This window comes from Nocardiopsis sp. NPDC055551 (assembly GCF_053619415.1).
This window is the reverse complement of record NZ_JBSHJJ010000012.1, coordinates 1-230,686: the sequence shown is the minus strand read 5'-3', so window position 1 is coordinate 230,686 and position 230,686 is coordinate 1. Positions and strand designations below refer to the sequence as shown.

Here is a 230,686-nt window from a genome sequence, read left to right as displayed (position 1 = left end):
CGCGCGCACCGATGACTTCGCCCGGTTCGAGGAGTCGCCCCTGCCCCAGGCTCGGGCGCTCCTGCTCCGCGCGCTGGAGCGCACCGAGAGCGTGGTGACCGGGGAGGTCGACAACCCCGTCGGGGTCTCACGGTCCGACCTCACCGGTGGTTCGCTGGCCGCCCACTTCGCCCTGGCCGCGTCCCGCATCAAGCGGCTGCCCGAGGGCAGGACGCACCAGCCGATGTGGCGGCGCGACCGCCGCGCGGTCCTGGCGGCCCGCTTCCTCGCCTCGGACCAGGCCGCCGAGCTGTCCGACTCCTACGCCGCCAGCCGGTGCGCGGACCACATCATCACCTACGGCTGCGACGTCGACTCCGGGCGCCCGCTGCGGGTCAGCCCGCGCAAGGTCGAGTCGTTCCTGCTGCACTGGCTGCCCGGTCGGGTGGTACTGCTGCCCGAGGAACAGGAGGCGATGCCGCACGTGCTCGCCGCGTGGGTGCGCTGGGCCGGGGCGCAGAACGACCTGCCCGACGTCGCGGTCGGTGCCGCCCTGGACACCGTGTGGGAGACCACCGCGGAGTTCGCCCGCACCTACCGCGACCCCGCCCGCCCCCTCGGGCTACGACAGGGGGCGGTGCGCCGGTTGTTGCCCGACGGCGACTTCAGGTCCCTGGCCCGCCGGATGTTCGCGTTCCCCCTGTTGGCCAGTGAGCTGATCACCGACGCTCCCGACGAGTTCGACCCGTCGACCTCCCGTGGCCGTCGCGCCCTGCTGCGCCTGGACCACTTCGCCGAGTACGAGGAGGCCCCGCACAGCGGCCGCCACCACTCCACCGGCCAGGACCGCTGGTACCGACCCGTGCAGGGCACCGACCCCGAGCGCGAGAAGGAGCTGGACCGCCACGAGCGCCTGGCCAAGCGCCTGTGGGACGGCCGTCCCGCCAACCTGTGGGCGGCGGCCCGGCGGATGCTGGATCGCGGTCTGGACCGCCCCACCGTACTCACCCATCTGACCGAGGCGCTGTTCGGCGCCACCGGTGAGAACGACCTGCGCCGCCGCCTCGACGCCCTGTGACCGAGGCGCGGCGCGCGTCGATCAGGCGAGCATGCGGACCTTGAGGTTCTCGATCGTTCCCCCCGACAGTTTGAGTCCCCGCTCGACGTAGCCGTCGAAGGACCCGTATTCCTGGTCCACGATGCCGAACGCGCTGTCCAGGTAGTCGGGCTTGACCCGGGTCATCGGCTCGATGTCCTCCCACGGCAGACCGCTCTCCTGGGACAGCAGTCGCATCCAGTGGTCGGTGGCGGCCTGACGATCGTTGCTGGCGACGTAGTCCGTCGTCACGACCTCCCGCTCCACGCCCAGGAGGGTGAGCAGCAGCGCCGCGCCCCAACCGGTGCGGTCCTTGCCCGCGCTGCAGTGGAAGACCAGCGCGGTCGGCCCCTTGGCGGCGCGTTCGATCAGGTCGCGGTAGCCGTCCAGGGCCTCGGTGTCGGTGACCAGACCGCGGTAGACGTCGTACATGTAGCGCTCGGCCGCACCGTCGCCGAACGCGACGCGGGCCTGCTCGGGGTCGGCGAACAGGTCGATGAAGTTGGCACCGGCCGAGTCGGTCTTCTGCACGCCGATCGCCGCGTACTCGGCGCCGTCCGGGATCAGGTCGGGGAGCCGGTCGCGTTCGTGGGAGCTGCGCAGGTCGATGAGCTGGCGGATACCGAAACCGTCGTAGGTGGTCCGCTCCTGCTCGGTGAGGGTGTGCAGCGCGTCCGAGCGGTAGAGCAGCCCGGAACGCACGGTGCGGCCTTCCTTCGTGCGGTGGCCGCCGAGGTCACGGAAGTTGGGGGCACTGGGGAGGAGGAAACCGTCGTTCGTCACGTTCGAGACGATACCCACCTCCCCGACGCCCTCGCGGCACGGGGTGCGACGGCCGGATGGATTCCGGCCGCTCGCGGAGGATTCAGGGGCGCAGGGCCTCGATCTCGACCCCGGCCTCCTTGACGTCCTTGGCGGTGTCCACACCGCGCCAGAACCCTTCGATGCGGTAGGCCGTGAGCCTGCCGGCCTCCGCCAGTTCGGGGAAGGTCGAGGACTCGTGGTCGCCCTTGGTCGGCAGCAGTGGGGTGATGCCGGGCTCGAACAGGTAGACGCCAGCGTTGATCCAGACCGGCAGCAGCGGGCTCTGGGTGAACCCCTCGATACGGTCCTCGTCGTCGACGTCGACGATGCCCCAGGTGGTACGGAACCGCGACAGCGCCAGTGTGGCGAGGCCGCCCTTGGCCCGGTGCCGGCGGGTCAGTTCGTCCAGCGGGAACCAGGTGAGGACATCGCCGTTGAGGGCGAAGTAGGGGGCCCGCGGGTCGCGCAACCCGCCGGCGGCGTAGCGCAGGGCGCCACCGCGGCCGAGCGGCTCGTCCTCCACCAGGAGGGTGATCTCGGGGCCCTCGGTGCGTGCCTCCAGGTGCTCGCGCAGGACCTCGGCCTTGTAGCCGCAGGACACCACGACCTGCTCGACGCCGTGCGAGGACAACCATTCGAGCTGGTAGTCGATGATGGGCCGTCCGGCCACCTCCACCATCGCCTTGGGGCGGGTGTCGGTGTAGGGCCGCAACCGGGTGGCCTGTCCGCCGGCGAGGATCAGTGCCTGCGTGACGGGGGTTTGGCTGGATGCAGATGAGGCGGTCATCGGATTGTCGGGTGTGGACACCCCGTCCTTCAGGGCGAGGAAGAAACACCCTGCTCCTTTTCCATTTCAGATACGTGCTCGTGGCCACGCTGGTTGACTATCGGTTATGGCGAGCAAAACCGTGAAGCGGGCCTTTCGGTACCGTTTCTACCCCACCCAGGTGCAGGCAGCGCAGCTGTCGCGCACGTTCGGGTGTGTGCGCCTGGTCTACAACAAAGCGTTGGCCGCCCGTTCCCAGGCCTGGGAGCAGCACCGGGAGCGGGTGGGCTACTCCGCGACCTCGGCCCTGCTCACCGGTTGGAAAAAGACCACCGAACTGGGTTTTCTCACCGAGGTCTCCTCCGTCCCGCTCCAACAGACCCTGCGGCACCTGCAAGGGGCGTTCTCAAACTTCTTCGCCGGACGCGCCCGCTACCCGCGATTCAAATCGAAGAAGAGGTCGCGAGCCTCGGCGGAGTACACCCCGAGCGCGTTCCGCTACCGGAACGGGCAGCTCACCCTGGCCAAGATGGACCAGCCGTTGGACATCGTGTGGTCGCGTCCCCTCCCGGATGGTGCTTCGCCGTCCACGGTGACCATCTCGCGGGACGCGGCGGGGCGCTGGTTCGTATCGTTGTTGTGCGAGGACACCATTGAGGCCGTCCCGGCGTCTGAGGGCGTGGTCGGTGTCGATGCGGGGATCACGTCCCTGGTGACGTTGTCCACCGGGGAGAAGATCACCAACCCCCGGCACGGACAGCGGGATCGGGCCCGCCTGGCCAAGGCGCAACGGTCCCTGTCCCGCAAGGCCAAGGGCAGTGCGAACCGGGCCAAGGCCCGTAAGAAGGTGGCGCGGGTGCACACCCGCATCACCGACCGCAGGAAGGACTTCCTGCACCAGCTGACCACTCGACTCGTCCGCGAAAACCAAGTGGTCGTGATCGAGGACCTGACCGTGCGCAACCTGGTCAAGAACCGCACCCTGGCCCGGGCCATCTCGGACGCGGCCTGGAGCGAGTTCCGCACGATGTTGGAGTACAAGACCGGCTGGTACGGGCGGGAGCTGGTCGTGGTGGACCGGTTCTTCCCCTCGACCAGGCTGTGCTCGACCCCCGGGTGTGGGCAGGTGCGTGCCCGGTTGCCGTTGAACGTGCGCACTTGGACGTGTGAGCACTGTGGCATCACACATGACCGCGATGTGAACGCGGCGATCAACCTCAAGGCCGCCGGGCAGGCGGCATCCGCCTGTGGAGCCGATGTGAGACCTCGACGGGAATCCTCCCGGACGAGGCGACCGGCGTCGAAACAGGAAGGCCACGGGGCGACCCGTGACGAGGCGAAAGCCTCGAACCACCGGTAGGTGGTTCCGAAATCCTCGTCCTTTAAGACGAGGAGGAAGTCAAGTACTGGACAGTAGCAGCCGCCGTTCCCACGGTTCCTCAGCTCTGTTGGGTGGCGTCGGAGTAGGCGCGGCGCACGTCGTCGCTGGTGATCACGGTCAGCTCGGTGGCGGTGGCCGACTCCCCCAATTCCCGGGATACCCGCAGGTCACGGTGGGAACAGGCGCCCTCGTAGAGGGAACGGGCGAAACGGCCGTTGCCCAGTTCGTCGATCCACCCGGCCTCGCACACATGCGTGAAGATGCTGTGCAGATCCTCCCGGGCGACGTCGTCGAAGACGTCACCGGTGCCCGCCGCCACGGTGTCGGCGATCTCGGAGAGCTCGTCGGCCGAGTAGGAGGGGAACCGCACCCGCACGTTGAACCGGGAGGCCAAGCCGGCGTTGGAGACCAGGAAACGGTCCATCTCGGTGGTGTAGCCCGCCAGCACCACCACGAGCCGGTCGCGGTCGTCCTCGGCGCGCTTGAGCAGGGTCTGGATGGCCTCGGCACCGAACGCGTCGCCGCCGCTGTAGCCGGGGTTGACCAGCGAATAGGCCTCGTCGACGAACAACACGCCACCCAGGGCCCGGTCGATGAGCCGGTTGGTCTTGACCGCAGTGGCGCCCAGGTGCTCACCCACCAGGTCGGCGCGTTGGGCCTCCACGACCTCGGCGCGGCCGAGCATCCCGAGCGCGGCGAAGACCCGGCCCAGGACGCGCGCGACGGTCGTCTTGCCCGTACCGGGAGGGCCGGTGAAGACCAGGTGACGCAGTGGCGGCTGGTGCGGCAGGCCCTGTTCCTCTCGCAGCCGGGCCACACGGAGCTGGGCGACCAGGGAACGCACCTGTTCCTTGACCGGCTCCAGACCGATCATGTCGTCGAGTTCGGCCATGGCCTCCTCCAACCCGGGTGCCTCACCGAAGCCGGGCAGACGGGAGGTGAGTTCGGTGTAGGCGGCCTCGACGTCGACCGAGCGCACGGTGACCAGGTCGTCGGCGCTGGGCCGGGGCGCCGGTTCGTCGCCGCCCACCCCGGCGGTGACCACCCGCACGTCCCGTGCCTGGCAGCTCTTCTCCACCATGGAGCGGGCGAAGCGACCGTTGCCGAGTTCGTCCACGGCCTGGCGTTGGACGGTCTGGTCGTAGCGGCGACGCAGGGTACGGGCGGCCTCGGTGTCCAGGGAGTCCCCGCGGGCGGTGACGAGGCGCTCGGAGATGCGGAACAACTCGTCGGCGCTGTAGCCGGGGAAGGTGATGCGCGTGGCGAAACGCGAGGCCAGACCCGGGTTGGAGGCCAAGAACGCGTCCATTTCCTTGTCATAGCCGGCGAGCACGATCACCAGGCCGTCCCGGTCGTCCTCTGCGCGCTTGAGGAGCGTCTGGACCGCCTCGTTGCCGAACCGGTCGGACTGACCGTCGCCTTCGTTGACCAGCGAATAGGCCTCGTCGATGAAGAGAACGCCGCCCATGGCGCCATCGATGAGCTCGTTGGTCTTGATCGCGGTCGCGCCGAGGTACTCACCGACCAGGTCGGCGCGTTGGGCCTCCACCACACGAGAGGTGGGCAACAACCCGAAGGAGTGGAAGATGGTGGCGAGGGTGCGGGCGACGCTGGTCTTGCCGGTTCCGGGTGGCCCTGAGAAGACCAGGTGGCGCAGAGGCCGTTCGACGTTCAGCCCGGCGTCGGCGCGCAGGCGGGCGGCCTCGATGGAGGCGGCCAGGCCCCGCACCTGCTGTTTGACGGGGTCCAGGCCGATCATGTCCTCCAGTTCGGCCAGCGCCTGGTCGACCGGAACGGGTTCGTCGTCCTCCCCGGTGTCGCCCTTGGCGGCGCGTCGTCCGGAGGTGTCGGCCGCACGGCCGCGCAGTGACGGGGCCTGAGCGTTCGTTCCACCGGATCCGGTGGCCTTCCTCGCCCGGGTTCCGTCCTCGGCGCGTTTGCGGTCGTTCTCGCGGCTCTCCTTGATGACCTGGTTGGAGGCGAGCAGTCGCCACAGTAGACAGGCGCCCGCCGCGACGTAGAGCGCGGCGATCCCGGCCTCACCGGGGAAGGGTTCGACGACCATGCCGAACAGGGCCACGGAGAAACCGATGATGAGTCCCGCGGTCAGCGACAGCAGGCAGGTGTGCCAGACGGGGAACTCGCGGGCGCGGCCCGCGACCAGGGTCACCAGCAGGGGCAGTGGGAGGACGAAGAGGACCACGGGTCTGGCCGGCAAGGGGATCTGGAACAGGGGCACGGCTATGGCCAGCCACACCACTCCGACCAGCACGGTGAGGAACGCGTCGAGGGACCTCATCAACGCGCTGAAGGCGATGAGGGCCAAGACCGTACCGACCAGGACCGGGAACACCGGTACGCCCAGCACGAAGGCGACGACCACCGCCACCGTGACCAGGACCAGTGCCGCCACGAGACGGCGGCCCGGTGGTACACGGTGGTAGGCCGCGCGTAGGCGGTCCAACCCCGAGGGTGGCGCCGCCCGCGTCGCGGCGGGGCTCGTCTCGCGCGTCATCCGTGCCCCTTCCTGCGTGGGGGTCGCCTGGACGGCCCGGGGGTGGGCCGGAGGGTGTGGGCAAAGAACAGCCTTGCCCCATCGGGGGTCGGATGTCCAGTGCGGGACCGCGTGTCGTGGGCCGGTCGGTGGAGGTTCAGAACAGGGGCAGGGCGCCGTCCGAGACCGGTCGGATCACCCGCAGGTGACGCCAGCGGGGCAGGGCGTCCAGGTAGGACCAGCTCATCCGGTGCTGGGGGGTGGGTCCGGCTTCGGCGAGGGTGGCGCGGTGGACGGGTGAGGGGTAACCGGCGGCCTTCTCGAACCCGTAACCGGGGTGGTCCGCGGCCAGTTCGGCCATGAGCGCGTCCCGGTGGACCTTGGCGAGGATGGCGGCGGCGGCCACGCTGACGCAGGTCAGGTCGCCCTTGACCTGGGTTCGCACCCGCCAGGGTCGACCGATGAAGTCGTGCCTGCCGTCGAGGAGGACGGCGTCGGGTCGGGGGTCGAGGGCGTCCAGGGCCCGACGGCCCGCCCTGTGCAGGGCCGCGGTCATCCCGACCTGGTCGATCTCGGCGGGTGAGGACCAACCGAAGGCGTGGTCGGCGACCCAGGGTTCGATCTCGGCGGCCAGTTCCCGGCGGCGTTTGGGGGTGAGTCGCTTGGAGTCGGTGAGTCCGGCGGGCGGCTCGCCCTCTCCGGGGACGGCCGCGCACACCAGGAGCGGCCCGGCCCAGGCCCCACGTCCCACCTCGTCCATTCCGGCCACCACACGGGCACCCGCGGCGTGGAGCTCGTTCTCCACTTCCAGGGTGGGGGCGGGCGGGGGGCTGGGCTTTCGGGAAGTCGTCGGCACGCGTTCCACCTTAGGGCGTCCCACCTCCCGGTCCGTTTTCCGCGCCTCCGGGAGGAGCCGAAACCCCGCCGTCGTGGGTCGTCGGGGTTTTCCGGCGGGTTTTGCGCGACCCACCGGCCATGACAGTCGGTCATTAGTGGTCACCTTGGGTAGTTTCCGCTTGTCGCCACCGCCGGTCGCCCGGAAGGAATGGACATGCAACAGGGCAGGCCCCGACCCTCTCCCCCGCCTTGGGCCCGCGGACGCCTCTACGACGTCGCCGCCGCGGTGACCCGCGTGGGCGTGGGCTGGTTGTTCACCGAGTTCGGACTATCGCTGCGCGGCCGGGAACACCTGGTCGCCGAACGCCTCTCCGATTCCGGACTCACCCCTCTCGCCTTTTTCGCCCCACTCGTGCCCGCCCTGCTCGTGGCGTTCTCGGTCGCCTTCGCAGTGGGTCTGCTCACATGGTTGACCGGTCCCGCGCTCGCCCTCGCGGCCGTCGTCGGCACCCTCGGCGCGGGCACGGAGCACCTGTCCCCGTTCGACTCCTGGGGTGCGACCGCGCTGGTCACGGCGGTGTGCGTGCTCATGGCGATGTCCGGGGGACGATGGTCCTGGGACCATCTGGTCCTGGGTGCCGGAACGTCCGCGCCTCGACCAGGCGCGGGAGGTACGACATCGACGGCGCGTGGGAAAGCTCCCGCGATTTCTCACCGACGCCCCGAACACGCCCCTCCACTGCTCTATCCTGTGGAGCAGGCCGCACTACGTCGGCCGTATCGAATGTGACGCGGCCCGTTCACGCCCCAGTGCCGTTACGCCCGCCGCGTCGCCATGACCAGGATTCGGTGGGGGGAACGCCATGTCCGCCTCAGCCTCCGGTCCGAACCCCGACGGGTCCGTGGCCAAGCTGATCGAGATCGCGGAGCAACAGACGCTGGGGCAACGCCTGATCGGTTGGGCCTCCCGACCGCCCGGTCGTCTCTACATCCCGGCCTGCGCCTTGGTCGGGCTCGTCCTGCTCTTCGAGGACAGCGTGCCCGCCGGGCACCTGCCCACGTTCATCATCGGCCTCGTCGGTGGCCTGCTGCTGGCCGGCATGGGCGCGCTGCGACTCGGTATCGCGCTCGCCGTCGCCCGTCCGATGATCCGCCGTTACCGGCTGCGTTGGGTGAGCGCCCCACTGATCGCGTTCGTGGCCATCGGCCTGGCCGTGGCCGACGTCCCCTTGCAGACCCGGGTGAGCGCCTCGACCGACCAGCTCCTGGAACTACGCGAGGACACCGGGGTGGCCACCGCGGTCTCCCGCAACGGCGAGTGGACCGGCATGTACCCACTGCGCAGCGTGTCCCAGGACGACGACGTCACCCACTACGCCATCGAGGGCGCCGGGCTCTTCCAGCCCGCCGGTCTGGCCCACAGCACCGAGGAGCTCCCCGTCGGGGTGTTCGTCCCCGGTCAGGGATCCCGGATCTACGAGCGTGTGTCCGATGACTGGTACGTGTGGGTCGACCACTGACCACGATCATCGCGGTGACGGCCCCGGGGACCACCCCGGGGCCGTTCTCTTACCCTCCTCTTTGCCGGTTCCTGTCCGCGTCCAACCGGACTCTCACCCGGGACCTGTAGGGATGGTGGTGCCCCCTGGGGAACCCCCTTCGGTTCTCCCTCGCCGCACTCACCCGAGGAGATGTCCATGCGCGAGTTCGTCCTCACCCTGCACCTACGGCTCCACGACTCCATCACCGCGTTGCGGCGCGCCCACGCCATCGGGGACGACGACCTGGCGACGTCACAGGCCGGTGAGATCGAAGACCTGGTGGAGATCGCAGCCCGACACGGAATCGACATCGCCGGCTACGCGGCCCTGTCCCCCGCGTCCTGAGCCGGAACGTCCTCGGGCCACACTCGAACGGCGAAGGGCCCCGCGGACGTGGCACTCGACCACGACCGCGGGGCCCTCACCTCTTCGGCGGGGACCGATCAGCGGCGACGCCCCTGCTTGCCGTACCCCTCACCGCGCTCGAACTGCTGACGCATCGCGGTGTCCTGCTGTTGCTGGTACTCCTCCGACATCTGCTGCTGGCGGGCGGCCGCCGCGGCCACCGCGCCCTGAGCCGAGTCCAACGCGTCCTGGGCACCGCCCGAGACCGCCGGCCGCCGACCCTGACCGCCGCCCATCACCTGCGGCAACAGCTGGGCGGTGAGCAGCGTCGACAACGTCGAGGAATCCCCCGAGCCGGCCTCGGTCTGCACCACGACCGGACGTGGGGCCCGCTCGGCCAGGACCGCGCCCACGTCCAGGCGACGACGGGCCAGCTCGTACTCCAGCACCGCCCGGTTGTCCCGGTAGGCGGTGGCCAGACGCTCCTGCGCCTTGGCCTCGTTCTCGGCCGCCACCAGGTCCGCGCGACCACGCGTCTCGATCTCGTACCGCACCCGCTGGGCCTCGGTCTCCTGCTCCTCCAGCATCTGCGCCACGTCCTTGCGCGCCTTGTTGAGGGAGGCGTTGACCTCGACGATCTTGGCGTCACGGGTCTTCTTGGACCGCTCGATGTCCATGAGCAGGGTGTCGATCCGACGCTTACGCGTGAGCTCCCACTCCTGCTCGTAGGCGACCAGTTCCTTGGCGACCCGCTCCCGGGTGGCCAGGTGCTGCTGGTACTGGCTGGGCAGCTGCACGTCCGGGATGTTGCAACCGGTGATGACCACGCCGTACTTGCGCAGCTGCTCGTTGAGCAGGCGACGCATGTCCTCCACGTTGGAACCGCGCAGGTCATAGGCGGACTCGGTGTTGACCAGCCGGCTGCGCTGACGGATGGCGTCCTGCACCGCGCTGGACAACACCAGGTCGAAGTTGCTCGCGCCGATGGTGGTGACGAACGCGTACGGCTCGTCGATGCGGAACTTCAGGAAGAACTCGATCGACTTCAGCGGCACGTTCTCCCTGGTGGGGCAGGCCAGGACCGGAGCCGTGTAGGGAATCTCGGTCCGGGTGTCCACCACGAAGTCCACGCGCGCCCACGGGTGCCACAGGTAGTGGCGGCCGGGGCCGATGTTCTTCGCGAAGGCGCCGTACTTGGTGAGGATGCCGGTGGTGCCCTCCTCGATCTCGACGATCGATCCACGCCACCACCACAGGATCGCGGCCGCGATGCTGAGCACACCGACCAGGAGGGTGGGTACGGCCAGCGCGCCGTAGATGCCGCCGCCGATACCACCCGCCACCGCGTGGATGGTCATGACCAGCGCCGACAGCAGCGCGAACAGACCGAACCACACCAGGACCATCCAGCGCAGACCACGGTTGTCGCGGGGGATGACGACCGGGACGATCGCGCCCTGGTCGCCACCGCGCAGCAGGCCGGCGAGGTCGCTCCATGAGGCGAGGGACTCCTTGATGTTGGAGCCGCCACCGGGGTTGAAGGACTCACTCATCTACTGACCTCCCGGGTTCTGACCGCCCTGCGACCACGGGGGCAACGGCGGGTCCTGCGGGTGCCGCGTCTGCTGGGGCGGCGGGGACTGGTGGTAGGGCGTACCGGAGGGCGGCGGAGCGTCGACCGGAGCCTGGGGCTCCGCGGTCTCGGGCGCGGCCTCCTCGGTGTTCGTCTCGGACAGACGATCACCGATCGCGTCCTCGCTCACCGACTGACGGATCTCCTCGACAAGGTCCTCACCCGGGTCCTCGGCGCCGTGTCCCCGACGCTCACCGGACTCGTCCTCGACGATCTCGTCGATCTCCTGCTGACGCTGGGCGATACGCCCGCGGATGTCACCCAGACGCCCCCGGATCTCCGCCATGTCCTCGGCGGAGAACAGGGCCGTGTCGGCCTGACCGATGATCTCCTGGGCGATGCGCAGGTAGTCGACGCTCGCGGCGTCCCCGGAACCGATGCGCAGGACCTGGGGCAGGCTGTCGGCGACCGACTCCAGCTTGTCCAGCAGGTTCTCCCGGAAACGGTAGTTGAGGATCTCCGGAGCCTCGGCAGCCGACACCGCGCGGATGTCCAGGGCCTGGGCCTGCAGGAGGGCGGCGTTGGCGTTGGCCTCGGATTCGGCCTCCACGAAACGCTGGTGGGCCAGGGAACGGGCCCGGTTGGTCTCGCGCTCCAAGGCGGTGTCCATCTGCGCCTGGTACTGGGCGATGTCGGCCTGGATCGCCGACAGCGTCTCGTTGAGGGTGGCGAGCTCCTTGTTCAGGTCACCCTCGTTCTGCTCCTTGCGCAGCTGCAGCTCGTACTCGAAGGTGTAGGCGTCCTTGGCCACCCGCACCATCTCCGGCGCCGCCAGGTCCATCCGGTACTCCTGGTTGGAGGGCTCGGCGTGGGTGATGTTGGCGCTGGTGAGAACGACGATGCCGCTGAACTGACGGTTCAGGGAGTCGAGGAGCCCCTGGGTGCTCTCGCCGACCATGTCGTAGATCGCCGAGGCCTCCTGCTCGTAGATGAGGCTTCGAGTGGTCTCGGAGATGGCGTTGTTGAGCTTCTCCTGGAAACCCGGGACCCCACCCAGGGTGTAGACGAAGTCGACCGCGTTCTCGATCTTGAACTGCACGAACAGGTCGATGGAGGCCTGGACGCCGCTCTTGGTGGGCGCGGAGCGGATGGGCGCGTTGAACGGGTACTCACGCCTGGTGTTGACGATGTAGGAGACGCGCTTCCACGGGTTGAACAGGGTGACGCGACCCGGCTGGAAGAGGTTCTCCATCTTCCCGAAGCGGGTGACGATGGCCTGGCAGCCCTCGGGCACCATCACCATGCCCTGACGCCACCACATGAACGCACTGATCGCGATGGTGACCAGCCAGTAGTGGAGGCCGAAGAACGGGTGTAGGAGCGGGTTGGCGTCGGTCATCACCGCGCCGGGCACCACGAACACGACCGTGCCGACCACACCGAGGATCACCAGGATGATGGCGGGCAGCATCGTGACGAAGGTGCGTCCGCGAGGGATCACCATGGGGCAGATGACGTGGACGGGACCGCTGCGGCCCCGCTCGTAGTAGCTGCGGTTGAGGGCCTCGCCCGCCGTGTTCAGCGAGGTGGTCTTCTGCTCGATGCGGGTGTCGACGGAAGCGCCCTGTTCGCGCGCGGCCACGAAGTCACGGGGGTCGAGCCCGTCCTCCGAGCCCTGCCCGGAACCCCGGTCGCCCTGACCTGACCCCTGGCCCATCGCTTGTTGGGCCGCGTCGGAGACGGCCTGACGCGGATCCGCCCCTTGGGCCACCGCACCGGCCGCACCGCGCACTGTCTGCGCGAACGACATAGGCAAGTACTCCATTCTGGAACTTGAGGGAACTAACGCCTTCGACGCGGCGTACGCCGCCTTGGTTCCAGTTGGGAGCGGGTTTCGCGCACAGGGAAGGGATAGTGGACAGAACACAAGGGTGCCACGACCCACAACCGAAACACAGTGCCCGTGGCCAGAGCGTGATGAGCCCTCCACCTGGTCATTACGGGCGTGCCGCCGAACGGCCACCTCCGGGCGAGGGCTAACGTCGGGGAGTAACGGACCACCCTACGAAAGAGGACCACGATGACCGCAGTGCCCAGCGCCGCCCTGACCACCGCCGGACTGATCGGTGGTTACTCGGTGGCCCGCGCCACCGGCAACCGCCCCCTCGGCGGAGCCGTCCTGGCCGTGTTCGGCGCCGCGGCCTTCGAGACCTGGCGCCGCCGCTCCGGACCGGGCACCGCCGTCGCGCTCACCGGAGTGTACGTGGGGGCCTTCGGCCTCTCCCACCCGCTGGCCAAGAAGATCGGTGCCTGGCCGGCCGTGCTGAGCGTGACCGCGGCGACCGCCGCCGTCGCGGTGGCGGCGAACGACCGCGCCGAGGGCTGACGATCGACGGCGACCTACTCTCCGTCAACTACCCATGGCTGAAGCCACGGGCTTGCGGGTAGGCGCCCACCTGGTGGATGGATCCGACCTCCCGCGTCCGACACACCTCCTATGTGGAGGGTGTGGGGGCGGTTGACCGGCGCCCCGCAGCCCACGCCACCTGGCCTCGGTGGGCGAGGTTGCGTGCAGCGTTCACATCGGCGTGCAGCACCACACCGCACTGACGGCACACGAACCGGTTCCGTGAGGGCCGGTTGCGTCTGCTGGTGTGGTCGCACTCCGAGCAGGTCTGGGAGGTGTAGGCCGGATCCACGATCAGGACCGGCACCCCCATCCTGCGGGCCTTATAGGCGATGAAGTTCCGCAGTTGGGCGAAACTCCATGAATGCAACGCGGCGCGTTGTTGTTTGGCCTGCCGTACCCGGCCACGGATGCCCCGAAGGTCTTCAAGGACGATGCCGTGATCGGTGCGTTCGGCCCGCTCCACGATGCGTTTGGAAATCCGATGGTTCATATCCCGCGCCCGGCGTGCCTCCCGGCGGCGCAGGCGCTTCAAGACGCGTTTGGCGCTCTTGGTGTTCTTGGCCTGGAGTTTGGCGCGGAGACGGTTCTGCCGGCGCCGGTATCGGTTCAGGTGGCGTCCGGCGGAGCGGTCCCCGGTGGAGGTGGTGGCGATCTCCACGATCCCCAGATCCACCCCCACGAACCCGGCAGGATCCGGGTTCTCCACCCGTTCGGGCACCTCACAGGTAGCGGACAGATACCACTGCCCGTCCTGGCGGAGCAGATCGCTCTCACCCTGGCGATACTCGGCCAGGAGTTTGAGCTGTTCGGGGGAGGTGACAAAACCCAGGTTCTTCATCCGCCCGCCCACGGTCCAGATCGAGACGGTGCGCGCGTCCATCTGCCAGGACAGACACCGATCATCGAAGGGTTGGGCCGCATTAGTGCGGAAACAGATCGGGGTGGACTCGATCCGTGTCCGCCTCGCGGAACCCTTCCGGCCCAGGTTCCCGGCTTTCAGGTTCACCTGCCGGGTGGTGTAGGCGTCCGCGACCTTGCCCAGCACCCGCACCGTGGGCTGCGCCGATAGACCGAACCTGGTTTTCAGCTCGTGGTAGACGGCCCTTTGCAGGGCGTACTTGTTCGTCGCTCCGGTGGCCTGAGCGATGCGGGAGGCGTGGTCGGCCGCCGTGTTACAGGCGTGCAGGGTCGTCTCAAGCACCTGCGCCTGTTCTGGCGAAGGCAGCAGCTTGACCCGCACCACCAGCTTCATGGTCCAATACGCTAACCACCCCCGGCCCGGCCATGGGGCCGGATCAGAGAACTTCTCCGCCTTTTTCCGGTCTTCGATGGCCGGGAAGGGTGTGCGGGGTGTTTCCTCCCGGCCCTGAAGGACCGGGCTTCCACACCCAAAAATCAGGTGACCACTTGCGGTTCAGCTTCTCCACGACGATGAGGTTCCCGGCGGGAAAGCGGAACGAGGGCCTTCACCGGTACTTGGCCCGCCACCGCACCTTGAAGGTGCCCTTCTCGGCGCAGGCCCGGTCCAGGTCCTTCAACGTCCGCTGGAGCACATGCGAGGGGGCGGCCTTGAGCCAGGGCTCTTCGGCCTTGGCCTCGGCGAGCTGTCCGGCTTACAGGTGGTAGCCGCAGAACCCACCTTGTCGGCCGCGGGTGTGGCGGTCCACGTACTGGCGGCGCTGGTCCAAAGCGGTGTTCCACACCGCCCGACACAGGTCACCGAACTCGGTACACATCGCAGTCTGCTCATCGGTCAGCGCAAGCCGATAACGACGGCCCGACAACACCGTGGAACACCCCCTTCCCGCTCAGCGGTTCTCCTGGTCCCCCAGGTCACGCTCGATGAGCTCCCAACAGGGCACTCCGACAGTGGCCACGAAGCAGCCGTGCGTCCACCGGGCCGGTAGGCGAGACTTGCGGGTGCCCGACATCCCTCACACACGATCTCCTTCAGCCCTTCCTCGGCACAGCCCCCGGTACGCGGTAGCGGTGCGGGGGTGCCAGAGCATGTGGAGGGCTCGGTGGAAAATCAACATGGGGGGACCACCTTCCGCTGCGGTGCGTGCCGAAGGGTTACCCCGGGTCCCGCACCGACAACCATAGGTATGGACCGGCCCGCCCGCCCCACGGTCAGACGCGAACGACCACCACCCGCTCGCCGCGAGGGCGTTCGGGCTCCTCGACCAGTGTCTCCAGGTCCTGCGGATCACTGGTCAGCAGCACCACCGGACGTGGTTGCCGCAACGCCGTGACCGCCACGACCGAGTCGATCGCGCAGCGGTGGCCGGTCAGGCCCGTTGCGCCGAGGAGTTCTCCCGACTCCCTCCCCACCTCGGGGGAGACCGGCATCACCTCGATCCTTGAGAGGACCTGGTGCACAGACGCATCCCGTGGGCCTCCCCGCAGGACCTCCGTGAGGGTAATGGCGCTGGTGACCACACGTGCGCCCCTACGTTGTGCCACCTCCAAGTGACCGCGGGCCCTCTTGTCGCCCATGGCGATCTTGGACAACCCTTCGCTGTGGAGGACCAGCGTTCCGTTTCCCGTCACTCGGCGTCCGGCCACGCCGCCTCCGCCTCCGTCACCAGGTCTTCCGGTACCTCGCCGTGCTCCTCTTCGAGTAGTTCGATCAGCTCCGCCAGGAGATCGGCTTCCAGGCGACTCGCGACCGCTTCGGAGACATATCGACTGAACTCTCCCCGCCCCACCCGTCGCCGGATCGCCGTGCTGAGGTTCTCCGGCATGGAGACGCTGATCTTGCGTGCGCGCTCACTCGGCTCGGAGGTGTCATCGGAGAGTTCGGGCGCCGACTTGCCGAGCCCATGAACCGCCGCGACGAGGGCGGCGCGTTCCGACGGCGAGAGTTTCCGCACTGCTCTCACAGTGTCCAATGCCTGCGAATCAAGCCTTCGAGGCTCATCCTCCGGAGTATCGCGTCCCGTTTCCATCAGTTCGACTCCCATACGAGCGATGCTACCGCCGGTGGTAAGTTCCTGCCCGATGAACGGGAGAACACACCACCGGCGTCTGTGCTTCCACGAACTCGAAAGGGGGAGACGGTCGGACCGCCTCCCCCTCCATGCGCGTTGGATCAGCTGCAGCCGCTGGTGGCGCCGCAGCCCTCACAGGCGTAGCAGCTGCCCGAGGGCCGCATCTTCGTCCCACAGGTGATGCACAGCGGGGCGTCGGCCATGAACCCCTCCCCTACCGGACGCGGGGCCACCGGGGTCTCGGATCGCTCCTCGGCCCGTTTGGTCGGCGCGGCGGACTGGGCGTAGGACTCCACCTGGGTGGCGACCTGCGTCGGGTCCTCCCCGTTCAGCTGCGCCTCGCGCTCGGAGGCCGACAGCACGCCCAGGGCGGCCCGCTCCTCGTAGGGCAGGTGATCCAGGGCCAGGCGGCGGAAGATGTAGTCCACCACCGACTGCGCCATACGGATGTCCGGGTCGTCGGTCATGCCGGCCGGGTCGAAGCGCATGTTGGTGAACTTCTCCACGTAGGTCTCCAACGGGACCCCGTACTGCAGGGCGATGGAGATCGCGATGGAGAAGGCGTCCATCACCCCGGCCAGGGTCGAACCCTGCTTGCCGAGCTTGAGGAAGACCTCACCGAGTCCGTCGTCCGGGTAGGAGCCGGCGGTGATGTAGCCCTCGGCGCCACCCACGGAGAACGAGGTGGTCTCACTGGGCCGCTTCTTGGGCAGGCGACGGCGCACCGGTCGGGGCGTCTCGGTCACCTCGGCCTTCTCCGGCGCGGCCTTCTCCTCGCTCTTGCCGGTGGACAGCGGCTGGCCGACCTTGCAGTTGTCGCGATACACCGCGAGGGCCTTGAGGCCCGACCGCCAACCCTCGTAGTAGATGTGCTCGAAGTCGGCGACCGTGGCCCCCTCGGGCACGTTCACCGTCTTGGAGATGGCACCGGACAGGAACGGCTGCACCGAGGCCATCATGCGCACGTGGCCCATGGGCTCGATGTAGCGGTGACCCATGGCGCAGTCGAACACCTCGTAGTGCTCGGGGCGCAGCGAGGGCGCGTCAACGACGTGGCCGTTCTCGGCGACGAACTCGACGATCGCCTCGCTCTGCTCCGCCTGGTAGCCCAGGTTCCCCAACGCCCGCGGGATCGCCTGGTTGACGATCCGCATGGAACCGCCGCCGACCAGCTTCTTGTACTTGACCAGCGAGAAGTCCGGCTCGACCCCGGTCGTGTCACTATCCATCATGAAGCTGATGGTTCCGGTGGGCGCGAGCAGCGAGGCCTGCGCGTTGCGCCAGCCGTTACGCTCTCCGACCTTGAGGCAGTCGGCCCACTCGGCGGTGGCCGCCGCGTGGATGGGCTCTTCCAGGGTGCCCACGGTGCGCAGGTCGTCGTTGGCGGCGGCGTGCTTGCGCATGACCCTCTTGTGGGCCCGCTCGTTGCGCTTGTAGCCGTCGTACGCGCCCACCACACCGGCCATCTCGGCGCTGCGGCGGTAGGCGGTTCCGGTCATCAACGAGGTGATGGCGGCGGCCACCGCGCGACCGCCCTCGGAATCATAGGCGTGCCCGGTCGCCATGAGCAGGGCGCCCAGATTGGTGTAGCCGATGCCCAACTGGCGGTAGGCGCGGGTGGTCTCACCGATCTTCTCCGTGGGGAAGTCGGCGAAGGTGATGGAGATGTCCATCGCCGTGATGACCAGTTCGGTGAGCCGGGTGAAGCCCTCCACGTCGAAGGAGTCGTCCTCGCGCAGGAACTTCAGCAGGTTGATCGACGCGAGGTTGCATGAGGAGTCGTCCAGGGACAAATACTCGGAACAGTTGGCCACGACAGTGCCACCGACGATATAGGAGTGGTTACGCGGCTCGGTGAGGTTGTAGGTCGTCTCGAACCCTCGGGACTCGCGTGAGACCAGGCGGATCGTCGTCTGCGTGTTGTAGGTCCGGCGATGGTCGAGTGCGCTGCCGAGCTTCGCGGTCTTGCTATCCAGAGAAAAACCGATCAGGGCGGCGTAGTCCCGCATGGAAGCGGAAGAGATGCGCAGGTCGTAGAACGGCCCCTCGCTACCATAGGTGACGGTCGTGCCATCCTTGCGCGTGTAGGTGAACGTATCCCTCTTCGCCTGGGAGACCTGGTAGACACGGCTCGCGATTTCGAACGGCGCCAAAAGCTCCTGTACGTCCTGGAGCAACCTTTCGGAGCGGCTGCCCAGACCGACGTAGCGAGTGCCGTTCACCTTCTGATCCACGGCGCATCCGTCCGCGTCGAACAACCCTTGGAGGAAACCCAACACGGTCTCTTCGGAGACCTCGAACATCACGGGCGGCACTGTCTTGTCGGCGGCGTGCGCACCCATTCCGAGAGCTCGGACGAACGCGACCATCGCCCTCCGAGTGACCCTGAGCTGTTGCGTACCGTTGGGTTGGGCACTCGGCTTACTCCGATGCCCTGTGAGACGTTCGATCAGGGCCTGGTGTCGAGGCAGGATTTCGGTTTGTTCCTCAGCCGTCCCGTAGATGGTGACGACTTTGGCGTCATCGATCGAACCGTCGCCGACCAACCACCCCAGGTAGTGAGCCAGGTCCGGGTCCTCGTCCCACTTGGTCGGCAGGTTCAGCTCCCGAACACCGGTTCGGCTCGCGGCCTTCCGAGCCGCTTCGAGGGCGTCTTCCGGGATCTCCTGGATCGGATTCGACCGAGGAGCGTACTGGAAGGAACGAACAATCCGGTCCTGCTCCGTCAATTCCTCGGCGTGCGCCCAGCCGCGATTACGCGTCCACACCCGGTGCCCCGGGGTGCAACGCAAGACGGAACCATCCGAGAACCGGAGTTCGAGGACCTCGTTGGTGCCAGTGACCATGTACTGCGTGGGGACGATGGCTACCACCGCGTCCCGAGGATTCGCCTCCGCCGTGACGTCGTTCGTGTAGACGGCGAAGGTCTCACCCTGTGCCGCCCTCCGGACAAGGTCGCCGATGGGGACGTGTCCTCGGTCGGTCAGCACCTTCTGATCAGCGGGGAAACACGGGTTGCTCGCGCTGATCCGTCCGGTCTCGGGGTTGGTGTGCCAGTCCTGGATGGTGCCGTCGTACTGGATGCCGGGGTCGGCGCACTCCCAGGCCGCGCGGGCCATGCGGTGGAACAGGTCCTTGGCGTCGACCGTGGCGACGACCTCGCCGGTGGTGCGGGAGGTCAGCCCGAACTCGGAACCGGACTCCACGGCGCGCATGAAGGCGTCGGAGACCCGCACCGAGTTGTTGGCGTTCTGGTACTGGACGCTGAACATGTCGTCGCCGCCCAGGTCCACGTCGAACCCGGCGTCGCGCAGGGCACGGATCTTGTGCTCCTCGCGCGCCTTGGTCTCGACGAACTCCTCGATGTCGGGGTGGTCGACGTCCAGCACGACCATCTTGGCGGCCCGACGGGTCGCGCCGCCGGATTTGATGGTTCCGGCCGAGGCGTCGGCACCGCGCATGAAGGAGACCGGTCCGGAGGCGGTGCCACCGGAGGAGAGGAGCTCCTTGCTGGAGCGGATGCGGGACAGGTTCACACCCGCGCCGGAGCCGCCCTTGAAGATGATCCCCTCCTCCTTGTACCAGTCGAGGATCGACTCCATCGTGTCGTCGACCGACAAGATGAAACACGCTGAGACCTGCTGGGAGGAGGTGGTCCCGACGTTGAACCACACCGGGGAGTTGAAGCTGAAGTACTGGTTGGCGAGGGCGTGCTTGAGCTCGTGGTCGAAGATCTCGGCGTCCTCGTCCGAGGCGAAGTAGCCGCTCTTGAGTCCGGTCTCGGTGTAGACGCCGACGACGCGGTCGATGAGCTGCTTGAGGCTCCACTCGCGTTCGGGAGCGCCGAGCGCGCCGCGGAAGTACTTGCTCGCCACGATCTGGGTGGCGTTCATCGACCAGGTGGTGGGGAACTCCACGCCGCGCTGCTCGAAGTTGACGCTGCCGTCACGCCAGTTGGTCATGACGACGTCGCGACGCTCCCAGTCGAGGGTGTCGTAGGGATGGACGCCCTCGGTGGTGAAGACGCGCTTGATCTTCAGCCCCTTGGGCCCCTTCTTCCCCTTGCGACTCGTCGAACCGCTGCTGGTCTCCGTCATGACGCTCCCCGAAGTGTCTGCTGTGCGCGGACCGGCTATGACCGCGCGGGTTCTTGCCGTCGCTGCGGTCTCGGGCGGTTTCGGTGAACGCCCGGGCCCGCTATGAGGCGGTGTCGGCCGTGGGCATGGCCGGATCGGAGTCCTGGTCCTTCTCCGTCCCGTCCTCACGGTCGGTCCGCAGGCTGGCGATCTCCGCTTCGAAGTCCGCCAGGCTTTCGAAGCCCCGATAGACGCTGGCGAAGTGCAGGTAGGCGACTTCGTCGAGGTCGCGCATCGGGACGAGGATGGCCAGTCCGATCTCGTTGGCCGGCACCTCCGCCACGCCACGGCCTCGGATCTCCTCCTCGACCTGTTGGCCGAGTTTGGCGAGGGCGTCCTCGGAGACGGGCCGCCCCTGGCAGGCCCGGCGCACCCCGGCGATGATCTTGCTCCGGCTGAAGGGCTCGGTGACCCCGGAGCGCTTGGCGACCATGAGCAGGACGGTCTCCTGTGTGGTGAAGCGTCGCTCACAGACCGGGCAGGAGCGGCGTCGCCTGATCGCGGAACCGTCGTCGGTGGACCTGCTGTCGATCACCCTGGTGTCCGGATGACGGCAGAACGGACAATGCATCCTGGTTCACCTGCTTCCCTATACCCGAACCACAACCCTTGAGTCTACCTAACCACAACTTCTAGGCACATACCCCATTGGTAACACCAGATGTTGTGGTCGAACCTAGACCCCGGGGGCACGGGTCGCAACCCGCCCCTAGGCGTGTTCCTCAAGTGGGGGCTCAGGACCCGCCTCCACCGGGGAGGAGGTCTCGAATACGTCGGGGGGTCGCTTCCAAGGATAAGGGGACCGCACCCGGGGGGACCCCGTTCGGCGCGCGTTCCACAGGTGAGGAATCCCTTGCCCGGCGGGCTTTCCGGCATCCACGCGACCTCCGGGGACACGCTCCGGGGCCGCCTCGGGCGAAGCACCGGGAAAGCCGTTTTCGGCATTCGACGGACAGCGGCGAGGGAACGCGTGTACATACTTAACCGAGGGTCATCGGAAAGGCCCGCCGAAAAGGCGAAGTCGCCGTCCTCGGCCGCTCGAACGCTTGTTTGATATCACCGTGTGCAACGACTAATCTTGACCTTGATTTCCCACCGGTTTCGCCGTCTCGCCCACTCGTGAGACGACGGACCCGTCACCGGCCACCCGAACAGGCCCTGACCGAACCGAACGCCGAGGAGGCCCGGCCGTGCCGGAGGACAACACCGAGGTCGTCGACCCCGGAAACACCACCGTTCTTTCGCCCGTGGGTGACACGGGCGGTGCCGTGCCCGAAGCCCCCAAACTGACCGCGCGCCAGCAAAGCGTTCTCAACTGCATCCAGCGTTATGTGCGCGAGCGCGGTTTTCCGCCGTCCATCCGAGAGATCGGGAACGCCGTCGGTCTTTCCAGCCCTTCCAGCGTCGCGCACCAACTCAAGGTGCTCCAGCGCAAGGGCTACCTGCACCGGGACCAGAACCGGCCGCGCGCGGTCGAACTGCGCGCCCCCGGCCGCGACACCGCGCAGAGCATCAAGCCCGAGGAGCTCACCGCCGACGCGACCCGGGCCGCCGCGGTGCCGCTGATCGGTCGGATCGCCGCCGGTGGCCCGATCCTGGCCGAGGAATCGGTCGAGGACGTCCTGGCGCTACCGCGTCAGCTGGTCGGCGAGGGTCGGCTGTTCATGCTGACCGTGGTCGGCGACTCCATGACCGACGCCGCCATCACCGACGGCGACCTCGTGGTGGTCCGCCAGCAGCCCACCGCCGAGAACGGCGACATCGTCGCGGCCATGTTGGACGACGAGGCCACCGTCAAGGTGCTGCGTCGCGGGGACGACGGCCACGTGTGGCTGATGCCCCGCAACGACGCCTACGAGCCCATCAACGGCGACGCCGCGACCATCCTCGGCAAGGTCGTCACGGTCATGCGCCGCGTCTGACCCTGGCCGGGAACGACGACCGCACCGCCCCGGCCACGCCCACCAGGGCACGGCCGGGATGGTGCGGGAGGGCACGGCCGATACGCTGAGGGCGTGTCCATTCCTGCCCACACCCCCGTCGCCCGCGGCCGCGTACGACGCCGTGGCCGCTCGGTCTCGGTGATCGCCGCCCTCACCCTGCTCGTCTCGGCCTGTGGCCCCGCCGAGGAAGAGGGCCCCGAACCTCCGGGGGTGAGCGGTGCCGAGCGCGAGCTCAGCTTCGAGGGTGGCGGGTTCACCGTCGACGGCACGTTCACCGCGCCGCGGGAGAGCGGCTCCGAGAACGGGGTGCCGGGCGCGCTCATCATCTCCGGCAGCGGCCCCACCGACCGGGACGGCAACAGCGCCGGGCGCCCCGAGGCCGACACCAACCTCAACCTGTCCCGGGTGCTCGGTGACGCCGGGGTGGCGACCCTTCGCTACGACAAGTTGGGCAGCGGCGACCCCGCCACCTTCGACGACGAGGTGAGGGAAGCCCTGGAGGAACCGGTCGATCCCGAGGTCTTCGACGCCCAGATGGCCGCCGCTTACACGGCGTTGGTTGAACAGCCCGAAGTCGACCCCGAGCGCACGATCGTCGTGGGCCACAGCGAAGGCGCGCTGTACGCGCTACGCGCGCACGAGGTGCTCGACGGCGCCGAACCCGCTTTGGTTCTGGCGGCTCCGCCGGGGACGCGCATGCTCGACGTCATCGACCGTCAGGTCTCCGAGCAGGTCCGGACCGCCGAGGCGCAGGGTGCGCTCAGTGAGGCCGAGGCCGTGCGGATGCTGTCCCACGCCCGGACGTCGCGCGCCGCGGTACGGGGCGGTCAGGAGTTGCCCGAGGGCGACACCACGGGTCTGTTCTCCCCGCAGAACCAGGACTTCCTCGCCTGGATCGATGCCTTCGACCCGCCCGAACTGGCCGCCGCGTTGCCCGAACGGACCCCCGTCCTGGTGCTCTGGGGCGATGAGGACGCCCAGATCACCCGGGACGAGGTCGACCGGCTGATGGGTGGTCTGGAGGGGGCCGAGCGGGTGGACCTGGCCGGGGTCGACCACGTGCTGCGCGAGTACGACGACTCCCCCGGCGCCGCCGCGTTGGACGCCGACCGGGCGTTCTCGCCAGAGGTGTCCCCGGCGGTGCGGGAGTTCGTCGAGGGTCTGTGGTGAGACCGCTCAGTCGGTCTCGTCCGCCTCGATGCTCTCGGGGAGTTCCGCCACGATCGACCTGACCAGCCGCTCGGATTCGGCCGCGGCCGCCTCCCCATCGACCGATCCGACGGCGTCGTAGTCGGTGGAGGCGGTGTAGCAGGACTCCAGGTAGAGGTTGGAGACGCGCACACCGGTGCAGCCGACCTCGAAGGCGCCGATCTCCACCCAGGTCAGGGCCTGGTCACCGAGATCGTCGATCGGTCGTGGGTCGTTGCCCGCCGCGGTGGACTCCAGGGTGTCGGCGGCGGTCTCGTCGCCGCCCTCGACCGGGGCGGCGACCAGCATGAGCGTGGCCGCGGCCGGGACGGCGGTTCCGCCTTCCTGCGGGGTGGCCCAACGGCACTGCGATCCGGTGCCGAAGGTGTCCTGGGCGCTGCCGACGGTCTCCTCGATCTCCAGTTCATGGTCGGGAACGAGCTCGGCCAGGACCTCGGTCTCGCCGATGGCGCACTCGGGGGCGGCCTCGTAGGCGCCGTGTTCGGCCCCGCCTCGGAGCAGGTACCAGATCAGCCAGCCGGTGAACGCGATCACCACCAGCACGAGCGCGACGAGGAGGACGACCGCGAAGGTACGGCTCTGTGGCGGAGGCGCTCCGGGGTCGGTCTCGTAGGTACCGCTCACAGCGCCTCACCGATTCGTCCGGCCACGTCCACGGCGGTGTCCCGGGCGTCCTCGAAGGAGACGGGGTCTCCTTCGGACTCCCCGGTGTAGGTGACCCGTACGAACAGGTTGGTGGTGTGGAAGGCGAGTTCGGCCGTGCCGGGGAGCTGTCCGCGCCAGACCTCGGCGCCGGCTGCGCCGGGGAGTTCGACGGGTTCGCCCCGGGTCGGCACCACGGCCTGATGGGCCAGGGCCGCCGCCTCGTCGCCACTGACGGCGGGTTCGGCCGAGGCGTCGGTGAAGCGGGCCGACAGGTCCACGCGCAGGATCGTCCGGTCACCATCGGTGGCCCCCGCGGTGCTCCACACGCACACGGTGTTCTCCCCGCCGCTCAGGGGACCTTGGTCGTCGGTCTCCAGGACGGCCCCGGGCAGTACCTCGGCGAGTGTGTCCTGGGGGACCGCGGCACACGTGGGGGCAGCGGTGTGGGTGTCGTCGCCACCGGGCAGGTCGGGGTCGTCGGCCGTCGCCCACATGCCGCCGCCGATGGCCGCCGCGCTCACCACCACCGCGCCCGCGGCGATGATCGACGCCCGCACCCACGGTCGGTGCAGGGCTCGACCATCCTTCGAAGCGCCCACCGGGCCACCGCCTCCCTATGTGTGTTGCGCCCAACGGTAGGGGGCGGGGGCCGCGGTCGCGACCACCGCCCCCGTCGGGTGTGTCAGCCGACGACGATGTTGACGAGCTTGGGTGCCCGGACGATGACCTTGCGGACCGTCTTGTCCCCGATGAAGCCTTGGGCCTTCTCCGAGGCCAGTGCCAGGCGCTCCAGTTCGGCGGGGTCGATGTCGGGGGAGACCGACAGCTTGTCGCGGACCTTGCTCTGCACCTGCACCACGCAGGTGACCGACTCCTGGACCAGCAGTTCGGGTTCGGCCTCGCGCCAGTTGCCGACGGCGACGCTGCCGACGTGCCCGAGCTTCTCCCAGCCCTCCTCGGCCACGTAGGGAGCGAACAGGGACAGGGCGATGGCCACGAACTCGGCGGCCTCGCGGACGGCCGGGTCGGCCGCGCCGGGGCCGGAGTCGATGGCCTTGCGGGCGGCCGAGACCAGCTCCATGCAGCGGGCGATGGCCACGTTGAAGCGCTTGTCCTCGATCAGTGCGGTGATCTGGTCGATGGAGCGGTGGGTGGCGCGACGGAGGTCGGTGTCGCCCTTGGTGAAGTCCACGCCGGGTTCGGTGGCGGCGCCGGCCTCGTGCATGACGCGGTAGGCGCGGTTGAGGAACTTCATCGCGGCGGTGGGCGAGACGTCGGCCCAGTCGACGTCCTCCTCCGGCGGGGAGGCGAACAGCATGGTCAGTCGGACCGCGTCGACGCCGTACGCGTCGATCTCCCGGCCCAGGTCGACTCCGTTGCCCAGCGACTTGGACATGGCCCGGCCCTGGTTGATGACCTGGCCCTGGTTGGTCAGGCGGGCGAAGGGCTCGGTGAAGTCGAGCATGCCCATGTCGTGCAGGACCTTGGTGAAGAACCGCGCGTACAGCAGGTGCAGGGTGGCGTGTTCCTTGCCGCCGATGTAGTGGTCGACGGGCCCCCACTTGTTGACCGTCTCGGTGTCGAAGGGGGCGGTGTCCAGCTGCGGGGAGCAGTAGCGCCACGGGTACCAGGACGAGTCCACGAAGGTGTCCATGGTGTCGGTGTCGCGCTCGGCCGCACCGCCGCACGAGGGGCAGTCCACGTTGACCCAGTCCTTGGCGGCGGCCAGCGGGGAGATGCCCTTGGGCGCGAGTTCGGCGCCCTTCAGCTCGGGCAGGGTGACCGGCAGCTGCTCGTCCGGGACCGGGACCTCGCCACAGGCGGGGCAGTGGATGATCGGGATCGGGGTGCCCCAGTAGCGCTGGCGGGACAGCAGCCAGTCGCGCAGGCGGAAGTTGACGGTGGCCTGGCCGGTGCCGCGCTCGGCCAGCACCTCGATGATGCGTCCGATGGCCTCGGTCTTGGACAGGCCGTCCAGCGGACCGGAGTCGCGCAGGACGCCCTCACCGGTGGTCGCCACGCCGGTCTCGACGGGGTCGGGCTCGCCGGTCTCGACCACGACCCGGACCGGCAGGTCGAAGGCCTTGGCGAAGTCCAGGTCGCGCTGGTCGTGGGCGGGCACCGCCATGATGGCGCCGTGACCGTAGCCGGCCAGGACGTAGTCGGCGGCCCAGACGGGCATGCGCTCGCCGTTGACCGGGTTGACGGCGTAACGGCCCAGGAACACACCGGTCTTGGGGCGCTCGGTGGTCTGGCGCTCGATGTCGGAGAGCTTGGAGATGTCGGTGCGGTAGGCCTCGAAGGCCTCGCGCCGCTCGGGCGCGCACAGCTCCTCGGCCAGGTCGGCGTCGGCGGCCACCACGAAGAAGGTGGCTCCGTACAGGGTGTCGGGCCGGGTGGTGTAGACGGTGACCGGCTCGTCGCGGCCCTCGATCTCGAAGTGCACGTCGGCACCGGTGGAGCGGCCGATCCAGTTGCGCTGCATGGCCAGGATCTCGTCCGGCCAGCGGCCGTCGTCCAGCTGGTCCATGTCGTCCAGCAGCCGCTGGGCGTAGTCGGTGATCTTGAAGTACCACTGGTTCAGGGCACGGCGCTCGACGTCGGAGTCGCAGCGCTCGCACTTGCCCTGGATGACCTGCTCGTTGGCCAGCACGGTCTGGTCCTTGGGGCACCAGTTGACCAGCCCGTCCTTGCGGTAGGCCAGACCCCGGTCGAAGAACCGGGTGAACAGCCACTGGTTCCACTTGAAGTACTCGGGGTCGCTGGTGTGGATGCGCCGGGACCAGTCCACGCCCACGCCGTAGTGGGCCATCGAGGCGGCCTGCGTCTCGATGTTGGCGTAGGTCCACTTCGCCGGGTGGGAGTTGTTCTTGATGGCGGCGTTCTCGGCGGGCAGGCCGAAGGAGTCCCAGCCGACCGGGTGCAGGACGTTGTCGCCGCGCTGGAGGCGGTAGCGGCCGATGACGTCGCCGATGGCGTAGGCCTCGGCGTGGCCCATGTGCAGGTCACCGGAGGGGTAGGCGAACATGTCCACGATGAAGGAGCGGGGACGTTCGTCGGCGGGGTCCTCGTTCGCGCGGAACGGGAGTTCGGCGGCCCAGCGCGCCTGCCACTTGTCCTGGAGGGCGCGGGCGTCGTAGGTGTCGCCCGTCGTCTGGTCGCCGTCTACCGCTGTCATCGCTGAGTGTTCCCTTGGCCGTTTCCTGGTGTGTCGAATTCAGGTTAGCGGCTGGCGGGCCCCTTCGCGGACCGGTTTTCGGGCGACCGCGATCCGGTTCGTCACGGAGCGTCAGGCGGGCGTCGGTGATTTCACGGACCCCATGCCCCTCCACACCGACCGCCCGGTTTGTTACTCTGCCGTTCAAGTGGCGCAGAACACACGATGCGGGTCATGCCTGCTGTTCGTCGCACCTGTTCCTCAATGACATGCCGCGGGAGGCCCCCATGTTCAACCTGTCCACTCTCTTGGAGGACGGTGCTCGTTCCGCTCCGGAGAAGGAGTGTCTGGTCTTCGGCGACACACGTCTGAACTACGCGATCACCGACATGATCGCGAACCAGGTCGCGAACCTGCTCGTGTCCCGTGGGATCGAGCCGGGCGACCGGGTGGCCCTGGCCAGCCCGAACCTGCCCTACTTCCCGTTCGTGTACTTCGGCGCGCTCAAGGCGGGCGCCGTGGTCGTCCCGTTGAACGTGCTGCTCACCCCGCGTGAGATCGCCTACCACCTGGAGGACTCCGGGGCCAAGGCCCTGTTCTCGTTCACCGGCTCGCCCGACCTCCCGCTGGGTGAGCGCGCCTTCGAGGCCTTCGGCCGGGTGGACGCCTGTGAGGTCTTCATCGACATGCCCGCCGCGGCGGGTGCCACCGAGTCCGACATCGAGGGCGCCGAAACGATCTGGGCGGCCCTGAACGGTCAGCCGGGGACCTTCGAGACCGTCCAGCGCGACGGCGACGACACGGCCGTCATCATCTACACCAGCGGCACCACCGGCCGCCCCAAGGGTGCCGAGCTGAGCCACACCAACCTGATGATGAACGCCGTGGTCTCCTCGGCTCTGGTCAACCCCCACCCGGACGGGCGCGACGTGGCCCTGGTGGTGCTGCCGCTGTTCCACATCTTCGGTCAGACGGTCATGCTCAACGCCGTCCTGTACCGGCACGGAACGATGGTGTTGCTGCCGCGCTTCGAGGGCGCCCAGGCCCTGAAGCTCATGCGGAAGGAGGGCGTCACCGGTTTCGCCGGTGTGCCCACCATGTACTGGGGTCTGCTCAACGCCGCCCGGTCCGCGGAAGCCGGCGAGTACGACCTTGAGCGGATCGCGGACGACATCGTCGACGCCGTCTCGGGTGGTTCGGCGTTGCCGGCCCAGCTCGCGGAGGACTTCACCGAACTCTTCGGGGTGGGCATCAAGGAGGGTTACGGCCTCTCCGAGACCTCTCCCGTGGCCTCGTTCAACAACCCCGACACCGGTGCGAAGACCGGTTCCATCGGCCGCCCGGTGTGGGGTGTGGAGATGAAGCTGATCGACCCGGAGTGGAACGAGGTCGTCAAGGAGGGCGAGGAGGACCCGGTGGGTGAGATCGCCGTCCGCGGCCACCTGATCATGAAGGGCTACCACAACCGCCCCGAGGTCAACGCCGAGGTCATCAAGGACGGCTGGTTCCGCACCGGTGACGTCGCCCGCCGTGACGACGACGGCTTCTACTTCATCATCGACCGGTCCAAGGACATGATCATCCGCGGTGGGTTCAACGTGTACCCGCGGGAGGTCGAGGAGGTCCTGATGACCCACGAGGCGGTCAGCCTGGCCGCCGTGGTGGGTGTCCCCCACGAGACCCACGGCGAGGAGGTCAAGGCCTTCGTGATCCTCAAGGACGGCGCCGAGGCCACCGTCGAGGAGCTGACCTCCTTCGCCCGGGAGAGGCTGGCCGCCTACAAGTACCCGCGCCAGATCGAGTTCCGGGACGAACTGCCGATGACCTCCACCGGCAAGATCCTCAAGCGTGAGCTGCGCGAGGGCTGATCCCGCCGCGCGTTCGAGGGCCGCTCCCCTTCTTCTGGGGGGCGGCCCTCGTCGCGAGCGTCCCGCCGACGCTCAACCCTTGACGGCGCCCTGTACCAACCCGGCCACCAGCCAGCGCTGGACCAGGATGAAGAACACCATCACCGGGATGGTGATGATCGTGGAGGCCGCCATGACGTGCCCCCAGTCGTTGGCGTACTGACCGAAGAATTGGCGCAGCCCGACCGCGACCGTGTAGTTCTCGCTCTGGGTCATGAAGGTCATCGCCAGAACGAACTCGTTCCAGGCCACGATGAAGGAGAAGATGGCGGTGGCCACCAGACCCGGCGCCACCAGCGGGAACAGCACCTTCCAGAACATCTGGGGCCAGGAGGCGCCGTCGATGTAGGCGGCCTCCTCCACTTCCTTGGGCACCGCCGCCACGAATCCGCGCATCATCCAGATCGCCAGGGGCAGCGACAGCGCGACGTAGGCGACCGCCAGGCCCAGCACCGTGTTGAGCATCTGCAGGTCCCGCACCTGGATGAACAGCGGGATGACCAGGGCCTCCAGCGGCACCATCTGCACCACGAGCACCAGGACCAGCACGGCCGTGCGGAACCGGAATCGGAAGCGGCCCACGGCGACGGCCGCCAGCATCGCGAGGACGCAGGCGATGGCCACGGTGATCGCGGCGACCGTCAACGAGTTGCGCAGGTACAGGAGGAAGTTGGCCTCCACCAGGACGTACCTGAAGTTCTCGAAGGTGAAGGAGGTCGGCAGCAGCGCGCCTCCGCCGGAGGTGGCGCTTTCGGAGAACGCGCTGACCAGCATGAAGTAGACCGGGAACAGGGTGAAGAACAGCAGGAGGGAGACCCCGGCCGCCTTGGCGACGACGCGGCCCAGGCGCAGGGAGTTCCCTCGCTTGTGGGCGGCCCGCACCTGGGCCTCCCAGTCGGTCTCGTTCCGTCCTTCGACGGTCCCGGAGCTAGAGGTGACCAACGGACCTCCTTTGACGGCGATGGTCCCGAAGCACCCCGGCTTCGGCCGGGTAGGTACTCGCGGGACATGGCCCAGGGCGTGTTCCGTGGATGCTGCCCGTCGCGAGCGGCGCATCCAGTGGTGCCGGCACAAGGCCGAAGAATGGAGTGCCCCTACTGTGCACACCTCGCAAGCTCGGCACTGTCGCACAGCGGGGGCCCGCCTGGGTTTGGCTGTCGACTGATGAGAACGCAGTGACGGTGCCGCTGGGGCGCCGCGCAGCAGGGTATGTATCCGCGGGACATGGCCTAGAATCCCCCTCGTTCCCGAGGGCGAAGACGGTGAGGAGAAGCGTGTGGGCGATATCGCCGGGCTCTCCCCCACCGAGGTGATCGCCGCGTGGATCCCGCACGACGCCAGGTTCCGGGCGAGCGCCGTCCGGCACGCCCGACGCGACCCCGGGGGGCGTCGACTGCACGCGTACGTGGACGGGCTGGTCAACCGGGGCAACGACGCCGGTCGTCCGCTCGACGAGGACGCCCTGCGGACCATGGCCGCCGTCCGGGAGGACCTGGAACGGCGTTCCCTGGCCTCGGTGGACTGGCGGGTGGTACGCGAGCTCCTGATCGAGGATCTGGGCTGAGGGCGGGGCCGGGCGAGGCGTTTCCCGGTTCGATCGAGGTCTCATCGCAGCTCGTCCTCCCGGAACAGCGCGCGCAGGTAGACGACGGTCACGCCCAGGAGCAGCAGGGTGAGCATGACGGCGATGGCGGAGCCCATCCCGAAGTCGTTCTGGCCGAAGGACTTCACGTAGGACCACACGCCCAGGTTGAGCATCTCGGAACCGCCGACGTCGCCGCCGGGCATCAGGTAGATCTGCGCGAACACCTTGAAGTCCCAGATGGTGGACAGCACCGTCACCACCGCGAACACCGGGCGCAGCGTCGGGAACGTGACGTGCCAGAAGCGCTTCCACGCGCCGGCGCCGTCGATGCGGGCCGCCTCGTACAGCTCCTTGGGCACGGTGAGCAGCCCCGCCAGCACGGTCACCGCCACGAACGGGAACCCGCTGTGCACGATGTTGAGGGTGACGATGGCGTAGAACCAGAACCGGTCGGCGAACCAGTTGTAGCCGCCGGGGTCGACGACGCCCATCCCCATGAGCGCCTGGGCGATCACGCCCTGGTCGACGTCGAAGATCCAGATCCACACGTAGGTGCCGCTGACCGCGGGCATGGCCCAGGCCACCATGATGCAGGAGACCACGATGATCCGTGGGAGGGGCTTCAGCGTGGACAACAAGAGGGCGACCAGTGTGCCCAGTACGACCGTGGTCACCACCGCGACCACGGCGAACGTCAGTGTGTTGACCAGTACGGTCTGCCACAGGTACGGGTCGGTCAGCAGCGTGACGTAGTTGGAGAGCCCGATGAAGTCGGACTCCCCCGAGACCAGGTTGCGCAACTTGAAGTCCCGGAAGGACAGCCACACGATCCGGCCGATGGGCAGGAGCAGCAGGACTCCGATGACGCCCAGCGGCGGTACCAGGAGGACCCACGGCAGGAGGGCGCGCCGCCCTCTCATGCTCAAGAGCGGCGCGCGCTTGGACCGCCGTGGGGCCGACGTGGGTCTCAATTGCCCTCGTTGAGGATGTTCTCGATGGTCTCGGCGGCGGTGTCGGTCGCCTCCTCGACGCTGGCGTTACCGTTCAGGATGTCCTGCTGCATCTTGACGATCACGCCCTCGGCCTCGACCTGCGACCAGGCGGGGACGGCCGGGGTGCTCTTGCCGGCCTCCAGCAGCTGGGTCGCGAACGGTTGCACGAGCGGGTCCTCGGACTCGGCGTAGCCCTCGATCTCCTCGACGCCGGCCGGGAAGAAGCCGCTCTCCTCGCCCCAGCGCTCGAAGTACTCGCCGTTGGTGAGGAGGTCGACGTACTGCCAGGCGGCCTCTTCGTTACCGGTGCCCTCGAACACCGACAGCAGCGACCCTCCGGCGAAGGACTCGGTGTACCCGTCCTCCTGCCCGGGCAGCACGAACACGCCGAGCTTGTCCTCCAGGTCGGGGTTGTTCTCGATGATGGCCTTGGGGTTGGAGCTGTTGGAGATCGCCATGATCGCCTGCTCGTCGGAGAGCGCCTCCATGACGTCGATCTCGTTCCAGTTGACCGCGCCCGTGGTGGACAGCTCGTCCTCCAGGGCCAGGTCGGTGAAGAACTCGACCCCGGCGCGCCCTTCCGGCGCGTTGATGGTGGAGCTCCAAGTGCCGTCGGCCTCCTCCACGGCGACCTCGCCGCCACCGCCCCAGACCCACGGCATGACCGAGTACTGGGCGTCGCCGGGCACCGGGAAGGCGATCATGTCCTCCTCGGCCTCGGCGAGGTCGAGCGCGGTGTCGCGCAGTTCCTCCCAGTTGGCGGGCTCCTCGTGGCCGTGTTCCTCGAAGATGTCCTTGCGGTAGATGATCGATCGGATCGACGCGTACCAGGGCACCCCGTAGGCGACGTCGTCGACGACACCCATCTCGTACATCTCCTGTTGGAACCGGGAGGGGTCGTCGATGTAGCCGGACAGGTCGTGCAGGACCCCGGCGTCGGCGTACTCCGGTGTGAAGGTGGTGCCCAACTCGACGACGTCGGGCAGGGTGTCGCCGGCGATGGCGGTGGAGATCTTGTCCTGGGCGTCCTGCCAGGGCACGAACTCGACCTCGACGCCGATCCCGTTCTCCTCCTCGAAGGCCGTTCCCACCTCGTCGAAGAAGGAGGTGGCGTCGGGGTTGGTGCCTTCCATGATCCACACCTGGAGGGTGTCGGTGTCACCGCCGCCGTCACCGCCGCCGCAGGCCGTGGCGGCGAGCACCAGGGCGAGTGAGGCCGCGGGGAGGGGAAGGTACTGGTGTACTCGTCTGCGTGCCATCGGCTCGCCTCCCGCTTTCTTTCGAGGGTCCCCTGAGGGTTGGTAGGAAACCTACGTAATTAACGCCAACTTGTGAAGTAAACCACTGCCACTTGTGTCTGAGCTGTTAGGGAGTGCCGGGGAGCCGGCCCCTCACTCACTCAGACCGGTGACCTGACGCAGGGTGGAGACCAGTTCGGCGCGCTTGTAGACGGCGAGGCCGATGGCGGCACCGAACGCGGCGAGCATGTGGACGTAGACCATGGGATCGCCCCTGGTGAAGCGTTCGGCGGCCTCCTCCTCGCCCACCGAGTGCGCCTCCCAGGCGGTGGAGACCGCGAACTCCAGTTCCGGGGGGAGCATCTCGGCGACGGTGCGGGCCACCGCCTCGCGGGAGTCGGCGGGCTTCCAGACCACACCGGTGGTCTGGACCCTGCGGCTGAGGAACGCCGCGATCACCTTCAACTCGGACAGGACACCGTCGGAGTCGTCGGTGGCCCGGGGGATCACACCGTCCAGCTCCTCGCGGTTGTGGTCCGCGTACGCGCCGATCAGCGCGATGGCGGTCTCCTTGACGTGGTCCGGCAGGTCGGGGCCGGACCCGGGGTCGGAAGCGGGTTCGGAGGGATGGTCGTCGGAGGACACTGCGGGTCCCTTCGCGGCTGCTGGTACTGGACGTTGACCATGATGCCGTCTGCCCGTACCCGCGTGGGGCAGGTGGTGGGCCGGGGGTGTCCGCGCGCCGCGAACGCCCCCGGCCGCCCTTCCGGGCCCGAACTCAGAAGTCGGGTCGTAGCGGCATGTGGGAGGCGGTGCCGTCCTGCTTGACGCCCAGGATCTGGTGGAGCTGCACGACGTCGCGCTCGAACCCGAGGACGCATCCGGCCATGTACAGGCGCCAGACCCTGGCGGTGCCCACGCCGACCTCCCGAACGGCCTCGTCCCAGTTGCGCTCCAGGTTCTCGCCCCAGTGGCGCAGGGTCAGGGCGTAGTGTTCGCGCAGGTTCTCCTGGTGGCGGATCTCGAACCCGTTGTCGTTCATGGCGGTCTGGATCCGGCCGGGGCCCTCCAGCTCACCGTCGGGGAACACGTAGCGGTTGATCACGCCCCCGGTGTTCATCGGTGGCAGGTCGTTGCGCGGACGGGTGATGCAGTGGTTGAGCAACCGGCCGCCCGGCACGAGCTTGTCGTTGAGCGACGAGAAGTAGGCGTCCAGGTTCCTCGACCCGATGTGCTCGGTCAGCCCGATGGAGCTGATCCGGTCGAAGCTGCCGTCGGGCACGTCCCGATAGTCCATGTGGCGGATCTCGGCGAGCTCGGTCAGGCCCTCCTGGGCGATCTTCTTCGCGCCCCACTCGGCCTGTTCCTTGGACAAGGTCACGCCGATCGCCCGAACCCCGTGCTCGCGGGCCGCGTGGCGGACCATACCGCCCCACCCGCAGCCCACGTCGAGGAGCTCCATGTCCTTCTCCAGGCCGAGCTTGCGGGCCACCAGGTCGTACTTGCGGAACTGGGCGCTCTCCAACGCCCCGTCGGAGGCGCCCACCCGGTCCAGGCCGCCGTCCTCCTCGTCGAAGACCGCGCAGGTGTAGGTCATCGACGGACCCAGGACCAGTGCGTAGAACTCGTTGGAGACGTCGTAGTGATGGTGGATGACCTCGGCGTCGCGCTCCTTGGAGTGGCGCATCCCCCGCCCGAGCAGGGTCCTGCGCCGCACCTCCTGGGGCGGCGGGGCGACCCGGTTGACGAACTTGACCCAGCCGATGGAGCGGACGATGTCGACGAGGTCGCGAGCGGACACGTTGACGCCCTCGGCGAAGGCGAAGTCCGTCATCCGTCTGAGCGCGGTGTACATGTCACCTTCGAGTTCGAGGTGACCGGAGACGTAGGCACGGGTCAGGCCGACGGCGTTGGGTGACTGCGCGAGGTGGTTGACGGCGACCGGGGTGCGCACGTGCAACGTCACGTCGCTGTTCGGATCGCCCGCGGAGCTTCCGTCGTAGGCGGTGAACCGAATCGGTGCGTTCGGCCCCACGACACGCTCGAAGATCTCAGCAAGTCGCATTGTGCGTCCTTCCTCCTCACGGACGCGGCCCGACCCGCGGGTCGCCTCCCGATGGTGGTGTCCAGTAGCTCAGCGATTGCGTACGCACTTGGCGTACAGGTCCAACAGCCGACCCTGCGGGTCGTAGGTGTCCTTGAGGTCGCGGTAGGCGGAGCCGTTGTACAGGGCCCAGAACTCGTCCTCGGTGTAGAAGGCGTCCGAGTAGAGGGACTTGTGCCCGCCGAGCCGCGCAACCTCCTCCTCCACCCGGCGGTTGTGGTGGGCGTGCCGCTGGCCCGGCTTCATGTCGACCAGCCCCCAGAACCCGAAGTTCACGTAGAGTCGGTCGTTCTCCAGCGGGTAGAGCGGCCACACGTGTTCGCCCTCGGGCGTGTCCGGGCGACGCGGCTCGCGCAGCCGCAGCGGACACATCCACACCGGGTTCATGCCGACCTCGGCGTGGAAGAAGTCCAGGAACTCGGCGCCGTGTTCGACGCCCACCTCGATGTCCTGGATGAGCGGTTCCTGTGGGCGTCGGCCCCGGTAATGGGCGAGCAGCCGGGAGAAGTCGCTGCGCCGGTCCCAGGCGACCAGCCTGCGGTAGACGTCGGAGCGTTTGAGGGACCGCGGCCACAGCGGCCGCACCAACGGGTTCTGGGTGCCGAAGGCCCTGGAGCACCAGAACCAGTCGGTGTCCCAGCGCCACAGGTAGTCGTGGATGGTGAGGTAGTCGCCGGGTCCGTCGCCCGCGTAGCGCGGGATGGACCGGTAGTAGATGTCGTTGCCCGTGTAGTCACTGGTCCAGGGGGCCTGGTCGGTGAAGCGGGCCAGGGTCAGGTACAGCTCGTCGGGACCGAAGGCCACCCCGTCCACGAAGTCGACCCGGTCCCCGTCGTGCTCGGCCGCCGCGCTGATCCGGGCCAGGGCGTCCATCGCCTCGGCGGCGTCGGAGAACCTCAGATGGCGCAGGTGGACGTACGGGGAGACCGGTTCGAGTTCGATGCGAAGCCGCAGGCCGTACCCGAGGGTTCCGTAGGAGTTGGGGAAGCCGTGGAACAGGTCGCTGTGCGCGTTGTCGCGGGTGGCGGTCACCACCTCGCCGGAGCCGGTGAGGATCTCCATCTCCTGCACGGACTCGTGCGGGAGCCCGTTGCGGAACGAGGACGACTCGATGCCCAGCCCCGTGACGGCCCCGCCCAGGGTGATGGTGCGCAACTGCGGTACCACCAAGGGCATGAGTCCGTGCGGCAGGGTGGCGGCGACGAGTTCCTCGTAGGTGGTCATGGCGCCGACGTCGGCCAGCCGTTCGACGGGGTCGATGGAGATGACCCCGGCGAACGCGGACACGTCGAGGGCCGGGGCGGAGGAGGGTTCCCGGAACCGGAAGAGGTTGGAGGTGGGTTTGGCCAGGCGGACCGGTGCGTCCGTGGGCAGGGCCCGATAGTCCCTGCTCAACTTCTGGGCCGCCGCGACGTGTTCGGTGAGGCCCGTGCCGGGGCCGGCGTGGCCGAAGGTTATGTGCTGCGGAGTCGTACCGGACTGTTCACGGGTCATACCGGCTCTCTCCTGACGATTCGCGAGGCTCAGCGTGGGCCGACCGGGCCCGGACCGTATGGTGCGCCGGGCGGGCCGACCACTCTGTTCTATCCACCGATAACGGTTCCGTGCCACCCCATTTCGGTACGTGTCCTACCCACTCTCGGCCGCTTTCGGCCAGGTTCGTGGAACCCTCGCGGGGACACCCCCGAACACCTGGTGTGATGGCGTGGTCACCGAAGGGGCCGCATAGGATTCGGTTCCGTGCGCATCGCTCTCGTTGATTCCGGCATCGGCATGCTCTCCACCGCGGCCGCCCTGCACGCGGCCCGCCCCGACGCCGACCTGTACCTGTCCATGGACCCGGACCACATGCCCTGGGGGCGCCGTACCCCGGATCAGGTGATCCGGCGCGCCCTGGCCGGGGCGGACGCCGCGACCCGGGCCGCCGTCGAGGACGGCGGCGGGCTGGACGCCGTCGTGGTGCCGTGCAACACCGCCTCCGTACACGGACTGGGCGCGCTGCGCGCCGAGTACGAGCCGCGTATCCCGGTGATCGGCACGGTGCCGGCGATCAAGCCCGCCGCGGCGGCGGGCACCCCCATCGCGGTGTGGTCCACCGAGGTCACCACCCGCAGCGCCTACCAGCACGGTCTGGTGGAGAACTTCGCCAAGGGCGTGGACGTGGCCCCGGTCGCCTGTGTCGGGCTGGCCGAGGCCGTGGAGTCGGCGGACTCCGATCGGATCGCCGCGGCGGTGGAGTACGCGGCGAAGCTGACCCCGCCACAGGTGCGCGGGGTGGTGCTGGGATGCACCCACTACGACCTGGTGGGCTCGCGGATCTCCGAGGCGCTGGGGCACCGCGCCGAACTGTTCACCGCCGCGGAGGCGGTGGCCGCCCAGACTCTGCGCCGAATCGGCGCGACGGAACGCCCGGCCGGGGCCCCGGGCCAGGTCCGGGTGCTGGCCAGTGGCCGACCGGCCCCACTCCCCGCGGCGGCACTGACCTACCCGGCGGGCAGGGCCTTGTCCGACGGGGCCCCCGTCGACCGCTGAGCCTCGGTCGGAAGGGGGGACTCGACGGGTTCCAGGGCGAGGCCCCGCTGGTTCAGCGAGGTTCGTATCCGCCCGCGACCTGGGCCATGCGACGTTCCCCCTCGGTCACGCGGTAGGCCCCCTCCACCAGGGTGGGATCGGAGCCGGGTACGGGGGCGCCCGGGTCCGAGGGCGCGCCCTGCCCCACCGGAACGCTCTGGGGCCCGCTCGGCACACGCGCGGGTCCACCCTCGGTGTCGGGCGCCCGGTGTGCGCCCCGCACAGGGGCCATCGGAGCGGGCTGTGCCGGGGCCGCCGTCGGCGAGGCCGAAGGCACCCTCTCGCCTTGGCCCGGCAGCGCACCCGCGGCCAGGGTACGGACCAGGTCGCGCACCCCACCGGTGTCGTTGTCGTGCAGCAGGGTCTCCAGCAGGGACAGGGCCGCGCGCTGGTCACCGGGTTGTTCGCGCACGTGCCGCCACTGCGGTTCGGTGGCCGCGTCGGAGAGCATGAGCGTGCGGCCCACCTGACCCAGCGCGCTCAACAGCGCGGAGTCGTGCGGCAGCGCGGCCAACGCCACGTTGACCTGTTCGGCCTGCTCCTCGGGGTCGACCTCCTCCGCGGGCTGGGCACGCAGGAACTCCAGGATGTTCGGAGCCGGGGCCAGTGGCCGGACCGGGTTCATCCCGCGCACCATCGCACGCGCCTCCGCCAGGTCACCACCGATCTCCTCGGCCGCGCCGAGTTCGCCGATGAGACGTTCGGCCCGCAGAGCCGAGCATTCGGCGACCCAGTGGGCGCCTCGTCCCCCGGCCAGGCGGGTGGCGGTCAGCGCCATCTCCGCGCCGCGACGCGGCGCCCCCACCCGTTCGAAGTAGCGTGACCAGGTGGTCACCCGTACCCCCAGCCGCCAGTCGTTGCGCACGCTCCCCTGACAGACCAGGTTCTCCACGGCCTCGGCCCAGGTCGGGCGCAGGTTCGGGCAGGCCTCGGCCTCGTCGACGGTCGGCAGCAGGGCGATGGCCTTGCGAGCGTCGCACAGGCCCAAGCGGGCCAGCCAGGACAGCAGCCTGGCTCGCTCGAAGCGGATGGCGCGCGACAGCGCGGGACTGCGCGGGTTGGTGGCACCGCGTTCCTCACCCAGTTCGAGTTCGGCCTCCAACCGGTCCAGGGCGTCCAGGGCGTCGGTGTGCTTGTCCTGGTGCCGCAACGCCCTGACCAGAGCGAACACCCCTTCGGCTCCGAGCAGGGCCGGTCCGGTGGCGGTGTGTTCGTAGCGACGCAGCTCCGCCTCGGCGCGGTCGGCCTGTTCCTCGTCGATGAGCAGGTGCACCCGGGCCAGGGTGAACGCCGGCCAGGCCGGGGTGTCCTCCCAACCGGAGAGGCTGCGAGAGGAGAGCAGTTCACGCCGGATCCGCGTGGTCCCCCTGGAATCGATGTTGGCGTGACAGCGCACCAGCGAGGCCAACGCCGAGACCGGCATCGGCCCGTGTTCGTGCGGGCCTGGTTCGTCCTCGACGACGGCCCGCGCCTGATCGAGTGCGCGACGCCCCTCTCCGAGTGCCCCCACCCGCACCGCCAACGGCCAGTGCGCCAGGAAGAACAACGTCGGTGGTCCGAACACCCCCGGTACCGCGGCCTCCTGGTTCCCCGCCTCGGCGACCAGACGTCTTGCGACGCGCATCGCCGACCGGGCCGAAGCCTCCACCTTGACGGCGTCTCCCGCCTCGGTGAGCTGTGGCAATCGGATCACCGCCTCGGCCAGGTCGTCCTGTCCCGCGGCGCGTAGTCGGCGTGCCGTCTCCCCCGCCCAAGTCCACATCGGCATGTCTCTTCTCCCCCTGACTGAGCCGTGTGCCAACAGAACGTAGCAGCGCGGTGACCGAGCTGTCCGGAAAACGCGTGAAACCGGTGCAGCCTGGGCACTCCCGGGCCGATTCGTTCGTTGTTCCGGTGGTTAGAATCGCTGCCAAGCCGGCGCGAGACGCGGGAACGCAAACATGCATTAAGGGGACATGGCGCCGATGGGATGGCGAGACCGCTTCGGCCTTCGCAAGGCCAACCGCAAGGGAAAGACCCGGTTCGACCGGACCTCGGAGGACTCCGACATCAAGGCGTTGGTCGAGTTCGCCAAGAGCAGGGTCGGGGTGGAGTTCTTCGTCGAACCCGAGACCTTCGCGACCCGGACCACCGCGGTCGCCGTCGCCACCGATGGTGAGTGGATCCGGCGTCGCTGCGGCTCCCCCGACGTGATCCGCAAGGTCGCCAAGAGGCTGGCCACCCCCGCCTACGACGTGCAGATCGTCGGCTACCCCCAGAGGATGCGGGACTGGACCGCGCGCAACAAGAACCGGCCGTCCCTGGACGACTGAGCCCCCGCGAGCCGGCCGGCCGAACGTGAATCCGGACACCCCGAAGTCCGGCGGAGCCCGCACGAAACCCGTCGTCCGGTCATTTTGGGCATTGATGACGACTCCTTGCCGCGACTTCCTCCCCGAACGGGTTCCCTAACGACCTCCATTCGTCGCATACTCACCTGGGAGGGGGGACTCTGATGAAGCAGGATCTCACTGCCTTGTGTTGCGAATGCGGCATGGTTCGAGATGTGAGCGAGTACCGGAGCGTCGGTGAGGCGCAGTCCGCCTACGGGCTGGCCCGCTGCGTGGTCTGGCGCAAGTGCCGTTCGTGCGGCTACCGCACCTACCACGCCTACCTGCGTCCCGACGAGGACCGCGACGAGCTGGAGGACGCCCTACGGCTCGACGGGGCACTGGCCGCCGAGGCCCTCGACGAGGAGGTCGAGCAGCTCCGGCTGTGCGGGGTGGAGATCGGGCACGCCACGGTCCCGGCCATCTGGGACGGTCAGTCCGTGGGCATGGTGACCCAACGTCTCACCGACCACGCCTACTCGATCGTCCTCGACCCGGAATCCTCCGTGGTCTCCCGGCTCAAGCTCATCGACATGATGTGGAGCGAGCTCCTGGTCGGCGAACACGACGACCGTTGGCACATCCATGAGCCACAGGACGACTCCCCCGGCTACGCGGTCCGGTTGTTCGGTTACCGCACGCGCGGTTGATCGGCTCGTGAAGGTGATGGCCGGGCGCCGAAGGTGCCCGGCCTCCTTCCTGTCCGGATGCCCCTGAAGACCTCAGGCGGCGGGCTCGGTCTCGGCGGCGTCGGCCTTCTCCGCCAGTCGCCGCAGCGCGGCCCGGGCCACCTCCGGGTCGGCGGTGCCCCAGTACGGCGGCAGGGACGAGCGCAGGAATCCGCCGTAGCCCGCCGTGGCCAGGCGTGGGTCCAGCACGGCGATCACCCCCCGGTCGTCGGTGGAGCGCAGCAGTCGCCCGGTGCCCTGAGCCAACAGCAACGCGGCGTGGGTGGCCGACACCGCCAAAAACCCGTTGCCGCCGTGCGCGGAGATGGCGCGCTGGCGGGCCGAGGCCAGTGGGTCGTCGGGGCGGGGGAACGGGATCCGGTCCACGATGACCAACTGCAGCGCGGGGCCGGGGACGTCGACGCCCTGCCACAGCGACAGGGTGCCGAACAGGCAGGAGCGTTCGTCCTCGCTGAAGCGGCGCACCAGTTGTCCGGTGGAGTCCTCGCCCTGGCACAGGATGGTCTGGTCCAGGCGTTCGCGGAGTTCGTCGGTGGCCTGTTGGGCGGCTCGCATGGACGAGAACAGGCCCAGGGCACGCCCGTCGGAGGCCTCGATGAGTCCGGCGATCTCGTCCAGGTACTCCTTGGAGAGCCCGTCGCGTCCGGGTTTGGGCAGGTGCCGCGCGACGTAGAGGATGCCGCTGCGGGCGTGCTCGAAGGGTGAGCCGACGTCGAGTGCGCGCCAGCGTGGCTCGCCGGCGGCGCGGTGCGGACCTTCGCCTCCGGCGTCCTCCGCCGCACCATTCTCGTCCACGCCCGGCTCGACGCCCTCGGTGTCCTCGCCGGCGTCCTCGTCGGCGATCGCGGTGTCCCGACCGGTGCGTGGGGCGGGGTCGACCGGTGGGACCGGGGCGGGGGTCCGTCCGGCCGCGAGGTCGGCGGCTTCCTGTGCCACCTCGCGGCCCAGCCCCCATTGGCGGGCCAGGGCGGTGAAGTCGCCGCCCAGGGTGAGGGTGGCGGAGGTGAGCACGACGGTGCGGTCGCCGAAGAGCTTCTCTCGCAGCAGTCCGCCCACCCCGAGCGGGGCGACGCTGAGCGATGGCGGTTTGGAGGGAGCCTTGGTCAGCCAGACCACCTCGGTGCGGTCGCGCAGCGCAGGTTCATAGGACTCCAGGATCCGCTCCGCCGCCTCGCGCACCTCCCCCAGGGCGGCCAGGGCCAGTTTGCGTTCGGAGGCCGCCTCGGGTTCGAGTTCGCCCGGGTTGGGGCCGATCGCGGTGACGCAGGCGGCCGAGGCGTCGCGGACGGCGGCGACCGCGCCGGCCAATCCGTCGTCGATGTGGTCGAGGCGGCCCTCGCCGACCTCGGTGAACATCAGGGCCAGGCCGTCCCCGCTCTCGGCGAGCCGTTCGGAGATACCCGGCTCGACCAGGCGGGCCGCGCGCTTGGCCGCAATGGAAACGGCCCGTTCGCCGAGCACACCGGTGGCCACCGAGGTGGCGCGGTCGACGAGTTCGTGCGCCTCGTCGATCATGATCGTGTCGTGCTCGGGCATGAGGTGGTAGCCCTGCGCCATGTCGATGGAGAGCATGGCGTGGTTGGTGACCACCACGTCGACGCTGGTGGTGGCCTCGCGGGCGAACTCGGCGAAGCACTCCTGGCCGAAGGCGCACACCCGCGCGCCCATGCACTCGTTGCCGCCCACGGACACCTGGCGCCAGGCCAGGTCGCCGACGCCGGGAACGATCTCGTCGCGGTCGCCGGTGGTGGTGTCCTCGGCCCACTCGTGCAGGCGCGCCACCTGACGACCCACCGACGACAGCTGCCTGGGGTCGAAGAGCTCGGCGCCCTCGGAGTCCTCGTCCACCCCGCTCTGGAGGCGGTGCCGGCACAGGTAGTTGCGTCGGCCCTTGAGCACCGCGAACGTGGGTTCGCGTGGCAGCAATGGGGAGAGCGCGGCGGCCAATCGTGGCAGGTCCCGGTCGATGAGCTGGTTCTGCAGCGCGATGGTGGCCGTGGAGATGACCACGGGCTTCTTGGTCGCCATCGCGCGTCTGACGGCGGGCACCAGGTACGCCAAGGACTTACCGGTGCCGGTGCCGGCCTGGACCACCAGGTGTTCGCGTTGCTCGACGGCCGTGGCCACTGCCTCGGCCATGGTCTGTTGTCCCTCTCGGCTGCTGCCGCCCAAGGCCTTGACGGCCGCGTCGAGCAGGGTGGGAACGTCGGGGAGATCTGCCACGCGTCGACATTACCCGGCCGGGACGACGGTTTCGGCGTTGTCCACAGGACCGACACCGACGCCGACCCCGGGGTGTCCACGTCGGACGCCCCGGGGTGGTGCGGGCCGGTCTCAGCCCAGGGAACGCAGAACCTCGGCCAACTTGTCCATGGACTCCTCCATGCCGGACTCCATGCCGGAGGCGAGCATCCCGTCGCGGTCCTCGATCGACTGGTACAGGGCCACGGCCTGGTACTTCGTGCGTCCGTCCACCTCGGTCAGGGTGAGCGTCTCCAGGGAGACGTGGCCGGGCATGCCCTCGAACTCGAAGGTGCGCACGACCCGCTCGGGCTCCTGGACGTCGTGGTGCACGCCACGGAAGGCGTAGACCGCGCCGTCGGGCGCCTTCTCGCTGATCCGCCACGGGGTTCCGGTGCGCACCTCGGTCGGGTCGACCTCGGTGGTGGTGGCGTCCAGGCCGAACCAGCGGCCGACGAGTTCGGGCTCGGTGACCGCGCGCCAGACCAGCTCGCGCGGAGCGTCGAAGGTGCGGGTGATGAGGATGTCCTGACGTCCCGGTTCGGCGACGACCTTGAGGTCACTCATGGTTGCTCTCTCCCTCGATCCTGCGTAGTTCCTCGTCAAGGCGGGTGAAGCGTTCCTCCCACCGGTCCCGGTAACGGTCGACCCAGCGGTCGACCTCCACCAGGGGCGCGGGTTCCAGCCGACAGGGACGCCACTGGGCGTCACGCCCCCGGGTGATGAGTCCGGCCCTCTCCAGGACCTTCAGGTGCTTGGAGACCGCTTGAAGACTCATGTCGAACGGTTCCGCCAGTTCGTTGACGGTGGCCTCGCCTCCGGCCAGGCGGGCGAGGATCTCCCGACGGGTCGGGTCCGCCAGCGCGGCGAACGTGAGACTGAGCGGATCGTCCGCCATAACCTTATTCAACCTTCCAGTTGATCAACCACTAGGTTGATTATGCGCCGAAGGCGTACCCGTGGTCAAGGGGTACCGCGGCCCCGCTTCCAGGTCAGCCTTGGCGGACACCGCGAGGATCGCTCACCGCGGTGTCCACGCCCGCGTCGGCCAGTTCGTCCAGTTCGGCCGCGAAGAGCGTGCGGGCCGCGTCGCTGAAACCGGAGACCTTGTCCAACTCGACCATCACCGTTCGCACCCGAGAGTCGTCGATCACCTCGGCCAACCGTGACACCACCTGTTCCGCGGCGAGGAAGTCGATCTCCCCGCACAGGCGCACGTCCAGCGTGCCGCCCGAACGACTCACGCTGTGCACCGGTGACGGCGGTTCCGAGGGTGTCTGGAGCATGTGCAGGTCGTAGTCGTCGGAGAGCCGTTCGAGGGCCGCCACCCCGCGCACACTGTTGCCCGCGTCGTCCAGGGGCGGGCTGAACACACCGACCCCGAACGCGCCCGGCGCGGACGCCAGGATGCCACCGCTCACCCCGCTCTTGGCCGGAATGCCCACGCGCAGCCCCCACTCCCCCGCCCGGTCGTACATGCCACAGCTCGACATGATCGACAGGGCGTGCCGCGCCGTGCGCTGGGACACCACCCGTTCCCCGGTGAGGGGGTTGACCCCGCCCACGGCCAGGGTCACGGCCATGACGGCCAGGTCCATCACCGTGACGCTCAACGAGCACTGGCGGAAGTAGTCCTGCACGGCCTCCTCCACCGAGCCGACCAGCACTCCCCCGGACAGGCTGAGGTAGCCCAGCGCCCGGTTGCGGTGCCCCGTCTCCGACTCGGACCGGTGCACCTGCTCGTCCACCATCAGTTCCCGCCCGGCGAAGGCCGACAGCACCGACCGGATGTGCTCGAAGCGCACGCCTTGCTCCCCGGTGCCCACCAGGGAGGTCGTCACGATCGCGCCGGCATTGATCATCGGGTTCTCCGGGCGGCCCCGCTCGTCGAGGCTGATCGCGTTGAACGGCTCACCGCTGGGTTCGGCCCCCACGTGTTCGTGCACGTCGTCCAGTCCGCGTTCCTCCACGGCCAACGCGTAGACGAACGGCTTGGAGATCGACTGCATGGTGAAGAGCCGTTCCGACTCGCCCACCGCGTAGACACGACCGTGCGGGCTGACCGCGGCGATCCCGAAGGTGTCGGGGTCGGCGTGGGCGAGTTCGGGGATGTAGTCGGCCACCTCCCCCTCGGACATGCCCGTGACCTCGTCCTGGATCTTCTCCAGGACTCCCATGACGGGGCTGTCGTCCTCCATGGCCCGGTGGGCTTGGGCATTGCGGGAGTGTCCGTTCACGGGGTGGTCCATACGACCAGTCTAGGAAGGTCCGCGACTCGTTCCCATGCCGTCGTTTCCGTGTCGACCAGGCGGGGAGCGCCTGGTGCGGGGTGCGGGCGACCGCGACGACCCGTGTCCGCTCCATCCGGACCCGGCGCGAGGGGCTGTGTCAACCGATCCTCGACGGTTTACCCTGACCGCATGAACGAGCGAGTGGACCGTGCCGAACGACGGATCGAGGCCTCCCTCCCGGAGGTGTACCGGGCTCTGGTGGAGCCGGAGAGCCTCGTGGAGTGGTTGCCGCCGGAGGGCATGACGGGCCGGTTCGAGCGTTTCGACCCCTCCGGATACCGGATGGTGCTGACCTACCGCGAACCCGGGCACGGCAAATCCTCGCAGGACACCGACGTCGTCGAGACGGAGTTCGTGGAGCGGGTCCCGGGCGAGCGCGTCGTCCAGCGGATCGTCTTCGACGCCCCGGACCCGGACTTCGCGGGCACCATGACGATGAGCTGGCTGCTGTCGGAGGCCGACGGGGGCACGTTGGTGGTCGTCGAGGCACGGAACGTCCCGCCGGGCATCTCCCCGAGCGACCACGAGGCGGGATTGGCGTCGTCCCTGGCCGGCCTGGCCGCCCACGTCACCGGCTGACCCCACCGAACCGTACCTGTCGTCCTGGCCGCACCCTCGTGCGTACGGCGTACCCAGCGGATGAGCGCACCGTACTCCCACGGCGTGGCCAAGGAGGAAGACCGTGCGGCCCCACAACACCCCGAACGCGATGTTCGGCATGCTCGACGGCGAACGACCGGCCTCGGGGGTCAGCCCACGACAAGGGGCGGAACGAGGTAGATGAGCTCGAAGGCCTCGTAGATCGCGCCGAGGACGAACAACACCAGGGCGGGCAGGCCCAGCCATCCGGCCCGTCGCAGTCCGCGTACGTAACCCTGCCGGCGGTTGTGGGCACCGACCGTCCCCGGGCGCAGCCAGGCCTTTCCGAGGACGTAGGCGGCGAACATGACCAGGATGTAGGCCTGGAACTCGATGAGGATCGTCAGCGAATGCGGGATCAGGAGCTTCGCCGTGACCGTGTCGACCGGGGCGAGGGTCACCCCGAAGTGGAACGCCCGGTAGGTGAACAGGAGGATCCCGGCGAAGGGCACCACCATCGAGGGCAGCAGGATCGTCAGCGCTGCGACCGTCACCACGTTCACCGCGAAGATGGTCAGGGCGAACAACCAGACGTTGTCGAGCAGGCTCACCACCAACCCCGCCGTCCCGTCATCCTCCATAGACGTGACCTGGGCGGCGTTCAGGTCGGGGAAGACCAGCGCCGTCCCCATACCGAGGAGGAACAGGCCGTACATGAGCACGTTCAACACGAGGTAGGCGCGCAGGTCGGCGCGGATGATCCGGAAGGGTTCGCGAAGGGCTCGCATGTGCTCTGCTCCCTGGCTGAGTCGATCGGTGAACCGGACTTCGTGTACGGCTCACCCGCAGCTCAGACCATGACCTCGGGGCAGGGTCAAGCACCGGTCAGGCACTGCCGTCCAGTAGCGGGTTCCAGCGCAGCCGTGTGGCCCGCTCGACCGCGGCCGTCGAGGCGCACAGGGCGAGCAGGGAGTTGAGCCCGATGGACAGGCCGATGGGCGAGGTGAAGGTGCCCAGTCGTTCGGCCACCGGAGGCACCGCGGCGAGCGCTTCGACGATCTGGAGGACGATGAGGGCGACCGAGGTGAAGAGCACGGACAGCGACAGCGCTCCGATCAGGCGACTCAGCACCGGATGCTCACGGTCGAACCTTGCACGGCGCCCCTCCGCCGAACGCTCGTCGGGCACGAGCCGGCTCGCGGCCCCTTCCTCGGTGACGTAGTGGCAGCGCTTGAGGCCGAAGGACGTGGGCACCACCTCGATGGTTCCTCCCTCCACGGGGAAGGCCGCGGGCAGCTTGGAGTGGGCGTGGTGCTCACCGTCACGGTAGAGGTGGGCCTTGCCGTGTCCGTCATCCGTCAGAACCCGTTGCCAGTAGGGGACGTCTACGGCGTAGACCACCGGGCGCCCCTCGCCGTTCGTCACGGAAAGGTAGAACAGGGCACGGGAAAGCATCTGCCACGGGCGGAAACGCTTCAACGAACGCCCGTTGCCGGCTTTGATCTGATGCGGATTCCGGACCATTTCGGGCTCCCCACCCTCGCGAAGGTCAACGGCCGCGTGGATCGTCCCCACGGGCCCGGGACCATCGGACAGTGTGCCCTGGGGGCAGGGTCAAGTACTTGACCCTGCCCCCAGGGCACACTGTCCGATAGGGGAAAGTACACGAAGGAGGTCTCACATGGCGTGGAGCACGCGGCAGCTCGCCGAACTGGCCGGCACGACGGTGAAGGCCGTGCGGTACTACCACCGGATCGGGTTGTTGGAGGTGCCCGCGCGAACGTCGAACGGCTACAAGCAATACGAGGTCGCGCACCTGATCCGGCTTCTTCAGATCAAGCGGCTGAGCGACCTGGGGATCCCGCTGTCGGAGGTGGCGGCGATGGAGCACCCGGATGAGGCGCCCGAGGAGGCGATCCGCGCGCTGGACGCGGAACTGGAGGCGACCGTCAACCGACTCAACCGCGTGCGGGAGGAATTGGCGCTCATCCTGCGTCACCGCGCCCCGGCCTACGTCCCGACCGCCTTCGCCCCGATCTCCCGAGGCTTCTCCGAACGGCAACGGTCGTTGCTGATGGTCTATTCGAGTGTCCTCAGCGAGGAGTCCCTGAGGGGGTTTCGCGAGATGCTCGGTGAACCGTCCGACACCGACGAGGAGTTCGAGGCGTTGCCTCCGGACGCGGACGATGCCACGATCGACCGCCTCGCCTCACGCATGCTGCCGTTCGTCGAGAACTCTCGTGAGCGGCATCCATGGGCGCAGGACCCGGCGGCGGACGCGCCGGGCGGTACCCGGCGGGCCGAACAGACGATGGCCGAGGCGATGGTGCAGCTGTACAACCCCGCCCAGTTGCGGGTCCTGAAGCGTTTGCACGACCTCCTCACGGAGACCGACCGCGACACCCCGAGCTGAACTCCCAGAGGAAACGACGAAGGCGACCTTGCGAACGCGCTCGCAGGGTCGCCCTGAGTGTGCGAGCCCCGGCGAGCACACACCGGGGGTCTGGGGGTCGCCCCCAGGAGAAACAACGGAACGACCCGGCAAGGAGGACGAAGTCCCCCGAGCAGAGTCGTTCCGGAGTGAAGTGGAGCTATGGGGATTCGAACCCCAGACCTCCTCCATGCCATGGAGGCGCGCTACCAACTGCGCCATAGCCCCGTGAAGCCGTACTTCCGATCCTAGCGGACGCGCGGGGGTGGGTCGGACGTGTTCCAGGGCACGTCCGCGCGACGGAGGCGGTGGGCCTACGCCGGCATCCCCTCACCCGGTCCGTCCGGGGCCGGGCCGACACGAAGTTCTATCCTGGCCGAGAGAGGTGATGTCATGCCCGAGAACCCCCAGGCGAGAGCACTGCTGCGGTGGGAGGAGCACGGAGCTCCGTGGCGCGTGGCCGAGCGGACCCCCACCAGCGTCACCGTGTCCCTGTTGACCTGCGACGACGGCACCGAGGTGGATCGTCTGGTCTCTTCGGACCCCGAGTTCCTGGCCCTGGTCGCCCGCCGGCTGGAGGACCCCGAGTCAGGCTTCGACTGAGCCCGCCCCCGCCGCTCAGCGCGACCCCGACCGCAGGGGGTTACCTCGGGGGGTTCGGGGGGTCGCCCCCCCGAAAACACGAAGGACGACCCGGAAAGGAGGACGAAGCCCCCCGAGCAGAGTCGCCCTGAGTGTGCGAGCCCCGGCGAGCACACACCGGGGGTCTGGGGGTCGCCCCCTAGGAGAAACAACGGAACGACCCGGCAAGGAGGACGAAGTCCCCCGAGCAGGGTCGTTCCAGAGTGAAGTGGAGCTATGGGGATTCGAACCCCAGACCTCCTCCATGCCATGGAGGCGCGCTACCAACTGCGCCATAGCCCCTGGTCTGCCGGACGGTTTCCCCGCTCGGCATGTGAATACTGTACCGGATTCCAAGGGTGGGTCGAACCGAGGTCGAACGTTGGTCGACCTCCCGGTGACGCTCCGGGTGGGTCGGCCCCTGGTGGGGGTGAATATCCTGGGGATGTGCCCGAATCCAAACTTGAAATCCAGATGCTCCATGATCGCCTGTTGGTCAAGGCGATCCCGGACAAGAGTGAGCGGCGCAGTAGCGCGGGTCTGGTCATCCCCGACACGGTGAAGTTGGCGACGCGGCTGGCCTGGGGCGAGGTTCGTGGCGCCGGAACCGGCGCCCGCCATGTGAAGACCGGTGATCGTGTGCTCTTCGATCCGGAGGAGCAGGGCGAGGTCGAGTTGAACGGCGAGCGGTACGTGATCTTGCGGGAGCGGGACGTGCACGCGATCGCGAACGAGGCCCCCGAGCGGGGCACCGGTCTGTACCTTTAGTCGTCGTTTCGGGGTCGGGGTCCATGTGGTGGGCCCCGACCCCTTCGTCATGCCCGGGGTTCGCGGCCGATCGCTTTGACCAGGGACATCAGGCACATGTTGTGCGCCTCGAAGGCGGGCACCTTCGCGACGTCGGTGTAGGTCCAACCGGCGTAGAGGGCGGCCCACAGGAGTTGCTGGGCCCACAGGGGTGTGACGCGCGGGTCGATGGTGCCGTCCTCGTGGCCGCGTTCGATGAGCTCGTAGAGCGCGAGGTCGCTGGGACCGCACTGCTCCTCGTCGGGTTCGTCGGTCATCTCCTCTCCGCCCATGGAGAGCATGATGACCTTGACCAGCCCGAAGTACTCGGAGACCAGACGGGAGAAGGCTTCGAGCGCGGTGCCTTCGGTGGTGCGGGCGCGCGCGGTGGCCTCGTCGGCGAGTTCGTTGGCGTAGCCCTCCAGGGCCACGACGAGGTCGGCGCGTTCGGGGAAGTAGCGCTGCAGGGTGCTGCGGGCGACACCCGCCCTGCCGGCCACCTGTGACAGCGGGGCGGCCCGATTCTCCGTCAGGACGTCGACGGCGGCCTCCAGGATCGCGCGGCGGGTGCGTGCGCGAGTCCTTGTCTCTTCCTCTGCGGGAGCACTCTTCACCATGTCTTCATCCTAGAGGGATCGGTACTCACTTGACAATAATCGGTCACCCGTGACCTAATTCAGACCATGGCTGATCTTTTCTCGGTGCCCGATTCCCGATCCTCGCCCTCCCCTGAACCACGTTTCGCCCAGCTGCGGGTGCTCTGGTCGTTCGTCCGACCGCACCGGCGCAAACTCCTGCTCGGCCTCGTGCTGGCCCTGCTGGGTTCGGCCCTGGAACTGGCCAATCCGATGGTGATCAAGCTGGTCCTGGACACGGTGTCCGACGCCGGCAGCCTGGCGATGCCGGTGACGATCCTGCTGTGCCTGTTCGTCAGCGGCATCGTGTTCGGGCTATGGCACTGGATCGTGCTGGGCACGGTCGCGGAGAAGGTGGTTCTGGACGCGCGCACGTCCCTGGTGCGCCGCTACTTCAGGGCGGCCATGCAGCCGCTGTCCAAGCGTCTCTCCGGCGAACTCGTCACCCGGGCCACCTCCGACACCGTCCTGCTGCGCGAAGCCGCTTCCAGCAGCGTGATCAGCCTGGTCAACGGTGGCGTGCTGCTGGTCGGCACGCTCATCATGATGGGTGTGTTGGACCTGGTCCTGCTCGCGGTGACCGCGTCCGCGGTGGCCATCGTGACGGTCCTGTTCCTCACCCTGATGCCCGCCCTGGCCAAGGCACAGGAGAGGGCCCAGAACTCGCTCGGTCTGATGGGCGGGGTCCTCGACGGCTCCCTGCGGGCGATCCGCACGGTCAAGGTGAGCCGCGCCGAGGAGCGTCTGGGCGACCAGATCCTGGGCCACGCCCAGGACGCCGCCGCGCTCGGCATCCGGTCGGTGCGCCGGGGGGCCGTGGCGTGGACGATCGCCTCCGGTGGGATCCAGCTGTCGATCATCGCGATCCTCGGTCTGGGCGCCCTCCGAGTGGCCTCCGGGGAGATCGCCGTTTCCACCCTGGTGGCGTTCCTGCTCTACGCGTTCACCCTGATGACCCCGGTCATGGAGCTCTCCCAGAGCGTCACCACGTTGCAGTCGGGCATCGCCGCCGCCAAACGCATCCGTGAGGTGGAGGCCATCCCCCTCGAACCCACCGCCGAGGCCCCGACCGACTCCCCCGCCGAGCGTCCCCTCGCCCCGTCCTCCGAGAACGGCCACGGGAGCCCGTTGTTGGAGCTGCGCGGGGTCACCGCCCGCTACGCCCCGGGGGCCGAGGCCGCCTTGGAGGAGGTCGACATCACCGTCTCCCGCCGCGGGCACACCGCCATCGTCGGCCCGTCCGGCGCGGGCAAGACCACGGTGCTGTCGTTGTTGCTGCGCTTCCTCGAACCGGAGCACGGCGAGCTGCTGTTGGAGGGCAGACCGTACCGTGAGCTCTCCCCTCAGCAGGTCCGGGCACACTTCTCCTACGTGGAGCAGGACACCCCGGTGGTGCCGGGCACCGTCCGTGACAACCTGCTGTTCACCCGCCCCGAGGCCGGTGAGGACGAACTACACCGGGTCCTCGACGACGTGCGGTTGACCGACAAGGTCGCCTCTTTGGATCAGGGCCTGGACACCCCGTTGGACTCCAACTCGTTCTCCGGTGGTCAACGCCAGCGCGTGGCCCTGGCCCGGGCCCTGTTGGGGTCCCCGGACGTGCTGCTGTTGGACGAGGCGACCTCGCAGGTGGACGCGATCACCGAGGCCGCCATCACCGAGAGCGTCCGCCGTCAGGCCGACCGCGGAGCCGTGGTGACCATCGCGCACCGTCTGTCCACGGTCATCCGCGCCGACCGCATCCTGCTTCTGGAGGACGGCCGGATCCGCGCCCAGGGCACCCACCGGGAGCTGCTGGAGCGGGACACCCTGTACCAGGAGCTGGTCGCGGCCCTGCACATCGCCCAGACCGAGGAACGCGGCCGCGAGCAGCCCGGAGACGACGAGGTGGCCGCCGGGGTCTTCCCGAACTGAATCACTCCGTGGCGCCCGCGCGCACACGCGGCATCCGGGTCGTGACGGCGATCCGGTTCACCACCCGGGACGCGGCCACGATCCGACGGGTGGGGCCTCTGCGGGCGCGGTCGTAGCGGGCCAACGCCCGCCCGAGCGAGGGTTCCTCCGTCAGGGCCCGGCTCAGGGTCGCGGCGTCGATGAGGGACTCACAGGCACCCCTGCCGAGGTTGGGCGCCATGGCGTGGGCGGCGTCGCCGATGAGCGCGTGGCGCCCCTTCGCGTAGCGACCGAACGCCGGCAGGTCGTACAGGGTCCTTCGGTCCACACCGTGGGTCCGGGCCCCGGAGACGATCCGCGCGACGTCGGGGTACCAACCGGCGTACTCACGGCGCAGGACTGCGGCGTGGACGTCCGGGTCGCGCGAGGCGAGTTCGGTCTCCGTGAGCAGGCGCCGGTCCAGGGCCGCGTACCAGTTGGTGGTGTGGGCGTCGAGCGGGGTGATACCGAAGATGCGGCGCCCGCCCCAGACCTCGGTCACCCCGTCCACTCGGCCGGGCCGTGTTCCCCGGTAGGCGACGGAACCGAGCGGGCGCGGCGGGCTCGCGCGGGAGAAGGCGGTGTCTCGAACGAGGCTGTGGATCCCGTCCGCGCCGATCACCAGGTCGTGGTAGCGGCCGGGGGCGAGGTCGGCGACGGTCACGGGGGTGTTCCACCGCACGGTTCCGGCGGGGAGGGCCCTCACCAGCAGGTCGAGCAGGGCGGACCGGGACACCAGGTGGCCGCCGCGGCCTTCGGCGCCGAGCAGCACGCGGCCGTTGGGCCGGCGCAGCCTCAGCGCGGACCGGTACTCGGCGCGAGCACGCACCTCCTCGCCCAGACCGAGCCGGTCCAGGGCGGCCAAGGCACCCGGCCATACGCCGAGGGCACCGCCGATGTCGGGCGGACCGGAGAGTCTCTCGCGAACCTCGACCTCCCAGCCGCCGTCGAGCAGTCCGCGGGCAACCGCGAGTCCGGCGATCCCTCCGCCCACCACCAGTGCCGTTGCGCGCATCGATGCCACCTCGTCCGTTCGCGGCGCACGGATACTACGATCGTAGTACCCCTTTACTACGAATGTAGTATGCCGCCATGTCCCAGACAAGAGCCCGTGCCCTCGACGCCGCCATCGAACTGTTGGGCACCCGAGGCCTGCACGCCCTCACCCACGGCAAGGTGGACGTCCAGGCCGGCCTGCCCAAGGGTTCGACCTCCAACCACTTCCGCACCCGCGACGCCCTCGTGCGCGGGGTCGTGGAACGCCTGGAGGAACTCGACCGCCGGGACCGGGCCGACCTGAACGGCCTGGAGGTGACCACCGTCGAGGGCCTGGTGGACACCCTGGCGCTGTTCGTCTCGGATATGACCACCACGCACCGAGGCCGGACCGTGGCCCGCTACACCCTGTCGATGGAGGCCACGCACAACCTGGAGGTGCGCGCCTCCCTCAATCGTGGGCACGACCTGCTTCGGGCCTGGGTCATCGAGATCCTCACCGACCTGGGGGCCGCCACGCCGCGCACCGCCGCCCGAACCCTGCTGGCCTACGCCGACGGGCTCATCATGCACGCACTGCTGCGGCCCGAGGCGGTGGAGCCGCGCGGTCAGCTCCTGCGCGTGACCCGCGCCTGTTTGACCCCCTGACCTCGCACACGACGGCGCCCCGGCGGGTCCACACGGGACCTCCGGGGCGCCGGCTCACTCGAACGGACCAGACCTCAGCCCTTCACCGCCCCCGAGGTCAGCCCCGCCACGATCCTGCGTTGCAGGACGAGCGCGAAGATGATGAGCGGGACGGACACCAGCACCGAGGCGGCCATGATCTGACCGATCGGGTTCTCGTAGCCGACCCTCTCGAAGGTGCCCACGAAGACCGGGACGGTCTGCACGTTCAGGTCACGCGGGGCGAACGAGAAGGCGAGCAGGAACTCGTTGGTGGCGTAGACGAACGTGAGGATCGAGGCGGCCCCCACGCCCGGCGCGGCCAGCGGCGCCACCACCCTCAGGAACGCCTGGAACGGCGTGGCCCCATCGACCTTGGCCGACTCCTCGATCTCCTTGGGGATGCCCGCGAAGAACGTCGTCAGGATGAAGATGGACAGCGGCAGGGTCAACGCCACGTACGGGATGATCATGCCCGCGTAGGAGTTGAGCAGGTTGATCCCGGTCCACTCGTTGAGTTGCAGGTACATCTGGTACAGCGGGTTGACCAGGGCGACCGGCGGGAACAGGGTCGCCACCAGCGTGGCCGCCAACAGCGCGAACTTACCGGCCAGCGGCAGTCGGGCCAGCGCGTACCCGGCGAGCGAGGCCACCGGGATGCAGATCAGCGTGGTCACCGACGCCACGATCAGCGAGTTGCGCAACGGGAACAGGAAGCCCTGGTCCACGACCTCCTGGTAGTTGCCCAGGCTGAACGGTCCGTTGAGGATGTTCGGGTCGGTCAACGCCACCGATCCCGTGCGCAGACTGGTCATCCCCATCCACAGGAACGGGAACAGGCACCAGGTCAGCACCACCAACAGACCCAGCAGCTTGAGTGCTCCGGACACCGCCGGCGGGGTGCCTCGTTTGGGACGGTGGACCGCGCGGGTCGCCCCCTGGCTCTGTGCGACGCTCATCGCTTCTCCTTCCGCCCCACGTCACCGACCATGTGGCGGCCCATCCGACCGATGAAGGCCAGACCGACGAGCATGACGATGACGAACGTGACCGTGGACAGCGCGTTGGCGTAGCCCGGTTGTGGTTCGGCGACCAGGAACCGCTGCGCGTACACCGACAGGGTCGCCAGCGAGTTCGAGTACCCGGAGAACACGTACGCGAAGTCGAACATGCGCAGCGCGTCCACGGTGCGGAACAGCAGCGCCACCACGATCGCCGGTCGCAGCAGGGGCAGCGTGATGGTCCAGAACCGTTGGAACACGTTGGCGCCGTCCATCTTGGCGGCCTCGTAGTAGTCCTTGGGGATGGTCTGCAACCCGGCCAGGAGCAGCAACGCCACGAACGGGGCGGTCTTCCACACGTCCGCGCTGATGATGCCGACCATCGACCAGGCCGGGTCGCGGAGCCAGTTGATGTCGGTGCCCAGCACCGCGTTCACGAACCCGGGGTTGTGGTCGAACATGTACCGCCACACCTGGGCCGCGACCGCGGTCGGGATCACCCACGGCACCAGGATGACCGCGCGGGTCAGGCCACGGCCGACGAAGACCTGGTGCATGATGAGCGCGAACGCCATCCCGACGACGAACTCCAGGGACACCGAGGCCACCGTGAAGATCAGGGTGTTCTGCGCGGCGTTCCAGAAGCCGGGGTCGGTCAGGGCGCCGACATAGTTCTCGACGCCCACGAGTTCTCGGTTGAACCCCCGGATGTCGTACAGGCTCATCCAGACGGCGTAGAACACCGGGAAGAGCGCGATCAGCGCCATGAAGGCGAGCGACGGGGCGAGGAAGATCCGCCCCATCGCCTGCTCCCCCAGTCCATGGGCGCGCCGGCGCACGGCCTTGACGACGTCGGGGGCGACATCCGTGGAATCGGACATCGCTCCTCTACTCTCCCTCGAGTGCGTTGCCGGCGGCGGTGTCCACGGCCTGCAGCGCGGTCTCCGGGTCCTCTTGACCGAGGAAGGCCGGGTGCAGGTTGTCCTGGATCTCCAGGGACAACGAGTTGTAGCCGGGCACCGGCGGGCGGGCCTGCGCCTCGGCGAGGATGTCTCCGAGCATCTCGAAGTTGGGGTCCTCGGCCTCCTCGTAGGCGCTGACCATGGTCGGCGGGAGGCTGTTGTCGGCGAGGATGGCCTGCGCCTCGGGGTCGGTGGCGGCCCAGAGCACGAACTCGCTCGCCAGTTCCTTGTTCTCGCTCAGGCTGCTGACGGCGTTGTTGAGCCCACCCAGGGCGCTGGTGCCCGACTCACCGGTGAAGGAGGGCAGCGGCGCCACCGCGAAGTCCTCGGCGACCGCGCTCTCCTCGCCCTCCTCGCCCTCCAGGAGCGGGACGGCGTAGGGCCAGTTGCGCATGTAGACGGCCTCGCCGGACTGGAAGAGGGCACGGGCGTCGTCCTCGACCATCGAGTCGAAGCCCTCGGCGAAGAACCCGTTCTCCTGCCCCTCGATCATGAAGTCCAGGGCGGTCTGGGCGGCGTCGCCCTCCAGGAACGTGGAGTTCTCCTGGGACTCGTCGAAGAGTTCGCCCCCGGCGGACCAGAACATCTCCAGGTACGTGACGACGAAGCCCTCGTACTGGTCGCCCTGACCGACGAAGGGCGCGATGCCCTCCTCCTCGGCTGCCGCCATGCCGGTCTCGTAGAGCTCGTCCCAGGTGGTGGGCGGCTCGTCGATGAGGTCGGTGCGGTAGTAGAGGAAGGCCCCGTTGGAGGAGTACGGCAGGGCGTAGAGCTCCTGCTGCCACTGCGCGCTGTCGATGGCGCCGGGCAGGCTCACGTCCTCGATGTCGCCGCGCATGTCCTCCAGGCTCTCGATGTAGCCGAAGTCGGCGAACTCTCCGGTCCAGATGACGTCGAGGCCGAGCACGTCGAACTCGCCGGCCTGGGCCTGCAGGTCCTGGAACATGGCCTGGCGCTGCTCGTCGGCGGTGGGGGCGAGGAAGAAGATCTCGACCTGCCGGTCGGGGTTGTTCTCGTTCCACAGGCGGGCCACATCCTCGTGGATGTGGCGGTCGGCGCCGGTGACCGCCCACACGAACTGGGGGTCGTCGGCCAGGCCGGCGCTCTCACCCTCGGCGTCGGACTCCTGCCCGGGGGGTTCTCCACAGGCGGTGGCCAGGGTCAGGACCAGGGTCGCGAGGGCCGCACCACCCGCTCGCCATGTGAATCGCCGGTGCCATGGAAGTGCTGGCATGCCTCTCTCCTTTTCGCGTCTCCGCGGGAGATGTGGAGACACGGCGTCGAGGTGCCGGGACAACGCCCGGTTCGGTTGTTTGAAAACGATGCCATCGAATATGTGATCTAGTCAACATACTTCCTTGATACGTGTGCATATTTGGTGGCGATGGAGGTGATGGTGTAGGTAAATCTATTGAAAACGTTGCCATAGTGGATGATCACTCCTACCGTGGAAGTATGAGCAAACACCCCCCGAGCATGCGGGACGTCGCACGTCGCGCAGGGGTCTCACTGTCCACGGTCTCGCGTGTGATGCGCGGCGTCCCGGGGGTCGCCCCCGCCGTCCGCGAACGCGTACAGGAAGCGGCCGACGAACTCTCCTACGTGGTCTCGCGCAACGCCTCAGGGCTGGTCACCGGGCGCACCGGCCGGGTGGCGGTGATCGTCCCGTTCCTGCAGCCGTGGTTCTTCGGATCGGTCCTGGCCGGCATCAGCGACGGTCTGCAGCGCGCCGGCCTGGACATGCTCGTGTACCAGGTGGGAGAGCTGCGCCGACAGCCCGGTTGGACGAGTTCGCTGCCGCTGAGGCGCAACAGCGACGCGGTCATCACGGTGGCCATGGACCTGTCGGCCGAGGAGTGCGGGCGTCTGGACGACGTCGGTGTTCCCCTCGTCCTCACCGGACAGTCCGTCCCCGGCCGGGCCGGGGTGTTCATCGACGACCGGCAGGGGGTCGCCAAGGCCACACGACACCTGCTCAACCTCGGCCACACCCGCGTGGCCTACATCGGTTCCGAGGGCGGTTCGTGGCGCGGCCGGAGCTCACGGGACCGGTTGGAGGGCTTCCAGAGCACCATGGTCGACGCCGGACTCGCCGAGTGGAGCGTGCTGAGCACACCCGGCCGGCGGGGCGGTGAACTCGCCATGGGGGAGCTGCTCTCCGACCATCGGCCGCCCACCGCCGTCCTCACCGAGTTCGACGACATCGCCATGGGCGCGCACCGCACGCTGCGCCGATCCGGCATCCCCGTACCCGGGGCGATCTCGCTCATGGGCTTCGACAACCACGAGGCCGCCGCGATCCTGGACCTGACCACCGTCGACCAGTCGCCCCGCGCGATCGGAACGGCCGCCGCCGACCTCACCGTGGACATCCTCGCCGGCGAGGCCCCACCGGACCGACACGTGGAGATGCCCACCCGGCTCATCCTCCGACAGTCCACCTCGGCTCCGCTACCGAGCGAGTGACCATCCCGACCGTCCGATCGACCAGGTCAGAAGGAGAGAACATGCGACCGTGGTGGCGCGACGCCGTCCTCTATCAGGTCTACCCGCGCAGCCTCGCCGACTCCGACGGTGACGGGGTGGGCGACCTGCGCGGGATCACCGACCGGCTGGACCACGTGGCGGGGCTGGGCGCCGACGGGATCTGGCTGTCGCCGTTCTACCGCTCTCCTTGGGCCGACGGCGGTTACGACGTGTCCGACTTCCGCGACGTCGACCCCCTGCTCGGCACGCTCACCGACTTCGACGCCATGGTCGAGGCCGCGCACGCCCGCGACCTGCGAGTGATGATCGACATCGTGCCCAACCACACCTCCCAGGAGCACCCCTGGTTCCGGGCGGCGCTGGCCTCACCCGACGCTCCGGAGCGGGACCTGTACGTGTTCCGGGACGGGCGCGGGCCCGACGGCTCCGAGCCGCCCACGAACTGGCGCTCCACCTTCGGTGGGCCCGCGTGGACCCGGGTTCCGGACGGGCGGTGGTACCTGCACATGTTCGCCCCCGAGCAACCGGACCTGAACTGGGACGACGAACGGGTCCGCGAGGAGTTCCGGGACATCCTGCGCTTCTGGAGCGATCGCGGCGTGGACGGTTTCCGCATCGACGTGGCCTACGCCCTGGTCAAGGACCTGGAGCCGCTGCGCGACCTGATCCTTGTGGACGGTGGGCGGTTCGAGGACATCGCCGCCAACCCCGACCACCCGTTCCTGGACCGGCCCGAGGTACACGAGGTGTACCGGGACTGGAACGGTGTGCTGTCCGCCTACGACCCGCCGCGCGCGACCGTCGCCGAGGTGTGGCTGCCCGGGGAGCGTCGTGTGCGCTACACCCGGCCCGACGAGCTCGACCAGGCGTTCAACTTCGAGTACCTCATGGCCCCCTGGGACGCGGACGCCTACCGGAGGGTGATCGCCTCCTCCATCGCCGACGCCACCAGGGTGGGCACCGTCCCCACGTGGGTGACCGGCAACCACGACGTGGTGCGCAAACCCTCCCTGCTGGGGCTGCCCGCGGGCACCGATCCGCGTCGCTGGCTGCTGTCGGACGGCCACGACCCCGAACCCGACCACGCCCTGGGCCGGGCCCGCGCCCGCGCGTTGGCGCTGCTCACCCTGGCCCTGCCGGGGTCGGCCTACGTCTACCAGGGCGAGGAGCTGGGGTTGCCGGAGGTCGCGGACCTGCCGGCCGACGCGTTGGAGGACCCCCGGTGGCGGGGCAGCGGACACACCGACAAGGGCCGGGACGGCTGTCGGGTCCCCCTGCCCTGGACCCGGGAGGGCGCCTCGTTCGGGTTCGGTCAGGGAGGTTCCTGGCTCCCCCAGCCCGACTGGTGGGGCGAGTACTCGGCCCAGGCCCAGGAGGAGGACCTGGACTCGACGCTGTGGCTGTACCGGAACGCGCTGCGGTTGCGCCGGACCTTCTCCGACGACGAGGTCCTGGTGTGGGACGACGCCCTGAACCTGGGCCCGGTGGTGGCGTTCCGCCGAGGCGAGGTGCTGGTTCTGGTCAACACCGGCCCCGAACCGGTGCCGTTGCCCGTCGGCGAAGTACTGCTGTCCAGCACCGACGTGACCACCGACCTCCCCGGTGACGCCGCCGTGTGGCTGCGCGCCGTCTAGGGGTCGACGGCGGCGGCGCAGCGGCGGGCCTGGGCCCGGAAGGCCTCCGCCAGACCCTCCGGGCCCTCGACCAGGGTGAAGTCGGTGTGCGTCGAGGTGATCATCCAGACCAGGTCGTGGAGGGTCTCCGCGCCCAGGTGCAGCAGACAGGAAGCCTCGTCCACGGCCTCCACGACCCCCATCCCCGGCCAGACGCGGTCGGCCACGGTATCGGCCGCCTCATGCAGGCGGACCACCGCCCGGCAGGGCCAGGTCTGCGACGACAGCCGGTGCGACAGGTAGGCCGCCACGTCGCCGTGCGGGGGCACGCGCGGGTCGAACCGGGGGCCGGTGGGCGTGCGCGGGACGAGTCGGTCGACCCGGAAGCCGCGCCAGTCCTCTCGGTCGAGGTCGAAGGCGACCAGGTACCAGCGGGCACCGAAGCTGACCAGGCCGTGCGGCTCCACCCTGCGCGCCGACGTGTCACCGTGCACGCCGGTGTGGTCCATGCGCAGCACCTCACGGCGACGGCAGGCCTCGGCGACCGCCATCAGCGTCTCGGCGGACACCGTCGGCCCGGGTTCGACGCCGGCCCGCACGGTGGCGCCGCGCAGGGTGCGCACCCGCTGCCGCAGTCGTGCGGGCAGCACCTGTTCCAGTTTGGCGAGCGCCCGCCCCGAGGCCTCCTCGATTCCACTCACCGACCCCGCGGTACGGAGTCCCACAACCACCGCGACGGCCTCCTCGTCGTCGAGCAGCAGGGGCGGCATGGCCGCGCCGGGACCCAGCCGGTACCCGGCGACGCCCCGGGTGGCGTGCACCGGATAGCCGAGTTCACGCAGCCGCTCCACGTCCCGGCGCACGGTGCGCGGGGTGACGTCGAGGCGTTCGGCCAGGGTGGCGCCGGACCATTCGCGTTGGGTCTGCAACAGGGCCAGGAGCGCGAGCAGCCGCGCGGAGGTCGTTTCCGCCATGGCACCATTCTCACGCGCGCTTAGGAATGATCCTGACCTAACCGGTTCCTAGCGTGGATGGCATGACGAACCCGGCGCGGCGAATCCGCCCCTTCCGCATCGAGATCCCCGAGGATCACCTGACCGACCTCCGCTCTCGGTTGGCGGGCACCCGTTGGCCCGCCGAACCACCCGGGGTCGGCTGGGACCGCGGGGTCCCGGTCGGCTACCTCAAGGAGCTGGCCGAGTACTGGCGCACCACCTACGACTGGCGGGCCGCCGAGGCGGAGATCAACGCCCATCCGCAGTTCACCACCGAGGTCGACGGCCAGAACGTGCACTTCCTGCACGTCCGTTCGTCCGAGTCGGAGGCCACCCCTCTGTTGATGACGCACGGCTGGCCCGGCGCCGTGACCGACTTCCTGGACGTCATCGGGCCGCTCACCGACCCGCGTGCCCACGGCGGCGACCCCGCGGACGCCTTCCACCTGATGATCCCGTCCCTGCCGGGCTTCGGCTTCTCGACCCCGTTGGCGGGCCCGGGGATGAACGCCTCCCGGATGGGAGGGGTGTTCCTCGAACTGATGGCCCGCCTCGGATACGAGCGCTTCGCCGTACACGGTTACGACACCGGGGCGTGGGTGGCACCGACCATCGGTGAGCAGGCGCCCGAACGGGTTCTCGGTGTGCACGTCAACGGGATGATCACCTTCCCGTACGACGACGAGGAGACCAAGGGCCTGTCCGAGCCGGACCAGCGGCGGTGGGACTCCATGCGGGACTACAACGACGGTTACCTGCGGTGCAACGGCAAGCGACCGCAGACCGTGGCCTATGGCCTGACCGACTCGCCGGTGGGACAGCTGGCCTGGATGGTGGAGAAGTTCAAGGAGCTCTCCCTGCCGGAGGAAGGGCTTCCGGAGGAGAGCCTGGACCGCGACCGGATGCTCACCTGTGTGTCCCTGTACTGGCTGACCGGTACCGCCGCCTCGGCCGCGCAGATCTACTACGAGGAGATGTCGGCGAGCGAATGGAGCGCTTCGGGAGACCAGGGTGATTCCGGGGGCTGGGACGCCGAGGAAAGCGGCGCCGAGGCCAAGGGGGCGCCGACCGGGGTACTGCTATCGGCCCACGACGTGACCGTGCGGCGCTGGGCCGAACGCGACCATCACGTGATGCGCTGGACCGAACTCGACGCGGGCGGCCACTTCCTGTCCCTGGAGAGGCCGGACCTGCTGGTCGGCGACCTCCGTGCCTTCTTCCGCGACCTGCAGTAGGCCGACGAGCCTCATGGCCCGTGGCCGGATCCGGCCACGGGCCCTTCGCTCGACACCGCGCGTACGCGCAATATCCTGACCACTTCCTCGACCGCCCTTCCAAGGGATCGGGGAGCCCTTGGGCGCCCACCACGAAGAATCGAACGAGGTGCCGACGGCACTGGAGACGACGACGTGATCACGACCCCCTCCCCCGACAACCACGTCCCCGCCGACCTCGACGCGCGAATGCGGCGCCTGCTGGAACGGCTCGTGGGCCGTAGCGACGTACACCACGCCTGCGTCGCCGTCACCGGCCGCGGCCACCACTGGGCGGCCGCGCGGGGCCCGGACGACCTCGGATCGCGCCCCGACACCCCGTTCTTCGTCGCGAGCGTCACCAAGCGCTTCATCGTCACGTTGGCCCTGCGGGCCCATGAGCGCGGCGAACTCGACCTGGACTCACCCTTGATCGCCCACCTGCCCGAGGCCACCGGCGTCCACGTCCTCGACGGGGTCGACCACACGCCGACCATCACGCTGCGGCACCTGGCGAGCCACACCTCGGGGCTCCCCGACCACTTCGAGAAACGCCGCGAGGGTCCAAGCCTCAACGAACACCTCGTCGCCGGGCGGGACACCGCCTGGATCTTCGAGGACATCCTGCGGACCACCCGTGAGCAGCAGCGACCGTACTTCCCACCCCAGGATCTGTCCGCCGCCCGACAGAAGGCCCGTTACTCCGACACCGGTTTCCAGTTGCTCATCCGTGTCCTGGAGCGGACGACCGGACGTTCGTTCGGTGCCCTGCTCGCCGAGCGGATCCTCGTCCCCCTGGGGTTGAAGGACACCCGACCGCCCGGCCCACCGCCTCCCGGCATGGCACCGCTGCACACGAAACAGCGCCGCGTCGAACTCCCCGCCCTGCTCACGTCCAGCAACGACCTGTACAGCACCACCGGTGACCTGATCACCTTTCAACGGGCGCTGCTCGACGGAAGGATCCTGGACGACCCGAGCCCACTGACCGAGCGGCGCAACCGACTGCGCAACCTCCCGATGATCCACTACGGGCTGGGCACCATGTACTTCCACGTCAATCGGCTCTTGGCCGGTGGCCGGGCGCCTCTCACGCTCATCGGCCACTCCGGCGGCACCGGGACCTGGCTGTTCCACTGCCCCGAACTGGACCTGCACCTGGCCGGGAGCATCGACCAGACCAAGGGGGCCGCGGTCCCCTTCCAGTACCTGGCCGGTTTCCTGAACGCCTGGCGTTCGTCGTAAGCCCTCTGGCCAGAAAGAACAAGGCCCCCGGCGAGCACACACCGGGGGTCTGGGGGTCGCCCCCAGAAGAAACGACGAAACGACCTGGCGAGGCGGACGAAGTCCCCCGAGCAGAGTCGTCCTGAATATCGGGGGTCTGGGGGTCGCCCCCAGAAGAAACGACGAAACGACCTGGCGAGGTGGACAAAGTCCCCCGAGCAGAGTCGTCCTGAATATCGGGGGTCTGGGGGTCGCCCCCAGAAGAAACGACGAAACGACCTGGCGAGGTGGACGAAGTCCCCCGAGCAGAGTCGTTCCGGAGTGGAGTGGAGCTATGGGGATTCGAACCCCAGACCTCCTCCATGCCATGGAGGCGCGCTACCGACTGCGCCATAGCCCCTTGTGGGAGTCGTCGGGGCTGCGCCCTTTCGACTCCCTGAACTTTAGCGGATGATCGGCCGTTCGTCGAAACGGAATCAGGCGTCGTCGCTGAGGACGACGGGCTCGGGGAGGCTGGCGGCGTTGTGTTCCATGAGTCGCCAGGTCTCACCACGGGCCTGGAGGACGGACCAGTTGCAGTTGCCGAGGGGGCCGAGGAGCTCGCGGCGTTCGTCGGGGATGTCGAGCATGCGCGAGATCCCCACACGCAGGGCCGCCCCGTGGCTGACCATGACGAGGAGGCCGCCGGCGGGGGTCTTGGCGAGTCCCCGTTCGATGGCCGCGCGCATGCGGTCGCCGACGTCGGCGATGGCCTCTCCGTCGGGGATGTCCATGGTCGGGTGTTGGGCGGGGTAGCGCTCGGCGAGTTCGGTGGCGGTGTGCCCTTCCCAGGATCCGCCGTAGCGTTCCCGCAGGCCCTTGTCGAACTCCACCGGAAGCCCGGAGGCACGTTCGAGGTATCCGGCGGTGTCGGCGGCGCGCTTGAGGTCGGACGCGACGATGAGGGCGGGGTTCAAGGTCGCGAGCAGCCGACCGGCCCGTTCGGCCTGAGCGTGGCCGACCGGGTCGAGGTCGATGTCGGTCTGCCCCTGGAAGCGTTTCTCGACGTTCCAGGAGGTGCGTCCGTGCCGCCAGAACAGCACACGAGGGGTGTCACTCACGTGGTGTGTCTCTCTTGTCCGGCGGCCCCTGCGGCCGCGTGGGCTTGCTACTCGTCCAGCGGGGTGCGTTCGGCCCCGCGGGAGCCCTCGGGGAGCTCGATCTCGGGGCAGTCCTTCCAGAGGCGTTCGAGCCCGTAGAAGCCGCGCTCCTCCTCGTGCTGGACGTGCACGATGATCTCGGCGTAGTCCAGCAGGACCCAGCGGCCGTCGCGTTCGCCCTCGCGGCGGACGGGCTTGGCGCCGGACTTGATGCGCAGCTGGTCCTCGACCTCGTCGACGATGGCGCGGACCTGACGGTCGTTGGGCGCCGAGCACAGCACGAAGGCGTCGGTGATCATGAGCTGTTCGCTGACGTCGTAGGCGATGATCTCCTGGCCGAGCTTGTCGGAGGCGGCCTCTGCGGCGACCTGGACCAGTTCCACTGCCCTGTCGGTGGCTGTCACGTTGTGGTTGCTGCCTTCACTTGATCGGGTGCGACCGGTGACGGTTGTGGTCCGTCACCTCATGGCTCCAGGTAGAGCCCGGTCTTGTGGATGTAGCGGACGATGCCGTCGGGTACCAGGTACCAGATGGGTTCGCCCTTGCGGACGCGTTCGCGGCACTCGGTCGAGGAGATGGCGAGCGCGGGGACCTCCACCAGGGAGACCTTGCCTTCGGGAAGGCCGGTGTCGCTGAGGTGGTGTCCGGGCCGGTTACAGCCTACGAAATGCGCGAGGTCGAAGAGTTCGTCGACGTTGTGCCAGCTGAGGATCGCGCCGAGGGCGTCGGCTCCGGTGATGAAGTACAACTCCACGTCGGGCCCGTAGGAGGCGCGCATCTGGCGGAGGGTGTCGATGGTGTAGGTCGGCCCGGAGCGATCGATCTCGGCACGATCGACCCGGAATTGGGGGTTCTCGGCCGTGGCGATGACCGTCATCAGGTAGCGGTCCTCGGAGGGGGTGACCTTGGCGGGGTCCTTCTGCCAGGGCTGTCCGGTGGGAACGAAGACGACCTCGTCGAGCCCGAAGAGGTGGGCGACCTCACTGGCGGCCACGAGGTGACCGTGGTGGATGGGGTCGAAGGTTCCACCCATGATGCCGACCTTGGTCGGGGACGTTCCGACCCGTCTCTGTCTCAGCGCGGTCTCGTCCTGGGGGGAGGCGCCGGTGGCCTGGTCCGTCACTGTGCGCTCCGTTTCGCCGTATCACTGTCTTGGTGGCCCGTTTCAGCCACCTGAGGGTAGCCGACCCCGGGTACCGGTGGTCGACCGTGTGTCGTGTCATCATCGCCCTGAACTGCTCGAACAAGGCCTGTGCCCGCTTCCTTCCCCGCAGGTCGTGAAGGATGTGCACGAACGCGTCATATCTCGTTCGCCGCAAACCGTGGCCAAGCCGCATCGTGACGCATAGCATGCCGATATGGCCAACTCACCAGATCGCGTCCGTGTCCGGCTCACCGATATCTCCGCGCGTGCCTACGAGCACCCCGCCGATCGTGGCGCCCTGGTGGCGCTGCGATCCCTGACGGGTTTCGACACCCTCGTCAAGTCCGTTTTCGGGCGGATCAACGAACGCTCCCTGCGCCTGATGTTCCTCTCCAGCGCCGTGCGGGTCAGCCCCACCCAGTTCCCGGAACTGCACGACTACCTGCGCGACGCGGCCTACGTCCTGGACCTGGACGAGGTTCCCGAGCTCTACGTCAAGATGGATCCCCAGCCCAACGCCATGGCGATCGGCCGCAAGAAGCCGTTCATCGTCATGACGACCGGTCTGTTCGACCTGTTCGACGCCGAGGAGAAGCGGTTCGTCATCGGGCACGAGGTCGGGCACGTGCTCAGTGGCCACACCATCTACCGCACGTTGCTCCTGTTGCTGGTGTGGCTGTCCACCAAGATCATGTGGATCCCGTTGGGCGCCATCGCCATCCAGGCGATCCTGGCGGGGCTGCGGGAGTGGCAGCGCAAGTCCGAGCTGTCCAGTGACCGTGCCGGGCTGCTCGCCTGCCAGAACCCGGACGCCGCCAAGCGCGCCCTGATGAAGCTCGCCGGTGGTTCCAACCTGTCCCAGATGAACCCCGATTCCTTCATGGAGCAGGCTCGCGAGTACGAGGGCGGCGGCGACGCCGTGGACAGCGTGCTGAAGCTGATGACCACCGTTCCGGCGACGCACCCCTTCGCGGTGGTCCGGGTGGCCGAGCTGCACCGGTGGGTGGAGAGCGGCGAGTACCAGCGCGTCGTCGACGGCGACTACCCCCGCCGCTCCACCGACCGTGACGCCAAAGTCACCGAGGAGGCGGGCAACGCGGCCAGGTCCTACCGGGACGAGTGGAACCGCACCAGCGACCCGCTGGTCAGCACCCTGCGCGGGGTGGCCGACGGCGCCGGGCGCGCGGGCGGCCGCATCTTCGACTCGATGGCGGACCGCTGGCGGAACGGTGGGAACCAGGGCGACACCCGGGGCGAGTCCGGTTCGGGCGGCACGAACGGCTCCAACGACAACTGACCTCGACCGGAACACCGTCGTGGTCGATGGCGGGGGTGGAGGGGTCGATCGGTATGGTCGCCCCTCCACCCCCGCCGTTCGTCGTGCGGGCCCGGTCGTCAGCGGGCGCCGAGGGCGTCGCGCACGGTACGCCAGGCGGTGTGCGCGGGGTCGATGACGGCGAAGTGGTCGGCTCCGGCGATCTCCCGGTACTCCACGGGGTCACCGGCGGCCCGGGCCGCGGCCACGTAGTCGCGGCTGTGTTCGACGGGAACCCGCTGGTCGGCGGCGCCGTGCACGATCAACTGCGAGACTCCGATGGGGAGTCGGTGCAGGGGCGAGGATTCCGTGTACAGCTCGGGGGCGGGATCGGGGCCGAGGAAGGGTGCGACGGCGTCCTCTCCCAGCCCGGCGTCGGCGCAGCGGCGCAGGTCGGTGATGGGCGCCAGGGCGACCACGGAGGTGACGAGGGAGTCCGCGGCGGTCATGAGGGCGAGGTGCCCGCCGGCGGAGTGACCGATGGCGACCACGCGTGAGGTGTCCAGCCCGTCCTCGTGGTCGGCGGTGGCGGCGAGCAGGTCCAGGGCGCGGGCGACGTCGTGGGCCGTCCGTGGCCAGCCACCGCCGTCGGTTCCGGTGCGGCGGTATTCGACGTTCCACACGAACCACCCGGCGGCGGCCAGGTCCCCGGCCAAGGGGTCCATGAGGCGCGCGTCGTGCAGGTCCCGCCACCAGCCGCCGTGCAGTAGAACCGCGACCGGGGCGGGTCCGTCGTACCGGCGTGGCTCGTGGCGGTGGACGATCTGGCTGGGGTGGTCGCCATAGGCGGTCGACACCGTGGTCTCCCTAGGGCTCGTCTCGGGTGGTGTGGGGACGCCACCGTCGGTGCCGGGTGGAGTCGTCGCCGGACCGTAGCAGTTCGAGTCGGGGACGCGGCCCGTCGGTGCGTCCGGTGGGGGGTTTGCGGCTACCGGCGCGGAAGGGGACCGGCCAGGTGACGCCGGGGCCCGCGTAGTCCTGTTCGGCGGCGGCGTGGAGGGTCCAGTGCGGGTCGTACAGGTGGGGGCGGCCCAGGGCGCACAGGTCGGCGCGACCGGCCAGGATGGTCGAGTTGACGTCGTCGTGGGAGGAGATGGCGCCCACGGCGATGACGGGGACACCGAGTTCGCGGCGGACTCGTTCGGCGTAGGGGACCTGGTAGCTGCGCCCGAACGCGGGTTCCTCGTCGGGGGTGACCTGTCCGGTGGAGACGTCGATGGCGTCGGCTCCGGCCGCGACGAGGGCGCGGGCGATCCGGACCGCGTCGTCGCCGGTGGTGCCGCCCTCGACCCAGTCGGTGGCGGATACGCGCACGGTGAGGGGTTTGTGGTCGGGCCAGGCGGCGCGCACGGCGGTGAGGACTTCCAGGGGGTAGCGGAGCCGGCCGGTCAGGTCGCCCCCGTAGGCGTCGGTGCGTCGGTTGGTGACCGGGGACAGGAACGAGGACAGCAGGTAGCCGTGCGCGCAGTGGAGTTCGAGCAGGTCGAACCCGGCCCGGTCGGCGGCGTGGGCGGCGGCGACGAAGTCGTCGCGGATGGCGTCCATGGCGGCCCGGTCCAGTTCCCGGGGTACCTGGTTGACTCCGTCACGGTAGGGCAGCGGCGATGGGGAGACCACCGGCCAGTTGCCGGTGGTCAGGGGTTGGTCGATCCCCTCCCACATCAGTCGGGTGGAGCCCTTGCGGCCGGCGTGCCCGAGCTGCACTCCGACGCGGGCCCGGCTGTGCTCGTGCGCGAAGTCGGTGAAGCGGCGCCAGGCGGTCTCGTGTTCGGGTGCGTAGAGTCCGGCGCAGCCGGGGGTGATGCGGGCGTCGGCGGACACGCACACCATCTCGGTCATGACGAGTCCGGCGCCACCGAGGGCCTTGCCGCCCAGGTGGACGAGGTGGAAGTCGCCGGGGGTGCCGTCGGTGGAGGAGTACATGTCCATGGCCGAGACGACGACCCGGTTGTCCAGTTCCAACGCGCCCAGGCGGAAGGGGTGGAACATGGGCGGGCGAACTGCGGGGGCGCCTTCTCCGCCCGTGACCTCGCGGGCCACCTTGTGGGCGAACCAGTCGTCGACCCGGGCGACGAACTCCGGGTCGCGCAGGCGCAGGTTGTCGTAGGTGACGCGGCGGCTGCGGGTCAGCAGGTCGAAGGCGAACGGCAGCGGGTCGGCGTCGACGTGGCGGTGGATGTCCTCGAACCATTCCAGGCTGGCCTGGGCGGCGCGTTGGGTGCTGGTCACCACGGCTCGGCGTTCGTCCTCGTAGGCGTCCAGGGCACTCGGCAGATCGGGGTGCTCGTGCAGGCGGGCGGCGAGCGCCAGGGCGTCCTCCATGGCCAGCTTGGTGCCGGATCCGATGGAGAAGTGCGCGGTGTGCGCGGCGTCGCCGAGCAGGACGACGTTGCCATGGTGCCAGGTGCGGTTGCGGACGGTGGTGAAGCGCTGCCAGCGGGAGTTGTTGGGCAGCAGTCGGTGCCGTCCCAGGACGTCGGCGAACAGCTTCTCGCAGCGGGCGATGGCGTCGAGGTCGCTCTCCCCGGGGGCGAGGTCTCGGTCGACGAACCCGGCGGCCTCCCACACGTCCTCGGCCATCTCCACGAGGAACGTACTGGCGTCGGTCGCGTAGGGGTAGCAGTGCAGCTGCATGATCCCGTGCGGGGTGCGCAGGATGTGGAAGTTGAACGCGTCGAAGACCAGGTCGGTGCCCAGCCACATGAACCGGTTGCTCCGCGGTTCGAGGGTGGTGCCGAACGCGTCGGCGTGGGCGGTGCGCGTGGCGCTGTTCGCTCCGTCCGCGGCGACCACGAGGTCGTACTCGGCGGCGAGTTCCGCGGCGGGCGGCGCCTCGGTGCGGGTGTGGACGCGCACTCCGAGTTCGGCGCAGCGGGCGCGCAGGATCTGTAGGAGGGCCCGGCGGCCGATGGCGGCGAAGCCGTGCCCGCCGGAGGTGGTGACGGTGCCGTCGAAGTGGACGTCGATGTCGTCCCAGCGGGCGAACTCCGCGGTGAGTCGCTCGTAGGCTCGGGGGTCGGCGTGTTCGATGCCGCCGAGGGTCTCGTCGGAGAGCACCACGCCGAATCCGAAGGTGTCGTCCGGGGCGTTGCGTTCGTAGACGGTGATGTCGTGGGTGGCGTCGAGTTGTCGGGCCAGGGCCGCGAAGTACAGTCCCGCGGGTCCAGCGCCGATACACACGATGCGCATCGCGCCGCCTTCCTGTTCGTTGACGTCCTGTTCGTCGACGTCACGGTCTGCCGGGTGCCGTCGCCCGCGCGTCGGGGCGGGCCGCTCGGTGGTCGGGACTCGCGTGTGGTGTCACAGGGTGCCCTCCCGCAGCCGGAAGCGCTGGAGCTTGCCGGTGGCGGTCCGGGGCAGTTCGTCGACGAAGACCACCGAGCGCGGCGTCTTGTACGGGGAGATGCGGGAGCGCACGTGTTCGCGCAGGCGATCGGCCAGGGCGGTGTCGGCGGTCGGACCCGGCCGCGGCACCACGTACGCCCGTACGGCCAGGCCGCGTTCGGGGTCCTCCACCCCCACCACGGCCGCCTCCTCCACGTCGGGGGAGGTGAGCAGCGCCTCCTCCACCTCGGCGGGGGCGATGTTGTAGCCGGCGGAGACGATCATGTCGTCGCTGCGCGCCCGGTACCAGAAGTAGCCGTCCTCGTCGCGTACGTAGGTGTCTCCGGTGTGGTTCCAGCCGTGGCGGACGTACTCCCTCTGGCGCGGGTCGTTCAGGTAGCGGCAGCCGACGGGGCCGCGGACCGCCAGGTGTCCGGGTTCGCCGTCGGGGACGGGGTCGCCCTTGTCGTCGAGGACGGCGGCGGTGAACCCGGGGACGGGCCTGCCGGTGGAGCCGGGGCGCATGTGGTCGTCGGTGGAGGAGATGAAGATGTGCAGCATCTCGGTGGCGCCGATGCCGTCGAGCAGCCGCACACCGGTGGCCTCGAACCAGTCCCGCCAGGTGACCGCCGGCAGGTGCTCACCGGCGGACACGCACCGGCGCAGGGTGGACAGGTCGCGGTCGTCGCGTCCGGCGAGCATGGCCCGGTAGGCGGTGGGCGCGGTGAACAGGATGGTGGCGCCTCGTTCGGTGACGGCGTCCAGCAGCGCCTCGGGGCGCGGGCGTTCCAGCAGCACCGTGGCGGCTCCGGCGCGCAACGGGAAGATCAGCAGTCCGCCGAGTCCGAAGGTGAACGCGAAGGGCGGGCTGCCGACGAACAGGTCCTCGGGGGCGGGCTTGAGCACTTGGGCGGAGTAGGTGTCGGCGATGGCGAGCACGTCGCGGTGGAAGTGCACGCACCCCTTGGGGTCGCCGGTGGTACCGGAGGTGTAGGCGATCATGCAGGCGTCGTCGGCGGCGGTGCGCACGGCGGTGAACGGGTCGGGGTGGGCGGCCACCCGTGCGGTGAGGTCGTCGGGGCCCTTTCCGCCGTACACCAGGGTCGAGGGGGCGTCCTCCCCCACCCGCCGGGACGCCTCGTCCAGGTCGTCCAGGAAGCGGGCGTCGCACAGCGCGTGGGCCACGTGCGCGGAGCGCAGGATGGTGGCGAGCTCACCGGCGCGCAACATCGGGAGGACGGTGACGACCACGCCCCCGGCCTTGAGCACGGCCAGCCAGCAGGCGGCGAGCCAGGGGGCGTTGGGGCCGCGCAGCAGCACCCGCTCCCCCGGTCTCAGGCCGCGTTCCTCCACCAGGACGTGGGCGATGCGATCCACCCGGTCCCGCAGTTCTCCGTAGGTCAGCGTCTCGTGTTCGCCCACGACGCAGCGCCGGTCGGCGCCGTGGCCGGCGATGGTGCCGTCCAGGAGCTCTTCCGCGCAGTTGAGGCGCTCGGGTACGTCCAGGGGTTCGATGAGCGGCCACTGTTCCAGGGGCGGCAGGTGGTCGCGGGTGAAGGTGTCCTCGTACGCGCTCGGGGTCGAGGACGGTGGGAGCGGTCGGTCGGGCGGAGAGTGCGACATTGCTGGACCTCCGAGTGCGGGGTGCGACAGCGGGCGGCGTGGCCGTGGTGACGGCTCGGTGTCGGCTCGTGGACGACTACATGTGACGGGCGATGATCTGGCGCTGGACCTCCGAGGCCCCTTCGTAGATGCGGGGTGCGCGGACCTCTCGGTACAGGTGTTCCAGGAGGTGGCCCCGGTGCAGGGCACGCGCACCGTGCAGTTGGACGGCGGAGTCGACCACGTACTGGGCGGTCTCGGTGGCGAACAGCTTGGCCATCGCCGCCTTGAGCGTGACGTCGGGCCCACCCGAGTCGTACTCCTCGGCGGCGGCGTACACCAGCAGGCGGGCGGCCTCGGTACGCGTGGCCATCTCGGCGAGCGTGTGGGAGACGGTCTGCAGAGCGGTGAGGGGTCCGCCGAAGGCGCGACGCTCGGCGGTGTGCTCCTTGGCGGCGGCCAGAGCCGCCCGGGCCATGCCGACGGCGAACGCGCCGACGCTGGGACGGAACAGGTCCAGGGTGCGCATGGCCACCGAGAACCCCTGGTCGGGGGCGCCCACCAGGTCCTCCGAGCCGACCTGGACCCCGTCGAAGACCAGGTGCCCCAGAGCGTGCGGGGACAGCATCTCCAGGGGCTCACCGGACAGGCCCGGGCGGTCGGCGGGGACGCAGAAGGCGGTGACGCCCCGGGAACGGGTGCCGGGGGTGGTTCGGGCGAAGACGGTGTAGAAGTCGGCGTCCGGCGCGTTGGAGATCCACGTCTTCTCACCGTGCAGTCGCCAACCGTCGCCGGACGGTTCGGCGCGCAGCTCCAGCGCGGCGGCGTCGGACCCGGCCTCGGGTTCGGTGAGGGCGAAGGCCGCCACCGCCCGTCCCGCCGCGGCCTCGGGGACCCAGCGCTTCCGCTGTCGGTCGCTCCCGGACTGCAGGAGGGGGTAGGTCCCCAGCCCTTGGAGGGCCAGGGCGGTCTCGGCGTGGGTGTCGACACCGGCCAGGTGTTCGCGGAGCAGGCACAACCGAGTGGCGGGGGCCTCGCGCAGAGGTCCGTCGTCGGCCGTGCCGGGGAACAGCGCGGGCAACAGCCCGCTCTCGCCCAGGCCCTGGAGCAGTGCCCGGTCGACGCGTCCCGGTTCGCCGGGGGTGTCGTCGAGTTCGGTCGCCCGGTCGGTGACCCATCGGGCGAACTCGTGGTCGTTTTCGTGGGGCGGGAGCGCCATGGGCGACCTCGACTCTCTCGGGAACGTGATCCGCCTCACTCCGAAGATGCACCCAGAACGTGACGGCCGTCAAGAGAGTGATATGAACTTACCGGGAAACCAAACGTGATGAGGGTGAAGGCCGAGCACCGCAAGGGGTGCCGACACCGGCGGCTATCGTGTGCCCATGATTGTCAACAGCGACCGAGCAGCCCCGGACCCCACAGCCGACGCCGACCGCGTCCTGCGCCGTCCCCGGGCCCTGATCGTGTCGTTCTTCGGCACCTACGCCCGCGACGTGGGCGGATGGACGGGGGTGGCCGACCTGATCGCGTTGATGGGCGGACTCGACGTCGACGGCCCCTCGGTCCGCTCGGCGGTCTCCCGGCTCAAACGCCGTGGACTACTGGTGTCCGAGCGTCTGGGCGGCGCTGCCGGCTACCGGCTCTCCGACGAGGGACGCCGCATACTCGGCGAGGGTGACCAGCGCATCTTCGGCCACCGGGTGGCTCGCGCCGAGGACGGTTGGGTACTGGTGGTGTTCTCCGTTCCCGAGTCCGAACGTCGCCGCCGGCACGCGTTGCGGACCCAGCTGACCCGGCTGGGGTTCGGCACCACCGCCGCCGGGGTGTGGATCGCACCCGCGCACCTCACCGACCAGGCGCGCGCCACCCTGCGGGAACTGGACCTGGAGGAGCACGCGGAGCTGTTCCACGCGACCCACCTGGACTTTCGCGACCTGACCACGTCCGTCGCCCGCTGGTGGGACCTGCCCGCGCTTCAAGCGATGTACCGGGGGTTCCTCGACGAACACGAGCCGGTGCTGACCGCGTGGCGCCGCCGCGGCACACCTTCGGACCACGACCCCGAGCAGCGGGCGATGGCCTTCGCCGACCACCTGCGCGCGGTGGACTCCTGGCGGAGGCTGCCGTTCCTCGACCCGGGGCTGCCACCCGAACTGCTGCCCGACCGGTGGGCGGGCAGCAGGGCCGCGCGTGTCTTCTTCGACCTGCACGCCCTGCTGCGCGGGCCCGCCCTGGACCACGTCCGCGCCACCGTGGCCCCCTGAGGTCAGTCGGTCGGCCCCGGGATGACGGCGTCGCAGACCAGTTCCAACAAGGCACCGGGTTCGAACAACTCGGCCACCCCGAACAACGCCACGGCCGGGTAGTGGCGACCCATGTGGGCGCGATAGACCCGGCCCAGTTCCCGCCCGGAGGCCCGGTAGCCGGGCACGTCGGTGGTGTACACACTCAGACGGGTCAGGTGTTCGGGTGAACCACCACAGGCTCGCAGGGCGGTGACGACGTTGGCCAGGGCACCGTCGAACTGGTCGACCAGGGACTCGGCGGCCAGCCGCCCGTCGGGCCCGGAGGCGATCTGTCCGGCCAGGTGGACCAGACGGCCCGGGGCGGGGACCACGGCGTGGGAGAAGCCCGGGTTGGGTCCGAGTTCGGGCGGGTTCACCAGTGTGTGCGGGGTGGGCGGCAGGTGTACGGGTTCCACTCAGCGTCCCTTCCATTGGGGGGTGCGACGGCCGGTGAAGGCGGCGTGGAATTCGGCGTAGTCCTCACCGCGCATGAGCAACGCCTGGGTCATGGCCTCCAGTTCGATGGCCCCGGACAGACTCATGTCGAGTTCCCGGGACACCAGGGCCTTGGTCTGGGCGTAGGCGAAGGAAGGGCCCTTGGCCAGCCTCTCGGCGAGCCGGTCCACGGCGGCGTCGAGCTCGTGGTCCTCCACCAGTTCGCTCACCAGACCGATGCGTTCGGCCTCGTCGGACTCCACCGTGTCGCCGAGCATGAGGACGCGGGTGGCGTTTCCCAGGCCGACCATGCGGGGCAGCAGGTAGGCGGCGCCCATGTCGGCCCCGGACAACCCCACCCTGGTGAACAGGAACGCGAAGCGGGCCGAGCGGGCCACCACCCGGAAGTCGGAGGCCAGGGCCAGGACCGCGCCGGCGCCGGCGGCCATGCCCTGGATCCCGGCGATCACGGGGATCGGGCACTCGCGCATCGCCCGGATCACCTCCCCGGTCATGCGGGTGAAGGCGAGGAGTTCGTCGGGGGCCATCTCCAGGGTCCGGCCGATGATCTCGTCGACGTCGCCACCGGAGCAGAAGGCCCGGCCCTGGCCGCGCAGGACCAGCACGCGGGTGTCGTCGCGGTGCGGCAGTTCCAGCAGCAGGTCCCGCAGGTCGGCGTAGGCCTCGAAGGTGAGTGCGTTGAGCCGGTCGGGCCGGTTCAGGGTGACGGTGGTGACCCCGTCGACCCGGGTCAGGTCGAAGTGGTCCCACCGGTCGGTGAGCGGCACGGAGCCGCGAAAGGCGCTCATCGTTGGGTGTCTCCTCCGTCAAGGGTGAGGGACTGGCCGTTGATCGCCCCGGCCAGGGGGCTCGCCAGGTAGGTGACGGCGGCCGCCACCTCCTCGGGTTCGATGAGCCGGCCCAGGGGCGTTGCCTCGGCGAGGGCGCGTTCGGCCCGGCCGGGGTCGCGTCCGGTGCGTTCGGCGATACGGGCCACCGAACGTTCGGTCATGGGGGTGCGTACGAAGGAGGGGCACACGGAGTTGACGGTCACGCCGGTGCCGGCGACCTCGTCGGCCACCGAACGGGCCAGGCCGAGGACGGCGTGCTTGGCGGCCGCGTAGGCGACGGTGTAGCGGGTTCCGGTGTGCGCGGCGGTGGACGCGACGAAGATCGCGCGCCCGTGGTCGCGTTCGAGCATGCCGGGTAGTAGGGCCCGGGTGAGCAGGAACGCGGAGGTGGCGTTGGCGTCCAGGTGGTGACGCCACAGGTCGAGGTCGGTGTCGCGCAGGCGGGCGCTGTGCGCGGAGCCGGCATTGTTGACCAGGACGGACACGGGGCCGAGTGATTCGGTGAGTTCGGACACGGCGACTTCGTCGGCGAGGTCGCACACCCGGGTGGCGACGAGGTGCCCCCGCTCCCGGGCGTCGTCGGCGAGCAGAGCGAGGCGATCGGGGTCACGGCCCAGGGCCACCACCTCGTGCCCGGCCTCGGCGAGCGCGAACACGACGGCTCGTCCGATGCCACCGGAGCCGCCGGAGACCACGGCGAGCCGTTGGGAGTCAGCCATGGCGCGAACATATCACTCAATCATGACCGTCGTCACGGGTGCGATATAAACCGGAAAGGGTTGGCGGCACAACGACGGCAGCGCCGCCGGCCGGAGGCCGTCGACGCTGCCGTGATCCGTTCACCCGGGCACCGACGAAGTCGGAAGGTCCGAGGCGAGTGGGTACCCCTAGAAGGCGGGACCGGCCTCGATGGCCGCGTCCACGGTCTCGGCGCGGGCCTCCTCGACCTCGTCCGCCAGGTCGGCCTCGTGGGCCTCGAACTCGGCGGTCACCTCGGCGGCCAGCGCGCGCATGGCGACCTCCTCGGTGACGATGCCGCCACGCACGCGGTTGGCGTCACCGATCTGGGCGGTCGGGCTGTTGCCGGTGGCCACCAGGTCGCCGCCGACGATGTTGTTGTCGATGTAGGCACCACCGGAGACGCCGGTGACGGACAGGTCACCGTCGACGTAGTTGACCGAAGCGCAGAAGTCGTCGCTCTCGCCGGCACCAACCGCGATCGGGCCGGAGCTGTCGCTGTAGGTGGCGTTGCCCAGGACCTCGCTGTCGCACAGGATCCCGCCGGAGGCGGAGCCGTTGACGGTGAGGTCGCCGCGGACGACGCTGTCGTAGATGTCGGCGTAGACGACACCGTCGGCGTTCACGCCGTCGGTGATACGGCCGCCGTTGACGTAGAGCTCGCCGGTGGTCGCGTCCACGGACGCGGCGGAGGCACCGACCACGTAGACGAAACCGTCGTTGGCGGCGCCCTCGGCGGCCTGGGCCCGCAGAGCGGCGACCGAACTGCCGTCCTCCAGGTAGGTGCCGTAGGAACCGGAGTTGACCACGTCACCGTCGACCGTGGTGTCGGAGGCGTCGAAGTAGGCGTCGCCGGCGACGGACACCTCGCCCTCGATGGCGCCACCGATGATGTGGAGGTTGGCGTCCTGCTCGACGGTGACGTCGCCCTGGACGACGGTGCCGTCCAGGAAGCAGCTCGCGCCGGAGGGGACCTTCAGATCGGTCGGCAGGGTGATCTCACCGCCGTGACCGGAGCACAGGGTGACCAGATCGGCCTGGGCAGGAGCAGCCATCATGGTGACGCTGCCGATCGCCAGAGCCGCGGTGGCGGTGGACGCGGCGATCTTACTCCCGAGCTTCATGCGGGGGATTTCCTTTCGTCGTGACCGGTGGGGGCCGGACGCTCCTGATTAGGGTGCGGGAAGAGCGCCGTGTGACACCAAAGCGAAAGTACCGATCGGCGACGGCTTTGGGAATACTTGTCCGGGGAAGTTTCGCCTCTGCCCAGGTTTCGCCGAAGGAAACAACCGAGGTGACGCAAGTGACCGTCATGGCGCGTGTGCCCATCGGTACCGGGGTTCACCACGGTGGCATGAGAACGGGGAAGGGCCGCCCGATTCCTCGAACGGCCCTTCCCCGAAGTCGCATGCCACCCGGCGTGTGGTCACTTCAGGTGACCGTCACCGGTGACCACGTACTTGGTCGATGTCATTTCGGCGAGACCCATCGGACCCCTGGCGTGCAGTTTCTGGGTGGAAATACCGATTTCCGCGCCGAATCCGAACTCGCCACCGTCCGTGAAACGGGTGGAGGCGTTCACCATCACCGCGGCCGAGTCCACCCGGGCCACAAAGTACCGGGAGGTGGCCAGCGAGTCGGTGATGATCGCCTCGGTGTGCTGGGTGGAGTACTCGCGGATGTGCGCCAACGCCGCGTCGACGTCGGGCACCACTCGCACGGCCAGGTCCATGTCCAGGTACTCGGTCGCCCAGTCCTCCTCCGTCGCCTCGACCACCGTGGCCCGGGTCGGGTGGGCCGCGGCGATCTCCAGGACCCGAGGGTCGCCGTGGACGGTCACACCGGCCTCGGCGAGGGACTCCAGTGCCCGCGGCACGAACGCCTCGGCGACCGCCTCGTGCACCAGGAGCGTCTCCGCGGAGTTGCACACCGAGCAGCGCTGCGCCTTGGCGTTGGTGGCGATGGCCACCGCCTTGTCCAGGTCGGCGTCGGCGTCCACGTACACGTGGCACAGGCCCTCGCCGGTCTCGATCACCGGAACGGTGGAGTCACGCACGATGGCCTGGATGAGCGAGCCGCCGCCACGTGGGATGAGCACGTCGACCAGGCCACGCGCACGCATCAGCGCGGTGGAGGACTCACGGGTGCGCCCGGGGACGAGTTGGATCGCGTCGACCGGCACCTCGGTGCCCTCCAGCGCGTCCCGCAGCACCCGCACGATGGCGGTGTTGGAGTTGTAGGCCGAGGACGATCCGCGCAGTAGCGCGGCGTTCCCACTCTTCAGACACAGTGCGGCCGCGTCGACGGTGACGTTGGGCCTGCCCTCGTAGATGATCCCGATGACACCCAGTGGCACGCGGATCTGCCGCAGGTCCAGGCCGTTGGGGAGCACGCCTCCGCGCACCGACTCGCCCACCGGGTCCGGCAGCTCGACGATCTCGCGCACGGCCTCGGCGATGGCCTCGATCCGCCGTGGAGTGAGGGTGAGCCGGTCGATCATGGCCGGGCCGGTGCCCTCGGCTCGGGCGCGCTCGACGTCCTCGGCGTTGGCCGCGGTGATCTCGTCGGACCGCTTGAGCAGGTTATCGGCGATCGCGTTCAGGGCGGCGTCCTTGGCCGACCTGCTGAGCGTGGCGAGGTCGACGGCCGCGTCCTTGCCGCGTCGGGCCACATCGTGGACCTCACGCTCGATGTCACTGTTGACTGTCATTTCGGGCTTCCTTGCTCGGGAGGCCGCCCCGGCCGGTGGCGCCTGCGGCGTCGAAGGGCACCGTCGCCGGAGGGATTCCCTCCAGCGTATAGCGCCTGGTCGACCACCGCAGGGGTTGTCCACGGGCCGAGCCGGTCCCGGGGTCGGAAGAGGTCAGCGCCAGCCGTAGCGGTCGCGCAGGACGGCGGCGACCTTCCAGAAGATGTCCTCGTTCATCACGGCGGCCTCGCGGCGGATGTCGTCCTCGTCGAACTCGAAGAGGCGGTCCACCCGCAGGTAGGAGTCGCGTTCCTCACGGTCCCAGGGGCCGGAGCCGATGGGCAGCCAGTCCTGGCGCTCGTGGTCGTCGGGCCGCTGGGAGGACAGCATCAGGCCGTGCAGGCGGCGACCCTTGCGGCCGACCACCAGCATGGGCCGGTCCTTGCCCTGGCTCGCGTCCTCCTCGAAGGGCACCCACGTCCACACGATCTCGCCGGCGTCGGCGAGACCGTCCCTTTCCGGGGCGTAGACGAGCTTGGTGGCGTTGCGGCCGGTCGGGATCTCGCGGACGGCGCCCTCGTGCGGATGGGAGTCGCCGTGCTGTGTCGTCTGTTGAGTCACGCACCGCATCCTAGTGCCGCGTCTCGGAGCGGTCGTGGTCACTCGGGTGGATCCGGCTCCGGCAGGACACGAGGGCGCGGACGCGGTGGCCCGCCTCGGTCGTTCCACCGACCCGGGTCATAGTGTCGACGCGATGGACCCGGCCCGACCCCCGGTGCTCGACACCGCGTGGAGGCTCGACCGGGGCGGACCCACGATGAAGAGCGGCACGGAGAAGCGCACATGAGCAAGGGAACGATCCTGATCACCGGGGCCTCGGCGGGCCTGGGCGCGGAGATGGCGCGCCGGTTCGCCGCCCTCGGCTACGACCTGGGCCTGTGCGCCCGGCGCACGGAGAAGTTGGGCTCCCTCAGGGACGAGATCGTGGCCGCGCGTCCCGATCGCCGGGTGGTGCTCAAGGCACTGGACGTCACCGACGACGAGGCGGTCTTCCGGGTCTTCGGGGAGTTCGCGGCCGAGTTCGGCACGGTGGACCGGGTCATCGTCAACGCGGGGCTGGGCAAGGGCGCCGCGCTCGGCAAGGGCCGCTACGACGCCAACCGGCAGACCGCCATGACCAACTTCGTGGGGGCGCTGGCCCAGTCGGAGGCGGCCATGGAGATCTTCCGTGCGCAGGGTCACGGCCATCTGGTGATGATCTCCTCGATGTCGGCCCTGCGCGGCATGCGCAAGGCCATGACCGTCTACGCCGCCACCAAGGCGGGCGTGGCCGCCATCGCCGAGGGTCTGCGTTCCGAGCGCGTCCCCGGTCTGGACGTGTCGGTGATCTATCCGGGCTACATCCGCTCGGAGATGAACGAGCACGTTCGGCAGAAGACCCGATTCATGGTGGAGACCGAGGTGGGCGTACGTTCCATGGTGGCCGCGATCGAGAAGCGCAAGGTCAAGGCGTACGTCCCCGCCTGGCCGTGGGCGCCGATCGGTTTCCTGATGAAGCGCCTGCCTCTGCCCGTGGTCAGGAGGCTGTCCTGAGCGACGGCCACGTCACCCCGCCCACCGAACGCGTCCCACGAGGGTGTTTCACAGCTCCTCGACGGTCCGCATGATCCGCGCCCGCGCCTGGCCCCCTTCGGGGACGGGGAGCAGCGGGTGGACGTGGAGCGCCCCCTCCTCCTCGAACAGACGTACCTCTCCCCCGGCCCGGGTCACCTGGTCGTACAACCGGCGGGTGTCGGGCCAGAGCAGGTCGCGAGTGCCGATGTACAGGTCCATGGGCGGCAGGCCGGCCATCGGCCCGTAGATGGGGCTCAGCCGGGGTTCGGTCAGGTCGTCGCCGCCCGCCCACTCCTTGGCGGCCTCCAGGAGCCCGACCGGGTTGAGCCAGGGGTCCGCCCCCTCCACCTCCAGGATGTCGGGGTTGGACATCGTCAGGTCGAGCCAGGGAGAGATCAGGACCAGCCGTGTCGGGGCGGGCAGGGCGACCTCCGGCAGGGTCTGTGTCAGGGCGAGGGCGAGCCCTCCGCCCGCGGAGTCCCCGGCCAGCAACGTGCGCGTCGGATCGACGTCCGCCATCAGCTCCCGATACACCTCGTGCAGGAACCCGAAGGCCTCCCGGTAGGTGTGTTCGGGGGCCAGCCCGTAGATCGGCACCTCCACCCGACAGCCGGCGTCGACCATGCGCGAGATCAGCACCCCGTGCCAGCCGGAGATCTCGCTGACGTAGGTGCCACCGTGCAGGTACAGCACGGCCTTCTCGGGTTCCCGCACACCGCGGGGACGCACGGTGAAGGTGGAGAAGCCACCGACCCGTCGACGCGTGATCCAGTGCCGTCGGGTGAGCCAGTGCGGAGCGGACGGGTCCTCCTTGGGCTCGTTCATCCACTCACGAGCGCCCTCCACCGATCCCATGGGGCCCTTGCGCACCACTCGCAACCCCAACGCCAACAGGTGGGTCAGCAGACTCGACATGGGTGGCACCCTCCTCAGGACATCCTGCCCCGACCCTTTCACGGACCGACGACGGCACACGAGAAGGGCGCACACGGCGAGGAGAGATCTCGGGCACTTCCACCCGACCCGTCGAAGGAGCGTCGGGGCATCGGCTCCGCCCGGCCCCGCTCTACAGCACCACGAGGTCGTCGCGGTGGACCAGCTCGCGTTCGTAGGTGGGGCCCATCTCGCGGGCCAACCACCGGGTGGATCGACCCATCAGGTCGGGGACCTCGGCGGCGTCGTAGTTGACCAGCCCTCGAGCGACCAGGGTGCCCGACTCGTCGCGCAGGTCGACCGGATCGCCGGCGCTGAACTCGCCGTGCGCCTTGACCACACCGGCCGGCAGCAACGACGCCTTCTCCTCGACCACCGCCTTCACCGCTCCCGGGTCCAGGACCAGGCTCCCCCGTCCCGCGGTGGCGTGCGCCAGCCACAGTTGCCGGGCGGAGGGGCGGCGGCCGTCGGCCGGGGCGAAGAACGTGCCGACCCTCTCCCCCGCCAGGGCGGCCCGGGCGTTGGCCACCGAGGTCAGCACGGTGTGCACGCCGGCCTCGGTGGCGATGCGCGCCGAGTCCACCTTGGTGACCATGCCGCCGGTACCGACACCGCGTTTGCCGGTGCTGCCGATGTCGATGCCGTCGAGATCCGCGCGGCCCCGGACCAGGTGCACCACCGAGGTGCCCTCGTCGGCCGGATTCCCGTCGTAGAGGGCATCCACGTCCGAGAGCAGCACGAGCGCGTCGGCGCGCATCAGGTGGGCGACCAGGGCCGCCAGGCGGTCGTTGTCGCCGAACCGGATCTCGTGGGTCGCCACGGTGTCGTTCTCGTTGACGATCGGCACGGCGCCGATGTCGAGCAGTCGGCGCAGGGTCCGTTGAGCGTTGCGGTGCTGCACTCGCCGCATCATGTCCTCGACGGTGAGCAGGACCTGGGCCGCGGTGAGTCCGTGTCCGGCGAGTTCGGCGGTGTAGGAGGCCACCAACAACCCTTGGCCGACGCTGGCGGCGGCCTGCTGTGAGGCCAGATCACGAGGGCGCCGGGTCATGCCCAGCGGACTCATTCCGGCCGCGACCGCACCTGAGGAGACCAGGATCACCTCTTGGCCGAGGGCGCGGCGCGCGGCCAACACCTCGACCAGGTCCCGGATACGGCCGGCGTCGATGAGTCCGTCGGGGGTGGTCAATGAGGAGGACCCCACCTTGACCACGACCCTGCGGGCCTGGGCCACAGAACGGCGACCGGCCGCCTCCATGGGTTCGACGTGCTGCTTCGGGGTGTCTGCGCTGTGCACCACGAGGGACTTTCCATCCGTGGCACGGCGCCTTTTCCGGGCGCCGTGCGCTTGCCTGTGTGGGTTCGGCCGGTGTGGAGCGGTCGGTCCCCGCGCGGGTCAGCCCAGCCGGGCGTCGGTGCCGCGCGGGCCGGACGGGACGACCTCGGCGTCGAGCGAGTCGTCCCAGTCGAAGACCACCGAGTCCTCCTCGGTACCGATGCGCACCTCGGCCCCCTGGGTGGCGCCGGCCTTGGCCAGTGCCCCCTCGATACCGAGCCGGTTGAGTCGTTCGGCCAGGTAGCCGACGGCCTCGTCGTTGGAGAAGTCGGTCTGGCGCACCCAACGGGCCGGCTTGTCGCCACGCACCCGGAAGATGTTGTTCCCCAGCGGGACCACCTCGAAGGGCGTGTCACCGATGAGCTTGGGCCGCAGCACGATGCGGGTGGGTTCGGCCGCCGGTTCGCTCTGTCGCGCGGCGGCGACCTGCTCACCGAGGGCATAGGAGAGTTCGCGCAGGCCCTCACGGGAGGCCGCGGACAGCTCCATGACCTTGTAGCCGCGCTCCTCCAGCATGGGACGGACCATGTCGGCGAGCTCGCGGGCGTCGGGCACGTCCACCTTGTTCAGGGCGACCACGCGCGGCCGGTCGGACAGGTCGACCCCGGTCTGCTCCCCGTAGGCGGCCAGTTCGGCCTCCAGGGCCTCCAGGTCGGTGACCGGGTCGCGGCCGGGCTCGAAGGTGGCGCAGTCCAGCACGTGCAACAGGGTGGAGCAGCGCTCGATGTGGCGCAGGAACTCCAGGCCCAGGCCCTTGCCGTCACTGGCGCCGGGGATGAGCCCTGGCACGTCGGCGACGACGTACTGGACCGAGCCCGCCTCCACCACGCCCAGGTTCGGGATGAGGGTGGTGAACGGGTAGTCGGCGATCTTGGGCCGGGCCGCGGACATCGCGGCGATCAGCGAGGACTTGCCGGCGCTGGGGAAGCCGACCAGACCCACGTCGGCGATGGTCTTCATCTCCAGACGCACGTCGACGACCTCGCCCTCCTCACCCTTGAGGGCGAAGCCGGGGGCCTTGCGCTTCTTGGAGGCCAGCGCGGCGTTACCGAGACCGCCGTTGCCGCCCTGGGCCAGCACCAGGCGGGTGCCGTGACCCACCAGGTCGGCGATGACCTCGCCGTCCGTCCTGGTGACCACGGTGCCGTCGGGCACGGTCAGGACCAGGTGCTCGCCGTTGGCCCCGGCCCGGTGACCGCCCTGGCCGGGCGTCCCGTTCTCGGCGGTGCGGTGCGGCCTGCGCTGGTAGTCCAGCAGGGTCGCGCTCTGGGTGTCGACCTCCAGGACGATGTCGCCGCCCCGGCCGCCGTTTCCACCGTCCGGTCCACCCAGCGGTTTGAACTTCTCACGGTGCACGGAGGCGCAGCCATGCCCGCCGTTCCCGGCCTTGACGTGCAAGACCGCCTCGTCGACGAAGTCAGGCATTGCTCTCCCCGTAACTCGTGGGGCCACCGCCTCCTGGCGGGGCCGTGATGCGACGTGCCACCCGCGCTATGCGCCGTCCTCGAAGGGACTCCCTAGTGACAACGCGAAGGGCGGGCCAGTGTTCCCTGGCCCGCCCCGAAGAAATCGTCGCGGCTCGACCTAGACGGCGGCCGGGACGATGTTCACGGCCTTGCGGCCGCGGAAGTTACCGAACTTGACCTCACCGTCGACCAGGGCGAACAGCGTGTCGTCGCCACCGCGACCGACGTTGGCGCCCGGGTGGAACTTGGTGCCCCGCTGACGAATGAGGATCTCGCCGGCGGAAACGGCCTGGCCACCGAAGCGCTTCACGCCGAGGCGCTGGGCATTCGAGTCGCGACCGTTCTTAGTGGACGAAGCGCCCTTCTTGCTTGCCATTTCTCCAGGCCTCCTACTTCGCCGCGATACCGGTAACGCGCACCTGGGTGTGCTTCTGGCGGTGACCCTGGCGCTTCTTGTAACCGGTCTTGTTCTTGTACTTCATGATGTTGATCTTGGGGCCCTTGGTCTCACCGAGGACCTCGGCGGTGACCGTGTAGCCGCTCAGCTTGTTCGCCTCGCTGACCACGTTGTCACCGTCGACCACAAGGATGGGCTGCCACGTAAGGGTGGCACCGGTCTCCTCGGAGACCCTGTCGATGTTCAGGACGTCGTCGACAGACACCTTCTCCTGTCGGCCGCCCGCTCGCACGATCGCGTACACCGGGGAACTCTCTTCCTGCTCGCTCAACGAAAAATGCGCTCACTGATGACCGTGATGCCACGATCCACGAATCGCCTGTAGCGGGGCGCGGGGATCTGAGGGAAACAAACCCACCTGGTGGAGAGCACTGCGGTCTCGGGGCGCGCGAACACTTGGGGCGCGCCGACGCACCGTCCATCAGATTACCATTGCCCTGGTACAGACCCGCACAGTCGGTCCGGTCCGGACCCGGTCGTTACCGGGTCCGGACCGAATTCTCGTCCCGCCTCGCTCGACCTCAGCCCGCGTCGACGGCGGAACCACCGGTCGGTGAGGTCACCGCCGCCTTGGTCCGCCGGGTGCGGCGACGCTTGGGCCGTTCGGTGGCGCCTTCGGCGTCATCGTCGGCCGAGTCGGACTCGTCGCCATCCGCCGTCGCCTGCCCACCCTCACCGCTGTCGGCCTCGACGGCCTTGCGGGTGGTGGTGCGCCGGCGGGTCCTCTTGACCGGGGCCTCTGCGACCTCGGCAGGTGCCTCCTCCGTCTCGGGGGCGGCCTCGGCCTCCTGGGGAGCCTCAGCGGTCTCCTCGGCGGCCTTCTTCGCCTTGGAGGTGCGCTTGCGGGTCCTCTTGACGGGGGCCTCCTCGGCCTCCCCGTCCGAACCCGCGGCGTCGCCCTGGTCGGCGTTCACGGTCGGCTCGGTGCTCTCCACCGCGGTGTCGGTCTGCTCGCCCTTGGCGGCCTTACGGCTCCGGGTGCGCTTGGCGGGCTTGTCGCCCTGCCCCGCGGTGTCCTCGGCGACCTCGACGGGACGGTCGACCTGGTCGTTCTCGACCGCGGGCCGCTCGGCCCCCTCGTCCTTGGCGGGCTGCTCGGACTTCTCCGACTTGTCGCCCTTGTCGCCGGATGCGTCGGACGCGGACTCGGAGTCGCCCTTGCCCTTCTTCTTCTTGCGACCGTTACCGTTGCCACCGCCGTTGCCACCGCCCTTGTTCTCCACCGGCTCGGAGGAGATCACCAGGCCACGGCCGTTGCAGTGGTCACAGTTGTGCGAGAACGCCTCCAGCAGCCCCTGGCCGACCCTCTTACGGGTCATCTGGACCAGCCCGAGCGAGGTGACCTCGGCCACCTGGTGCTTGGTGCGGTCCCGGGACAGGCACTCCAGCATCCGACGCAGCACCAGGTCGCGGTTGGACTCCAGCACCATGTCGATGAAGTCGATGACGATGATGCCGCCGATGTCGCGCAGCCGCAGCTGGCGGACGATCTCCTCGGCCGCCTCAAGGTTGTTCTTGGTGACCGTCTCTTCGAGGTTGCCGCCCTGACCGGTGAACTTTCCGGTGTTGACGTCGACCACGGTCATGGCCTCGGTCCGGTCGATGATCAGCGAACCACCGCTGGGCAGCCACACCTTGCGATCGAGGCCCTTGTTGATCTGCTCGTCGATCCGGTACGCGGAGAAGACGTCCCGGTCCTCGGTCCAGTGCGAGAGCCGCTCGGCGAGGTGGGGCGCCACATAGTCGACGTACTCGTGGACGGTGTTCCAAGCCTCGTCACCGGAGACGACCAGACTGGAGAAGTCCTCGTTGAACACGTCACGAACGACCCGGATCGTCAGGTCCGGCTCGCTGTTGAGCAGGGACGGGGAGCTCGCCGACTTGGACTTGCGCTTGATGGAGTCCCACTGCTTGGCCAGGCGCGTGATGTCACGCTCCAGCTCCTCCTCGCTGGCGCCCTCGGCCGCGGTGCGCACGATCACGCCGGCGCCGGAGGGCATCACCTTCTTGAGGATCTGCTTGAGGCGGGCACGCTCCTTGTCGGGGAGCTTGCGGCTGATGCCGGTCATCGAACCGCCGGGCACGTACACCAGGTAGCGGCCGGGCAGGCTGATCTGACTGGTCAGGCGGGCACCCTTGTGTCCGACCGGGTCCTTGGTGACCTGCACCAGGACGGACTGACCGGACTTGAGCACCGACTCGATCCGCTTGGGCTGGCCCTCCAGACCGAAGGAGTCCCAGTTGACCTCGCCCGCGTACAGGACGGCGTTGCGGCCCTTGCCGATGTCGACGAAGGCGGCCTCCATCGACGGCAGCACGTTCTGCACCCGGCCCAGGTACACGTTGCCCACGTAGGAGCGGTGCGTGGCCCGGTCGACGTAGTGCTCGACGAGGACGTCGTCCTCCAGGGTGGCGATCTGGGTGCGGTCGCCGATGCTCCGGATCACCAGGTCGCGCTTGACCGCCTCACGGCGGGCCAGGAACTCCGACTCGGTGACGATCGGGGCGCGGCGCCGGCCCTGTTCGCGGCCTTCGCGGCGGCGCTGCTTCTTGGCCTCCAGGCGCGTGGAGCCGCGGACCGCCTGGACCTCGTCCTCGATGGGACGTTCCTGGCGAGGCTCGCGCACCTTGACCACGGTGTTGGGCGGGTCGTCCGAGGTGCTCTCGCCGCTCCCGGAGGAGCCGGAGCCCGAACCGGAGCGGCGGCGACGCCGACGGCGCCGACGGCTACCGCCGTTCTCGCCCTCGTCGTCGGAGTCGTCATCGGAGTCGGCGGAGGGCTCGTCGCGTCCTTTGCCGTCCTTGGTGTCGGAACCCTTGGTGTCCTTGTGGCGCTCTTTGACGGTGTCCTCGCCGGAGTCGGCGGAGTCGAACTCCTCACCACCGTTGTCCTCGGGACCGCGCGACCGGCCACGGCCACGACCGCCCCGACGACGGCGCCGACGGCTGGGACGCTCCTCGGAGCCCGTCTCCTCGGCGGGGGCCTGAGCCTCGGCGTCGGAGTCCTGCTCGGTCTCCTCTTTCTCGACCTCGACCTCGACGGCCTTGCGGGTCTTGGCCGGGACGTTCTGCTGGGCGACCGGAGGCTGGAAGAGCATGCCGCCGGGCGGGGAGAAGAGGGAGCCGGAGGCGCCGGGGGTGTTCTCCTCGGTCTCCTCTTCCTCGACCGTTTCCGGGGCGGGTGCCTCGACGGTCCTGGGTGCGCGCGAGCGCGCTCGGGAGCGGGTGCGTCCGCGGGAGGCGCTTTCCTCGGCGCCCTTCCCGTCATCTCCGGAGTTCCCCTTGGGGGCGGCGCTCTTGTCGGCCGCATCCCGGGGAGCGTCGTCGTCCTCGGAGGCCACTCGGGTGCGTCGACCACTGGTGGCGGCGGGAACGTCCGCGGGCCGGCCCGCGGCACGGACCGTGCGCCTGCGCACCGGCGTGGGCGAAGAGGTCTTGACCGTTCCGCCCTCACCCGAACCGGCGAGCTTGGTGCTCGGCGTGGTCGGTGGCGTGAAGACGTCGTCGGGTTCGGGGGGTGGTCCGGCGGCGCGGCGAGCGCCCTTGGTGGGCGCGGGTGTGGTCACCCGAACCCCGCCGTTCCCCGCCGGGGGTGTCCCCGCCGTGTTCTCGGTTGTTTCAGTTGTACCCGCGGTGCCGTCGGCACCGCTCTTGGGCTCGTTGTCGAGCATCCGGGCGGTCTCCCGTCAAAGTTCTCGGGCGCGCCGTCGGGCCGCGTACGGTCCGACGCTGCGGCTCACGAGAACTGTCGTCGCTGTGTCAGCGCCGGCGGCACCGGGGTGTCGCCGGGGCAAAGTCCTGTGGTTTCGCCCATGTACCCCGCGTTGGGATCGCTCATGGGCGCGATCCCGTCATGGGCGACGGCCGTGGTGCTCGGGTGCGTCGATCGTTCGTCTCATCGTGCGCGGACCCGGTGCTCTCTGTGGTGGAAGCTTCGGGTCGGTCCGCGTCGAACGGGTCGGCGATCGCACCTGTCACCTCGTCCAGCGGCCCCTGCGCCAGCCGGGTCATCGTGGGTGATGACGGCGGCGCGAGGTCGGCCACGTGGCGAAGGCCGGTCAATACGTCGTCTGGTCGGACAGCAGGTGTCGTGTGCCGTACGACCATTCGAAGTATGGCATATGTCGTGTGTCGCTCCCCTGGGGCGCGCCCATGGGGACCGTCGCACACGTCGATACCGAGTACGGCCGGGCGGGTGTCGAAGCGGCGTCGGCCCTTCTTCGTCATCCGTTCCACCTCGACGCTTTCGGCGGCCAGGTAGTCGGCCACCGCCTTGGCGGCGTCGCCGGGGTCGACGTCCGTCATCTCCACGCGCCATATGGAGGCCTGGAGCCGGTCGGCCAGGCCCGTCACCCGAGCCTCGACGACTTCGAGCACGTCGATCCCGTCGGGCATGGTCGCGTCGATCGCGTCCCTGACCTGATCGGGTCGGCACTCCTCGGCCATGGTGAGCTCTAGATACTCCGCCTCACTGGCGACCCCTGTGGGAGCCGCACCTGTGTAGGAGATCTTGGGATGTGGTGAGAAACCGGCGGAGAACGCCACGGGTAGGGAGGCCCTGCGTAGGGCTCTCTCCAGGGCCCGGGCGATGTCACGGTGACTCGCGAATCGCATGCGTCCACGTTTGGCGTAGCGGACTCGGAGCCGTTGGCCGGGTTTGGCGGTGGAGGGTGAGGTGGTGCCCTCGTGTGCGGGGGGCAGCTCAACTCCTTTCCTCATGCCCCCTCTGTGCGGGCCGTCGGTGGCGACCCGAAAGGGGCTGTTCCTCGTCCTGTTCAGCGTACGGTGCGCCGTGGTGCACATGCGCCGGCAGGACTGCACATACCGGTTCCTGCCCCGCTGACCTGGAATCGAAAAGTCTCGAACAGATTCCGAAGGGTCGTCCGAACCGGTGTCCACCACCTGAACACGGAGGGCCGGAAAAAAAATCCAAAGAAAATCCGCAACCGATGGCAACCCACCGGCACCCCCGCGAGTCTTACTTTACGTACGGCCCGGCGCGAGCGGGGCGCCGGGCCGTACACCTTCCTCCCGGGAGACTCCGAACCTCACGCGAGCGCGACGCGGACACAGCGAACGCGAGCGCACCGCAGGACGAAGACACCCGGAGCGCGAACTTTACTCTTTCACCCCAGGACACACCAGTGCCCTGGGGTTCTTTGTGTCCCACCCCGCGCACACGGTTCTTCGGTGACCTCCCACGCGAGCGCACCGGGGTCCTGGGACGGTGCTCCGTGCGCCCACGTGGGCCCTCATCGCATCAGGGACAGGTCAGAGCACGGTCAGGGGCAGGAGCTTCCTGTCAAGGTCTGCCAGTTGTGGGGTTGAGCCCATGCTGGGGCACACGCCGCAGTCGTAGCAGGGGTTCCAGCGGCAGTCGTCGACCTCCAGCGATTCCTCGCCGTGCAGGGAGTCCTGCCAGTCCTGCCAGAGCCAGGCCCGATCCAGCCCGGCGTCCAGGTGGTCCCAGGGCAGGACCTCGTCTTCGTCCCGATCTCGGGTGGTGAACCAGTCCAGGTCCACCCCGGTACCGGCGAGGCCGACCTCGGCCGCCTTCTTCCAACGGTCGTAGGAGAAGTGCTCGCTCCAGCCGTCGAAGCGGCCGCCCTCCTCCCAGGCCTGTTCCACGATCCGACCCACACGGCGATCGCCGCGGGACAGCAGTCCCTCGATGATCGATGGTCGGCCCTCGTGGTAGCGCAGACCGATCGACCTCCCGTACTTGCGGTCACCGCGCAGTCGGTCCCTCAACTTGCGCAACCTGGCGTCCACGTCCTCGTGGGAGGTCTGGCCGACCCACTGGAACGGTGTCTGCGGCTTGGGCACGAACCCGCCGATGGAGACCGTGCAGCGGATGTCCTTGCGCCCGGTCACCTCTCGCCCGGTCCGAATGACCTCGGTGGCCAGGTCCGCGATGGCCAGGACGTCCTCGTCCTCCTCGGTGGGCAGCCCGCACATGAAGTACAGCTTCACCTGTCGCCACCCGGCCGCGTAGGCGGCGGTGACGGTACGGATGAGGTCCTCTTCGGTGACCATCTTGTTGATCACCCGGCGCATGCGTTCGCTGCCGCCCTCGGGCGCGAAGGTCAACCCGGAACGGCGGCCGTTGCGCGTGAGTTCGTTGGCCAGGTCGATGTTGAAGGCGTCGACCCGGGTGGAGGGCAGCGACAGGCCGGTGTTGGTGCCCTCGTACTCGTCGGCGAGGTTCTTGGCGATGTCACCGATCTCGCTGTGGTCGGCGCTGGACAGGGAGAGCAGACCGACCTCCTGGAAGCCGGAGTTGCGCACGCCCTCCTCCACCATCTTCTGGACGGTGTCCTGGTTGCGCTCTCGTACCGGGCGGGTGATCATCCCGGCCTGACAGAAACGGCAACCGCGGGTGCAGCCGCGGAAGATCTCCACGCTGTAGCGCTCGTGCACGGACTCGGCCGTGGGCACGATGGGTTTCTTGGGGTAGGGCCACTCGTCCAGGTCCATCACGGTGTGCTTTTGCACCGTGCCCGGAACCCCCGGCCGGTTCGGTGTGTAGGCGGCGATCCGGCCGTCGTCGTGGTAGCCCACGTCGTAGAAGCGCGGGATGTACACCCCGCCGGTGGCGGCCAGGCGCGACAGCAGTCCGTCGCGCCCACCCGGTTCGCCCTCCTCCTTGAACTCCCGGATGATCTCGGTGACGGCCAGGGTGATCTCCTCGCCATCGCCCAGCACCACTGCGTCCAGGAAGTCCGCGATGGGTTCGGGGTTGAAGGCCGCGTGCCCGCCGGCCAGCACGATCGGGTCGTCCTCGGTGCGGTCGGCTGAGCGGCGCGGGATACCGGCCAGGTCCAGCGCGGTGAGCATGTTGGTGTAGCCCATCTCGCTCGCGAAGCTCAGTCCGAGCACGTCGAAGGCGCGTACGGGACGGTGACCGTCGACCGTGAACTGCGGGATGCCGTGCTCGCGCATCAGCCCCTCCATGTCCGACCAGACGGCGTAGGCACGCTCGGCCAGGACCCCCTCGCGTTCGTTGAGGATCTCGTACAGGATCTGCACGCCCTGGTTGGGTACGCCCACCTCGTAGGCGTCCGGGTACATCAGCGCCCAACGGACCCGGGTGTCGTCCCACTCCTTGACCACGGAGTTGAGCTCACCGCCCACGTACTGGATGGGTTTGCTCACCCGATTCAGCAGGGGTTCGATACGCGGGAAGAGACTTTCGACGGACATGGTGTGGGCCTTCGATCGGCGGACATCGTGTCTGCCCGGCTCCTGGCCGGATACCCGCGGGGCCGGTATCGCCCACGCGCGGTGGATCTCCCAGGTTACAGCCGTAGGGGGCCTCCGACCGGTTTTCCACAGGGTCTTCGGTCCGGGTCCCTGTCGGGTGCGTCCCTGGCGGGGCCCGGACCGAACGGGCTCAGTACTCGAAACCGCGGTCGCGGGAGTTGACGCCCAACACCAGCCCCAGGGCGAGCATGTTCGCCATGATCGCGGTGCCGCCGTAGGAGACGAACGGCAGTGGAAGGCCGGTCACCGGCACCACGCCCAGGCACATACCGATGTTGATCAGGCCCTGGAACGCGAACCAGGCGGCCACTCCCACGCACAGCATCCGCGGGTAGGGCAGGTCGCAACCCAGGGCGATCCGCAGGATCCTCCAGATGATCACGCCCATCAGCACGATGATCGCGGCGGCACCGACGAACCCGAGTTCCTCCCCCGCCACGGTGAAGATGAAGTCGGTGTGCTGTTCGGGTACGAACCGTCCGTGGGTCTGCTCGCCCTGGAACAGGCCGGTGCCGTCGAAACCGCCGGACCCCACCGCGATGAGGGCCTGGGCGGAGTTGTATCCCGAGCCCTGCGGGTCGGCGGCCGGGTCCATCAGGGTGGCGATGCGGTCGACCTGGTAGGGCTCCAACATCTCGAACCACCACACGGCGAACGCGCCGGCGGCCCCGACGGCGAGCATGCTCCCCACCCACACCAGGGGCGCCCTCGACAGGGTGAGCATGCCGAGGAAGGTCGCGCACAGCACCAGGGTGGTGCCCAGGTCGGGTTGGAGCATGACCAGGGCGAGCGGGATCGCCACGACCAGCACGCACAGCAGCACGTCGCGGCTCATCGGCCGGGTCTCGCCGTCCCGGGGTTCGCCCAGGAAGGTGGCCAGGACCAGGACCAGTCCGATCTTGGCGAGTTCACTGGGCTGGAACTGGAACCCGGCGATCACGAGCCAGCCCCGCGACCCGTTGACGACCGCACCCAACGGGGTGAGCACCAGGACCAGGGCGATGACCGTCACCGCGTAGACGATGGGCGCGTAGGCACGCACCGTCCGGTAGTCGATGGTCGCCACGACCAGGCACACCACCCACGCCACCGCCAGGTGGGCCAGGTGGCGCAGGAGCGCGTCCATGGAGTCACGGGGGTCTCCCCCGTCACCCGGCAGGGTCGCGGACCACACCAGCAGCGCCCCGATGGCTCCCAGGAAGAGCACCGAGAGGACGAGGACCCAGTCGAGGCGTCGAGCGTTCCCCATCGCGGTGGCGGCGGTCCGGCCGAGGTTCCGTCGCCGGGACGTTCCGCTGTAGGTGTCCATCAGGGCTCCAGCGAGTCGATGGAACCGTCCGAACGAACGGTGGGCAGGTCGGAGTGGGGCTTGCCGTCGGGCAGCAGTTCCTTTCCGTCCCCGATCCCGTAGATGGCCTCGTAGATCTCGCGGGCGATGGGCGCGGCCGTCTCGCCACCGGTACCGCCCTGGGAGACCAGGACGGCCACCGCGTACTGCGGGTCGTCGGCCGGGGCGTAGGAGGCGAACCAGGACGACACCTGGCGCTGCTCGGCGTCGGCGCTACCGGTCTTGCCCGCCACGGACACCTCGTCCTGCGGGAAGTCGCCGAAGGCACCGCCACCGGTACCCGTCTTGGTCACCTCGGTCAGCGCCTCCTGCAGGTAGCGAAGGGTCTCGTCGCTGACGGGAAGCTCGCCCTTGACCGTCGGTTCGATGGGTTCCACGTCGGATCCGTCCGCGGCGACCAGGGCCTTGGCCACGCGCGGCTCGTACAGGGTCCCGCCATTGGCGATGGCGGCGTAGGCGGAGGCCAGCTGCAACGGGCTCACCAGCACGTCGCCCTGTCCGATGGAGAAGTTGATGGCCTCGTTGGCACGCCACTCGAAACCCTGGACGCAGTGTTCGTGCGCGAGTCGTTGAAGGTAGGAGGCGTGCGATGGGTTGGTCTCGGCGATCTCCGGGTATCCCTCGTCGGCGCGGGCGCAGTTACCCTCCCGGGTCTCCTCCCAGAAGGTGCGCTTCCACTCGCGGTCGGGGATGCGACCACCGGTCTCGTAGGGCAGGTCCACCCCGGTCGGCGAGCCGAATCCGTAGCCGCGGGCCATCTCGGCCATCGCTTCCTTCGGTTCACCGTCGGGATGCAGCCCGCCGTCCTGTTGCCACATCTGGTAACCGAAGTTGTAGAAGACGGTGTTGCAGGACTTGACGATGGCCTGCTTCAGACTGATGCTGCCCTGTCCGGCGCCCGCGTAGTTCTCGTAGGACTGCCCGGCCAGACTGACCGAACCGGGGCAGGCGTAGCTGTCGTGCAGCGAGTAACCGTTCTCGGCCGCCGCCGACATCGACGACACCTTGAAGGTGGAGCCGGGCGGGTAGGTGCCCTGAACGGCTCGGGAGAGCAGGGGTTCGCCCGCCTCCTCGCTGAGGATGTCGTCGAAGGTCTGCTGGTCGATCCCGCCCTGCCAGATACTCGGGTCGTAGGTGGGCAGGCTCGCCATGGCGACGACTCCACCGTTGGTGACGTCGAGGACCACGGCGGCGCCGGAGTCGGCGCGGTACTTGGGTCGTGCGCCCTCCATTCCCCGGGCGAGCGCCTCCTCGGCGGCCTTCTGCACCTCGATGTCCATGTGGGTGACGATGTGGCGGCCGGCCACGGGCAGTTCGTCGGAGATCACGTCCATGACCTCGCCGTGGTTGTTCACGCCCAGGGTGCGAAGACCGGCGGTGCCGCGCAGTTCCTGGTCGTAGACGGCCTCCAGGCCGTCCCGGCCCACCTGGTCGATTCCGGTGAAGCGGGTGCGCAACTCCTCCCGGGCGTCGAGTTCCTCCTGGGTGACGGGCTGGAGGTAGCCGAGCATCTGTCCGGCGTGCTCGCCCTGCGGGTACTCGCGCGAGGCCTGGGCCTGCGCGGTGATGCCGGGAAAGTCCTCGGAGCTCTCCATGATCTGCAGTGCCACCTGGCCCTCGATCCCCTCTGCGAGGGTGACGGGCTGGTAGGGCGAACCGGGCCAGCATGGGCGCTCGACCTCGGGGCTGCACAACCGCACGCGCTGTTGGAGGTCCTCCACGGGGACGTCGAGGACCTCGGCCAGGTCCGTCAGGACCTTCTCGCCGCCGTCCTCCATCGCCTGGAGCTCGTGGTAGTCGGCGGAGACGACGAGTTCGGTGCGGTTGTTGACCAGGGGTCGCCCGGCCGAGTCCAGGATCTGGCCTCGGGTGGCCGGCACGACCAACTGCTGGTGGTGGTTGGCCACCGCGAGCTCCCGGTAGTGGTCGGCCATGGGCACCTGCAGGTACCAAAGACGACCCACCAGGGCGGCGAACATGATCAGCACCATGAACTGGACGAAGAGCAGACCGGCCCGGCCGAGTTTGGGGCCGGGGAGCCTGGGGTCGATCGGTGGTTTGCGCACGACGTCACCACCTGCCCACGGAGGTCGGTCCCTGGATGGTCGCGAAGTCCTCCTCGGTGAACATGGATCGCGCGCCCAAGACCGGCAGGGTGACCAACGGGGCGACCAGAGTGGTCGCCAAGGTACCGATTCCGACGTTGGCGGCCACCGAGCCCACGGTCACGTGGGCGTCGCCCATGACCAGCCCGATGAACGCGTACCCGAGTCCTACGATGAGAGAGCCCACGGCCACGACGCCGAGGGCGGTCCACCAAGGGATCCGGCCTCCGACCGAACCTCCCAGACCGGTGTTGGCGCGCAACAGGGCCACCAGGTAGGCGGCCACGCACAGCACCAGGGCGTAGCGGCCCATGGGGTGCTCGGCGGGCGGCAGGACGTCCATGGCCAGTCCGGCCGCGAAACCGCAACCGGCGGCCGCGGCGGGGCTCGTGGTCAGGGCGACCGCCACCACGGCGGCCAGCACCAGGTCGGGCCCCGGCCCCCAGTCGAACGGGAGCCGGTTGACGATGGTGGCCTGGACGAGCACCGCGACGGCCACCATGAGCAGGGTTGCGACGGACCTCACTGGTCCCCCTCCGGTTCGGGCTTGGGCGGCAGGAGGGAGTCGCGCGGGTCCTCGGACGGACCCTTGACGACCACTCCCACCACGTCCAGGGCGGCGAAGTCCACCGCCGGGGTGATCTTGGCGATCCGGCTGAGCGCGCCGGGCGCCACCTCCACCTCGTCGACGGTTCCGATGGGCACCCCCGGAACGAAGGGCGCGCCCTCGTGCGAGCCGAGCGTGACCACCCGGTCGCCCTGGTCGATGGGCGCCTCCAGGTCGAACAGTTCCAACGTCATGTCGGCCTCGGGACCACCGGGGACGCTCCCCCCGGTGATCGCGCCGATCTTGCGGGACTCCTCCAGGCGGGCGCCGACCGAGGAGTCGACGTCGGTGGCGAGTTTGACGGTGGCGGTGCGCGGACCGGCCTCGATGACCCGACCGACCAGACCGTCGCCGTTGACCACGGTCATGTCCGTTTCGATGCCCGAATCCGTGCCGGCGTCCAGGGTCGCGGTGTGCGCGTAGCCGCGCGCGGTGGTGCGGGTGACCGCCTGGGCCGGAACGACCTCGTAGGAGCCGAGGCCGGACAGGTGCAGCATGTCGTCGAGCCTGTCGGCGCGATGGTCGTCGATCCGGGCGGCCTGGAGTTCGGACTCCAGCTCGGCGTTGGCGTCCTCAAGCTCGCCGATGCGGTCGGCCGCCTCCGGCCCGGCACTGAATCCTTCGTGGACACGAACGAACGGCCCGGAGACCAGACCGACGGCGGCGGCGGTGGGCGCGAAGACCAGTTCGCCACCGCTGCGGGCGATCGAGGTGACCGGATCACTGCCGGGACGCGCGTCGACGACCAGCAGGACCAGGGCGATCGCGGCCAGCACCGCGAGGACCAGCCGGGACCGCGTGGTGTCGCTCAGCATGTCAACGCCGCCGTTCCGGGACGAGGACCTGATGCAGGCGCTCGTAGTTCTCCACGCAGGTGCCGGAGCCGATGGCGACCGAGTCGAGCGCGTTCTCGGCGACGTGGATGGGCATCCCGGTCTCGTGGAGGAGTCGTTCGTCCAGGCCGCGCAGCAACGCGCCGCCGCCGGTCACGGCCACTCCGCGGTCCATGATGTCGCCGGACAGCTCCGGCGGGCACTTGTCGAGGCTGGTGCGGACCGCGTCGATGATCGCGATGACCGGTTCCTCGATGGCCTGACGCACGTCGGACTCGGACATCACGATGGTCTTGGGCAGACCGCTGACCAGGTCGCGTCCACGTACCTCGGCGTGCAGCTCCTCCGCCCCGGTCGGATAGGCGGAGCCGATGGCCACCTTGAGCTCTTCGGCGGTGCGCTCCCCGATCATCAGGGAGTACTCCTTCTTGACGAAGGTCGTGATGGCCTCGTCGAGCTCATCGCCCCCCACCCGGATGGACTGGGAGGTGACGATACCGCCCATGGAGATGACGGCGACCTCGGTGGTGCCACCGCCGATGTCGACGACCATGTTCCCGGTGGGTTCGTGCACGGGCAGCCCGGCGCCGATCGCGGCGGCCATGGGCTCCTCGATGATGTAGACCCGCCGGGCTCCCGCCTGGTAACCGGACTCCTTGACGGCGCGGTGTTCGACGGAGGTGATACCGCTGGGCACCGCGACGATGATGCGGGGCTTGGCGAAGTGGCGACGGCGGTGGATCTTCTGGATGAAGTAGCGCAGCATCCGCTCGGTGACCTCGAAGTCGGCGATGACGCCGTCCTTGAGCGGTCTGATGGCCGTGATGTTGGAGGGCGTGCGCCCGATCATCTGTTTGGCCTCGATACCGACCGCCACGATCTTGCCGCTCGATGTGTTGAGCGCGACCACAGAAGGCTCGTTCAGTACGATTCCGCGCCCGCGCACGTACACCAACGTGTTGGCGGTACCCAGGTCGACGGCCATGTCCCGGCCTAGAAATGCAAGGTTGTTCGGCATGTAACGTCCTCAGAGGCGCCCTACAGGCGCGGAAACGCGGACGACCATACGTAGTCGTTCCGGCACGTTATGTATGCAGTCCCCCGTATCGTAACCCTAGGCACTTAGTCCGTTACGCAAACACACCGATTCGTTGCCCCGCTCCGCGCACACGGCGCGAAGAACACCACCGAACGCCCCGGAAACGACGAACGCGCCCCCGAAGGGACGCGTCGCGTCGATACTCGTCGCCCACGAGGGGCGCGCCGCAACCCTTACAGGTCCGGGAAGAAGAGCTTGATCTCGCGCTCGGCCGAGTAGGTCGAATCCGAACCGTGCACGATGTTCTGCTGCACCTCCAGGGCGAAGTCGCCGCGGATGGTGCCCGGGGACGCCGTCACCGGGTCGGTGGCGCCGGCCAGGGCACGGAAGGCCTCGATGGCGCGCTCGCCTTCGACCACCATGGCGACCAGCGGTCCACCGGTGATGAAGTCGACCAGCGACTCGAAGAACGGACGCGTGGCGTGCTCCTCGTAGTGCGTCTTGGCGGTGTCGGCATCGAGCGTGCGCAGCTCCATGGCGGCCAGGTTCAGGCCCTTGCGCTCGATGCGCGAGATGACCTCACCGACGATGTTGCGGCGGACACCGTCCGGCTTGATGAGAACGAGAGTGCGCTCCACGTGCGTTTCAACTCCTCACTGGACCCCCGCGCGGCACACGCGGCACTGGGCCCTCGGCGAGGCCGCGCGCGGTGGGGTGTACGGGTGTGCGTCCGGGACCGGCGGATGAGGGGAGGCCCGCTCGACGCGGCTCCTGGCCCGCCCGGACGTGCGTCACACTATCGCGTTTGCGGCCCCGACGACGCGGTGGTCACGTCCTCACCGCCGGAAGCGCCCTCGCCCGCCACGGACTCCGCGCGCGCGGCGTGGGCCGCCCGCGTCTCGTCGACCCGACGGCCCAGGATCACCGCGACCACCCACAGGGACACGAACACGATCGCGACCAACAGCGCGCCACTGACCATGAACGAGCTGAACAGGAAGGCGGCCTGCAGGGCCCAGGACGCGTAGTGCGCCCAGGTGTACTTCTGCAACCCGGACAGCAGCAGCGCGGCCACGGCCATGCCGCCCCACACCCCGCCGGCGATGGACGGGTCCACCCCTTCCAGCTGGATGGCGATGGGGATCGCCAGGCCGATCACTACGGCCTCGAACACGAGCACTACGGCGCAGACCACGCGCATGGTGTTTCCCTTCGTAGGAGGATCGTGGCGCCCGCTATCCGCCGGCGCCGCGCAGCAGGTGCACGACGTCTCCGGAGGTGACCACGGAACCGGTGACCAGCACGCCGACCCCACCGAACTCGCCTTCCGCCTCGGCCAAGCCCACGGCCCGGTCGATGGCGTCGTCGAGTCGGGGAGCCACGTGCACCCGGTCCTCACCGAAGATCTCTTCGGCGAGCGCGGCCAGCCTCTCCGGTTCGAGGGAACGCGGCGAGGAGTTACGGGTGACGACGATCTCGTCGAGCAGTGGTTCCAGGGGATCCAGAATCCCCTCGACGTCCTTGTCGGCCATGATGGCCACCACGCCGATCAGCCGGGAGAAGGCGAAGGCCTCCTCGACGGCGGCGACGGTGGCGATCATCCCGGCCGGATTGTGTGCGGCGTCGGCGATGACGGTCGGGCTGGTGCGCACGACCTCCAGACGCCCGGGTGCTTCCAGCCCCGCCAGAGCCTCGGCCACGATCATGGGATCGAGCCCGATGGCGTCCTCGGCGGCGGAGAAGGCCTCGACGGCGGCGACGGCGACGGCGGCGTTGCCTGCCTGGTACTCGCCGAACAGCGGCAGGAAGAGGTTGTCGTAGGTCCCGGTGAGGCCCTTGACGACGATCTGCTGACCTCCGACGGCCACCTCACGGGAGGTCACCCCGAACTCCAGACCCTCGCGTGCGACGGTCGCACCGACCTCGGCCGCGTGCCGGAGCAGGACCTCCGCTGCGGGCAGCGGCTGCTGCGCGACCACGGCGAGGGAGTCGGGTTTGATGATGCCCGCCTTCTCCTCGGCGATGCCGTCGAGGGTGTCGGGCAGGTAGTCGGTGTGGTCGATTCCGATGGGTGTCACCACCGCGACGTCTCCGTCGACGACGTTGGTGGCGTCCCAGGTCCCGCCCATGCCCACCTCCACCACGGCGACGTCCACGGGGGCGTCGGCGAAGACGGCGTAGGCCATGACGGTGAGGATCTCGAAGAACGACAGAGGGGCGTCGTTCATCGAGTCGGCCATCTCGATGTAGGGGTGGATGTCGTCGTAGGCCTCGACGAACCGCTCCTGGGAGATGGGCTCGCCGTCCACGACGATGCGTTCGCGTATCGTCCGCAGATGCGGGCTGGTGTAGCGGCCCGCGCGCAGGCCTCGTCCACGCACCAGGGCGTCGATCATGCGTGCCGTGGACGTCTTGCCGTTGGTCCCGGTGACGTGGATGACCCGGAAGTTGCGCTGCGGGTCGCCCAAGAGGTCGAGGACGGTACGGACCCGGTCCAGGCGTGGATCGATGTCGGTCTCTGGGGCGCGGGAAAGGATCTGCGCGGTGACCTCGGCGTAGCGCTCATGGGCGCCCTGGCCGCTCACAGGGTCTCGTTGGTCGGGGTGTACACCCGCGTCAGTGTACGCGGCCTCACCTGGGCCCGGGCTCCGGGTCGGTCGTGCGAAGCCCGATGTCACCGAGACCATACTTGGAGCATGCCAAGCCTTGACCCCTTCTTCTCCGAGTGGGCCGGCCGCGCCCCCGGACAGGCCCGCAGCCTGGACCGGGCGACCGCCCTACTGACGGCCTTGGGCCTGTCCAGCGAGCGCGCCCCGGTGTTGGGGGTGGTGGGTTCCAAGGGCAAGGGGAGCACGGCGACCGTGGCCGCGGCGACCCTGTCCGCGGCCGGGGCGCGCACGGTCCTGGTGACCGGGCCGAGCTTTCGGGGGTACCGCGAACGCGTGCGGGTGGACGGGACCTCCGTCACCGACACCGAACTGGACGCCTTGGGCGCGGAGATCGAGAACGCCCGGGGGACTCTCCCCGAACACGGCGGCTACCTGGCCCCGAGCGGGTTGTTCCTGGTGGCGGGGCTACTCAAGGCGCGTGAGATCGGCGCCGACGTCTGTGTCCTGGAGGCCGGCATGGGCGGTCACCGGGACGAGCTACGTCTGGTCGGCCCCGAGGTCGTGGCGCTCGGTATGGTCTTCGCCGAACACCTGGGGGTTCTCGGCGACACCGTGACCGAGATCGCCCGGGAGAAGACCCGGGTGGCGGGTGAGCGCACCCGGGCCCTGGTCTCCCTGCCGCAAAGCCCCGAGGTCTCCCCCGTCATCGAGCGAACCCTGTCGGAGGTCACCGCCGGCCGTGTCTCCCCCGAGATCGTCGACCCGGATCTCCCCGGCTCGGCGCCGCCTCCGGCCCTGCGTCCCCCGGGTCTGTCGGCCGCCTCGGGTGTCCTGGGCGTGGCCGCGGGGACCCGCGCGCTCGAACTCCTGGGCCACGGGCCCGCCCCCACCGACCGTCTGCACCAGGTGCTGGGGACCCTGAACCTGCCCGCCCGGCTGTCCGAACATCCCGTGCCCGGCAGCGCGACCGCCCGCGCGCTGGTGGACTCGGCCATCGACCGCGTGGGAGTGGCGACCGCCCTCGCGCGGGCCCACACCCGTTGGGGCGGTGTCGACCACGTGCTGCTCTGCCTGCCCGACCACAAGGACGTGTCCGGCGCCATAGGTGCCCTCGGTGGAACACCGGTCACCGCCGTGCGCTTGCCCGAGGCCCACCTGCGCTTCGACCACGACCTACCCGCCCACTGGGACCGGATCGACGCCGAGAGGATCACCCCGGACTTCGTGGCGTCCCTGGGCGACCGCGTCCTGGCCCTGGGCACGGTGTACTTCACCGGCCGTATGACCGAGGTCCTGGACGCCCCCACCGATCGCCTCTTCGCCCCTCGCTGACCTCGGGTCCCGGCCATACCCGTATTCGTCGATTCCTCGAAAACACCGACGCACCGCCGGAAATCACGCCATGCTCACTCTTGGTAACCCCTCGCAGGTCGGAATGTCTTCATGGCGTTGTTCGACCGTGTCCGAACCCCAGGAATCCGCATGCCCACACGAGAACACGAAATTCCTCTGCGGTTGGTACAGAACCAGCCCGCGATGGCCCCCGTACTACTGGAATCCCTCGGTTTCGAGGTCCCGCGACACACCGAAGTGCTCAACACCAGTTCGGTGCTGACCAACTGCGACCCCAAGAAACTCAACAGCGACGGTGCCGTGGTGTTGCGAGACGGCACCACGAACGTCATGGCGGTGGTGATCGAACGTCAACACGGGTATGACCGAGAAAAGCACCGTAGTTGGCCCGCCTACTTGGTCACCCTGTACGTCCGATTGGGGTGTCCGACGATGCTCCTGGTCCTGTGCCCGACCGACACCATCGCGTCGTGGTGCGCCAAGCCGATCCGCACCGGCCATCCGGGTTTCGACCTGGAACCTCTGGTGATCGGGCCAAGCGACACACCAAGGATCATCGAGAAGGAAGAAGCTCGGAAACTTCCCGAACTGGCGCTGCTGTCCGCCAGGGCGCACGCCGACCACGACCCTGAAGCCCTGAAGGTCGTGGTGGAGGCTTTGAACTCCACGACCCCGGAAAATCGGACCTTCTATTATGACTATGTGCTCGCCGGCCTCAACGAGGCCGCTCGGAAGGAGCTGGAGGACTTGATGGCCGTGGAAACCTACGAGTGGCAAAGCGATTTCGCCCGCAAGTACGTCGGGATCGGTCGCGAGGAAGGTCGATCCATCGAGGCCGCCGAGAACGTCATCACTTTTCTGCAGGCTCGCGGGCTCACCATCACCCCCGAGGTTCGCACACGGATCGAATCCTGTACGGATCTGAAGACTCTGCGGCGATGGGTCCTGGCGGCGGCCAAGGTCGACCGGGCCGAGGAACTCTTCGAGCGGGAGTAGAACCCGGTTCGCCCACGGGGCGCGGGAAGGGGTCTCCCCCTTCCCGCGCCCCGTCCTGTCAGCCGGTCAGCGGCCGGGTCGGTAGCTCGGTTGGGTCTGCGGGTTGAACTCGTCGTAGGTGACGCGTTCGGCCGGGCGCAGACGCGGGTCGGTCAGTTCCAGGACGTCCAGGCCCCGGCGCATGTCCGAGGAGTAGACGTGGCCGTTGTAGTAGTAGGCCGACCAGGAGCTGCCGTTCTCGATGTCGGGGTCGATGCGGTCGTCCGGGTCCCAGTGGCCGATCTCGCGGGGGTTCTTCGGGTCGTTGAAGTCGATCACCGAGACACCGCCCTGGTACCAGGCCTGCACGAAGTAGTTCTGGCCGGGCACCGGGATCAGGGAACCGTTGTGCGCCACGCACACCTGCTCGTCGCCCTGGTGGCGTTCCAGTTTGTAGTAGGACTCGAAGTCGAGGGTGGCGTCGGTGCCCTCGCCGTCCAGGGTGTAGATGGCGTTCGCACCGCGTTCCGGGCCGATCTCCTCGGTGCAGGTGGCCGCGCCGCCGCCGCCGAGCTCGTCGGTGAAGATCACCGTGCTCGCGTCGTTGGTGAAGGTCGCCGAGTGCCAGAACGCGAAGTTCTCGTCCTGGACGACCTCGGTCACGACCGGTTCGACCGGGTCGGAGATGTCCATGAGGACGCCGTCGCCCATGCAGGCGCCCGCGGCCAGGTCCTTCTCCGGGTAGGCGGTGATGTCATGGCAGCCCTCGGTGGGACGTAGCAGGCCGTCCTGGTCGTGGTTGCCGCCGTCGGGGAACAGCACGGGTTCGTTGACGAGCGCGGCCGAGGCCGGGTCGTCCAGCGGCACCTCGATGACGGAGATCTTGTCGTGCGGCGGCTGACAGTTCGGGAACTCCTCGGCCGGGGCGTAGGAGGACACGTAGACGTACTCGCGTTCGTCGTCGCCGGGCACGAGGGTGAGGGTGTGCGATCCGCAGTCGGTACGCACGGCCGCCACGTACTGGGGGTTGGCCTTGTCTGAGATGTCGAAGACGCGCACGCCCTCGAAACCGTCCGGGTCGGTCACCGGAACCGCGGGGGCACCGCACTCGTCGCTCGCGTTGGGGTAGTCCACGGCGAAGTACACCAGGTCGCCACTGACCGACAGGTCCCCCTGGCCACCCGGGCACAGGACCTCGGAGACGATCTCCGGGTCCGCCGGCTCGGATACGTCGTAGATGACGAACCCGTCGTAGTTGCCACCGATGACGTAGTCACCGGTGAAGGCCATGTCCGAGTTGGTGTTGCTGACCGCCTCGGGCTTGGGCAGGTTGGCGATGTGTTCGACGTTCTCGCTGGTGACGTCCTCGGAGGGCGGGGCGTCGGCCTGGGCGCTCGCCGGGCCGAGCAGCCCCGCGAGCAGGGTCGCCGCCGCGGTGAGGGCCACGACGGTCGATCGTCGAACTCCTCCGCGTCTCGGGGAAGCTGCGGGCATGCTTTCTCCTGTTGGTCGCATAGAGGGCGGGGGCTGTATGCGGCGGGGCCGCGGCGAACGGCCGCGGCCCCTGGTCCTCCCGTTTGCCCTGACTCCCCAGGAGGAGCCACCGGGAGGGATTCGTGGGGTCGGTCAGCGGCCGGGTCGGTAACTCGGCTGCGACTGAGGATTGAACTCGTCGTAGGTGACGCGTTCGGCGGAGCGCAGACGCGGGTCGTCGATCTTCAGGACGTCGAGTCCACGGGTGATGTCGGAGGAGTACACGTAGCCGTTGTAGTAGTACGCCGACCAGGAACCACCGAGGACGAGCCGATCGTCGTCGATCGGGTCACGGTCGAAGTGGCCGATCTCGCGGGGGTTCTTCGGGTCGTTGAAGTCGATCACCGAGACACCGCCCTGGTACCAGGCCTGCACGAAGAAGTCCTGGCCCGGGACCGGGATGAGCGATCCGTTGTGGGCGACGCAGTTCTCGGTGGCGGTCTGCACGCGCGGGAGCTTGTAGTAGCTCTCGAAGGTGAGTTCGGGATCGTCGTCGGTGCCGCCGATGGTGTAGATGGCGTTGGCGCCGCGCTCCTCCCCGTACTCCTCGGTGCAGATGGCGCCGCCGCCACCGCCGAGCTCGTCGGTGAAGATCACCGTGCTCGCGTCGTTGGTGAAGGTCGCCGAGTGCCAGAACGCGAAGTTCTCGTCCTGGACGACGTCGGTCACCACCGGGTGGGCCGGATCGGAGGTGTCCATGAGGATGCCGTCGCCCATACAGGCTCCCGCGGCCAGGTCGATCTCCGGGTAGGCGGTGATGTCGTGGCAACCGGTGGTCCTGGTGTTGCCGCCGTCGGGGAACAGGACCGGCTCGTTGACCAGGGCGGCCTCGGACGGTGCGTCGATGGGGATCTCGACGATGGAGATCTTGTCGTGCGGCGGCTGACAGTTCGGGAAGTTCTCGTTGGGCGAGTAGGAGGACACGTACACGTAGTCGTGTTCGCCGTCCTTGCCCGGGACGAGGGTGTGGGTGTGCGATCCGCAGTCGGTGGCCACCGCCGCCACGTACTCGGGGGCGGCCTTGTCGGAGATGTCGAACACTCGAATGCCCTCGAACCCGTCCGGGTCACTGGTGGGCACGGACGGCGCGCCGCACTCGTCGCTCGCGCGCGGGTAGTCGACGGAGAAGTACACCAGGTCGCCGCTGACCGACAGGTCGCCCTGACCGCCCGGACACAGGACCTCGGAGACGACCTCGGGGGCCTCCGGCTCGGAGATGTCGTAGATGACGAAGCCGTTGTAGTTGCCGCCGATGGCGTAGTCGCCGGTGAAGGCCAGGTCCGAGTTGTAGTCGTCCATGGCCTCGGACTTGGGGAGGTTCGCGACGTGGGTGACGTTGGGGCTGGTCTCGGCGTCGCTTTCGAAGGGGGTGGTGTCGGCGGCCGCACCGACGGGGCCGAGGAGGCCCACGGTCAGGAGCGCGGCGGCGGTGAGGGCGACACCGGTGAGTGCTCTGCGGTGAAGCGGGCGTCCTGCACGGGGGTGGGTGGGGGATGACGCCATGTGTACTCCTGATTCCTAATGGAGCGAAACAGAAAGAACGTACACAGTTCAACATCAATATGTATAGAGGGAAACAAAGGAAATATAGGTCTTAACAGTTCGAAGGCGCGGTACTGCGGGCCTCTGCGACGGTGACATCCCCCTGTCTTCGGGGACACACGACTGTGGCCCTCAGGACATCCCCACGAACACGCCGACATCGGCCGCGCGCCGACGGCGGACGCTTGGAGACGGCCGGACGAACACCGGTTCCGCACTGGACAAAACACCCACGGAGTGAGTAGAAAACCCGCAGGATGTCGCATACCACCGACACCGGCGGTCCCCACCCGGCCCGTCCGCCCCACCCCCTGGAGGAGACCACGTGCGTCGCCTGGCACTCGCCGCCGGAACCGCCCTCGTCCTGCTCGCCGCCCCGGCCTGCAACGCGGACGACGACGGACAGGAGTCCGCCAACGTCATCTCCCCCGGCGCCCCCGGAGAGTCCTCCACCCCCGCGACCGCCGAGGAGATCGCCGCGCTCGCCGAGGAACAGGGACACAACGAAGCCGACGTCACCTACCTGGTGATGATGATCGAACACCATTCCCAGGCCCTGGAGATGACCGACCTGGTCCCGGACCGTTACCGGCGCGACGGCGTCGAACGCATCGCCGACCGCATCGCCGCGGCCCAGGACCCGGAGATCTCCGCGATGGAGAGCTGGCTGGAGGAGAACATCTTCGGTCCGGCCCGGGACAACCCCGCCCACCAGAACTTCTGCGGTCTGGAGGGCGAGGGCGGCCACCACTCGGAGGGCGAGGACGTTCCCCTCTGTGACCTGGAGGTCGACCACGACGACATGCGGGGCATGGTCTCCGAAGAGGACATGCAACGGCTCACCGACGCCGAGGGCGACGAGTTCGACCACCTGTTCGTGGAATTGATGACCGCCCATCACGAGGGCGCGGTGGCCATGGCCGTGGACGTCCTCTCCGACGGACACGACCAGACCGTGATGCGGATGGCCAACGACCTCATCGCCGAGCAGAACACCGAGATCGCCCGCATGGAGGCGGTCCTGGAGGACGAGGACTGATCCTTCCCGGACCGAACGCCTCCCCCGGGGCGCCCCGGGCACCAGGTGGTCGCACACACGACGGGGCGCCCTCGCTCGATGCGAGGGCGCCCCTTGTCGTGCGAGAGCGGTTCAGGGCCGCACGGAATCGATCAGGCGGACTTCTCCTGGCGATCGTCGTCCTCCGGCTTGCGGCGCGGGACGATCGTCGGGTTGACGTGCTGCTCCACCGACTCGCGCGTGATGATCACCTGGCCGACGTCCTCCCGGCTGGGCACCTCGTACATCACCGAGAGCAGGACCTCCTCGATGATGGCGCGCAGACCACGGGCACCGGTACCGCGGATGATGCCCTGCTCGGCGATGGCCTCCAACGCATCCTGGGTGAACTCCAGCTCCACGTTGTCCAGCTCGAACAGCCGCTGGTACTGCTTGACCAGGGCGTTGCGCGGTTCGGTGAGGATCTGGATCAGCGCGGCCTTGTCCAGGTTGTGCACGCTGGTGATCACCGGCAGACGACCGATGAACTCCGGGATCATCCCGAACTTGAGCAGGTCCTCCGGCATGACCTCGCCGAACAGCGCCCGCTCCGATTCCTCGGTCTTGGGCCGCAGCACGGCGTTGAAGCCCATGCCCTGCTGCCCGGTACGGGACTCGATGAGCTGTTCCAGCCCGGCGAAGGCGCCACCACAGATGAACAGCACGTTGGTGGTGTCGATCTGGATGAACTCCTGGTGCGGGTGCTTGCGCCCGCCCTGCGGCGGAACACTCGCGGTGGTGCCCTCCAGGATCTTCAGCAGCGCCTGCTGCACACCCTCCCCGGAGACGTCCCGGGTGATCGACGGGTTCTCGCTCTTACGGGCGACCTTGTCGACCTCGTCGATGTAGATGATCCCGGTCTCGGCCTTCTTGACGTCGTAGTCCGCGGCCTGGATCAGCTTCAAGAGGATGTTCTCGACGTCCTCGCCGACGTAACCGGCCTCGGTCAGCGCCGTGGCGTCGGCGATGGCGAAGGGAACGTTCAGGATCTTGGCGAGGGTCTGCGCCAGCAAGGTCTTGCCCGAACCGGTCGGACCCAGCAGCAGGATGTTGGACTTGGCGATCTCCACGTCCTCGTCACCGGGACGGTCGCCCTCGGAACGAACCCGCTTGTAGTGGTTGTACACCGCCACCGACAGAGCCTTCTTCGCCTGCTCCTGACCGATCACGTACGAGTCGAGGAAGTCGAAGATCTCCCGCGGCTTGGGAAGGGAATCCCACGTGAGCTCGGTGGCGTCGGCGAGTTCCTCTTCGATGATCTCGTTGCACAGATCGATGCACTCATCGCAGATGTACACGCCGGGGCCCGCGATGAGCTTTTTCACCTGCTTCTGGCTCTTACCGCAGAATGAGCACTTCAGCAGGTCCCCGCCGTCGCCGATGCGTGCCACCCAGCCACTCCTCAAAACTAAGGCCACCCCGCCCCCGACGCGTTTCACGTCGGACGGCACGGAAGCGAACTCCCGTGAATCTTCCGTCCACGACCGACCGGTCACGGACGGGGCGATCTGTGTGTCGCTCCCCGCCAGGGTAAGCGAAAAACCGGACCGGCTTCACCACCGGGTTGTTCCAGGCGGGTCCCGAACCGGTCCGGCGCATGCTTTACGAGGCCGGAGAACCCCTACCGGAACATCCACGCGAATGCGCGGAGTCCGGTTCGGCTCGGGGTTTCTCCGGCGGGTGCCCTACTTCAGGGAAGCCTTGCGGTAGGGCAACACGAAGTCGATGAGACCGTACTCGACGGCCTCCTCCGCGGTGAGGATCTTGTCGCGCTCGATGTCCTTGGACACCTGCTCGGGCGAGCGACCCGTGTGCTTGGACAGGGTCGTCTCCAGCTGCTGCCGGATCCGGGTGATCTCGTTGGCCTGGATCTCGATGTCGCTGGCCTGGCCGTGCATGCCCTCGGTGGCGGGCTGGTGGATCATCATGCGGGCGTTGGGCAGCGCGCCGCGCTTGCCCGGGGTGCCGCCCGCCAGCAGGATCGCGGCGGCCGACGCGGCCTGTCCGATGCACACCGTCTGGATGTCGGGGCGCACGAACTGCATGGTGTCGTAGATCGCCATGAGGGAGGTGAAGGAACCACCCGGCGAGTTGATGTACATCTGGATGTCCCGCTCGGAGTCGAGCTGCTCCAAGGTGATGAGCTGGGCCATCAAGTCGTTGGCGGAGACATCGTCGATCTGCACGCCGACGAAGATGATCCGCTCCTCGAAGAGCTTGTTGTACGGATTCATCTCCTTGACGCCGTACGACGTGCGCTCCACGTAGGACGGCAGCACGTAGCGGCTCTGGGGAGCCATCGAGGCCGCGCCGCCGATCAGACTGGGGTTGAACTCGGTCATTTCACGCCTTCCACGCACTACGCCGATCCATGGACTGGGTCAGGACAGCACTGAGTACGGTCAACTGGTCACATCGAGGGTGCCTTCGAGCACCTCGTCGATGAAGCCGTACTCCAGCGACTCCTGGGCCGTGAACCAACGGTCCCGGTCGGCGTCCTTCTCGATCTGCTCGACCGTCTGCCCGGTGTGCTCGGAGATCTTCGTGATGAACATCTTCTTCACGTAGAGCAGCTGGTCCGCCAGGATCCGGATGTCGGAGGCGGTGCCCCCGATGCCACCGGACGGCTGGTGCATCATGACGCGGGTGTGCGGCAGCGCGTAACGCTTACCGGCCGCACCGGCGCACAGAAGCATCTGCCCCATGGACGCGGCCATACCGATACCCACGGTACGCACGTCGTTGGGGATGTACTGCATGACGTCATAGATCGCCATGCCCGCCGTCACGGAACCACCCGGCGAGTTGATGTACATGGTGATGTCCCGCTGGCGGTCCTCGGCGGACAGCAGTAGGAGCTCACCGACAAGGCGGTTGGCGATGTCGTCGTCGACCTGTTGGCCGAGGAACACGATTCGCTGGCGCAACAGGCGCTGAGGCGTCTGCTCAATAAAAGGGGAAAGTTGCGGGTCCGACGTACGAGCGTCGAATCCCGGGGACTCATCAAAGGTCGGCGGCACTCTCGTCACCTGCTCCGGAATCGAAACGGTTGCGATACAGCGACACTAACGCCGCTGGGCGTCGGGCTCGTCCGTATAACGTCCCTGTTCGCTTTGAGCGCAGGGTGCGGGAGGGGTGGAAGACACCTTTTCTCCTGACAGCGAACAAAGCACCACGGGCCCCGATCGCCCCGGTTCCGGGGCGGTCGGGGCCCGTGCGAACGCTACGGACCCGAAGGACTACTTGCTGTCGTCCTTGGCGTTCTCGTCGGCCTTCTCGGACTCGGCGGCGTCGTCTTCGACGACCTCCACGGTCTCGACGACCTCGACGTCCTCGGTGGCGGCGGCAGCGGCCTTGGCCGCGTCCTCCACCACGTCGGTGTCCTCGGCCGCCTCGACCTGCGGGGTCTCGATGACGTTGCCGTCCTCATCGGTCACCTTGGCGTCGGCCAGGACCAGGTCCATGGCCTTGCCGCGGACGACCTCGGTGAAGGCGACGCGGATCTGGTTCGACTCGACCAGGTGCTGGGCCAGCTGGTCCGGGCTGACGCCCATGCGCTGGGCCTGCTCGAACACGTACTGGCTGAGCTCGCCCTGGTCGGCGCTCAGGTCCTCCTGGAGGGCCAGCTGGTCGAGGATGAAGCCGGCCTTGACCGCCGAGTTGGCGCCGGTCTTCAGCTCCTCCTCGAACTCCTCCTCGGTCTTCTCCTGCGACTCGAGGTAGGCCTCCTTGGTCAGACCGCTCTGGGCGAGCTGCTGCTCAAGGCTCTGGCGACGACGGGTGATCTCCTCGTCGACGACCGCGTCGGGCAGCGGCACCTCGACGGACTCGATGAGCTTCTCCAGCGCCTTGTCACGGGCGGCGGAGAGCTGCTGCATGCGACGCACGTCGGCCATGCGCTTGCGCACGTCGTCGCGCAGCTCGTCGATGGTGTCGAACTCCGAGGCCAACTGGGCGAACTCGTCGTCCAGCTCCGGCAGCTCCTTCACCTTGACCGAGTGCACGGTGACGGTGACGTCGGCTTCCTCGCCCTCGTGGTCGCCACCCACCAGGGTGGTCTTGAAGGTGGCCTCGCCCTCGGCCTCCATGCCGCGCAGGGTCTCGTCGAGGCCCTCCAGCATGGCGTTGGTGCCGACCTCGTAGGAGTAGCCGCTCACGGCCACGTCCTCGAGCTTCTCACCGTCGACGGCCGCCGACAGGTCGATGGACAGGTGGTCGCCGTCCTCGATCGGACGGTCGGCGCCCACGAGCGTGGAGAAGCGCTCGCGCAGGGTGCCGATCTGCTCGTCGACCTGCTCATCGGTGGCGGCCGCGTTGTCGACGGTCACCTCGATGCCCTTGTAGTCCTTCACCTCGAACTTGGGGCGGACGTCGACCTCGGCGGTGAAGGCGAGCTCGTCGTTGTCCTCCAGCTTGGTGACCTCCACGTCGGGCTGACCGAGCGCGAAGATCTCCTCCTTCTGGATGGCTTCGTTGTAAAGCTCCGGAACGGCGTGGTTGACCGCTTCGCTGATCACCGCACCTCGGCCGACGTAGCGGTCGATCAGCCGCGCCGGTGCCTTGCCCGGGCGGAAGCCCTTGATCCGAACCTGCTTCGCGAGCGACTTGTAGGTCACGTCGAAAGCGTGCTCGAGCTCCTCGAAGGGCACCTCGATGGTCAGCTTGACCCGGGTCGGGCTGAGCTCCTCGACATCGGTCTTCACGGGGCGGTACTCCTAGGTTTGCCGGCTGGTGTCCGCGTCGGCCCGCAGTCGCACCACACGAACGGCGAATGCACGCGAGCACCCCGGACCGTGGAGACCACGTTCTACTGGGGTGCCCTGCGACGGGCTGGGACTTACAGTTTCCTGCTGATCGCACCAAGTCTAGGGCAGATACGCAGGGGGCCACGGCCGCCGGCCGAGAGGCCGGACGGCCGCGAAAGATTTCGTCGGGGTGGCGGGATTCGAACCCGCGGCCTCATGCTCCCAAAGCATGCGCGCTAACCAAGCTGCGCTACACCCCGTTGCCCGGCGGGGACACACCAATCCGAAAACGAGTGTGCGACCACCGCCCTGGAGACTGTACTCTTATCTCCAGCGGCAGGACGAGTCTAGAGGAAACTCAAGGGCTCTGAAGCCATGCGGGCGTAGTTCAATGGTAGAACCCCAGCCTTCCAAGCTGGTCATGCGAGTTCGATTCTCGTCGCCCGCTCCACTCGGAGCGAGCCGTGTGCCTCCAGGCACCGGCTCGTTCCGCTATTTCACCAGGGGGGCGACCCCCTCACCCCCGCCCCACTCGGAGCAAGCCCTATGCCTCCAAGCACCGGCCCGCTCCGCTATTTCACCAGGGGGGCGACCCCCTCACCCCCGTCCCACTCGGAGCAAGCCCTATGCCTCCAAGCACCGGCCCGCTCCGCTATTTCACCAGGGGAACGACCCCCTGACCCCCGCTCCACTCGGAGCGAACCGCGCACCCCCCGACACCGGCCCGCTCCGCCATTTCACCAGGGGAACGACCCCCTCACCCCCGCCCCGCTCGGAGCGAGCCCTATGCCTCCAAGCACCGGCTCGTTCCGCTATTTCACCAGGGGGGCGACCCCCTCACCCCCGCGGGGACGACCCCCTCACCCCCGCCGCACCACTTTTCCGTTCCACATCGCGAACTCTTCACGTGATGGGACACACATACCGCTCACGGGGTTCCCGGCAACGTCCGTCACACCCGCGGTGAACACCGTTCGGTTCTCCTCCCCAGAGGCGGAATACCCCCGCCCGGCAGGTACGTTGACCTTTCGGGTGAGCCCGTCCACGCGAGCGGACGCGGACGCCCCTCGGTCGTATGGAGGGAACGGGGGCCACATGCGGGAATCTGGCACGGACGAGGCGTACCAAGCGGCCACGCCGCTGGGTCTGCGTTGGTTCGAACGACCGGACCCCCTCGAACGACCGGTCGTGGTCACCGGGGTCTTCGACGTACTGCACGTGGGACACATCCGATTCCTGGGTGCCATCGCCGAACGCGGCCACCCCCTCGTCGTGGGCATCGAGTCCGACGAGCGAGTGCGAGCCTGGAAGGGCCCCGAACGGCCGATCAACCCGGCCGAGGAACGGGCCGAGACCATCGCCGCGCTCGCCTGTGTGACCGGTTCCTTCATCATCGACGGACCCCCCACGGTCGCCGACTGGGCCGCCTACGCCGACCTGCTTCGCCCCCTGGCCCCCGCCGCCCTGGCCTTCACCGCCGGGGACCGCTACACCCAGGCCAAGATCCGCGGCGCGGAGGCGCTCGGCGCCCGCTCCTGGGAGCTGCCCTTCACCCCGGGCCGCTCCACCACGGCGGCGCTGGGTCGCCTCTCGCACTCGCTCTGAACCCTCGATTCCCCACCACCCCCTCCCCCGCATGCTCGGGAAGCGGCACGGCCCCATCGGTGTTGACACATGCGTGGCGAACCGATGTACGAAACGAGGCCGTCGATGATGTCAGGGAGGCCCTCCTACAGGGCTCTGGTCAACGATGGGAGCGCGCGAGGGCAGAGGCTGCCCCCGGGGATCACCCGACGCATCCTGTCGTACGCCCGACCGCACTGGCGGTCGATCCTGCTGTTCCTGTTGGTCACCTCGATCGGCGCGGGCGTGGTGGTGGCCAACCCCCTGCTGCTGCGAGCCATCATCGACCAGGGAATCATCCCGGGGAACACCTCGGTGGTGGTGTGGTTGGCGGTCGCCGCGGGTGCTCTGGCCCTGCTGGAGGGCGTCATCACCCTGACCGGCCGGTGGTTGTCGGCCCGGATCGGGGAAGGCGTCATCTACCTGCTGCGCACCCAGGTGTTCGCCCACGTGCAGCGAATGTCGATCTCCTTCTTCACCCGCACCCAGACCGGTTCGCTGATCAGCCGCCTGAACACGGACGTGGTGGGCGCCCAGCGGGCGATCACCTCGGTACTGCAGTCGGTGGTGTCCAACCTCATCAGCGTGGTGGCCGTGCTCATCACCATGCTGGCCCTGTCCTGGCAGGTGACCCTGCTGGCGTTGGTACTGGTACCGCTGTTCATCGTGCCCGCGAAACTGCTGGGCCGCAGACTCGCGACCATCTCGCGCGACGCCATGGACAACAACGCGTCGATGAGCTCGCTGATGACCGAACGGTTCAACGTCGGCGGCGCCATGCTGGTGAAGCTGTACGGCCGTCCGGACGAGGAGAACCGCGGGTTCTCCGAGAAGGCCGCGCGCGTCCGTGACCTGGGAGTCCAGCAGGCGGTGTTCGGTGGCCTGCTGTTCACCATGCTCGCGACCATCACCGCGCTGGCCGTGGCGATGGTCTACGGCGCGGGCGGCCTGCTCGCGGTGCGGGGCTCCTTCGAGGTCGGCACCCTGGTCGCGCTCACCACCCTGCTGACACGGCTGTACGGTCCGGTGACCACCCTGTCCAACGTGCACGTGGAGATCATGACCGCCCTGGTGTCCTTCGACCGGGTCTTCGAGGTGCTGGACCTGGAACCGCAGATCAAGGAGGACCCGCACGCCCGGCCGTTGCCGGAGGGTCCGTTGAGCGTGGAGTTCGACCAGGTGTCCTTCCGTTACCCGGGCGCCGCCGGGTCGTCGGTGGCCTCCCTGGAACTGGCCCCACAGGCGGAGAAGGACGAGGACACCCAGGTGCTGAGCGGGGTGTCGTTCCACGCCGAACCGGGCCGGATGGTGGCGTTGGTGGGCCCCTCGGGTGCGGGAAAGAGCACGCTCACCCACCTGGTGTCACGACTGTACGACCCGACCGAGGGGCGGGTACGGGTGGGCGACCTGGACCTGCGTGAGGCGACCGGCGACTCCCTGCGTTCGGCGATCGGCGTGGTGACCCAGGACGCGCAGCTGTTCCACGACACCGTCGGCGCCAACCTGCGCTACGCGCGTCCGGAGGCCACCGACTCCGAGTTGGTCGAGGTGCTGCGCATGGCACGTCTGGGCACGCTTCTGGAGCAGCTGCCCCAGGGCCTGGACACCATGGTGGGAGATCGCGGTTACCGGCTCTCCGGGGGCGAGAAGCAGCGGCTGGCGATCGCTCGGTTGCTGTTGAAGGCGCCGTCGGTGGTGATCCTGGACGAGGCCACCGCCCACCTGGACTCGGAGTCGGAGGCCGCCGTTCAGGAGGCCCTGGCCGTTGCCTTGGAGGGGCGCACCTCCCTGGTGATCGCGCACCGGTTGGCGACCGTGCGGGAGGCCGACCAGATCCTCGTGCTGGAGGACGGGCGGATCCTGGAGCGCGGGTCACACGAGGAACTCCTCGGCGCGGGTGGCCTCTACACGGCGCTGTACCGCACCCAGTTCGCCCCGCAGAGTCGCTGACGGCCCACGGCGCGGTCCGGGCCTCCGGATCGCGCCAGTGCCGCGTCGGTCAGGGTTCACCCCGTCGCGGCACTAGACCTTCTCCGGCTTCTTCCTTTTCTTCTTGGACTTCTTGGACTTCTTCTTGTCCTTGCCGTCCTTCTTGCTCTTCTTCTGCGCCTTGGCGTCCTCGCCCTTGCCGTCCTTGGGCTTCTCGCGCTTGGGCTTCTTGCGTTTCTTCGGCTTCTTCGCGTCCTTGGAGGTGACGTGGTCCGCCAAGACCTCGGGAAGCGGGGCCAGACCGGGACCGCCCTCGAAGATCCAGTCGTCGACGGCTTCCAGCAGGTCGTCCTCGGTCATCTCACCCAGCCAGACGGGGCGGCCACCGGCGGCGCGGCCCATCGCGGAGGGCTGGACCACGACGACGTTGGCCTGGAAGCAGATGCCCAGACACTTGCTGGTGCGGACGGGAACACGGCGGGCGGAGTGGTCGTCGATGGCGCTCAGGCGGGCGAGCTGGGCGTCGTGGTCGACGCCGGGGACCTTCTTCTCCGTTCCGCAGCAGCATCCTCGACAGACCGTGAGTTTGCAGGGCGCGTCCTCGACCGCACTCATCCCCCACCCCCTCACCCGCTGGTCGGGTTCGCCTTATCCGGCCAGGGTAATCATTCGTAGCACCACCCTGACCAGCGGGTACTCGATCGGTTGGGTGATCTTCCGGTGTGGGGGCACCGAAACGGCGAGGAGCGGATGGGGCGCCCACTTTCGTGGACCCGCCCCACCCGCCCCGTGTTCCGAGGAATCTTCGCCCGGCTCGAAACTATCCGCGCCGGTCGTCCTCGTCGGAACGGCCCTGTCCGCGGTCCTTCGAATCGCCGGTGTCCTCCTCCGAACGCCCCGCCCCGTCACCCTGCTTGCGCAGGTAGTCGGTGGCCGCGCCGGAGGCCTTGTCGATCTTGTCGTCGTGGGCGCCGCCCGTGGCCTTCTTCGCGGCGTCGGCGGCCTTCCCCACCAGACCCTCGGCCTTGTCCGCGTTGTCCTCGACCGTCTTGCGCAGCTTGTTGAACGCGTCACCCGCACCGGCCATGGTCTCCCCCTGGGGTCGTCGTCGATCGTCCGGGCCCACCCCGGGTTTCTCCGGGGTCCGCCCTGGTCACCCATCGTACGGAAGAGGGCATGGTTCAAGACACCTCTTCGACCGACGAGTTCGTCGGACGGGCCCCGTTCCGGTCAGATCCCCAGCACCGCGCGCGCGATCGCGAAGTAGATGAGCAGGCCGGTGGCGTCCACGAGTGTGGCCACCATCGGGGAGGAGACCACCGCCGGGTCCACTCCGACCTTGCGGGCGAGCAGCGGCATCGACGAGCCGATGATCGCCGCCCAGGTGCAGATCGCGACCACCGACAGGGCGACCGCCACCGCGACCGCGAAACCCACGAGCAACGAGCCGATGGCCAGGGCCAGGAGCGCGAGGATCACGCCCAGCAACAGGCCGACCCGGCTCTCCTTCCAGATCACCGATGGAAGGTCGCGCACCCGCACCTCGCCGACGGCCAGGGCGCGCACGATGGCCGTCGCCGACTGGGCTCCGACGTTGCCGCCGGTGCCGATGAGCATGGGCACGAACATGGCCAGCGCCGTCACCTGTTCCAACGTCGCCTCGTACACCTGCATGACGTTGACGGTGAACGTGGCGGCGACGATGAGCAGCATCAACCACACCGACCGTGCCCCCACCAGACGGAGCACTCCGACCGAGGCGTAGTGGTCGTCGATGGGACTGGCACCGGACTGGAGCGCCATGTCCTCGGAGTCGGCGGCCTCGATGACCTCAAGGGCGTCGTCGACGGTGAGCATGCCGACGAAACGGTCCTCGGAGTCCATCACGGGCAGGGCGACCAGGTTGGCCTCCTGCATGAGTCGGGCTGCGTCCTCGACGGGTTCGTAGGCGCGAACCCGAGGCGCGAACACGTCCACCAGGTCCTTGAGGATCATGTCGACGTCGCTGACCACCAGGTCGCTGAGGGTGACGGTGCCGACCACACGGCGGCCGTCGCTGACCACCGGCAACGTGTAGATGATCTCGGCGCCGGCCCCCTTGGCGCGGACCACCTCCAGCGCGCGGCCGACGGTGAGGTCACGGTGCAGGACGACCGTCTCGGGGGTCATGTACCGACCGACGGAATCCTCGGGGTAGCCCAGGAGGGCGGCGGTCATCCTGCGTTCGGAGGGGCTCAGGCCGGCCAGGGCACGGGTGGCGATCTTGGCGGGGGCCTCCCCGATGAGCCTGGCGCGGTCGTCGGGCTCCATTTCCTCCAGGAGGTCGTGGAAGTCGGTTCCACGCAGGCCCAGGAGGATGTTCTGCTGTTGGCTCGAATCGAGTTCCTCGAACACCTCCAGCTCCCGGTCCTTGTCCAGGAGCCGGAAGGGGATGATCGCCTCGCGTCCGGTCATGCGGGAGAGTTCGTCCGCGATCTCGTGGGGCCTGTGTTCGGCCAACCAGAGTCTGATCCCGGTCAGGTCGTTCGTCTCGACCAGATCGATGAGTTCTTCAGCGCGCTCGCCGTCCATGCGAAGCACCCCCTTGCATCGCCGGGGCCCGGCGCACACGTCCGCCGGGCCGGTGGTTCGGGAAAGGTCCGGCCCCTCGTCGCTGGTGGGGTCGGCCGTGCGAGCGTCGGCGTCTGGGGGGACGGGGAGGGCGGGCACGGCGATCCGGGGACGTGTACGAAGAACCTCGTACGGGGTCGGGGAACATGACGACCCTACCTCTGGCGGCGGCCGTCCGGTCTCATCCGGGACCCGTCGGCGCGGGGCGTTCGCCCATGAGCGCGCGGTGGGGTCTTCAGTTGCGCCAGAGGACGACGAGCGCGCAGTCGTCGTTCTTGTCCTTGCTGAGGGTGTCGACGATCTCGCTCGCCCCGGTGGCGAATCCCTGGGTGACCAGGGTGTCCGCGGCGCCGAGGAGTTTGTCGATGCCGGCGTCCAGGTCCTCGCCGGGGGTCTCGATGAGCCCGTCGGTGCAGAGCATGATGGCGTCGCCGGGACGGAGCCCGCCCTCGACGAAGGTGTAGGTCAACTCCGGGATCACGCCGAGGACCACGCCCTTGGCCTCGGTGGTGCTCCATACCCCGCCGCCGCCGTCGTAGTGCAGGGCGGGCGGGTGCCCGGCGGAGGCCACCTGGTACTCGCCGGTGACGATGTCCACGCTCAGGTGGACGGCCGTGACGAAGCCCTCACCGCCGCTGTTGCGCATGAGGTAGTCGTTGCAGTGGGCGAGGAAGTCGCGGGCGGGCACCGCGCCGATGAGTCCGCTGAAGGCACCGGAAAGCAGCAGGGCCCGGGTCCCGGCGTCCACCCCCTTGCCGGACACGTCCACGAGAGCGACGTCGAGCCGGTTCTCCCGAAGGATCGAGACCACGAAGTCGCCACCGAAGGAGGAACCGCCGGCCTGACGCAGCACGGCGGTGCGCCCCCATCCCTTGGGGAGCTTGGGCAGCCGACCCTGGTGGCGTAGTCGGTCGCGCAGGTCCAGCAGCATCATCTCGCCGCTGAGCCCCTGCACTCCGAGGCGTTCGCGCAGCCCGGACAGCAGGTACGAGAGCACGGCGGTGACCCCGATGGTGACCAGCAGCCCCGGCCCCACCTGACCGAAGTCGAGCATGTAGGCCACGAACACCAGGACCGCGGCGACCACGGCCAGCAGGAACGCCAGGCTCTTGCGTTTGAGGAGCAGGCCACCGGCGAGAACGGTGAGGATGGTGGAGCTGGGTGGGAACCAACCGGTGGGACCCCACACGGCCCCCACCCCGATGCCCACGGCCAGGGTCACCAGGGTGATGAGGACGAGCCGGTAGCGGAACAACACCTTGCGCCGGAGCACCGCGACGAGCCGCTGCGCGGTCGAGCGCAACAGCCGGGTGGTCTTGGCGGTCGGTGTGGAGTTCATGGGTCCTCGCGATCGGCGCGCCCGCTTCGCTCGCGGGGGTTACTCCTGGTCGTCGTACGGCGCACCGCCGCGGCCGGGGTCGCGTCGGGGCGGATCTCGCGTCGGCGGGCCGGGGGCTCGTGGGGGATCACCCGAAAGGAGTGGCGGTCGCCCGGAGGGTGACACCATCGCACCGCGGATGGCTCTGACCCGCCGCTGTGCACGAACTGTAGCGCTTGGGGCCTCGAAGTGGCACGTGCATCCGGGCCGGATCCGCCCCACTATCCCGGGTTTGGGGTCCGCCTAAACCCGTGGGGACGCGCCCTCGGCGGGCCGCGCCGTACCTGGTCACGCACCAGGATCCCCTGGCCGCCGCCGGCGTCGGTGGCGACCCCCGGGAGCGTTCGCCCCGATCCCCGACGACACGGCGTGTCCCGCCCCGGAAACACGAAGGGCCCCCACGGTGGGCGGGGACCCGGTCCGGCCGCTCGTGGCGGGCCATCGACGAGACGTTACGGAAGCGGGGGCAGTTCGCCGGTCCGCTCGTAGTCACCGAGCATCGCGATGCGGCGGGTGTGCCGCTCCTCGTCGCTGTAGGGGGTGGTCAGGAAGAGTTCCACGAACCGGGTGGACTCCTCCAGGGAGTGCATCCGCCCACCGATGCCGAGCACGTTCGCGTCGTTGTGCTCGCGCGCCAGTTTGGCGGTGTCCTCGCTCCAGGCCAGGGCCGCACGAACGCCCTCGACCTTGTTGGCGGCGATCTGCTCGCCGTTGCCGGAGCCACCGATGACGATTCCCAGGGAACCCGGGTCCTTCGCCACGCCCTCGGCGGCGCGCAGGACGAACGGCGGGTAGTCGTCCACCGCGTCGTAGACGGCCGGCCCGGCGTCCACGACCTCGTGGCCCCGCTCCTTCAGCCAGGAGACGAGGTGTTCTTTGAGCTCGAAGCCCGCATGATCTGATCCAAGGTAAACACGCACGTCACCAGTGTGACAGCTTCCACGCACGAAAAACGCCGCGCCCCACCCGTGAACGTTCGGGTGGGGCGCGGCGGAGCGTGTGGGAGGCGTACGCCTCGTCCGTGGGCCGCTCAGACTCCGGCCGCGGCGGCGGCGACGCTCAGCCCGAGAGCGGCGAAGCCCGCCATCGACAAGATGGCGATCACGTTGCTGATAAGGATCGACTTGAGGTCCTTACTCAGAGGACCTGCCTTGGAGACCGCAGGCTTGTTGCTCAACTCACACCTCGTTTGGTTTCGACCGGGGATGCCCGATCGGGATCTTCCCACACCGCACAACACACGCTTCACCGGGGGTGATTCCCCGCGAACGCGGTCCCGCGAAGTGACACCTCCCACAGGCGCCCCCGGCCACAACGACCCCGGATGCTACATCTGTACGGCCTTGACCTCGCAGAACTCCACCAGACCGGGCAGACCCCACTCCCGACCGTTGCCCGAGCGCTTGTATCCGCCGAAGGGCGCGAGCGGGTTGAGGGCGCCGCCGTTGAGCTCCACCTGACCGGCGCGCAGCCTACGGGCCACCTCCAGCCCCTGCTCGGAGTCGCCCGACCACACGGCCGCGCTGAGCCCGTAGACGGTGTCGTTGGCGATGCCGACCGCCTCCTCCACCGTGTCGTAGGGGATGAGCGCCAGGACCGGGCCGAAGATCTCCTCCTGGGCGATGCGCATGTCGTTGCGCACGTCCGCGAAGACCGTCGCCCGCACGAAGTAGCCCTTCTCGTGGCCCTCCACCGGCTCGGAGCCGCCGGTGACCAGGCGAGCCCCCTCCTTCACACCGAGGTCGATGTAGGAACGGACCTTCTCCAACTGGGTGGCGGAGACCAACGGGCCCAGGCGGGTGCCCTCGTCGGTCGGGTCGCCCGGGACGTACTTGGCGACGGACGCGGCGGCCAGTTCCACGGCCTCCTCGTAGGAGTCGCGGTGCACCAACATGCGGGTGAGCGCGTTGCAGCTCTGCCCGGTGTTGCGCATGACGTCGGCGACACCGCGCTTGACCGCCTGCGTCAGGTCGGCGTCGGGCAGGATCACGTTGGGCGACTTACCGCCCAGTTCCAGGGCGACCCGCTTGACCGTCTCGGCCGCCACCTGGGACACCCTGGTCCCGGCGCGGGTGGAGCCGGTGAAAGAGACCATGTCGACCTTCGGGTGCGCGGCGATGGCCTCGCCCACCACCGGGCCCGTGCCGCTGACCAGGTTGAACACACCGGCCGGGAGCCCGCTCTCCTCGAACACCTCGGTCAGGGCGTAGGCGCCCAGCGGGGCGACCTCACTGGGCTTGAGCACCACGGTGTTTCCCGCCAACAGGGCGGGGACCACCTTGAGCACGATCTGGTGCAGCGGGTAGTTCCACGGGGTGATGGCGCCGACCACGCCGATCGGTTCGTGCACCACCAGGGAGTTGCCGACCTTCTCACCGGTGAAGTAGCGCTCCCCGTGCTGCTCCACCAGGTCGATGTAGGTGCTGAACATCAGGGAGGGGAGGCCGACCTGCACCTTGGTGGCGAAGCCGGTGGGCGCGCCCATGTCCTCGGTCATGATCGCGGCGATGTCCTTCTGCCGCGCGGCGAACAGCTTCAGGGCCTTGGTCAGGTGGGTGACGCGCTGCCCCGGAGTGAGCGCGGACCACCCCTCGAACGCGGTGGCCGCGGCCTCGACCGCGGCGTCGACATCAGCGGTGGATCCGGCCGGAACCGTGTCGATGACCTGCTCGGTCGCAGGGTTGATCACGTCCAGGGCCTCGTCGGAGGTGGAATCGCGCCAGGCGCCATCGATGTAGAGGGATCGCATGACACCACCTTCGCAGAACGGGATTCGGGTTGGCCATACCCCCCGACGGCGAACGACCCGGTATCCGTGGTTTCACGGATACCGGGTCGTGTTCTCTGCGTCTTCGCCGGCGCTTCGGCGCGTGTTCGGGGCCTTCGCAGACGGTTCCTCATCGTCGTCTACGCCCACCACCCTCAACGGGCATCCCCTGTGACCCCCGTGGTGGTGTCCGGGTGGGCCGGGCTCAGCCCCAGTGCGGGGGGCGGTCGGCGATCAGTCGCGCCGTGGAGTCCTCCTCGGTGTCGCCCCACCCCTCGGCGCGCTCGTCGCCGGTGATGTCGGGCAGGATCTCCAGGTCATCGAAGAAGTCGACGCGACGGTCGTCATCCGGCCCGGGCATGGGTTCCTCCAGGGTGGGTCAGTCGAAGATGGGGTCACGGGTGCGGGTGCGCTTGAGCTCGAAGAAGCCGTCGATCCCGGCGACCAGACGCACGCCGTCCCACAGCTTCCCGGCCTCCTCGCCGCGCGGCGTCGGGGAGACGACGGGGCCGAAGAACGAGACACCCTCGACCTGGACGACGGGGGTACCGACGTCCTCGCCGACCAGCTTCATCGCCTCGGCGTGCGAGGCCCGCAGGGCCTCATCGTATTCGGTGGAGTCCGCGGCCTCGGCCAGGTCCGCCGGCAGGTCGGCGTCGGCCAGCGCGGCGCGGATCGTCTCGATGGCCTGGGGCTCGCCCTGGTTGTGGAAACGGGTGCCCAGCGCCGTGTAGAGGCGGTCCAGGACCTCGGGTCCGAAGCGCTGTTCGGCGGCGACGCACACACGCACCGCCTTCCAGGAGCGTTCGATCCCCTTCTTGTACTCCTCGGGCAGGTCCCGACCCTCGTTGAGGACGCCCAGGCTCATCACGTGCCAACGCACCCTCACCTGGCGTACCTTCTCCACCTCCAACAGCCAGCGAGAGGTCATCCAGGCCCACGGGCACGCGGGGTCGAACCACATGTCGGCCCAGACGACCTGATCGCCCTGCTGTTCGGGGGTCTGCGTCATTTTCCGGTACTCCTCGTCGAGTGGGTCGCGAACTTTCGTCGCGTAGATCCACAACCCCACGCATCGGTTGCGCATTCCGCACCCGCGCGTGGCAGGATCGAAGCCGATGGACGACCTCCGGCCCGACGAGGCCCGCCCCCGGCTGATCCGCTGGTCGGTGGGCTCGCCGTGACCGGCAATGAGACTCCGGCCGGCGAAGACGGCGGCCGCGAAGGGAGCTTTGCGTGGCAGGGAACCTCACAAGGGACGAGGCCCGGGAGCGGGCGCGCATCCTCGGCGTCGACTCCTACGACGTGGAGCTGGACCTGACGACCGGGGGCGAGACCTTCCGGTCCACCACCACGGTGCGTTTCTCCTCCTCCGAACCGGGTGCCCGTACCTTCATCGACCTGGTCGCGCCCACGGTGCGGGAGGCCACCCTCAACGGCGTGGAGCTCGACGTGGCCGCGCTGTTCGACGGTGAGCGGTTGGCCCTGCCCGACGTCGCGGCCGACAACGAGCTGACCGTGGTCGCCGACGCCGCCTACATGCGCACCGGTGAGGGCCTGCACCGCTTCGTCGACCCGGTCGACGAGGCCGTGTACCTGTACTCGCAGTTCGAGACCGCCGACGCGCAGCGTATGTTCACGTGCTTCGACCAGCCCGACCTGAAGGGCACGTTCGAGCTGACCGTGTACGCGCCGCCGTCCTGGGAGGTCGTGTCCAACAGCGCTCCCGACGTCGAGCGTGAGGCGGCCGGGGACGAGCGCGTGCGCTGGCACTTCCCCGCCACCCCGGTGATGTCCACCTACATCACGGCGCTCATCGCCGGTCCCTACCACGTGGTCCGCGACGAGCACGACGGCATCCCGCTGGGCCTGTACTGCCGCGCGTCCCTGGCCGAGCACCTGGACTCCGACGCCCTGTTCGAGGTCACCAAGCAGGGCTTCGACTTCTTCCACGGCCTGTTCGACGTGCGCTACGCCTTCGGCAAGTACGACCAGCTGTTCGTGCCGGAGTTCAACGCCGGGGCGATGGAGAACGCCGGCGCCGTCACCTTCCTGGAGGACTACGTCTTCCGGTCCCGGGTCACCGACGCCCGCTATGAGCGTCGCGCCGAGACCATCCTGCACGAGATGGCGCACATGTGGTTCGGTGACCTGGTCACCATGCGCTGGTGGGACGATCTGTGGCTGAACGAGTCCTTCGCAACCTACGCCAGCGTCTACTGCCAGGCCAACGCCACCAAGTGGACCGACGCGTGGACCACCTTCGCCAACGTCGAGAAGGCGTGGGCGCTGCGCCAGGACCAGCTGCCCTCCACCCACCCGATCGCCGCCGACATGGTCGACATCCAGGCGGTCGAGGTCAACTTCGACGGCATCACCTACGCCAAGGGCGCCTCGGTGCTCAAGCAGCTCGCGGCGTACGTGGGCGTGGACGACTTCTTCGCGGGCGTTCGCGCCTACTTCAAGGAGAACGCGTTCGGCAACACCGAGCTGAAGGACCTCTTCAAGCACTTGGAGGCCGCTTCGGGTCGGGACCTGTCCGGCTGGTCGCGCGAGTGGCTGGAGACCACGGGCGTCAACACCATGCGCCCGGAGTTCGAGGTGGACGCCGACGGGAACTTCACGTCCTTCGCGATCCTGCAGGAGGCCCCCACCGAGCACCCGACCCTGCGCTCGCACCGTCTGGCCGTCGGCCTGTACGACCGCACCGAGAACGGCATCGTGCGTCGTGAGCGCGTGGAGCTGGACGTGAGCGGCGAGCGTACCGAGGTGCCCGAGCTGGTCGGTCAGTCCCGCCCCGACCTGGTACTGATCAACGACGACGACCTCACCTTCACCAAGATCCGGTTGGACGAGCGTTCCCTGCGCACCGTGATCGAGGGCGTCGGTGAGATCCGCGAGTCACTGCCCCGGGCCCTGGCCTTCGGCGCCGCCTGGGACATGACCCGCGACGGTGAGATGGCCGCCCGCGACTACGTCGAGCTGGTCATCTCCGGGATCAGCGGCGTGAGCGACGTCATGGTCGCCCAGACCCTGCTGCGGCAGGCCGCGGGCGCCATCGTCAACTACGCCGACCCGGCCTGGCGTCCCGTCGGCTTCGAGAAGCTGGGGACCCGTCTGCGCGAGCTGCTGTCCTCCGCCGAGCCCGGTGGCGACCTGCAGCTGGCCTACGTCAACGCGCTCGCGTCGGTGGCGGTCACCGAGGCCGACCTGTCACTGCTGCGTGGGCTGCTGGACGGCGCGCTCACCGTGGACGGGCTGACCGTCGACACCGACCTGCGTTGGACCCTGCTGCACCGTCTGGTCGCCGCCGGTGAGGCGGGCGAGACCGAGATCGCCGCCGAGTCGAAGGCCGACCCCACCGCCGCGGGTCAGCGCAACGCCGCCGGAGCCCGGGCCGCCGTGCCCACCTCGGAGGCCAAGGAGGCCGCCTGGGAGCGGATCGTCGGTGGCGACCTGGCCAACGCCGAGTTCCGCTCGGTGCTGCTGGGCTTCACCGAGCCGCTGCAGTCGGACCTGTACCGCCCCTTCCTGGACCGGTACTTCACGCAGTTGGCCCCGGCCTGGGACAAGTGGACCGGTGAGTTCGCCCAGACCTTCGCCGAGGTCGCCTACCCGAGCCACCTGGTCGAGGAGGGGACGCTGGAGCGCACGGACGCCTACATCGCCGAACACTCCCCCGCCCCGGCGCTGCGCCGGCTGCTGATCGAGGGCAAGGCCGGGGTGGAGCGCGCCCTGCGCGCCCGCGCCACGGACATCGCCGCCGGCCAGGCCTGACGCCGGGTCGAACACACGACGGCCCCGGAAGGGATCTTCCTCCTTCCGGGGCCGGAGTTTTCCTCGGGACCGGCTACCGGATACGCCCGGGGCCGCCCAGCGGGCCCAGGGTGCGCCGGATCCGGCCCACCGTTCGCGGGTCGGCGAGCAGCTCGTCCACCAGCACCGGTTCGCCCTCGCCACTGGTCAGTGGAATCCGCCAGTTGGGGTACTCGGTGCTGGTGCCCGGCTGGTTCTGCATGCGTCGCTCCCCCACCACGTCGGTGAGCGCCACCCCGAGCATCCGGGCCGGGGTGGCCTCCAGGTAGGCGTGCATGGCGGCGACGACCGCCGCCGGGTCGGCCAGCGGGTCGACGTCGGCGTCCAGCAACCCCAGTTCCACGAGCGTCTCGCGCCACCGGCCCACGCGTTCCTCGGAGTCCGCCCGCTCCTCGGCCACGGGCCGGTCGAGCAGTCCCAGGCGGTCGCGCAACTCCACGTGTTCGGCCGACAGGAACGACGCCACCGGCGGCAGGTCGTGGGTGTCGACGGTGGCCAGGCAGTCGGTACGCCAACGGTCGGGCGTGCGCGGCCGTCCCCGTTCGTCGTTCTCGAACCACAGCACCGAGGTTCCGAAGATCCCCCGGTCCGACAGGTGTTCGCGCACCCACGGCTCCACGGTGCCCAGGTCCTCGCCGATGATGACCGCGTCCGCCTCGCGCGCGGCCAGGGCCAGGACTCCCACCATGCCCTCGTGGTCGTACTCGAGATAGGTGCCCTGGTCGGCGGAGGCTCCCTCAGGTACGCACCAGAGCCGGAACAGCCCCATCACGTGGTCCATCCGCAGGCCGCCCGCGTGCCGCAGGTTGTGGGCGAGGATCTGGTGCAGCGGGCCGTACCCCTGCCGGGCCAGGTCCGTGGGGTGCCAGGGCGGCTGTCCCCAGTCCTGCCCGAGGCGGTTGAACTCGTCCGGGGGCGCGCCCACGTGCAGCCCCCGCACCAGCGTGTCCTGGAACATCCAGGCGTCGGCGCCGCCGGCCTGCACCCCGATGGCCAGGTCGTGCACGATGCCCAGACTCATCCCGGCGTTGAGGGCGCCGTTCTGGGCGAGGGCGAGTTGCTCGTCGAGGATCCACTGCAACCACCGGTGGAACTCCACCCGCGGCCAGCGTCGGAGCGCCTCCTTGCCGACGGCGAGGGCACCGACGTCGCGTAGGTGCGCGGGCCAGGTCCGGTGGTCGGAACCGTACTCCTCGGCCAACGCGGACCAGGTGGCGAACTCGACCAGCGCCTGTCCCTCACCGTCCAGGTAGCGGCGTAGTACCTCCTCGCGGCCGGGCGCGCGCGGCACTTGGAAGAGGACCTCAAGGGCGGCCTTCTTGGCCTCCCAGACGGCGTCGCGGTCGAGGAGGTCGGCGGTCCGTCCGCGTTCGCGCAGTGGCCGGGCCAGGCGTTGGACACCTTCGCGTTGGGCCGGGTCGAGCCGCGCGTACTCGGGCACGTCCTCGATCCTGATGTAGAGCGGGCTCCCGTAGCGACGGCTCACCGGCAGGTACGGCGAGGGTTCGATGGGGGCCGTCGGCTCGGTAGCGTGCAGGGGGTTGATCAGGGTGAAGTCGGCGCCCAGGTCTCGGGCGCTCCAGTCGGCGAGTTCGGTGAGGTCGCGTAGGTCGCCGGTGCCCCAAGAAGCGCGCGAACGCACGCTGTAGACCTGGGCCATCAGGCCCCACAGTCGCGGGTTCCGGCTCAGCGCGGTGGGTTCGATCCGGTCGGGGACCACCAGCAGCGGAGCGGCGTGGTCGGTGCCGTTGTCGGTGACCCGCAGGGTGTGCACGCCCAGTGGCAGTCCCGGGTCGAAGGGCAGCAGCGCCCCGTCCGCGGTCTCCACGACGGCGCGCGCACCGTCGGGCAGCACCAGGTCGGGTGCCTTTCCCTCGCGGAGCACGACCGCCGGTGGCAACGGCCCTCTCTCCGGGCGCGGCTCGGGGTCGGCCGGATCCACCCCCATCGCCGCCAGGACATGACGGATCGTGTCGAGGCCGACGGGCACCCGTCGTCCCCGCCAGTCCTCGTACGTGGTCGCGATCCCGTACTGCTCGGCCACCCGGGCAAGCTGAACGTCCCTCACAGAAACCGATCATGCCCCACCAGGGCGTGTGTACACCGGAGGGCGCCCCGGCGTGGGGGCGAAAGGTGGTCGCCGGTTCCGTACCCGGACCGAACATGAGCCGAGCTCTTCGGCGACTTTCCGGTACGAACGGTGACCTCTGTCGCACGGTCCGTTCGTTCCGTCGCGGCTCCGCCCGGTCAAGCGCATAATCGGGAGCGTGCTCGCCAACTACCGACGGCTCTTCGCCGTGCCCCACGTCATGTCCCTGCTCCTGTGGTCCCTCATCGCGCGGTTCTACACCCCGGGACTGATGATCGCGGTCACCTTCCTGGTGCAGGGATGGACCGGTTCCTACACCTTGGCGGGTCTGGTCGCGGGGGCGTTCACCCTGGGCATGGCGTTGGTGGGGCCACTACGAGGGCGTATGGCGGACCGCGGCGGCGGTGACCGCCTGGTCCTGGTGTGCGGCGTGGTGTTCACCGTGGGATTGACGACCATGGCGCTGCTGCCCGCGTCGCTGTGGTGGCTGTCGATGCCGTTGGCGCTGGGGACCGGCCTGTTCGGCACCCCGGCCAACCAGATCGTGCGGGCGCTGTGGCCGCGGTTGACCCATGGGCCCGAGCGTCAGGCCATCTACGCGGCCGAGGCCACCACCCAGGAGTTGTTGTTCGTCTTCTCACCGATCCTCACCGCCGCCGTGGTGGCGATGGCCGGCCCCCGATACGCCCTGTTGATGTTGGGCCTGCTGGGGCTGGCGGGTTCGGTGGGGTTCGCGTGGGCGTTGCGGCGCGCCGGGGTCACCGGTCCGGCGTCGGTCGGGCACGGGACGTCCGCCGAGGCCGGAACCGACGAGGCCGCCGCTCCGCGAGAGGTACGGCGGCGGAGTCTGCTGGCGTCCCCCGCGCTGTGCCTGATCTTCGTGACGTGCCTGCTCATCGTCTCCGGTGTGGTGGGCATGGACCTGGTGATCGTGGCGTGGGCCAACGAGTTGAACGCGCCCCGGTACGTGATGGTGCTGGCTTCCGTGTGGGCGCTGGGATCGTTGGTGGGCGGTGCCGTCGCCGGCGGTCTGAAGGGCGTGCCGCGCCTGCCGCTGCGGGCGTTCGGCGCCGCGGCCGGTATCGCGATCCTGGTTCCGTTCGTGCCGCCCATCACGCACCTGCCCACGCCCCTGCTCATCACCCCGCTGCTGTTCGTGTCCGGGCTCGCCCTGGCTCCGACGCTGGCCGCGGTGATGGGACGGCTGGGCGACACCGCGCCCTCCCACCGGCGGGCGGAGGCGTTCGGGTGGATGGCCACGGCCATGAGCACGGGCGGCGCCGTGGCCGGTCCGCTGACCGGCGCGCTGGTGGACTCCAAAGGCATCGCCGGCGGGGTGTTGGGCGCGGTCGGCCTGGTGACGCTGGCCGCGGTGCTCACCCTGTTCCTGCGTCACCCGTCGACTCGCGAGGAAGCCCCTCCCCGGGAGGAGGCCCCGGTCGACCGTTCGGAGGTCACTCCTCCCAGCCCGGCGGGAAACGGTGCGCCCATGGACGCGCCCTCTCCAGTTGGGCCGACAGGGACAGCAGGGTCCCCTCTCCGCCCATGCGACCCGTGAGCATCACACCGATCGGCAGACCACGCTCGGACCAGTGCAGCGGCACGTTCACCGACGGCTGTCCGCTCACGTTGTAGACCGAGGTGAACGGCGTGAACTCCGTCATCCGTCGGAACTCGGTCTCGGGTCCGTCGCCGGTGAAGTGGCCGATGGGGACCGGTGGCGCGGCCAGGGTGGGGCTCAGGACCGCGTCGTAGGGCTCGGTGGCGGCCAGCAGTGAACGCACGCCGCATTGGAGCCGGGCCCAGGCCGCGACGAGGTCGGGCGCGGGGGTGGACCCGGCGCGTTCGCGCAGCCAACGGTTGATGGGGGTGAGTTCGCTCTCGCGGGCGGGGTCCACCGGGGTGGCCGCGCTCATCGCCTCCCACAGGTACTGGAAGTCGTCGGCGTAGGTGCCGGCGAAGTGGGCGTCGACGGGAGCCTCGATCGGCGTCACCTCGTGTCCCAGTTCCACGAGCAGCCTGGTCGTCTCCTCGTAGGCGGCCAGCACGTCGGGGTGGACGGGGATTCCGGCGGATCCGGTGTCGGTGTAGCGGCCGATCCGCAGCCGCCCCGGTTCGCGTCGGGCGTGGCCGGCGAAGGTCTCGCCGGGTGCCAGGGGCGGGGCCGCGTAGACGTCGCCGGGGTGATCGGCCGCCATGACGTCCAAGAGCAGGGCCGCGTCCAGGACGGTGCGGGTGATCGGCCCGGAGGTGGACAGACCGAACAAATCCACCCGGTCGGGGCCGATGGAGATCCGCCCCCGGGTGGGCTTGAGTCCGAACAGGCCGCAGACCGAGGCGGGGATGCGGATCGAACCGCCGCCGTCACTGCCCTGCGCCGCCGGCGCGAGTCCGGCGGCCACCGCGGCCGCGGCGCCCCCGCTGGAGCCGCCCGGCGACAGCCGGGTGTCCCAGGGGTTACGGGTGGGCGGGGCGATGTCGTTCTCGGTGTAGCAGGTCGACCCGAATTCGGGGGTGTTGGTCTTGCCGAGGAACACCGCGCCGGCCTCGCGCAGTCGCGCGACCACCGCGGAGTCGGTGGGGGCGGTGAGGCCCGTGTACAGGCGGGAGCCGAAAGTGACGGGTGCGCCGGCCAGGGGGTCCAGGTCCTTGACGGGCAAGGGGATCCCCAGCAGGGCCGGAAGAGTGGCCGGCGTGTCGGAGACGACCCGCTTCTCCGCATTTCGGGCCTGCTCTAGGGCGCTTTCTTCGAGGACCGAAACATAGGCGCCGGAACGTTCGTCGAACCTGCGAATCCGCGTCAGATAGTGCTCAGTGATCTCAACAGGCGACAGCTCACGACTGCGGACCAGTGCCACGAGCCGATGAAGGGGAAGTTCGTGCATCCGGGTCATACCGCCAGAGATTAACGGGGTAAGGCAACGGGCACCACGCGAATGAGGTCGATCTTCTCTAGAGAGACGACAAAAAAGTAACCCTTCCCCATTCTCGGCATCCGAACACGTACGGATGCAAGGGCGCAAGGTAAGAAAAGTGTGAGAAGTAATGCACTAGGACTCGGATATGGATGGAACTAACCTGTCCGTCGTGGAATCGGCAACCAGAGTGAACAGTCGCAACTCATCTTCCGGAGGGTCCGAACCCGAAGGAAACAACGCCCTCTTCTTCCCCAACCAACGCAGGACCGACGGGATCGGCGGCAAGGCCCTGTACGGGGCCCTCAAGTCCAACGACGCCCTCCGCCGGTGGATCATCCGGAGCACGATCGCCGCGATCGTCGCCGGTGGCATCGGCATGCTCACCGGGGAGTGGCGGGTCGGCGTCACTTTCGGACTGGTCGCCCTGGTCTCCGTCATGGTCTGGAGCTCGCGCCGGGAGTCCGAAATCCCACGCTGGCGCAAACCCTCGGCGGCACAGCGTCGCACCGAGGCCCAGCTCAAGGTCATGAAGCAGCTCGGCTACCGCGTCCTGCACGCGCGCGCCGTGCCCGGCGGCAACGGGCAGATCGACCACTTCATCGTCGGTCGCCGCGGCGCCTTCGCCATCGACTCCGAGTCCTGGGACAAGCGCCTCCCGCTGCGCAACAAGCTGGAGAAGCTGTACCACGGTCGGTTCAGCAAGAACGAACGGATCGACGAGGCCCTGGAAGAGGCCGAACGCGCGGCGGAGCTCGTCGGCAAGGAGCTCGGCCGCGAGATCAAGGTCCGCGCCTCACTGGCCATCTACGGTCCCGGCATGCCCTGGGACAGCCACCGCCTGCGCGGAGTGGACATCATCACCGGCACCAAGGTCCGCAAGTGGCTGCGCACCGGCCGCGACCGGCTCAGCGAATCCGAGATCGAGGAGATCTACCAGGCCGCGAGGAAGGCCCTGCCACCCCGATATTGACTTCGGTCCCCCGCCGCCGCTCGGCCCGGAAAAGCGCCACGACGCCGTGGTTCCGGGCCTTACGTATGCCCGAGACCGAAGCGACTCGGGCCGGCAGGAAGGAGCCGTCCGGCGCGCGAACGAGACCGCCGCCGGACGGAAGGCCAGGGACCTGACCGGGGAGAATCCACCCCGATGTCTCATTATCCGGAACGCCCGTCTTCCCGGGCGAGACCGAAGCGGCCCCGGAAGGGGACTACCATCGCAGGGAAACACCCGTAACGATGGGAGTCCACCCATGCCGCCCCTACGTTCACGTACGGTCACCCACGGCAGAAACATGGCCGGCGCACGCGCTCTCATGCGCGCGACCGGTGTGGAGCGCGAGGACTTCGGCAAGCCCATCGTGGCCGTGGCCAACAGTTTCACCGAGTTCGTGCCCGGTCACGTGCATCTGCGCGAGGTCGCCGAGGTCGTCGCCAACGCCATCCGCGAGGCCGGTGGCGTGCCGCGCGAGTTCAACTCCATCGCCGTCGACGACGGCATCGCCATGGGGCACGGCGGGATGCTGTACTCGCTGCCCAGTCGCGAACTCATCGCGGACTCGCTCGAATACATGGTCAACGCGCACTGCGCCGACGCCCTGGTCTGCGTGTCCAACTGCGACAAGATCACCCCCGGCATGCTGCTCGCGGCGATGCGCCTGAACATCCCCACCGTGTTCGTCTCCGGTGGTCCCATGGAGGCCGGCAAGGTCACGGTGGTCGAGGGCACCGCCGTCACCGTCAAGAAGCTCGACCTGATCAACCCGATGATCGCCGCCGCGGACGAGAGCGTCTCCCAGGAAGAACTGGACGAGATGGAGGAGAACGCCTGCCCGACCTGCGGTTCCTGTTCGGGCATGTTCACCGCCAACTCCATGAACTGCCTCACCGAGGTGATGGGCCTGGCCCTGCCCGGCAACGGCACCGTCCTGGCCACTCACACCGCCCGCCGCGCCCTGTACGAGGACGCCGGACGCCTGGTCGTCGAGGCCGCCAAGCGCTACTACGAGGACGACGACGACTCGGTGCTGCCGCTGTCCATCGCCACACCGGCCGCCTTCGGCAACGCCATGGCACTGGACGTGGCCATGGGCGGCTCCACCAACACGATCCTGCACCTGTTGGCCACCGCCACCGAAGCGGGCGTGGACTTCGGGCTGCCCGAGATCGACGAGGTCTCCCGACGCGTCCCGTGCCTGTGCAAGGTCGCGCCCAACACCGAGAAGTACCACATCGAGGACGTGCACCGGGCGGGCGGCATCCCCGCCATCATGGGCTCGCTGGCCCGCGGTGGGCTGCTGGACACCTCCCTGCCGACCGTGCACGGCAAGACCATCGGTGAGTTCATCGCCGAGTGGGACATCACCACCGACACCGCGAGCGACGTGGCCGTGGAGCTCTTCCACGCCGCGCCCGGTGGCCGCCGCACCACCAAGGCCTACTCGCAGAGCACCCGCTGGGAGACCCTGGACACCGACCGGGAGAAGGGCTGCATCCGCTCGGTGGAGCACGCCTACACCAAGGACGGTGGCCTGGCCGTGCTGTTCGGCAACCTCTCCCCCGACGGCGCGATCGTCAAGACCGCCGGCGTGGAGGAGGAACTGTGGACCTTCTCCGGACCCGCCAAGGTGTTCGAGTCCCAGGAGGACGCCGTCGACGGCATCCTCAACAAGCGGATCGAGCCCGGTGACGTGGTCGTCATCCGCTACGAGGGCCCCAGGGGCGGCCCCGGCATGCAGGAAATGCTGTACCCGACGAGCTTCCTCAAGGGGCGCGGCCTGGGCAAGGCGTGCGCGCTCATCACCGACGGGCGCTTCTCCGGCGGAACCTCGGGGTTGTCCATCGGCCACGCCTCCCCCGAGGCGGCGGCCGGCGGCGACATCGCCCTGGTCGAGGACGGCGACACCATCAGCATCGACATCCCCAATCGGGGTCTGGTGCTGGAGGTCCCCGAGGACGAGCTGAACACCCGGCGTGAGCGGCTGCTCAAGGAGCTGGGCCGGTTCCAGCCGCGCGATCGGCGGCGTCCGGTGACGGCGGCGCTGCGCGCCTACGCCGCGATGGCAACGTCCGCTTCCACCGGGGCCGCTCGCGACGTCACCCAGATCGAGAGGTAGGGGACGAGTCGAACATGGAAAGGGGCGGCCCCACCAGGGCCGCCCCTTTCGGCTGTGGACAACGGGTGGCCACGGACGACGCGCCGCCGTGGGCAACGCGTGGTCGTAGGCGACCCGCGTTCGGGAACGGCGTAGGGCTCAGCCGCAGCAACCGCCCCCGCAGCAGCCGCCTCCCCCGGAGGGAGCCGGGGCCGTGGCACGACCGCCCACGGCGACGGTGGACAGGAGACGCACGGTGTCGTCGTGCCCCTGCGGGCAGGCGGCCGGACTGTCGGACTCGGCCATCGGACGGGACAGTTCGAAGGTGTCGCCGCACTCGCGACAGCGGAAGTCGTATCTGGGCATGTCCCCAGAATAGGACGCCGCCCACCGCGTGTGGGGGGACCAGGGACCCGAACCTCCGGGCAAGGGGACGCCCCCGGGGTCGAAGGGGATTCGACTCCCGGGGGCGTCTGAGGGGCCGGGTGTTGGGACGCCCGGTACTCCGACCCTCACAGGCCTCGTCAGGCGGCCAAGTGCGCCATGTACGGCTCCCACTGTGGGTCACCGTGCAGGTCACCGTTGATCAACCGCCAGTGGGGACCCTTGGGCACCTTGGGGGTGATGTGCAGTTCCCAGCCGATCTCGTCGAGGAACTTGTCCGCCTTGCGGTGGTTGCACGGCTTGCAGGCCGCCACGACGTTCTCCCATACGTGCGCGCCACCGCGGCTGCGCGGGATGACGTGGTCGATCGTCTCGGCCTTCTTTCCGCAGTACCCGCACGTGTGCCGGTCCCGCCGCATCAGTGCGACACGGGTGAGCGGCACCCTGCGGCTGTACGGAACACTGATGTAACGCCGCAGTCTGATCACCGACGGCACGTCGTAGGCCCTCGTCGCCGAATGCAGCACCGCTCCGGTGCCGTCCTCGTGCACGACATCCGCCTTCTCTCGGAGCACGAGCAGAATCGCCCTGCGCAGTGGAAGTGTCGTCAGTGGTTCAAAACTGGCGTTGAGCAGCAGCACGTGGCGTCGGGCGGTGCCTGGACCGCCCTCCTTGCTGCGCCGGCCGCTCATCGCGTCACCTCGGCCGTCGCGAACGACCGCCGTGTCTCTTCCCCGGCCAGCCGATCGGCCAGCCAGGAGACCTCCCTGTGCACCGATCCCAGGATCGGTGTCTTCTTACGCCTTGCCACACGGACCTCCCGGTGGTTCCCGCCGAGTTGCGTCCCGCATTCAGTCTGCTTGGTGGAAGCACTCCAGCGCCACCCCAATTTACGCTGGGCTGCCCAGAAAACGTCTGTTGTCGATTTCTCGAACCCATTGTGCGGCCCGCACGGTGAGTTCCATGGTGACGCCGCGCCGAACACGCAGGGTGAGATATGGGTGGATAGGGTGCAAAGCATGCGCGAACTCCGCTATCCCCCGGCCGAACGGCTGGACATCGAAGAGAACCTGCACGGCCACACGGTCCACGACCCCTACCGGTGGTTGGAGGACGCCGACGCCGCTTCCACCAAGGAGTGGGCCTCGGCGCAGGACACCCTGTACCAACGGATCGGCGTCGACCAAGACGCCCGTGAGGTGTTCGCGGAACGGCTGCGTTCCCTCATGGGAGCCGGCGGCGTCGGTGTACCGCTGTGGCGGGGCGACCGCCGTTTCGGCGTACGCCGCGACCCCGGCCAGGAACACGCGGTGCTGTACGTACGCGATGGCGAGGGTCCCGAACGTACGCTCATCGACCCCGGGGCCATGGATCCCTCCGGGCTGACCACCCTGGACTCCTGGCGGCCCTCTCCCGATGGCCGACTGCTCTCCTACCAGCTCTCCGAGGGCGGTGACGAGGAGTCGCTGCTGCGGATCATGGACGTGGAGACCGGCGAACCCGTCGACGTCCCCATCCCCCGCACCCGGTACAGCCCGGTGGCGTGGCTACCCGACGGCTCGGCGTTCTACTACGTGCGTCGCCTGCCCGAGGAACGGGTCCCCGACGGTGAGGAGGCCTACCACCGTCGCGTCTACCTGCACCGCCTGGGCACTCCGGTGGAGGAGGACCCCATCGTCTTCGGCGAGGGCCGGGACAAGACCGACTACTTCGGTGTCTCCCTCAGCCGGGACGGTCGCTGGCTGACCCTGACCTCGGTGCGGGGCACCTCGTCCGCCACCGAGGCCTGGGTCGCCGACCTGAGCACGAGCCCGCTGGAGAGCCCCCGCCTGCTCACCGTCCAGGAGGGTGTGGACGCCGACCTGAGCCCCCATGTGGGTCGGGACGGACGCCTGTACCTGCTCACCGACCGTGACGCCTCGCGTGGGCGCCTGTGCGTCGTCGATCCCGCCGATCCGTCCTACGAGAACTGGACCACGCTGGTCGCCGAGGACCCCGAGGCCGTCCTGGACGGTTTCGCCCTCCTGGACGGGGACGGGCTCGACTCGCCCGAGCTCCTCGTCACCTGGAGTCGGCACGCGATCAGCGAGATCACCCGGCACGACCCGGCCGACGGCGCCCCCCTGGGTTCGGTGCCCATGCCGGGCCTGGGCAGCCTCGCCGGCCTCACCTCCCGCCCCGAGGGCGGCCACGAGGCGTGGTTCGGCTACACCGACAACACCCACCCTTCGTCGGTGTACCACTACGACGCCCGCACCGGCGCGGTGGAACTGTGGGAGCGCGCACCCGGCGACATCGACGTGCCGCAGGTGCGCACCGAACAGGTCGCGTTCACGTCCAAGGACGGCACCACGGTGCGAATGTTGGTGGTGTCCCCGCCCGAGGCGGCGGACGGGCCTCGGCCGACCATCCTGTACGGCTACGGCGGCTTCCAGATCTCGCTGACCCCCGCCTACTCCGCGGCGATCCTGTCGTGGGTGCGGGCCGGCGGCGTCTACGCGGTCGCCAACCTGCGCGGTGGGCTGGAGGAGGGCGAGGCCTGGCACCGCGGTGGCATGCTCGCCGCCAAGCAGAACGTGTTCGACGACTGCGCCGCGGCCGCCGAACACCTCATCGACACCGGAGTGACCACCCGCGACCGGCTCGCCGTCATGGGTGGCAGCAACGGCGGGCTGCTGGTGGGTTCGATGGTGACCCAGCGGCCGGACCTGTTCCGCGCGGCCGTGTGTTCGGCGCCCCTGCTGGACATGGTGCGCTACGAGCGCTTCGGCCTGGGACAGCTGTGGAACGTCGAGTACGGCACCGCCGACGACGCCGAACAGCTGGGTTGGTTGTTGGGCTACTCGCCGTACCACAACGTGCGCGAGGGCACCCGATACCCGGCGATCCTGTTCACGGTGTTCGACAACGACACCCGGGTGGACCCACTGCACGCCCGCAAGCTGTGCGCCGCCCTTCAGCACGCCACGTCGGCTCCGATCGGGGAACGCCCGGTGTTGCTTCGCGCCGAGGCTCAGGTCGGGCACAGCTCCCGCTCGGTGAGCCGGAGCGTGGCGCTCAGCGCCGACCAGCTGGCCTTCCTCGCCCACCACCTGGGACTGGAAGTGGGCCGGTAGGTCCGGTCACCGCACGCTTCGGGGCCCGGGGAGAGCAAGGACACAAGTTCACCCGGGCCCCGTGGCCTCCCCCTTTGCGAGAATGGGCGGATGGCTGTCCCCGTGCGCGCCGCGCCGGGCAACGCCCGCGCACGGCCCCCGTCCTCGGGGGCTCCCCAGGGAGAGGACCCCAGAAGTGACCCAGACCCAGGACGAGGTCGCCACCATCGCACCCAAGCGGCACGTGCACCATCAGCAGGTGCGCTACGCCGACCTGGACCCGCAGCAGCACGTCAACAACGTGCGGATGCTGACCTACCTGGAGGACGCCCGGGTCTCGTTCCTCAACTACGGAGGGGTGGCCGGCGGCGAGGGGTTCGGCGCCATGGTGGTGGCACGGCAGGAGGCCGACTACGTCGCCCCGCTGCTGCCCCGTAGCGAGCCGGTGCGCGTGGAACTGTGGGTCACCGAGGTGCGCAACGCCAGCTGCACCCTGGCCTACGAGATCCTGGACGACGAGAAGGTCTACCTGCGCGCCAAGACCGTCCTGGTCGGTTTCGACGTACCGACGCAGAGCGCTCGGCGTCTGAACGACACCGAGCGCGCCCTGCTCGCCGAATACTCCTGAACCGATCGGTCACCGCTTCAAGGAGATGGTGATGGCCTCACCGTCGTCGCCGTCGTCGCGGCGGCTCTCCTTGCGGGCCTGACCGTCGCTACCGATGGTCATCGAGGTGGGTTCGGCCACCGCCGGCGGCGTGGCCTCCTCCGCGACGTTGACCATGCTGTGCGCGGCCATGACCATGTACTCCCACATCTGGCGGTCCAGAGCCTCGGGCAGCTCCAGGGAGTCCATGGCCACACGCATGTGCTTGAGCCAGATGTCCCGCTCGGCGGCGCCGATGCGGAACGGAACGTGGCGCATGCGCAGGCGGGGGTGCCCACGCCTCTCGTTGTAGGTACGGGGTCCGCCCCAGTACTGGATCAAGAACAGCCGGAGGCGCTCCTCGGCGGGGCCGAGGTCCTCCTCCGGGTACATGGGTCGAAGTTCGGGGTCCTCGGCCACTTCCTCGTAGAAACGACGGACCAGACGGACGAAGGTGTCCTCGCCGCCAACGGCCTCGTAGAACGTCATCTGCGCGGGCTCTTCGCCGGCGCCCTGGTGGTCATCACGCGCGGAACTCATCGTCACCAGGGTATGCGACGTTCGCCGACGCCCTCCGGGACCCAAGGACCGGGGGACAACGACACAGGTCACCTCCACACCAGGGCCGAGGTTCCCCGCCCTAGGACGACGAAGGCCCCGCCGACCGGACGGTTCCGGATGGCGAGGCCCTCGTCGTCGACCACCGCGATCAGTCGCGGGTGAGCTTGCGGTGGGTGACCGCGTGCGGGCGCGCGGCCTCCGGACCCAGGCGCTCGATCTTGTTCTTCTCGTAGGACTCGAAGTTGCCCTCGAACCAGAACCAGTTGGCGCCACCCTCCCAGGCGAGGATGTGGGTGGCGACGCGGTCCAGGAACCAGCGGTCGTGGGAGGTGATCACCGCGCAGCCCGGGAAGTCCAGGATGGCGTTCTCCAGCGACCCGAGGGTCTCCACGTCCAGGTCGTTGGTGGGCTCGTCCAGGAGCAGCAGGTTGCCGCCCTGCTTGAGGGTGAGCGCCAGGTTGACCCGGTTGCGCTCACCGCCCGAAAGCACACCGGAGGCCTTCTGCTGGTCGGAGCCCTTGAAACCGAAGGCGGCCACGTAGGCGCGGCTGGGGATCTCGACCTTGCCGACCTGGATGAAGCTCTCCCCGTCGGAGATGCTCTCCCAGACGTTCTTGCTGTCGTCGATCCGACCCCGGTACTGGTCGACGTAGGAGATCTCGACGGTGTCACCGACGGTGATCTTGCCCTCGTCGGGGGTCTCCTCCCCCACGATCATCTTGAACAGGGTGGTCTTACCGACACCGTTGGGGCCGATGATGCCGACGATGCCGTTGGGCGGCAGCGAGAAGCTGAGGTCCTCGATGAGGACACGGTCGTCGAAGCCCTTGGTGAGGTTCTTGACCTCGACCACGGTGTTGCCCAGACGCGGACCCGGAGGGATCTGGATCTCCTCGAAGTCCAGCTTGCGGGTCTTGTCGGCCTCGGCGGCCATCTCCTCGTAGCGGGCCAGACGGGACTTGCTCTTGGTCTGGCGGGCCTTGGCGTTGGAGCGGACCCACTCCAGCTCCTCCTTGAGGCGCCGGGACTTCTTGGCGTCCTTTTGCCCCTCGACCTTCAGGCGGGCCTGCTTGGTCTCCAGGTAGGTGCTGTAGTTGCCCTCGTAGGGGTAGAACTGGCCGCGGTCCAGCTCCAGGATCCAGGTGGCGACGTGGTCCAGGAAGTACCTGTCGTGAGTGATCGCGATGATGGTGCCGGCGTAGTTGGCCAGGTGCTGCTCCAGCCAGTTCACGCTCTCGGCGTCCAGGTGGTTGGTGGGCTCGTCGAGAAGCAGCAGGTCGGGGGCTTCCAGCAGGATCTTGCACAGGGCGACCCTGCGCTTCTCACCACCGGAGAGCTGGGTGACGTCGGCGTCCCCGGGCGGGCAGCGCAGCGCGTCCATCGCCTGTTCGAGCTGGCTGTCCAGGTCCCAGGCGTTGCGGTGGTCGAGCTGCTCCTGGAGCTTGCCCATCTCCTCCAGCAGGGCGTCGGAGTAGTCCGTCGCCATCTGCTCGGCGATCTCGTTGAAGCGGTTCAACATCGCCTTGGTCTCGGCGACGCCGTCCTCGACGTTCTCCAGGACGGTCTTGGTCTCGTCCAGGTGCGGTTCCTGGGCGAGCAGGCCCACGGTGAAGCCGGGCATGAGTCGCGCCTCGCCGTTGGACGGCTGCTCGATGCCGGCCATGATCTTCAGCAGCGTCGACTTACCCGAGCCGTTGGGGCCCACGACGCCGATCTTGGCTCCGGGCAGGAACGAACCCGAAACGTTGTCCAGGACGACCTTGTCGCCGTGCGCCTTGCGCACGTTTTGCATGGTGTAGATGTACTCCGGCATGCCTCCCAGCCTAGGCCGTCGGAGACCGTGCCCCCGCCACTTCCGTCTCTGAGTGCGGAACCCGTGCCCACACCCGACCGGCGCCGGATGTGGGCACGGGGTCAACGTGGTGGTGGGACACGACCCGGACCGGGTTCCGTCCCGTCCCCGGGCCCTGCGTCGAACTCGAACCGGTCCGCGTGCTCGGCCATGTGCCGGGCCCAACGTTGGGCCGACAACCCCCAGCCCAGCGCCCGTTCCATCAACACCGCCATCGCGTATCCGGGCCGCGCCGCCAGGGCGCTCTGGATCGCGGCCCGGGCCAGGGCCATGTCGCCGGCCTGCCAGGCGGCCACGGCCAGCAGGGAGGCCGGGCCGGCCCGGTGCCGGTGTGGGACGTGCCGGGTCACCCGGGACCACAGCCGCCGGTGCAGCGGGGCCTCCTCCGGGGTGATGCGGGCCCACACGGCGTCGCGGACCCGCAGGTCGAGGATGGCCACGCCGAGCATCGCCAAGGTGTCGGGGTCGCGGACCCGCTCGCTCACCTCCCGGCGCACCACCGACCGCACCCGCCGGATCCGACTCCGTGAGGCCTCGCGGCCGCGTTCCGCGCGGAACCGTTCCTCCAGGAGCGCCGCGGACTCGGCGACGGCCGCTCGTTGCTCGCCCGCCACGGGTTCCAGCAGCGCCCGGACCCGGGCCGGGTCCGTCTCCTCCGACCCCGCGTCCTCGGGCTCCACGGCCTCGCGCTCGACCGGTCGCGATGACCCGTCGTGTCGTTCGGCGACCAGGTCCGGAGGTTTCCACAGGGTGGCGCGGGCGCGCGGGTCGAAGGGCGTCCCCTCCGCGGGGCAACAACCCTCGTCCTCGCACAGGTAGGACCAGAACCGGTCCCCCGTCGCCCGGTAGGCGGCCGGGACGGGCAGACCCGCCGCGGCCGCCTCGGTCAGGAACGACCTGACGTGCGGGTCCACGCGTTCGGGCGGGCCGAACCCGGCCAACAGGGCCGCGCCGCCGGACAGTTCCAGCGCCGCCCGGACGGCCACCGCACCGCTGCGCGCGGCGGTCAGGACGTGGTCCAACCGGTCGAGGGTGCCGTGCAGCAACCCGCGTGGGTCACCCCGGTCGACGACCAGGACCAGCACGGAGTCGCGCACCGAACGCCGCGCCATGGTGGGCAGGGCGGCCAGGAAGGCCCGTGGGTCGGCCAGGTGGGCGGGCGGAATCGCGGAGCGGGGTGGGGGCAGGGCCCGCGCACCGGGGCGGGCGTGATCGTGTCGGGAGGATGCGCCGTCGTCGTGTCCATGCTGATCACAGGGCATGTACTCACGTTCGGTCACCGAGGCCCACACGGCAAGCGACGCCCTCCGAGCCTGTGGAAAACTCACACCGGCCCGGAGGTATCAGCAGGTCAGGGGCGGTTCTCGGTACTTCCGCCATCGTAGACGCCGCCCTCGCGCGGCCCGGGTATCCGGTTACTCACCTCGGGCCGCCCGGCGGGCAGGCACACACGGTCGCGGCCGGTCTCCTTGGCCCGGTACAGCGCCAAATCGGCGGCGGTCAGCAATTCCACGAGGTCGTCTCCGTGGTCGCCGACCACCGCCACACCGATCGAGATGGTGATCGAGACGGGAACCTCGTCCACCGCGATCTCCATCCGGCCGACCTGGGAACGTAGTCGCTCCGCCGCCTGCCAGGCCTCGGTGACGTCGGAGCCCGGGAGCAGGACGACGAACTCCTCGCCACCGAACCTGCCCAGCAGGTCCGACTCCCGCAACTGTTGGGAGATCGTGGTGGCCACACCCAACAGGACCTGGTCACCGAACAGGTGTCCGTAGGTGTCGTTGACCCGTTTGAAGTGGTCGATGTCGACGATCAGCACCGCGGCCCGGCCTCGGGACTCCCGCGCGCGGGCGATCTGACTCGCCGCCTCCCGCTCCCAGGTGGGCGCGTTGAGCAGCCCGGTCTTGGGGTCGGTCCGCGCCGCGGTCTGCAACTGCTGGTAGACGAGGCTCCGCTGCAGCAACAGGACCGGCGGGACGGCGATGACCAGGAGGAACAGGGAGAGCTGGGCCAGGATGGCCACGGTGACGCCGACACATAATTCGACGCAGTCCACCAGGAACGCCTCGCGGTCCCACATGCTCGGCGTCCCACCGTCGGGGCTGAGCCGGGCCGCCAGGAACACCAGCGCCGTGTTGAAGAGGGTGAAGACGACGCAGCACAACAGGGCGAGGAAGACTCCGTTGACACTGGCGAGGGTGGCGTGCGCGGTGGTGGATCCCCCGAGCCCCTCGACCGGTCCGCTCTGCGCACCGTGCCAGAGCAGCGAGGCCACGAACCCGGAGACGCCCACCGCGGCCGTGTTGAACATCTGGCGGTGCAACATCGCGCGCCGCTTGCGGCGTTGGAGCAGGAAGACCGGGATGGGGATGAGCAGGGAGTACAGGGGTGGCAGCAGGAGCATGGCGGGGAGCCACCACGCGCCCAGCAGATCGCGGCTCAGTCCCTCGGGCACACCGATCCGACGTATCGCCTCCAGACACACCAGTGCGCACAGGACGAGGGCGACGAAGAGCACGAGGTCGAAGCTCGTGATGGACGTCTGGGCGACGGTCACGCCGATCAGGAACAGTGCGGAGGTCACCAGCAGGACGAGGTACACGACCAGCCCACGGGGCTGTTGGAAGACCGGCCAGGACCGTCGTCGCTGCCCGGGCGGATTCTCCTCGGGGGCCATCGGCTTCTCCGAGATGCTCACCGCTCCGTCCTCCCTTCCCGCCACGCCCTCTGTCGTCCGTACGCGACTACCGACTCTGATGTGCCCACCGCCTCTCACGGTTCTCACTACGACGAACCGGAATCGCCTCCCGTTCCCCCGCGGTGCCGCTCGGTCACCGGGTCCGACGGAGAACCCCCGATTCGAAGACCGGCAAGCACACCCCCTCACTTTACATTACTTTGGGTAATAACTTAATCGCCGATTGTATGTAGCCCGCAGGTTGAGCCTACGGTAGCCGTCACCCTGTGTCTCTGGGGCATTTACAAGCGTCACGATTTGTCCTCTACTGGCCGTGAACCTCCCCCGGACACGCGAACGGGGACGGTGCCCATCGGCATCCGCCCCCGCCCCTACGGCGATTCCTCGAAATCGCCCAGGTCAACCCCTGGGTCGAGCCACCTCGTAGGCGGCACGGAAAGCGCGGTGGCGCGCCAACTCGTCCTCCATCGGGGTCACCACACGCATCCCCGCGATCTCGCGGACCCGTTCCCGGGCGTCACGCTCCACGTCCTCACGGCGCTGGACCGCGGCGACCTCCACGAGGTTGCCGCATCCCACCCCCGTCAGCCAGCCCACCAGCAGGCTCGCCACGGCCACCGCGCCCGCGTAGGCCATCGCGGCCGGATCGTCGAACAACACCAGACCGGTGATGCCACCGCCCGACCAACTGACCAAGGAGGCCAACGTCCACAGCAGACCGACACCGGCCACGGTCAACAGCGCGTACTGCACCGTGCGCGCGGCCTTCCACCAGGAAGGGCTGCGGTCCGGGTCGCCGACCGCGGCGGTCACCGCCTCACCCAGCTCGGCCGGCAGCTCCGAGACCCCGCTCCGGGCGGCGCCGCGCATCCGCCGACGCCACACCGCGGGCATACCCTCCGACACCTCGTCGGCGGACTCGCCCAGGACCGTCTCCAGTTCGGCCTCGTGCGCGTCGACCGGGCCACCCACACCGGGGGTGTCCCGGCGCAGGAACTCCAACCGCACCGCGGCGAGCGGGTCCTTGCGCAGCTTCATCGCGCGGCGGGCCACGGGCCAACCGACCCGGCGTCGCCCGCGACGCACGTCGTTGGTCTCCACCACGTCCGCCACGGCGGACACACCGGCGGCGTCGGCCAACCCCTGCTGGATCCGTGACCGCACCCGGGCGGACACGGTCCCGTCGGGCTCGGTCCCGCCGTGGAACTCCTCGAACGGTTCGATGACCTGGTCCAGGTCGGCGACCAGGCGATCCACCAGGGCGTGCTTCTCGGTCACCGACTCACTGAGGAACTCACGCAGCTCGTCGATGCCGTGATCGGTGATGGTGGAGGTGGTGATCACCCGCGGGTGCACCCCGGACTCGGTCTCCAGCAGGCGACGCAGGTCGGTGAGGAGCTCCTCCAGCTCCTCCGGCTCGACCTTGTCGACCTGGTTGAGCACCGCGACGGTGACGGCCCCGTGCCCGGCCATGTTGGCCAGGTAACGGTGGTGCACGGCCGCGTCGGCGTACTTCTGCGGGTCCAGCACCCACACCAGCAGGTCCACCGAGCCGATGAGCCGGTCCGCCTCGGCGGTGTGCATGCTGCGCACCGAGTCGTGGTCGGGCAGGTCCAGCAGGACCAGGCCGGTCAGTCCGGATTCACCGCTGTCCAGGACGCTGGTGCGGGAATGACGGTAGCGGGTGGGCACGCCCAGCCAGCTCAGCAGGGCGTCGGCGCCCTCGTGCCCCCACACACAGGCGTGCGCGTTGGAGGTGGTGGGGCGGGTGACGCCGGTCTGCGACAGTTCCAGCCCGCACAAGGCGTTGAACAGGGAGGACTTACCGCTTCCGGTTCCCCCGGCCAGGGCCACGACCGTGTGGTCGCCGGACAGGCGCAGCCTCGCCCCGGCGTGGTCGAGCAACTGTCCGGCCCGGCCCAGCACCTCCTCGGGCAGGTCGTCCTTGCCGATCTCGACCAGGGTGCTCAACGCGTCCAGGCGTTCGATGAGTTCGGCGCGGCTGGTGGTGCTGGTGGGCTGCCACCGGTCGTGGTTGGTGGGTCGGTACTCCTCGTCGTCGGTGGAGGGGTCCTCATCGGCCGCGGAATCCGCCTCCGCCGAAGTGGCGGTGTCGTTCCCGATGGCCCGGAAGGCCCCGGAGACCGCCGAGGGTCCGGGGACCCTGCGTGGCAGCGGAGGGGGAGCGTCGTCCGTGGCGTCCGCGGCGGCCTCGCCGGTCTCGTCGGCCGGTTCGGCGACCTCGACCCGTTCCGGGTGGGAGGCGCTCGTGTCCTCGGAGGGCGCCAGGACGTCACCGCCGCCGGTGTAGGCGGCGCTCGTCCCCTCGTCGACGTCGCCGGGTCCCACCCGAGTGGCGGCGGGGGGCTCGGGCTCGGCGCGCCAGACCCTGGAGCCCACCGTGCGACCCTGCTCGGCGCGGGAAACGTCGCGCTCGGGACCCTCGTCCGAGGCCTCCTCGGTGTCGGAACCGCCCGGGGCGTCCTCGTCGGGGCGCACGACCGGGAAGGACCCGGTGTGACGACCGGCGATGCGGGTGTCGTCGGCGGCCTTGCTGAGGCTGCCGACCCAACCCGCGAGGTTGTCCGGATCGTCCTCGCGCGTCTCCTCGCCCGAGGCACGGCGCCCGGCACCGGGCTGCCCCGCGGCGAGACGGGTGTGCCGGCCGCGCCGCTGCGCTCCCCGGTCCCGCTCCTCGGGCCCTTCCCCGGGCTCGTCCCGGCGCTCGTTCTCGGAGGGGTTCCGTGGCACGCCCGGGTTCTGCAGTCCACCGAGGGCGGCACCCGCTCCGGACGGATCCGGGTAGCCGGTGATGCCGTCGTAGGCGGCGGGTTCCTCCGTGCCGCGGATCCGTTCCCGAGCGTGCTCGGGATGTTCGGGCACCGGCATGGTGTAACCACGCCACGGGCCGCTCTGGTAGGGCTCCGGCGCCTGCTCGTCCGCCCAAGGTTCGGGGGTCGACGAGCTCTCGCGCTCGGTGTCCTCACCTGGGGTGTTCGACTCCCCGGGGCCGCTGTCCCCCGCCTGCGCGGGGTTCCACTGAGTCGTCATCTGGCAATCTCGAGGTTGTACGTGGCCTGATAGAGCTGGACGGCGCTGTCATCGGACGGAATTCCGGCGGAGGACAGGGCGGTGTCGAAGGGGACCCGTTCCCGGGCCAGCAGGCCCAGCACGCGCCGGCGCAGGTTCTCCCGCGCCGACCGGCCGATGCCGCGCAGCGACTGCGCGGCGAAAAGCCCCTTCAACAGACGTTGCGGGGACGTACCCGAGGTGTCGGCGGCGTGGGCCCCGCCCCCGGAGTGTGAACGTTCGTAGCCCAGCAGGTCGATGATCATGACCAGGGCGACGACGTCGTGGTCGAAGGTGACGAAACGGGCGACCGAACGCTTGGTGGCGCCGTCGGCCGTGGTCATCTCCGCGATCTCGCCCCGCCACTCGTCGATCTCCTGGCGGATCTCCTGGGCCAACATCCCGCTTCCGGGCATCTCCAGCGCCTTGGCGGCCAGGTCGCCGCCGCCGGCCACCTGACGCCAGCGCTGTTCGACCTGTTCGGCGGCGCGCTCACTGCTGGAGACGATCAGGGCCTCCAACGAGTCGCGCACCGCGCGTTCCAGGGCCTGGATCCGCTCGCCGCGCTCCACCTGGACCTCGCGGGCCTTGCGGGAGCGCTTCTTCTTGCGTGGACGCATGCTCTTGGCGAGTTCTCCGCCCGCGGCGAGCTCCTGCCAACGGGCCGAGAGCGAACCGCGCAGCAGCGAACCGTCGGCCAGGGAGGTCTCGATGTGCTTCTCGGCCGCCGCGTAGGCGTCGTCGACGGCGGATCCCAGAGTGCGGCCGGTCTCGATCTGCGCCTCGACCTGACGGGCCAGTTCCGGCACCCGGGTACGGAAGCTGTCGATGACACCGATGAAGGTGCGCCGGGAGACCCGGTCACGCTGTTCGGCCTCTCCTGCCACGTTCGCGAGGAAGTCACGGATGTGGTCGGCGACGTTGGAGGTGAAGCGTTCGCCCTCGATCTGGTCGGTCTCGGGGATCGCGAACCGGGAGGCGTTGCTCAGACCGTTGGCCTCCAGCATGGCGCCGAAGTGGTCGAGCAACTGGCGACGGCCCTTGCGCGGCACCCGGGAGAGCACCACGGCCAGGGAGGTGTCCCGGTCCCTGGCGACCTGGAGGAACTCCCAGACCCGCGCGTCGGCGTAGCGTCCGCTGGTGGTGACGAACACCCACAGGTCGGCGGCGTCCAGGAACTTGGCGGCGAACTCGTGGTGGGCCGACACCGCGGAGTCGACGTCGGGAGTGTCCAGCAGCGCCACCCCCGCGGGCATGGCCTCGGTGGCGGCCAGCACCAGCATGCCGTCCTTGCCGGGCATGGCCAGACCCTGCTGACGTACTCGCGGCAGGGTGGGGATGAAGGAGGCCTCGCTGAACCAGTCCACGTCGGCCGGGTTGCAGGCCAGGACGGGGCTGTTGGTGGTGGGGCGACGCACGCCCGTGGTGGTCACCTGCTCGCCGACCAGACTGTTGACCAGCGTGGACTTACCGGCACCGGTGGAACCGGCCACGGCGATGAGCAGGGGGATGTCGGGGCGGCGCACCCGCGGCAGGACGTAGTCGGACAGCTGGGCGAGCACGTCCACCTGAAGGGCCTTGCCATCGTCGGCGCCGGCCAGCCCCTCGGCGAAGCGCAGATCGCGGATCTGCTTGCGCAGCGACTCCAGGACCTGTTCGAAACGGTCGTCCTCGTTGCCGGGCGCCCGATGTTTGGCCGGCCCGGAGGGCACGGGAACGGTGGGACCCCGGCGGCCGTTGTCGGGGGTCTCGTCCCCGTGCACGGCTGAGGGGTCCGCGGTGGGTCGCGCGGAGGTGGCGTCCGGTCCGGTGGTGAACCGGTCCGGGGCATCGGAACCGGAGGTGTCCGGTGCGGCCGACGGCCGGGTCATGATCGGTATGCCCTCCTCATCACTGCTGATGGTCCCCGTCGACGGGCCTGGCGTGTGCCGCCGTCGGAGGTCTCACTCCAGATCGCGCCCGGTCGCCAGACGATCCAGGTCGCTCTGGGTTCCCGTGTGCAGTATGTCAAGTTCCCGCGCTGTTCGGACCACTTCTCCGATGATCACCACCGCGGGGGGCCGCATTCCGGCCGATCGAACCGTGGCTGCGATGTTCGCCAGCGTACCGGTCACGGTTCGCTGCGATGGCAGGGTCGCTTCCTGGACCACGGCGACGGGGGTGTCCCCGGAGCGACCGTTCGAAGTCAGCGCCTCGACGATCGCCTCGATCCGTTCCAGACCCATGAGAGCGACGATCGTACCGTTGGAACGGGCCAGGCCCGCCCAATCGACGGTCGAGCGCGCGTCGCCCGGGGCCACGTGCGCGGAGACGATGTGCACGTCCTGCGTCACTCCGCGGTGGGTGGTGGGGATGCCCGCTCCGGCCGGGGCGGCCAGCGCGCTGGTGACCCCGGGGACCGCGATGACCGGGACGCCTGCGGCGACGCACGCGGCCACCTCCTCCCCACCTCGACCGAACAGGAAGGAGTCCCCGCCCTTGAGCCGGACGACGAACTTCCCCTCCTTGGCCCGTTCGACGAGGACGGAGTTGATCTCGTCCTGGGTCATGGAGCGGCCGTAGGGGATCTTCGCGGCGTCCACGATCTCCACGTCCGAGGGCAGCGCGTCCAACAGGGAGGTGGGGGCGAGCCGATCGACCACCACCACGTCCGCCTGGGACAGGAGCCGGCGGCCGCGGACGGTGATCAGGCCCGGGTCGCCCGGGCCGCCGCCGACGAGGGCGACGCCGCTGAGGCGTTCGCGTCCGCGTCGGGCGTCCAGGGCGCCCTCGGCCAGACCCTCGATGATGGCGTCGCGTACCCCGGCCGAACGTTTGGGATCGCCGGAGGCCACCACGCCCACGGTGATTCCACCGGAGTCACCGCTGGCCGGGGTCCAGGCGGAGGAGGCGTGCCGGTCGTCGGCGCGCACGCACCAGATCCGGGAGTCCTCGGCCTCGGCGGCCACGGCGGCGTTGACCTCGGCGGAGTCGGTGGCCGCGTGCACCAGCCAGTAGGCGGGGGAATCGGGACCGACCACGTCACCGGGTTCGAAGGGGCGGCGCACCCAGGTGAGACGTCCCGCGTCGGCGAGGTCCTCCAGCGCGGCGGACACCTCCGGAGAGACGAGGGTGACCCGGGCGCCGGCCCCGAGGAGGACGGGCACCCGACGTTGGGCGACCCTTCCGCCGCCCACGACCAGCACGTCACGGTCCCGCATGCGCAGGCCAAGGAGATAGGTCACGGATCGTACCCCTCATGGTCGTCCGTACCGGCCCCCGACATCGGCGGCGGGGTGCGCGCGGGACCGATGCCCCGGCACGCCGCCGGAGTAATTTCGGCGATTGCTCCAAAATACCTTGTCAAAGCGGTATTACAGCCGTGTAAAGGGGTGAGCACGGAGCGGGGTGACTCCCGCCGCATCGACGCGAGGGGACCCCACCACCTCCTCTGGTGGCGGGGTCCCCTCGTCCCAGGACACGTACCATCACGGCCCGACCGGATCACCGGTCCGTGGAGACCCCCGCGGAATCGAAGGTGGCGACGGTGCGCAGCGCCCGCGCCGAGCCCTGCAGCAGAGGCAGCGCCAGCAGCGCGCCGGACCCCTCGCCCAGTCGCATCTCCAGGTCCACCAGCGGGGTCAGTCCCAGGTGGCGCAGGACCACACCGTGACCGGGCTCGGTGGAACGGTGCCCGGCGAAGCAGGCGCTCAACGACTCCGGGGAGATCGCGGCGGCGGCCAGCGCGGCCGAGCCGGCGATGACCCCGTCCAACAACACCGGGATCCGCAGCGCCGAGGCGCCCAGGATGAATCCGGCCAGCGCGGCGTGCTCCAGGCCGCCCAAGGCCGCCAGGGTTCCGATCGGGTCCTCGGGGTCCACCGGGTTGGCGGCCAGGGCCTTGCGAACGACCTCGACCTTGTGTTCGTAGGTGGCGTCGTCCACACCGGTGCCCCGACCGGTGGCCTCGGCCGGGTCGGTTCCGGTGAAGGCGCACACCAGCGCCGCGGCGGGGGTCGTGTTGCCGATCCCCATGTCCCCGGTGATCAGGCAGCGGTTGCCCGCCGAAACCAGGTCGCGGGCCACCTCGATCCCGCCTTCCAGGGCCTGTAGCGCCTGCTCGCGGCTCATCGCCGGCCCCTGGGTGAAGTCGGCGGTCCCCCGCGCGACCTTGCGGGGCAGCAGACCGGCGGCCGAGGGCAGGTCGCCGACCACGCCCACGTCCACTACGGTCACCTCGGCGCCCACCTGCTCGGCGAAGGCGTTGACCACGGCACCGCCGTCGATGAAGTTCTGCACCATCTGCGCGGTGACCTCCTGCGGCCAGGCGGTCACCCCCTGGGCGTACACACCATGGTCACCGGCGAACACCGCGACGGCGGCCGGTTCGGGGATGGGCGGAGGGCACTCCCCCGCCAACCCGGCGAGCTGCACCGAAACGTCCTCCAGCACGCCGAGGGACCCCAGCGGCTTGGTCATCCTGGCCTGGCGGTCTCTGGCCTCCTCCACGGCGCGGGCGTTCAGCGCTCCGATGGCGGTGATGGTCTCCTCCAGGAGGGTGGTGGGCTCCTGGCCGGGCAGACCGCGGCGACCGTAGCGGTCACGGTGCACCGCCCAGGACAGGGGGCGTCCCTTCACCCAGCCGCTGAGGCCGAGCTCGGGTTCGGTGGGGAACTCGTCGACGTAGCCGACGCACAGGTAGGCGACGACCTCCAGGTGGGAGGGCAGGGCGAGCACGTCGGCGACACCGCGCTCGTCGGTGATCCCGACCCAACCTACGCCCAGTCCCTCGGCGCGGGCGGCCAACCACAGGTTCTCGACGGCGAGCGCGGCCGAGTAGGAGGCGGGCTTGGCGTGGCGTCCGGGCGCCTGCGCGCCCCGGGTCGGGTCGACCGTCACCGCGATGTTGAGCGGGCTGTCCAGGATCGCCTCGACCTTGAGACCGGAGAAGGCGTGGGCGCGAGCGCCGGGACGGTCCCCGGAGTGGGAGTCCCGTTCCCGTTCGGCGAGGTCGCGGACCCGTGCGCGCAGTTCCGTGTCGTCGATGACCAGGAAGTCCCAGGGCTGGGTGTGCCCGATGCTGGGCGCCTGGTGGGCGGCCTCCAGGACGCGGGTGAGCACGTCGGCGGGGATCGGGTCGGGCCGGAAACCCGCCCGGACGTCGCGACGTTCGCGGATGGCGCGGTAGACGGCGGCGCGTTCGGCGTCGTCGAAGTCGTGGCCGGTGTGCCGCCAGGCGTCGTCGGCGGGCGCTTCGGGGGCCGGGACGGGCCGGCCGCGGACGTCGCCGGCCGGCTCTCCCACCCGGGGTGGCCCGGTGTGCTGCGGCTCCGGGAAGGAGGCCGCTGCTTCGTGTGCGTGCACGGTGTCGCTCTGCTCCGCTGGTTCGGCGGCCGCGGGGACCTGGTCCACGTGGCCGGGGTTCGTGGCTGTGTCGGGTTCGGTGGAACCCTGCGCGGGGGGTGGTTCCTGTGCGATTCCTTCTCGCGGGGAGTCGGACCCGGGTGCGGGGGGCTCCTGTGGCCGTGCCGCCGGGTGGGGGCCGCCGCGGAAGGGGATGACGTTCGGTCGAGGATCGCGGGCGGTGCCCGGCGCCCGTGTGGACACGGGTTCGGCCTCGGGTTCCGGCGCGGCCTCGGGTTCCGGTTCCGGAGCGGGCTCGGGTTCCGGTGTCACGTTCCTGGGCGGTGCGGGTGGAGCGGCCGGTGCGGGCGGGGTCGCCGGGCGCACCTGCCGAGTGGGCGCCGCGGGTTCCCGCAGGGGTCTGCGGAAGGGGTTGCCCGGCACGGGCCGCGACTCCTCCCCTTGCGGGGCCGGTGCGCCGGGGGCGCCCTGGGCGCCCTTGCCGCTCTCCGGCAGCCCGTCGAGCAGACCTCCCAGGCGCGGGCCGAGGCCCGGCGAGGGCTTGCCGCGCCGTGGTTCGGAGGGATCGCCCTCCGTGTGACGGGCTTCCTCGCGGTCATCGTTGGTCATGGTCGCTCCCCGAAGGCAGAGGTCCGTGGGCTGCCCGTTCGGGCCCGGTCCGAGATGGATCCGAACCAGCGTAGTCCGCGGCGTTCGCGCCGCTCAGTGGGGGTCCCTCCGACCCCGGGCAACCCGTTCCCGGCACACCGCCGGGCCCTCAAGTCACCATCAACTGTGCCAGAGTCCGCGTCAGCGCGTGCCGTGTACCGGAGTCCCGCACCGCCACACGGAACCACTCCGGCCCCAGTCCAGGGAAGGTGTCGCCGCGTCGGACCGCGATGCCCTCCTCACGCAAACGAAGCCGCAACGATTCCCCGTTCACCGCCTTGACCAGCAGAAAAGATGCTCTCGCGCGAGGGACGACGGTGAGTCCGTGGTTCGTCAGGTCTTCGGTGAGCGCGCGACGTTCCTCGGCCAGGCCCCGAGCCCAGTGCTCCGTCTCGGCGAGGGCCTGGGGCGTGACGCACTCCTCCATGGCGGCCAGGGCCGGGGTGGAGACCGACCATAAGGGTTGTGCCTCGACCAGGCGGGCGACCAGATCCGGTGCGGCGAGGAGGTAGCCGGCCCGTAGCCCGGCCAGCGACCAGGTCTTGGTGAGGCTGCGGACCACCACGAGGCCGGGCAGGTCCGTGCGGTGGGCCAGGGACTCCGGTTCGCCCGGGACGCAGTCCGCGAAGGCCTCGTCCACCACCAGGATCCGCCCCGGTCGGGCGAGTGCCGCGATCGACGCGGCGGGGTGCAGGACCGAGGTCGGGTTGGTGGGGTTGCCGACCACGACGAGGTCGGCGTCCTCGGGGACCGACCCGGGGTCCAGGAGGAAGTCGGGTGCCGGCAGCAGGACCCGGTCCACCCCGTGGCCGGCGGCGCGCAGGGCGGCCTCGGGTTCGGTGAACTGGGGGTGGATCACGACGGCCCTTCGGGGGTTCAGCGCCCGGGCGACGAGCACGAACGCCTCCGCCGCGCCGGCCGTCGGCAGAACCTGACGGGGGTCGCGTCGATGCCGCCGGGCCACGGCCACGCGGGCCCGTTCGGGGTCGGGGTAGGAGCCGAGGTCGGTGAGCGAGTCGGTGATCCGACGGAGCACCCGGTCCGGCGGGGTGCGCCCGCGGACGTTCACGGCCAGGTCGAGCAGTCCTGATCCCACCTCCGCGTCGCCGTGGTGGCGCAGGTCGTGGTGATCGTCGTCCATGTGCTCGCCGTCTCGGTCCTCTCCGGTCCGTTCCAAAGCCCCACCCGTCCTTGTTTCCGATGTGACCAGTGGTTCCAGTGTGGTCCCCGCGTCCGAGCGCTTCGGACTTCGAGGACGCGCCCACGTGCCGTATGTCACAGGCATGTGGCAGGCTGTTGCGGTCCCCGTCCCCTGACGCCCTGCCCCGCGATGGACACAGTCGGCGAACAGAACGGACACACATGCGACGGCGTACCTTCCTGACCATCGCCACGGCGGCGGGCCTCGGCTCCTTGGCCCCCGTGCTGCTCACGCCCACGGCCGCTTCGGCACAGGGCTCCGACACCCGGGCCGTCCCCCGGGTGCTCACCGAGACCACCACCTCCACCGGCTCCCCCGTACGCCCCGACCGCCGGTTCGACCTGGTCTCCGTCTCCCGGTCGCCCGAGTGGGCCTCCGGCGCCTCGGTGCGCTTCGAACTCCCCGACGGGTGGGGCTCCTGGCGGGAGCTGCACTTCCACACCGAAGGACCGGACCACCTCGACCCGGCCTCCACCGCGATGGTGCGCGCCCCGGAAGGCGCGATCGGCTACCAGGTACGCGGCGCCGACGGTTCCGACCTGACCGCGGTGAACGTCCGCGACGGCGAACCGCTCGCCTTCGGTGGACCGGAACGGACCGCGCTCTCCGCCGAGGGCGGTGAGTACCGGTCGTTGTCGGGCACCTCCCTGTTGCCGGTGCGCACGCGGGCGGGCTGGGGCGCGGACGAGTCCCTGCGCTTCGACGAGGACGGCGACGACCTCTGGCCGGCCGAGTTCCATCGGGTCCAGGCACTGACCGTGCACCACACGGCCATGGCGACCACCGACGACCACGCCGCCGACGTGCGCGCGGTGTATCGGCTCCACGCGGCCGAGCAGGCTTGGGGCGACATCGGCTACCACCTGCTCATCGACCCCGACGGCGTGGTCTACGAGGGTCGACACTCGGGCGAGGACCGGATCCCGGTCTTCTCCGGGGTGCCGCTGCCCGGCCGCGCCCGTTCGGTGACGGCCGGCCACGCGGCGGGCTTCAACCACGCCAACATCGGCGTGTGCCTGCTCGGCGACTTCACCCACGAGGTGCCCACCCGCGCCGCCCAGGACTCACTGGTGACGGTGCTGCGGGTGCTGTGCGCGCTGACCGGCGTGGACCCGACTCGGGAGATCGAGTACGTGAACCCGGACACCGGCGCGGTCACCCCGCAGGAGGCGGTGGCCCGGCACCGGGACTGGCTGGACACCGAGTGCCCCGGCAACGCCTTCGCCGACGTGTTCGACTCCGCCATCCGAGAGCGGGTGGCACGCGGCCTGCTCTAGCACCCCTGTGGCGAAGGCCTCTTTTTGCAGGTCACGACGGTGGCCACCTCGATATCCGGTTGCGGCGCCCCTGGCCGGCGCGGCTATCGTGAGCGCTGCCGCCACGCCATGGGTGCGCGGCGCGATTCGAGGAAAGAGGGTCCGACTCCACCATGACCACCGTTCAGAGCACGCCGATCATGCCCGCGGTCATCCTGGAGACCGAGCGACTCCGACTGCGATCGGTACTCGAACGCGACATCGACGACGTGTACGCCTCGTGCGTGGACCCCGACCTCCAGCGGTGGGTTCCGCTACCGTCCCCGGGCGAGCCCTACACCCGGGAGAGCGCGGAGGACTTCTGTCTGCGTCTGGCACCCGGCATTCGTACGTCCGGCGACGGCCAGCACTGGGCCCTGTTGGAGCGCGAGGGCGGCCGGTTCGTCGGTTCGGCGGCCCTGCTGCGCACCGAGTGGCCCGCGAAGGTCACCGAGGTCGGCTACTGGATCTCGCCTTGGGGGCGGGGCCATGGCTACGCCGCCGAGGCGGTCGTGGCGGTGTCCCGCTGGGCGATCGAACAGGGCTTCCAACGGATCGAGATCAAGGCCGCGGTGGGCAACACCGCCTCTCGCCGGGTGGCCGAGTCCACCGGATTCGTCCACGAGGGCGTGGAGCGCAACGCGATGCCGCTGAACGAGGGCCGCACCGACCTGGCCGTCTACAGTCTCCTGCCGACGGACCTGGAGACGACCCCGTAGACGAGGACGGCCGGGTCGGTGGTGGTGCCGACCCGGCCGTCCCCTGTTCTCCCCCGGATCATCCCCACACCCGGGAGAGCAGCCACTCACCGGTGGTGGTGTCGTGCCGGAGTTCGTACACCCCCTGGGAGTAGGACGATCCGGCCTCGACCCTCCAGTGCCGACATTCGGGCACCTGGGAGCTCTCACCCGGTGTCCAGTCACGGCGCAGGGTCACCCACTGGTCGATGATCCTGCGCACCCCGTAGACCCGCCCGTCCCACACGAAGCGGGTGGGCCTGCCGTCGTCCTCCACGACCGTGACGTCCGCTCCGTAGTACCGCCCCACAACCGTTCCCCCAAGCATCGACCGACTCCTCGTTTGGCGTCCGGCGGTGCCAGGGCGCACCGCCGGGGTGCCCGCACGCGGGGAAGTACGAGCAGGCATTCGAACGTGTGATCGAATACTAGCGAAGGGAAGGCCGCCGTGGAACTGTTTCCGCCTCGACGACATCACCACCTGTGAAACCATCCGTTGGACCGAGAAGCCCCCGAGCCACGGACCCGCGAGCACCGTGGCACTCGGCGCCCCCACGACCCCCACGAGGCATCCCACATGTTCAACGGGCACGACGGCCCCGCCACCCCCCATTCCGGAGACCCCACGGAGATCGGCGGATACCGCCTGTCGCGCCGGCTGGGACGCGGCGGCATGGGCACCGTGTACCTGGCCGAGGACCACTCCCGGCGACAGGTCGCGCTCAAGGTCGTCCACCCCGACCTGGCCGAGGACCCCTCGTTCCGGCGGCGCTTCGCCCGCGAGGTCGAGACCGCACGCCGTGTGGCCCGCTTCTCCACCGCCGGGGTCATCGACGCCCGCCTGGAGGGCGACCCCCTGTTCGTCGTCTCCGAGTTCGTCCCGGGCCCGGACCTGTCCCGGGCCGTGCGCGAACGCGGTCCCCTCCGCGGCGGTGACCTCGAAGGACTGGCCATGGGCGTGGCGGCGGCGCTCACCGCCATTCACCGCTCGGGTGTGGTCCACCGCGACCTCAAACCCGCGAACGTGCTGCTCTCCCCCGTCGGACCGAAGGTGATCGACTTCGGCATCGCCCGCGCCCTGGACGACGACGGCGGCGGCATCACCCGTTCCAGCCGGCTCATGGGCACGCCCTCCTACATCGCGCCCGAACTCCTGCACGGTCACCCGGCCACCCCCGCCGCGGACGTGTTCGCCTGGGGATGCCTGGTGGCGTTCGCCGGCACCGGCAGGACGCCCTTCCACGCGGCGACGGTCCCGGCGGTCCTGCACAACGTCACCACGGCCGCGCCCCGGCTCGACGGGCTGGACCCCGCCCTGACGGTCCTGGTGCGCCAAGCCCTCGACAAGAACCCCGCGAATCGGCCCACCGCCCAGGCGATCCTGGATCGGCTCGTGGGACGGCCCGGCGTCTCGGAGGAGGAGGCCGGTCGCACCATCAGCGCCACGTGGACGCCGCCCCCGGTCACGGCCGTACCCCCGGCCCAGACCGCACAGGGCGCCGGCGGATCCCCCACACGCCGCCGCGGACTCCTCCTCGGAGTCGGGGCCGGCGCGGGCGCCGTGGTCCTGATCGCCGGTCTCTCCTTCGCCTTGGTGGCGGGGAACGACGCGCCTCCGGAGGGCCTCACCACCCTGTACGGCTCCGACTTCGCCATCGACCCCGGGTGGGGCGGCTCCATCTACGACGAGGACGACGACCCTTACGACAGCGGCTACGCGCCGGGCGAGGGGATCATGATGGCGATGGACCCCAACGCGGAGATGGATCCGAGCGTCGGACGCAACTGGATGGCCCCCTCCACCCAGGGTGTGAACACCACCGAACGGCTCCTGGTCACCAGCGACGTCCAGGTGCTGGAGGGCTACGACTACCTCACCGTCGGACTCCGGTGCATCCGCGACCTGCACCCGGCCGACGCCGAACTGGACGAGGACGACACCGACGGTTACCCCGACCACCCGGACCAGGACTACACGGCGACCTATCGTGCCTGGTTGCGGGCGGACGGCGCGGAGGCCGTGATCGACAAGGTCTCGGGCACCCTGGCCGACGACTCCTGGGATCCCGAGGAACTGGCCAAGGGCGAGGTCTCGGAGTTCCGCCCCTATCCCGCGGTCCCCACCGACGGAGCGGACCAGGCCACGTCCCGTGGAGAGGAACCGGAGCCGGTGAGCAACAACATCAAGCTCGCCTGTGAGTTCACCCCGGGCGACGAGGGTGAGGTTCCGACCGCCGAGATCCGAATGTGGGTCAACGACGGACTCGCGGTGAGCGCGGTGGACGAGGAGCCCTACCCGGACGACTACGCCGACCACCAATACGTCCAGCGCCAGGCCGTGCAGTACCACCGCGGTCAGAGCACGTCCCCGTTCCGGGTGCTGTACGAGAACTTCCGGGTGGAGCGGATCCTCGACGAGTGACCGTGGCGGTTCCCGCGCTTTGACGACCACCACCGACAGAACCGTTTCGTCTCCAGTGGGATCACACCCCTCCGAAACGCGCTCCGGTACCGGCGTCGGTACGCTGATAGGCGCTTATCACACGATTTGTGAGGACCCTCGACTGTGACGTCCAACGGCCACTCAAGCGGCAAACCCCTGCGCGCGGGCGACCCGCGCGAACTCGACGGTTACCGCATCGTCAGTCGGCTCGGACGCGGCGGCATGGGCACCGTCTACCTCGCCGAGGATCCCGGCGGCCGCTCCGTCGCCGTCAAGCTCATCCACCCGGACCTGGCCGACGACGAGTCCTTCCGGAAACGGTTCGCCCGAGAGGTGGACGCCGCCAGGCGGGTGGCCCGTTTCTCCACGGCCGGGGTCATCGACGCCCGGTTGGAGAGCGAGCCGCTGTTCATCGTTTCGGAGTACGTGGCCGGCCCGAACCTGGACGAGGCTGTGCGCGCGCAGGGGCCGATGCACGGCGGCACCCTTGAGGGTCTGGCGATGGGCGTGGCCGCGGCGTTGACCGCCATCCACGGCTCCGGGGTGATCCACCGCGACCTCAAACCCGCCAACGTTCTGCTGTCCACTGTGGGGCCGAAGGTGATCGACTTCGGCATCGCCCGCGCCATGGACGACGCCGGCGGCGGCATCACCCGTTCCAGTCAGCTCATGGGCACCCCTTCCTACATGGCGCCGGAGCTGATCCTGGGAGAGCAGGCCACACCGGCCGCGGACATCTTCGCCTGGGGTTGCCTGGTGGCGTTCGCCGGCATCGGGGACGCGCCCTTCGACGCGGCGACGGTGCCCGCGGTGCTGCACAACATCTCCTCGGCCGAACCCAAGCTGGACGGGTTGGATCCGAGCCTGCTGGACCTGGTCGGGGGCGCGCTGGACAAGAACCCCGCCAACCGTCCCTCCTCCCAGCAACTGCTGGCCAAGCTGACCGGTCAGGAGGACCCGGAGGAGTCGGAGGTACGACGGACCATCAGTACCTCCTGGGCACCACCGAGTAGCGCTCCGGTGGCGGGCACGCCACCGCCGGAGGAATCCGGTCCACGGCGGACGGGTGCCGCTCCCACGGACCAGGTGCCGACCGAACACCTTCAGGGCCCCGGCCAAGGGCAGACGCCCAATGGGGGCGTCGCCCCGCCCATCGGCGGTCCGGTCCCGCCGCACACCCGACAGGCGCACCAGGGCGGGCCGGGCGCCCCGGGGCAGCCCGGGTTCCAGGGCCCCTCCGGTCCCCAAGGGCAGCCGGGCGTCCCCGGTGCGCCCGCAACCCAGGCCTTCCACCCGCAAGGGCACCGGCAAGGCCCCATGGGAGGTCACGGTGCCCACCCGCAGTCCGGCCCCCAACACGGCCAGGGACAGGTCGGGTGGCACGGGCAAGCGCCCCCGTACGGTCAAGCCGCGTACGGGATGCACAGCGGCCCGAACGGCCCCGGTGGTCCCGGCGTCCCGAACGGCCCCGGACAGCCGGTGAACGGCGCCTCCGGTGGCGGCCGGCGCAAGCTCATGCTCATCGGCGGTGGTGCGGTCGCGCTGGTGTTGGTCGCCACCATCGGCGGCTTCGCGCTGTTCTCCGGATCGGACGCCCCTCCGGAGAACGTCACGAGCATCTACACCACCGACTTCGCCACGGACCCCGACTGGCCGAGTTCCACCCATTTCGACCAGCAATACCCCGACCTGAACAGCATCGGGTACTGGGACCAACAGAACGCCATGGTGGTCTCGATCGACTCGTCGTTCAAGGAGGGCCAAGGCGCGCGCGTCCCCTCCGTCGGGGAGACGCCCCCGCAGGTCCTCATCAGCACCACCATGGCGCCCCTCTCCGGTCCGGGCGAGGCGACCACGGGCGCCTACTGCTGGGGACAGGAGGATGAGGAGGGCACCATGTACGAGGCACAGGTCCGCCTGGACGGCGGCGAGGCGCAGATCCGTCGGGTGACCGAGGAGAGCGGCAGCACCGCGCTCGCCTCCACCACCGAGATCGAGGGGTTCTCCACCTACGACCTGTTCGACGAGGAGAGCGAGGTCGACGGTCTTCCCTACGACACGAACCTGGGTGACCTGGTCACCAACAACCTCAAGTTCTCCTGCGAGTACGTGACCGAGGAGGGCGAGGACCCGTACATGGACCTGAGCATGTGGATCAACGACGAACTCGCGCTGAGCACCGTGGACGAACAACCGCTGCCGGACAGCTCCGACCTCGACGACGACGAGCGACGCCAGGTCGGTCTGATCCAACGGGCCGCCTCCGGCAACGAACAGATCGCCGTGGCGTACACGGACTTCGCGCTACACCGCGTCGACACCGAGTAGGGAATCCATCCTCGGTCCCACCCGGCTCCGAAGCGGGCGTTCCCTCCCGAGGGCGGGCGCGTTAGCGTCGAGGCCACGACGACCAGGGTGATCCGGTGGCCCTCGGAGGTCATCGCGACAGGGAGGACGAGACGACATGCGCGCCATCGTGATGGAGGAGTTCGGCGGACCCGAGGTCCTACGCACACAGGAGATCGACGACCCGACCCCCGGCCCGGGCCAGGTGCTCCTGGACGTGGCCGCCCGGGGCGTCAACTTCATCGACGTCTACCAGCGCGGCGGCGTCTACAAGGTGGACCTGCCGTTCGTTCCGGGCATGGAGGCCTCGGGCACGATCACGGCGGTCGGTGAGGACGTCACCGACCTGAAGGTGGGACAACGCGTGGGCTGGGCGATGTCGCCCGGCGGGTACGCCGACCGCGCCACCGTCGACGCCCGCCTGGCGGTCCCCGTCCCCGACGGGGTCACCGACGAACAGGCCGCCGCGCTGCTGCTCCAGGGCATGACCGCCCACTACCTCACCTACTCGGTACACCCGGTGGCCGAGGGCGAGACCATCCTGGTGCACGCCGCCGCGGGCGGCACCGGGCTGCTCATCACCCAGCTGGCCAAGGCCCGGGGCGCCCGGGTGATCGGCACCGTCTCCACGGAGGCGAAGGAGGCCGTCGCCCGCGCGGCCGGCGCCGACGAGATCGTCCGCTACACCGAGGTCCCGGTGGCCGAAGCCGTCCGTGACCTCACCGACGGCGAAGGCGTCGCGGCGGTCTACGACGGCGTCGGCAAGGACACCTTCGACGCGAGCCTGGCCTCGCTGCGCCCGCGCGGGGTTCTGGCCCTGTTCGGGCAGTCCAGCGGCCTGGTGGAACCGGTGGACCCGCAGCGGCTCAACAGCGCCGGTTCGGTCTACCTCACCCGCCCCTCCCTCGCCCACTTCGTCACCGACCGCGAGGAGCTGCTGGGTCGGGCCCGCGACCTGTTCGAACTGGTCGAGCGGGGGCGTCTGGACGTTCGGGTCGGCGGCCGCTACCCGTTGGAGGAGGCGGCCCGGGCGCACGAGGACCTCACCTCGCGTGCCACCACCGGCAAACTGCTGCTGGTCTGAGGGTCCACGCGACGTGCGGTGGCCGCCCGTTGTCGGGGCGACCACCGCCATCGTCGTCGATTCCGTCCGGTCGGCCTCACTCGCCCTTGCGCTGGGACGGGGTCGAACCCATGTTGGCCCCGGCCCGGCGAACGTCGTCCCGGGCGTCGGCGACCGCCTTCTCGGCGGCCTCCGCGGCCTGCGCCGCCGCCTGAGATGAGGTGGACCTCGCCGGGTCCGGGCCGGTGATCTGCGCGGGGCCCGAGTCCCCCGCCTCCCGCTGCCCCTTCTCCGTGGACGGAGCCGTCTTGGCGGCGTCGCCGGCGAAGGCGTGCGAGACGTTCTTGACCGCCTCGGTGAACTCGCCGGGGATCACCCAGAACGTGTTGCCCTCGCCCTCGGCGAGGCTCGGCAGGGTCTCCAGGTACTTGTAGGCGAGCAGCTTGGCGTCGGCGTCGTTGGCGTGCACCGCCTGGAAGACCTGCTCGATCGCCTTGGCCTCACCGTCTGCGCGCAGGATCGCCGCCTGCTGGTCACCCTGGGCCTCAAGGATGGCCTGCTGGCGGGCGCCCTCCGCCTTGAGGATGCGGGACTGGCGTTCACCCTCGGCGTGCAGGATGGCCGCGCGCTTGTCGCGGTCGGCCCGCATCTGCTTCTCCATCGCCTCCTTGATGGTGGGCGGCGGGTCGATCGCCTTGATCTCGACCCGGTTGATGCGGATGCCCCACTTTCCGGTGGTCTCGTCGAGGACCCCGCGCAGCCGGGTGTTGATCTCCTCGCGGGAGGTCAACGTGCGTTCCAGGTCCATGGAACCGATGACGTTGCGCAGCGTGGTGACGGTGAGTTGGTCTATTGCCTGGATGTAGTTGGCGACCTCGTAGGCGGCGGCCTTGGGCTGGGTCACCTGGTAGTAGAGGACGGTGTCTATGTTGACCACCAGGTTGTCCTCGGTGATCACGGGTTGGGGACGCGAGCTGAAGACCTGTTCGCGCAGGTCGAACTTGGAGTTGACCCGGTCCACCCCCGGAATGATGAAGTTCAGTCCGGGGTCGAGGGTGCGGATGTAACGGCCGAAGCGCTCGATGTTGTAGGCGCGGGCCTGGGGAACGATTCGGATCGCCGACAAAGCGATGGCGACCAGGAGAACGGCGATGATGATGAGCGGTATCGCAGGGTCCATCTTCTGTACCTGTGCCTAGGTCGATTGGTGGCTTGTGCGGCTCGGTTTCGGATGACCGTGGTGACCGTGGTGGCCGTGATCAGTCCGCTTCGGGACGGTCCTGTCCCGGTCGGGTCTGGTCGGGACCGTTCGGCTCGATGGGTTCGGGCAACGCCTCGCGCGGATAGACCACGGCGGTGGCCCCGTCGATCTCCACGACGTCGACGTGCGCGCCCACCGGGATGACGAGGTCCTCGTCGATGGACCGCGCCGACCATTCCTCCCCGCTGAGCTTGACGAGTCCGTGGTCGGCGTCGACCGGCTCCAGGACCAAGGCGGATCGCCCCACCAGGGCGGCCGTGCCGGAACGAACGTCCGGTCCGCGGGCGATCTGCCGGTCCATGATCGGTTTGACCAGCCAGACCCCGGCGGCGGAGGCGACGGCGAACCCGATGATCTGCACGACCACCGGTAGTCCCAGGGCCCCCAGGAGGCCGGCGACCAGTGCGGCGGTGGCCAGCAACCCCAGGACGAAGGTCAGGGTGAAGAACTCGGCGGCCCCGAGGGCGGCCGCGAGGATGATCCAGATCAGCCAAGCAGGCATGTTCCTGTCGGCCCTCCCGCTGTGGTTTCGGGTAGTCCTTAAGCTACCCACACAACCCTGGCCAACCACAAGAATCCGGTAATGGATACAGGATCGCGGCCCGTGGCGGGATGCCACGGGCCGCTCTCGTCCCCTATGCGCGGGTGGTGGGCGTCACCGGCCGCCGGAGAACTCGTAGACCAACTGGTAGGTGGGCCGGTTCTGCCAGGCGATCGGCCACATGTCGATTCCGCCCACCGACTGGTGGATCACGGTGTCGGCGCACAGCTGGTCACCGGCCGAGCAGTGCTCGTCCCCGGGGTAGACCTCCTCGGCCGGGGTGGCCGCGGCCGAGGCGAGGCTGTCCAGCAGCACCGTCCGGCAGTCGCCGAGGTCGCCCTCGCCGCAGTAGACCCGGTCGCCGAGCGCGCCGTCGACCTCCTGGTCCAAGGCCGTTCGCAGGTCCTTGTCCACGTACGACCACCAGCCGTACTGGAACGCCGAACCACGGTGCGGCTGCCCCTGGTTGACACTGCCCGGTTCGCCGCCGCCGATGGAGCCGGAGGGCGACTCGTCGGTCTGGACGGCGCGGGTCAGCTCCTCGTACAGACCCTCGCCCAGACCGGGTTCGAACTGGGCTCGCACCAGGATCGGCCACCAGGCGTCCAGCACCCGGATGGCGTCGGCGTGCTCGTAGTGACCGGCGTCGCGTTGGGGTTCGCGGCGCAGGGCCCCCGAGTCCGCCCAGGTGCGCAGGGACTCGACCGTCTCGGCGAGTTCGGGGTCGTCCACCTCCGCGGTGTCGATGACCTCCAACAGCAGTGGAAGGACCTGTTCGGCGCGCAGGTCGGCGACCCCGGCCTCCATCATCGTGCCGGTGAGGGAGGCCGTGGTGAAGCGGTGGCCGTCCTCGATGAGGCCGGAGACGCGACCGTCCAGCAGGTCGTTCCGGTGCACCGAACCGGTCGACCAGCCCGACGTGTAGCCCTGGGCCGGCTTGTTGTTCCAGTTGACGATGTAGTCCGGGTTGATCTGCTGCGGGTGGTCGGACGGCGGATGGTAGTCGGCCCCGTTGGTGGCCGGGTCCCAACCGGACCAGCCGGCGTCGGAATAGGCGTCGATGGGCATGTTGGGGTCGGTGCCCTCGGTCCGGACGGGGTTGTCGCCGGAGTTGATGAACGCGATGTCCTGGTCGTCGACGTAGTGCCAGTTGAACGCGTAGGCGATGTCGTGGGCGGCCTCGGTGAAGGTCTCCGCCGAGTTGATCAGGTCGGGGTCGTTGAACTTCTGGAACCCGATGATGGAGTCGACCTCGCGCATGTAGGTGGACCGCAGCTCGGTGAAGGCCACCGGTGCCCCGTCGACGGTGGCGAAGGAACTCACCAGGCCGTGTTCGGAACGCAGCGATGTGAGCGTGTAGCCGCCCTCCTCGGTACCGTCGGCGATGGTGGGCGTCCAGTCGTTGCTGACGCTCAGGGCCTCGAAGTCCACGCAGTCGCCGGAGGAGTTCACGTAGGAACGCGAGGCGGTGGTGGGCTCGGAGCCGTCGGTCTCGCACAGGTCCACGGCGAAGGTGTCGGTGATGTCCTGGCCCGCCGAGGTGGCGCTCCAGGCGTAGTCGACCCCGCGCCCCATCTGGACGTAGAAGCTCACACCCGCGAAGGAGGCGCCGCGCGCGCTGATGCCCGGCCCCTGGAGTTCCTGGAGCATGAGCAGCTGCGGGGAGAAGTATCCGGTCTGCGGTCCCATCACCGCGACGGGGTTGCCGCTCTCGGTGTGCTCGCCGGACACCAGCAGGGCGTTGGACATGCCGCGCGGGTCCATGAAGCCCTCGGGCAGCACTCCGTCGTCGAAGATGCCCTCGGCGGCGGACAGATCGCCCTCCTCGACCATCTCCTCCAGCTCGGCCCGCTGGTCCTCGTCGAGTTCCGCCACGGTGGGCGCGTCGGCTTCGGGGACGTCCGGGGCCTCGGTGGTGGAGGCCTGGGACGCGGCGTCCGGGGCCGCCGAACCGTACTCGTCGTGGACGATGTCGTAGGGCTCGACCGAGCCGGGATCGGGGACGACCTGACCGATCGGATCGTCGGGGGTCTGGGAGTAGGGGAACTCGCCGTCGACGGTCACGGAGGCCTCGGGATCGTTCTCCATGCGCCAGGCCCGCCAGAGCTCCAGGCCCTCCTCGGCTCCGTAGCGGTCCTGGAAGTTGGCCAGGACGATCGCGGACTGGACCTCACCGCCGCCACCGCCGCCGAAGATGCCGCCGACCATGGCGGCGATGCCCACGACGTCCGTGGTGGTGAAGGGCTCGATCTCACCGGAGTTGGTGATGGCGTCCTTGTGCCCGGTCAGCACGTACTCGCCGGGGAAGTAGCGCCCGCCGTCGGCCTCTTCGATGTAGGCGTTGACGCCCTCCAGGTAGGAGTCGACGTCGGCGAGTGCCTGCTCGCCACGTTCGCCGCCCTCGCTCGCGATCCGGTCGATCTGGAGCTGTTTGTCCTCCTCGGTGTAGGGGGCGGTGGCCCACAGGTCCTGTTCGAGGCCCCGGTTGCCCTCCGCTCCGCCGGCGAAGGAGGTGAGCTCACCGCGACCGACCCGGCGCAGGATGTCCATGAGGAAGAGGCGGTCCTCACCGGCCGCGTACCCGGCACCGAACATGGTGCCCTCTCGCGTGGTGCCGGTGATGTGTGGGATGCCGTGCGCCGCGTCACGGACGATGGTGACGTCCTCGCGCGGCCGGTACTCGCGGTCGACCTCGTCCTCGTCGACGCCGTAGGAGGCGTCCTGGAAGAAGTCGTCGAGACCTTCCTCGGTGAGTCCGTCGTAGTGGTGCACGAGGTCGTCGTACATGTCGAGTTGGCTGGAGGAATGCTCCGGGCGTGTGCCGAAGACCTGGTGGCCGAGGATCTCGACCAGCGTGGCGTTGCCGTTCTGGCCCGGGGGAAGGATGTCGTGGCACCCGGAGGGCGCGCAGTAGTCCTCGTAGGCGACCGGCTCGGCCATGACCGGGGGGGCCGGCAGGGCGGCTGCGAGGGAGGCCGTGACGGCCAGGGCCGCGCCCATGGCGCCGGCGCGGAACGGGATCCTGCGCGAGGAGGGTCGAAGGGGCGGGGGTGCGGGAGACATATACGTCACCACCTGGGGGTGCGGGCGATGGATCAGCGAAAGGTTACGCACGAGTAAGGAAATCGCGAAAGACTTTCATGTTTTTCGGGAGGGTCCACCGCACACCGGTTCGGAGCGCCACGTTTACGGTGAGCCAGGCCACACCAGCCGAAACGGCTGCGTACAACCCGTATCCACCACGCCACCGAACGTCGAAGGGTGGCCACAACCGGCCACGATCCACACTCGACCGTCCGCAGGGCATCGGCCGGGACAGGGGCTTTGACACAATTCCCACATGAACGAGTACCCCGAGCAAGGCCGCCCCTGGCAGCAGCCGGACGGCCAGACCCCCGGCTGGGGCCTTCCCCCACAACAGCACTCCGGAGGGCAACTGGAGCCCTACGGAAACCCCACCGGTGGTTACCTGCCGGCCGACCCGGGAGGCCACCCCGCCCCCGAACCCACCCTGCTCACCATCGGGGACATCGCCGTCACCCAGACCAGCGTCATCACCCCCGCCGGCCGCTTCCCCATCAAGGGCAGCGTGTGGACCCTGTCGGACATGAGCCGCACCGAACAGTCCACCCCCACCTGGGCGATCATCGTCGCCATCCTCATCTTCTGGTGGACCTGCCTGCTGGGCCTGTTGATCCTCCTGGTGAAGGAGACCAAGACCACCGGGCACGTGCAGGTCACGGTGCAGGCCGACGGCAGGTACCACGCCACACAGCTCCCGGTGAGCAGCCCGGCGCTCGTGCGTCAGATCAACCAGCAGGTCAACTACGCCCGATCCCTGGCGGCCTGACCCCTCGCGTGTCCCGGGACGCCCTCGGTCGGGCGTTCCCGGTGACCGCGCGCCGGGTCACGACACGCCCGGCGCCCCCGGCGGGATGAACGGCGCCCCCTTCGGGACACCCTCCCCGAGCAGTCGCCACACCGCGTCGGTGTCCACATGCTCCGCCACCAGGTCACCCAACGCGTCCAGTCGTTCCGCGCGGGCGGCAGCGAAGTCCGTGTCCGGAGCCACCACGAAGTCACGACCCGCCACGTGCGCCACCTCGGTCAGGAAGGCCCGGCGGAATCCGTCGTTCTCCAAGGCTCCGTGCCAGGTGGTCCCCCACACACGACCGTGCCGGCAGCCGTCCAGGAACGGTTCGCCCCCGCGCACGGACACCCTGCCGTGATGGATCTCGTAGGCCTCCACCCGCTGCCCATAGGCCCATCCCACCGGACGTCCCAACGTCTTGTCCGCCGCGAACTCCACCGTCGTGGGCAGCAGACCCAACCCCGGCACCGAACCCGCGTGCGACTCCACCTCGTCGCGGATGGACTCGGCCAGCATCTGGTAACCGCCGCAGATCCCCAACACGGGCCGGTCCGCCAGCACCCGGTCGATACCGCGCTCGCGCACCCACGCCAGATCGCGCACGGTCGCCCGGCTGCCCGGCAGCACCACCAGGTCGGCGTCGGCGGCCTCCGTCGCGGAGGTCACGAACCGCACGTCGACCCCCGGCTCCACGGCCAGGGCGTCGATGTCGGTGAAGTTGCTGATCCGCGGCAGTCGCACCACCGCGACCCGCAGCGTGCGGGCGAGCGGCGGAGCCATGGGCCCCCGATCCACACCGAGCGCCAGGGAGTCCTCCACGTCCAACCACAATCCGTCCAGCCACGGCAGGACCCCCAACACCGGGCGCCCGGTCAGGTTCCGCAACATCTCCAGGCCGGGTTCCAACAACGACCGGTCGCCCCGGAACTTGTTCACGACGAAGCCCGCGACCAGCGCCTGGTCTTCCTCGGCCAAGAGCGCCAGTGTCCCGAACATCGACGCGAACACCCCGCCGCGGTCGATGTCGCCGACCACCACCACCGGTAGATCGGCGGCGCGCGCCAGCCCCATGTTCGCGATGTCCCCGGCCCGCAGGTTGATCTCGGCCGGGCTGCCCGCCCCCTCGCACACCACCACGTCGTAGTCCTCACGCAACCGGGCCAGGCCCGCCAAGGAGGCGGCGCGCATGCGTTCGCGCATGACTCCATGGCCCAGGGCGTCCACCTCGCCGACCGCCCGTCCGTCGATCACCACCTGGCTGCCGCCCGCCCCCGGCTTGAGCAGCACCGGGTTCATGTCGGCGGTGGGTTCGATCCCACAGGCGGCGGCCTGCATCGCCTGGGCGCGGCCGATCTCCGCCCCACTCGGCGTCACCGTGGAGTTCAACGACATGTTCTGCGCCTTGAACGGGGCCACCCGCACCCCCTGCCGGGCCAGCCACCGGCACAACCCCGCCGTGACCACGCTCTTGCCGGCGTCCGAGGTGGTACCGGCGACCAGGATCGCGTTCACCGGGCCACCGCCACCAACAACGCGCCCAGGTTCACCACGCGTGCCAGACGCACGGCCCGACGAATGTCCGCCACTCCCACCTCGGGCCCCTCCCCCATCACCGGTCGATGCTCCACCCGGTCCCCGTAGACGTTCGTGCCACCCAACCCGCGATCCAGCGCCCCGGCGAACGCGGCCTCGCACTGCCCGGCGTTCGGACTCGGATGCGCACCACCGTCCCTTCGCCACACCCGCCACGCCCGTTCGGGGCTTCCACCCACCACCGGCGCCGCCGCGATCGCGAGCAACGCGGTCAGCCTCGACGGTGCCCAACCGGCCACGTCGTCCGAGCGCGCGGCGGCCTTGCCGAACCGTTCGTAGCGCTCACTTCGGTGTCCGACCATGGCGTCCAGTGTGTTGACCGCCCGGAACCCCACCAGCCCGGCGGGGCCGCACAACGCTCCCCACAGCAGCGGCCCGACCACTGCGTCGGAGGTGTTCTCCGCGACCGACTCGACCACGGCCCGCGCCATCCCGTCCGCGTCCAGGTGCTCGACCTCGCGCCCGCACAACCCACCGACCAACGTGCGCGCCCCGTCCAGATCCCCACGCTCCAGTGCGTCGGCCACCCGTTCGGCCTCTCGCCCCAACATGCTGCCGCCCAGGACCGCCCAGGTCGCGACGGCCGTGACCGCCGATCCCCGCAGCCGTGACCCCGCCGCCACCACCGGAAGCACCGTCGCCCCGACGAACAGAACGCCCGCGGCCACGGAATCCCGGTAAAGTCGACGTTCACACCATCCCGCGGCCGCCCCGAAGAGCGCCACGGGGTGTCCCCTCCGGGGGTCCGGCACCAACCTGTCCAGCACGAATCCCGCGATCAGTCCCCGTCTCACCCTCTCAGTCAACAGCACCTACGAGGGTGCCCAAACCACGGCAAACCCGGGTTTGCCACGCAATGCAACGGCCCATACACCTAGAGGCTCTAGAGTCGAGGGAAAGGGGGAGCGCATGCTGTTCGCGGTGGCGTCACTGATGGTCCTGGCAGGTCAATGGTGGGTCTTCTGACCCTCTCGGCCGCCCCCGCGCCGGGGCGGCCAGTTCACGAAACACCGGCCGCGCAGCGGCGCACCCGGGGTTAATCACGGGTAACGTGGGGCTCGAAGCCCATAGCGACCGATTTGGTGGAGCGCGCGTGGTAATGAGACGCAACTGCGAATCACCGTAGTTGGTGAGTCTTTGCCCTCCCGTGGGCGACATCTGACGAATACCCTAGAATGTCTGCCCGGGACACCACTGCCCAGACCAGCCGCCCACTGGACCACCACCCCACCCCACAAAACGTCACGCCCTGATCACCCGCAGCAATGTCAGGTCACAACCCAATCGAGCACCCGTAGCTCAGTGGATAGAGCACCGGACTTCTAATCCGATGGCCGCAGGTTCGAATCCTGCCGGGTGCGCCACAAAACCCCAGTTCAGATGGGGTAAGCGAGGACCTCGGAAGAGGTCCTCGCGGTGTTTTCGGGGCTTGTGTGCTCCTCGTGTGCTCCCCAGTACAAGGTGAGTGCAGGTGGGGGTCGACCTCCCGGAGCGCTTTGCCATTCCGTGACCCTAGCGGCCCCGCCCAGGGATGCCCTCATGGTCGCCCACCAGCGCCCCACAGCCGCCCCGACGGTCACATGGAGCACGCTTTGGGCCCGGGCCACGCCCTGTCACCCCACCGGCCGTATACGGCCGGTTCCACCGAAGCCCCGGCCGCCCTGGCGGTCAGATCCGATACACGGTCGAACAGAATGTCGCCATGCCTTGAGAGCCTTAACTCATGAGCTATGACCTAGCCGTCTGGGAGGGGCGATACCCCTCCACTCACGCGCGGGCCAGCCGTCGTACCACGGCAGTTTCGTCGGGGGACCGCCCCTGTGGCCGGAAGACCGGCCTTACTCCGTATGTGACGGGTCGCACCACGACCGCGATGCCAGCACCCCATGAAGGGGGAGTCCGCCTCATCGTGGCCCTCCAACTCTATCGAACGAACGTTACTGACGTCTTCTCCCGAGGTGCGGCCTCCTGCAAGCGCTGTGGTGCCCCTACGACGGCTGAAGACATCGGACTCAATCATCTAGGGCAGGAGCCCGGCGCACAAACCCCAATCGGAGGCACATCATGAGGCACGTCGACTACTTCAAGAACTTTCTCGACAACACCGTCAACCTCTCCAAGTTCAAGCTGGAGACCCTCAGCGGACGGGTCGATGCCATCTACGACCTTCTGAAGGCCGACGAGGACCTGGGGCCACTACTCAAGAAGAAGATTCCTCAAGGCTCATGGCCGCAGAGGACCATCATCAACCCGCAGAACGGCAAGGCCTTCGATGGCGACTTCATGGTCCAGATGGTCAAGAATCCCGAGTGGGACGACGACCTGAAGAAGTATGGAGACGCCATCTACAATGTACTGCACAAGAAGTCTCCCTATAAGGACATGCCCCACGGGCGGAAGTGTCGGTGCATCTACGTACAGTACGCCAACAACGCGATGCACGTCGACATTGTCCCCTTCGTAGTTGACTCCGATGATAAGCAGTGGATCATCAACCGTGATGACAATGAGTGGGAGCGCACCGACACCCAGAGCTTTACGGACTGGATGAAAAAGAAGGATAAGATTACCCATGGCAACCTGCGCAAGGTGATCCGCATCATGAAGTTCCTCCGCGACCACAAGAAATCCTTTACAGGCACCAAGTCAATTCTGCTAACCACCATGCTTGGTGAACGGGTCGAAGAGTGGCAGAATTTCAACGACCCCGGCTACTATGGTGATCTTCCGACAGCTCTGCTTCATATCATTTCGGACCTTGATAAATGGCTTCAAGCCAACACGACCAAGCCGGTGATCATGGACCCTTCCGGCTCCGGCACATCCTTTGACCACCGCTGGACACCAGAGACTTACTCCTACTTCCGTGATCGCATCCATACACACGCCGCTGAAATCAGGGACGCCTACTTCGAGGACACCGACTTCGACAAGAGTGTGAAGAAGTGGCAGGCCCTCTTCGGCAATGGGTTCAAGGAACCCGAGACCTCCACGTCAAGCGGGAAGTACAGCAGTATCGGCGCTGGTTCCGCATCTGTTGGTGCCACGACGGTCAATCACTCGGGGCGCGCGGGGTGAGCAAGAAGCGCCTTAGTAACTGGCAGCGCCAAGTCATCACTGATCTCGCTACCATAGCCGACGCGTTTCCCGGCGACGTCAAGATACAGGGCAGTCACCAGGTCGATCGAGAAGGAGCAATGAAGTTCCGGCTCCGGTTACGCACAGCCGACATCGTGCGAGCCGAAGCGGGCCTTCAGCTCGGGGAACACGAGGATTTCATCCTTACTGTCGGTGCATCCGGCTTGGCACCTCCACGGGTAGAGGTGGACCATCTCCGGTTCCTGCACCACGCTCATGTCCTCCAAGGAGTGCGCCTGTGTCTCTACCTCGACATTCCCCGGGAGTGGGACCCGGCCAAGGGGTTCGGTGGTTTAGTCGACCGACTCTTCGAATGGCTCTCTGATGCAGCTGCGGGACGATTCGATGAACAGACCGCTCTCTACCACGCTGTCGGTGGCGTATTGCATGCCACTCATGGAGCACCGACCGTAGTCATTCGTGACGACTTACTGCCAGACACACGCGTTCAGCATGGGTGGTTGCGAGCGCGTGCGCCGCACCGGTTCGACCTAGTATTCCAGCGACCCGCTGAGCCGCCAGAGACTGTGCACGTGCCGGTCATGACGCTGGACACGGACCTACCGCTCGGCGCTGGTTCCGGACTAGTTTCGCTTTTGACCAAGGTTGACAACCCGTATGCCGGATGCCCGGACCCGGGTCGCGCTTTTCGGGCCGCGCCAATGAACACTGGTCTCTCGAAGACTCTGCTCACAGTGCTCGGTACAAGTGCGACTCGCAAGCCCGACGGTGAACCTCAGACTTTCGTGATCGCGGTCCCCCATCCCACCGGTGGCCCACCACACCTACTGTCCGGCAGCCTCCCGGCTTCAGGTGCCGACCATCTTCGCGCGCTGATGCGTGCGGGTAGGAAGAACGGCTTCATGACCGAAATCGACGCGGCGGAGGTGGATCCGGACACTCCACTGGAATGGTGGCCTGTTTCAGACGATCGGTCAGAAGTCACGACCAGACGCGATTCGGCACGACCGGTCGCTGCCTTCTCTGGCAAGACAGTTCATATTTGGGGATGCGGCGGACTCGGTTCTTGGATCGCGGAGTACCTGGTGCGCGCAGGTGCAAAGAAAGTGGCTCTGTGCGACCCCGGAAAGATCACGAGCGGGCTCTTGGTCCGGCAGAACTTCGTGGAGACTGACGTCGGTAGCACGAAGGTGGAAGCCCTAGCTCAGCGTTTGCGCGCAATCAATGACACCGTGGAGGTGTCTGTGTACGACACGATGGCACCGGCCGTACCAGACCTTTCCGAGGTGGACCTCATCATCGACGCCACCGTGAGCATCGCCATCAGCCGCCTACTCGACAGCGTCGCAACCACGGCCGGACGCCCGGTCTTGGCTCAGATGGCGACCGACGCTCGAACTGGAACGCTCGGCATCATGACCGTCTCCATGCCGAATCTGACCGCCGGGCCCCTGACCATCGATGGCCAAGCAGGGCAGGAGGTCACCAGCGACGGCACGCTGGAGACCTTCCACGGTCTGTGGAAAACCCTGGAACACGGCACTGAGATCATTCCAACACGCGGTTGCTCAACACCGACCTTCCATGGATCTGCTGCCGATCTGGCGGGAGTAGCGGCAAGCCTGACCAGTATCCTCGGCTCCCACTTCGGGGCAGTCACACCCGTGTCCGGCACACACCTGATCTCGCTTCCGCACGGAGAAGCCGGCCCACGGCGGACATTCATTCCGTTCGAGGAAATAAGCGAGGGAAAGGACGATCAGGCCGGCGGGGCAGCGTAAGGCCGGTCAATCCGTGAGACGCTCGTTGATGACGAGCACACCCTCGTATGATCCGGCTCCGCGCTCGTAGACCTTCATCGGCGGATGCGCGTCCCGCATCAGGGACCGTCCAGCTTCAATGGCGACCGTCACCGGCGCCGATGCGATCAGGTGCCAGCGCTTCGCATTCGGATACTTCGACTCGGCCGTCGCCAGCACACCCCGCCAGCGAGTGGCGAAGTTGACCAGTGACTGCTCATGTGTCAGCAGGGTTGGGGCAGGATCAGCATTCAGTGGACGAACCTGAATAAGTGGCGCGGCTGCGATGTTATCCGGCAGAAGGGAAGTGTTCACCTCGCTCGTGGTTGCACACACGAGCACGACGTCCGTGACTTCCTCTGCTTTCTGGCTGCCTTCTACGGTCGACACATCAAAATCGACGGGTTCACTCTCATCAATCCATGACCATCCAACAGACGGACCGCGGTGCTTTTGGAACAGCCGTGTCGGTGTCTTGTCATCCAGACACCAGCCCAGGTAGACGAGAAGCGGGATCGGAGCGATGGCGAAGACCGAAATGTGCTCGACGTCGCCACTGTCGATGGCTTGGCGCACAAGCCCGAGAGTATCGTCAATAGACTGCTGGGCTGCATCCCAGAACCCACGGCCACCTACTGAGCCGTGAATACGGCAAGTGAAGTCACCACTGCGTTGAGTCTCTACCAGGCCGAGATAGTTAACCGCAAGGAGTGTCTCGGCCACCTCGCGCTGAGACGCGAGTGCCAGAGAGCCGCGGATCTGGCATCCTAAACGCAGCGCGGCGGTCCGCGTAAGTTGACCACTTGCGGTCACCATTTCTATGCGCCGCTCGAAGGACTCCTTGATCTCGCGCAGCTTTTCCGGTGGGAAGAAGTCGATGTGGTCGGGGTCGTCGATGATCTTGTGGCAGTCGTGGCACAAGAGAAGAAGATTCTCCTCGGCCTCGGTGTCCTCCACACCGTCGTTGTACTTCCGACGAGGCGAGTCTAGCCCGTCGGATGCGCCAATGTTATGGGCCAGCTCGGCAAGAAGAACCGAGTGCAAGTATGTACGAGTTTCACCGAGCAGACGTCGGTTGCAGATCGTGCACCGACCAGCCGTTCTAGCCCACAATGCGTTGCGAACGGAACCCTTGATTTCCCCACGCTTAACCATGGTATTTCTTTTATCAGAATTGACCATTAGCACTCGTAACTGAGAAAGAATTTTCCCCTAGGGCCGACTAGACAATGACAACTTTTTTCATCCATAAACCCTTTTTATCGAACACTCGCCCCCTAGTCAGCTCCAGATTTTCAACCTTCCAAAGAATCCTTTCCTTTTCGTTTTTATCGCAGAGCTTGTCCGACTCTTTTTTGGAGCTCGGATCAAATTGAAAGTATTCTTCGGATCCACAATCCAACCATCGATTAACACTTCACATTTACTATCGCCATGCACTTCCACTTTAGAAAAATCGGGAGGAAGAACAAAGTTCGAACTCCTCAGGTTGATTTTATAGAACCACGATCCGTCAAACTTGGTCAGTGAAAGAAATTTTGCCCCAAAGAAGTCTGCGGACTTCACTGTAGCCTTGGGGGCATCGAATACTCCTTCAAACACAGAACCCCTAAAACTCACTCCACCCGCTAGTTCAGCTCCGTGAATGCTACATTCTCCCTTGAAGCGCGCCTCATCAAATATTGCGTTCGTCAAAGACACAAACTTCATGGATGTTGGTCCGTAGAATTTTGCACCCATAAAGTTACCCGCAAGGCGAACATGGTGAGGAACTCTGAAGTCGTGAAGTTGTGCGCCCTGGAGGTCCAGGTATATATCCCCCCAGGATATTTTTTCGGACTCTTGAACATCCATCGCATTGTGCCTTTTCAGCGCCCCGAGGAGAACACTTTGCACAGCTTTCTTAACCTCAATTTCTTTGCTAGAGAAAATTTCTTTGGACTTCTCATCATCCTCCGGAGATTCCGGCCCAACGGTAACTGTGGTGTTACTTCTGAGGTAAGAACACAATACATTGACGATCGTTTTTCTGCTCACTTTATGTTCACGCCCAAGTCGCTCAAGTGCGTACACTCCGCCGAGCCTGACCGTAAGGTTTTCATCGCCAAGCTGATCAATCGCCTTGCTGTATATCTCGGTCGCACGTCGTTCTACTTCGTCATACTCCCTTTTCTTTGCTTCGCCTCGCTCAAAATCATGAACCCTCTCATTGTGCCACTGCCGACGGCTTGCCATAGCAAGTACAAGCAAGCCACCCACCCCAACACCTACGGTTAGTCCTCCCTGGACAGCTTGAAGCTCCTGCCCTGCGTCAGAAATACTCAGCATTAGCGCAACTGCACTCGCCATGATAATGAGAATGAAGAGGAGTCCAGCTACAAACCACCAAGGGCGAAAAATATTATTGTCCTCTCCTTTCTTTGAATCAATTGAACGCCCCCAAAGAACCAGGGAAGAAAAAATTATAATGACACCCACGGAGAGAAGCGACCAAGCCCACGCCTCCCCTCTGAAGAACTCAATAAAATGCTCCCGCAGTCTGAATATTGAGAACCCAAAAACAGAAAGACCTGTAGCGAGTGACACCAACAGAGCGAAGTACCTCATTAGCCAATCCTCAAAGTCTTCCTATGTGATTTTGTTCCAACCGTAGGGATGCGTAATCATATCTACCTCACCAGCACAATATCCCCCTTGGTACTCCTAAGTGCGATTGGACCAGACATGCACTCACATCCAATTCGAGACTTTTTCCAGTACCTCAAATGGAGCTTCGGCATGCAAATATTGTAGCGCTTGGTAAGCCTTACTCGCTTGGAATTCGTCCCAGAATGATCAAAAGATCTACTCCAGGGGACCTTTGATCCGATGGTCGGCCGACCCCTGACCTGAGGAAACCCCAGGCCAGGTGGGGTGCACCCTCAGCCTCGCCTGTGTTTGAAGGCCCTGTGGTGCTCCTGGTGTGCTCCCCTGAACCGGCTACCGCACCAGGGCCAGGTTGCTCACCTCAGCCGGAGCCGCTGCACCGCGTAGCAGCGCGGCAGTCGCCCCGGCCTCCGTCGTCGCCGTATGCGGGAACACTCTCTGGCAGGTGTGCTGTGTGAAGTACGTGCTGGAGCGCCCCAACCCGCCCGAGGCCACCTGTACAGCCGAACCCACGGCCAACACCCTCAAGGCAAGCCCACGCAGCGCGAGGATCCAACACCCACACTCGAACTCGCCCTGACGCTCAAGCGCCTTGACCAACACCCTCTGCCTGGCCTCCCCACCCCGACACCGCCCGATACGGGCGCTATGCCCTTTGCGATGGCCGTGGCCACCACTAGCCCCGTGGGGCGCTGGCCGCAGGGGCGGCTCCTGGTGCCGGAGCCGGGGTGTTTGGGGCGACAGCGGGGCGCTGGTGGCCCCACACCGCCCCACGATCCGAACAGAACGGGAACCACCCGGCCCGCAGCCCCATGCCAGCCCCGAGCCCGGCGACCACGAACCCGGACACGAAACGCCACCCACGTCCCGTACTCGTCCCCACCCCGCACGCCTCACGGCCGCGCACCAGACCACACGGCTGAGGTGCTGGCATGCCCGGCACGCTCCCGCACGATCACTCCTTTGACGCGCACACCGATTTCGGATGTCCACCAAATCCCGAACCAATGGTTTTAGCAAGGTTAATGAATAACTATCTTATAAGTGATAATGAAAGGAGGAGAGTGGGAGATGGAGGACAAGCCAGAGTGGAAGAAGAGGTGGTGGGTCGGTCGGCCGACCTGCCAGCAGGCCAGAGCCGCCGTCCCTACGTGAAGGTGACTACCCACTGGGTATAAGTCTGGCCCCGCGAGCCACACTCAAATATGCCCTGACCTGCAAGGATGGCAGATTTCAGTCCGAGTGTGCCACTGGGGGCGCTGGCGTAGTCACAGGCATAGTCACAGGTAGGGCGATGCGCGTAGTCACAGGCGTAGTCACAGGAGCCCCCTGTTCGCGCACCCTCCCCGCCTCAATAAGAGGGGAATCGCACGAGAAAGGCTTCCTCCGATTCATCGAGCATTCTTTTATCCCTCACTCAACCCGCCGCACCACGCCGGGGCCAATCAGCACGCCTTCGAGCGCACGCACCGCATCTGAAGCACCCCAGGGCCTGCGCCCGCCCAGCGCCACGATTCCTCATACCTGAGAACACACATTTGACCACGCAATTCTTCATCAGAGAACCGAATGCAAAAGGTGATGAACTGAGCAGATCTCCACCCGAACCGAGACCGAAGCATGCACCCTTGAACACTTAGAGGAATTGAGTCATACATGAGCGCTCAAGGAGCAGAGAAGGGGGCGGAGGGGCGGGCCGGGGAGGAGCCAGGAGGGCGGCACGTGAGGCGAGCAACCGAGGGGTCACCGCCGAGGCCGCCGCCCCCTACGTGAAGGTGAGTACCCACTGGGTATAAGTCTGGACGTGAGTCACACCCCTAAAACATAACCTGACCTGCGAAAATGAGTGTTTCAGGGGGGTCCACAGGGCGGGAGGGGGCGTTGGAGTGATCGGTGGAGGATGCGTTGGAGTACTGATTCACTGGCTCTCGCACGCCCCTCAGTGCGAGCCAGGAGTAGGGGCGGAGGGTGTGAGACGGCCCGGTGAGACCTCCATGAGTCAGGTGCTGAGTTTGGCTTATGTGAGTATTGTCCAGCGCGGCAGCGTGGTGTCAAATCGCTGAATAAGCAACCCCACAACCTTTCTTTGACATTTTTATTATCGCGAAAACGCAGCGCCGCACCCTCATCGCCGTCGTAGGCCGCGCTCAGCCAGTGCAGGTGACCACCGGGAGAGTCTTACTCAGCACAACAACCTCAGTCGACATCCACAACCTGGTGGGCCAGGGCATCGAAACAGGGCCGCCCCTCGAAGGGAACGACCCTGAATCCTTCTAACCGAGGTCAGGCCACGGGTTGGCGCAGCGCCTGCCACTGACGCACCACTGCGGCCAAGTCACTCATATCCAAGAGCGGCTCACCACCGCCCACTCCCGTACATCCGGGTGCCGAACCCTCTTGGCGAGGTGCCGGTGGCACCGGCTTCGCGCGAGGCCGGGCGTGCTGGTTCTTCTCGTGCACGGCCAGGTAGAGGCGCACGCCGCGCACCCCGTCATCGTCCTCACACCACCCACGCCGCCCCTTATACAACTCCCGCTGGCGGGGCAGGCCAGCCGCGTGCGTACCCGTGTGTGCCGCCCCCTCACGGGGACGGGGAACCTGTGTCCGCACCTGTCCCGCAGGCCGCCCCCGGCCAGGTTCACGGCCTTCAACCAGGCGCCGCGCCGGCAGCGGTTGACGCACCTCGACCACCGGTCGACTGCTCTGCCCGGTCGGGCTGCAGAACACGGCGGCAAGCACCGCCCCAAGGGCCCAACGCAGATGCTCGCCCCAGCCCTGTCGGCGCTTGCGATGCCGCCCGCTATGCTTTTCCACGATCTCCTCCTGCTGTATTCAGGTGGGGATTAAGCCCCGGCCCGGTGTTCGCAGCACCGCGTCGGGGTGTCTCCACTTCTTTCTTCTTCATCAAGGTGTGGCCTGGTCAGGTGTCGATGGCCCCGAGGTCGTACGCCACCCGGAACCGCACTTTCCGCCCACGCCACATGAAGGGCACAAAAGCCCCATAACCTGCGAAGAATGCGCAGTTCCCGCAGGGCTGGTCGATGTTCGCTTGGGTGAGCGAGGTTCTTCAAGCCCGCACGAAAAAAGGGGCAGATTTCCTCAGCCCAGCGCCAACGTCGCCGTGCGGTCCGGGGACGGCGCCTGTTCCACCCTGGCTTTGTGCACACGACCCTTGATGAGGTCTCCGCTGACACCGAACTCCCGACCCAGAGCCGCGTAGGACTCCCCCGCTTCGAAGCGGGCCAGTAGCTCGCTGTTGGGCACCCCCAACTCCTTGGGAGGACGGTGGCCCTGTCGGGACACCACGCCTGCGGCCCTGCGCTTCAAGGCCCGCTGTTTGCGCAACCGCACCAGGTACATCACGTTCCGGTGCCGCGCCCCGGAACGGTCATAGCCCCACATCCTGGAGGGGGTCTCGCCCTCGTGCCACAGAGCGAAGAACGCCCGCCTGGCCCGCCCCAACGTCCGGGTGAAGGTCACCGCGTCCATGTTCACCGCACGCTCGGCTTGGCGGCGGTCGTCGTGTTCGGCCATCGCGGTCAACACCTGGCGGTGGGTCGGGGTGAGGGCGGTCCAGATCTGGGCCAGGGCGATGCGGTCCACCAGCAGGTCCTCGTGGGAGTGGGCGGGCGCCGAGGCGCTGGTCCAGTAGCGCACGAAGGCTCGGGAGACCAGCGCCTTGTCCTTTCCCCCCAAACCGTGGGCTTTGCGGTCCTGATAGTGCTGGGCCTTCATCGCCTTCCACCCGATGGCGATCAGCTCGGTCTCCTCCGGACGGATCACCGCCAGATGCAGATGCTCGGCGATCGCCTCCCACGCGGTCTCGGCGCGGTGGACCATCTCCATGCCGTTCACCCACCGGCACTCCCGCGCCGCCCACACTGCCAACCGCACCACCTGGAATGCCGTGTAGCCATGCCCGACCAGGTCATCAGCCCTGGGACGAGGCAACAACGGCCCGAACTCATTCGAGCCGCCTGGCGCTCTCGAAGCACGCTTGGTGAGGCTGCAGTCGTCCGCTTCGGGGGAATCGGGCTCTGTTCTCGTGTTTGGCGGGGAATCGCAGTGTCTGCCGATGTCGGTGCTGTGTGGACTTCTCGCCGTTACTGGGCCGGTATCGGACGTTGTCGCTGGGGTCATAGGGCCACTGTCCGGAGAAACCGCTGACATCCCCATGACGGCGCGGGCATGGTGGTTATGACAAGCCGGTCATGGCGGACCTGGAGTCGGCGCCCGTAGTCTTCTGTGCCATCCACCCGCCCCGAGATTTCGAGTGGAAGGCACCCCCGTGTTCTGCGGAAACTGTGGTCGATGCCGTGACAGCGGCGACTGCTCGTGTGTGCCCGCGCGGTTCTGGCGCATCCCCCAAGTGCGGCGGGCCGCGGCCGAGGAAGACGCCAACTCCTTGATCCGCCTGCTGCTTCGCCACACCGAGCTGGCTCAGGACGCCATCGCGCGGATGTGCGACCTGTCCCAGACGATGGTCTCGCGAGTCCTGAGCGGCCAGCGGCAACTGCGTAAGCAGGAGACCGTCCAACGGGTAGTCGAGGGCATCACGCACGGATACGACATCCCCACCCCCATTATGGAGCGCGTCCCAGCGGAACTGGGTCTGGCTCTCAACAGCTCCGCACGGCAGACCGCCGACGTCCTGGGGCAGGTGGCCAACGTGGATGTGGAGGACATCCCCGGGGTGGAGCAGCAGCCACCGGCCTCGGCGGTCAGTTCCGCGGTACTTTCCTGGCTGGTGTCAGGACCCGTTTCCGGTCGGGTCAAGGCTCACGTCGCAGAGGGACCGGTCGCGGCGATCCGCAACGCGTCGGCGACGTTCTCCGCGTTGGACAACCGCTTCGGTGGTGACAACGCACGAGCGGCGGCGGTGCGCTACCTCAACGACACGGTGGTTCCGCTGCTTCGGGAGTCCCATTCGGAGAAGGCTGGCCGGACCCTATTCGCGGTGTCCTCGGAGTTCGTGCTCTCACTGGCGTGGATGTCCTACGATGCCCAGCGCAATGGAGCCGCCCGCCGCTACTTCGTTCAGGCCTTGGACCTGGCCGCGCACGCGGGCGACCGGCTGCTCGGGGCGAGTGTGCTCTCAGCGATGAGTCACCAGGCCAACTACGTCGGTGCGCACGCCGAGGCGCGGGATCTGGCCCGGGCGGCGTTGACCGGTGCCGGAGAGCAGGCAACGCAGACGATGCGGGCGCAGTTCCTGATGATGGAGGCGCGTGCCCACGCCTCCGGGCAGGACAAGTCCGCGTGTTTCCAGGCGATGAGCGAGGCGGAGCGGGCTTTCGGTCGGCGTGACCCAGGGTCCGATCCGGGGTGGATCGGCTACTTCGACCATGCGGAGTACTCCGACGAGGTCGCCCACTGCCATCGCGACCTGGGCCATGCTCATGTGGCGCGGCGGTTGGCGGAGCAGAGCCTGGCCTCCTCGGTCGGGGAGGAGTACGCGCGCAGCCGGGTCTTCACCCGTCTGGTGTTGGCGGCGGCCGTGCTGGGTCAGGGTGAGGTCGAGGAGGCCTGCCATCTGGGCTCCGTGGTGGTGCCGCAGGTGCGGGCGACGTCCTCGGCGCGGTGTGTGGGCTACCTCGACGCGTTCGCCCGGAGTGTGCGGCCCTATCACGGGCAGCCGATGGTGGACCGGTTCCTGAATCAGGCTCGGGCCGTGGTGTCGGCTGCTCAGTAGGGGTTCCACTCCCGTGGGCGTCGGGGGTCGGCCAGGTCGCTGATGCGCCGGTCGATTTCGGCGTCGATCTCGGGGTTTTCCCTACCCTTCTGGGCGATCCAGGTAGTCATGCGCAGTTCCCGAATCTGCTTGTAGAGGGGGTAGCCCTCCCAGGCGGTGACGTCGAACCCGTAGGCCTCGCAGAAGTCGGCGTACTCGGCTTCGCTGTGCCAGCCCAGGTCCCGGTAGAGGGCGGTCAGGACCAGGTCCCACTCGGGCGGTCCCCAGCAGATCCCGTCCAGGTCGAAGAGCACGACCCCATGCGGGGTGGCCAGGATGTTGCCGATGTTGGCGTCGCCGTGGATGACGTGGGTACCCAGCACCGGTTTCGTGGTCGGGAGGCGGGCAGCCAGGTCGCGATGGACCTCGCGCAGCTGGTCGCGTTGGGTGGGGCTGAGGCCGAGGGCGGTGTCGATGCGTTCGGCCACTCGGTCGAAGGGGTCCAGGTCGGGGAGCTTGAGGGTGAGTGGTGGGGTGAGGCTGTGCAGAGTGTGCAGGAGCCCGGCCAACTCCCGAGGTACGGTCCACTCCCCTTGAACCCCCTCCCAGAGGGTGACGACGGTGCCTTCGGCCAGGACGGGTTGCTCACCGAGCAGGGGGCGGCTCACGGGTAGGCCCTGTTCGGCCAGCCATCGGGCGGCCCGCACCTCCCGGTCGGCCTCCACCCACCTGGCCGCGGAGCGTTCGACTCGGGCGATGACAACTCCCTCGTGCAGGCGGAACACCGCCCGTTCCCCCATCCGGATGAGTTCGGGCCCTTCGTGAGCCGAAGTCTCGGGGACGCCCAAGGCCTGGGTGGCGGTGTGGACGGCGCGCAGGGCGTGCTCGGTGAAATCCTCGGTGTGGGCCACGCGTCCCAGACTATGTCGGGGCCACGTGTCCACCCCGTGCCCGGATGAAGCACTTCGTGGTGAGGGGTGGACGGGGTGGGTCACCTGGTGGTGAGGGCCGTGCTCATGCGGTGGACTCGGTCGGTTTGGGGGAAGGTGAGCCAGTCCCACTCCCCTTCTTCGGCCCCCATCCAGGTGGCCAGGCAGCGGCGGAAGAACTGGGAGGGTGCTCCGGTGGCGGTGCCGATCCAGTCCTGGTCGGGTGTGCCCAGGGCGAGGTAGGAGCGTTGTGTCTCCTCCACCAGTCGGCGAGAGGCGCTGATCCAGTCCGCGCAGGGCCCCATGGTGACCGGTGCCGGGATGTGGTCAAGGAAGCGCTGGTGGTCGCGGTCGGTGGCCACGACGTGGATGTGGGTGTGGTCGTAGCAGGCCCCGCCCTTGTCTCGGAAGTCGAGGCTGCCGTGTTCGAAGATGAGGCTGTCCAGGCCGCTGCGTTCTCGGATGAGTTCGGTGACCTGGGGAATCAGTTCGCGAAGGTCGGCGTGTTCGGCCTCGTCCAGCCAGCCCACGGACAGGGTGTGGCGTTTGGAGACGATGAGCAGGTACCAGTCGGTGAGTGCGCCGATGCAGGGCATGACGACGAAGTGTTCGCTCTCCAGGAGCACGTAGTCGGCGCGGGTGCGGGCCAAGCCGAGGTCGTAGAAGAGGTTGGAGTCGTCGCCGCCTTCCACCTCGCAGCAGAAGGTACAGATCTCGCTCAGGGTGGTCTCGTGCACGGGGTCCTCCGGGTTAGAACAGGGTGGGCGCGGCGGTGGGAGCGTCCTCGGCGGTGGCCGGGGCGAGGGATCGGCCGATGAGCCTGCTCAGGTCGGCGCAGTGGCGGGGCGCGTCGAGTTCGGGGTCGGTGGAGAACACGGCGACGGGGCCGGCTGCCCCGGTGATGTGCATTCGGTGGGTGCCCTGGGTGAGGCCGTCGGGGTAGGCGAGGACGGGGGCGGATTCGAAGACGGTGGTGGAGCAGGCGGGTCGTACCCAGGGTTCAGGGGCGGCGAGTACTTCGGTGCCGGGCTGTTCGTCGGCGATCTTGTTCAGGTAGGGGGTGACCTGGGCTGCGAGGCCGGTCAGCTTCGTGATGAGGGCGGTGGTGTCGATGCTGTTCTGGAGGCCGAGGACCTTGCGTCGGGACTGGACCTGTTGGGGCAGTGCGAAGTGCTGGGAGACGGCGGACTCCAGGGTGCGGACCGTGGCCCCGTCCTTGGTACGGGCCAGGTAGAGGGCGGCGACGGGTCCCTGCTCGGCCAGTCGGCTGCGGCGGCGTGAGTCGGCGGCGGTGCCGACCTTGGTCGTGCCGTTGGCGAAGACGTCGAGGTAGAGCCAGTGCGGCTGCTGGAGGTAGTCGCGGATGTTCTCGGGCAGCGCGTCGGGGGTGCGGTGGGCTTGGTGGGCGGCGATGAACCCCTCCTTGTACTGGCAGCGTCGGCACTGTTTGCCCCGGGTGACGACCTCGTCGGTGCGGCAGCGCACGTGCCTGCCCTCGGGTCCGGTGAGGTCGAACCAGCCGATGCAGCGGCGCTCTTCCCCTTCGACCCGGAAGGTGTGTTCGCCCAGGAGGGGGTGGAGCAGGCTGTTTTCGGAGTGGTCGGGGTCGGTGGTGCGGAGGCGCGGGGTGTCGGTGTCGCTCCAGTCCAGGCCGAGAAGGGTGACGGGTGCGGTCGGGTTCATGCCAGGCTCCGGTGCAGGATCGTTTCGATGTGGTGCAGGCAACGGCGGCGCCGGGTGGCGACCGGGGTGCTGCGTTCGGCGTACAGGCCGTGCTCGTGGGTGCCGTTGAGGTTGTCGGTGACGATATGCAGGTAGTCGAAGGGCACCTGGGCGGTGGCCGCGGCGAGGGCCATGTGGCCGATCTCGGGGTCCACCACGTCGAAGTGTGCACGGTTTTGCTCGAGCCAGGTGCGGGTTTCATCCAGGACGCTGGGGACCGTGATGTGCCGGGCCCGGTCGTGCAGTCCGGGCAGTGTGGGGTCGAGGTCCAGGGCGCTCTTCCAGGAGAGGGGGTGGCCCTTCACCTGGCTGGTGGTACCGGTGACGATGACGGTGTTGGGTTCCATGTCGGGCTGGAGGCCGCCGAGTTTGCCCACGTAGAGCACGCCTGAGGTGTGGCCGCGGGCGATCAGGGCGGTGACCAGGTCACCGGCGAGGTCACCCCAGAAGCTGAACTCGCACCCCAACAGGAGCACGGTGAAGTTGCCGACGCGGACGGTGCGCCAGCCAAAGCCCGGGCGGTGGTTCCAGCCGGGGCTGGAGGCGGGTGGTCGGGTGAGGAGGGGTTCGACGTAGCCGAGGATCGCCAAGTCGTGTGCGGGCAGGTTTCGTGGGAGCCAGTGGTCGACGAAGGCCAGCCCTTGTCCGGGGACGGGGTGCTCAACGGTGATCTCGGCCGGTAGGTCCGTCATGGCGCAGGCCGCGCGTAGAAGCTCCGCGTAGTGGTGGGTGTAGTCCTGGCCGGGAGGGACGACGCAGTGCAGGACTCCGTCGGCGAGGGTGAAGTGGGGGCGGCGCCAGTTGAAGCGTTTGCCCACGCGTTTGTCACCGCCGAGAAGGAAGCTCAGGGAGCGGTTGGGGTAGACCCATATCCGTCCACGAGCGGCGGTGAGCAGGTCCAAGGGGATCTTGGGGAGGACGTAGTCCGGGAGGCGATCGCCCATGGTGTGTTCGCTGGCCAGGACGGCGCTGGTAGCGGTGGTGTTCACGCGTTGACCTCTCCACGCAGGAGGGGCAGGAGATCCGTTTCGTCTGCGGTGCTGGGCAGGGTGTGGACCAGTGCCGGATGTGCGCCGAGCAGTTCCTCCAGGGCGCGGGCAGTACAGGTCTGGTAGTCGGTGAAGTCGTCCGTGGAGGTCGTGGCTCGCTTGGTGGTGAAAGCGCCGTGTTCGGAGGGTTTGGAGGTTCCAGCCCTGCGGGTGGTGGCCACCTCCGCCGTGGTGGTGAGCAGGACGATCCGGTCAGGCTGTGGCAGGGCAGAGAACACGTCTTCGGCCTGGGACACGAGACGATCGTCGCCGGACAGGGTCATGCGGGCCTGGTGTTTGAAGTACCAGCCGTCGACCACCACCGGCCGGGCCCGGTCAAGTGCGGGTGCCACGTGGGCGTGGTGGAACAGCGTGTACCAGGCCATCAGGGAGTGCAGCCAGTAGTGCGCCGGGTAGTCCCAGACCGGTTCAGCGTGGTCGTAACCCCAGGTGAGGTCGTGCAGGAGGGCAAGGCGCCGGTCCAGCCATGTGTTCCCGGTTCGGGGCGGGTGGTCCTTGCGCAGGGCGGTGACTTGGGAGGTGGCAGTGGTCAGGTGGGACAGCAGGTGGCTCTTGCCCGCGCCATCGATGCCCTCAATCGTCCAGAACTCAGCCATGGGCGCTCCTGACGGTGATTCCGGCTTCGCGAAGGTTGATGGCCAGGTGTGAGAGCAGGCCTGAGCGCAGGTACACCTCTCGGGTTCCGGTCTGGTGGAGTCGGTCGATGAACGTGGCCAGGCGGGCGTGCTCCTCGCGGGCGACGGACACGTCGAGCAGAACGGGACCGTCGGGTAGGGGTGCGTCGGTCGAGGAGAGCGGGGCCGTGTTGATCGGAGGTGCGGGGGTGTCTTGTTGCCAGGTGTCAGGCTCGGGCACACTGCTGCGGATATTCTGGGCGGAGAGTCCGTAGCGGCTGGAGTGGTGCAGCTTGAGACCGAACGGATGACCCAGGTCGTCGCGAAGGGCGGACAGGTGGCGGCGGTGTTCACGAACCCATGCCACGAGGGTGGCGATCTGCCAGTCATCAACGCGGGCCGGTCGTTGTCGGGTTCCGTGGTGGGGGTCGTGGAAGCGAGCCGTCTGGAGACGGGTGTCCGGGACGGTGAGTTCGAGGCCATCGTCCTTGAACACCAGGACGGCGGGGGTCAGGCGGCTGTCCAGCTCCCAGATTCCGGGGACGATCTCGGCCACCACCACTGACTCGTAGACCGCGAGTTCGACAGAGAAGAGCACCTGCTCGTATGGCTGCACCAGTACAGACAGCCCCGGAGTGAGATCAATGATCCACTTCGCCGCGGCTGCGGGTGTGGCGCCGACCAGGCGAGGCAGGTTCCGCTCCTCGGAGATGGCCGCGGTGCGCACCACCAGGAGTCGGTACTCGCCGAAACTCTCGCGCAAAGCCCGAGTACTCATCTGGTGCGGTCGCCGCACGACACGGATCGGTACGCGCAGTAGCCCGTGGGCTTCGAGGGCGTTGACGGCCTCGATCTTGTCCCCATCGCTCATGAGGCCCGCTCCAGGGCAGCACGTGTGATCGGGCGGACCTGGAGCACCAGGACGGTCGCGCCGGTCCAGGCCCACTCCACGTCGACATCGAACCCGAAGTGGGTGCTGAGCTGTAGGCACAGGGGGTGGAGCTGCGCGGTGAGGGCGAGGCTCGGGACCTGCTCGAGGCCGGTCGATGCCCTGAACCGGCGGGCGTCACGCCGAGCTCGCATACGCAACGGCATCCCGGCGGTGGCTCCGTCCGGGTATGGGGATGCTTCGACCAGCAGGCGGTCCTGGCTGAGGAAGGCCACACCGTACAGGGTTGCTGCCACCTGTTCCTGAACCAGGACGCATCCACCCGATTCAGCTTCCAGGTCCTCCTGTGTGAACAGGTCCTGGTCGATGACTCGAGCCAGTGCGGAGGCGTCGGGCGGACAGTTCAGCAGCGACAGCGACCGCCCCGCTCGGGCACACTTCAGCCCGTCCTCCAGGGCCGAGCTGGTACGAACCACGACTCGGCGGGGCCGGTAGAGCTCCAACCACGTGCGGAGTGAGGCGATCGCTTCGCTGGTTCCATGCGCCAGAGCCGCAGTACTGAGGCAGAGCCCCGGAGGCACGGGGAGCCCGAGGTCAGCGACCTGGCTCAGCCGCGCCGCCTTGTGACCCCACATGTCGGGGTCCAACCGCTGTGAGAGCAGGTCAGCGACCATTGCGCCACCTACTCTCGACGCGGATCGTCAACCCGAAGGCTGCTTCCTTGAATCCATCCATGCGCCCACTGTGGCCAGCACAGAGGGGCCATCCCATGACCAGCCAGTCATAGATTCACCAACGTGGGGCAGCGGCTCCATCGTGAGTGACGGGAGGCGATCCCGGCACACACCGAGTAGTCCGCGTGACACGGAATAGTACAATTCCGGTGCTGCTCTGCCGGTGCTCCCCAGTGACAACACGATCCCTTCTACGCCTACCCCACCAGCCTCAAGGTGTCCCCCTGTGCGACCCCCCGACACAGTCATCCCTCCCCCCGGCGTCCTCCCTCGCACCTCCGAGGACCCCACACGCCTGGGCCCATACCGGATCATCGGCCGTCTGGGGGCCGGAGGCATGGGCGTGGTCTATGCGGCGGTCGACCGCGCCGACCGCCCGCTGGCGGTCAAACTCGTCCGCGCCGAGTACGCGGCCGATCCCGATTTTCGGGAGCGCTTCGCACGCGAAGTGCGTATGGTCCGCCGTGTCCGCGGTACCTGCCTGCCCACGTTCCTGAACGCCGACGTCACCGCTCGGCGACCCTGGCTAGCGACCGAGTACGTGCCCGGCCCCACCCTGCGCACGTATGTCACCGAAAACGGCCCGCTGACCGGCGAAGCCCTGATCGCGTTCGCCGCCGGTCTGGCCGAAGCACTCTCCTCTATCCACGCGGCCGATGTGGTCCACCGAGACCTCAAACCCGGCAACGTCCTTCTGAGCCCCAACGGCCCCAAAGTGCTCGACTTCGGTATCGCCCGAGCCCTGGAGGAAACCGCGCTCACCCGTACCGGTGGACTCTTCGGTACCCCTGGCTGGGTCTCACCCGAACGCTATGGCGGCGCGGCGCCGGACGCGGCGAGCGACATGTTCGCCTGGGGAGGCCTGGTGCTGTTGGCCGCCACCGCACGTTCACCCTTCGGCCGTGGCGACGCCGCCGAACTCGCACGCCGGGCTCTGGAGGAGGAACCCGACCTCACCGGTGTCCCTGACTTCCTCTTGCCGTGGGTGCGCGGCGCGCTGGCCAAGGATCCCGCCGCACGTCCCACCGCTGCCCAGATTCTGGCCGGTCTGGCCCCAGCTCCGCCAGAAGGCGACACCACACAGGTCCTGACCCGGATGTTGGGCCGTGACTGGCAGGTCGGAGCGATCCAGGACACCTCCGTGTGGGGGCAGGTCGCGCCCCGCCGTGCGCGTCGCATGCCTCGCTTTGCGGCCGCTGCGGCAGCCGTCGTCGTAACGGCCTCCCTGGGCTGGTTCGCCGGAAACCAGCTCTCCCCCTCGCCGGATCCACCCGATGTCACTGGTGAACAGCCTTCGGAGGCCGCAGAACCGCAAGCGCTCTCGGGGATCACCCACGGCGGCCCCAACCTGGTCGAAGGCGTCAGCGAGGAGGTCCGCGAGGACCTTACCGGTGTGTCCGTCCGTGCGCCGTCAGCCAACATCCTTGATGTGGCCACCACGACAGACACCCCCGTGCCCCCTGGCACCAACGAGTACTCCCGTTTCCTCGACGGAATGGAGGACGAGATCCACATCGTCATGCTCGGCACAGAACGTGTCACGGAGGGGCTGCGTATTCACGGACGTGTGGATCTCCTGCGTGAGGAGGGTGACTTCGTCCTGCACTCCAACGACTTCACTGTCGCCCGTATGCGCTGTTTCCAGGCGGGTTCGAATCCCCTCTGCGCCGATCTGGACTCGGGCGCCGATTTCATCAACTCCCGTGGGGACACTTTCGACACCTATCCCCTCGCTGATGAGGAGGTCCTGGCGATCCTTACTTCCGAGCAACCCAGTCAGGAGTTCTCCTTGACCGTGCTCGATCCACCATCGGTCAGCGAGCTCTACTACACTCTCACGGCCGACGACTTGTGGGGGTCCGACCGAAGAGTGAACCGCTCGGGCCCGGGGCGGGACCCCTTCGAGGAGAGCCTGTGCATCGACGCGGAGGCTCCCGCCTGGGCCGAGTACACCAAGTACACCTCCGGCGGCTACCACTGCGCGGAACCGGACATGAGCCTGCCCGAGAGCTACAACCGATAGGGAAACCGTGCGGCGACTGACCAAGGACGACCCGAAGGAACTGGGCGAATACCGCCTTCAGGGCCGTATCGGTGAGGGCGGCATGGGTGTCGTCTACGCGGGGGTGCGGGCGGGTGATGGTCGGGTGGCGCTCAAGGTCGTTCACGACGGTATGGCCGCTGATCCGGAGTTCCGTGCCCGCTTCCGCCGGGAAGTCGCTCTGGTGGGCCGGATACGTAGCCCTTTCCTCCCGCTCTTCCACGGGGCTGACCCCGACGCTGCGCGACCGTGGCTGGCCACCTCGTTGGAATCGGGGCCAACACTGGCCCGGTATCTGCGCGCTGTCGGGCCTTTGAGCGCGGACATGGTCGTGGCGCTGGCCGTTGGCGTCGCGGAGGCTCTGCGTGCGATCCATGCGGCGGGGGTGGTGCACCGTGATCTCAAACCGGGCAATGTGATCCTGTCAGCGAAGGGGCCCAAGGTCCTGGACCTGGGTATCGCCCGCGCAGTGGAGGGCGAGGATCTGACCGCCACGGGGATGCTGGTGGGTACGCCGGGATGGATCAGTCCCGAGCAGTTCCACGGGCACCCCGCCACCCCTGCCTCGGATCTGTACGCGTGGGCACACCTGGTGGTGTTCGCTGCCACCAGTCGGTCACCACTGGCGGTCACCGCCTCTCCCGACCAGGTCACCGCGCACACGTCGGGGGTGCCTCCCATCCTGGTTCCGCTCGTGACAGCCGCCCTGTCAGCGGACCCGACCCAGCGGCCGACCGCCAAAGACGTCCTGCGCAACACCCACGGGGGCGGCGGGGATCCCACCCCCGCGAGCACGTTGCGCCTGATGGAACGAGTCTGGACGCCTCCTCCCCGGCGCGCCAGCCGCGACCGGCGTCCGCGTCGACAGGTCCTAGCCCTCGCTTCTGCTGTGGCCGCAGTGATTCTTGTGTGCGGTGGCCTGGGTCTGTTCGTGCTCGGCCCGGACAGATCCGGTCAGGCTGCGTTGGAGGAAGGCTCTCAGGACGAAATCGGCTCGGATGAGAGCACCCGGACGGTGCCGAACGCTTACGAGGAAGGCGAGGCCTGGCCCTGGGGCCTGGCCACCGACTCCGCAGAAAGCGACGGGTGGTCCTCCCGTGTCGAAATCACCCGAGTGGACGCCGAAGTGGCCGATCTGCTCTCGGACCGTGAGGAGGGCGAGGAGTATGCCCGCTTCGAGCAGTCTGACGACAAGGGCAATGTAGTGGCGCTTGCCTTGTTCGACGCGATGGCGACGCCGAACGGTGTCGAGTTCGGCGGCTACCTCCTCGCGGAGGGCGACGAACCGCCGACCGTCACCTCGTCCTCGCTGTCCGCCCACGGAGCTGAGGGGTGGGCACCGCCACTACACGCTTTGGAGGTGGTACCCCGCGCAGGCGAGGCGGTGCTACTGCGCTTCGCGCTCGGAGAACATACGGTGTGGGACGGCATGGACCCGTCAGTCACCGGTTTTCAGCCCTACCAGTTGGTCACCTTCCAGGGCGCCGACTACCAGGAAGAGGGAACAGGACCTCCACCGGTGAGTGTGTGTTACGTGCCTGGTGAGCGAGTTCCCAGCGACGACTATTGGGTGCCGCGCTACGGTCCTGGCGAGGGCTTCTCCACTAACTTCAGCGACTGCCTGTAGTCAGCGTTCGTCACGCGAAATCGCATCGTGCGACCTGACAAGTCTCCACCTCACGAGAGACTCGCGAGGGCGAAATCGGGCTTCGCTCCCTGTTGTGTGCTCCGTTTGTGCTCCGCAGTTTTGGACCGGGGCGTCAGCGGGCGGCACGGCGCGGCACAGAACGGCATCCGGATTCGGATAGCGCGGGACGCAACGGTACGTAGCGGCTCGTCACGATACGTAACCATGGAACTTCTAATCCGACGGTCGCAGGTTCGAATCCTGCCGGGTGCGCCACAAAACCCCAGGTCAGAGGGGGTAAGCGAGGACCTCAGTCGAGGTCCTCGCGGCATTTGGGGGCGATGTGTGCTCCTGGTGCGCTCCCCAGTACAAGGTGAGTGCAGGTGGGGGTCCACCTCCCGAAGCGCTTGGCCTGCGCGTAACCCAACGACCCCGCTTTCGGATGGACCTACACGCCTACCAGCGCCCCCCGAAACCGCACCGATGCGCGCCCCACGACCGCTCACGGCATCCGGAACACAACGACAGACCGCAACCTGGTGACCACGTAGCCGAACGAACTGGTGTTGGCAGCATCCCCGCAGCGGCGCCCTGAAAGTCATCGTGTTTCCTCGACTCGCGACACTCTACAGTGGCACACGAGATCATACGGTGATTTCGGCCCACATCCCCCAAGTAAGGTGCCGCATGCGCTCTTCTTCGAGTGGAGCTCGAACCTTTCTGGACAATAAATTCGCATCCTCCACCTCATCCCTACTGCTTGTTCTCTTCTTGATTTCCTCCCCTTCGCCTGCGTCAACAGAGGAAGAAAACGAAGCCCCTCCTACGCACAGCCTGCTGGAGCACGCCGAGGAGTATTTCCAAGAGAACCCGCCGAGCACGGATCCCACTCCGGTTTCTGATTTCGGTGATGCGGACAAACTTATGCCCGCCTGGGCAGAGGATATGATCAGCACAGATGATCTGGTCCGCCACAGGCACCTTTCCGCCTACGACCCGGGTGAGATTGCCGACGAATACGTCTCTGGCGATGGCACTGACCTTGACAACCCTCCTATAGCCGTTCATTCCGAGTCAAGCCGAAGCAACCAGTGCAGATGCCCGAGAATAGGTACCGGGTGAGTTGGCACCTGGCCCACCGGAGGGATTTGACCAAAACGAGTTCTCCACGTTGGAATCCGGAAGTGACTTTGGGGAAACTGACAGGTCGTCGATTTTATCTGGCGACCGGACCGAGCACCGAATGCATCTTCACAACCTCATGACGAATGGAAAGACTCACCACACGCTTCTACGCAAGCTTCGAGCACCTGCAAGCAACCAAATATCCGAGAATTGGTCTGAAATTCCAAAGTGTCGCCATTTTAGTTGTGTCCGACTTGACTACCACTGAGTCCTTTGGTGCAACCATCACGAGAACTGGCATACGGTGAAACACATTCGCCCCCTCGAGGCAGAACGGCACGATTCCGATGAACGGTGAGGGACTTCTTCAAAATCGACATTTTCGAATCTTTTTTGTCGGCTGTCTCGTATCGCTAGCGGGACGATCGATGACGCCGGTAGCACTGGCCTTCGGCGTACTACAGAAGGATGGCGGACAGCAGGCTCTGGGATATGTCCTAGCGGCACAGATGATCCCGCTGATTCTCCTAACGCTCGTCGGAGGAGCTGTAGCTGATCGGCTCGACCGTAGCAAGGTTCTGCGGTGGTCCAACGCTACAACCGGCCTGACACAGATATGTGTAGCCGGTTTACTGATCAGCCCCGTTTCGATCTACGCAGTATTGCCCGTGGCCGTTCTTAATGGTTCCGCAGGAGCCTTCACAACTCCCGCACTACGCGGAATTCTTCCTGAGATAGTACCGTCGGACCAAGTGATGCGAGCCAACTCGCTCCTGAAGACCGCCCGAAATTGCGCACACATCGGAGGGCCCGTTGTAGCGGGACTATTGGTTGCAGCTTCGAGTGGCAGTCTGGCCCTGGCGATCGACGGCTTGGCCTTCCTGTTCGCCGCATGGATGATGGGGCAGATCAACCTTGGTCCACCACAATCCACCAAAGAAGGGACATCACTCCTACACGACCTGAAAGAGGGTTGGTCGTACTTTTCGAGCACTACGTGGATCTGGACAGTCACGACCGCGTTCCTATTAATGAATATTTTGCAAACCGGCATTTGGCAAATACTCGGTCCCATCCTTGCTTCTGAATCAATCGGAGCATCAGGGTGGGGATTAGTCCTCAGCGCTAAGGCCGTCGGCCTGGTAATAGCAAGCGTGTATCTCATCCGCTTCGCAAGTCAGCGAAGAGTTGTCTCGGCACTGGCTGTCATGAGCTTGGCGGGCCTCCCTCTGTTTGCGCTCGGAATCACACAAAATCTGCCTCTTCTGGCCATCTTCGCCTTCATTGGAGGGCTGGCTGCCGCCTACTTTGGAATTGTGTGGGACACGGCGCTGCAAACTCAAGTTCCCAATGCGATGCTCTCTCGTGTGGCGGCCTACGACGATCTAGGAGCATACATCGGGATTCCGCTTGCTCAGATGACGGCGGTGGCCATTGGAGCCACGGTTGGTAACCAGACCGTCGCAGTCGTAGGCGGAGTTCTCTTCGCCGTGGCCGCCCTCCTCCCCGTAACCAGTCGATCTGTCCGCCGCAAGTAACTTTCGCGGTATTCGCTGCCGCTGGAGCAATGTCAGGCTCGTTCGGTGAAGTAACACGACATATCCTGCGGACAGATTCCGGGCGACCAACACAGGACTTGAATATCCGGCAGAGGAGAACCCGGCCAGGGGACCTTTGATCCGATGGTCGGCCGACCCCTGACCTGAGGAAACCCCAGGCCAGGTGGGGTGCACCCTCAGCCTCGCCTGTGTTTGAAGGCCCTGTGGTGCTCCTGGTGTGCTCCCCTGAACCGGCTACCGCACCAGGGCCAGGTTGCTCACCTCAGCCGGAGCCGCTGCACCGCGTAGCAGCGCGGCAGTCGCCCCGGCCTCCGTCGTCGCCGTATGCGGGAACACGCTCTGGCAGGTGTGCTGTGTGAAGTACGTGCTGGAGCGCCCCAACCCGCCCGAGGCCACCTGTACAGCCGAACCCACGGCCAACACCTCAAGGCAAGCCCACGCAGCGCGAGGATCCAACACCCACACTCGAACTCGCCCTGACGCTCAAGCGCCTTGACCAACACCCTCTGCCTGGCCTCCCCACCCCGACACCGCCCGATACGGGCGCTATGCCCTTTTCGATGGCCGTGGCCACCACTGGCCCCGTGGGGCGCTGGCCACAGGGGTGCCGGGGCCGGGGTGTTTGGGGCGACAGCGGGGCGCTGGTGGCCCCACACCGCCCCACGATCCGAACAGGGCGGGAACCGCCCGGCCCCGGCACCCCACGCCAACCCCGAGCCCGGGGACCACGGCCCCGGACATGAAGCGCCCCAGGCCTCGCGCTCACTCCGCGCCGCTATTCCTCACATCCAAGAATACATCTTTGGCCACTCAATTCTTTATCAGAGAATCGAGCGCAAACAAGGATGAACCGATCAGGCCCCCACTTAGACTGCGGCCGAAGCATGCACCCTTGAACACCTAGAAGAATTGAGTCATGCGTGAACACTCAAGGAGCGAAGAAGGGGCAGAGGGGCGGGCTGGGGAGGGACCAGAAGGGGGCGCATGGGGCGAGTGGCCAAGGGGCCACCGCCGGGGGCCGCCGCCCCCTACGTGAAGGTGACTACCCACTGGGTATAAGTCTGGACGTGAGTCACACCCCTAAAATCGGCCCTGACCTGCGATAATGAGTGTTTCAGGGGGGTCCACAGGGCGGGAGGGGTCGTTGGAGTGATCGGTGGAGGGTGCGTTGGAGTACTGATTCACTGGCTCTCACAGGCCCCTCAACACAGACCTGGGTCCGAGGACTTCGAGTGTGGGACGACCTGGAGAACCCTCCTTGAATCGGATGATGGGTTTCGTTTCTTCGATCATTTCCAGCACGACAGTGTGGTGTCGATTCGTCGAAGAAACACCCTCACAAGTTTTCTTCGGAATTCGTCATCTTGAGCACTACTGCCATCCCCCACCGCCCTCGTACGCCGCACTCAGCCCGTGCGGGTGACCACCGAGTGGATCTCACTCACCGGCACCGCGTCGGTCGACGACGTCGACAGGCCCCCACGACCCCGCCATCTCCAGTACTGGCGGACCAGGCCATCACAACAGGGCCGCCCCTGGAAGGGAACGGCCCTGGACGCTTCTGTGCGAGGTCAGGCCACGGGCTGCCGCAGCGCCTGCCACTGACGCACCACTGCGGCCAAGTCACTCATATCAAGAGGCAGCTCAGCACCACCCACTCCTGTGGCCCCGGGAACCGTGCCCTCTCGGCGGGGTGCCGGTGACACCGGCTTCGCGCGACGCCGGACATGCTGGTTCTTCTCGTGCACGGCCAGGTAGAGGCGCACGCCGCGCACCCCGTCATCGTCCTCACACCACCCGTGTCGACCCGTGTACAACTCCCGCCGGTGGGGCGGACCAGCCGTGTGCGGGTCCGTGTGCGCTTCCCCAGCACGGGGCCGAGGAACCTTCACCCGCACCTGGCCCACAACCCTGTCCAGGTCAGGTTCACGGCCTCCATCCGGACGCCACGCTGACAGTGGTGGACGGACCTCGACCGCGAGTCGAGCACTGCGCCCGGTAGGGCTGCAGAACAAGACGGCGAGCACCACCCCGAGGGCCCAACGCAGATGTGCACCCCAGCCCTGTCGGCGCTTGCGGTGTCGCCCGCTATGCTTTTCCACGATCTCCTCCTGCTCATCCGGGGGTTTTCAAGCCCCGGCCGGTGTTGCCTCACCAGCCGGGGCACCTCATCTCGTCTGGTTCGTGAAGACCACGGGCGACATCGGCCCTGAAGAGCCGAGCTGCACTTCCCGTCGTCATCCGGCTCAGATCACGGGCATCGTGGGCACGGGAAGCCGGCGACGGGCACGCTCCTCGACTAGGCCGCGCACCTCTGGGGCGTTGAGTTCGGCCCCATCGCAGTCCACCGCGAACCACACCCGCTTGCCCTGGCCACAGCGGTAGACCCCGCACACCTGCCGGGTGAAGGCCTGGATGAGAGCCAGTCCCCGCCCGTGCTCGGTCAGGAGCCCCACCAGTTCCCCGCTCTCGGGGAAGCACGGGAGGGTCGGTTCGGCGTCGTACACCTCGATCACTCCGCAATGCCCCGACCGTGCCCACACCTCCACCCCGACCTCGGGTCGGCCGTGCACCAGCGCGTTGGTGAACGCCTCGCTTACCGCCAGTCGGGCCACGCCTCGCCCGGCCTCACCGATCTCGGCCGTTGCCAACGCCTGGTCGACCAGCGCTCGCGCGAGCCCCACGTCCGCCGCCCTCGGACGCCTCCACGTGCACATGACCCCGCTCATCCAGCACCACCTCGTCTGTTCGCTTCTGAACCCGTGTCACCTCTGAATCGGCACCGCAGGTCTCCCACCGGTTCGGCTATCGATCTGCGGTAGGTCCATATTGATTTGCAACAACGCAAATTACAAGCGCAGCAAGTTGATATGCGTACAATGAGTAACGATGCGTGCTTCTTTTTCAGTGGGAAGATGACAACGCCAGCACAGCGACGACAGGAGGTGGAGATGCCCGAGGGCACTCCGGTCCACGGTTCACCCGCCCGACGGCACTACCTGGTCAGCCGGCTCAAACGGCTACGCACCCAGACCGGGCTCTCCCAGGAGGAGGCCGCCGAGGCGATGGGCTGGCACAAGTCCAAGGTCTCCCGGATGGAGAACGGCAAGTGGAAACGGCTGAGCGGACCGGAGATCGACGCCCTGTGCCGCCTCTACAAGGCCCCTGACGAACTCCGCGAAGAGCTCGCCCACATCGCCAAGGCCGCCAGCCGCAACCGGTCCGCAGCCTGGTGGAACGCCTACGAGGACGTCCCCGGCGGTGCGTACTACCCGTTGGAGTACGAGGCCGAGCAGATCTTCGAATACACGCTCGGGCTGTTCGGCGGCCTGGCCCAACACCCCGACTACGTCCGGGCCCTCATGGAACGAGGCGCGGTGCCCGACGAAGCCGAACGCGAACGCAGGTTGGAAGCCCGTGTGGAGCGAACCCGCAGCATCCTGCGGCGTGAGGCTCCCCCGCAGATGTGGTGGGTGATCGACGAACCCGTCCTCACCTGCCAGATCGGTAGTAACAAGGTGATGCGCACCCAGCTCCAGCACCTCCTGGAGCTGAGCGAGCACCCCACGATCAACCTCCAAGTGCTCCCGCAGTCCGAGGGCATGAGCCTGAACTACGGCTTCTCCCTGCTGTGGATCGGCGACGACCGCGTGGGCCATGTGGACGTCCCACCCCAGGGGTTGCTGTTCGACGCCCAGGAGGATGTGCAACACCATGAACTCAGGTCCCAGCACCTGCGGGCCGCGGCCGCTTCCCCCGAACGCTCCCGCGACCTGATCCGTGCCCGGATCACCGAACTCCCCTGAGGAAGGTCCCCACATGAACGACAAGACGACGCCCTGGCACAAGTCGAGCTACAGCAACGAGCACGGAACCTGCGTGGAGGTTTCCGAAGGCCCCAGCACGCTGGTCCGCGACAACCAGAACCCCCACCTGGACGTACTGGGTTTCCCCACCCAGGCCTGGGCCGACTTCCTGTCCGGGATCAGAGCGAACTGACGCTGGAGCCACCCATTCCAGGTGTTCACGGAGGAAGAGAAGGTGCGCGCTGGGCGCCGTCCTGTCTCGGCCTCCGACGAGCTCGGGCAGGAGCGGGCGTACGCACCACCAGGGCTCGGTGAGTCCCCACCGGGACAGGGCCAGGCGGAGCTCGAGGTCGCGCCTGAAAAAGCCGATCCTGGAGGTTCGTCTGCACCGGAACGAAAGCAACCGACGGATGGGGAAAGCGGAGAGCTCGCCTCGCCTGCGAACACGCGGTCGCTCTCGTCGTTACGACACACGGAACAACGGAGCGCCCCGGATCAACGAGACTCCGGGGCGGTAGGTGCTGCTACGTGCGGCGATGGGCTTTCACGCCCTGCAGGAAGCCGACCCACTCCGGCGGGGCGAATCGAAGGTGGCCGAGGCCGGGGTGCTGCGAATCGCGAACATCCGTTCCTCGAGCGCCCTCACGGGCCTCCAAACAGTTGGTGCCCCCGTTGCTGTAACTGCTCTTATGCCAGTCCGTACCAGGTGACACCGGTGACTTGTTCATCGCTCCAACCTCTTTTGCTCATTACGGAGCCGCTCCACTTCTTCCCGGATCCTGGCGAGGGACTGCTCCGGGCTGCCGGCTACTCCTTGTAGCGCGGTGTAGGCCATCCGATAGTTGGCGACCTCCACCGTGTTGGTGATCACCTGTCCTTCACGGATGGACTCCGCAACGAGCACCTCCGGGATGTAATCCGTGGTAATCAGCTTAAAGGCTCCCGAATTACCGGGATGTCGAGGTTCCGAGGCGGGGACGATCTGGATGCTGACACGTTCACTTTCGGCGAGTGCCACCACGTGTTCCAGTTGCTCCCGCACGATCTCAGCGGAACCGTACCTTCGGCTGAGGATGGACTCGTCCAGGACCGCCCAGATGCGGGGCGTCGGGGCGGCAGCGATCTTGACCGCGCGTTCGGCACGTTCCCTGGCCCGTGCGTCTACCTCGTTGGACGGGAGCCAGGGGGCCGCGTACCTGATGAGTGCTCGGGCGTACTCCTGTGTCTGCATGTAGGCCGGGAAGACCATGATCTCGTACTCATAGACGGCCGCGGCGCTGTCGATCATCCCGGCGATCTCGAACTTCCAGATCTCACCGCCGGAACCGGTGAGCTCCTTCCAGAGGTGTTTCAGTTTTCCGGGAGCCAGGGCCTTGTCCAGGCCGTCGCGGAGTTGCGCGGAGGGCGTCACGAGCCCGCGTTCGAGGTCGGAGACCCCTGTCTTCGAGGAGCTCACCTTCTTGGCCAGCGAGGTCTGGGTGAATCCGGACTCCTTGCGCAACCGCCGCACCTCAGCCCCGTAGGCAATAAGAACCCTTTTGTCTGTTTTCGTGGTGTCGCTGGAGGGCATGTGCACAGCCTGTCTCAGAATTCCACTCAGCGTCGACTGATTCCCACAAGTTCCGCAGTGATCGCGATAGTTCCGGAGTACTGACAGGCATCTTTACCTGCGTAATTCCGCACCTCACCATGAGAATCCGAACCGACTCCGGAACTCTGAACTCAGAGCACGGCTAACGCAGGTGGTGGACCAGTGCACGCAGCGACGATCTCCGTACCCTCGACAGTGGTGACGCCTCGACTTCCCCGGCGTGTGCCCGGGTACTCCACCGGTCAGCTCTCCCGTTGTTCTGGTCGGCGTCACGCAGCCTGTTTCAGCTCGGCATCACCGGCCGTACGCGAAGCCCGCGCCTGGGTTCGCCACGTGACCGGGCTCCCGACCACCGAAGCGGACCTCCTCGAACTGCTGGTGGCTGAACTCACCGCCAACGCCTGTACGCACTCCGCTTCTGGGGACGAAGGCGGCTTTCTCACCCTGCAGGTGGCCTTCCTTGGAAACTCCGTGATCCGTATCGGTGTCCTGGACCAGGGGCCACGTCCCGGTTCGCGCCTGTGCTTCCCCTCCGTCCAGGTCTCCGAAGCCGACGCGGAAGACGGCCGAGGCCTGGCCCTCGTGCAGGGAATCAGCCGACGCTTCGGGGTACTCGGCAGCATCGGCGAACCGCTCACCGTGTGGGCGGTGGTGCACCGCTCCGACCTGCGCGCCACAGCCGCGCTGTGACCAGGCGTGGCCGTGCAGTGAACCAGTCTCGGGAAACACCCTCCCCTCGGGTGTGCCCCGACCCGTCACACCCTTCCAACCTGCTCGCTCACCACATCCCGGGATTGAGCACCGATGTTCACCAAGCCATGCGTACTTCTTCCCCCGGCACGCGCACCTCCCCTGCGTCTACCCGAACACGTCACAACCACAACGAAGGAGAAACAGCATGACCCTTGTCAACACGCACGCCCCCGTCTCGACTCCCCCAACCGCTGTGGACGACCTGCTGGTGTCGGTGGAGGAGATCGCCACCCTGCGCTCGCGTGGCGACCAGCCCTCCGACGGTGGCGGTACCGGCCGCTCCGACACCAACGACGGCTTCCACTAGGAACTGAGGCACAATCTTGTCCGCTGACCTGATCAGCGGCCGTCTGGGCGGGGACTCGTTCCCCGCCCAGGTGCTCGGCCGCCACCACCGGCGCTACCCCGCCCCCGACAACGCCACCGACGTCTTCACGCACCTGCTCACCTGGCAGGACCTGAACCGGCTCCTGGCAACCCAACGCCTGAACAGCCCTCGCCTGCGCCTGTCCGCTGGAGAGAGCATCGACGTGGGCCGCTATACACAGCGGCGCCGCTACCGACGCATGCCGGACTGGGACGCTCCCGCCCCCCACCTGTTCCACCAACAGCTCCGCGAGGGCGCGACGCTGGTGGTGGACGCGATCGACGAGATGCACTCGCCCATCGGTGAGACGGTCTCCGGTCTGGAGTCCTGGCTGGGCACCGGAATCCAGACCAACGCCTACGCCTCCTGGACACCCAGGGAGGGGTTCGGCATCCATTGGGACGACCATGACGTGCTCGTGTTCCAGGTTGCGGGGCGCAAACGGTGGCGCATCTACGGAACCACCCGGACCGCCCCCTTGCACAACGACGTCGAGTTCGAGGAGGCCGCTCCCACCGTCCCCATCGACGAGTTCGTCATGGCACCCGGCGACATCCTCCATGTCCCCCGAGGCTGTTGGCACGCGGTCGCCGCCTCCGAAGGCGAACCCAGCCTCCACCTGACCTGCGGGCTGAACACTACAACCGGAGCCGACTTCCTCACCTGGCTGACCGCCGGCATGGTCGAACACGACGAGGTCCGCACCGACGTCCCGCGTGACCCCCGCCAGTTCTCGAACTGGTCCTACCGAATGTCCGAGCTCATCACCGCCCGGTTCCAGGACCCGGACGTGGTGCGCGCGTACTGGGGGCGACAGAACGAGACCGCCACGGCTCGCGCGGCGTTCAGCCTGCCCATCGCCGTAACCGGAGAGCTCACCGATTCCACTCGGCTGCGCCTGGCGACCAAGCGAGGCACCCTGAGCATGACCGGGGGCAGCCTCACCTATCTCGCTCAGGGACGACGCTGGACATTCGCCGCCCAGGTCTTCCCGCTGCTCTCCCATCTGGACGAACAGCACAGCGCCACGGTGAAGGAACTGTGCCGGCTCGACCCCGGCATCCCACGGGAGACCCTCGTCGGCCTTCTCCGCAGGCTGTTGGAGGACGGTGCCCTTGTCTGGGAAGGCGAAGAAGGATGACCTTGCTCGGCCTGGGCACCTACCGCAGCCGCGATGCCGTCACCTCGGCGAGCATCGCGGCTGCGGCCGGGTGTCCCCTCATCGATACGGCCCCGGTCTACGGGGACGGAACCCACCAGGCATCCATCGCGCCCGTACTCGCGGCACACCCGCACATGCGGATCGCCACCAAAGTCGGTCACATGACGACCAACCAGGCTTGGGCGGCACTGTCCAGCGGGGTGATCTCCGAAGCCGACGCCTTGCGGCGACACAGCATCACCCCGGACTACGTGACCCATCAGGTGGCGATGTCTCGGGCAGAGTTGCAACGCAGGAGTCTGGATCTGGTGTACCTCCACAGCCCCGAACACCGCACCGGAGATCGGGAAGCTTTGCACGCCGGCATCCGGCGTGCGTTCTTCGCTCTGGAAGAAGAACGGGACGCGGGTACTCTGCTCGGCTACGGCATCGCCACGTGGAGCGGATTCAGCGAAGACATGTTCACCGTCCCTGAGCTGTTGCGACTCGCGCGGGAAGCGGCGGGTGGGTCTCGAACAGGCCTGTCCGCCATCCAGTTGCCCGTGTCCATGGTGGAGGTCGAACCCCTCCGTGAAGCTCTGATCCAACAGGGCCCCATCCCTGCGGCTGAGCAGGCAGGATTGGAGGTGTGGGGGTCCGCTCCGCTCCACGGTGGGGACCTCATCCCACACATCAATGACCGTCTGGCCGACTACGTCTCCTCCGGTTCCACAGGCGCGCAGGCCGCTCTCAAAGTCGCCGCCTCAACACCAGGACTCACCGGCCTGCTGGTCAGCACCACCCAGGCCGGACACTGGTACGAGGCTGCCGACGTGGCCGCTTCCCACCCGTTGTCTCCGCTCCGACTCAAGGAGATCTGTGACCTCCTCGCCTCCGTCCCCTGACCTGATCCCTCGATGGCACCATGCAGCTCGCGCTCTCAGTGTCGCGGTCGATCCCGGAGCCGAGCTGCGCGGAGGGGTGGTCGGGAGAACGATCAGCGGGCCGGTCTCCTTCAAAGGTGTCCCCGCCTGGTTGCGGCTGAACAGCGCACCTCGACCAGGCGGGAAACGGTGGGAGGGCCCCGGACTCGCAGACGTGTTGTTGGACGAGGCGATACCGCGTCCAGCACTGCTCGGTGAGCACGCATGGACCGAAAAGCGTGCCGATCAGGCATTCCAGGCTCAGCTATGGGAACACCTCAAAGGACAGGTGCTGTCGGAGTTCCCCTACTTGACCGGTCCTCCCCCTGTGTCCGGCCGCTGGTGGCGAGAACTGCGCAATGGCATGGACCAGCTCCGTGAAACTCCGACCTCACTCGGCCGCCAGGTCATGACACAGGAGTTCATCAACCGCATCCCCCGGTTCATCCCCGAACTGGCGGGAAGGGACCTGACCGTGCCGAAGTGGGAGACAGCTCATGGAGATCTACACTGGGCGAACCTCACCTCAGACCCGCTGGAGATCATCGACTGGGAAGGGTGGGGCCTCGCCCCCGCCGGGTACGACGCCGCCGTCCTGCACGCTTACGCACTGCCCCGGCCGGAGACGGCCAAGAAGGTTCGCAACGCCTTTGCCGACGTGCTGAACACGCCCAGCGGCCGGCTCGCCCAACTCGTGATCGCAGCCGAGATCATCCAAGCCGCAGAGCGCGACACCGTACACAAGCGTCTGGAACCCGACGTACGTCAGCACCTGACCAAAATGCTGGCCCAAAGCTGAGAACAGCACCTCATGACCGCTGTCGAGACGAAATTGCCCGTCCTCCCACTCGGACCCGTATACGCCGCTCTGCGGGCCAGGAAGGCCCTCACACCAGGGTGAGCACTCGATACACCGCTACGACCGTGAAGGCATCGACGCTTTCGCCGCGTTCGATCACCCTCACCACGGGAGACGTGGCCACGATGTACTGGAGGGTGGCGTTGACCGTGAACGGTCAGATGTACGGGTTCTCGTCCACGTACTCCGCGGCGTGGATCGCCCACGGCGTGCTCACACCGAAACCCTGCGCCGATTCCAAGAATCAGTGGAGCGGTCTCGAGGGATATGATACGTGACGGGTACGTTCAGCCCCCCCGGGTTCAACCCAAGCGTTCGAATGCGGAATAAGTCCAACGCTGGGGAAGGGTGGAGTAGCGCATCATGGCCCGCTCGATCGCGCGGGCGGCGTCGTAGCGCATGTCGGTGACCGCCTCGGTTTCGGTTCCGGTCAACTCGGTCAGGTCCAGGCGCAGGACGCGGGCCAGGCGGATGAGGATCTCGTGGGAGTCCACCGACAAGATGCCACGTTCGACCTGGGAGAGCCAGGACTCGGAGCGTCCCACGAGTCCGGCGAGCACGCTCTGGGAGTAGCCGTGCCGTCGTCGGGCGCGTTTGATCGTCTGGCCTCGAGTGACGGGGTCCACGCTGTGCCTTTCGGTCAGAGCCGGTTGACGGTGTCGATGACCTGCTGCCAGGAGGGCAGACGGTCCTCATAGGGGGCGTCGGGGTCGTGAAGGACGGTGACCGGCTCCATTGCGCGCAGCGTTTCCAGGGAGCGGACGAAGGCCGGGTGGGTGGCGAGCTGGGGTTTGCAGTGCGGCACCACCACGGTGGGTACCCCGTATCCGACCATCTCGCACAGCAAGGCGATCGCGAAGTTGTCCGCCAGCCCCTGGGCGAACTTGTTCGTGGAGTTGAAGGTCAGCGGACAGGCCAACACCACATCGGCGGGAGGAAGGGGTTTGCCCTGGCCAGGCATCCGGAACGCCACGCGCACCGGTTCGCCTGTCAGTTCCGCCAACTGGTCCTGATCGTGGAAGTCCGCGCCCGTGGGGGTGGACAACACCGTCACCTGCCAACCGTGGCTGTGCAGGGCTTGGACCAGCTCGGTCGCCCCTTCCGGCGCGGGGGCTCCGGACAACACCAGATACAGGGTTCTCGGCATGAGCTCGAGTCTAGAGGCGGGCCGTGCTGGCGAGCCGCCACTTCTCGACCCTCAGATGAGGGATGGTAGCGAGTGACGGGAGGCGATCCCGGCACACAACACTGGTGGCCGCTCAGACGCCGGAGGTTTCGCCTGCGTTGCTACCTCGCAGAAGCGATGAGGACAGCTCGTCGCGCTAGGTCCACTTCTGTTGATATCCCTCGCAGGGGCGTTGAAGACCCGTGCACCCCTCGGGGCGCGGCCATCGCTCTTCGGTGACGTGCGAGCTCTGGCCAGCCCACCGCCCAGGATCCAACGAACGCGCCCTGAGGTACCCCCCGAAACTCTTCCCGACGCCCCGTCGGTATATTTACCGACGTGGCGTCGGCAAGTGACGCCCTCACATGCACGCAGAGAGGTCCGACATGTTTCTAGCCATGCGCGAACTGTGGTTCGCGCGTTCCCGCTTCGGACTGATGGGGGGAGTCGTCTCCCTGATCGCGGTGCTGATGGTGCTGTTGTCGGGGCTGTCCTCGGGCCTTGTGGAGGACGGGGTGTCCGGTCTCCAGCGCCTTCCCGTTCACAGCTTCGCCTTCGACGAGGAAACAGAGGTCAGTTCCTCCTTCTCCCGCAGCCGTGTGGACGAGGAGCAGCTCCAGGAGTGGCGTGAGCAGCCCGATGTCGCTGAGGCCGCGCTCTTCGGCAACCTGCTCGTCAACGCCCGCAGCGACAACGACGTGCCCATCGACCTGGCCCTCTTCGGTGTGGAGGAGGACTCCTTCCTCGCTCCGCAGGCCCACGAAGGCGACGACCTGGGGCAGCGCGACGGTCTGGTCGTCTCCCAGAGCGCGATCGAGGCCGGCATCACCCTGGGCGATGTCCTGACCGTGGACCGGTTGGGCACCGAACTGGAAGTCGTCGGATCCTTGGAGGACAAACACACCTACGGCCACGTCGACATCGCCTACCTGCCTCTGGAGACCTGGCAGGAGATCTACGCCGGTGTCACTCCCGAGCAGGAAGCCGATCCCGCCGTCTACACCGAAGCTACCGCCGTGGCCCTGCGCGCGGAATCCGGTGAGGAAATCGACCACTCCGCAGGCGACAGCGCCGCCGGAACCATGAGCCTGCCACTGGAGGAGACCTTCGCCGCCTCTCCCGGATACAGCGCGGAGACTTCGACCCTGGACCTGATCAAGGCCTTCCTGTACGCGATCTCCGCGTTGGTCATCGGTGCCTTCTTCACCGTCTGGACGATCCAGCGCAAGCACGAGCTGGCCGTGCTGCGCGCGATGGGCGCCTCCACCGGCTACCTCGTGCGCGACGGCCTTGGACAGGCGCTGGTCATCCTGGTCGTGTTCTGTGCCCTCGGGCTCGGTGTGGGCATGGGAACCGGTTCCCTGATCACCGGTTCAGGGGTGCCCTTCCTCCTGGAGGGGGCCGCGGTCGCGACGGCGGTGGTCCTGCTGATCGTTCTCGGACTGTTCGGCGCGATGGCCGCAATCATCCGTATTTCCTCGATCGACCCTCTGGCTGCCCTGGGAGGACAGCGATGACCATCACCACAGCATCCAACGCAGAACCCACCGATAGGAACGCCGAGGGACTCCTTCTCGAAGGCGTGACCCTGCGCTTGGGCGATGGGGACACCACCGTCACCGCCCTGGACGACGTGTCCATCGCCGTGCGCCCCGGTGAGCTGGTCGCGGTGGTCGGCCCCTCGGGCGCCGGTAAGTCCAGCCTGCTCGCCGTCGCCGGCGCCCTCACGGTGCCCGACTCCGGCATCGTCCGTGCCAACGGCAAGGACATCACCGCCTTGTCCAAGCGGGCCCGAGCACGCTTGCGCCGCGACCACATCGGTTTCGTGTTCCAGTCGGGAAACCTGCTCGGAGCCCTCACCGCCGCCGATCAGTTGCGCATGATGTCCCACCTTGGTCGAGGGGGCGGAAAGCGCGACCCCCAGCGGCTCCTGGAAGAGGTCGGCATGGGTGACAAGGCGAACCGGCGGCCTCATCAGCTCTCCGGTGGGGAGCGCCAGCGGGTTGGAATCGCCCGCGCTCTGATGGGCGAGCCCGGGGTCCTGCTCGTGGACGAGCCCACGGCGGCGCTGGACCGTGCCCGCAGTCACGAGATCGTCCGGTTGCTCGCGCAGGAGACCAAACGCTCCGGTGTGGCTACGATGATGGTCACCCACGACCACGATGTCCTGGAGTACTGCGACCGGATCGTGCAGATGACGGACGGTCGTCTATCGGAATGAGCACGGAGGGGCTCTTGCCTCGGATCACAGCGGCCACGCTCGCTGACCACCAGGCCAACCAGCGTCGGGCCGTGCTCGACGCGGCGCGGGAGATCTTGGCCGAGGTCGGCGGCGGTGCCCTGTCCCTGAGCAAGGTCGCCGCCCGGGTCGGCCTGGCGCGCTCCAGCCTCTACCAGTACTTCGACTCCCGCCAAGATCTGCTCGACGCACTGGTCGAGGACCTGTTCCCCCGCTGGTTGCAACTGGTGACCGGCGCGATGGACGGGGAACCGTCCCCGGCCCTGCGCGTGCTCGCCTACGCCAACGCCAACCTGCGGTTGGTAGCCGACGGAGAGCACGCGGTGGCCGGAGCGCTGGCCGCCGCCTCGCCCGGAGCGGACTTCGCCGAGCGCAGCCGCGTGATGCACGACCAACTCTCGGCCCCTCTGACCGAGGCGCTGGAAGCTCTGGGAGTCCCGAACCCGTCGGCCACCGCGGAACTGGTCAACGCCGTAGTCCACAAGGCTTCGCGCATGATCGAGTCCGGTATCTCCCTGGAGGACACCTCGGCGAGGGTCGAAGAAATCCTCCGCCCCTTCCTCACGGCCCAGGAGAACCGGCACAGTTCCTGAGTTCGCTCTTTTCGGGCCTACCGGCCCGGGAAGGCGCCAGGATCGACCGTGATCCTTTGAGCCCGTGCGGAGCCCTCTTGTTCCTACCACCGTACAAAAGCACCTTTTCCTATTGACGGCCCTGGGGTGGCTCTGCCGTCCACAGAATCCTGTCTTCCCGGACTGATCGTCGCCGACCGCTAGGAGCAGCAGCGTGTCAGGCATGCCCCGAACGGACCTGTTCCCAAGGTTTCGGGCTGCACGCCGAACCCCGGGTCTTCTCCCCTTCGACTTGCGCCGTGCCCGAAACCACCGAAAAGGAAAATGATGTGAACAGCGAAAGCCCCGATCAAATCGCACAGAGCATGGCCTCGGCCAGCGACACCCTGATCATCGCCATGGTGGTGACGTACGCGGTCGCCCTACTCCTCTTCGCCTTGGAGGCTGCCTTCGGCCGACGCACCGAAATCTCAGGAAGCCGGCTCTGGGGTCGAAGGACGCTCCGCTCAGAGCAGGAGAACCGACCCTTGGATGTGATCACCACCGAACGCGCCGAACAAAAGACCACCGCACCCAGGAACGCCCTGGGGCGTTTGGCCCTGGCCATCACCGGAGCGGGTTTCCTACTCACTCTGGCGCAGGTCGTCACCCGGGGACTCGCCGCGGGGCGCTGGCCTTGGGGCAACATGTTCGAGTTCGTCGTCACTCTCTGCCTGGTAGCCGTCGGAGGGCTCCTGTACGCCTCCTGGAGATACCGGGCCCGTTTTCTGGGCGTGTTCGTGCTAGTACCGGTGCTGATCCTGTTGGGCATCGGCGTCCGCTGGCTGTACGTCGACCCGGGACCGCTGATCCCAGCGCTGCAGTCCTACTGGGTACCGATCCACGTCCTCGCCGTGAACATCGCGGGTGGCGCCTCCATGGTCTCGGGGGCGGCCGGAGTCACCTATCTCCTCTCGCACCGGGCTGAGACGAAGCGTGCCCGAGGCGAGAAGGTCGCCGGGATCGCGGGCCGCCTGCCCAGCCCCGAACTGTTGGACCGCATCTCGCACCGGTTCATCCTGTTCGCGTTCCCGCTGTGGACATTCGGCATCATCGCCGGTTCGATCTGGGCGGACGAAGCCTGGGGCCGTTTCTGGGGCTGGGACCCCAAGGAGGTCTGGTCGTTCATCTCCTGGGTCATCTACGCCGCTTACCTGCACGCGCGGGCGACCGGCGGATGGCGCGGGCCCAAGGCGACGTGGATCAACGTGCTGGGCTTCGCTACCGTCCTGTTCAACTTCTTCGCGGTGAACTACATGTTCAGTGGCCTGCACTCCTACGCCTGAGGAAACCGGGAGGGCTCTTCGCCTCGGGAAGACACACCTGCGGCGAAAGGCCCTTCCTTTCGGTGTTTTGTGCCGGGTGTGATGGAGGGTCATCGGCACGGCCGAGCCCTGAGGAGGTTGAGCGGGTTCTTCGACCGACCGCTACACCAACAGGAGGATTCACGGCCTCCCCAACAGCCAGTACAACTGAAACCGTTGCTAGCTGGTAGAGCACGCACTGCAAGGGCACGAGAGCCATCCTCCGAAAACCTCGCCCTTAACCATCGGACGCTTCCCCCGCTTGCGTGCTCCGTTCGTGCTCCGCAGTTTTGGACCGGGACGTCACCGGGCGGAACGCCATGACACAGAACGGTATCCGGATTCGGATGGCGTGGGACGGAACGGTACGTAGCGACACGTGACGGTACGCGACCATAGAACTTCTAATCCGACGGTCGCAGGTTCGAATCCTGCCGGGTGCGCCACAAAACCCCAAGTCAGACGGGGTAAGCGAGGACCTCGAACGAGGTCCTCGCGGCGTTTGGGGGCGACGTGTGCTCCTCGTGTGCTCCCCAGTACAAGGTGAGTGCAGGTGGGGGTCGACCTCGCGGAGCCATGGCCGTTTCCGGACAGCAGTAAACACCGTTTCGCCCTGAATCGTGGCTGCTACGTACGGTAACGTCCTGGTTGCTCCCTCACGCCTTGAACCAGTAGGAATCCCTATGTCCACCTCCACCGGGGTCAACCCCATCGAAGCGATGAACGAAGCCGAACAGGCCGAGGAACTCGCCATCCGCACCATCTCAGCGGCCCCCGCCCTCGAAGACATCACCGATGAACTCAAAGAAGCCGTCTCCTCCTACGTCGCCTCCGGCGTAGAGAGCTTTGAGATCAAGACCTTCGACAACATCAGCCAACTCGCCCAGAACTCCGTGAACCTCGCCCAAGACGTACAAGGAGCCGACCTGGAGATCGCGGCCACCGATCACGAGGCCTCGGACGAGTTCCGCGACGGCCTGGACCTGCTGGACATCCCCGTCAACTTCTGACCCCGACCAGATGAGCACACCGACATGACGACTGGATCCGCCCCCGTGCTGGGGCTTCCCGGCGACATCGACGCCGACCCCGCCACCATCCGCAGCGGCGCCGAAGCCTTGGTCGAGCTGCGTCTGTCCCTCACCGGACAAACCGAGGAGACCGACGCCGGGTTTCGTAGCAGCGCGGGCGAGTTCACCGATCTTGTGGCCTGGGACATCACCTCGGCCGCCGCCGACGAACTCATCCTGTGGGAGGACACCACGCGGGATCTGACCTACGGGGCCGCCACCTTGAAACAGTGGGCCCAGGACATCGAGGACTACCGGGCTAAGCGCACCAACCTCGAGGACAGGTTCAACACGGCCATCACTGAATCCGCAGAAGCCCTGGGTGACCCCTTTGCTGTGGCCAAACCCCTCGATAGGACCAAGGAACTCCTTCTGGAAGAACACCAGGGTTACTGGAACACCCTGATGGACCAGGCCGAGGAAACCTCCGACTCCCTGCGGAACGGACCCTCCGCAGATGCCTTGGCGCGCATGGCCCAAACCGGGCTGTTGACCGGCACCCAGCTCTCCTACTTCGGCGACAACTACCCCGGCATGTTCCTCGACGATCTTCCCAGCCCGGACGATCACCCCTCCACCGTCAACACCTGGTGGCACTCCCTGGACGAATCCGAACAACAACAGGTCATGGAGGATCACCCCGACCTCCTGCGCGACCTGGACGGGGTCCCCACCACCATCCGCGACCAACTCAACCGGGACCACCTGGACGAGGAGATCGAACGGTTGGAGGAAGAGATCGAGGACATCGAACAAGAGCGCGCAGAGGCCGTTGAAATCATCGGTGGTTCCGATGGTGATGGAGATGAGAACGTCTACATCCCCCCGACCGACCCGGCCAAGCTCCGAGAAGAACTCAATACGCTGACCAGGCTGCACGGGGACCTCAACGCCGAAGGCGCCGACAGATACCTGCTCGCCCTCGACCCCAACGATCGCGGGCGAGCCATCGTGTCCAACGGCAACCCCGACACCGCCGACAACGTCGCCACCCTCGTCCCAGGCACCACCACCACCTGGCAAAGCATCGACGCCCAAATGGGCCGAGCGAACTCGCTCATGGAGTCCGCGAACGACGCAGCGGAGAACGATGAACATGCCGTGATCAGCTGGATCGGCTACGACGCTCCCAACTTCGCCGAGGCGGCTGGAACCGGGCGCGCCGAGGGTGCGGTCGATGAGCTGAGCCGGTTCCAGGACGGTCTTCGTGCCACCCACGAGAACACCACGCGCTCGAACAACACCGTCATCGGGCACAGCTACGGCTCCACTGTCGTCGGACACACCGCTCAGAGCGAGGCTGGCCTCAACGCCGACGAGATCGTCCTGGTAGGCAGCCCCGGCACGAACGCCCAGCACGCGTCCGAACTCGGGTTCCTCCCTGAGAACGTACACGCCTCAACAGCGAAGAACGACGGAATCACCGGCCTCACCGATCTGACACACGGCGCCGACCCCACCAGCCCCGAATTCGGAGCAACCGTGTTCGAATCCGACGAGGGCAGCGAAGGAGGCCAATGGCCACTCGGAGCCGCCCACTCGGAATACTTTAAGGATGGTTCGCTCTCTCTGAAATACATGGGAGAAGTCATCGCTGCAGAACACTAGAATGATTATGAAAATGAACCGACTAAAGATTACGGCCTGTGCCACCCTGGCCTCCCTCACATTTACAGCCTGCAGTACCGAACCCGGACAGAGAGCAACGATGGAAGAAACAATTACTCAAGACGAAGCCGCCGACAAGGTCAAGGAGCACATTGATGGAGTGATGTCCTCACTCCCAGACGAAGCCGAACTCGAAACACGGCAAGGCATGAATTATGCTTCCTGCGACGATCCAACTGATGGTGGACCGAAGGACCGAGTTACCGTCAGCGAAAGACTATGGATCCGGGGGCTCCCAAGCGAGGAGAACGAGTCCAACATCGAACTAATGCACGACTACTGGGCCAATAACGGATATCAGGTAATTCACGATCTACGTCCAGACGAGCTGTTCGTGACCGTGGAAAATGAAACAGACGCTTTCAACGTATCCGTCCAAGTCAGCGACGAGGGCAGCCTCTCGATTGGCGCTTCTTCCCCTTGCGTGTGGCCAGAGGGAACTCCAAAGCCCTGAGGATGATTGCGCCCGGCCGGGCACGCTCTTGGCCGGGGAACTCCCTGCACTGCAGATAACGATGGCCGAGACGCTCACGACCGCGACCGTGTCCAACGACAATCCCGACACCGCCGACAACGACGCCACCCTCGCGCCAGATGCCACGACCACCTGGCAGAGCACCGATACCCACATGGGCCGAGCGAACTGGCTTGTGGATACTGCCAACGAGGCGGACGATAACGCCGACGAGATCGTCCTCGTGGGCAACTCTGGTACGAACGCCCAGCACGCGTCCGAACTCGGGTTCCTCCCCGAGAACGTGCACGCCTCAACAGCGAAGAACGACGGAATCACCAGCCTCACCGATCTGACACACGGCACCGGCCCCACCAACCCCGAATTCGGAGCAACTGTGTTCGACTCCGATGAGGGCAGCGAAGGAGGCCAGTGGCTGCTTGAGGACGCCCACTCAGAATACTTCCAAGAAGGTAATGATTCATTGGAGTACATGGGTGAAGCCATCGCTGGAAAACGCTAGGACGCCTAAAATGATGAACCAATGGAAAGCGGTGGCATGCACCACCTTGACCGCCCTTGTTTTGACTGGCTGCAACACCGGATTCGGACAGAGAGCAGACATGGAAGAAACGATCACCCAGGACGAAGCCGCCGAGAAGATCGAACAACACGTAACCGACGCCGTAGCTGCTCTACCTGACACTGTTGAACTCGAACCCCTCGGACCGGTCGCCTTCGCCTCCTGCGACGATCCCACAGACGGCGGCCCTAAAGACCGAGTCACGGTCAGTCAGAGGCAGTGGCTAACTGGTCTTCCCGCAGAGGACAATGAACAGAACGTCGATTTGCTTTACGATTACTGGGTCAGCAACGGCTACCGTGTGATCCACGATCTACGCCCAGATGAACTGTTCGTGACTGCAGAAAGTGAAACAGACGCTTTCAACGTATCCGTTCAAGCCAGTGACGAGGGAAGCCTCTCGATTGGCGCTTCTTCCCCTTGCGTGTGGCCAGAGGGAACTCCAAAGCCCTGAGGATGATTGCGCCCGGCCGGGCACGCTCTTGGCCGGGGAACTCCCTGCACTGCAGATAACGATGGCCGAGACGCTCACGACCGCGACCGTGTCCAACGACAATCCCGACACCGCCGACAACGACGCCACCCTCGCGCCAGATGCCACGACCACCTGGCAGAGCACCGATACCCACATGGGCCGAGCGAACTGGCTTGTGGATACTGCCAACGAGGCGGACGATAACGCCGACGAGATCGTCCTCGTGGGCAACTCTGGTACGAGCGCTCAGCACGCGTCCGAACTCCGGTTCCCTCCTGCGAACGTGCACGCCACAACAGCGAAGAACGACGGAATCACCAGCCTCACCGATCTGACACACGGCACCGGCCCCACCAGCCCCGAATTCGGAGCAACCGTGTTCGAATCCAACGAGGGCAGCGAAGGAGGCCAGTGGCTGCTTGAGGACGCCCACTCAAAATACTTCCACGAGGACACCGCCTCCTTGGAGCACATGGGCGAAATCATCGTCGGCCAGCACTGACTAGGGAACAAACATGACACTGACATCACGACTGGTCTGCGTTGTCACCCTCGGGCTGGCTCTGAGCGCGTGTGGATCGACACAGGATGGAAACACCGAGATGAACGAGTCCATGACCCAAGGCGAGGCCGCCACAAAGGTCCAGGAACACATCGACGGTACTCTCACCGCACTTCCTGACGAAGCCGAACTTGAGACGAGGCGCGGTACCCTCTTCGCTGCCTGTGACGACCCCACAGACGGCGGATCAAGGGACCGAGTCACAGTCAGTGAGACCTTCTGGGTTCGCGGACTGCGGGTCGAGGATAACGAGACAAACGTCGACCTGGTACTCGAGTACTGGAACAGTAACGGCTACGAGGTTGTGCGGGACAGACGACCAGAGAAGACATCGATATCGGTTAATCACGCTGAGGACTCATTCAGTGTCTCCGTGCGTATAAGCGATGATGGAAGTTTCTCTCTCGCTGCCAGTTCTCCTTGCGTGTGGGCCGAGGGCACCCCGAACCCCTGAAAATTTTTGCACCTGTCCCGAAATTACCCTCTGTCCAGCAATAGATTCTGAAGACTTCCCATTCCTCTTATCCGAAAGATTCGCACCCACATCGAAACAGGAAATATATAAGGACGGCCAGGACAACCACCAGCACAGAATCATAGGGCTGGAGATACAGAAAAACCTCGACCAGCCCTTTGATCCGATGGTCCATCGGCCCCAGACATGAGGAAACCCCAGGCCAGGACGGGTGAACCCGTATCCTCACCTGGGGCCTGTGGCCCTTGTGGGGCTCCTGGTGTGCTCGGCGGTACCGGCTACCGCACCGGGACCAAACCACTCACCGGCGCCGAGGTTCCGCGCAGCAAAGCGGCGGTGGCTTCGGCCGCTGCTTTGGCCACCTCGGGAAACACCGTCTGGTAAGTGTCCTGCGTGAAATGGGTGGTGGAGTGGCCCAACTCGGCAGAGACCACCTTCACGTCCGTTCCCGCTGCCAGAGCCATCGAGGCGGCCCCGTGCCGGAGCCCGTGCAACGTGATCGGCGGCAACCCGGCCGCCCGTGCGATGCGGGTAAACCAGTCACTCACATGCGAGGGGTGCCACCCCTGCCCGTCTTGTCGGGTGAACACCAACCCCGAATCCGACCACTCCGCCCCGGCCTTGAGCCGGGCTTGGTTTTGGAACTTCTTCCAGCCCCGCAACACCTTGACGGTGTCGGCATCCAAGGTGATGGTGCGCTGGCCCGCCTCGCTCTTGGGCGTGGAGGTGAAGGTTTGCCAGGACAGTTGCACCACCTGGGTGCGGATATCGGCCTCTCCATCGGTGAGGCGGGTGTTGGACCAGGGCAGGCCGACCGCTTCGCCTCGACGCAATCCTTTGACGGCGATCAGGTGGAACAGCGGGTGCAACCACACGTACTTCCGCGCGTGCGTAAGAAAGCGCCTGGTTTGTTCCGGGGTCCACACCATCACCTCCCCCGGAATGCCCCCGTCCTTCTCCCACTGACGAACCCGACCCGGGGTCCACACCAACGGTTTCTTCCTCAGACATGACGGCAACCTCGCGTGGGAGGCGGCGTTGATGTTCACCACCTCTTCGGGGTTACGTACCGCGTCCGACAGGGCGCTACGCAGCGTGGCGCGGATCCGGTGCTTGGTGGACAACGAGATCACCCGCTGGTTACGGACCGAGGCCCGCACCTTCTCATCCTCGGGTTCCCGACATTCCATGATGCGGACGTTGCTCTCTTCGATCGCGTCGAACATCGCCTCGACCTGGCGTGAAGTGAGCCGGTCCAACCGCACCTTGCCCAAGTGCGGGATCAGATATTTGCGGATGTGCCCCTGGTAGGAAGCCCGTGTTCCCTTGGCCAGGTCCGGCTTGGCCTGGATCCACGCCTTCAGGTAGGCCCCCACGGTGGGGGCTTCTTTGCGCACATCAGCCCCCGTCCCTAGACGCTTGCGCACCTCCTCAACCGAAGGAAACCGGGTGCGGGCCTTAAGGGCGTTTTGGATCAGGTCCGCGATCTGCACCTCCAGATCCTGCTCGCCCTGGGCCAGGTCCAGCAGAGCTTTGAGATGGTCCAGCACCTCCCACGCCCGTTCCTGGCTGTCCAGTCCGGTGCGACGGGCCTGACGGCGCCGGCCCTGGCTGGTGCGGGGTAGTTCGAGTTGGTACCCCCAGTCCCCGTGTCGGGGGTTGAACGCCCCGCCCTGGCGGCGCAGCTTCGGACACCGCACCCCCAACGCCCGACCGGAGTTCTCATCCCTGCACCCGCAGCGTTTGAACACTCGTCCCTGATGAGAAGCCATCTACGACTCCCCCTCCTTATGGTGATCACCGCGCGCACCACACCCGCCGCACCCACCCGAGGTGGAGGGCGTGGATAGGCCCAGGTGGGCCAGAATCCCCGCGGTCGGGATCCTCCAGGACCTGCCGGTCCGGTGAACCGGCACGGGCAAGGAACCTTCCCGTAGGAGTCGGTAGGTGGTGGTGCGACCCAACCCGAGCATCCGCCCGGCCGCGACCGGGTCCAACACCACCGGCAACGAACCCACCTCGTCCAAACGGACCGGAACATCCGACCTCACCTGACCCACCTCCCCACCACCTCTGATCTGCACGTTTGCGATGCGCGGCCCCGCACGGTGCGGGGCACCACGCATCCACGCTCGACCTCGCCGAGGTGGTCAAGCGGATTCACCAACAACCCCACCGGACTTTCCCTCCCACGCTGATCCATCAGCCGATACGGGCGTTATGTCGTTTTCACTGGTCAGGGCCGCCAGCGCCTCCGTGAGCCCTGAACCCCGGGTTCGCCCTGGGTTGACGGGGCCGGGGGTGTTCGGGGCGGTGTGGGGGCGCTGGCGGCCCCACACCGCCCCACCGTCCGGGCAGAACGACAACCGCCCGGCCCGCCGCCCCATCGCAGCCCCGGAGGCAAAGTGCCACCCTCGCCACACGCTCACCCCCACGCCAGTGCTCCTCCTCCGGTTTTCTCCCTCACCCAGTAAGAGAGCCGCCCCCACACCAGGATTTCGACACCGCGCACTGAACCGGTGGAGGGGAACAAGTCAGAAGAACGGGACGAGCGGCCCTGGCAGACGTTAAACGGCGGGAGGTCCCGGCAAGCTCAGGCATCCCCTCCTGCGAACGCCGCGCTCCTCTCGACCAGGCCGCACCGGCGAGCAGCGGATCCACCCCCGGCCCATCAGCTGTGGCCCACCTCAGTCACTGCTGCCTGCGCGCCTCACGGCGGCGCACCAGACCATTTGGCTGAGGCCGGGGCATGCTCGGCGCACACCCGCACGATCACTCCTTTGATCCGAACCACAATTTCTAATAGCCACCCAGATCCGAACAATGGTTTTAGCAGAGTTAATGAATAGCAGTTTTATAAGTAATAATAAAAGGCGAGCAGGGGGCAGAGGGCGGGCTAGAGCGGGAGCAAGGGACAGCGGGCTGGCGGGGCGGCCGACCCGCCAGCAGGCCGGGCCCGCCGCCCCTACGTGAAGATGACTACCTACTGGGTATAAGTCTGGATTCGTGAGTCACGCTCACGTGGGCTTTTACCTGCAAGGATGCGAGTTTTCAGCCCGGTGGTGCCACTGGGGGCGCTGGCGTAGTCACAGGCATAGTCACAGGCAGGGCGATGCGCGTAGTCACAGGCGTAGTCACAGGAGCCCCCCGTTGCCCCCTCCCCACCTCGAGAAGAGAGGACCGCACAAGAAAGGCCTCCTCTAATTCACAGAGAATCCCTTTATCGCCAGCTCAATCTTCCACAGCACATCGGGGCCGATCAGCACACCCCGAGCACGCGCATCGAGCCCGCAGCATCCCGATCCCCACACCCTCTCCACGCCTCCATTCTCCAGGGCTCGTTCAAGTTCCTGGATCACGCAGTTCATCCGATTTGACCTGGAACGATACACACAAAAGCAGGCACGGAACCCGAGATCATGAAGGTGTCTAAGCCACATGATCACGAAAGTCTGCCGTGCCTGCCCGCCCATCTTCGCCGATCCCGGCCGTGCTCGCCAAACTCGGCCCCCTGGACCCCGAGTCCATCACCGACCTGCGCCCCTACCTGGACACCGTTCCCGACCCACGCTCCCCACGGGGACGCTGGCACGCCCTGACCTGCATCCTGCTCGTGTGCGCGTGCGCCATCATCTCCGGCGCCAAGAGCATCGACGAACTCGCCGAGTGGGGCCAACGCGCACACCTCAGTGTCCTGGCCGCACTCGGAGCACGACCCCACCCCCTGGCCTGGCGTCGCTCACCTTCGGCACCCACCATCGACCGCGTGCTGGCACGCATCGACGGTGACGCGCTCGATGCCGCCATCGGTGCCTACCTCGCCGACCGACACCAGGCCACCGCTGACCAGGCCGAAGGCGAGGACACCCCGAGGCCGAGGCGGCCCGCGATCGCCCTGGACGGCAAAGCACTCAAAGGCTCAGCCCGCCTGGGGCAACGCTGCCGCCACCTGCTTTCCGCCATCACCCACTACCGCCCCGTCACCCTCGCCCAGGCCGAGGTGGGCGCCAAGACAGGTGGACCAGGACCAGCAGGGCCTGTTGCGCGGGGTCCAGGCGCCGCCATCGGGAACCGGTGTTCTTGCGGTGGGCGCGGATGGTGCGGGCGGACAGGTTCAAGGTCCGGCGTGACAACGGCAGCGCGGAACGGTGGAACCGCATCGGAGCCCTTGGTGTGGGAGGTTTTCTTGGTCGTTAAACCACCTTCCAGGGGCTTCTTGCTTTCAGGGGTGCTCCCGCATGGTCGGCACACGGCTGTGAACAGTGCCTTCAGGATGAAAAAGGCTCAGTACAGGAGGTTGTACGTAATGGCCTCGGTCAGCGCGATACCGAAGAGCACAACGACGATGCCCGGGTAGAGACGGATATTGTCTCTGATGCCGGCTCGGTACCCTGCCCAAGCCGACGGGAGCTCGCGCCGCCGGTAACCGAAGGTCGACTTCCAAAGGACGACGGACCCCAGCATCGCCAGGACATAGGCCTGGAACTCGATCACGAGAACAGGGGAACTGGCGATGACCGCGATCGCCTCTTCAGGCGACGTAGGGGAGAACGGAATACCGATATAGACGGCACGCCATACCGTCGCGGCCACGCCGAAGAAGGGAACCACGATCGAAGGCAGGGTCGTCGTCAGCAGAGCGGCGAACAGGAGGTTCGCAAGGAACGTCAACAGCGTTGTTGTCACGATGTCGCCGCTCTCATAAGCATCGACGACCATGGACGCGCCCGGCGCATCGAGGAAGCCTTCGATGTTCTTGAGCCCCCACTCATACATCCCGGGGATGAGAGGGGTCACGATCATCGTCGCAGCGAGGGTACCGTAGACGACCACGTTGAGAAGAAGGTACGTCCTCCAGTTCTCGCTTAGCACGGTTCGGAAGTTTACGTACATCCGCATGGACTTATTTCCTAACATGTGATGGACGCGAATCGTTGAACTGTCATTTGACCGTGATGGTGAAGCCAATCGCTCCCTTCTGCTTCCCGTTGTCATCACGGGCCATGGCCAGGCGGGCCTGTGTCAGTGGGGAAATCGCGCCCACTACGGAAAGGGGCGTGCGCTCGGGTACGCCTCGGAAAGAAGTCCGAGTGACCGCCCGCCGCAGATCATGAGTTCCACGGTGCGTCAGTCCCTGCCCTGACCCAAGCGGCGAAGGCGCGGGGTCAGCAGTGCGCCGAGGGCCGCGAGAATCCACAGCGTCGCGAGAGCGGTCGTCGCCAGGGGCAGTCCGCTGACCTCGATGAGCAGGGCGGCAATACCGATGCCCCCTGCGGGGACCAATGTCATGATGGCGTTCTGCGCGCCCAGTACTGTGCCGCGTTGGGAGTCGTCGACGTTCTCGATGAACGCGAGTCCGATCACGGCGTTCATCGAGCCGCCACCGAGGCCGACGATCGCCGCCCCGGCGAAGATCGACCACACCGGGCCGAGGATGCCGATGATGGAGAAGCCCACCGCGACGAGGACGAGACCGGTGATGAACCAAACGCGGTGCGGGATTCGATGGCCGAAAGCCGCGAAGCATCCGCCGCCGACCAACAAGCCGGCCGCGAGTGCGCTGAGCACGAATCCGACGAACCGGGGCTCGTCTTGGAAAGCGAAGTGGACCGGGATCACCATGCCCTGCGTCGCGGCCAGCACGATGGCCAGGGCCATTCCCAGCAGGACCAGTCCGCGCAGCAATGGTGACCGGACGATGACCCCCAAGCCGTGGAACATGGACCTCGCGGGCTGTGTGGTGGAGGGCTCCGTGTGATCACGGGATAGCACAGTCGCGCGCTTGGGGACGGCGACCGTGAGCAGGGCCGCCGCCGCTGCCAGGCCGGAGGTGATCCATAGCACTGTGACCGGCTCGAAAGCGGAGACCAGGATCCCTGCGATGGCCGGGCCGAGCAGCAGTGAGACCCCGGCCAACGACTCCCGCAGTCCGATGAGTCGCGAGGGGTCCATCGCGGCGGCCTTTGCGATCGCTGGCAGCATCGCCTCCCGTGCGGTGATGCCCGGTACGTCTCCGAACGAGTTCAGAATGGCCACGGCGACGAACCAGCCCAGGCTCAGCCCGCTCGTGAGATCAACGATCGGCAGGATCAGCAGCGCCACCGCCGAGATGACGTCGGAGAGGATGGCGGCAGTGCGACGGTTGATCCGGTCGACGAGCGAGCCCATGAGCAGTCCCGCGAGGGCCGCGGGCACCGCGGCGGCGATCGCCACGACACCCGCGCTCAATGGACTGCCGGTGGTGAACAGCACCACTAGGGGCAGAGCGATCGCGGTGATCGAGTTGCCCAACAACGAGGTGCCGAAGGAAGTCAGGTAGAAGAAGATGATCCGTTTCACGGGACAAGCTCAAACTATGACGTCGCGTCGGGGTCAAGTCCGTGCCGGCGCTGTTCACAACGAGGTCTCGGTTCGGGGCCGAAGACGGAACCACTGATGGCGCTGAGGGCGCCGACCTCTCCTGGACTCATGTTTCGGGGGTAGACGAAAAGCGCCCCGACTTCGCACTGAGCTGCTACACGACCAGACTCCAGTGCTCAGCCCCAAGCCTCCTCGTGCAAGAGGCAGCGAAGGGACTTCTCAGAAGTGGCGGGTTGACATGTCTTTGGACTGACCGGGGCATCGGACCTTTGATCCGATGGTCCACACCCCCTCGACGCGAGGGATTTCCAGGCCAGGTGGGGTGCGCCTTCAGCATCGTCTGTGTTTGAAGGCCTTGTGGGGGCTCCTGGTGTGCTCCCCTGAACCGGCTACCGCAACGGGGCCAGGTCGCTCACCTCAGACTGAGCCGCCGCACCGCGTAGCAGCACGGTGGTCTCCCCGGCCTCCGCCGCCTCGCACCCGCCCCGGCGGCCCGCTTCCTCGAACCACCCCGATCCCGGTGGTCCTCGACGGCCGTTGCCCGGGGGCGGGCCAGGGCCGCACGATTGACCTTGATCGTCACGACCAGAGCATGCCACGGCTCCGCAGTGAAACTTCACCCGCTTTCACGCACCGACTCGTCAGGGCCGGCACCGGCCCTCCCGCCAGAAGGGCCCGGACTCAGGCGGTGGGTCAGAGGTCCGCCCGGAACAGCGGATCCACCGGATCACTCACTCCCAGCGCAACCCCTCCGGGCGCATGGTCCTCAGGAGCGGGGGCAAGGCCAGCAGGGTGGTCAGGACGGCCACCCCCGCACCAGCGCCGATGATGGTCAGGATCTCCGTTGGGACGAAGGCCACGGGGAGCCCCACCAATCGCTGAATCAGGGCTCCCAGAGCCATCCCGACCACCGTGGCCAGTGCGATGCCCAGGAGTACGGGAAGCACGGTCTGCCACAGCACCGATGCCACCAGGGTGCGTCGCCGGGCGCCGAAGGCGGTGAGCACCGCGTGCACCCTCCTGCGCTCGCGGATCTGCTCGACCGTGCCCACAACCAGTCCGGCGGCGATCACGGTGAGGGCGGCGAGAGCTCCGGCTGTGAGCGCGTCACGCATCCTGACCATGGTGGGGAGGGTCGCGCTGGCGAACGGGACCTGCACCCGGGCCGTCGGATCCAGAGCCGCGACGGCGGCCTTGAGCTCTTCCTCCATTCCGGAAGCGGACGGGTCGACCCGCATCCAGAGCGAGCCCGGTACCGCGATCCCCTCGGGCAGTGTGGCCGCCTCCGGAGTGGCGAGCACGGCGTCCTTCGCCGTGTGCCCCGACCCGTACCAGGGGTGCTCGACCAGGGGTCCGTCGAACTCGGTGAACTCGGGCACGGTCCAGGGGGCCGCGTTCACCTCGTCGCCGCCCCCGACCATGAGCGTCCCACCGGGTTCCAGCCCCGGTACCCCGCTGAAGGCGTCCCCTGGGGAGCACTCGGGCAGGTCGGCCATCAGCCGCAGGGAGGGGCACTCGGCGACGAGGACGCGGACCTCGGAGCCGTCGTCGGTGACGCCGTTCACCCCGCTGTAGGCCAGGACCTCCTCCACCCCCCGCACCTCCGCCACGGCACCGGTGGGGTCGCTCCCGACCGGGACCGACCGCAGGTCGGTCTGGAGCTGGAACCCGGACGCACCGAACTCCTGAGCCGCGTACACCTCCTCGATGGTCTCCGCGAGCTCCACCGTGGAATCGTCCCAGGCGTTCGCGAACAGGCTCTGCAAAGCGATGGCGCCCGCCACGGTCACCACGATCCCGTTGACCGCGCGGGTGGGCCCACCGCCCGCCGCTCCCAGACGGCGCAGGGCCAATTGAAGGGAGAGGGGACCGCCCGAGGCACGACCGAAGAACCGGTCGACCAACCAGGGCAGCACGGCCGTCGTGCCGAACAGGGCGGCCAGGAGCCCGACCGACACCATCGGGACCCACTGGCCTCCGGAGGGGCTGAGACGCATGCTCAAAACGATGAGGGAGATTCCCAGCACGAACAGGAGCAGTCGCCACCACAGTCTGGGACGCGGCCGCTCGGCCCGACGTACGGCGCCCAACGGGTCGACCACCACACCGCGCAGGGAGCCGAGCACCACCCACAGGGCCAGGATCGGTACCGCGACGAACACCAAGGGGCCGAGCGCCGGGTGCGGTGTCACGTCGGCGGTGTACAACCCGGACGAGATCGGCACCGACTCCACGATCGGGCGCCCTGCGAGGAAGAACCCCACTCCGAGAGCCAGGCCGAGCGCGACCCCGGGGAGGGTCTCACCGGCAGCGATACGCCGTGTGGTCCCGCGGTCGGCGCCCATCAGTCGCAGCGCCGAAAGGCGCCTGTCACGCTGCTCGCCGCCGAAGCGCACCGCCGCGCCGAGGAAGACCACCACGGGGGTGAGCATGACGACCACTCCCACCGCGCCGAGCAGCATGATGATGGGTTCGTGCCCGCCGGGGCTCGGCTCCCCGCCGTAGCCGGTGATCCGGTTCCCGGCGGTGTCCAGGGCCAGTTCCCCGTCACCGAGGTAGAAGGCCAGTTCGTGCGGTCCCATCAGGCCCTCGGGGCCGATCTCTCCAACGACGGTGTGGTCGAACCTGCGCTGGAGTACCTCGTTCTCCGGGTCATCGAGGAGCTCGGCCATGGCCGGGGAGAGCACGATCTCCCCGGGTCCGGGGAGATCGTCCACCCCCGGAGGGAGGGGAGGATCGGACCCCTCGGCCCGGACGATCCGTCCGTGGATCGGGTTTCCCTCGTAGTCGCTGTCGGCGAGGCTGAACAGCAGGGTGTCCTCGCCCGCTGGGGGTGCCGGGTACTCCGCTACCTGGTAGTCGAAGCGGTCCGCGTGCCGTTCGTTCAGGTGGGCCATGACGGTCGGCAGGGCAGCGGCCAGAAGCAGGGCGGCGGTGGCCACGCCCACCCCTATCGCCGTCAGTACGGTCCGCAGTACGACTTCCCCGCCACCTCGCAGGGAGAGCCGGGCGCCCAGCCAGAGGTCCTTGAGCAAGGACAGGCGGCCTCGCTCCTGCCAGACCTTCTCGGGGGTGTTTTCGCGAAGGCTCATCCGAGCCCTCCGACGTCACGGGTGCGGCCGTCCCGGACTATGACCTCACGGTCGGCGTAGGCGGCCACCCGGGGCTCGTGCGTCACCAGCACCACGGCGGCCCCGCTCTCCCTCGCGGCGTCGGTGAGCAGCCGGATCACCCGCTCCCCGTTGAGGGAGTCGAGGGCACCGGTCGGTTCGTCCGCGAACACCACCCGGGGGCGGGTGATCAGGGCCCGGGCCACCGCGACCCGCTGGCCCTGGCCACCCGAGCACTCACCCGGGGTCTTCCGGGCGACCTCGGCCACGTCCAGCCGCTCCAGCCAGTCGACGGCGGTGCGTTCGGCCAGGCGACGGGACTCCCCGCCCAACCGCAGGGGCAGCGCGACGTTCTCCACACAGGAGAGTTCGGGGACGAGTTGGCCGAACTGGAAGAGGAAGCCGAACTCGGTGCGGCGCAGGTCGCTGAGCCGGGAATCGGAAACCTCGGTGAGGTCGATCTCGCCGTAGCCGACACGGCCGCCGTCGGGCCGCACGATCCCGGCCAGGCAGTGCAGCAGGGTGGATTTTCCGGAGCCGGACGGGCCCATGACGGCCACGATCTCACCGGGGTACAGGCTCAGGGAGGCGTCCTCCAGAGCCTGGGTGAGGCCGAAGGACTTGCGCAGTCCCGAGCCGACGAGCAGCGGTTCCACGGTCTCCTCCGGGGTGCCGGCGCTCTCCGGGGCCGGTGTGGTTCGGGGGGCGGAGTGGGTCATCGGCTCCGGACCTCCCCGGCGAGGTCGTTCAGCCGGGCGGCGGTCAGTTCCAGCCAGCGCAGGTCGGCTTCGAGGTGGAACAGGGCGTGGTCGCAGATGAGCTGGTCGGAGAGGTCCCCGTCGGCCTTGCGGCGGGTGAGCACGCGCATCTGGCGCAGGTGCTCGGCGCGCTGGACGTCGAGGATGTCGTCGGCCGGGCGACCGGTGAGCAGGGCGAGCACGACCTTGGTGTACAGGATGCTCTGTAGGTAGGGCTCGGGGCTCTCCGGGCTGGAGAGCCACTTCTCGACGTCGGTGATCCCGGCGTCGGTCACGGTGTAGCGCTTGCGCTCGGGGCCCGCGCCGGGCTCCACCGAGTCCACCTCCACCAGCCCGTTCTTCAGGAGCCGGGACAGGGTGGCGTACACCTGCCCGTAGGCGAGCGGGCGCTTGGTGGCGAAGCGCTCGTCGTAGGCTCGCTTGAGGTCGTATCCGTGCTGGGGCCGGGTTTCCAACAGGCCCAGGAGTGTTTGTCCGAGTGACATGAGGCCGACTATACACTCTATGTATACTCCGAGTGCATAGTCATGGGTGCGGCATGGTTCCCGTGTGTGTCGGGCGGCTCGGCCCACCCGGTCGCCCTCAGCACCCCGCAGACCGGAGACACCACCACCCGCCGGCCCACCCACAGGTGGCCGAGAGCCGTCCCATCGATCGAGGGGAGGCGATCCCAACACGCTTCAATGCCGCCATGACACCCGGCACGGAACAGTGCCGGACCGCATCAACCGCACGGGAACGACCGTCGTCATGGCGACGCACGACGCCGCCATCGTCGACTCCACGCGCAAGCGTGTGATCGAGCTTGAGGAGGGCTTGGTAGTGCGCGACCAGATGAGTGGCGTCTACGGCCAGGCGTACCGACATCTGACTTGTTCGTCGCCAGGCGGTCGATCGGCGACCCCGAGACCACCGGCATGGCGAAGCCCCGAAGGATGGACCTTTAACAGATCATGCGAGCACAATTCGTTCTCTCCGAGACATGGATCGGCCTGCGTCGCAACCTGACGATGACCATCGCCGTCATCACGACGGTGGCCATCTCCCTCGCCTTGTTCGGCGCCGGTCTACTGGTCAACCAACAGGTCGCCGAGATGCGCGACTACTGGGACCAGCGGATCACGCTGACCATCTACATGTGCAACGACATCTCGCCGACCTCGGCCTGTCAAGAGAACGGCGCCGCGGGCGAGGGCGACCGTGAAGCCCTCGAAGACCGGCTCAGGTCGCTATCGGAGGTCGAGGACTTCCGCTACCTGACCGCGGCCGAGGCCTGGGCCGACTTCCAGGAGGGCGTCGGTTCCTCCAACGAGGCGCTCGCGGACGCCACGGAGGAGGGTGACATCCCGGACAACTACCGGGTACAGCTCACCGACCCGAACCACTACGACGCGGTGCGCGCGGCCGTGGACGGGGCCGACGGCGTCGACTCCGTCTCCAACGGCCAAGACGTTCTCGAACAGTTCTTCGGTCTGCTCGACGGTCTCAAGTGGGCCGCCCTGGTGGTCGCGGGCGTGCAGTTGGCCGCCGCCGCACTGCTGATCGGCAACACCATCCGGCTGTCGGCCTACAGCCGTCGTCGGGAGACCGGCATCATGCGTCTGGTCGGCGCGTCGAACTTCTACATCCAGCTGCCCTTCCTCCTCGAAGGAGCCATCGCCGGTTTCATCGGTGGTGTGATCGCGTCCGGGTTCATCGTGACCACCAGGTTCACGCTGCTCACCCAGATCGAGGAGTGGTTCCAGTTCGACGTGGCCTTGGGCACGGCATCGCTGCTGTCGGTCATCGGCGTCTCGATGGTCCTCGGTGTGCTCCTGTGCACCGTGACCTCGTTCCTCACCCTGCGCCGCTACCTGAAGGTCTGACGGGTCACCTCCGGACACAGGCGGACGCCGGGTGTCGGGTGCCGGGGAGCAGTTCACTCCAGTGAGGTGGAGAGCCGGGAAAGGGCCCGCCTTGGGAGGGAAGGGACGGGTGCCGTGGTCAGCCCAGGCGCGCGCCGCGTTCGGCGAGTGCCCGACGGACGTCGGCGGCTACGGCGTCCGTGTCCGGGCTCCGACGGCAGGCACGCGGCAAAGCCCCAGCGGCGGAGCGAAGCGGCGCTGCGGATCCTGGGCTTGGAATGAACGGGGGTGGAGAGCGCCGGGCCGGGCGCTGAGCCGAGACGCGCCTGAATCCACGCCTTGGGACACACCGCCCAGAGGGCTTCCTCGCGTACATCGGTCCCCGCCCCCAGACGCTTGCGCACCTCTGGTGTCTCCTGCGTTTCTCGGAATCGTCGTTGCCCGGTAGCGTCATGACATTGGTGAAGCGGCCACGGTGGGGCCGCGCCTCACCGACACGAAGGTCGGCTTTGAGGAGCTACCGAAGATGTTCCAAGGGCCGGCTCGGTATGTGCCCACGGCGAATGACGCGACAGTGCGCGGCGCGGTCTACCCCCGGCGGTCGCTGGTCCTGGTCGCCGGGGTACCCGGGGCCGGGAAGAGCACCCTGCTGCGGCGGCTGTTCGGACTCCGCGGAAACGAGGGCCGGACCGTGCTCACCGCGGAGGGTGTGCGGGTGATCGACTCGCTACAGTCGCGATACCACCTGGGAGCATTGCTCGGTCGGGTCCCCTACCCACTGTGGCGCTGGGTGGTGCACGTACTACACCTGGCCCGGATGGCCGCGGCGTTGCGTGGCGGCCCGGTGGTGGTGCACGAGTGCGGGACTCGAAGCCCGGTCCGCGTGCTGCTCGCCCTGCTCTGCCGACTCCGCCGATACGAGATGCACGTGTTGATGATCGACGCCACTCCGCAGGAGGCCCGGGAGGGGCAGAACACCCGAGGGCGGCGGGTGACCGAGCGCAGCCATCGGGCGCATTCGCGGCGCTGGCGCCGGCTGCGCGCCGCCACCCGGCACCGGCCGGCGGCGTTCGCGCCGGGCGCGCGCAGTGTGCTCGCACTCGACCGGCGCCGGGCGAGGGAGCTGGCCTGGATCCGATTCGGTCCCCGCGCGAATATCCGTTCCAAGGGAGTCGCTCAGTGGCAGGAGCTCATCCTCCCCGAACCAACGGAGGCGGTTTTCCGCTGACGCATCATTTTGATGCTGTTCGCCATCCTTTGGCGACGGGTGGCCGTAGTTCTTGACAGAGCCCGCGGCACAGAGCATGGGGAAGCACCGTGAGCGGCAGGACTCGGCTGATCAGCAGGACCGTACCTCTTGAGAGAGGTGCGGTCCTGCTCGTCGCCGCGGAGGTGCAGCCGAGTTGACCGGCACGGACACCGTTATCGATCGACTCGTGGGTGAGGATCACCGCGGCCGGGCGTCGGACACGGCGTGCCGGGGACTCGAAGCGGCCGCTCGTGCTCGTGACGAAGGCAGGGGCGTCTCATACGCTCTTGCGGCGGCTCCTCGACGCGATCGCGAGCGAACCCGACGCGGCACCGGTGGAGGTCCTCCTTTGTAAGGTCGGTGAGCAGGCCGGGCTGCTCCGCGACGGGCACGCCGACGTGGCACTCATGCACCGGCCCTTCGATGATCTCGCGGGGTTCGATACCGAGGATCTCTTGGTCGAGGGCCAGGTCGCGCTCCTTCCCTCGGGGCATCCGCTCGCCTCACACGATCGGCTCACGTTGGCGGAGGTCAGCGATGTACCGGATCTACCGATCGCTCGATGGCCCCGGCTCGACGGGTCCTACCCGGAGGGGCCCGGTCCGCAGGTGCGCACCCAGTCACAGCTCGCTCAGCTCGTGGCGCTCGGCAGGACGCTACTCGTCATCCCCGCCTCCAGTCGTGCCTGGCAGTGGCCCGATCACGTCGCTGTGCCGGTCATCGACGCTCCGAACGTCACCACGGTGATCGCGTGGCCGCCCAACAGCCGCTCACCGGCGGTCGCCTCACTCGTCCGCTCAGCGGCCGAGCTCCACGGCACCGCGCCGCCGCACAGCGCCCTTCAGTGAGAGGGAGCCTCACCGTGGACTCCTCTCGGTGAACCCGCTGCGTCCGGCGGAGGAAGGTGACGGCGTCGCCTTGGCGGAGGAGATCACCGAAGGCCCCCGGCCCTGACATCGAGTGGTCGGTCTCGGCGCAGGGTGGCGACGTCGATGACGAACCGGTAGCGCACATCCGAGGCCAGGACGCGCTCCCAGGCCTCGTTGACCTGGTCGACGGAGATGACCTCGACCTCTGGGACGATGCCGTGTTCGGCGCAGAAGTCCAGCATCTCCTGGGTCTGGGCGATCCCGCCGGTCTTGGACCCGGAGAGGGAACGCCGGTTGAGGATGAGACCGAACACGTTCACCGATGCCGGTTCGGACGGGACGCCCAAGTTCACGAGTGTGCCGTCCACCGCCAGCAGGTTCAGGTGGGCGTTCAGGTCGATGGAGGCGCCGGCCGTGTTGAGGACGAGGTCGAAGGTGCCGGCCAACAGCTCGAAGACGGCCGGGTCGTCGGTGGTGTGGTAGTGGGCGGCGCCGAACCTCAGGCCGTCCTCCCACTTCTTCAGGTTCTGGGAGAGCACCGACACCTCCGCTCCGAGAGCGTGGGCGATCTTGACCGCCATGTGCCCCAGACCGCCCAGGCCCACCACGGCGACCTTCGTGCCGGGGCCGGCGTTCCACTTGCGCAGTGGTGAGTAGGTGGTGATCCCCGCGCACAGTAGCGGCGCGGCCCTCTCGAACGGGATGGAGTCGGGGACGCGCAGCACGAAGTGCTCATCGACCACGATGCGCTCCGAATAGCCGCCCTGGGTCATCGAGCCGTCGCGATCGAGGCCCGCATAGGTGTCGGTGCATCCGAGCCGGCAGTACTGCTCTTGACCGGCCCGGCAGTCGGCGCACTCTCGGCAGGAGTCGACCATGCAGCCCACTCCGACTCGATCGCCGATCCGGTGTCGCGTGACCTGGGGCCCGACCGCGGCGACGGTGCCGACGATCTCGTGCCCGACGGTCAGCGGGTAGGGAACCTCGCCCCAGTCGCCTCGGGCCACGTGGATGTCGGTGTGACAGACACCGGCGTAGGCGATGTCGATGAGGAGGTCCCGGGGGCCGACTTCTCGGCGCTCGATGGTGCCCGGCGTCAGCGACGCGTTCGGCGAGGTGGCCGTGTAGGCACGCACGAGGGACATGGGTCTCCTTACGGGTTCATGACGAAGGCGCTGCGGCGGATAGGCGCTGGTGATCGCGCTCGGGTGGCCGGCACCGGGAAAAGTCAACCACCTGCGTCGCCGCAGGTGGAAGCAGTTGTCAGAACCCGTCAAGGGTGTGTCGGGGGCTTATCGGATGATCGATACCGACTCCGCCCCAAGAGAAAGGGGGGGACGACCTTCATCCCCCGTTGCTTCACGCGATCCGGCTGAGTGCCCTCGTTCTCGGCGGGGTCGGGTGGGTCACCTGTTCGACCGAACCGGTCGACCCGCCCCGACGTCTCCGCTCACCGGGCATGGGACCGCTGGGTGTTCCATCACCAGAAGTGGTCCACGAGGATCTTGGCGTCCTCGACCTGGTGCCCGTAACGGTCGGGGTAGGCCGAGCGCTGGACGTCCTGGGCGACGTCACCAAGGGGTGCCTCTTCCCAGCTGTTGTCCGGGTAGACGACCTCCAGCTCGTCGAAGAAGGCGTCGGTGGCCGTGGCCGGGTCGAGGCGGTCGTCCGAGGAACCGTAGTGGTCACGCTGCTGGTAGAGGCCGACGCTGTCGCGGTCGCCGCCGGTGAGGTTGTCCAGGTGGGTCTCGACGATGACCGTCGACATCGCGATGGCGGCCGCCTGCTCGTCGAGTCCGCGTTCCTTCGCGGTCTCCACGACCGCACGGGCACAGGAGGCACGGTGTCCGTCCATGCTGCCGGCCATGTCGTCGTTCAACTTGTCGTTGAGCTCTTCGGCGGCCGCCTTGTCGTCCTCGGTGTACTCCTCGCCGCTCTCCTCGGAGCTCAGCGCCACGCATCCCTTCTCAGGGTTGTCGGAGTCCTTGTTGTCCTCGGCGGAGGCGATGCTCGGGCCCCCAAGGAGGATCCCGCCGGTCAGGACCAGGCCCGTGGTTGCGGTAAACACACTCTTCGGTATCAGTTCGATAAAATTCATGAGTGCAACTTATGTGACGGTCAAGCACTTTGACCAGGCCTGTAGCCGCTCTGACCAGGTAAGAAAGAAAACACCGAGCCGGAGCAACCTTTCGGCCGGATCGCATGCGCGGCACATCCGCCCCGCATCGCCCGCCCCACAGCGGAAGCCGGGCCCGCGGTGCCT

At 68.1% G+C, this 230,686-nt stretch carries 194 protein-coding genes, 6 tRNA genes and 4 pseudogenes (1 of these 204 cut by a window edge); 75 read left to right on the top strand and 129 right to left on the bottom strand.

Going from position 1 to position 230,686, the window contains the following annotated elements; all coding sequences use genetic code 11:
* Positions 1–1,057 carry the 3' portion of a hypothetical protein gene (locus ACWGSK_RS21895; protein WP_358514053.1) on the top strand. It extends 497 nt beyond the left edge of the window, so 1,057 of the gene's 1,554 nt are visible here — the last part of the coding sequence; its start codon lies beyond the left edge, outside the window; its stop codon occupies positions 1,055–1,057.
* A 21-nt stretch (positions 1,058–1,078) separates the two neighbouring features.
* On the opposite strand, the gene ACWGSK_RS21890 is transcribed toward ACWGSK_RS21895, so the two are convergent.
* On the bottom strand, positions 1,079–1,876 hold the full coding sequence (locus ACWGSK_RS21890; RefSeq protein ID WP_452456598.1) for a tyrosine-protein phosphatase: 798 nt from the start codon (positions 1,874–1,876) through the stop codon (positions 1,079–1,081).
* A 64-nt stretch (positions 1,877–1,940) separates the two neighbouring features.
* The gene (locus ACWGSK_RS21885) at positions 1,941–2,666 is read right to left on the bottom strand and encodes a nucleotidyltransferase family protein (RefSeq protein ID WP_452456614.1); all 726 of its coding nucleotides are present in this window, start codon (positions 2,664–2,666) and stop codon (positions 1,941–1,943) included.
* Between the two features lie 106 nt (positions 2,667–2,772).
* Between ACWGSK_RS21885 and ACWGSK_RS21880 the strand changes: the two genes are divergently transcribed.
* The gene (locus tag ACWGSK_RS21880) at positions 2,773–4,005 is read left to right on the top strand and encodes an RNA-guided endonuclease InsQ/TnpB family protein (protein ID WP_452456597.1); all 1,233 of its coding nucleotides are present in this window, start codon (positions 2,773–2,775) and stop codon (positions 4,003–4,005) included.
* A 79-nt stretch (positions 4,006–4,084) separates the two neighbouring features.
* On the opposite strand, the gene ACWGSK_RS21875 is transcribed toward ACWGSK_RS21880, so the two are convergent.
* Positions 4,085–6,541, bottom strand: a complete 2,457-nt coding sequence (locus ACWGSK_RS21875) for an AAA family ATPase (protein ID WP_452456596.1) — start codon at positions 6,539–6,541, stop codon at positions 4,085–4,087.
* 136 nt (positions 6,542–6,677) lie between these two features.
* The gene (locus ACWGSK_RS21870; protein ID WP_452456595.1) at positions 6,678–7,376 is read right to left on the bottom strand and encodes a ribonuclease HII; all 699 of its coding nucleotides are present in this window, start codon (positions 7,374–7,376) and stop codon (positions 6,678–6,680) included.
* Positions 7,377–7,571: 195 nt separating this feature from the next.
* Between ACWGSK_RS21870 and ACWGSK_RS21865 the strand changes: the two genes are divergently transcribed.
* The 3 genes from ACWGSK_RS21865 (at position 7,572) to ACWGSK_RS21855 (ending at position 9,243) form a co-directional block, all read left to right on the top strand.
* Positions 7,572–8,147: a DoxX family protein gene (locus tag ACWGSK_RS21865; protein ID WP_452456594.1), complete on the top strand. Its 576-nt coding sequence runs from the start codon at positions 7,572–7,574 to the stop codon at positions 8,145–8,147.
* Positions 8,148–8,220: 73 nt separating this feature from the next.
* Positions 8,221–8,877 (top strand): hypothetical protein, encoded by a 657-nt coding sequence (locus ACWGSK_RS21860; protein WP_358514034.1) that lies wholly within the window; start codon positions 8,221–8,223, stop codon positions 8,875–8,877.
* A 177-nt stretch (positions 8,878–9,054) separates the two neighbouring features.
* A complete protein-coding gene (locus ACWGSK_RS21855) occupies positions 9,055–9,243 on the top strand; it encodes a hypothetical protein (RefSeq protein WP_067603490.1) in 189 nt (62 codons plus the stop codon).
* 98 nt (positions 9,244–9,341) lie between these two features.
* Here the strand turns inward: ACWGSK_RS21855 and ACWGSK_RS21850 are convergent, their stop codons facing one another.
* On the bottom strand, positions 9,342–10,796 hold the full coding sequence (locus tag ACWGSK_RS21850) for an SPFH domain-containing protein (RefSeq protein WP_358514036.1): 1,455 nt from the start codon (positions 10,794–10,796) through the stop codon (positions 9,342–9,344).
* Positions 10,797–12,626, bottom strand: a complete 1,830-nt coding sequence (locus ACWGSK_RS21845) for an SPFH domain-containing protein (protein ID WP_358514057.1) — start codon at positions 12,624–12,626, stop codon at positions 10,797–10,799. It abuts the gene before it with no gap.
* 270 nt (positions 12,627–12,896) lie between these two features.
* Between ACWGSK_RS21845 and ACWGSK_RS21840 the strand changes: the two genes are divergently transcribed.
* Positions 12,897–13,202, top strand: coding sequence for a hypothetical protein (locus ACWGSK_RS21840; RefSeq protein WP_358514040.1), 306 nt, complete (start codon positions 12,897–12,899; stop codon positions 13,200–13,202).
* 109 nt (positions 13,203–13,311) lie between these two features.
* On the opposite strand, the gene ACWGSK_RS21835 is transcribed toward ACWGSK_RS21840, so the two are convergent.
* From ACWGSK_RS21835 to nrdR, 6 genes are all read right to left on the bottom strand, one after another.
* Positions 13,312–14,478, bottom strand: coding sequence for an RNA-guided endonuclease InsQ/TnpB family protein (locus tag ACWGSK_RS21835; protein WP_358514042.1), 1,167 nt, complete (start codon positions 14,476–14,478; stop codon positions 13,312–13,314).
* 361 nt (positions 14,479–14,839) lie between these two features.
* Positions 14,840–15,013, bottom strand: a complete 174-nt coding sequence (locus ACWGSK_RS21830) for a helix-turn-helix domain-containing protein (RefSeq protein WP_358514044.1) — start codon at positions 15,011–15,013, stop codon at positions 14,840–14,842.
* Positions 15,014–15,356: 343 nt separating this feature from the next.
* Complete coding sequence (locus ACWGSK_RS21825) at positions 15,357–15,575, bottom strand: hypothetical protein (RefSeq protein ID WP_358514048.1); 219 nt, start codon at positions 15,573–15,575, stop codon at positions 15,357–15,359.
* Positions 15,576–15,772: 197 nt separating this feature from the next.
* Positions 15,773–16,099 carry a hypothetical protein gene (locus ACWGSK_RS21820; protein ID WP_452456593.1) on the bottom strand — a complete coding sequence of 109 codons (327 nt, stop codon included), beginning with the start codon at positions 16,097–16,099 and terminating at the stop codon, positions 15,773–15,775.
* Positions 16,100–16,317: 218 nt separating this feature from the next.
* On the bottom strand, positions 16,318–20,313 hold the full coding sequence (locus tag ACWGSK_RS21815) for a vitamin B12-dependent ribonucleotide reductase (RefSeq protein ID WP_452456592.1): 3,996 nt from the start codon (positions 20,311–20,313) through the stop codon (positions 16,318–16,320).
* A gap of 100 nt (positions 20,314–20,413) precedes the next feature.
* Entirely contained in the window at positions 20,414–20,923 is a 510-nt protein-coding gene (gene nrdR / locus ACWGSK_RS21810; protein ID WP_358515295.1) for a transcriptional regulator NrdR, read from the bottom strand.
* A gap of 676 nt (positions 20,924–21,599) precedes the next feature.
* Here nrdR and lexA point away from each other — a divergent pair.
* Both lexA and ACWGSK_RS21800 read left to right on the top strand, forming a co-directional pair.
* Positions 21,600–22,274, top strand: a complete 675-nt coding sequence (gene lexA / locus ACWGSK_RS21805; RefSeq protein ID WP_358515307.1) for a transcriptional repressor LexA — start codon at positions 21,600–21,602, stop codon at positions 22,272–22,274.
* Between the two features lie 93 nt (positions 22,275–22,367).
* The gene (locus ACWGSK_RS21800) at positions 22,368–23,465 is read left to right on the top strand and encodes an alpha/beta hydrolase family protein (RefSeq protein WP_452456591.1); all 1,098 of its coding nucleotides are present in this window, start codon (positions 22,368–22,370) and stop codon (positions 23,463–23,465) included.
* 6 nt (positions 23,466–23,471) lie between these two features.
* On the opposite strand, the gene ACWGSK_RS21795 is transcribed toward ACWGSK_RS21800, so the two are convergent.
* The 3 genes from ACWGSK_RS21795 to leuS all read right to left on the bottom strand — a co-directional run bounded on the left by ACWGSK_RS21795 (position 23,472) and on the right by leuS (position 27,327).
* Entirely contained in the window at positions 23,472–24,128 is a 657-nt protein-coding gene (locus ACWGSK_RS21795; protein WP_358515292.1) for a hypothetical protein, read from the bottom strand.
* Entirely contained in the window at positions 24,125–24,748 is a 624-nt protein-coding gene (locus tag ACWGSK_RS21790) for a hypothetical protein (protein ID WP_452456590.1), read from the bottom strand. Before ACWGSK_RS21790 ends, ACWGSK_RS21795 begins: the two co-directional genes overlap by 4 nt.
* An 83-nt stretch (positions 24,749–24,831) precedes the next feature.
* Entirely contained in the window at positions 24,832–27,327 is a 2,496-nt protein-coding gene (gene leuS, locus ACWGSK_RS21785; protein WP_452456589.1) for a leucine--tRNA ligase, read from the bottom strand.
* A 266-nt stretch (positions 27,328–27,593) separates the two neighbouring features.
* On the opposite strand from leuS, the gene ACWGSK_RS21780 reads away from it, so the two are divergent.
* A complete protein-coding gene (locus ACWGSK_RS21780; protein WP_452456588.1) occupies positions 27,594–29,174 on the top strand; it encodes a long-chain-fatty-acid--CoA ligase in 1,581 nt (526 codons plus the stop codon).
* A gap of 72 nt (positions 29,175–29,246) precedes the next feature.
* On the opposite strand, the gene ACWGSK_RS21775 is transcribed toward ACWGSK_RS21780, so the two are convergent.
* On the bottom strand, positions 29,247–29,987 hold the full coding sequence (locus ACWGSK_RS21775) for a carbohydrate ABC transporter permease (RefSeq protein ID WP_371850610.1): 741 nt from the start codon (positions 29,985–29,987) through the stop codon (positions 29,247–29,249).
* 502 nt (positions 29,988–30,489) lie between these two features.
* Between ACWGSK_RS21775 and ACWGSK_RS21770 the strand changes: the two genes are divergently transcribed.
* A complete protein-coding gene (locus ACWGSK_RS21770; RefSeq protein WP_358515286.1) occupies positions 30,490–30,777 on the top strand; it encodes a hypothetical protein in 288 nt (95 codons plus the stop codon).
* 41 nt (positions 30,778–30,818) lie between these two features.
* Here the strand turns inward: ACWGSK_RS21770 and ACWGSK_RS21765 are convergent, their stop codons facing one another.
* From ACWGSK_RS21765 to ACWGSK_RS21745, 5 genes are all read right to left on the bottom strand, one after another.
* Positions 30,819–31,718 (bottom strand): carbohydrate ABC transporter permease, encoded by a 900-nt coding sequence (locus ACWGSK_RS21765; protein ID WP_452456587.1) that lies wholly within the window; start codon positions 31,716–31,718, stop codon positions 30,819–30,821.
* A 47-nt stretch (positions 31,719–31,765) separates the two neighbouring features.
* Positions 31,766–33,049, bottom strand: coding sequence for a sugar ABC transporter substrate-binding protein (locus ACWGSK_RS21760; RefSeq protein ID WP_358515281.1), 1,284 nt, complete (start codon positions 33,047–33,049; stop codon positions 31,766–31,768).
* Positions 33,050–33,181: 132 nt separating this feature from the next.
* Positions 33,182–33,673, bottom strand: coding sequence for a hypothetical protein (locus ACWGSK_RS21755; protein WP_358515278.1), 492 nt, complete (start codon positions 33,671–33,673; stop codon positions 33,182–33,184).
* Between the two features lie 133 nt (positions 33,674–33,806).
* Entirely contained in the window at positions 33,807–35,093 is a 1,287-nt protein-coding gene (locus tag ACWGSK_RS21750; RefSeq protein WP_358515276.1) for a cyclopropane-fatty-acyl-phospholipid synthase family protein, read from the bottom strand.
* A gap of 69 nt (positions 35,094–35,162) precedes the next feature.
* Positions 35,163–36,626, bottom strand: a complete 1,464-nt coding sequence (locus tag ACWGSK_RS21745) for an FAD-binding oxidoreductase (RefSeq protein WP_358515273.1) — start codon at positions 36,624–36,626, stop codon at positions 35,163–35,165.
* Between the two features lie 246 nt (positions 36,627–36,872).
* On the opposite strand from ACWGSK_RS21745, the gene ACWGSK_RS21740 reads away from it, so the two are divergent.
* Positions 36,873–37,664 (top strand): glutamate racemase, encoded by a 792-nt coding sequence (locus tag ACWGSK_RS21740; RefSeq protein ID WP_452456586.1) that lies wholly within the window; start codon positions 36,873–36,875, stop codon positions 37,662–37,664.
* A 52-nt stretch (positions 37,665–37,716) separates the two neighbouring features.
* On the opposite strand, the gene ACWGSK_RS21735 is transcribed toward ACWGSK_RS21740, so the two are convergent.
* Positions 37,717–39,471: a hypothetical protein gene (locus ACWGSK_RS21735; RefSeq protein WP_452456585.1), complete on the bottom strand. Its 1,755-nt coding sequence runs from the start codon at positions 39,469–39,471 to the stop codon at positions 37,717–37,719.
* A 196-nt stretch (positions 39,472–39,667) separates the two neighbouring features.
* Between ACWGSK_RS21735 and ACWGSK_RS21730 the strand changes: the two genes are divergently transcribed.
* Positions 39,668–40,015 carry a hypothetical protein gene (locus ACWGSK_RS21730; protein ID WP_067603499.1) on the top strand — a complete coding sequence of 116 codons (348 nt, stop codon included), beginning with the start codon at positions 39,668–39,670 and terminating at the stop codon, positions 40,013–40,015.
* Positions 40,016–40,197: 182 nt separating this feature from the next.
* Complete coding sequence (locus ACWGSK_RS21725) at positions 40,198–40,722, top strand: DUF6315 family protein (protein WP_358512926.1); 525 nt, start codon at positions 40,198–40,200, stop codon at positions 40,720–40,722.
* Positions 40,723–40,794: 72 nt separating this feature from the next.
* Here ACWGSK_RS21725 and ACWGSK_RS21720 read toward each other — a convergent pair whose 3' ends face one another.
* From ACWGSK_RS21720 to glsA, 4 genes are all read right to left on the bottom strand, one after another.
* On the bottom strand, positions 40,795–42,984 hold the full coding sequence (locus tag ACWGSK_RS21720) for an ATP-dependent DNA helicase (protein WP_358512924.1): 2,190 nt from the start codon (positions 42,982–42,984) through the stop codon (positions 40,795–40,797).
* Positions 42,985–43,095: 111 nt separating this feature from the next.
* Positions 43,096–43,569, bottom strand: coding sequence for an SRPBCC family protein (locus ACWGSK_RS21715; RefSeq protein WP_358512922.1), 474 nt, complete (start codon positions 43,567–43,569; stop codon positions 43,096–43,098).
* On the bottom strand, positions 43,562–43,900 hold the full coding sequence (locus ACWGSK_RS21710) for an ArsR/SmtB family transcription factor (RefSeq protein WP_067603438.1): 339 nt from the start codon (positions 43,898–43,900) through the stop codon (positions 43,562–43,564). Before ACWGSK_RS21710 ends, ACWGSK_RS21715 begins: the two co-directional genes overlap by 8 nt.
* Before the next feature lie 94 nt (positions 43,901–43,994).
* Complete coding sequence (gene glsA / locus ACWGSK_RS21705) at positions 43,995–45,251, bottom strand: glutaminase A (protein WP_452456584.1); 1,257 nt, start codon at positions 45,249–45,251, stop codon at positions 43,995–43,997.
* Positions 45,252–45,422: 171 nt separating this feature from the next.
* Here glsA and ACWGSK_RS21700 point away from each other — a divergent pair, with 171 nt between their 5' ends.
* A complete protein-coding gene (locus ACWGSK_RS21700; RefSeq protein ID WP_358512917.1) occupies positions 45,423–45,872 on the top strand; it encodes an SRPBCC domain-containing protein in 450 nt (149 codons plus the stop codon).
* A gap of 170 nt (positions 45,873–46,042) precedes the next feature.
* On the opposite strand, the gene ACWGSK_RS21695 is transcribed toward ACWGSK_RS21700, so the two are convergent.
* Both ACWGSK_RS21695 and ACWGSK_RS21690 read right to left on the bottom strand, forming a co-directional pair.
* A complete protein-coding gene (locus tag ACWGSK_RS21695; protein WP_358512915.1) occupies positions 46,043–46,660 on the bottom strand; it encodes a stage II sporulation protein M in 618 nt (205 codons plus the stop codon).
* A gap of 97 nt (positions 46,661–46,757) precedes the next feature.
* Positions 46,758–47,396 carry a hypothetical protein gene (locus ACWGSK_RS21690; RefSeq protein WP_452456583.1) on the bottom strand — a complete coding sequence of 213 codons (639 nt, stop codon included), beginning with the start codon at positions 47,394–47,396 and terminating at the stop codon, positions 46,758–46,760.
* A 157-nt stretch (positions 47,397–47,553) separates the two neighbouring features.
* Between ACWGSK_RS21690 and ACWGSK_RS21685 the strand changes: the two genes are divergently transcribed.
* Entirely contained in the window at positions 47,554–48,285 is a 732-nt protein-coding gene (locus tag ACWGSK_RS21685) for a MerR family transcriptional regulator (RefSeq protein ID WP_358512911.1), read from the top strand.
* Positions 48,286–48,458: 173 nt separating this feature from the next.
* On the opposite strand, the gene ACWGSK_RS21680 is transcribed toward ACWGSK_RS21685, so the two are convergent.
* A tRNA-Ala gene (locus ACWGSK_RS21680) sits at positions 48,459–48,531 on the bottom strand.
* Between the two features lie 165 nt (positions 48,532–48,696).
* Here ACWGSK_RS21680 and ACWGSK_RS21675 point away from each other — a divergent pair.
* On the top strand, positions 48,697–48,906 hold the full coding sequence (locus ACWGSK_RS21675; protein WP_358512909.1) for a hypothetical protein: 210 nt from the start codon (positions 48,697–48,699) through the stop codon (positions 48,904–48,906).
* Between the two features lie 248 nt (positions 48,907–49,154).
* Here ACWGSK_RS21675 and ACWGSK_RS21670 read toward each other — a convergent pair.
* Positions 49,155–49,227, bottom strand: a tRNA-Ala gene (locus ACWGSK_RS21670).
* Positions 49,228–49,398: 171 nt separating this feature from the next.
* Between ACWGSK_RS21670 and ACWGSK_RS21665 the strand changes: the two genes are divergently transcribed.
* Positions 49,399–49,692: a GroES family chaperonin gene (locus ACWGSK_RS21665; RefSeq protein WP_304074500.1), complete on the top strand. Its 294-nt coding sequence runs from the start codon at positions 49,399–49,401 to the stop codon at positions 49,690–49,692.
* A 47-nt stretch (positions 49,693–49,739) separates the two neighbouring features.
* Here the strand turns inward: ACWGSK_RS21665 and ACWGSK_RS21660 are convergent, their stop codons facing one another.
* A complete protein-coding gene (locus ACWGSK_RS21660; RefSeq protein ID WP_358512907.1) occupies positions 49,740–50,327 on the bottom strand; it encodes a TetR/AcrR family transcriptional regulator in 588 nt (195 codons plus the stop codon).
* Positions 50,328–50,465: 138 nt separating this feature from the next.
* Between ACWGSK_RS21660 and ACWGSK_RS21655 the strand changes: the two genes are divergently transcribed.
* Complete coding sequence (locus ACWGSK_RS21655) at positions 50,466–52,259, top strand: ABC transporter ATP-binding protein (protein ID WP_452456613.1); 1,794 nt, start codon at positions 50,466–50,468, stop codon at positions 52,257–52,259.
* Position 52,260: 1 nt separating this feature from the next.
* Here ACWGSK_RS21655 and ACWGSK_RS21650 read toward each other — a convergent pair whose 3' ends face one another.
* Positions 52,261–53,292 (bottom strand): FAD-dependent monooxygenase, encoded by a 1,032-nt coding sequence (locus tag ACWGSK_RS21650; RefSeq protein WP_358512905.1) that lies wholly within the window; start codon positions 53,290–53,292, stop codon positions 52,261–52,263.
* 77 nt (positions 53,293–53,369) lie between these two features.
* On the opposite strand from ACWGSK_RS21650, the gene ACWGSK_RS21645 reads away from it, so the two are divergent.
* A complete protein-coding gene (locus ACWGSK_RS21645) occupies positions 53,370–53,921 on the top strand; it encodes a TetR/AcrR family transcriptional regulator (RefSeq protein ID WP_358512903.1) in 552 nt (183 codons plus the stop codon).
* 74 nt (positions 53,922–53,995) lie between these two features.
* Here ACWGSK_RS21645 and ACWGSK_RS21640 read toward each other — a convergent pair whose 3' ends face one another.
* The 3 genes from ACWGSK_RS21640 to ACWGSK_RS21630 form a co-directional block, all read right to left on the bottom strand.
* Positions 53,996–54,898, bottom strand: coding sequence for a carbohydrate ABC transporter permease (locus ACWGSK_RS21640; RefSeq protein WP_358512901.1), 903 nt, complete (start codon positions 54,896–54,898; stop codon positions 53,996–53,998).
* A complete protein-coding gene (locus ACWGSK_RS21635; protein WP_358512936.1) occupies positions 54,895–55,743 on the bottom strand; it encodes a carbohydrate ABC transporter permease in 849 nt (282 codons plus the stop codon). The genes ACWGSK_RS21640 and ACWGSK_RS21635 overlap by 4 nt, the downstream gene beginning before the upstream one ends.
* 85 nt (positions 55,744–55,828) lie before the next feature.
* Positions 55,829–57,136: an ABC transporter substrate-binding protein gene (locus ACWGSK_RS21630; protein WP_452456582.1), complete on the bottom strand. Its 1,308-nt coding sequence runs from the start codon at positions 57,134–57,136 to the stop codon at positions 55,829–55,831.
* Between the two features lie 221 nt (positions 57,137–57,357).
* Here ACWGSK_RS21630 and ACWGSK_RS21625 point away from each other — a divergent pair, with 221 nt between their 5' ends.
* Together ACWGSK_RS21625 and ACWGSK_RS21620 are read left to right on the top strand one after the other, a co-directional pair.
* The gene (locus tag ACWGSK_RS21625) at positions 57,358–58,368 is read left to right on the top strand and encodes a LacI family DNA-binding transcriptional regulator (RefSeq protein WP_452456581.1); all 1,011 of its coding nucleotides are present in this window, start codon (positions 57,358–57,360) and stop codon (positions 58,366–58,368) included.
* 41 nt (positions 58,369–58,409) lie between these two features.
* On the top strand, positions 58,410–60,023 hold the full coding sequence (locus tag ACWGSK_RS21620; protein WP_358512895.1) for a glycoside hydrolase family 13 protein: 1,614 nt from the start codon (positions 58,410–58,412) through the stop codon (positions 60,021–60,023).
* Here ACWGSK_RS21620 and ACWGSK_RS21615 read toward each other — a convergent pair.
* Positions 60,020–60,976, bottom strand: coding sequence for a helix-turn-helix transcriptional regulator (locus tag ACWGSK_RS21615; protein ID WP_452456580.1), 957 nt, complete (start codon positions 60,974–60,976; stop codon positions 60,020–60,022). The two genes, ACWGSK_RS21620 and ACWGSK_RS21615, sit on opposite strands and share 4 nt — an antisense overlap.
* A 62-nt stretch (positions 60,977–61,038) precedes the next feature.
* Between ACWGSK_RS21615 and ACWGSK_RS21610 the strand changes: the two genes are divergently transcribed.
* Together ACWGSK_RS21610 and ACWGSK_RS21605 are read left to right on the top strand one after the other, a co-directional pair.
* Positions 61,039–62,232, top strand: a complete 1,194-nt coding sequence (locus tag ACWGSK_RS21610; RefSeq protein WP_452456579.1) for an epoxide hydrolase family protein — start codon at positions 61,039–61,041, stop codon at positions 62,230–62,232.
* 174 nt (positions 62,233–62,406) lie between these two features.
* Positions 62,407–63,495 (top strand): serine hydrolase domain-containing protein, encoded by a 1,089-nt coding sequence (locus ACWGSK_RS21605; RefSeq protein WP_452456578.1) that lies wholly within the window; start codon positions 62,407–62,409, stop codon positions 63,493–63,495.
* 306 nt (positions 63,496–63,801) lie between these two features.
* Here ACWGSK_RS21605 and ACWGSK_RS21600 read toward each other — a convergent pair.
* From ACWGSK_RS21600 to nadD, 4 genes are all read right to left on the bottom strand, one after another.
* Positions 63,802–63,874: transfer RNA gene (locus tag ACWGSK_RS21600), tRNA-Ala, on the bottom strand.
* 76 nt (positions 63,875–63,950) lie between these two features.
* Positions 63,951–64,574, bottom strand: coding sequence for a histidine phosphatase family protein (locus ACWGSK_RS21595; RefSeq protein WP_358512887.1), 624 nt, complete (start codon positions 64,572–64,574; stop codon positions 63,951–63,953).
* Between the two features lie 47 nt (positions 64,575–64,621).
* Positions 64,622–65,017, bottom strand: coding sequence for a ribosome silencing factor (rsfS, locus tag ACWGSK_RS21590; protein WP_358512885.1), 396 nt, complete (start codon positions 65,015–65,017; stop codon positions 64,622–64,624).
* A gap of 59 nt (positions 65,018–65,076) precedes the next feature.
* Complete coding sequence (nadD, locus tag ACWGSK_RS21585) at positions 65,077–65,691, bottom strand: nicotinate-nucleotide adenylyltransferase (protein WP_358512934.1); 615 nt, start codon at positions 65,689–65,691, stop codon at positions 65,077–65,079.
* Between the two features lie 280 nt (positions 65,692–65,971).
* Between nadD and ACWGSK_RS21580 the strand changes: the two genes are divergently transcribed.
* Positions 65,972–67,054, top strand: coding sequence for a M48 family metallopeptidase (locus tag ACWGSK_RS21580; RefSeq protein ID WP_358512883.1), 1,083 nt, complete (start codon positions 65,972–65,974; stop codon positions 67,052–67,054).
* A 98-nt stretch (positions 67,055–67,152) separates the two neighbouring features.
* On the opposite strand, the gene ACWGSK_RS21575 is transcribed toward ACWGSK_RS21580, so the two are convergent.
* From ACWGSK_RS21575 to ACWGSK_RS21560, 4 genes are all read right to left on the bottom strand, one after another.
* Positions 67,153–67,869 (bottom strand): alpha/beta hydrolase family protein, encoded by a 717-nt coding sequence (locus ACWGSK_RS21575; RefSeq protein ID WP_452456577.1) that lies wholly within the window; start codon positions 67,867–67,869, stop codon positions 67,153–67,155.
* Between the two features lie 10 nt (positions 67,870–67,879).
* Positions 67,880–70,261, bottom strand: a complete 2,382-nt coding sequence (locus ACWGSK_RS21570) for a bifunctional salicylyl-CoA 5-hydroxylase/oxidoreductase (protein ID WP_358512879.1) — start codon at positions 70,259–70,261, stop codon at positions 67,880–67,882.
* A gap of 111 nt (positions 70,262–70,372) precedes the next feature.
* Positions 70,373–72,019 (bottom strand): benzoate-CoA ligase family protein, encoded by a 1,647-nt coding sequence (locus tag ACWGSK_RS21565; RefSeq protein WP_452456576.1) that lies wholly within the window; start codon positions 72,017–72,019, stop codon positions 70,373–70,375.
* Between the two features lie 76 nt (positions 72,020–72,095).
* Positions 72,096–73,217 (bottom strand): acyl-CoA dehydrogenase family protein, encoded by a 1,122-nt coding sequence (locus ACWGSK_RS21560; protein WP_452456575.1) that lies wholly within the window; start codon positions 73,215–73,217, stop codon positions 72,096–72,098.
* Positions 73,218–73,383: 166 nt separating this feature from the next.
* Here ACWGSK_RS21560 and ACWGSK_RS21555 point away from each other — a divergent pair, with 166 nt between their 5' ends.
* Positions 73,384–74,265 carry a PaaX family transcriptional regulator gene (locus ACWGSK_RS21555; RefSeq protein WP_358512873.1) on the top strand — a complete coding sequence of 294 codons (882 nt, stop codon included), beginning with the start codon at positions 73,384–73,386 and terminating at the stop codon, positions 74,263–74,265.
* A gap of 2 nt (positions 74,266–74,267) precedes the next feature.
* On the opposite strand, the gene ACWGSK_RS21550 is transcribed toward ACWGSK_RS21555, so the two are convergent.
* The 6 genes from ACWGSK_RS21550 to ACWGSK_RS21525 form a co-directional block, all read right to left on the bottom strand.
* Positions 74,268–74,702, bottom strand: coding sequence for a RidA family protein (locus ACWGSK_RS21550; protein WP_358512871.1), 435 nt, complete (start codon positions 74,700–74,702; stop codon positions 74,268–74,270).
* A complete protein-coding gene (locus ACWGSK_RS21545; RefSeq protein WP_452456574.1) occupies positions 74,703–75,530 on the bottom strand; it encodes an enoyl-CoA hydratase family protein in 828 nt (275 codons plus the stop codon).
* Positions 75,527–76,291 (bottom strand): SDR family NAD(P)-dependent oxidoreductase, encoded by a 765-nt coding sequence (locus tag ACWGSK_RS21540; protein WP_358512867.1) that lies wholly within the window; start codon positions 76,289–76,291, stop codon positions 75,527–75,529. Before ACWGSK_RS21540 ends, ACWGSK_RS21545 begins: the two co-directional genes overlap by 4 nt.
* A gap of 168 nt (positions 76,292–76,459) precedes the next feature.
* Positions 76,460–77,434 (bottom strand): hypothetical protein, encoded by a 975-nt coding sequence (locus ACWGSK_RS21535; RefSeq protein ID WP_452456573.1) that lies wholly within the window; start codon positions 77,432–77,434, stop codon positions 76,460–76,462.
* A gap of 302 nt (positions 77,435–77,736) precedes the next feature.
* Positions 77,737–79,020: a glutamate-5-semialdehyde dehydrogenase gene (locus tag ACWGSK_RS21530; RefSeq protein ID WP_452456572.1), complete on the bottom strand. Its 1,284-nt coding sequence runs from the start codon at positions 79,018–79,020 to the stop codon at positions 77,737–77,739.
* A gap of 153 nt (positions 79,021–79,173) precedes the next feature.
* Positions 79,174–79,629 carry a type II toxin-antitoxin system PemK/MazF family toxin gene (locus ACWGSK_RS21525; protein WP_452456571.1) on the bottom strand — a complete coding sequence of 152 codons (456 nt, stop codon included), beginning with the start codon at positions 79,627–79,629 and terminating at the stop codon, positions 79,174–79,176.
* A 213-nt stretch (positions 79,630–79,842) separates the two neighbouring features.
* On the opposite strand from ACWGSK_RS21525, the gene ACWGSK_RS21520 reads away from it, so the two are divergent.
* A complete protein-coding gene (locus tag ACWGSK_RS21520; RefSeq protein ID WP_358512859.1) occupies positions 79,843–80,592 on the top strand; it encodes an SDR family oxidoreductase in 750 nt (249 codons plus the stop codon).
* Between the two features lie 48 nt (positions 80,593–80,640).
* Here ACWGSK_RS21520 and ACWGSK_RS21515 read toward each other — a convergent pair whose 3' ends face one another.
* The 16 genes from ACWGSK_RS21515 to ACWGSK_RS21440 form a co-directional block, all read right to left on the bottom strand.
* On the bottom strand, positions 80,641–81,528 hold the full coding sequence (locus ACWGSK_RS21515) for an alpha/beta hydrolase fold domain-containing protein (protein ID WP_358512857.1): 888 nt from the start codon (positions 81,526–81,528) through the stop codon (positions 80,641–80,643).
* A gap of 151 nt (positions 81,529–81,679) precedes the next feature.
* Entirely contained in the window at positions 81,680–82,804 is a 1,125-nt protein-coding gene (gene proB, locus ACWGSK_RS21510) for a glutamate 5-kinase (protein WP_358512932.1), read from the bottom strand.
* 138 nt (positions 82,805–82,942) lie between these two features.
* Positions 82,943–84,307 carry a GTPase ObgE gene (gene obgE / locus ACWGSK_RS21505; protein ID WP_358512855.1) on the bottom strand — a complete coding sequence of 455 codons (1,365 nt, stop codon included), beginning with the start codon at positions 84,305–84,307 and terminating at the stop codon, positions 82,943–82,945.
* A gap of 159 nt (positions 84,308–84,466) precedes the next feature.
* Positions 84,467–84,724, bottom strand: a complete 258-nt coding sequence (rpmA, locus tag ACWGSK_RS21500) for a 50S ribosomal protein L27 (RefSeq protein WP_067602101.1) — start codon at positions 84,722–84,724, stop codon at positions 84,467–84,469.
* A 13-nt stretch (positions 84,725–84,737) separates the two neighbouring features.
* Positions 84,738–85,049, bottom strand: coding sequence for a 50S ribosomal protein L21 (rplU, locus tag ACWGSK_RS21495; RefSeq protein WP_358512930.1), 312 nt, complete (start codon positions 85,047–85,049; stop codon positions 84,738–84,740).
* Between the two features lie 277 nt (positions 85,050–85,326).
* Entirely contained in the window at positions 85,327–88,476 is a 3,150-nt protein-coding gene (locus ACWGSK_RS21490) for an Rne/Rng family ribonuclease (protein WP_452456570.1), read from the bottom strand.
* 163 nt (positions 88,477–88,639) lie between these two features.
* Positions 88,640–89,419: a TIGR03936 family radical SAM-associated protein gene (locus ACWGSK_RS21485; protein ID WP_358512928.1), complete on the bottom strand. Its 780-nt coding sequence runs from the start codon at positions 89,417–89,419 to the stop codon at positions 88,640–88,642.
* Positions 89,420–90,076: 657 nt separating this feature from the next.
* Complete coding sequence (locus tag ACWGSK_RS21480; RefSeq protein ID WP_452456569.1) at positions 90,077–92,008, bottom strand: TIGR03960 family B12-binding radical SAM protein; 1,932 nt, start codon at positions 92,006–92,008, stop codon at positions 90,077–90,079.
* A gap of 190 nt (positions 92,009–92,198) precedes the next feature.
* On the bottom strand, positions 92,199–93,377 hold the full coding sequence (gene rodA / locus ACWGSK_RS21475; RefSeq protein ID WP_358509513.1) for a rod shape-determining protein RodA: 1,179 nt from the start codon (positions 93,375–93,377) through the stop codon (positions 92,199–92,201).
* The gene (mrdA, locus tag ACWGSK_RS21470; RefSeq protein WP_358509510.1) at positions 93,377–95,482 is read right to left on the bottom strand and encodes a penicillin-binding protein 2; all 2,106 of its coding nucleotides are present in this window, start codon (positions 95,480–95,482) and stop codon (positions 93,377–93,379) included. Before mrdA ends, rodA begins: the two co-directional genes overlap by 1 nt.
* 4 nt (positions 95,483–95,486) lie before the next feature.
* On the bottom strand, positions 95,487–96,047 hold the full coding sequence (mreD, locus tag ACWGSK_RS21465; RefSeq protein WP_358509507.1) for a rod shape-determining protein MreD: 561 nt from the start codon (positions 96,045–96,047) through the stop codon (positions 95,487–95,489).
* On the bottom strand, positions 96,044–96,943 hold the full coding sequence (mreC, locus tag ACWGSK_RS21460) for a rod shape-determining protein MreC (RefSeq protein ID WP_358509504.1): 900 nt from the start codon (positions 96,941–96,943) through the stop codon (positions 96,044–96,046). The genes mreD and mreC overlap by 4 nt, the downstream gene beginning before the upstream one ends.
* A 1-nt stretch (position 96,944) precedes the next feature.
* Positions 96,945–97,979 carry a rod shape-determining protein gene (locus ACWGSK_RS21455; protein WP_452456568.1) on the bottom strand — a complete coding sequence of 345 codons (1,035 nt, stop codon included), beginning with the start codon at positions 97,977–97,979 and terminating at the stop codon, positions 96,945–96,947.
* Positions 97,980–98,233: 254 nt separating this feature from the next.
* The gene (ndk, locus tag ACWGSK_RS21450; protein ID WP_067602072.1) at positions 98,234–98,638 is read right to left on the bottom strand and encodes a nucleoside-diphosphate kinase; all 405 of its coding nucleotides are present in this window, start codon (positions 98,636–98,638) and stop codon (positions 98,234–98,236) included.
* A 158-nt stretch (positions 98,639–98,796) separates the two neighbouring features.
* Positions 98,797–99,201, bottom strand: coding sequence for a DUF4233 domain-containing protein (locus ACWGSK_RS21445; protein ID WP_358509496.1), 405 nt, complete (start codon positions 99,199–99,201; stop codon positions 98,797–98,799).
* A 34-nt stretch (positions 99,202–99,235) separates the two neighbouring features.
* Positions 99,236–100,585, bottom strand: a complete 1,350-nt coding sequence (locus ACWGSK_RS21440) for a bifunctional folylpolyglutamate synthase/dihydrofolate synthase (protein ID WP_358509493.1) — start codon at positions 100,583–100,585, stop codon at positions 99,236–99,238.
* Positions 100,586–100,696: 111 nt separating this feature from the next.
* Between ACWGSK_RS21440 and ACWGSK_RS21435 the strand changes: the two genes are divergently transcribed.
* A complete protein-coding gene (locus tag ACWGSK_RS21435; RefSeq protein ID WP_358509490.1) occupies positions 100,697–101,941 on the top strand; it encodes a hypothetical protein in 1,245 nt (414 codons plus the stop codon).
* 150 nt (positions 101,942–102,091) lie between these two features.
* Complete coding sequence (locus ACWGSK_RS21430) at positions 102,092–102,958, top strand: hypothetical protein (RefSeq protein WP_452456567.1); 867 nt, start codon at positions 102,092–102,094, stop codon at positions 102,956–102,958.
* Between the two features lie 66 nt (positions 102,959–103,024).
* Here the strand turns inward: ACWGSK_RS21430 and ACWGSK_RS21425 are convergent, their stop codons facing one another.
* A complete protein-coding gene (locus ACWGSK_RS21425) occupies positions 103,025–104,431 on the bottom strand; it encodes an LVIVD repeat-containing protein (protein WP_452456566.1) in 1,407 nt (468 codons plus the stop codon).
* Between the two features lie 132 nt (positions 104,432–104,563).
* The gene (locus ACWGSK_RS21420; protein ID WP_452456565.1) at positions 104,564–105,973 is read right to left on the bottom strand and encodes an LVIVD repeat-containing protein; all 1,410 of its coding nucleotides are present in this window, start codon (positions 105,971–105,973) and stop codon (positions 104,564–104,566) included.
* A gap of 364 nt (positions 105,974–106,337) precedes the next feature.
* On the opposite strand from ACWGSK_RS21420, the gene ACWGSK_RS21415 reads away from it, so the two are divergent.
* A complete protein-coding gene (locus ACWGSK_RS21415) occupies positions 106,338–107,051 on the top strand; it encodes a DUF305 domain-containing protein (RefSeq protein WP_452456564.1) in 714 nt (237 codons plus the stop codon).
* A 131-nt stretch (positions 107,052–107,182) separates the two neighbouring features.
* On the opposite strand, the gene clpX is transcribed toward ACWGSK_RS21415, so the two are convergent.
* The 5 genes from clpX to ACWGSK_RS21390 all read right to left on the bottom strand — a co-directional run bounded on the left by clpX (position 107,183) and on the right by ACWGSK_RS21390 (position 112,074).
* Positions 107,183–108,460, bottom strand: a complete 1,278-nt coding sequence (clpX, locus tag ACWGSK_RS21410; RefSeq protein ID WP_358509474.1) for an ATP-dependent Clp protease ATP-binding subunit ClpX — start codon at positions 108,458–108,460, stop codon at positions 107,183–107,185.
* A gap of 294 nt (positions 108,461–108,754) precedes the next feature.
* Positions 108,755–109,411 (bottom strand): ATP-dependent Clp protease proteolytic subunit, encoded by a 657-nt coding sequence (locus tag ACWGSK_RS21405; protein ID WP_358509471.1) that lies wholly within the window; start codon positions 109,409–109,411, stop codon positions 108,755–108,757.
* Between the two features lie 60 nt (positions 109,412–109,471).
* Positions 109,472–110,020, bottom strand: coding sequence for a ClpP family protease (locus tag ACWGSK_RS21400; protein ID WP_067602127.1), 549 nt, complete (start codon positions 110,018–110,020; stop codon positions 109,472–109,474).
* A 288-nt stretch (positions 110,021–110,308) separates the two neighbouring features.
* Entirely contained in the window at positions 110,309–111,772 is a 1,464-nt protein-coding gene (gene tig, locus ACWGSK_RS21395; RefSeq protein ID WP_452456563.1) for a trigger factor, read from the bottom strand.
* Positions 111,773–111,999: 227 nt separating this feature from the next.
* Positions 112,000–112,074, bottom strand: a tRNA-Pro gene (locus tag ACWGSK_RS21390).
* A gap of 117 nt (positions 112,075–112,191) precedes the next feature.
* Between ACWGSK_RS21390 and ACWGSK_RS21385 the strand changes: the two genes are divergently transcribed.
* The 3 genes from ACWGSK_RS21385 (at position 112,192) to ACWGSK_RS21375 (ending at position 115,387) form a co-directional block, all read left to right on the top strand.
* A tRNA-Gly gene (locus ACWGSK_RS21385) sits at positions 112,192–112,265 on the top strand.
* Positions 112,266–112,909: 644 nt separating this feature from the next.
* The gene (locus ACWGSK_RS21380) at positions 112,910–113,419 is read left to right on the top strand and encodes an adenylyltransferase/cytidyltransferase family protein (protein ID WP_358509464.1); all 510 of its coding nucleotides are present in this window, start codon (positions 112,910–112,912) and stop codon (positions 113,417–113,419) included.
* Positions 113,420–113,524: 105 nt separating this feature from the next.
* The gene (locus ACWGSK_RS21375) at positions 113,525–115,387 is read left to right on the top strand and encodes an ABC transporter ATP-binding protein (protein ID WP_358509461.1); all 1,863 of its coding nucleotides are present in this window, start codon (positions 113,525–113,527) and stop codon (positions 115,385–115,387) included.
* Positions 115,388–115,459: 72 nt separating this feature from the next.
* On the opposite strand, the gene ACWGSK_RS21370 is transcribed toward ACWGSK_RS21375, so the two are convergent.
* The 9 genes from ACWGSK_RS21370 to ACWGSK_RS21330 all read right to left on the bottom strand — a co-directional run bounded on the left by ACWGSK_RS21370 (position 115,460) and on the right by ACWGSK_RS21330 (position 123,133).
* Complete coding sequence (locus tag ACWGSK_RS21370; RefSeq protein WP_358509458.1) at positions 115,460–115,981, bottom strand: (2Fe-2S) ferredoxin domain-containing protein; 522 nt, start codon at positions 115,979–115,981, stop codon at positions 115,460–115,462.
* 205 nt (positions 115,982–116,186) lie between these two features.
* The gene (locus tag ACWGSK_RS21365; RefSeq protein ID WP_358509455.1) at positions 116,187–116,453 is read right to left on the bottom strand and encodes an Rv0909 family putative TA system antitoxin; all 267 of its coding nucleotides are present in this window, start codon (positions 116,451–116,453) and stop codon (positions 116,187–116,189) included.
* 143 nt (positions 116,454–116,596) lie between these two features.
* A complete protein-coding gene (gene mgtE, locus ACWGSK_RS21360) occupies positions 116,597–117,937 on the bottom strand; it encodes a magnesium transporter (protein ID WP_358509452.1) in 1,341 nt (446 codons plus the stop codon).
* A gap of 274 nt (positions 117,938–118,211) precedes the next feature.
* Entirely contained in the window at positions 118,212–119,315 is a 1,104-nt protein-coding gene (locus ACWGSK_RS21355) for a PP2C family protein-serine/threonine phosphatase (protein WP_358509449.1), read from the bottom strand.
* 491 nt (positions 119,316–119,806) lie between these two features.
* Positions 119,807–120,274: a ribose-5-phosphate isomerase gene (locus ACWGSK_RS21350; protein ID WP_358509446.1), complete on the bottom strand. Its 468-nt coding sequence runs from the start codon at positions 120,272–120,274 to the stop codon at positions 119,807–119,809.
* A 110-nt stretch (positions 120,275–120,384) separates the two neighbouring features.
* Positions 120,385–120,531: a hypothetical protein gene (locus tag ACWGSK_RS21345; RefSeq protein ID WP_358509443.1), complete on the bottom strand. Its 147-nt coding sequence runs from the start codon at positions 120,529–120,531 to the stop codon at positions 120,385–120,387.
* Positions 120,532–120,681: 150 nt separating this feature from the next.
* Positions 120,682–122,103 (bottom strand): aldehyde dehydrogenase family protein, encoded by a 1,422-nt coding sequence (locus ACWGSK_RS21340; protein WP_358509440.1) that lies wholly within the window; start codon positions 122,101–122,103, stop codon positions 120,682–120,684.
* A 223-nt stretch (positions 122,104–122,326) separates the two neighbouring features.
* The gene (locus ACWGSK_RS21335) at positions 122,327–122,482 is read right to left on the bottom strand and encodes a hypothetical protein (protein WP_200816045.1); all 156 of its coding nucleotides are present in this window, start codon (positions 122,480–122,482) and stop codon (positions 122,327–122,329) included.
* 18 nt (positions 122,483–122,500) lie between these two features.
* Positions 122,501–123,133 carry a DsbA family protein gene (locus tag ACWGSK_RS21330; protein WP_358509437.1) on the bottom strand — a complete coding sequence of 211 codons (633 nt, stop codon included), beginning with the start codon at positions 123,131–123,133 and terminating at the stop codon, positions 122,501–122,503.
* Positions 123,134–123,357: 224 nt separating this feature from the next.
* On the opposite strand from ACWGSK_RS21330, the gene pepN reads away from it, so the two are divergent.
* On the top strand, positions 123,358–125,898 hold the full coding sequence (gene pepN / locus ACWGSK_RS21325) for an aminopeptidase N (RefSeq protein WP_452456562.1): 2,541 nt from the start codon (positions 123,358–123,360) through the stop codon (positions 125,896–125,898).
* Between the two features lie 73 nt (positions 125,899–125,971).
* Here pepN and malQ read toward each other — a convergent pair whose 3' ends face one another.
* Positions 125,972–128,005 carry a 4-alpha-glucanotransferase gene (gene malQ, locus ACWGSK_RS21320; RefSeq protein ID WP_358509432.1) on the bottom strand — a complete coding sequence of 678 codons (2,034 nt, stop codon included), beginning with the start codon at positions 128,003–128,005 and terminating at the stop codon, positions 125,972–125,974.
* Positions 128,006–128,204: 199 nt separating this feature from the next.
* Between malQ and ACWGSK_RS21315 the strand changes: the two genes are divergently transcribed.
* A complete protein-coding gene (locus ACWGSK_RS21315; RefSeq protein WP_452456561.1) occupies positions 128,205–129,584 on the top strand; it encodes an MFS transporter in 1,380 nt (459 codons plus the stop codon).
* On the opposite strand, the gene ACWGSK_RS21310 is transcribed toward ACWGSK_RS21315, so the two are convergent.
* Complete coding sequence (locus ACWGSK_RS21310; RefSeq protein ID WP_452456560.1) at positions 129,481–130,920, bottom strand: amidase; 1,440 nt, start codon at positions 130,918–130,920, stop codon at positions 129,481–129,483. The genes ACWGSK_RS21315 and ACWGSK_RS21310 overlap by 104 nt on opposite strands.
* Positions 130,921–131,131: 211 nt before the next feature.
* Between ACWGSK_RS21310 and ACWGSK_RS21305 the strand changes: the two genes are divergently transcribed.
* Positions 131,132–131,914, top strand: coding sequence for a nuclease-related domain-containing protein (locus ACWGSK_RS21305; RefSeq protein WP_358509423.1), 783 nt, complete (start codon positions 131,132–131,134; stop codon positions 131,912–131,914).
* Positions 131,915–132,191: 277 nt separating this feature from the next.
* Positions 132,192–134,054 (top strand): dihydroxy-acid dehydratase, encoded by a 1,863-nt coding sequence (gene ilvD, locus ACWGSK_RS21300; protein WP_358509421.1) that lies wholly within the window; start codon positions 132,192–132,194, stop codon positions 134,052–134,054.
* Positions 134,055–134,192: 138 nt separating this feature from the next.
* Here ilvD and ACWGSK_RS21295 read toward each other — a convergent pair whose 3' ends face one another.
* On the bottom strand, positions 134,193–134,399 hold the full coding sequence (locus tag ACWGSK_RS21295) for an FmdB family zinc ribbon protein (protein ID WP_452456559.1): 207 nt from the start codon (positions 134,397–134,399) through the stop codon (positions 134,193–134,195).
* Positions 134,400–134,557: 158 nt separating this feature from the next.
* Positions 134,558–135,058, bottom strand: a complete 501-nt coding sequence (locus ACWGSK_RS21290) for an HNH endonuclease (protein WP_304069805.1) — start codon at positions 135,056–135,058, stop codon at positions 134,558–134,560.
* A gap of 378 nt (positions 135,059–135,436) precedes the next feature.
* Here ACWGSK_RS21290 and ACWGSK_RS21285 point away from each other — a divergent pair, with 378 nt between their 5' ends.
* Both ACWGSK_RS21285 and ACWGSK_RS21280 read left to right on the top strand, forming a co-directional pair.
* The gene (locus ACWGSK_RS21285; protein WP_452456558.1) at positions 135,437–137,533 is read left to right on the top strand and encodes a prolyl oligopeptidase family serine peptidase; all 2,097 of its coding nucleotides are present in this window, start codon (positions 135,437–135,439) and stop codon (positions 137,531–137,533) included.
* Positions 137,534–137,708: 175 nt separating this feature from the next.
* Positions 137,709–138,140, top strand: a complete 432-nt coding sequence (locus ACWGSK_RS21280; RefSeq protein WP_358509413.1) for an acyl-CoA thioesterase — start codon at positions 137,709–137,711, stop codon at positions 138,138–138,140.
* Positions 138,141–138,149: 9 nt separating this feature from the next.
* Here ACWGSK_RS21280 and ACWGSK_RS21275 read toward each other — a convergent pair whose 3' ends face one another.
* From ACWGSK_RS21275 to cobC, 9 genes are all read right to left on the bottom strand, one after another.
* Positions 138,150–138,698 (bottom strand): globin, encoded by a 549-nt coding sequence (locus ACWGSK_RS21275; protein WP_358509410.1) that lies wholly within the window; start codon positions 138,696–138,698, stop codon positions 138,150–138,152.
* Between the two features lie 169 nt (positions 138,699–138,867).
* Positions 138,868–140,532 carry an energy-dependent translational throttle protein EttA gene (ettA, locus tag ACWGSK_RS21270; RefSeq protein ID WP_358509407.1) on the bottom strand — a complete coding sequence of 555 codons (1,665 nt, stop codon included), beginning with the start codon at positions 140,530–140,532 and terminating at the stop codon, positions 138,868–138,870.
* Positions 140,533–140,633: 101 nt separating this feature from the next.
* Complete coding sequence (locus ACWGSK_RS21265; protein ID WP_358509404.1) at positions 140,634–141,833, bottom strand: DUF4192 domain-containing protein; 1,200 nt, start codon at positions 141,831–141,833, stop codon at positions 140,634–140,636.
* A gap of 89 nt (positions 141,834–141,922) precedes the next feature.
* Positions 141,923–143,272 carry a sensor domain-containing diguanylate cyclase gene (locus ACWGSK_RS21260; RefSeq protein ID WP_358509401.1) on the bottom strand — a complete coding sequence of 450 codons (1,350 nt, stop codon included), beginning with the start codon at positions 143,270–143,272 and terminating at the stop codon, positions 141,923–141,925.
* Positions 143,273–143,671: 399 nt separating this feature from the next.
* Positions 143,672–146,323 (bottom strand): GTPase, encoded by a 2,652-nt coding sequence (locus tag ACWGSK_RS21255; protein WP_358509398.1) that lies wholly within the window; start codon positions 146,321–146,323, stop codon positions 143,672–143,674.
* Complete coding sequence (locus tag ACWGSK_RS21250) at positions 146,320–148,212, bottom strand: dynamin family protein (RefSeq protein ID WP_358509395.1); 1,893 nt, start codon at positions 148,210–148,212, stop codon at positions 146,320–146,322. Before ACWGSK_RS21250 ends, ACWGSK_RS21255 begins: the two co-directional genes overlap by 4 nt.
* Before the next feature lie 72 nt (positions 148,213–148,284).
* Positions 148,285–149,565: a uroporphyrinogen-III C-methyltransferase gene (gene cobA, locus ACWGSK_RS21245; protein ID WP_358509392.1), complete on the bottom strand. Its 1,281-nt coding sequence runs from the start codon at positions 149,563–149,565 to the stop codon at positions 148,285–148,287.
* Between the two features lie 259 nt (positions 149,566–149,824).
* A complete protein-coding gene (cobT, locus tag ACWGSK_RS21240; RefSeq protein WP_452456557.1) occupies positions 149,825–152,293 on the bottom strand; it encodes a nicotinate-nucleotide--dimethylbenzimidazole phosphoribosyltransferase in 2,469 nt (822 codons plus the stop codon).
* Positions 152,294–152,441: 148 nt separating this feature from the next.
* Positions 152,442–153,473, bottom strand: coding sequence for an Rv2231c family pyridoxal phosphate-dependent protein CobC (gene cobC / locus ACWGSK_RS21235; protein ID WP_452456612.1), 1,032 nt, complete (start codon positions 153,471–153,473; stop codon positions 152,442–152,444).
* A gap of 221 nt (positions 153,474–153,694) precedes the next feature.
* Between cobC and ACWGSK_RS21230 the strand changes: the two genes are divergently transcribed.
* Both ACWGSK_RS21230 and ACWGSK_RS21225 read left to right on the top strand, forming a co-directional pair.
* Complete coding sequence (locus tag ACWGSK_RS21230; RefSeq protein ID WP_452456556.1) at positions 153,695–154,810, top strand: peptidoglycan recognition protein family protein; 1,116 nt, start codon at positions 153,695–153,697, stop codon at positions 154,808–154,810.
* 152 nt (positions 154,811–154,962) lie between these two features.
* The gene (locus tag ACWGSK_RS21225) at positions 154,963–155,547 is read left to right on the top strand and encodes a GNAT family N-acetyltransferase (RefSeq protein WP_452456555.1); all 585 of its coding nucleotides are present in this window, start codon (positions 154,963–154,965) and stop codon (positions 155,545–155,547) included.
* Between the two features lie 58 nt (positions 155,548–155,605).
* Here ACWGSK_RS21225 and ACWGSK_RS21220 read toward each other — a convergent pair whose 3' ends face one another.
* A complete protein-coding gene (locus tag ACWGSK_RS21220; RefSeq protein ID WP_452456554.1) occupies positions 155,606–155,893 on the bottom strand; it encodes a DUF6504 family protein in 288 nt (95 codons plus the stop codon).
* Positions 155,894–156,142: 249 nt separating this feature from the next.
* Here ACWGSK_RS21220 and ACWGSK_RS21215 point away from each other — a divergent pair, with 249 nt between their 5' ends.
* The 3 genes from ACWGSK_RS21215 (at position 156,143) to ACWGSK_RS21205 (ending at position 161,438) form a co-directional block, all read left to right on the top strand.
* The gene (locus ACWGSK_RS21215) at positions 156,143–157,987 is read left to right on the top strand and encodes a serine/threonine-protein kinase (RefSeq protein ID WP_452456553.1); all 1,845 of its coding nucleotides are present in this window, start codon (positions 156,143–156,145) and stop codon (positions 157,985–157,987) included.
* A 144-nt stretch (positions 157,988–158,131) separates the two neighbouring features.
* Entirely contained in the window at positions 158,132–160,336 is a 2,205-nt protein-coding gene (locus ACWGSK_RS21210) for a protein kinase domain-containing protein (protein WP_452456552.1), read from the top strand.
* A 136-nt stretch (positions 160,337–160,472) separates the two neighbouring features.
* Positions 160,473–161,438 carry a quinone oxidoreductase family protein gene (locus tag ACWGSK_RS21205; RefSeq protein WP_358509372.1) on the top strand — a complete coding sequence of 322 codons (966 nt, stop codon included), beginning with the start codon at positions 160,473–160,475 and terminating at the stop codon, positions 161,436–161,438.
* 76 nt (positions 161,439–161,514) lie between these two features.
* Here ACWGSK_RS21205 and ACWGSK_RS21200 read toward each other — a convergent pair whose 3' ends face one another.
* From ACWGSK_RS21200 to ACWGSK_RS21190, 3 genes are all read right to left on the bottom strand, one after another.
* Positions 161,515–162,597, bottom strand: a complete 1,083-nt coding sequence (locus tag ACWGSK_RS21200; RefSeq protein ID WP_358509369.1) for an SPFH domain-containing protein — start codon at positions 162,595–162,597, stop codon at positions 161,515–161,517.
* Between the two features lie 79 nt (positions 162,598–162,676).
* Positions 162,677–163,180 carry an NfeD family protein gene (locus tag ACWGSK_RS21195; RefSeq protein WP_452456551.1) on the bottom strand — a complete coding sequence of 168 codons (504 nt, stop codon included), beginning with the start codon at positions 163,178–163,180 and terminating at the stop codon, positions 162,677–162,679.
* A 153-nt stretch (positions 163,181–163,333) separates the two neighbouring features.
* On the bottom strand, positions 163,334–166,219 hold the full coding sequence (locus tag ACWGSK_RS21190; protein WP_358509525.1) for a penicillin acylase family protein: 2,886 nt from the start codon (positions 166,217–166,219) through the stop codon (positions 163,334–163,336).
* A gap of 340 nt (positions 166,220–166,559) precedes the next feature.
* On the opposite strand from ACWGSK_RS21190, the gene ACWGSK_RS21185 reads away from it, so the two are divergent.
* The gene (locus ACWGSK_RS21185; protein ID WP_358509363.1) at positions 166,560–167,069 is read left to right on the top strand and encodes a hypothetical protein; all 510 of its coding nucleotides are present in this window, start codon (positions 166,560–166,562) and stop codon (positions 167,067–167,069) included.
* A gap of 57 nt (positions 167,070–167,126) precedes the next feature.
* On the opposite strand, the gene ACWGSK_RS21180 is transcribed toward ACWGSK_RS21185, so the two are convergent.
* Both ACWGSK_RS21180 and ACWGSK_RS21175 read right to left on the bottom strand, forming a co-directional pair.
* The gene (locus tag ACWGSK_RS21180) at positions 167,127–168,602 is read right to left on the bottom strand and encodes a cobyric acid synthase (protein ID WP_358509361.1); all 1,476 of its coding nucleotides are present in this window, start codon (positions 168,600–168,602) and stop codon (positions 167,127–167,129) included.
* A complete protein-coding gene (locus ACWGSK_RS21175; protein WP_358509522.1) occupies positions 168,599–169,462 on the bottom strand; it encodes a cobalamin biosynthesis protein in 864 nt (287 codons plus the stop codon). The genes ACWGSK_RS21180 and ACWGSK_RS21175 overlap by 4 nt, the downstream gene beginning before the upstream one ends.
* Positions 169,463–169,971: 509 nt before the next feature.
* Between ACWGSK_RS21175 and ACWGSK_RS21170 the strand changes: the two genes are divergently transcribed.
* The 4 genes and pseudogenes from ACWGSK_RS21170 to ACWGSK_RS21155 all read left to right on the top strand — a co-directional run bounded on the left by ACWGSK_RS21170 (position 169,972) and on the right by ACWGSK_RS21155 (position 173,563).
* Positions 169,972–170,047, top strand: a tRNA-Arg gene (locus tag ACWGSK_RS21170).
* A 700-nt stretch (positions 170,048–170,747) separates the two neighbouring features.
* Positions 170,748–171,761 carry an SMODS domain-containing nucleotidyltransferase gene (locus ACWGSK_RS21165; RefSeq protein ID WP_452456550.1) on the top strand — a complete coding sequence of 338 codons (1,014 nt, stop codon included), beginning with the start codon at positions 170,748–170,750 and terminating at the stop codon, positions 171,759–171,761.
* Positions 171,758–172,162: pseudogene (locus ACWGSK_RS21160) on the top strand (hypothetical protein); the annotation flags it as partial. The gene ACWGSK_RS21165 and the pseudogene ACWGSK_RS21160, both read left to right, overlap by 4 nt.
* A gap of 522 nt (positions 172,163–172,684) precedes the next feature.
* Complete coding sequence (locus ACWGSK_RS21155; protein WP_452456611.1) at positions 172,685–173,563, top strand: ThiF family adenylyltransferase; 879 nt, start codon at positions 172,685–172,687, stop codon at positions 173,561–173,563.
* Positions 173,564–173,569: 6 nt separating this feature from the next.
* Here the strand turns inward: ACWGSK_RS21155 and ACWGSK_RS21150 are convergent, their stop codons facing one another.
* The 4 genes from ACWGSK_RS21150 to ACWGSK_RS21135 form a co-directional block, all read right to left on the bottom strand.
* A complete protein-coding gene (locus tag ACWGSK_RS21150; RefSeq protein WP_452456549.1) occupies positions 173,570–174,538 on the bottom strand; it encodes an SAVED domain-containing protein in 969 nt (322 codons plus the stop codon).
* Positions 174,539–174,862: 324 nt separating this feature from the next.
* Positions 174,863–176,188, bottom strand: a complete 1,326-nt coding sequence (locus tag ACWGSK_RS21145) for a pentapeptide repeat-containing protein (RefSeq protein WP_452456548.1) — start codon at positions 176,186–176,188, stop codon at positions 174,863–174,865.
* 2,322 nt (positions 176,189–178,510) lie between these two features.
* Entirely contained in the window at positions 178,511–178,714 is a 204-nt protein-coding gene (locus ACWGSK_RS21140) for a hypothetical protein (protein WP_452456547.1), read from the bottom strand.
* 612 nt (positions 178,715–179,326) lie between these two features.
* Positions 179,327–180,073, bottom strand: coding sequence for a hypothetical protein (locus ACWGSK_RS21135; RefSeq protein WP_452456546.1), 747 nt, complete (start codon positions 180,071–180,073; stop codon positions 179,327–179,329).
* 523 nt (positions 180,074–180,596) lie between these two features.
* On the opposite strand from ACWGSK_RS21135, the gene ACWGSK_RS21130 reads away from it, so the two are divergent.
* Positions 180,597–181,919, top strand: coding sequence for a hypothetical protein (locus tag ACWGSK_RS21130; RefSeq protein WP_452456610.1), 1,323 nt, complete (start codon positions 180,597–180,599; stop codon positions 181,917–181,919).
* On the opposite strand, the gene ACWGSK_RS21125 is transcribed toward ACWGSK_RS21130, so the two are convergent.
* The 7 genes from ACWGSK_RS21125 to ACWGSK_RS21095 form a co-directional block, all read right to left on the bottom strand.
* The gene (locus tag ACWGSK_RS21125) at positions 181,913–182,809 is read right to left on the bottom strand and encodes a phosphotransferase enzyme family protein (RefSeq protein WP_452456545.1); all 897 of its coding nucleotides are present in this window, start codon (positions 182,807–182,809) and stop codon (positions 181,913–181,915) included. The genes ACWGSK_RS21130 and ACWGSK_RS21125 overlap by 7 nt on opposite strands.
* 80 nt (positions 182,810–182,889) lie before the next feature.
* The gene (locus ACWGSK_RS21120; RefSeq protein WP_452456544.1) at positions 182,890–183,564 is read right to left on the bottom strand and encodes an HIT domain-containing protein; all 675 of its coding nucleotides are present in this window, start codon (positions 183,562–183,564) and stop codon (positions 182,890–182,892) included.
* Between the two features lie 13 nt (positions 183,565–183,577).
* Entirely contained in the window at positions 183,578–184,510 is a 933-nt protein-coding gene (locus tag ACWGSK_RS21115) for a DUF2797 domain-containing protein (RefSeq protein ID WP_452456543.1), read from the bottom strand.
* Positions 184,507–185,538, bottom strand: a complete 1,032-nt coding sequence (locus ACWGSK_RS21110) for a hypothetical protein (RefSeq protein ID WP_452456542.1) — start codon at positions 185,536–185,538, stop codon at positions 184,507–184,509. The genes ACWGSK_RS21115 and ACWGSK_RS21110 overlap by 4 nt, the downstream gene beginning before the upstream one ends.
* Entirely contained in the window at positions 185,535–186,194 is a 660-nt protein-coding gene (locus tag ACWGSK_RS21105) for a thymidylate kinase (RefSeq protein WP_452456541.1), read from the bottom strand. Before ACWGSK_RS21105 ends, ACWGSK_RS21110 begins: the two co-directional genes overlap by 4 nt.
* Positions 186,187–187,083, bottom strand: coding sequence for a hypothetical protein (locus ACWGSK_RS21100; protein ID WP_452456540.1), 897 nt, complete (start codon positions 187,081–187,083; stop codon positions 186,187–186,189). Before ACWGSK_RS21100 ends, ACWGSK_RS21105 begins: the two co-directional genes overlap by 8 nt.
* A complete protein-coding gene (locus ACWGSK_RS21095) occupies positions 187,080–187,775 on the bottom strand; it encodes a pyruvate phosphate dikinase (protein WP_452456539.1) in 696 nt (231 codons plus the stop codon). The genes ACWGSK_RS21100 and ACWGSK_RS21095 overlap by 4 nt, the downstream gene beginning before the upstream one ends.
* Positions 187,776–187,998: 223 nt before the next feature.
* On the opposite strand from ACWGSK_RS21095, the gene ACWGSK_RS21090 reads away from it, so the two are divergent.
* Both ACWGSK_RS21090 and ACWGSK_RS21085 read left to right on the top strand, forming a co-directional pair.
* The gene (locus ACWGSK_RS21090; RefSeq protein ID WP_452456538.1) at positions 187,999–189,858 is read left to right on the top strand and encodes a serine/threonine-protein kinase; all 1,860 of its coding nucleotides are present in this window, start codon (positions 187,999–188,001) and stop codon (positions 189,856–189,858) included.
* Positions 189,859–189,865: 7 nt separating this feature from the next.
* Positions 189,866–191,503 carry a serine/threonine-protein kinase gene (locus tag ACWGSK_RS21085; protein WP_452456537.1) on the top strand — a complete coding sequence of 546 codons (1,638 nt, stop codon included), beginning with the start codon at positions 189,866–189,868 and terminating at the stop codon, positions 191,501–191,503.
* Between the two features lie 795 nt (positions 191,504–192,298).
* Here ACWGSK_RS21085 and ACWGSK_RS21080 read toward each other — a convergent pair.
* Entirely contained in the window at positions 192,299–192,571 is a 273-nt protein-coding gene (locus ACWGSK_RS21080) for a hypothetical protein (protein WP_452456536.1), read from the bottom strand.
* Positions 192,572–192,975: 404 nt separating this feature from the next.
* On the opposite strand from ACWGSK_RS21080, the gene ACWGSK_RS21075 reads away from it, so the two are divergent.
* Complete coding sequence (locus ACWGSK_RS21075; RefSeq protein ID WP_452456535.1) at positions 192,976–194,166, top strand: MFS transporter; 1,191 nt, start codon at positions 192,976–192,978, stop codon at positions 194,164–194,166.
* 255 nt (positions 194,167–194,421) lie between these two features.
* Here ACWGSK_RS21075 and ACWGSK_RS21070 read toward each other — a convergent pair whose 3' ends face one another.
* Positions 194,422–194,601 carry a hypothetical protein gene (locus ACWGSK_RS21070; RefSeq protein WP_358510049.1) on the bottom strand — a complete coding sequence of 60 codons (180 nt, stop codon included), beginning with the start codon at positions 194,599–194,601 and terminating at the stop codon, positions 194,422–194,424.
* Between the two features lie 1,832 nt (positions 194,602–196,433).
* Positions 196,434–196,916 carry an ATP-binding protein gene (locus ACWGSK_RS21065; RefSeq protein WP_452456534.1) on the bottom strand — a complete coding sequence of 161 codons (483 nt, stop codon included), beginning with the start codon at positions 196,914–196,916 and terminating at the stop codon, positions 196,434–196,436.
* 186 nt (positions 196,917–197,102) lie between these two features.
* Between ACWGSK_RS21065 and ACWGSK_RS21060 the strand changes: the two genes are divergently transcribed.
* The gene (locus ACWGSK_RS21060; protein WP_358510055.1) at positions 197,103–197,993 is read left to right on the top strand and encodes a helix-turn-helix domain-containing protein; all 891 of its coding nucleotides are present in this window, start codon (positions 197,103–197,105) and stop codon (positions 197,991–197,993) included.
* A 13-nt stretch (positions 197,994–198,006) separates the two neighbouring features.
* Positions 198,007–198,186, top strand: a complete 180-nt coding sequence (locus ACWGSK_RS21055; protein WP_358510058.1) for a DUF397 domain-containing protein — start codon at positions 198,007–198,009, stop codon at positions 198,184–198,186.
* A gap of 331 nt (positions 198,187–198,517) precedes the next feature.
* Here the strand turns inward: ACWGSK_RS21055 and ACWGSK_RS21050 are convergent, their stop codons facing one another.
* Both ACWGSK_RS21050 and ACWGSK_RS21045 read right to left on the bottom strand, forming a co-directional pair.
* Positions 198,518–198,721, bottom strand: a complete 204-nt coding sequence (locus ACWGSK_RS21050; RefSeq protein WP_358510061.1) for a DUF397 domain-containing protein — start codon at positions 198,719–198,721, stop codon at positions 198,518–198,520.
* Positions 198,718–199,563: a helix-turn-helix domain-containing protein gene (locus tag ACWGSK_RS21045; protein WP_358510064.1), complete on the bottom strand. Its 846-nt coding sequence runs from the start codon at positions 199,561–199,563 to the stop codon at positions 198,718–198,720. The genes ACWGSK_RS21050 and ACWGSK_RS21045 overlap by 4 nt, the downstream gene beginning before the upstream one ends.
* Positions 199,564–199,806: 243 nt before the next feature.
* Between ACWGSK_RS21045 and ACWGSK_RS21040 the strand changes: the two genes are divergently transcribed.
* The 5 genes from ACWGSK_RS21040 to ACWGSK_RS21020 all read left to right on the top strand — a co-directional run bounded on the left by ACWGSK_RS21040 (position 199,807) and on the right by ACWGSK_RS21020 (position 203,567).
* Entirely contained in the window at positions 199,807–200,274 is a 468-nt protein-coding gene (locus ACWGSK_RS21040) for an ATP-binding protein (protein ID WP_358510093.1), read from the top strand.
* A gap of 208 nt (positions 200,275–200,482) precedes the next feature.
* Positions 200,483–200,644: a hypothetical protein gene (locus tag ACWGSK_RS21035; protein ID WP_452456533.1), complete on the top strand. Its 162-nt coding sequence runs from the start codon at positions 200,483–200,485 to the stop codon at positions 200,642–200,644.
* Between the two features lie 16 nt (positions 200,645–200,660).
* Positions 200,661–201,845 carry a cupin domain-containing protein gene (locus ACWGSK_RS21030; protein WP_358510070.1) on the top strand — a complete coding sequence of 395 codons (1,185 nt, stop codon included), beginning with the start codon at positions 200,661–200,663 and terminating at the stop codon, positions 201,843–201,845.
* Positions 201,842–202,750, top strand: a complete 909-nt coding sequence (locus tag ACWGSK_RS21025; protein WP_358510073.1) for an aldo/keto reductase — start codon at positions 201,842–201,844, stop codon at positions 202,748–202,750. Before ACWGSK_RS21030 ends, ACWGSK_RS21025 begins: the two co-directional genes overlap by 4 nt.
* A gap of 193 nt (positions 202,751–202,943) precedes the next feature.
* A complete protein-coding gene (locus tag ACWGSK_RS21020) occupies positions 202,944–203,567 on the top strand; it encodes a phosphotransferase (RefSeq protein ID WP_452456532.1) in 624 nt (207 codons plus the stop codon).
* Between the two features lie 362 nt (positions 203,568–203,929).
* On the opposite strand, the gene ACWGSK_RS21015 is transcribed toward ACWGSK_RS21020, so the two are convergent.
* Together ACWGSK_RS21015 and ACWGSK_RS21010 are read right to left on the bottom strand one after the other, a co-directional pair.
* On the bottom strand, positions 203,930–204,253 hold the full coding sequence (locus tag ACWGSK_RS21015; protein ID WP_358510079.1) for a helix-turn-helix domain-containing protein: 324 nt from the start codon (positions 204,251–204,253) through the stop codon (positions 203,930–203,932).
* A 14-nt stretch (positions 204,254–204,267) separates the two neighbouring features.
* On the bottom strand, positions 204,268–204,774 hold the full coding sequence (locus ACWGSK_RS21010) for a flavoprotein (protein ID WP_358510082.1): 507 nt from the start codon (positions 204,772–204,774) through the stop codon (positions 204,268–204,270).
* A 416-nt stretch (positions 204,775–205,190) separates the two neighbouring features.
* Between ACWGSK_RS21010 and ACWGSK_RS21005 the strand changes: the two genes are divergently transcribed.
* The 11 genes from ACWGSK_RS21005 to ACWGSK_RS20955 all read left to right on the top strand — a co-directional run bounded on the left by ACWGSK_RS21005 (position 205,191) and on the right by ACWGSK_RS20955 (position 214,212).
* A complete protein-coding gene (locus tag ACWGSK_RS21005) occupies positions 205,191–206,309 on the top strand; it encodes an ABC transporter permease (RefSeq protein ID WP_452456531.1) in 1,119 nt (372 codons plus the stop codon).
* Positions 206,306–207,013, top strand: coding sequence for an ABC transporter ATP-binding protein (locus tag ACWGSK_RS21000; RefSeq protein WP_452456530.1), 708 nt, complete (start codon positions 206,306–206,308; stop codon positions 207,011–207,013). The genes ACWGSK_RS21005 and ACWGSK_RS21000 overlap by 4 nt, the downstream gene beginning before the upstream one ends.
* Positions 207,014–207,027: 14 nt before the next feature.
* Positions 207,028–207,624 (top strand): TetR/AcrR family transcriptional regulator, encoded by a 597-nt coding sequence (locus tag ACWGSK_RS20995; protein ID WP_452456529.1) that lies wholly within the window; start codon positions 207,028–207,030, stop codon positions 207,622–207,624.
* Positions 207,625–207,968: 344 nt separating this feature from the next.
* A complete protein-coding gene (ccsB, locus tag ACWGSK_RS20990) occupies positions 207,969–208,928 on the top strand; it encodes a c-type cytochrome biogenesis protein CcsB (protein ID WP_452456609.1) in 960 nt (319 codons plus the stop codon).
* A 701-nt stretch (positions 208,929–209,629) separates the two neighbouring features.
* Positions 209,630–209,956 (top strand): hypothetical protein, encoded by a 327-nt coding sequence (locus tag ACWGSK_RS20985; protein WP_452456528.1) that lies wholly within the window; start codon positions 209,630–209,632, stop codon positions 209,954–209,956.
* A gap of 24 nt (positions 209,957–209,980) precedes the next feature.
* A complete protein-coding gene (locus ACWGSK_RS20980; protein WP_452456527.1) occupies positions 209,981–211,624 on the top strand; it encodes an alpha/beta hydrolase in 1,644 nt (547 codons plus the stop codon).
* Positions 211,625–211,724: 100 nt separating this feature from the next.
* On the top strand, positions 211,725–212,138 hold the full coding sequence (locus tag ACWGSK_RS20975; protein WP_190318397.1) for a hypothetical protein: 414 nt from the start codon (positions 211,725–211,727) through the stop codon (positions 212,136–212,138).
* Positions 212,139–212,199: 61 nt separating this feature from the next.
* Positions 212,200–212,661, top strand: a complete 462-nt coding sequence (locus ACWGSK_RS20970; RefSeq protein WP_452456526.1) for an alpha/beta hydrolase — start codon at positions 212,200–212,202, stop codon at positions 212,659–212,661.
* Between the two features lie 100 nt (positions 212,662–212,761).
* Positions 212,762–213,175: a hypothetical protein gene (locus tag ACWGSK_RS20965; protein ID WP_452456525.1), complete on the top strand. Its 414-nt coding sequence runs from the start codon at positions 212,762–212,764 to the stop codon at positions 213,173–213,175.
* A 61-nt stretch (positions 213,176–213,236) separates the two neighbouring features.
* Positions 213,237–213,698: an alpha/beta hydrolase gene (locus ACWGSK_RS20960; RefSeq protein ID WP_452456524.1), complete on the top strand. Its 462-nt coding sequence runs from the start codon at positions 213,237–213,239 to the stop codon at positions 213,696–213,698.
* A 13-nt stretch (positions 213,699–213,711) separates the two neighbouring features.
* Positions 213,712–214,212, top strand: a complete 501-nt coding sequence (locus tag ACWGSK_RS20955) for a hypothetical protein (RefSeq protein WP_452456523.1) — start codon at positions 213,712–213,714, stop codon at positions 214,210–214,212.
* Positions 214,213–214,511: 299 nt separating this feature from the next.
* Here ACWGSK_RS20955 and ACWGSK_RS20950 read toward each other — a convergent pair whose 3' ends face one another.
* Positions 214,512–216,005: a tyrosine-type recombinase/integrase gene (locus tag ACWGSK_RS20950; RefSeq protein WP_452456522.1), complete on the bottom strand. Its 1,494-nt coding sequence runs from the start codon at positions 216,003–216,005 to the stop codon at positions 214,512–214,514.
* Positions 216,006–216,206 (bottom strand): helix-turn-helix transcriptional regulator, encoded by a 201-nt coding sequence (locus ACWGSK_RS20945; RefSeq protein ID WP_452456608.1) that lies wholly within the window; start codon positions 216,204–216,206, stop codon positions 216,006–216,008.
* 1,484 nt (positions 216,207–217,690) lie between these two features.
* Here ACWGSK_RS20945 and ACWGSK_RS20940 point away from each other — a divergent pair.
* A pseudogene (locus ACWGSK_RS20940) lies at positions 217,691–218,038 on the top strand (transposase family protein); the annotation flags it as partial.
* A gap of 208 nt (positions 218,039–218,246) precedes the next feature.
* Here the strand turns inward: ACWGSK_RS20940 and ACWGSK_RS20935 are convergent.
* The 6 genes and pseudogenes from ACWGSK_RS20935 to ACWGSK_RS20910 form a co-directional block, all read right to left on the bottom strand.
* Positions 218,247–218,393: pseudogene (locus tag ACWGSK_RS20935) on the bottom strand (IS5/IS1182 family transposase); the annotation flags it as partial.
* A gap of 124 nt (positions 218,394–218,517) precedes the next feature.
* On the bottom strand, positions 218,518–219,132 hold the full coding sequence (locus ACWGSK_RS20930) for a hypothetical protein (RefSeq protein ID WP_452456521.1): 615 nt from the start codon (positions 219,130–219,132) through the stop codon (positions 218,518–218,520).
* Positions 219,133–219,360: 228 nt separating this feature from the next.
* The gene (locus ACWGSK_RS20925) at positions 219,361–220,572 is read right to left on the bottom strand and encodes an MFS transporter (RefSeq protein ID WP_358508300.1); all 1,212 of its coding nucleotides are present in this window, start codon (positions 220,570–220,572) and stop codon (positions 219,361–219,363) included.
* A gap of 752 nt (positions 220,573–221,324) precedes the next feature.
* Positions 221,325–223,685, bottom strand: coding sequence for an FtsX-like permease family protein (locus ACWGSK_RS20920; protein ID WP_452456520.1), 2,361 nt, complete (start codon positions 223,683–223,685; stop codon positions 221,325–221,327).
* Positions 223,682–224,422 (bottom strand): ABC transporter ATP-binding protein, encoded by a 741-nt coding sequence (locus tag ACWGSK_RS20915; RefSeq protein WP_358508304.1) that lies wholly within the window; start codon positions 224,420–224,422, stop codon positions 223,682–223,684. The genes ACWGSK_RS20920 and ACWGSK_RS20915 overlap by 4 nt, the downstream gene beginning before the upstream one ends.
* Positions 224,419–224,946, bottom strand: coding sequence for a PadR family transcriptional regulator (locus ACWGSK_RS20910; protein WP_358508306.1), 528 nt, complete (start codon positions 224,944–224,946; stop codon positions 224,419–224,421). The genes ACWGSK_RS20915 and ACWGSK_RS20910 overlap by 4 nt, the downstream gene beginning before the upstream one ends.
* 226 nt (positions 224,947–225,172) lie before the next feature.
* Here ACWGSK_RS20910 and ACWGSK_RS20905 point away from each other — a divergent pair.
* From ACWGSK_RS20905 to ACWGSK_RS20890, 4 genes and pseudogenes are all read left to right on the top strand, one after another.
* A pseudogene (locus ACWGSK_RS20905) lies at positions 225,173–225,322 on the top strand (cell division ATP-binding protein FtsE); the annotation flags it as partial.
* 92 nt (positions 225,323–225,414) lie between these two features.
* Positions 225,415–226,326: a permease-like cell division protein FtsX gene (gene ftsX, locus ACWGSK_RS20900; protein ID WP_358508308.1), complete on the top strand. Its 912-nt coding sequence runs from the start codon at positions 225,415–225,417 to the stop codon at positions 226,324–226,326.
* Between the two features lie 505 nt (positions 226,327–226,831).
* Positions 226,832–227,533, top strand: coding sequence for an AAA family ATPase (locus ACWGSK_RS20895; protein ID WP_358508309.1), 702 nt, complete (start codon positions 226,832–226,834; stop codon positions 227,531–227,533).
* A gap of 212 nt (positions 227,534–227,745) precedes the next feature.
* Entirely contained in the window at positions 227,746–228,402 is a 657-nt protein-coding gene (locus ACWGSK_RS20890; protein WP_452456519.1) for a LysR substrate-binding domain-containing protein, read from the top strand.
* Positions 228,403–228,485: 83 nt separating this feature from the next.
* On the opposite strand, the gene ACWGSK_RS20885 is transcribed toward ACWGSK_RS20890, so the two are convergent.
* Positions 228,486–229,568 carry an NAD(P)-dependent alcohol dehydrogenase gene (locus tag ACWGSK_RS20885; RefSeq protein ID WP_452456518.1) on the bottom strand — a complete coding sequence of 361 codons (1,083 nt, stop codon included), beginning with the start codon at positions 229,566–229,568 and terminating at the stop codon, positions 228,486–228,488.
* Between the two features lie 335 nt (positions 229,569–229,903).
* Positions 229,904–230,521: a hypothetical protein gene (locus tag ACWGSK_RS20880; RefSeq protein WP_358508312.1), complete on the bottom strand. Its 618-nt coding sequence runs from the start codon at positions 230,519–230,521 to the stop codon at positions 229,904–229,906.
* Between the last annotated feature and the right edge of the window lie 165 nt (positions 230,522–230,686).

Coding starts and splice junctions, on each gene's coding strand:
- ACWGSK_RS21885 (WP_452456614.1), bottom strand. CDS start 2,666: ATGACCGCCTCATCTGCATCCAGCCAAACCCCCGTCACGCAGGCACTG.
- ACWGSK_RS21880 (WP_452456597.1), top strand. CDS start 2,773: ATGGCGAGCAAAACCGTGAAGCGGGCCTTTCGGTACCGTTTCTACCCC.
- ACWGSK_RS21875 (WP_452456596.1), bottom strand. CDS start 6,541: ATGACGCGCGAGACGAGCCCCGCCGCGACGCGGGCGGCGCCACCCTCG.
- ACWGSK_RS21865 (WP_452456594.1), top strand. CDS start 7,572: ATGCAACAGGGCAGGCCCCGACCCTCTCCCCCGCCTTGGGCCCGCGGA.
- ACWGSK_RS21860 (WP_358514034.1), top strand. CDS start 8,221: ATGTCCGCCTCAGCCTCCGGTCCGAACCCCGACGGGTCCGTGGCCAAG.
- ACWGSK_RS21855 (WP_067603490.1), top strand. CDS start 9,055: ATGCGCGAGTTCGTCCTCACCCTGCACCTACGGCTCCACGACTCCATC.
- ACWGSK_RS21850 (WP_358514036.1), bottom strand. CDS start 10,796: ATGAGTGAGTCCTTCAACCCCGGTGGCGGCTCCAACATCAAGGAGTCC.
- ACWGSK_RS21845 (WP_358514057.1), bottom strand. CDS start 12,626: ATGTCGTTCGCGCAGACAGTGCGCGGTGCGGCCGGTGCGGTGGCCCAA.
- ACWGSK_RS21840 (WP_358514040.1), top strand. CDS start 12,897: ATGACCGCAGTGCCCAGCGCCGCCCTGACCACCGCCGGACTGATCGGT.
- ACWGSK_RS21835 (WP_358514042.1), bottom strand. CDS start 14,478: ATGAAGCTGGTGGTGCGGGTCAAGCTGCTGCCTTCGCCAGAACAGGCG.
- ACWGSK_RS21825 (WP_358514048.1), bottom strand. CDS start 15,575: ATGCCGGTCTCCCCCGAGGTGGGGAGGGAGTCGGGAGAACTCCTCGGC.
- ACWGSK_RS21815 (WP_452456592.1), bottom strand. CDS start 20,313: ATGACGGAGACCAGCAGCGGTTCGACGAGTCGCAAGGGGAAGAAGGGG.
- nrdR (WP_358515295.1), bottom strand. CDS start 20,923: ATGCATTGTCCGTTCTGCCGTCATCCGGACACCAGGGTGATCGACAGC.
- leuS (WP_452456589.1), bottom strand. CDS start 27,327: ATGACAGCGGTAGACGGCGACCAGACGACGGGCGACACCTACGACGCC.
- ACWGSK_RS21780 (WP_452456588.1), top strand. CDS start 27,594: ATGTTCAACCTGTCCACTCTCTTGGAGGACGGTGCTCGTTCCGCTCCG.
- ACWGSK_RS21775 (WP_371850610.1), bottom strand. CDS start 29,987: ATGCTGGTCAGCGCGTTCTCCGAAAGCGCCACCTCCGGCGGAGGCGCG.
- ACWGSK_RS21765 (WP_452456587.1), bottom strand. CDS start 31,718: ATGAGAGGGCGGCGCGCCCTCCTGCCGTGGGTCCTCCTGGTACCGCCG.
- ACWGSK_RS21760 (WP_358515281.1), bottom strand. CDS start 33,049: ATGGCACGCAGACGAGTACACCAGTACCTTCCCCTCCCCGCGGCCTCA.
- ACWGSK_RS21750 (WP_358515276.1), bottom strand. CDS start 35,093: ATGCGACTTGCTGAGATCTTCGAGCGTGTCGTGGGGCCGAACGCACCG.
- ACWGSK_RS21745 (WP_358515273.1), bottom strand. CDS start 36,626: ATGACCCGTGAACAGTCCGGTACGACTCCGCAGCACATAACCTTCGGC.
- ACWGSK_RS21735 (WP_452456585.1), bottom strand. CDS start 39,471: ATGCCGATGTGGACTTGGGCGGGGGAGACGGCACGCCGACTACGCGCC.
- ACWGSK_RS21730 (WP_067603499.1), top strand. CDS start 39,668: ATGGGATGGCGAGACCGCTTCGGCCTTCGCAAGGCCAACCGCAAGGGA.
- ACWGSK_RS21725 (WP_358512926.1), top strand. CDS start 40,198: ATGAAGCAGGATCTCACTGCCTTGTGTTGCGAATGCGGCATGGTTCGA.
- ACWGSK_RS21715 (WP_358512922.1), bottom strand. CDS start 43,569: ATGAGTGACCTCAAGGTCGTCGCCGAACCGGGACGTCAGGACATCCTC.
- ACWGSK_RS21710 (WP_067603438.1), bottom strand. CDS start 43,900: ATGGCGGACGATCCGCTCAGTCTCACGTTCGCCGCGCTGGCGGACCCG.
- glsA (WP_452456584.1), bottom strand. CDS start 45,251: ATGGACCACCCCGTGAACGGACACTCCCGCAATGCCCAAGCCCACCGG.
- ACWGSK_RS21700 (WP_358512917.1), top strand. CDS start 45,423: ATGAACGAGCGAGTGGACCGTGCCGAACGACGGATCGAGGCCTCCCTC.
- ACWGSK_RS21695 (WP_358512915.1), bottom strand. CDS start 46,660: ATGCGAGCCCTTCGCGAACCCTTCCGGATCATCCGCGCCGACCTGCGC.
- ACWGSK_RS21690 (WP_452456583.1), bottom strand. CDS start 47,396: ATGGTCCGGAATCCGCATCAGATCAAAGCCGGCAACGGGCGTTCGTTG.
- ACWGSK_RS21685 (WP_358512911.1), top strand. CDS start 47,554: ATGGCGTGGAGCACGCGGCAGCTCGCCGAACTGGCCGGCACGACGGTG.
- ACWGSK_RS21675 (WP_358512909.1), top strand. CDS start 48,697: ATGCCCGAGAACCCCCAGGCGAGAGCACTGCTGCGGTGGGAGGAGCAC.
- ACWGSK_RS21665 (WP_304074500.1), top strand. CDS start 49,399: ATGCTCCATGATCGCCTGTTGGTCAAGGCGATCCCGGACAAGAGTGAG.
- ACWGSK_RS21660 (WP_358512907.1), bottom strand. CDS start 50,327: ATGGTGAAGAGTGCTCCCGCAGAGGAAGAGACAAGGACTCGCGCACGC.
- ACWGSK_RS21650 (WP_358512905.1), bottom strand. CDS start 53,292: ATGCGCGCAACGGCACTGGTGGTGGGCGGAGGGATCGCCGGACTCGCG.
- ACWGSK_RS21645 (WP_358512903.1), top strand. CDS start 53,370: ATGTCCCAGACAAGAGCCCGTGCCCTCGACGCCGCCATCGAACTGTTG.
- ACWGSK_RS21640 (WP_358512901.1), bottom strand. CDS start 54,898: ATGAGCGTCGCACAGAGCCAGGGGGCGACCCGCGCGGTCCACCGTCCC.
- ACWGSK_RS21635 (WP_358512936.1), bottom strand. CDS start 55,743: ATGGGGCGGATCTTCCTCGCCCCGTCGCTCGCCTTCATGGCGCTGATC.
- ACWGSK_RS21630 (WP_452456582.1), bottom strand. CDS start 57,136: ATGCCAGCACTTCCATGGCACCGGCGATTCACATGGCGAGCGGGTGGT.
- ACWGSK_RS21625 (WP_452456581.1), top strand. CDS start 57,358: ATGAGCAAACACCCCCCGAGCATGCGGGACGTCGCACGTCGCGCAGGG.
- ACWGSK_RS21620 (WP_358512895.1), top strand. CDS start 58,410: ATGCGACCGTGGTGGCGCGACGCCGTCCTCTATCAGGTCTACCCGCGC.
- ACWGSK_RS21615 (WP_452456580.1), bottom strand. CDS start 60,976: ATGGCGGAAACGACCTCCGCGCGGCTGCTCGCGCTCCTGGCCCTGTTG.
- ACWGSK_RS21610 (WP_452456579.1), top strand. CDS start 61,039: ATGACGAACCCGGCGCGGCGAATCCGCCCCTTCCGCATCGAGATCCCC.
- ACWGSK_RS21580 (WP_358512883.1), top strand. CDS start 65,972: ATGGCCAACTCACCAGATCGCGTCCGTGTCCGGCTCACCGATATCTCC.
- ACWGSK_RS21570 (WP_358512879.1), bottom strand. CDS start 70,261: ATGCGCATCGTGTGTATCGGCGCTGGACCCGCGGGACTGTACTTCGCG.
- ACWGSK_RS21565 (WP_452456576.1), bottom strand. CDS start 72,019: ATGTCGCACTCTCCGCCCGACCGACCGCTCCCACCGTCCTCGACCCCG.
- ACWGSK_RS21560 (WP_452456575.1), bottom strand. CDS start 73,217: ATGGCGCTCCCGCCCCACGAAAACGACCACGAGTTCGCCCGATGGGTC.
- ACWGSK_RS21555 (WP_358512873.1), top strand. CDS start 73,384: ATGATTGTCAACAGCGACCGAGCAGCCCCGGACCCCACAGCCGACGCC.
- ACWGSK_RS21545 (WP_452456574.1), bottom strand. CDS start 75,530: ATGAGCGCCTTTCGCGGCTCCGTGCCGCTCACCGACCGGTGGGACCAC.
- ACWGSK_RS21540 (WP_358512867.1), bottom strand. CDS start 76,291: ATGGCTGACTCCCAACGGCTCGCCGTGGTCTCCGGCGGCTCCGGTGGC.
- ACWGSK_RS21535 (WP_452456573.1), bottom strand. CDS start 77,434: ATGAAGCTCGGGAGTAAGATCGCCGCGTCCACCGCCACCGCGGCTCTG.
- ACWGSK_RS21530 (WP_452456572.1), bottom strand. CDS start 79,020: ATGACAGTCAACAGTGACATCGAGCGTGAGGTCCACGATGTGGCCCGA.
- ACWGSK_RS21525 (WP_452456571.1), bottom strand. CDS start 79,629: ATGCGGTGCGTGACTCAACAGACGACACAGCACGGCGACTCCCATCCG.
- ACWGSK_RS21520 (WP_358512859.1), top strand. CDS start 79,843: ATGAGCAAGGGAACGATCCTGATCACCGGGGCCTCGGCGGGCCTGGGC.
- ACWGSK_RS21515 (WP_358512857.1), bottom strand. CDS start 81,528: ATGTCGAGTCTGCTGACCCACCTGTTGGCGTTGGGGTTGCGAGTGGTG.
- proB (WP_358512932.1), bottom strand. CDS start 82,804: ATGGAGGCGGCCGGTCGCCGTTCTGTGGCCCAGGCCCGCAGGGTCGTG.
- obgE (WP_358512855.1), bottom strand. CDS start 84,307: ATGCCTGACTTCGTCGACGAGGCGGTCTTGCACGTCAAGGCCGGGAAC.
- rpmA (WP_067602101.1), bottom strand. CDS start 84,724: ATGGCAAGCAAGAAGGGCGCTTCGTCCACTAAGAACGGTCGCGACTCG.
- ACWGSK_RS21490 (WP_452456570.1), bottom strand. CDS start 88,476: ATGCTCGACAACGAGCCCAAGAGCGGTGCCGACGGCACCGCGGGTACA.
- ACWGSK_RS21485 (WP_358512928.1), bottom strand. CDS start 89,419: ATGCGATTCGCGAGTCACCGTGACATCGCCCGGGCCCTGGAGAGAGCC.
- ACWGSK_RS21480 (WP_452456569.1), bottom strand. CDS start 92,008: ATGTCCGTCGAAAGTCTCTTCCCGCGTATCGAACCCCTGCTGAATCGG.
- rodA (WP_358509513.1), bottom strand. CDS start 93,377: ATGGACACCTACAGCGGAACGTCCCGGCGACGGAACCTCGGCCGGACC.
- mreC (WP_358509504.1), bottom strand. CDS start 96,943: ATGCTGAGCGACACCACGCGGTCCCGGCTGGTCCTCGCGGTGCTGGCC.
- ACWGSK_RS21455 (WP_452456568.1), bottom strand. CDS start 97,979: ATGCCGAACAACCTTGCATTTCTAGGCCGGGACATGGCCGTCGACCTG.
- ACWGSK_RS21445 (WP_358509496.1), bottom strand. CDS start 99,201: ATGCGCGTGGTCTGCGCCGTAGTGCTCGTGTTCGAGGCCGTAGTGATC.
- ACWGSK_RS21435 (WP_358509490.1), top strand. CDS start 100,697: ATGCCAAGCCTTGACCCCTTCTTCTCCGAGTGGGCCGGCCGCGCCCCC.
- ACWGSK_RS21430 (WP_452456567.1), top strand. CDS start 102,092: ATGCCCACACGAGAACACGAAATTCCTCTGCGGTTGGTACAGAACCAG.
- ACWGSK_RS21425 (WP_452456566.1), bottom strand. CDS start 104,431: ATGCCCGCAGCTTCCCCGAGACGCGGAGGAGTTCGACGATCGACCGTC.
- ACWGSK_RS21420 (WP_452456565.1), bottom strand. CDS start 105,973: ATGGCGTCATCCCCCACCCACCCCCGTGCAGGACGCCCGCTTCACCGC.
- ACWGSK_RS21405 (WP_358509471.1), bottom strand. CDS start 109,411: ATGACCGAGTTCAACCCCAGTCTGATCGGCGGCGCGGCCTCGATGGCT.
- ACWGSK_RS21380 (WP_358509464.1), top strand. CDS start 112,910: ATGCGGGAATCTGGCACGGACGAGGCGTACCAAGCGGCCACGCCGCTG.
- ACWGSK_RS21375 (WP_358509461.1), top strand. CDS start 113,525: ATGATGTCAGGGAGGCCCTCCTACAGGGCTCTGGTCAACGATGGGAGC.
- ACWGSK_RS21370 (WP_358509458.1), bottom strand. CDS start 115,981: ATGAGTGCGGTCGAGGACGCGCCCTGCAAACTCACGGTCTGTCGAGGA.
- ACWGSK_RS21365 (WP_358509455.1), bottom strand. CDS start 116,453: ATGGCCGGTGCGGGTGACGCGTTCAACAAGCTGCGCAAGACGGTCGAG.
- mgtE (WP_358509452.1), bottom strand. CDS start 117,937: ATGGACGGCGAGCGCGCTGAAGAACTCATCGATCTGGTCGAGACGAAC.
- ACWGSK_RS21355 (WP_358509449.1), bottom strand. CDS start 119,315: ATGAACTCCACACCGACCGCCAAGACCACCCGGCTGTTGCGCTCGACC.
- ACWGSK_RS21340 (WP_358509440.1), bottom strand. CDS start 122,103: ATGCGATCCCTCTACATCGATGGCGCCTGGCGCGATTCCACCTCCGAC.
- ACWGSK_RS21335 (WP_200816045.1), bottom strand. CDS start 122,482: ATGCCCGGGCCGGATGACGACCGTCGCGTCGACTTCTTCGATGACCTG.
- ACWGSK_RS21330 (WP_358509437.1), bottom strand. CDS start 123,133: ATGACGCAGACCCCCGAACAGCAGGGCGATCAGGTCGTCTGGGCCGAC.
- ACWGSK_RS21310 (WP_452456560.1), bottom strand. CDS start 130,920: ATGACCCGGATGCACGAACTTCCCCTTCATCGGCTCGTGGCACTGGTC.
- ilvD (WP_358509421.1), top strand. CDS start 132,192: ATGCCGCCCCTACGTTCACGTACGGTCACCCACGGCAGAAACATGGCC.
- ACWGSK_RS21295 (WP_452456559.1), bottom strand. CDS start 134,399: ATGCCCAGATACGACTTCCGCTGTCGCGAGTGCGGCGACACCTTCGAA.
- ACWGSK_RS21285 (WP_452456558.1), top strand. CDS start 135,437: ATGCGCGAACTCCGCTATCCCCCGGCCGAACGGCTGGACATCGAAGAG.
- ACWGSK_RS21275 (WP_358509410.1), bottom strand. CDS start 138,698: ATGAGTTCCGCGCGTGATGACCACCAGGGCGCCGGCGAAGAGCCCGCG.
- ettA (WP_358509407.1), bottom strand. CDS start 140,532: ATGCCGGAGTACATCTACACCATGCAAAACGTGCGCAAGGCGCACGGC.
- ACWGSK_RS21265 (WP_358509404.1), bottom strand. CDS start 141,833: ATGCCCTGTGATCAGCATGGACACGACGACGGCGCATCCTCCCGACAC.
- ACWGSK_RS21255 (WP_358509398.1), bottom strand. CDS start 146,323: ATGACGACTCAGTGGAACCCCGCGCAGGCGGGGGACAGCGGCCCCGGG.
- ACWGSK_RS21250 (WP_358509395.1), bottom strand. CDS start 148,212: ATGACCCGGCCGTCGGCCGCACCGGACACCTCCGGTTCCGATGCCCCG.
- cobT (WP_452456557.1), bottom strand. CDS start 152,293: ATGACCAACGATGACCGCGAGGAAGCCCGTCACACGGAGGGCGATCCC.
- cobC (WP_452456612.1), bottom strand. CDS start 153,473: ATGGACGACGATCACCACGACCTGCGCCACCACGGCGACGCGGAGGTG.
- ACWGSK_RS21230 (WP_452456556.1), top strand. CDS start 153,695: ATGCGACGGCGTACCTTCCTGACCATCGCCACGGCGGCGGGCCTCGGC.
- ACWGSK_RS21225 (WP_452456555.1), top strand. CDS start 154,963: ATGACCACCGTTCAGAGCACGCCGATCATGCCCGCGGTCATCCTGGAG.
- ACWGSK_RS21220 (WP_452456554.1), bottom strand. CDS start 155,893: ATGCTTGGGGGAACGGTTGTGGGGCGGTACTACGGAGCGGACGTCACG.
- ACWGSK_RS21215 (WP_452456553.1), top strand. CDS start 156,143: ATGTTCAACGGGCACGACGGCCCCGCCACCCCCCATTCCGGAGACCCC.
- ACWGSK_RS21205 (WP_358509372.1), top strand. CDS start 160,473: ATGCGCGCCATCGTGATGGAGGAGTTCGGCGGACCCGAGGTCCTACGC.
- ACWGSK_RS21200 (WP_358509369.1), bottom strand. CDS start 162,597: ATGGACCCTGCGATACCGCTCATCATCATCGCCGTTCTCCTGGTCGCC.
- ACWGSK_RS21195 (WP_452456551.1), bottom strand. CDS start 163,180: ATGCCTGCTTGGCTGATCTGGATCATCCTCGCGGCCGCCCTCGGGGCC.
- ACWGSK_RS21190 (WP_358509525.1), bottom strand. CDS start 166,219: ATGGGCGCGGCCCTGGCCGTCACGGCCTCCCTCGCAGCCGCCCTGCCG.
- ACWGSK_RS21185 (WP_358509363.1), top strand. CDS start 166,560: ATGAACGAGTACCCCGAGCAAGGCCGCCCCTGGCAGCAGCCGGACGGC.
- ACWGSK_RS21165 (WP_452456550.1), top strand. CDS start 170,748: ATGAGGCACGTCGACTACTTCAAGAACTTTCTCGACAACACCGTCAAC.
- ACWGSK_RS21155 (WP_452456611.1), top strand. CDS start 172,685: ATGACCGAAATCGACGCGGCGGAGGTGGATCCGGACACTCCACTGGAA.
- ACWGSK_RS21145 (WP_452456548.1), bottom strand. CDS start 176,188: ATGAGGTACTTCGCTCTGTTGGTGTCACTCGCTACAGGTCTTTCTGTT.
- ACWGSK_RS21135 (WP_452456546.1), bottom strand. CDS start 180,073: ATGGAGATGGTCCACCGCGCCGAGACCGCGTGGGAGGCGATCGCCGAG.
- ACWGSK_RS21115 (WP_452456543.1), bottom strand. CDS start 184,510: ATGAACCCGACCGCACCCGTCACCCTTCTCGGCCTGGACTGGAGCGAC.
- ACWGSK_RS21105 (WP_452456541.1), bottom strand. CDS start 186,194: ATGGCTGAGTTCTGGACGATTGAGGGCATCGATGGCGCGGGCAAGAGC.
- ACWGSK_RS21100 (WP_452456540.1), bottom strand. CDS start 187,083: ATGAGCGATGGGGACAAGATCGAGGCCGTCAACGCCCTCGAAGCCCAC.
- ACWGSK_RS21095 (WP_452456539.1), bottom strand. CDS start 187,775: ATGGTCGCTGACCTGCTCTCACAGCGGTTGGACCCCGACATGTGGGGT.
- ACWGSK_RS21080 (WP_452456536.1), bottom strand. CDS start 192,571: ATGAACGGCTATAGGAGGGTTGTCAAGGTCAGTGCCATCGCCAGAGAC.
- ACWGSK_RS21075 (WP_452456535.1), top strand. CDS start 192,976: ATGAACGGTGAGGGACTTCTTCAAAATCGACATTTTCGAATCTTTTTT.
- ACWGSK_RS21065 (WP_452456534.1), bottom strand. CDS start 196,916: ATGAGCGGGGTCATGTGCACGTGGAGGCGTCCGAGGGCGGCGGACGTG.
- ACWGSK_RS21060 (WP_358510055.1), top strand. CDS start 197,103: ATGACAACGCCAGCACAGCGACGACAGGAGGTGGAGATGCCCGAGGGC.
- ACWGSK_RS21055 (WP_358510058.1), top strand. CDS start 198,007: ATGAACGACAAGACGACGCCCTGGCACAAGTCGAGCTACAGCAACGAG.
- ACWGSK_RS21050 (WP_358510061.1), bottom strand. CDS start 198,721: ATGAACAAGTCACCGGTGTCACCTGGTACGGACTGGCATAAGAGCAGT.
- ACWGSK_RS21045 (WP_358510064.1), bottom strand. CDS start 199,563: ATGCCCTCCAGCGACACCACGAAAACAGACAAAAGGGTTCTTATTGCC.
- ACWGSK_RS21035 (WP_452456533.1), top strand. CDS start 200,483: ATGACCCTTGTCAACACGCACGCCCCCGTCTCGACTCCCCCAACCGCT.
- ACWGSK_RS21025 (WP_358510073.1), top strand. CDS start 201,842: ATGACCTTGCTCGGCCTGGGCACCTACCGCAGCCGCGATGCCGTCACC.
- ACWGSK_RS21010 (WP_358510082.1), bottom strand. CDS start 204,774: ATGCCGAGAACCCTGTATCTGGTGTTGTCCGGAGCCCCCGCGCCGGAA.
- ACWGSK_RS21005 (WP_452456531.1), top strand. CDS start 205,191: ATGCGCGAACTGTGGTTCGCGCGTTCCCGCTTCGGACTGATGGGGGGA.
- ACWGSK_RS21000 (WP_452456530.1), top strand. CDS start 206,306: ATGACCATCACCACAGCATCCAACGCAGAACCCACCGATAGGAACGCC.
- ccsB (WP_452456609.1), top strand. CDS start 207,969: ATGGCCTCGGCCAGCGACACCCTGATCATCGCCATGGTGGTGACGTAC.
- ACWGSK_RS20985 (WP_452456528.1), top strand. CDS start 209,630: ATGTCCACCTCCACCGGGGTCAACCCCATCGAAGCGATGAACGAAGCC.
- ACWGSK_RS20980 (WP_452456527.1), top strand. CDS start 209,981: ATGACGACTGGATCCGCCCCCGTGCTGGGGCTTCCCGGCGACATCGAC.
- ACWGSK_RS20975 (WP_190318397.1), top strand. CDS start 211,725: ATGGAAGAAACAATTACTCAAGACGAAGCCGCCGACAAGGTCAAGGAG.
- ACWGSK_RS20970 (WP_452456526.1), top strand. CDS start 212,200: ATGGCCGAGACGCTCACGACCGCGACCGTGTCCAACGACAATCCCGAC.
- ACWGSK_RS20965 (WP_452456525.1), top strand. CDS start 212,762: ATGGAAGAAACGATCACCCAGGACGAAGCCGCCGAGAAGATCGAACAA.
- ACWGSK_RS20960 (WP_452456524.1), top strand. CDS start 213,237: ATGGCCGAGACGCTCACGACCGCGACCGTGTCCAACGACAATCCCGAC.
- ACWGSK_RS20955 (WP_452456523.1), top strand. CDS start 213,712: ATGACACTGACATCACGACTGGTCTGCGTTGTCACCCTCGGGCTGGCT.
- ACWGSK_RS20950 (WP_452456522.1), bottom strand. CDS start 216,005: ATGGCTTCTCATCAGGGACGAGTGTTCAAACGCTGCGGGTGCAGGGAT.
- ACWGSK_RS20945 (WP_452456608.1), bottom strand. CDS start 216,206: ATGCTCGGGTTGGGTCGCACCACCACCTACCGACTCCTACGGGAAGGT.
- ACWGSK_RS20930 (WP_452456521.1), bottom strand. CDS start 219,132: ATGCGGATGTACGTAAACTTCCGAACCGTGCTAAGCGAGAACTGGAGG.
- ACWGSK_RS20920 (WP_452456520.1), bottom strand. CDS start 223,685: ATGAGCCTTCGCGAAAACACCCCCGAGAAGGTCTGGCAGGAGCGAGGC.
- ACWGSK_RS20915 (WP_358508304.1), bottom strand. CDS start 224,422: ATGACCCACTCCGCCCCCCGAACCACACCGGCCCCGGAGAGCGCCGGC.
- ACWGSK_RS20910 (WP_358508306.1), bottom strand. CDS start 224,946: ATGTCACTCGGACAAACACTCCTGGGCCTGTTGGAAACCCGGCCCCAG.
- ftsX (WP_358508308.1), top strand. CDS start 225,415: ATGCGAGCACAATTCGTTCTCTCCGAGACATGGATCGGCCTGCGTCGC.
- ACWGSK_RS20895 (WP_358508309.1), top strand. CDS start 226,832: ATGTTCCAAGGGCCGGCTCGGTATGTGCCCACGGCGAATGACGCGACA.
- ACWGSK_RS20885 (WP_452456518.1), bottom strand. CDS start 229,568: ATGTCCCTCGTGCGTGCCTACACGGCCACCTCGCCGAACGCGTCGCTG.
- ACWGSK_RS20880 (WP_358508312.1), bottom strand. CDS start 230,521: ATGAATTTTATCGAACTGATACCGAAGAGTGTGTTTACCGCAACCACG.